General features: G+C 63.3%; 236 protein-coding genes and 2 pseudogenes (2 of these 238 running past the window's edge). 83 read left to right on the top strand and 155 right to left on the bottom strand.

Features of this window, described 5'->3' with window-relative positions; genetic code table 11:
• The 4 genes in view from ACMC5O_RS02355 to ACMC5O_RS02340 are tightly spaced (at most 26 nt apart) and all read left to right on the top strand, a layout consistent with a single transcriptional unit that may run on beyond the window.
• Positions 1-1,068 carry the 3' portion of an N-acyl-D-amino-acid deacylase family protein gene (locus tag ACMC5O_RS02355; RefSeq protein ID WP_426693196.1) on the top strand. Its footprint begins 651 nt before the window's first position, so 1,068 of the gene's 1,719 nt are visible here — the last part of the coding sequence; the start codon falls outside the window, past its left edge; the stop codon is at positions 1,066-1,068.
• Positions 1,069-1,094: 26 nt separating this feature from the next.
• Entirely contained in the window at positions 1,095-2,492 is a 1,398-nt protein-coding gene (locus ACMC5O_RS02350) for a UDP-N-acetylmuramate--L-alanine ligase (RefSeq protein ID WP_187707868.1), read from the top strand.
• Positions 2,493-2,517: 25 nt separating this feature from the next.
• On the top strand, positions 2,518-2,892 hold the full coding sequence (locus ACMC5O_RS02345; RefSeq protein ID WP_426693195.1) for a hypothetical protein: 375 nt from the start codon (positions 2,518-2,520) through the stop codon (positions 2,890-2,892).
• Positions 2,892-3,389, top strand: a complete 498-nt coding sequence (locus tag ACMC5O_RS02340) for a 5' nucleotidase, NT5C type (RefSeq protein WP_426693194.1) — start codon at positions 2,892-2,894, stop codon at positions 3,387-3,389. Before ACMC5O_RS02345 ends, ACMC5O_RS02340 begins: the two co-directional genes overlap by 1 nt.
• Here ACMC5O_RS02340 and ACMC5O_RS02335 read toward each other — a convergent pair.
• Positions 3,386-3,937 carry a hypothetical protein gene (locus ACMC5O_RS02335; protein WP_425506878.1) on the bottom strand — a complete coding sequence of 184 codons (552 nt, stop codon included), beginning with the start codon at positions 3,935-3,937 and terminating at the stop codon, positions 3,386-3,388. The two genes, ACMC5O_RS02340 and ACMC5O_RS02335, sit on opposite strands and share 4 nt — an antisense overlap.
• A 191-nt stretch (positions 3,938-4,128) precedes the next feature.
• Entirely contained in the window at positions 4,129-4,356 is a 228-nt protein-coding gene (locus ACMC5O_RS02330; RefSeq protein WP_426693193.1) for a hypothetical protein, read from the bottom strand.
• 171 nt (positions 4,357-4,527) lie between these two features.
• Between ACMC5O_RS02330 and ACMC5O_RS02325 the strand changes: the two genes are divergently transcribed.
• Entirely contained in the window at positions 4,528-5,754 is a 1,227-nt protein-coding gene (locus tag ACMC5O_RS02325; RefSeq protein WP_426693192.1) for a sensor histidine kinase, read from the top strand.
• Positions 5,747-6,493 (top strand): LytR/AlgR family response regulator transcription factor, encoded by a 747-nt coding sequence (locus ACMC5O_RS02320; protein WP_426693191.1) that lies wholly within the window; start codon positions 5,747-5,749, stop codon positions 6,491-6,493. The genes ACMC5O_RS02325 and ACMC5O_RS02320 overlap by 8 nt, the downstream gene beginning before the upstream one ends.
• Positions 6,494-6,548: 55 nt before the next feature.
• On the opposite strand, the gene ACMC5O_RS02315 is transcribed toward ACMC5O_RS02320, so the two are convergent.
• The 3 genes from ACMC5O_RS02315 to ACMC5O_RS02305 all read right to left on the bottom strand — a co-directional run bounded on the left by ACMC5O_RS02315 (position 6,549) and on the right by ACMC5O_RS02305 (position 9,111).
• Positions 6,549-6,857: a UrcA family protein gene (locus ACMC5O_RS02315; protein WP_187707872.1), complete on the bottom strand. Its 309-nt coding sequence runs from the start codon at positions 6,855-6,857 to the stop codon at positions 6,549-6,551.
• 203 nt (positions 6,858-7,060) lie between these two features.
• Positions 7,061-8,356 carry a dicarboxylate/amino acid:cation symporter gene (locus tag ACMC5O_RS02310; protein ID WP_187707873.1) on the bottom strand — a complete coding sequence of 432 codons (1,296 nt, stop codon included), beginning with the start codon at positions 8,354-8,356 and terminating at the stop codon, positions 7,061-7,063.
• Positions 8,353-9,111, bottom strand: a complete 759-nt coding sequence (locus ACMC5O_RS02305) for a class I SAM-dependent methyltransferase (RefSeq protein WP_187707874.1) — start codon at positions 9,109-9,111, stop codon at positions 8,353-8,355. The genes ACMC5O_RS02310 and ACMC5O_RS02305 overlap by 4 nt, the downstream gene beginning before the upstream one ends.
• Before the next feature lie 109 nt (positions 9,112-9,220).
• Here ACMC5O_RS02305 and ACMC5O_RS02300 point away from each other — a divergent pair, with 109 nt between their 5' ends.
• Positions 9,221-9,970: a hypothetical protein gene (locus ACMC5O_RS02300; protein ID WP_187707875.1), complete on the top strand. Its 750-nt coding sequence runs from the start codon at positions 9,221-9,223 to the stop codon at positions 9,968-9,970.
• Positions 9,971-9,983: 13 nt separating this feature from the next.
• On the opposite strand, the gene ACMC5O_RS02295 is transcribed toward ACMC5O_RS02300, so the two are convergent.
• Genes ACMC5O_RS02295 through ACMC5O_RS02285 form a run of 3 tightly spaced genes read right to left on the bottom strand, consistent with a single transcriptional unit; the run spans position 9,984 to position 13,322 of the window.
• Positions 9,984-10,844, bottom strand: coding sequence for an energy transducer TonB (locus tag ACMC5O_RS02295; protein ID WP_426693190.1), 861 nt, complete (start codon positions 10,842-10,844; stop codon positions 9,984-9,986).
• Positions 10,844-11,701 (bottom strand): energy transducer TonB, encoded by an 858-nt coding sequence (locus ACMC5O_RS02290; protein ID WP_426693189.1) that lies wholly within the window; start codon positions 11,699-11,701, stop codon positions 10,844-10,846. Before ACMC5O_RS02290 ends, ACMC5O_RS02295 begins: the two co-directional genes overlap by 1 nt.
• Before the next feature lie 43 nt (positions 11,702-11,744).
• Positions 11,745-13,322: a flavin monoamine oxidase family protein gene (locus ACMC5O_RS02285; protein ID WP_187707879.1), complete on the bottom strand. Its 1,578-nt coding sequence runs from the start codon at positions 13,320-13,322 to the stop codon at positions 11,745-11,747.
• Between the two features lie 203 nt (positions 13,323-13,525).
• Here ACMC5O_RS02285 and ACMC5O_RS02280 point away from each other — a divergent pair, with 203 nt between their 5' ends.
• Positions 13,526-13,981 carry a ferritin-like domain-containing protein gene (locus ACMC5O_RS02280; RefSeq protein ID WP_426693188.1) on the top strand — a complete coding sequence of 152 codons (456 nt, stop codon included), beginning with the start codon at positions 13,526-13,528 and terminating at the stop codon, positions 13,979-13,981.
• A 58-nt stretch (positions 13,982-14,039) separates the two neighbouring features.
• Here ACMC5O_RS02280 and ACMC5O_RS02275 read toward each other — a convergent pair whose 3' ends face one another.
• A complete protein-coding gene (locus tag ACMC5O_RS02275; RefSeq protein ID WP_426693187.1) occupies positions 14,040-14,705 on the bottom strand; it encodes a TetR/AcrR family transcriptional regulator in 666 nt (221 codons plus the stop codon).
• 142 nt (positions 14,706-14,847) lie between these two features.
• Between ACMC5O_RS02275 and ACMC5O_RS02270 the strand changes: the two genes are divergently transcribed.
• Both ACMC5O_RS02270 and ACMC5O_RS02265 read left to right on the top strand, forming a co-directional pair.
• A complete protein-coding gene (locus ACMC5O_RS02270) occupies positions 14,848-15,573 on the top strand; it encodes a sterol desaturase family protein (protein WP_222949802.1) in 726 nt (241 codons plus the stop codon).
• A 76-nt stretch (positions 15,574-15,649) separates the two neighbouring features.
• Positions 15,650-16,024, top strand: a complete 375-nt coding sequence (locus tag ACMC5O_RS02265) for a cupredoxin domain-containing protein (RefSeq protein ID WP_426693186.1) — start codon at positions 15,650-15,652, stop codon at positions 16,022-16,024.
• A 6-nt stretch (positions 16,025-16,030) separates the two neighbouring features.
• On the opposite strand, the gene ACMC5O_RS02260 is transcribed toward ACMC5O_RS02265, so the two are convergent.
• Entirely contained in the window at positions 16,031-16,171 is a 141-nt protein-coding gene (locus ACMC5O_RS02260; protein ID WP_426693185.1) for a hypothetical protein, read from the bottom strand.
• Between the two features lie 865 nt (positions 16,172-17,036).
• Between ACMC5O_RS02260 and ACMC5O_RS02255 the strand changes: the two genes are divergently transcribed.
• Positions 17,037-19,328, top strand: a complete 2,292-nt coding sequence (locus ACMC5O_RS02255; protein ID WP_425506907.1) for an ATP-dependent helicase — start codon at positions 17,037-17,039, stop codon at positions 19,326-19,328.
• A gap of 337 nt (positions 19,329-19,665) precedes the next feature.
• On the opposite strand, the gene ACMC5O_RS02250 is transcribed toward ACMC5O_RS02255, so the two are convergent.
• The 3 genes from ACMC5O_RS02250 to ACMC5O_RS02240 form a co-directional block, all read right to left on the bottom strand.
• The gene (locus ACMC5O_RS02250) at positions 19,666-19,899 is read right to left on the bottom strand and encodes a hypothetical protein (protein WP_343070176.1); all 234 of its coding nucleotides are present in this window, start codon (positions 19,897-19,899) and stop codon (positions 19,666-19,668) included.
• Positions 19,900-19,986: 87 nt separating this feature from the next.
• Positions 19,987-20,193, bottom strand: coding sequence for a cold-shock protein (locus ACMC5O_RS02245; protein ID WP_187707884.1), 207 nt, complete (start codon positions 20,191-20,193; stop codon positions 19,987-19,989).
• A 227-nt stretch (positions 20,194-20,420) separates the two neighbouring features.
• On the bottom strand, positions 20,421-21,128 hold the full coding sequence (locus ACMC5O_RS02240; RefSeq protein WP_187707885.1) for a hypothetical protein: 708 nt from the start codon (positions 21,126-21,128) through the stop codon (positions 20,421-20,423).
• A gap of 262 nt (positions 21,129-21,390) precedes the next feature.
• Between ACMC5O_RS02240 and ACMC5O_RS02235 the strand changes: the two genes are divergently transcribed.
• Positions 21,391-22,308, top strand: coding sequence for an outer membrane protein (locus ACMC5O_RS02235; protein ID WP_187707886.1), 918 nt, complete (start codon positions 21,391-21,393; stop codon positions 22,306-22,308).
• Between the two features lie 57 nt (positions 22,309-22,365).
• Here ACMC5O_RS02235 and ACMC5O_RS02230 read toward each other — a convergent pair whose 3' ends face one another.
• Positions 22,366-23,964, bottom strand: coding sequence for a sulfotransferase (locus ACMC5O_RS02230; protein ID WP_426693184.1), 1,599 nt, complete (start codon positions 23,962-23,964; stop codon positions 22,366-22,368).
• A gap of 100 nt (positions 23,965-24,064) precedes the next feature.
• Here ACMC5O_RS02230 and ACMC5O_RS02225 point away from each other — a divergent pair, with 100 nt between their 5' ends.
• The 6 genes from ACMC5O_RS02225 to ACMC5O_RS02200 all read left to right on the top strand — a co-directional run bounded on the left by ACMC5O_RS02225 (position 24,065) and on the right by ACMC5O_RS02200 (position 27,820).
• Positions 24,065-24,412, top strand: a complete 348-nt coding sequence (locus tag ACMC5O_RS02225; RefSeq protein WP_426693183.1) for an ArsR/SmtB family transcription factor — start codon at positions 24,065-24,067, stop codon at positions 24,410-24,412.
• Positions 24,405-25,334 carry an MBL fold metallo-hydrolase gene (locus ACMC5O_RS02220; protein WP_426693182.1) on the top strand — a complete coding sequence of 310 codons (930 nt, stop codon included), beginning with the start codon at positions 24,405-24,407 and terminating at the stop codon, positions 25,332-25,334. The genes ACMC5O_RS02225 and ACMC5O_RS02220 overlap by 8 nt, the downstream gene beginning before the upstream one ends.
• A gap of 13 nt (positions 25,335-25,347) precedes the next feature.
• Positions 25,348-25,779: a YeeE/YedE family protein gene (locus tag ACMC5O_RS02215; protein ID WP_187707889.1), complete on the top strand. Its 432-nt coding sequence runs from the start codon at positions 25,348-25,350 to the stop codon at positions 25,777-25,779.
• 1 nt (position 25,780) lies between these two features.
• The gene (locus tag ACMC5O_RS02210; protein WP_187707890.1) at positions 25,781-26,227 is read left to right on the top strand and encodes a DUF6691 family protein; all 447 of its coding nucleotides are present in this window, start codon (positions 25,781-25,783) and stop codon (positions 26,225-26,227) included.
• Complete coding sequence (locus ACMC5O_RS02205) at positions 26,224-27,009, top strand: sulfite exporter TauE/SafE family protein (RefSeq protein ID WP_187707891.1); 786 nt, start codon at positions 26,224-26,226, stop codon at positions 27,007-27,009. Before ACMC5O_RS02210 ends, ACMC5O_RS02205 begins: the two co-directional genes overlap by 4 nt.
• A gap of 322 nt (positions 27,010-27,331) precedes the next feature.
• Positions 27,332-27,820: a PilZ domain-containing protein gene (locus ACMC5O_RS02200; protein ID WP_187707892.1), complete on the top strand. Its 489-nt coding sequence runs from the start codon at positions 27,332-27,334 to the stop codon at positions 27,818-27,820.
• 74 nt (positions 27,821-27,894) lie between these two features.
• Here the strand turns inward: ACMC5O_RS02200 and ACMC5O_RS02195 are convergent, their stop codons facing one another.
• Positions 27,895-28,368, bottom strand: coding sequence for a hypothetical protein (locus tag ACMC5O_RS02195; protein ID WP_187707893.1), 474 nt, complete (start codon positions 28,366-28,368; stop codon positions 27,895-27,897).
• A 214-nt stretch (positions 28,369-28,582) separates the two neighbouring features.
• Between ACMC5O_RS02195 and ACMC5O_RS02190 the strand changes: the two genes are divergently transcribed.
• Entirely contained in the window at positions 28,583-29,197 is a 615-nt protein-coding gene (locus ACMC5O_RS02190; RefSeq protein WP_187707894.1) for a DUF6445 family protein, read from the top strand.
• A gap of 11 nt (positions 29,198-29,208) precedes the next feature.
• Positions 29,209-29,571, top strand: coding sequence for a bleomycin resistance protein (locus tag ACMC5O_RS02185; protein ID WP_187707895.1), 363 nt, complete (start codon positions 29,209-29,211; stop codon positions 29,569-29,571).
• A 171-nt stretch (positions 29,572-29,742) separates the two neighbouring features.
• Here the strand turns inward: ACMC5O_RS02185 and ACMC5O_RS02180 are convergent, their stop codons facing one another.
• Both ACMC5O_RS02180 and ACMC5O_RS02175 read right to left on the bottom strand, forming a co-directional pair.
• Positions 29,743-30,021 carry a PilZ domain-containing protein gene (locus ACMC5O_RS02180; protein WP_426693181.1) on the bottom strand — a complete coding sequence of 93 codons (279 nt, stop codon included), beginning with the start codon at positions 30,019-30,021 and terminating at the stop codon, positions 29,743-29,745.
• A 55-nt stretch (positions 30,022-30,076) separates the two neighbouring features.
• A complete protein-coding gene (locus ACMC5O_RS02175) occupies positions 30,077-30,688 on the bottom strand; it encodes a Pr6Pr family membrane protein (protein WP_187707897.1) in 612 nt (203 codons plus the stop codon).
• 46 nt (positions 30,689-30,734) lie between these two features.
• On the opposite strand from ACMC5O_RS02175, the gene ACMC5O_RS02170 reads away from it, so the two are divergent.
• The 5 genes from ACMC5O_RS02170 to ACMC5O_RS02150 all read left to right on the top strand — a co-directional run bounded on the left by ACMC5O_RS02170 (position 30,735) and on the right by ACMC5O_RS02150 (position 33,141).
• Entirely contained in the window at positions 30,735-31,052 is a 318-nt protein-coding gene (locus ACMC5O_RS02170) for a GNAT family N-acetyltransferase (protein ID WP_187707898.1), read from the top strand.
• 66 nt (positions 31,053-31,118) lie between these two features.
• Positions 31,119-31,532 carry a GFA family protein gene (locus tag ACMC5O_RS02165; RefSeq protein ID WP_187707899.1) on the top strand — a complete coding sequence of 138 codons (414 nt, stop codon included), beginning with the start codon at positions 31,119-31,121 and terminating at the stop codon, positions 31,530-31,532.
• Between the two features lie 77 nt (positions 31,533-31,609).
• A complete protein-coding gene (locus ACMC5O_RS02160; RefSeq protein WP_187707900.1) occupies positions 31,610-32,164 on the top strand; it encodes a hypothetical protein in 555 nt (184 codons plus the stop codon).
• A gap of 130 nt (positions 32,165-32,294) precedes the next feature.
• Entirely contained in the window at positions 32,295-32,846 is a 552-nt protein-coding gene (locus tag ACMC5O_RS02155) for a L,D-transpeptidase family protein (protein WP_426693180.1), read from the top strand.
• Between the two features lie 106 nt (positions 32,847-32,952).
• Positions 32,953-33,141, top strand: a complete 189-nt coding sequence (locus ACMC5O_RS02150) for a hypothetical protein (RefSeq protein ID WP_187707902.1) — start codon at positions 32,953-32,955, stop codon at positions 33,139-33,141.
• A 386-nt stretch (positions 33,142-33,527) separates the two neighbouring features.
• Here ACMC5O_RS02150 and ACMC5O_RS02145 read toward each other — a convergent pair whose 3' ends face one another.
• Complete coding sequence (locus tag ACMC5O_RS02145) at positions 33,528-34,040, bottom strand: hemerythrin domain-containing protein (RefSeq protein ID WP_426693179.1); 513 nt, start codon at positions 34,038-34,040, stop codon at positions 33,528-33,530.
• A gap of 46 nt (positions 34,041-34,086) precedes the next feature.
• Here ACMC5O_RS02145 and ACMC5O_RS02140 point away from each other — a divergent pair, with 46 nt between their 5' ends.
• Entirely contained in the window at positions 34,087-34,356 is a 270-nt protein-coding gene (locus ACMC5O_RS02140) for a hypothetical protein (protein ID WP_426693178.1), read from the top strand.
• Positions 34,357-34,359: 3 nt separating this feature from the next.
• Here ACMC5O_RS02140 and ACMC5O_RS02135 read toward each other — a convergent pair whose 3' ends face one another.
• Positions 34,360-35,619, bottom strand: a complete 1,260-nt coding sequence (locus tag ACMC5O_RS02135) for a serine hydrolase domain-containing protein (RefSeq protein WP_187707904.1) — start codon at positions 35,617-35,619, stop codon at positions 34,360-34,362.
• Between the two features lie 208 nt (positions 35,620-35,827).
• Between ACMC5O_RS02135 and ACMC5O_RS02130 the strand changes: the two genes are divergently transcribed.
• Genes ACMC5O_RS02130 through ACMC5O_RS02115 form a run of 4 tightly spaced genes read left to right on the top strand, consistent with a single transcriptional unit; the run spans position 35,828 to position 38,916 of the window.
• Positions 35,828-36,109, top strand: a complete 282-nt coding sequence (locus tag ACMC5O_RS02130; RefSeq protein ID WP_187707905.1) for a hypothetical protein — start codon at positions 35,828-35,830, stop codon at positions 36,107-36,109.
• A complete protein-coding gene (gene pyrF / locus ACMC5O_RS02125; RefSeq protein ID WP_187707906.1) occupies positions 36,106-36,783 on the top strand; it encodes an orotidine-5'-phosphate decarboxylase in 678 nt (225 codons plus the stop codon). Before ACMC5O_RS02130 ends, pyrF begins: the two co-directional genes overlap by 4 nt.
• Positions 36,784-36,835: 52 nt before the next feature.
• Complete coding sequence (gene accD, locus ACMC5O_RS02120; RefSeq protein WP_187707907.1) at positions 36,836-37,696, top strand: acetyl-CoA carboxylase, carboxyltransferase subunit beta; 861 nt, start codon at positions 36,836-36,838, stop codon at positions 37,694-37,696.
• Positions 37,696-38,916, top strand: coding sequence for a bifunctional folylpolyglutamate synthase/dihydrofolate synthase (locus ACMC5O_RS02115; RefSeq protein ID WP_426693177.1), 1,221 nt, complete (start codon positions 37,696-37,698; stop codon positions 38,914-38,916). Before accD ends, ACMC5O_RS02115 begins: the two co-directional genes overlap by 1 nt.
• Here ACMC5O_RS02115 and ACMC5O_RS02110 read toward each other — a convergent pair.
• On the bottom strand, positions 38,913-40,283 hold the full coding sequence (locus tag ACMC5O_RS02110) for an AmpG family muropeptide MFS transporter (RefSeq protein ID WP_187709941.1): 1,371 nt from the start codon (positions 40,281-40,283) through the stop codon (positions 38,913-38,915). The two genes, ACMC5O_RS02115 and ACMC5O_RS02110, sit on opposite strands and share 4 nt — an antisense overlap.
• Before the next feature lie 106 nt (positions 40,284-40,389).
• On the opposite strand from ACMC5O_RS02110, the gene ACMC5O_RS02105 reads away from it, so the two are divergent.
• Positions 40,390-41,529, top strand: a complete 1,140-nt coding sequence (locus ACMC5O_RS02105; RefSeq protein WP_426693176.1) for an aromatic ring-hydroxylating oxygenase subunit alpha — start codon at positions 40,390-40,392, stop codon at positions 41,527-41,529.
• Here the strand turns inward: ACMC5O_RS02105 and ACMC5O_RS02100 are convergent.
• Positions 41,526-41,960, bottom strand: coding sequence for a response regulator (locus ACMC5O_RS02100; RefSeq protein ID WP_187707908.1), 435 nt, complete (start codon positions 41,958-41,960; stop codon positions 41,526-41,528). The two genes, ACMC5O_RS02105 and ACMC5O_RS02100, sit on opposite strands and share 4 nt — an antisense overlap.
• Positions 41,961-41,975: 15 nt before the next feature.
• On the opposite strand from ACMC5O_RS02100, the gene ACMC5O_RS02095 reads away from it, so the two are divergent.
• Together ACMC5O_RS02095 and rsmD are read left to right on the top strand one after the other, a co-directional pair.
• Positions 41,976-42,788 (top strand): pseudouridine synthase, encoded by an 813-nt coding sequence (locus ACMC5O_RS02095; RefSeq protein ID WP_187707909.1) that lies wholly within the window; start codon positions 41,976-41,978, stop codon positions 42,786-42,788.
• Positions 42,785-43,324, top strand: a complete 540-nt coding sequence (gene rsmD, locus ACMC5O_RS02090) for a 16S rRNA (guanine(966)-N(2))-methyltransferase RsmD (protein ID WP_187707910.1) — start codon at positions 42,785-42,787, stop codon at positions 43,322-43,324. The genes ACMC5O_RS02095 and rsmD overlap by 4 nt, the downstream gene beginning before the upstream one ends.
• Here rsmD and ACMC5O_RS02085 read toward each other — a convergent pair.
• Positions 43,302-43,694, bottom strand: coding sequence for a hypothetical protein (locus ACMC5O_RS02085; protein ID WP_187707911.1), 393 nt, complete (start codon positions 43,692-43,694; stop codon positions 43,302-43,304). The two genes, rsmD and ACMC5O_RS02085, sit on opposite strands and share 23 nt — an antisense overlap.
• Positions 43,695-43,717: 23 nt before the next feature.
• Positions 43,718-44,308 (bottom strand): SOS response-associated peptidase, encoded by a 591-nt coding sequence (locus ACMC5O_RS02080; RefSeq protein WP_426693175.1) that lies wholly within the window; start codon positions 44,306-44,308, stop codon positions 43,718-43,720.
• A gap of 141 nt (positions 44,309-44,449) precedes the next feature.
• On the opposite strand from ACMC5O_RS02080, the gene ACMC5O_RS02075 reads away from it, so the two are divergent.
• The gene (locus tag ACMC5O_RS02075) at positions 44,450-44,749 is read left to right on the top strand and encodes a glycine zipper 2TM domain-containing protein (RefSeq protein ID WP_187707912.1); all 300 of its coding nucleotides are present in this window, start codon (positions 44,450-44,452) and stop codon (positions 44,747-44,749) included.
• A 116-nt stretch (positions 44,750-44,865) separates the two neighbouring features.
• Complete coding sequence (locus ACMC5O_RS02070; RefSeq protein WP_187707913.1) at positions 44,866-45,975, top strand: hypothetical protein; 1,110 nt, start codon at positions 44,866-44,868, stop codon at positions 45,973-45,975.
• Here ACMC5O_RS02070 and ACMC5O_RS02065 read toward each other — a convergent pair.
• Positions 45,953-46,297 carry a DUF2794 domain-containing protein gene (locus tag ACMC5O_RS02065; protein ID WP_187707914.1) on the bottom strand — a complete coding sequence of 115 codons (345 nt, stop codon included), beginning with the start codon at positions 46,295-46,297 and terminating at the stop codon, positions 45,953-45,955. The two genes, ACMC5O_RS02070 and ACMC5O_RS02065, sit on opposite strands and share 23 nt — an antisense overlap.
• Positions 46,294-46,998 carry a serine O-acetyltransferase gene (cysE, locus tag ACMC5O_RS02060; protein WP_187707915.1) on the bottom strand — a complete coding sequence of 235 codons (705 nt, stop codon included), beginning with the start codon at positions 46,996-46,998 and terminating at the stop codon, positions 46,294-46,296. Before cysE ends, ACMC5O_RS02065 begins: the two co-directional genes overlap by 4 nt.
• A 125-nt stretch (positions 46,999-47,123) precedes the next feature.
• Between cysE and ACMC5O_RS02055 the strand changes: the two genes are divergently transcribed.
• Complete coding sequence (locus ACMC5O_RS02055; RefSeq protein ID WP_187709942.1) at positions 47,124-47,912, top strand: sulfite exporter TauE/SafE family protein; 789 nt, start codon at positions 47,124-47,126, stop codon at positions 47,910-47,912.
• Positions 47,913-47,918: 6 nt separating this feature from the next.
• On the opposite strand, the gene ACMC5O_RS02050 is transcribed toward ACMC5O_RS02055, so the two are convergent.
• Positions 47,919-48,158, bottom strand: coding sequence for a DUF6894 family protein (locus ACMC5O_RS02050; RefSeq protein WP_425506880.1), 240 nt, complete (start codon positions 48,156-48,158; stop codon positions 47,919-47,921).
• A 163-nt stretch (positions 48,159-48,321) separates the two neighbouring features.
• On the opposite strand from ACMC5O_RS02050, the gene ACMC5O_RS02045 reads away from it, so the two are divergent.
• Positions 48,322-49,047 carry a Crp/Fnr family transcriptional regulator gene (locus ACMC5O_RS02045; RefSeq protein WP_246444603.1) on the top strand — a complete coding sequence of 242 codons (726 nt, stop codon included), beginning with the start codon at positions 48,322-48,324 and terminating at the stop codon, positions 49,045-49,047.
• A gap of 15 nt (positions 49,048-49,062) precedes the next feature.
• Here ACMC5O_RS02045 and ACMC5O_RS02040 read toward each other — a convergent pair whose 3' ends face one another.
• Both ACMC5O_RS02040 and ACMC5O_RS02035 read right to left on the bottom strand, forming a co-directional pair.
• Positions 49,063-49,581 carry a carboxymuconolactone decarboxylase family protein gene (locus ACMC5O_RS02040; RefSeq protein WP_187707918.1) on the bottom strand — a complete coding sequence of 173 codons (519 nt, stop codon included), beginning with the start codon at positions 49,579-49,581 and terminating at the stop codon, positions 49,063-49,065.
• An 88-nt stretch (positions 49,582-49,669) separates the two neighbouring features.
• Complete coding sequence (locus ACMC5O_RS02035) at positions 49,670-50,212, bottom strand: peroxiredoxin (RefSeq protein WP_187707919.1); 543 nt, start codon at positions 50,210-50,212, stop codon at positions 49,670-49,672.
• 115 nt (positions 50,213-50,327) lie between these two features.
• Between ACMC5O_RS02035 and ACMC5O_RS02030 the strand changes: the two genes are divergently transcribed.
• On the top strand, positions 50,328-51,299 hold the full coding sequence (locus ACMC5O_RS02030; protein WP_187707920.1) for a LysR substrate-binding domain-containing protein: 972 nt from the start codon (positions 50,328-50,330) through the stop codon (positions 51,297-51,299).
• Here ACMC5O_RS02030 and ACMC5O_RS02025 read toward each other — a convergent pair.
• From ACMC5O_RS02025 to ACMC5O_RS02010, 4 genes are all read right to left on the bottom strand, one after another.
• Positions 51,229-51,516 carry a hypothetical protein gene (locus ACMC5O_RS02025; protein ID WP_187707921.1) on the bottom strand — a complete coding sequence of 96 codons (288 nt, stop codon included), beginning with the start codon at positions 51,514-51,516 and terminating at the stop codon, positions 51,229-51,231. The genes ACMC5O_RS02030 and ACMC5O_RS02025 overlap by 71 nt on opposite strands.
• Positions 51,517-51,587: 71 nt before the next feature.
• A complete protein-coding gene (katG, locus tag ACMC5O_RS02020; protein ID WP_426693174.1) occupies positions 51,588-53,834 on the bottom strand; it encodes a catalase/peroxidase HPI in 2,247 nt (748 codons plus the stop codon).
• 114 nt (positions 53,835-53,948) lie between these two features.
• The gene (gene pgsA / locus ACMC5O_RS02015) at positions 53,949-54,515 is read right to left on the bottom strand and encodes a CDP-diacylglycerol--glycerol-3-phosphate 3-phosphatidyltransferase (RefSeq protein ID WP_187707922.1); all 567 of its coding nucleotides are present in this window, start codon (positions 54,513-54,515) and stop codon (positions 53,949-53,951) included.
• A 118-nt stretch (positions 54,516-54,633) separates the two neighbouring features.
• A complete protein-coding gene (locus ACMC5O_RS02010; RefSeq protein ID WP_187707923.1) occupies positions 54,634-55,371 on the bottom strand; it encodes an NADPH-dependent F420 reductase in 738 nt (245 codons plus the stop codon).
• 228 nt (positions 55,372-55,599) lie between these two features.
• On the opposite strand from ACMC5O_RS02010, the gene ACMC5O_RS02005 reads away from it, so the two are divergent.
• Positions 55,600-56,085: a RidA family protein gene (locus ACMC5O_RS02005; protein WP_426693173.1), complete on the top strand. Its 486-nt coding sequence runs from the start codon at positions 55,600-55,602 to the stop codon at positions 56,083-56,085.
• Here the strand turns inward: ACMC5O_RS02005 and gcvA are convergent.
• Together gcvA and ACMC5O_RS01995 are read right to left on the bottom strand one after the other, a co-directional pair.
• Positions 56,061-57,026 (bottom strand): transcriptional regulator GcvA, encoded by a 966-nt coding sequence (gene gcvA, locus ACMC5O_RS02000; protein ID WP_187707925.1) that lies wholly within the window; start codon positions 57,024-57,026, stop codon positions 56,061-56,063. The genes ACMC5O_RS02005 and gcvA overlap by 25 nt on opposite strands.
• A 42-nt stretch (positions 57,027-57,068) precedes the next feature.
• The gene (locus ACMC5O_RS01995) at positions 57,069-57,512 is read right to left on the bottom strand and encodes a cytidine deaminase (protein ID WP_187707926.1); all 444 of its coding nucleotides are present in this window, start codon (positions 57,510-57,512) and stop codon (positions 57,069-57,071) included.
• A 65-nt stretch (positions 57,513-57,577) separates the two neighbouring features.
• Between ACMC5O_RS01995 and ACMC5O_RS01990 the strand changes: the two genes are divergently transcribed.
• Positions 57,578-58,429, top strand: a complete 852-nt coding sequence (locus tag ACMC5O_RS01990) for a S1/P1 nuclease (protein WP_426693172.1) — start codon at positions 57,578-57,580, stop codon at positions 58,427-58,429.
• Positions 58,429-60,105: a bifunctional metallophosphatase/5'-nucleotidase gene (locus ACMC5O_RS01985; protein WP_426693171.1), complete on the top strand. Its 1,677-nt coding sequence runs from the start codon at positions 58,429-58,431 to the stop codon at positions 60,103-60,105. The genes ACMC5O_RS01990 and ACMC5O_RS01985 overlap by 1 nt, the downstream gene beginning before the upstream one ends.
• Here the strand turns inward: ACMC5O_RS01985 and ACMC5O_RS01980 are convergent.
• The 5 genes from ACMC5O_RS01980 to cyoA are packed head-to-tail and all read right to left on the bottom strand — an operon-like array spanning position 60,102 to position 65,525.
• Positions 60,102-61,550: an AMP nucleosidase gene (locus ACMC5O_RS01980; RefSeq protein WP_426693170.1), complete on the bottom strand. Its 1,449-nt coding sequence runs from the start codon at positions 61,548-61,550 to the stop codon at positions 60,102-60,104. The two genes, ACMC5O_RS01985 and ACMC5O_RS01980, sit on opposite strands and share 4 nt — an antisense overlap.
• A gap of 52 nt (positions 61,551-61,602) precedes the next feature.
• Positions 61,603-61,989, bottom strand: coding sequence for a cytochrome o ubiquinol oxidase subunit IV (cyoD, locus tag ACMC5O_RS01975; RefSeq protein ID WP_187707929.1), 387 nt, complete (start codon positions 61,987-61,989; stop codon positions 61,603-61,605).
• On the bottom strand, positions 61,986-62,627 hold the full coding sequence (gene cyoC / locus ACMC5O_RS01970; protein WP_426693169.1) for a cytochrome o ubiquinol oxidase subunit III: 642 nt from the start codon (positions 62,625-62,627) through the stop codon (positions 61,986-61,988). The genes cyoD and cyoC overlap by 4 nt, the downstream gene beginning before the upstream one ends.
• Entirely contained in the window at positions 62,624-64,630 is a 2,007-nt protein-coding gene (cyoB, locus tag ACMC5O_RS01965; RefSeq protein WP_426693168.1) for a cytochrome o ubiquinol oxidase subunit I, read from the bottom strand. The genes cyoC and cyoB overlap by 4 nt, the downstream gene beginning before the upstream one ends.
• Positions 64,620-65,525, bottom strand: a complete 906-nt coding sequence (gene cyoA / locus ACMC5O_RS01960) for a ubiquinol oxidase subunit II (protein WP_426693167.1) — start codon at positions 65,523-65,525, stop codon at positions 64,620-64,622. Before cyoA ends, cyoB begins: the two co-directional genes overlap by 11 nt.
• A gap of 157 nt (positions 65,526-65,682) precedes the next feature.
• Here cyoA and ACMC5O_RS01955 point away from each other — a divergent pair, with 157 nt between their 5' ends.
• Positions 65,683-68,091 (top strand): TIM-barrel domain-containing protein, encoded by a 2,409-nt coding sequence (locus ACMC5O_RS01955; protein ID WP_426693166.1) that lies wholly within the window; start codon positions 65,683-65,685, stop codon positions 68,089-68,091.
• Between the two features lie 32 nt (positions 68,092-68,123).
• Positions 68,124-69,416, top strand: coding sequence for an MFS transporter (locus ACMC5O_RS01950; RefSeq protein ID WP_426693165.1), 1,293 nt, complete (start codon positions 68,124-68,126; stop codon positions 69,414-69,416).
• Here ACMC5O_RS01950 and ACMC5O_RS01945 read toward each other — a convergent pair.
• On the bottom strand, positions 69,413-71,698 hold the full coding sequence (locus ACMC5O_RS01945; RefSeq protein ID WP_426693164.1) for a glycoside hydrolase family 3 N-terminal domain-containing protein: 2,286 nt from the start codon (positions 71,696-71,698) through the stop codon (positions 69,413-69,415). The genes ACMC5O_RS01950 and ACMC5O_RS01945 overlap by 4 nt on opposite strands.
• Positions 71,699-71,855: 157 nt before the next feature.
• On the opposite strand from ACMC5O_RS01945, the gene ACMC5O_RS01940 reads away from it, so the two are divergent.
• On the top strand, positions 71,856-72,854 hold the full coding sequence (locus ACMC5O_RS01940; RefSeq protein ID WP_187707930.1) for a LacI family DNA-binding transcriptional regulator: 999 nt from the start codon (positions 71,856-71,858) through the stop codon (positions 72,852-72,854).
• The gene (locus tag ACMC5O_RS01935) at positions 72,851-74,278 is read left to right on the top strand and encodes a glucoamylase family protein (RefSeq protein WP_426693163.1); all 1,428 of its coding nucleotides are present in this window, start codon (positions 72,851-72,853) and stop codon (positions 74,276-74,278) included. Before ACMC5O_RS01940 ends, ACMC5O_RS01935 begins: the two co-directional genes overlap by 4 nt.
• Here ACMC5O_RS01935 and ACMC5O_RS01930 read toward each other — a convergent pair whose 3' ends face one another.
• From ACMC5O_RS01930 to ACMC5O_RS01910, 5 genes are all read right to left on the bottom strand, one after another.
• Positions 74,279-74,851, bottom strand: a complete 573-nt coding sequence (locus tag ACMC5O_RS01930; protein WP_426693162.1) for a hypothetical protein — start codon at positions 74,849-74,851, stop codon at positions 74,279-74,281.
• A gap of 10 nt (positions 74,852-74,861) precedes the next feature.
• Positions 74,862-76,070, bottom strand: a complete 1,209-nt coding sequence (locus tag ACMC5O_RS01925; protein ID WP_426693161.1) for a family 43 glycosylhydrolase — start codon at positions 76,068-76,070, stop codon at positions 74,862-74,864.
• 51 nt (positions 76,071-76,121) lie between these two features.
• Entirely contained in the window at positions 76,122-76,811 is a 690-nt protein-coding gene (locus ACMC5O_RS01920; RefSeq protein WP_426693160.1) for a DUF6445 family protein, read from the bottom strand.
• A 65-nt stretch (positions 76,812-76,876) separates the two neighbouring features.
• The gene (locus tag ACMC5O_RS01915; protein WP_187707931.1) at positions 76,877-79,954 is read right to left on the bottom strand and encodes a TonB-dependent receptor; all 3,078 of its coding nucleotides are present in this window, start codon (positions 79,952-79,954) and stop codon (positions 76,877-76,879) included.
• Positions 79,955-80,121: 167 nt separating this feature from the next.
• The gene (locus ACMC5O_RS01910; RefSeq protein ID WP_187707932.1) at positions 80,122-81,693 is read right to left on the bottom strand and encodes a tryptophan halogenase family protein; all 1,572 of its coding nucleotides are present in this window, start codon (positions 81,691-81,693) and stop codon (positions 80,122-80,124) included.
• 77 nt (positions 81,694-81,770) lie between these two features.
• Between ACMC5O_RS01910 and ACMC5O_RS01905 the strand changes: the two genes are divergently transcribed.
• From ACMC5O_RS01905 to ACMC5O_RS01895, 3 genes are read left to right on the top strand one after another with little or no spacing between them, the layout of a single operon-like run.
• On the top strand, positions 81,771-82,145 hold the full coding sequence (locus ACMC5O_RS01905) for a hypothetical protein (RefSeq protein ID WP_187707933.1): 375 nt from the start codon (positions 81,771-81,773) through the stop codon (positions 82,143-82,145).
• A 35-nt stretch (positions 82,146-82,180) separates the two neighbouring features.
• The gene (locus tag ACMC5O_RS01900) at positions 82,181-82,624 is read left to right on the top strand and encodes a copper chaperone PCu(A)C (protein WP_426693159.1); all 444 of its coding nucleotides are present in this window, start codon (positions 82,181-82,183) and stop codon (positions 82,622-82,624) included.
• On the top strand, positions 82,621-83,217 hold the full coding sequence (locus ACMC5O_RS01895; RefSeq protein ID WP_187707935.1) for an SCO family protein: 597 nt from the start codon (positions 82,621-82,623) through the stop codon (positions 83,215-83,217). Before ACMC5O_RS01900 ends, ACMC5O_RS01895 begins: the two co-directional genes overlap by 4 nt.
• Here ACMC5O_RS01895 and ACMC5O_RS01890 read toward each other — a convergent pair.
• A complete protein-coding gene (locus ACMC5O_RS01890) occupies positions 83,207-84,088 on the bottom strand; it encodes an alpha/beta fold hydrolase (RefSeq protein WP_426693158.1) in 882 nt (293 codons plus the stop codon). The two genes, ACMC5O_RS01895 and ACMC5O_RS01890, sit on opposite strands and share 11 nt — an antisense overlap.
• A gap of 20 nt (positions 84,089-84,108) precedes the next feature.
• On the opposite strand from ACMC5O_RS01890, the gene ACMC5O_RS01885 reads away from it, so the two are divergent.
• From ACMC5O_RS01885 to ACMC5O_RS01875, 3 genes are read left to right on the top strand one after another with little or no spacing between them, the layout of a single operon-like run.
• Complete coding sequence (locus ACMC5O_RS01885) at positions 84,109-85,500, top strand: protein adenylyltransferase SelO family protein (RefSeq protein WP_426693157.1); 1,392 nt, start codon at positions 84,109-84,111, stop codon at positions 85,498-85,500.
• Positions 85,501-85,532: 32 nt separating this feature from the next.
• Positions 85,533-86,960 (top strand): succinylglutamate-semialdehyde dehydrogenase, encoded by a 1,428-nt coding sequence (gene astD / locus ACMC5O_RS01880; protein ID WP_426693156.1) that lies wholly within the window; start codon positions 85,533-85,535, stop codon positions 86,958-86,960.
• Between the two features lie 32 nt (positions 86,961-86,992).
• Complete coding sequence (locus tag ACMC5O_RS01875) at positions 86,993-88,495, top strand: L,D-transpeptidase family protein (RefSeq protein ID WP_426693155.1); 1,503 nt, start codon at positions 86,993-86,995, stop codon at positions 88,493-88,495.
• A 3-nt stretch (positions 88,496-88,498) separates the two neighbouring features.
• Here the strand turns inward: ACMC5O_RS01875 and ACMC5O_RS01870 are convergent, their stop codons facing one another.
• Positions 88,499-89,989, bottom strand: a complete 1,491-nt coding sequence (locus ACMC5O_RS01870; RefSeq protein ID WP_187707939.1) for a replicative DNA helicase — start codon at positions 89,987-89,989, stop codon at positions 88,499-88,501.
• Positions 89,990-90,185: 196 nt separating this feature from the next.
• On the opposite strand from ACMC5O_RS01870, the gene dcd reads away from it, so the two are divergent.
• The gene (gene dcd / locus ACMC5O_RS01865; RefSeq protein ID WP_187707940.1) at positions 90,186-90,740 is read left to right on the top strand and encodes a dCTP deaminase; all 555 of its coding nucleotides are present in this window, start codon (positions 90,186-90,188) and stop codon (positions 90,738-90,740) included.
• A gap of 9 nt (positions 90,741-90,749) precedes the next feature.
• Here dcd and ACMC5O_RS01860 read toward each other — a convergent pair whose 3' ends face one another.
• Positions 90,750-90,926 carry a YegP family protein gene (locus ACMC5O_RS01860; RefSeq protein ID WP_187707941.1) on the bottom strand — a complete coding sequence of 59 codons (177 nt, stop codon included), beginning with the start codon at positions 90,924-90,926 and terminating at the stop codon, positions 90,750-90,752.
• 85 nt (positions 90,927-91,011) lie between these two features.
• On the opposite strand from ACMC5O_RS01860, the gene kynU reads away from it, so the two are divergent.
• Positions 91,012-92,238 carry a kynureninase gene (gene kynU / locus ACMC5O_RS01855; protein ID WP_426693154.1) on the top strand — a complete coding sequence of 409 codons (1,227 nt, stop codon included), beginning with the start codon at positions 91,012-91,014 and terminating at the stop codon, positions 92,236-92,238.
• Between the two features lie 181 nt (positions 92,239-92,419).
• Positions 92,420-92,914 (top strand): annotated as a pseudogene (locus tag ACMC5O_RS01850) (FxDxF family PEP-CTERM protein); the annotation flags it as partial.
• A 73-nt stretch (positions 92,915-92,987) separates the two neighbouring features.
• Here the strand turns inward: ACMC5O_RS01850 and ACMC5O_RS01845 are convergent.
• From ACMC5O_RS01845 to ACMC5O_RS01825, 5 genes are read right to left on the bottom strand one after another with little or no spacing between them, the layout of a single operon-like run.
• Positions 92,988-93,617: an NADPH-dependent FMN reductase gene (locus ACMC5O_RS01845; RefSeq protein WP_187707943.1), complete on the bottom strand. Its 630-nt coding sequence runs from the start codon at positions 93,615-93,617 to the stop codon at positions 92,988-92,990.
• Positions 93,618-93,676: 59 nt separating this feature from the next.
• The gene (locus ACMC5O_RS01840; RefSeq protein ID WP_187707944.1) at positions 93,677-94,534 is read right to left on the bottom strand and encodes a cytochrome c; all 858 of its coding nucleotides are present in this window, start codon (positions 94,532-94,534) and stop codon (positions 93,677-93,679) included.
• A 37-nt stretch (positions 94,535-94,571) separates the two neighbouring features.
• A complete protein-coding gene (locus ACMC5O_RS01835) occupies positions 94,572-96,848 on the bottom strand; it encodes a ribonuclease R family protein (protein ID WP_426693153.1) in 2,277 nt (758 codons plus the stop codon).
• Positions 96,849-96,867: 19 nt separating this feature from the next.
• On the bottom strand, positions 96,868-97,131 hold the full coding sequence (locus ACMC5O_RS01830; protein WP_187707945.1) for a DksA/TraR family C4-type zinc finger protein: 264 nt from the start codon (positions 97,129-97,131) through the stop codon (positions 96,868-96,870).
• A gap of 41 nt (positions 97,132-97,172) precedes the next feature.
• Positions 97,173-98,573, bottom strand: coding sequence for a M20/M25/M40 family metallo-hydrolase (locus ACMC5O_RS01825; protein ID WP_187707946.1), 1,401 nt, complete (start codon positions 98,571-98,573; stop codon positions 97,173-97,175).
• A gap of 100 nt (positions 98,574-98,673) precedes the next feature.
• On the opposite strand from ACMC5O_RS01825, the gene ACMC5O_RS01820 reads away from it, so the two are divergent.
• Genes ACMC5O_RS01820 through ACMC5O_RS01810 form a run of 3 tightly spaced genes read left to right on the top strand, consistent with a single transcriptional unit; the run spans position 98,674 to position 101,686 of the window.
• The gene (locus tag ACMC5O_RS01820) at positions 98,674-100,179 is read left to right on the top strand and encodes a CoA-acylating methylmalonate-semialdehyde dehydrogenase (protein WP_187709944.1); all 1,506 of its coding nucleotides are present in this window, start codon (positions 98,674-98,676) and stop codon (positions 100,177-100,179) included.
• Between the two features lie 4 nt (positions 100,180-100,183).
• The gene (locus tag ACMC5O_RS01815; protein ID WP_187707947.1) at positions 100,184-101,143 is read left to right on the top strand and encodes a polysaccharide deacetylase family protein; all 960 of its coding nucleotides are present in this window, start codon (positions 100,184-100,186) and stop codon (positions 101,141-101,143) included.
• Between the two features lie 24 nt (positions 101,144-101,167).
• Positions 101,168-101,686 (top strand): hypothetical protein, encoded by a 519-nt coding sequence (locus tag ACMC5O_RS01810; RefSeq protein WP_426693152.1) that lies wholly within the window; start codon positions 101,168-101,170, stop codon positions 101,684-101,686.
• Here the strand turns inward: ACMC5O_RS01810 and ACMC5O_RS01805 are convergent.
• Positions 101,668-103,092 (bottom strand): FAD-binding oxidoreductase, encoded by a 1,425-nt coding sequence (locus ACMC5O_RS01805; RefSeq protein WP_426693151.1) that lies wholly within the window; start codon positions 103,090-103,092, stop codon positions 101,668-101,670. The genes ACMC5O_RS01810 and ACMC5O_RS01805 overlap by 19 nt on opposite strands.
• Positions 103,093-103,222: 130 nt before the next feature.
• On the opposite strand from ACMC5O_RS01805, the gene ACMC5O_RS01800 reads away from it, so the two are divergent.
• Together ACMC5O_RS01800 and ACMC5O_RS01795 are read left to right on the top strand one after the other, a co-directional pair.
• Complete coding sequence (locus ACMC5O_RS01800; protein WP_426693150.1) at positions 103,223-104,038, top strand: class I SAM-dependent methyltransferase; 816 nt, start codon at positions 103,223-103,225, stop codon at positions 104,036-104,038.
• Positions 104,035-104,526: a dihydrofolate reductase gene (locus ACMC5O_RS01795; protein ID WP_187707951.1), complete on the top strand. Its 492-nt coding sequence runs from the start codon at positions 104,035-104,037 to the stop codon at positions 104,524-104,526. Before ACMC5O_RS01800 ends, ACMC5O_RS01795 begins: the two co-directional genes overlap by 4 nt.
• On the opposite strand, the gene ACMC5O_RS01790 is transcribed toward ACMC5O_RS01795, so the two are convergent.
• The 28 genes and pseudogenes from ACMC5O_RS01790 to rpsL form a co-directional block, all read right to left on the bottom strand.
• On the bottom strand, positions 104,523-105,053 hold the full coding sequence (locus tag ACMC5O_RS01790) for an ATPase (RefSeq protein WP_187707952.1): 531 nt from the start codon (positions 105,051-105,053) through the stop codon (positions 104,523-104,525). The two genes, ACMC5O_RS01795 and ACMC5O_RS01790, sit on opposite strands and share 4 nt — an antisense overlap.
• Before the next feature lie 42 nt (positions 105,054-105,095).
• Entirely contained in the window at positions 105,096-105,740 is a 645-nt protein-coding gene (locus ACMC5O_RS01785) for an adenylate kinase (protein ID WP_187709945.1), read from the bottom strand.
• Between the two features lie 22 nt (positions 105,741-105,762).
• The gene (gene secY, locus ACMC5O_RS01780) at positions 105,763-107,124 is read right to left on the bottom strand and encodes a preprotein translocase subunit SecY (protein ID WP_187707953.1); all 1,362 of its coding nucleotides are present in this window, start codon (positions 107,122-107,124) and stop codon (positions 105,763-105,765) included.
• 119 nt (positions 107,125-107,243) lie between these two features.
• On the bottom strand, positions 107,244-107,795 hold the full coding sequence (gene rplO / locus ACMC5O_RS01775; protein WP_187707954.1) for a 50S ribosomal protein L15: 552 nt from the start codon (positions 107,793-107,795) through the stop codon (positions 107,244-107,246).
• Positions 107,796-107,859: 64 nt separating this feature from the next.
• Positions 107,860-108,039 (bottom strand): 50S ribosomal protein L30, encoded by a 180-nt coding sequence (rpmD, locus tag ACMC5O_RS01770; RefSeq protein WP_192605287.1) that lies wholly within the window; start codon positions 108,037-108,039, stop codon positions 107,860-107,862.
• 5 nt (positions 108,040-108,044) lie between these two features.
• Positions 108,045-108,818, bottom strand: a complete 774-nt coding sequence (rpsE, locus tag ACMC5O_RS01765) for a 30S ribosomal protein S5 (protein WP_246444072.1) — start codon at positions 108,816-108,818, stop codon at positions 108,045-108,047.
• Complete coding sequence (rplR, locus tag ACMC5O_RS01760) at positions 108,819-109,172, bottom strand: 50S ribosomal protein L18 (RefSeq protein WP_187707955.1); 354 nt, start codon at positions 109,170-109,172, stop codon at positions 108,819-108,821. It lies immediately after the preceding gene.
• Between the two features lie 3 nt (positions 109,173-109,175).
• Positions 109,176-109,709 (bottom strand): 50S ribosomal protein L6, encoded by a 534-nt coding sequence (rplF, locus tag ACMC5O_RS01755; protein WP_187707956.1) that lies wholly within the window; start codon positions 109,707-109,709, stop codon positions 109,176-109,178.
• A 1-nt stretch (position 109,710) separates the two neighbouring features.
• A complete protein-coding gene (gene rpsH, locus ACMC5O_RS01750; RefSeq protein WP_187707957.1) occupies positions 109,711-110,106 on the bottom strand; it encodes a 30S ribosomal protein S8 in 396 nt (131 codons plus the stop codon).
• Positions 110,107-110,115: 9 nt separating this feature from the next.
• A complete protein-coding gene (rpsN, locus tag ACMC5O_RS01745) occupies positions 110,116-110,421 on the bottom strand; it encodes a 30S ribosomal protein S14 (RefSeq protein ID WP_187707958.1) in 306 nt (101 codons plus the stop codon).
• Positions 110,422-110,460: 39 nt separating this feature from the next.
• On the bottom strand, positions 110,461-111,078 hold the full coding sequence (gene rplE, locus ACMC5O_RS01740; RefSeq protein ID WP_426693543.1) for a 50S ribosomal protein L5: 618 nt from the start codon (positions 111,076-111,078) through the stop codon (positions 110,461-110,463).
• 127 nt (positions 111,079-111,205) lie between these two features.
• Positions 111,206-111,526 (bottom strand): 50S ribosomal protein L24, encoded by a 321-nt coding sequence (gene rplX / locus ACMC5O_RS01735; protein ID WP_187707959.1) that lies wholly within the window; start codon positions 111,524-111,526, stop codon positions 111,206-111,208.
• Between the two features lie 2 nt (positions 111,527-111,528).
• Positions 111,529-111,897: a 50S ribosomal protein L14 gene (rplN, locus tag ACMC5O_RS01730; RefSeq protein ID WP_187707960.1), complete on the bottom strand. Its 369-nt coding sequence runs from the start codon at positions 111,895-111,897 to the stop codon at positions 111,529-111,531.
• Between the two features lie 167 nt (positions 111,898-112,064).
• Positions 112,065-112,313: pseudogene (gene rpsQ, locus ACMC5O_RS01725) on the bottom strand (30S ribosomal protein S17); the annotation flags it as partial.
• Between the two features lie 12 nt (positions 112,314-112,325).
• Positions 112,326-112,553: a 50S ribosomal protein L29 gene (gene rpmC / locus ACMC5O_RS01720; protein ID WP_187707962.1), complete on the bottom strand. Its 228-nt coding sequence runs from the start codon at positions 112,551-112,553 to the stop codon at positions 112,326-112,328.
• Position 112,554: 1 nt separating this feature from the next.
• Positions 112,555-112,989: a 50S ribosomal protein L16 gene (gene rplP, locus ACMC5O_RS01715; RefSeq protein WP_187707963.1), complete on the bottom strand. Its 435-nt coding sequence runs from the start codon at positions 112,987-112,989 to the stop codon at positions 112,555-112,557.
• Between the two features lie 19 nt (positions 112,990-113,008).
• On the bottom strand, positions 113,009-113,722 hold the full coding sequence (gene rpsC, locus ACMC5O_RS01710) for a 30S ribosomal protein S3 (RefSeq protein WP_187707964.1): 714 nt from the start codon (positions 113,720-113,722) through the stop codon (positions 113,009-113,011).
• Positions 113,723-113,725: 3 nt separating this feature from the next.
• Positions 113,726-114,103: a 50S ribosomal protein L22 gene (gene rplV / locus ACMC5O_RS01705; protein ID WP_187707965.1), complete on the bottom strand. Its 378-nt coding sequence runs from the start codon at positions 114,101-114,103 to the stop codon at positions 113,726-113,728.
• Positions 114,103-114,378 (bottom strand): 30S ribosomal protein S19, encoded by a 276-nt coding sequence (gene rpsS, locus ACMC5O_RS01700; RefSeq protein ID WP_187707966.1) that lies wholly within the window; start codon positions 114,376-114,378, stop codon positions 114,103-114,105. The genes rplV and rpsS overlap by 1 nt, the downstream gene beginning before the upstream one ends.
• Before the next feature lie 3 nt (positions 114,379-114,381).
• Complete coding sequence (rplB, locus tag ACMC5O_RS01695; RefSeq protein ID WP_187707967.1) at positions 114,382-115,218, bottom strand: 50S ribosomal protein L2; 837 nt, start codon at positions 115,216-115,218, stop codon at positions 114,382-114,384.
• Positions 115,218-115,538, bottom strand: coding sequence for a 50S ribosomal protein L23 (locus ACMC5O_RS01690; protein ID WP_187707968.1), 321 nt, complete (start codon positions 115,536-115,538; stop codon positions 115,218-115,220). Before ACMC5O_RS01690 ends, rplB begins: the two co-directional genes overlap by 1 nt.
• Complete coding sequence (gene rplD / locus ACMC5O_RS01685; RefSeq protein WP_187707969.1) at positions 115,531-116,157, bottom strand: 50S ribosomal protein L4; 627 nt, start codon at positions 116,155-116,157, stop codon at positions 115,531-115,533. Before rplD ends, ACMC5O_RS01690 begins: the two co-directional genes overlap by 8 nt.
• 3 nt (positions 116,158-116,160) lie before the next feature.
• A complete protein-coding gene (gene rplC / locus ACMC5O_RS01680; protein ID WP_187707970.1) occupies positions 116,161-117,078 on the bottom strand; it encodes a 50S ribosomal protein L3 in 918 nt (305 codons plus the stop codon).
• 206 nt (positions 117,079-117,284) lie between these two features.
• The gene (gene rpsJ, locus ACMC5O_RS01675; RefSeq protein ID WP_044450118.1) at positions 117,285-117,596 is read right to left on the bottom strand and encodes a 30S ribosomal protein S10; all 312 of its coding nucleotides are present in this window, start codon (positions 117,594-117,596) and stop codon (positions 117,285-117,287) included.
• Between the two features lie 120 nt (positions 117,597-117,716).
• Entirely contained in the window at positions 117,717-118,907 is a 1,191-nt protein-coding gene (tuf, locus tag ACMC5O_RS01670) for an elongation factor Tu (RefSeq protein WP_187707971.1), read from the bottom strand.
• Between the two features lie 74 nt (positions 118,908-118,981).
• Complete coding sequence (gene fusA, locus ACMC5O_RS01665; RefSeq protein ID WP_426693149.1) at positions 118,982-121,075, bottom strand: elongation factor G; 2,094 nt, start codon at positions 121,073-121,075, stop codon at positions 118,982-118,984.
• Between the two features lie 66 nt (positions 121,076-121,141).
• The gene (gene rpsG / locus ACMC5O_RS01660; RefSeq protein WP_426693148.1) at positions 121,142-121,612 is read right to left on the bottom strand and encodes a 30S ribosomal protein S7; all 471 of its coding nucleotides are present in this window, start codon (positions 121,610-121,612) and stop codon (positions 121,142-121,144) included.
• A gap of 60 nt (positions 121,613-121,672) precedes the next feature.
• Positions 121,673-122,044, bottom strand: coding sequence for a 30S ribosomal protein S12 (gene rpsL / locus ACMC5O_RS01655; protein ID WP_147044308.1), 372 nt, complete (start codon positions 122,042-122,044; stop codon positions 121,673-121,675).
• Positions 122,045-122,385: 341 nt separating this feature from the next.
• Between rpsL and ACMC5O_RS01650 the strand changes: the two genes are divergently transcribed.
• Positions 122,386-122,616 carry a hypothetical protein gene (locus ACMC5O_RS01650; protein WP_187707972.1) on the top strand — a complete coding sequence of 77 codons (231 nt, stop codon included), beginning with the start codon at positions 122,386-122,388 and terminating at the stop codon, positions 122,614-122,616.
• A 38-nt stretch (positions 122,617-122,654) separates the two neighbouring features.
• On the opposite strand, the gene ACMC5O_RS01645 is transcribed toward ACMC5O_RS01650, so the two are convergent.
• The 13 genes from ACMC5O_RS01645 to ACMC5O_RS01585 form a co-directional block, all read right to left on the bottom strand.
• A complete protein-coding gene (locus ACMC5O_RS01645; protein ID WP_426693147.1) occupies positions 122,655-124,040 on the bottom strand; it encodes a glycoside hydrolase family 43 protein in 1,386 nt (461 codons plus the stop codon).
• Positions 124,041-124,049: 9 nt separating this feature from the next.
• Complete coding sequence (locus ACMC5O_RS01640; protein ID WP_187707975.1) at positions 124,050-125,282, bottom strand: S41 family peptidase; 1,233 nt, start codon at positions 125,280-125,282, stop codon at positions 124,050-124,052.
• The gene (locus ACMC5O_RS01635; RefSeq protein ID WP_187707976.1) at positions 125,279-126,571 is read right to left on the bottom strand and encodes an amidohydrolase family protein; all 1,293 of its coding nucleotides are present in this window, start codon (positions 126,569-126,571) and stop codon (positions 125,279-125,281) included. Before ACMC5O_RS01635 ends, ACMC5O_RS01640 begins: the two co-directional genes overlap by 4 nt.
• A gap of 45 nt (positions 126,572-126,616) precedes the next feature.
• On the bottom strand, positions 126,617-127,021 hold the full coding sequence (locus ACMC5O_RS01630; RefSeq protein WP_187707977.1) for a cupin domain-containing protein: 405 nt from the start codon (positions 127,019-127,021) through the stop codon (positions 126,617-126,619).
• A 73-nt stretch (positions 127,022-127,094) separates the two neighbouring features.
• Positions 127,095-127,439, bottom strand: a complete 345-nt coding sequence (locus tag ACMC5O_RS01625) for a DUF3140 domain-containing protein (RefSeq protein ID WP_187707978.1) — start codon at positions 127,437-127,439, stop codon at positions 127,095-127,097.
• A gap of 48 nt (positions 127,440-127,487) precedes the next feature.
• The gene (locus ACMC5O_RS01620) at positions 127,488-128,771 is read right to left on the bottom strand and encodes a metal-dependent hydrolase family protein (RefSeq protein WP_187707979.1); all 1,284 of its coding nucleotides are present in this window, start codon (positions 128,769-128,771) and stop codon (positions 127,488-127,490) included.
• On the bottom strand, positions 128,768-129,505 hold the full coding sequence (locus tag ACMC5O_RS01615; RefSeq protein WP_426693146.1) for an HAD family hydrolase: 738 nt from the start codon (positions 129,503-129,505) through the stop codon (positions 128,768-128,770). The genes ACMC5O_RS01620 and ACMC5O_RS01615 overlap by 4 nt, the downstream gene beginning before the upstream one ends.
• Entirely contained in the window at positions 129,502-130,434 is a 933-nt protein-coding gene (locus tag ACMC5O_RS01610; protein ID WP_187707981.1) for an aminotransferase class IV, read from the bottom strand. Before ACMC5O_RS01610 ends, ACMC5O_RS01615 begins: the two co-directional genes overlap by 4 nt.
• A gap of 37 nt (positions 130,435-130,471) precedes the next feature.
• Complete coding sequence (locus ACMC5O_RS01605) at positions 130,472-131,221, bottom strand: hypothetical protein (protein WP_187707982.1); 750 nt, start codon at positions 131,219-131,221, stop codon at positions 130,472-130,474.
• Positions 131,222-131,337: 116 nt separating this feature from the next.
• On the bottom strand, positions 131,338-132,753 hold the full coding sequence (gene lpdA / locus ACMC5O_RS01600) for a dihydrolipoyl dehydrogenase (protein WP_187707983.1): 1,416 nt from the start codon (positions 132,751-132,753) through the stop codon (positions 131,338-131,340).
• Positions 132,746-133,096 carry an acyl-CoA thioesterase gene (locus tag ACMC5O_RS01595; RefSeq protein ID WP_187709947.1) on the bottom strand — a complete coding sequence of 117 codons (351 nt, stop codon included), beginning with the start codon at positions 133,094-133,096 and terminating at the stop codon, positions 132,746-132,748. Before ACMC5O_RS01595 ends, lpdA (ACMC5O_RS01600) begins: the two co-directional genes overlap by 8 nt.
• A gap of 45 nt (positions 133,097-133,141) precedes the next feature.
• Positions 133,142-133,354 (bottom strand): hypothetical protein, encoded by a 213-nt coding sequence (locus ACMC5O_RS01590; RefSeq protein ID WP_426693145.1) that lies wholly within the window; start codon positions 133,352-133,354, stop codon positions 133,142-133,144.
• Between the two features lie 58 nt (positions 133,355-133,412).
• Positions 133,413-134,723, bottom strand: a complete 1,311-nt coding sequence (locus ACMC5O_RS01585; protein WP_187707984.1) for a pyruvate dehydrogenase complex dihydrolipoamide acetyltransferase — start codon at positions 134,721-134,723, stop codon at positions 133,413-133,415.
• Positions 134,724-134,848: 125 nt separating this feature from the next.
• Between ACMC5O_RS01585 and ACMC5O_RS01580 the strand changes: the two genes are divergently transcribed.
• Complete coding sequence (locus ACMC5O_RS01580) at positions 134,849-135,322, top strand: universal stress protein (protein ID WP_187707985.1); 474 nt, start codon at positions 134,849-134,851, stop codon at positions 135,320-135,322.
• Here ACMC5O_RS01580 and ACMC5O_RS01575 read toward each other — a convergent pair.
• From ACMC5O_RS01575 to ACMC5O_RS01565, 3 genes are read right to left on the bottom strand one after another with little or no spacing between them, the layout of a single operon-like run.
• On the bottom strand, positions 135,319-135,798 hold the full coding sequence (locus ACMC5O_RS01575) for a GAF domain-containing protein (RefSeq protein ID WP_187707986.1): 480 nt from the start codon (positions 135,796-135,798) through the stop codon (positions 135,319-135,321). The genes ACMC5O_RS01580 and ACMC5O_RS01575 overlap by 4 nt on opposite strands.
• Positions 135,798-136,208: an alternative ribosome rescue aminoacyl-tRNA hydrolase ArfB gene (gene arfB / locus ACMC5O_RS01570; protein WP_246444074.1), complete on the bottom strand. Its 411-nt coding sequence runs from the start codon at positions 136,206-136,208 to the stop codon at positions 135,798-135,800. The genes ACMC5O_RS01575 and arfB overlap by 1 nt, the downstream gene beginning before the upstream one ends.
• The gene (locus ACMC5O_RS01565; RefSeq protein WP_426693144.1) at positions 136,198-136,845 is read right to left on the bottom strand and encodes an RluA family pseudouridine synthase; all 648 of its coding nucleotides are present in this window, start codon (positions 136,843-136,845) and stop codon (positions 136,198-136,200) included. Before ACMC5O_RS01565 ends, arfB begins: the two co-directional genes overlap by 11 nt.
• Positions 136,846-137,019: 174 nt before the next feature.
• On the opposite strand from ACMC5O_RS01565, the gene ctrA reads away from it, so the two are divergent.
• Positions 137,020-137,733, top strand: coding sequence for a response regulator transcription factor CtrA (gene ctrA / locus ACMC5O_RS01560; RefSeq protein ID WP_187707988.1), 714 nt, complete (start codon positions 137,020-137,022; stop codon positions 137,731-137,733).
• Between the two features lie 61 nt (positions 137,734-137,794).
• Here the strand turns inward: ctrA and ACMC5O_RS01555 are convergent, their stop codons facing one another.
• The 3 genes from ACMC5O_RS01555 to ACMC5O_RS01545 form a co-directional block, all read right to left on the bottom strand.
• Positions 137,795-138,277, bottom strand: a complete 483-nt coding sequence (locus ACMC5O_RS01555; protein WP_187707989.1) for a hypothetical protein — start codon at positions 138,275-138,277, stop codon at positions 137,795-137,797.
• Positions 138,278-138,718: 441 nt separating this feature from the next.
• Complete coding sequence (locus ACMC5O_RS01550) at positions 138,719-139,537, bottom strand: arginyltransferase (RefSeq protein ID WP_187707990.1); 819 nt, start codon at positions 139,535-139,537, stop codon at positions 138,719-138,721.
• Between the two features lie 133 nt (positions 139,538-139,670).
• Positions 139,671-140,903 carry a threonine ammonia-lyase gene (locus ACMC5O_RS01545; RefSeq protein WP_426693143.1) on the bottom strand — a complete coding sequence of 411 codons (1,233 nt, stop codon included), beginning with the start codon at positions 140,901-140,903 and terminating at the stop codon, positions 139,671-139,673.
• Between the two features lie 52 nt (positions 140,904-140,955).
• On the opposite strand from ACMC5O_RS01545, the gene ACMC5O_RS01540 reads away from it, so the two are divergent.
• On the top strand, positions 140,956-142,641 hold the full coding sequence (locus ACMC5O_RS01540; RefSeq protein ID WP_187707992.1) for an amidohydrolase: 1,686 nt from the start codon (positions 140,956-140,958) through the stop codon (positions 142,639-142,641).
• On the opposite strand, the gene ACMC5O_RS01535 is transcribed toward ACMC5O_RS01540, so the two are convergent.
• The gene (locus ACMC5O_RS01535; RefSeq protein WP_426693142.1) at positions 142,610-144,592 is read right to left on the bottom strand and encodes a protein-disulfide reductase DsbD family protein; all 1,983 of its coding nucleotides are present in this window, start codon (positions 144,590-144,592) and stop codon (positions 142,610-142,612) included. The two genes, ACMC5O_RS01540 and ACMC5O_RS01535, sit on opposite strands and share 32 nt — an antisense overlap.
• A 111-nt stretch (positions 144,593-144,703) precedes the next feature.
• Between ACMC5O_RS01535 and sppA the strand changes: the two genes are divergently transcribed.
• Positions 144,704-146,563 carry a signal peptide peptidase SppA gene (gene sppA / locus ACMC5O_RS01530; RefSeq protein WP_187707993.1) on the top strand — a complete coding sequence of 620 codons (1,860 nt, stop codon included), beginning with the start codon at positions 144,704-144,706 and terminating at the stop codon, positions 146,561-146,563.
• 5 nt (positions 146,564-146,568) lie between these two features.
• Here the strand turns inward: sppA and ACMC5O_RS01525 are convergent, their stop codons facing one another.
• The 8 genes from ACMC5O_RS01525 to mdh form a co-directional block, all read right to left on the bottom strand.
• Positions 146,569-147,264, bottom strand: a complete 696-nt coding sequence (locus ACMC5O_RS01525; RefSeq protein ID WP_187707994.1) for a PepSY domain-containing protein — start codon at positions 147,262-147,264, stop codon at positions 146,569-146,571.
• An 18-nt stretch (positions 147,265-147,282) separates the two neighbouring features.
• Entirely contained in the window at positions 147,283-147,915 is a 633-nt protein-coding gene (locus ACMC5O_RS01520; RefSeq protein ID WP_187707995.1) for a hypothetical protein, read from the bottom strand.
• Between the two features lie 60 nt (positions 147,916-147,975).
• A complete protein-coding gene (gene lpdA / locus ACMC5O_RS01515; protein ID WP_187707996.1) occupies positions 147,976-149,367 on the bottom strand; it encodes a dihydrolipoyl dehydrogenase in 1,392 nt (463 codons plus the stop codon).
• Between the two features lie 67 nt (positions 149,368-149,434).
• Complete coding sequence (gene odhB / locus ACMC5O_RS01510) at positions 149,435-150,763, bottom strand: 2-oxoglutarate dehydrogenase complex dihydrolipoyllysine-residue succinyltransferase (RefSeq protein ID WP_187707997.1); 1,329 nt, start codon at positions 150,761-150,763, stop codon at positions 149,435-149,437.
• 11 nt (positions 150,764-150,774) lie between these two features.
• Positions 150,775-153,594 carry a 2-oxoglutarate dehydrogenase E1 component gene (locus tag ACMC5O_RS01505; protein WP_426693141.1) on the bottom strand — a complete coding sequence of 940 codons (2,820 nt, stop codon included), beginning with the start codon at positions 153,592-153,594 and terminating at the stop codon, positions 150,775-150,777.
• Positions 153,594-154,484, bottom strand: coding sequence for a succinate--CoA ligase subunit alpha (sucD, locus tag ACMC5O_RS01500; RefSeq protein ID WP_187707998.1), 891 nt, complete (start codon positions 154,482-154,484; stop codon positions 153,594-153,596). The genes ACMC5O_RS01505 and sucD overlap by 1 nt, the downstream gene beginning before the upstream one ends.
• Positions 154,481-154,981, bottom strand: coding sequence for a hypothetical protein (locus tag ACMC5O_RS01495; protein ID WP_187707999.1), 501 nt, complete (start codon positions 154,979-154,981; stop codon positions 154,481-154,483). The genes sucD and ACMC5O_RS01495 overlap by 4 nt, the downstream gene beginning before the upstream one ends.
• A gap of 116 nt (positions 154,982-155,097) precedes the next feature.
• Positions 155,098-156,060 (bottom strand): malate dehydrogenase, encoded by a 963-nt coding sequence (gene mdh, locus ACMC5O_RS01490; RefSeq protein WP_187708000.1) that lies wholly within the window; start codon positions 156,058-156,060, stop codon positions 155,098-155,100.
• Between the two features lie 176 nt (positions 156,061-156,236).
• On the opposite strand from mdh, the gene ACMC5O_RS01485 reads away from it, so the two are divergent.
• Positions 156,237-156,635, top strand: coding sequence for a hypothetical protein (locus tag ACMC5O_RS01485; protein ID WP_187708001.1), 399 nt, complete (start codon positions 156,237-156,239; stop codon positions 156,633-156,635).
• Positions 156,636-156,642: 7 nt separating this feature from the next.
• Here the strand turns inward: ACMC5O_RS01485 and ACMC5O_RS01480 are convergent, their stop codons facing one another.
• The gene (locus ACMC5O_RS01480; protein ID WP_187708002.1) at positions 156,643-156,843 is read right to left on the bottom strand and encodes a hypothetical protein; all 201 of its coding nucleotides are present in this window, start codon (positions 156,841-156,843) and stop codon (positions 156,643-156,645) included.
• 82 nt (positions 156,844-156,925) lie between these two features.
• On the bottom strand, positions 156,926-157,186 hold the full coding sequence (locus ACMC5O_RS01475) for a circumsporozoite protein (RefSeq protein WP_343070181.1): 261 nt from the start codon (positions 157,184-157,186) through the stop codon (positions 156,926-156,928).
• A 183-nt stretch (positions 157,187-157,369) separates the two neighbouring features.
• Here ACMC5O_RS01475 and ACMC5O_RS01470 point away from each other — a divergent pair, with 183 nt between their 5' ends.
• The 7 genes from ACMC5O_RS01470 to groL all read left to right on the top strand — a co-directional run bounded on the left by ACMC5O_RS01470 (position 157,370) and on the right by groL (position 166,428).
• Complete coding sequence (locus tag ACMC5O_RS01470; RefSeq protein WP_187708003.1) at positions 157,370-158,332, top strand: metalloregulator ArsR/SmtB family transcription factor; 963 nt, start codon at positions 157,370-157,372, stop codon at positions 158,330-158,332.
• Positions 158,329-159,234, top strand: a complete 906-nt coding sequence (metF, locus tag ACMC5O_RS01465) for a methylenetetrahydrofolate reductase (protein ID WP_187708004.1) — start codon at positions 158,329-158,331, stop codon at positions 159,232-159,234. The genes ACMC5O_RS01470 and metF overlap by 4 nt, the downstream gene beginning before the upstream one ends.
• The gene (locus ACMC5O_RS01460) at positions 159,231-160,277 is read left to right on the top strand and encodes a homocysteine S-methyltransferase family protein (protein WP_187708005.1); all 1,047 of its coding nucleotides are present in this window, start codon (positions 159,231-159,233) and stop codon (positions 160,275-160,277) included. Before metF ends, ACMC5O_RS01460 begins: the two co-directional genes overlap by 4 nt.
• A gap of 1 nt (position 160,278) precedes the next feature.
• A complete protein-coding gene (metH, locus tag ACMC5O_RS01455; RefSeq protein ID WP_426693140.1) occupies positions 160,279-162,897 on the top strand; it encodes a methionine synthase in 2,619 nt (872 codons plus the stop codon).
• 28 nt (positions 162,898-162,925) lie between these two features.
• Positions 162,926-164,326 carry an MATE family efflux transporter gene (locus tag ACMC5O_RS01450; protein WP_187708006.1) on the top strand — a complete coding sequence of 467 codons (1,401 nt, stop codon included), beginning with the start codon at positions 162,926-162,928 and terminating at the stop codon, positions 164,324-164,326.
• A gap of 121 nt (positions 164,327-164,447) precedes the next feature.
• Positions 164,448-164,735: a co-chaperone GroES gene (groES, locus tag ACMC5O_RS01445; RefSeq protein WP_187708007.1), complete on the top strand. Its 288-nt coding sequence runs from the start codon at positions 164,448-164,450 to the stop codon at positions 164,733-164,735.
• A 52-nt stretch (positions 164,736-164,787) separates the two neighbouring features.
• Positions 164,788-166,428 carry a chaperonin GroEL gene (groL, locus tag ACMC5O_RS01440; RefSeq protein ID WP_187708008.1) on the top strand — a complete coding sequence of 547 codons (1,641 nt, stop codon included), beginning with the start codon at positions 164,788-164,790 and terminating at the stop codon, positions 166,426-166,428.
• 71 nt (positions 166,429-166,499) lie between these two features.
• On the opposite strand, the gene ACMC5O_RS01435 is transcribed toward groL, so the two are convergent.
• The 7 genes from ACMC5O_RS01435 to ACMC5O_RS01405 are packed head-to-tail and all read right to left on the bottom strand — an operon-like array spanning position 166,500 to position 175,082.
• Positions 166,500-167,969 (bottom strand): M20/M25/M40 family metallo-hydrolase, encoded by a 1,470-nt coding sequence (locus tag ACMC5O_RS01435; RefSeq protein WP_426693139.1) that lies wholly within the window; start codon positions 167,967-167,969, stop codon positions 166,500-166,502.
• A gap of 25 nt (positions 167,970-167,994) precedes the next feature.
• On the bottom strand, positions 167,995-169,431 hold the full coding sequence (locus ACMC5O_RS01430; protein ID WP_187708012.1) for a M20/M25/M40 family metallo-hydrolase: 1,437 nt from the start codon (positions 169,429-169,431) through the stop codon (positions 167,995-167,997).
• Positions 169,432-169,483: 52 nt separating this feature from the next.
• The gene (gene zapE, locus ACMC5O_RS01425) at positions 169,484-170,599 is read right to left on the bottom strand and encodes a cell division protein ZapE (RefSeq protein WP_426693138.1); all 1,116 of its coding nucleotides are present in this window, start codon (positions 170,597-170,599) and stop codon (positions 169,484-169,486) included.
• The gene (locus ACMC5O_RS01420) at positions 170,596-171,093 is read right to left on the bottom strand and encodes a PaaI family thioesterase (RefSeq protein WP_187708013.1); all 498 of its coding nucleotides are present in this window, start codon (positions 171,091-171,093) and stop codon (positions 170,596-170,598) included. Before ACMC5O_RS01420 ends, zapE begins: the two co-directional genes overlap by 4 nt.
• The gene (locus ACMC5O_RS01415; protein ID WP_426693137.1) at positions 171,090-171,869 is read right to left on the bottom strand and encodes a succinate dehydrogenase iron-sulfur subunit; all 780 of its coding nucleotides are present in this window, start codon (positions 171,867-171,869) and stop codon (positions 171,090-171,092) included. Before ACMC5O_RS01415 ends, ACMC5O_RS01420 begins: the two co-directional genes overlap by 4 nt.
• A gap of 52 nt (positions 171,870-171,921) precedes the next feature.
• Positions 171,922-172,380, bottom strand: a complete 459-nt coding sequence (locus tag ACMC5O_RS01410) for a peroxiredoxin (protein ID WP_187708014.1) — start codon at positions 172,378-172,380, stop codon at positions 171,922-171,924.
• Positions 172,377-175,082, bottom strand: a complete 2,706-nt coding sequence (locus tag ACMC5O_RS01405) for a bifunctional [glutamine synthetase] adenylyltransferase/[glutamine synthetase]-adenylyl-L-tyrosine phosphorylase (protein ID WP_426693136.1) — start codon at positions 175,080-175,082, stop codon at positions 172,377-172,379. The genes ACMC5O_RS01410 and ACMC5O_RS01405 overlap by 4 nt, the downstream gene beginning before the upstream one ends.
• Positions 175,083-175,177: 95 nt before the next feature.
• Between ACMC5O_RS01405 and ACMC5O_RS01400 the strand changes: the two genes are divergently transcribed.
• Complete coding sequence (locus tag ACMC5O_RS01400) at positions 175,178-175,315, top strand: hypothetical protein (protein WP_426693135.1); 138 nt, start codon at positions 175,178-175,180, stop codon at positions 175,313-175,315.
• Positions 175,316-175,322: 7 nt separating this feature from the next.
• On the opposite strand, the gene ACMC5O_RS01395 is transcribed toward ACMC5O_RS01400, so the two are convergent.
• From ACMC5O_RS01395 to ACMC5O_RS01385, 3 genes are all read right to left on the bottom strand, one after another.
• Positions 175,323-175,997, bottom strand: coding sequence for a sigma-70 family RNA polymerase sigma factor (locus ACMC5O_RS01395; protein WP_426693134.1), 675 nt, complete (start codon positions 175,995-175,997; stop codon positions 175,323-175,325).
• 85 nt (positions 175,998-176,082) lie between these two features.
• Positions 176,083-176,229 carry a hypothetical protein gene (locus ACMC5O_RS01390; RefSeq protein WP_187710010.1) on the bottom strand — a complete coding sequence of 49 codons (147 nt, stop codon included), beginning with the start codon at positions 176,227-176,229 and terminating at the stop codon, positions 176,083-176,085.
• 73 nt (positions 176,230-176,302) lie between these two features.
• The gene (locus tag ACMC5O_RS01385; RefSeq protein ID WP_187708015.1) at positions 176,303-177,100 is read right to left on the bottom strand and encodes a response regulator; all 798 of its coding nucleotides are present in this window, start codon (positions 177,098-177,100) and stop codon (positions 176,303-176,305) included.
• A gap of 355 nt (positions 177,101-177,455) precedes the next feature.
• Between ACMC5O_RS01385 and ACMC5O_RS01380 the strand changes: the two genes are divergently transcribed.
• A complete protein-coding gene (locus ACMC5O_RS01380) occupies positions 177,456-177,596 on the top strand; it encodes a NepR family anti-sigma factor (protein ID WP_187708016.1) in 141 nt (46 codons plus the stop codon).
• 21 nt (positions 177,597-177,617) lie between these two features.
• Complete coding sequence (locus tag ACMC5O_RS01375) at positions 177,618-179,159, top strand: sensor histidine kinase (protein WP_426693133.1); 1,542 nt, start codon at positions 177,618-177,620, stop codon at positions 179,157-179,159.
• A 186-nt stretch (positions 179,160-179,345) separates the two neighbouring features.
• On the opposite strand, the gene tatC is transcribed toward ACMC5O_RS01375, so the two are convergent.
• From tatC to argS, 9 genes are all read right to left on the bottom strand, one after another.
• On the bottom strand, positions 179,346-180,122 hold the full coding sequence (gene tatC, locus ACMC5O_RS01370; protein ID WP_426693132.1) for a twin-arginine translocase subunit TatC: 777 nt from the start codon (positions 180,120-180,122) through the stop codon (positions 179,346-179,348).
• Complete coding sequence (tatB, locus tag ACMC5O_RS01365) at positions 180,119-180,451, bottom strand: Sec-independent protein translocase protein TatB (protein ID WP_187708020.1); 333 nt, start codon at positions 180,449-180,451, stop codon at positions 180,119-180,121. Before tatB ends, tatC begins: the two co-directional genes overlap by 4 nt.
• A 22-nt stretch (positions 180,452-180,473) precedes the next feature.
• Entirely contained in the window at positions 180,474-180,737 is a 264-nt protein-coding gene (locus ACMC5O_RS01360; RefSeq protein ID WP_187708021.1) for a twin-arginine translocase TatA/TatE family subunit, read from the bottom strand.
• A gap of 25 nt (positions 180,738-180,762) precedes the next feature.
• Positions 180,763-181,341, bottom strand: coding sequence for an SMC-Scp complex subunit ScpB (scpB, locus tag ACMC5O_RS01355; protein WP_187708022.1), 579 nt, complete (start codon positions 181,339-181,341; stop codon positions 180,763-180,765).
• Positions 181,341-182,090: a segregation and condensation protein A gene (locus tag ACMC5O_RS01350; protein WP_187708023.1), complete on the bottom strand. Its 750-nt coding sequence runs from the start codon at positions 182,088-182,090 to the stop codon at positions 181,341-181,343. The genes scpB and ACMC5O_RS01350 overlap by 1 nt, the downstream gene beginning before the upstream one ends.
• Before the next feature lie 70 nt (positions 182,091-182,160).
• Positions 182,161-183,168: a beta-N-acetylhexosaminidase gene (gene nagZ, locus ACMC5O_RS01345; RefSeq protein WP_187708024.1), complete on the bottom strand. Its 1,008-nt coding sequence runs from the start codon at positions 183,166-183,168 to the stop codon at positions 182,161-182,163.
• Entirely contained in the window at positions 183,168-183,857 is a 690-nt protein-coding gene (locus ACMC5O_RS01340) for an SPOR domain-containing protein (RefSeq protein ID WP_187708025.1), read from the bottom strand. The genes nagZ and ACMC5O_RS01340 overlap by 1 nt, the downstream gene beginning before the upstream one ends.
• Complete coding sequence (locus ACMC5O_RS01335; protein ID WP_187708026.1) at positions 183,832-184,602, bottom strand: SPOR domain-containing protein; 771 nt, start codon at positions 184,600-184,602, stop codon at positions 183,832-183,834. The genes ACMC5O_RS01340 and ACMC5O_RS01335 overlap by 26 nt, the downstream gene beginning before the upstream one ends.
• Before the next feature lie 5 nt (positions 184,603-184,607).
• Positions 184,608-186,341, bottom strand: coding sequence for an arginine--tRNA ligase (argS, locus tag ACMC5O_RS01330; protein WP_426693542.1), 1,734 nt, complete (start codon positions 186,339-186,341; stop codon positions 184,608-184,610).
• Positions 186,342-186,573: 232 nt separating this feature from the next.
• Between argS and ACMC5O_RS01325 the strand changes: the two genes are divergently transcribed.
• Positions 186,574-187,125, top strand: coding sequence for a PEPxxWA-CTERM sorting domain-containing protein (locus tag ACMC5O_RS01325; RefSeq protein WP_246444088.1), 552 nt, complete (start codon positions 186,574-186,576; stop codon positions 187,123-187,125).
• A 227-nt stretch (positions 187,126-187,352) separates the two neighbouring features.
• On the opposite strand, the gene ACMC5O_RS01320 is transcribed toward ACMC5O_RS01325, so the two are convergent.
• The 21 genes from ACMC5O_RS01320 to ACMC5O_RS01220 all read right to left on the bottom strand — a co-directional run bounded on the left by ACMC5O_RS01320 (position 187,353) and on the right by ACMC5O_RS01220 (position 210,885).
• Entirely contained in the window at positions 187,353-188,510 is a 1,158-nt protein-coding gene (locus tag ACMC5O_RS01320) for a deoxyguanosinetriphosphate triphosphohydrolase (protein ID WP_426693131.1), read from the bottom strand.
• Complete coding sequence (locus tag ACMC5O_RS01315; protein WP_187708027.1) at positions 188,507-189,763, bottom strand: tetratricopeptide repeat protein; 1,257 nt, start codon at positions 189,761-189,763, stop codon at positions 188,507-188,509. The genes ACMC5O_RS01320 and ACMC5O_RS01315 overlap by 4 nt, the downstream gene beginning before the upstream one ends.
• Before the next feature lie 139 nt (positions 189,764-189,902).
• Positions 189,903-191,300 (bottom strand): cell division protein FtsZ, encoded by a 1,398-nt coding sequence (gene ftsZ, locus ACMC5O_RS01310; RefSeq protein WP_187708028.1) that lies wholly within the window; start codon positions 191,298-191,300, stop codon positions 189,903-189,905.
• A 132-nt stretch (positions 191,301-191,432) separates the two neighbouring features.
• Complete coding sequence (locus ACMC5O_RS01305) at positions 191,433-192,671, bottom strand: MFS transporter (protein WP_426693130.1); 1,239 nt, start codon at positions 192,669-192,671, stop codon at positions 191,433-191,435.
• A gap of 33 nt (positions 192,672-192,704) precedes the next feature.
• A complete protein-coding gene (gene ftsA / locus ACMC5O_RS01300) occupies positions 192,705-193,961 on the bottom strand; it encodes a cell division protein FtsA (RefSeq protein WP_187708030.1) in 1,257 nt (418 codons plus the stop codon).
• A gap of 9 nt (positions 193,962-193,970) precedes the next feature.
• Positions 193,971-194,885: a cell division protein FtsQ/DivIB gene (locus ACMC5O_RS01295; RefSeq protein ID WP_426693129.1), complete on the bottom strand. Its 915-nt coding sequence runs from the start codon at positions 194,883-194,885 to the stop codon at positions 193,971-193,973.
• A 4-nt stretch (positions 194,886-194,889) separates the two neighbouring features.
• On the bottom strand, positions 194,890-195,828 hold the full coding sequence (locus ACMC5O_RS01290; protein WP_426693128.1) for a D-alanine--D-alanine ligase: 939 nt from the start codon (positions 195,826-195,828) through the stop codon (positions 194,890-194,892).
• Positions 195,825-196,718 (bottom strand): UDP-N-acetylmuramate dehydrogenase, encoded by an 894-nt coding sequence (gene murB / locus ACMC5O_RS01285; RefSeq protein WP_246444093.1) that lies wholly within the window; start codon positions 196,716-196,718, stop codon positions 195,825-195,827. The genes ACMC5O_RS01290 and murB overlap by 4 nt, the downstream gene beginning before the upstream one ends.
• Entirely contained in the window at positions 196,715-198,130 is a 1,416-nt protein-coding gene (murC, locus tag ACMC5O_RS01280) for a UDP-N-acetylmuramate--L-alanine ligase (RefSeq protein WP_187708032.1), read from the bottom strand. Before murC ends, murB begins: the two co-directional genes overlap by 4 nt.
• Positions 198,131-198,161: 31 nt before the next feature.
• A complete protein-coding gene (gene murG, locus ACMC5O_RS01275; protein WP_426693127.1) occupies positions 198,162-199,322 on the bottom strand; it encodes an undecaprenyldiphospho-muramoylpentapeptide beta-N-acetylglucosaminyltransferase in 1,161 nt (386 codons plus the stop codon).
• The gene (locus ACMC5O_RS01270) at positions 199,319-200,542 is read right to left on the bottom strand and encodes an FtsW/RodA/SpoVE family cell cycle protein (protein ID WP_426693126.1); all 1,224 of its coding nucleotides are present in this window, start codon (positions 200,540-200,542) and stop codon (positions 199,319-199,321) included. The genes murG and ACMC5O_RS01270 overlap by 4 nt, the downstream gene beginning before the upstream one ends.
• Entirely contained in the window at positions 200,539-201,840 is a 1,302-nt protein-coding gene (gene murD, locus ACMC5O_RS01265) for a UDP-N-acetylmuramoyl-L-alanine--D-glutamate ligase (protein WP_426693125.1), read from the bottom strand. The genes ACMC5O_RS01270 and murD overlap by 4 nt, the downstream gene beginning before the upstream one ends.
• Positions 201,837-202,907, bottom strand: a complete 1,071-nt coding sequence (gene mraY, locus ACMC5O_RS01260) for a phospho-N-acetylmuramoyl-pentapeptide-transferase (RefSeq protein WP_187708033.1) — start codon at positions 202,905-202,907, stop codon at positions 201,837-201,839. The genes murD and mraY overlap by 4 nt, the downstream gene beginning before the upstream one ends.
• Positions 202,895-204,280 carry a UDP-N-acetylmuramoyl-tripeptide--D-alanyl-D-alanine ligase gene (locus ACMC5O_RS01255; RefSeq protein ID WP_187708034.1) on the bottom strand — a complete coding sequence of 462 codons (1,386 nt, stop codon included), beginning with the start codon at positions 204,278-204,280 and terminating at the stop codon, positions 202,895-202,897. Before ACMC5O_RS01255 ends, mraY begins: the two co-directional genes overlap by 13 nt.
• Positions 204,277-205,704 (bottom strand): UDP-N-acetylmuramoyl-L-alanyl-D-glutamate--2,6-diaminopimelate ligase, encoded by a 1,428-nt coding sequence (locus ACMC5O_RS01250; RefSeq protein WP_426693124.1) that lies wholly within the window; start codon positions 205,702-205,704, stop codon positions 204,277-204,279. The genes ACMC5O_RS01255 and ACMC5O_RS01250 overlap by 4 nt, the downstream gene beginning before the upstream one ends.
• Before the next feature lie 5 nt (positions 205,705-205,709).
• Complete coding sequence (locus ACMC5O_RS01245; protein ID WP_426693123.1) at positions 205,710-207,410, bottom strand: peptidoglycan D,D-transpeptidase FtsI family protein; 1,701 nt, start codon at positions 207,408-207,410, stop codon at positions 205,710-205,712.
• Positions 207,407-208,162 (bottom strand): hypothetical protein, encoded by a 756-nt coding sequence (locus ACMC5O_RS01240; protein WP_187708035.1) that lies wholly within the window; start codon positions 208,160-208,162, stop codon positions 207,407-207,409. The genes ACMC5O_RS01245 and ACMC5O_RS01240 overlap by 4 nt, the downstream gene beginning before the upstream one ends.
• Complete coding sequence (gene rsmH / locus ACMC5O_RS01235; RefSeq protein ID WP_187708036.1) at positions 208,159-209,124, bottom strand: 16S rRNA (cytosine(1402)-N(4))-methyltransferase RsmH; 966 nt, start codon at positions 209,122-209,124, stop codon at positions 208,159-208,161. Before rsmH ends, ACMC5O_RS01240 begins: the two co-directional genes overlap by 4 nt.
• A complete protein-coding gene (locus ACMC5O_RS01230) occupies positions 209,121-209,612 on the bottom strand; it encodes a division/cell wall cluster transcriptional repressor MraZ (RefSeq protein WP_187708037.1) in 492 nt (163 codons plus the stop codon). The genes rsmH and ACMC5O_RS01230 overlap by 4 nt, the downstream gene beginning before the upstream one ends.
• 302 nt (positions 209,613-209,914) lie before the next feature.
• Positions 209,915-210,646 carry a hypothetical protein gene (locus ACMC5O_RS01225; protein WP_187708038.1) on the bottom strand — a complete coding sequence of 244 codons (732 nt, stop codon included), beginning with the start codon at positions 210,644-210,646 and terminating at the stop codon, positions 209,915-209,917.
• 8 nt (positions 210,647-210,654) lie between these two features.
• Entirely contained in the window at positions 210,655-210,885 is a 231-nt protein-coding gene (locus ACMC5O_RS01220; protein ID WP_187708039.1) for a hypothetical protein, read from the bottom strand.
• 83 nt (positions 210,886-210,968) lie between these two features.
• Here ACMC5O_RS01220 and ACMC5O_RS01215 point away from each other — a divergent pair, with 83 nt between their 5' ends.
• On the top strand, positions 210,969-211,301 hold the full coding sequence (locus tag ACMC5O_RS01215) for a hypothetical protein (RefSeq protein WP_187708040.1): 333 nt from the start codon (positions 210,969-210,971) through the stop codon (positions 211,299-211,301).
• 60 nt (positions 211,302-211,361) lie between these two features.
• Here ACMC5O_RS01215 and ACMC5O_RS01210 read toward each other — a convergent pair whose 3' ends face one another.
• Positions 211,362-211,838 (bottom strand): VOC family protein, encoded by a 477-nt coding sequence (locus ACMC5O_RS01210; protein WP_187708041.1) that lies wholly within the window; start codon positions 211,836-211,838, stop codon positions 211,362-211,364.
• 122 nt (positions 211,839-211,960) lie between these two features.
• On the opposite strand from ACMC5O_RS01210, the gene purL reads away from it, so the two are divergent.
• The 6 genes from purL to ACMC5O_RS01180 all read left to right on the top strand — a co-directional run bounded on the left by purL (position 211,961) and on the right by ACMC5O_RS01180 (position 217,196).
• Entirely contained in the window at positions 211,961-214,213 is a 2,253-nt protein-coding gene (gene purL / locus ACMC5O_RS01205) for a phosphoribosylformylglycinamidine synthase subunit PurL (protein WP_426693122.1), read from the top strand.
• 85 nt (positions 214,214-214,298) lie between these two features.
• Positions 214,299-214,748 carry a hypothetical protein gene (locus ACMC5O_RS01200; RefSeq protein ID WP_187708042.1) on the top strand — a complete coding sequence of 150 codons (450 nt, stop codon included), beginning with the start codon at positions 214,299-214,301 and terminating at the stop codon, positions 214,746-214,748.
• Positions 214,745-215,149, top strand: a complete 405-nt coding sequence (locus tag ACMC5O_RS01195; protein ID WP_426693121.1) for a hypothetical protein — start codon at positions 214,745-214,747, stop codon at positions 215,147-215,149. The genes ACMC5O_RS01200 and ACMC5O_RS01195 overlap by 4 nt, the downstream gene beginning before the upstream one ends.
• Before the next feature lie 43 nt (positions 215,150-215,192).
• Positions 215,193-215,387, top strand: a complete 195-nt coding sequence (locus ACMC5O_RS01190) for a (2Fe-2S)-binding protein (protein WP_187708043.1) — start codon at positions 215,193-215,195, stop codon at positions 215,385-215,387.
• 74 nt (positions 215,388-215,461) lie between these two features.
• Entirely contained in the window at positions 215,462-215,941 is a 480-nt protein-coding gene (gene bfr / locus ACMC5O_RS01185) for a bacterioferritin (protein ID WP_187708044.1), read from the top strand.
• 19 nt (positions 215,942-215,960) lie between these two features.
• Positions 215,961-217,196 carry a DUF418 domain-containing protein gene (locus ACMC5O_RS01180; protein ID WP_426693120.1) on the top strand — a complete coding sequence of 412 codons (1,236 nt, stop codon included), beginning with the start codon at positions 215,961-215,963 and terminating at the stop codon, positions 217,194-217,196.
• Between the two features lie 10 nt (positions 217,197-217,206).
• On the opposite strand, the gene ACMC5O_RS01175 is transcribed toward ACMC5O_RS01180, so the two are convergent.
• Positions 217,207-217,638: an Hpt domain-containing protein gene (locus ACMC5O_RS01175; protein ID WP_187708045.1), complete on the bottom strand. Its 432-nt coding sequence runs from the start codon at positions 217,636-217,638 to the stop codon at positions 217,207-217,209.
• 56 nt (positions 217,639-217,694) lie between these two features.
• A protein-coding gene (der, locus tag ACMC5O_RS01170; protein ID WP_187708046.1) for a ribosome biogenesis GTPase Der crosses the window boundary here: on the bottom strand, positions 217,695-218,715 show its 3' portion. Its footprint extends 347 nt past the window's final position; 1,021 of the gene's 1,368 nt are visible here — the last part of the coding sequence; its start codon lies off the right edge, out of view; its stop codon occupies positions 217,695-217,697.

The following is a 218,715-nucleotide window of genomic DNA, read 5'->3' as shown; positions in this document are numbered from 1 at the left end:
AGCTATGCGGAGACTCCGGAACTCATCGCGATCACGACCGAGGCCGGGAAATGCGGCGGCATGTACATCAGCCACATGCGCTCCGAAGGCGATCGCCTTGTTGAGGCGGTCGATGAACTGATCACCATCAGCAGGGAGTCCGGAGCTCCTGCCGAAATCTACCACCTCAAGCAGGCGGGCAAGGAGAATTGGGGCAAGCTGGACGAAGTGATCAAGCACGTCGAAGCGGCGCGGGCCAACGGACAACGGATCACCGCCGACATGTACACCTACACGGCGGGCGCGACGGGCCTTGACGCGTCCATGCCGACCTGGGTGCAATCGGGCGGCCTCGAGGATTGGATCAAGCGCCTGAAGGACCCTGAAATCCGCGCCAAGCTGGTCCAGGAAATGCGCACTCCTTCGAAGGATTGGGAGAACCTGCTTCTGGGTACCGGCAGCCCGGACAAGGTGCTGCTGATCGCCTTCAAGAACCCGAAGCTAAAACCGCTAACCGGCAAGACGCTCGGCGAGGTCGCGAGGATGCGCGGCAAGAGCCCCGAGGAGACTGCGATGGACCTCGTCGTCGAAGACGGCAGCCGCGTCGGCACCGTCTACTTCCTGATGAACGAGGACAATGTGAAGCGGCAGGTCGGACTGCCCTGGGTCGCTTTCGGATCGGATGCAGAATCCTCCGCGCCGGAGGGCGTCTTCCTGAAGTCCTCCACGCACCCACGCGCTTACGGCAATTTCGCGCGGGCACTCGGCACCTATGCGCGAGACCAAAAGGCCGCACCCCTCGCGGACGTAATCCGCCGGATGACCTCGTTCCCAGCGACCAATCTCGGCATCAAGGGCCGCGGAGTGCTTCGCGACGGCTATTATGCCGACGTCGTCGTCTTCGATCCCGCGAAGATCCAGGACCACGCGACCTTCGAAAAGCCGCAGCAACTTTCGACCGGCGTCCGCGACGTCTTCATCAACGGCACACAGGTCCTGAAGAACGGCGAGCACACCGGAGCCAAGCCGGGTCGGTTCGTTCGCGGGCCGGGCTGGGCCGGTTGGCCGGGCGGAGGCGCTTGCAAATAAGCCGCCGCCCAATAGGGCAGTCGGCGATGACTGATTCCACCATCTTCTTCTGCGGGATCGGCGGCAGCGGCATGCTTCCGCTCGCCTCGATCGTCCGTGCGACCGGCGCCAAGGTGGCCGGTTCCGACCGCTCGCTCGATGCCGGGCGCGTTGCCAACAAGTTCGCTTACCTTCGCTCGCTCGGGATTGGCCTGTTCCCGCAGGATGGCTCAGGCCTCCAGCCGGGCATGACGCTCATCACCTCGGCTGCGGTCGAGGAAACGGTGCCTGACGTGGTCCGCGCCCGCGAGCTCGGAATCGATCATCTCACCCGCCCGCAATTCCTCGCCAAGCTGCTCAACGACGCGCAGCGCAGCGTCGCGGTCGGCGGCACCAGCGGCAAGTCAACCGTTACCGGAATGATCGGCTGGATTCTCCATGCCACGCACCGCCAGCCGACGGTCATGAATGGCGCGGTGATGAGGAATTTCGTCACGCCATCGGCGCCGTTCGCCAGCGCGCTAGTCGGCGACCCGGAGCTGTTCGTCAGCGAAGTCGACGAGAGCGACGGCTCGATCGCCCTATACAAGCCCGAGATCGCGATCCTCACCAACGTTAGTCTCGACCATAAGGAAATGACCGAGCTGCGAAGCCTATTCGCGTCCTTCCTCCTGCGCGCCCGCAAGGCGGTCCTGAACCTCGACGATCCCGAAGCGCGTGCTCTTTCGGACGTCATCCCAACCGACAAGCGCGTCGGCTACGGCTTCGACAGTCCCGGCGCCGACTTCATGGGCAAGAGCCTCGAGCTTACTCCGGGCGGAAGCACGTTCACGGTCATCGCTGGAGAGGAGAGCCAGGACGTCCATCTCAACGTCCCCGGCCGCCACAACGCGTCCAATGCACTGGCCGCGATCGCAGCGACCCGCGCACTTGGCGTGTCGCTGGAAGACGCGACAGGGGCCCTAGCGCGTTTCGAAGGGTTGAAGCGCCGCCTCGAGACCATTGGATCGGCCGTCGGCGTCTCCGTGATCGACGACTTCGCGCACAACCCCGACAAGATCGACGCCACGCTCGCAACCTTGCGCGCGCAGCCCGGGCGCCTGCTGATCATGTTCCAGCCGCACGGATACGGACCGCTCACAAAGATGGGTGAGGAGCTGGCGCAAAGCTTCGCCGGCGGCCTCGCACAGGACGACCATCTCTATCTTCCCGATCCCGTCTACCAGGGCGGCTCGGTCGACCGGACGCGCGGGTCGGACTGGCTTGCAGAGCAGGTCCGGGAGCGCGGCGGCAAGGCCGAGCACATTCCCGAGCGCGCTGCGATCGGCGAAGCCCTGCTCGCCGAGGCCCGCGATGGCGACCGCATCGTCATCATGGGCGCGCGCGACGACAGCCTGAGCGAGTTCGCTGCGGAGCTCGTCGAGCGCCTCGCGGCGCGGAACTGATCGCCCACTTCGGCGTCGGGCAGGCATGGCAAAGCCCGGTAGCGTGATCGGATGGCTTCTCGCGGAAGACGACCGCGAAAAGCTCCTCCAGCAATTCCCGCCCAAGTTCGAAAAGACCGTCGCTCACCATGTCACGCTGAAATCCGAAGCCGAGCGTGACCGTCTGCCGAATGACGTGGAGGCTGAGGTCGTCGGCCGTACCGACGACGAAAGCGGTGTCGAGGCCATGGTCGTAGCGGTCGACGGGACAACTGACCGGCCCGACGGCCTGACCTATCACATCACCTGGTCGCTCGGGGGCGGCCGCCGCGCGCGCGAAAGCAATGACGTGATCAGGGAGCGCGGCTGGCATAAGCTCGACCAACCGATTCCCGTCAAGCTACAGCCCGGGCGCTTCTGATGACGAAGCGACCGCATCTCTTCCTCGACTGCGACGGGGTGCTTGCCGACTTCGACACCGGGGCCAAGCTTCTGCTCGGGATGAGCCCCAAGTCCTTCGAAGCTCGCCACGGACGCGGCGAATTCTGGAAGCGCTTGGCCAAGCACGGCAACTTTTACGGGGACCTCCAGCAGATGCCGGATGCGAAGCGTCTCTTCCGGGCCGTTAAGCACCTCAAGCCGACGATCCTGACCGGCATCCCGCTAGGAACCTGGGCTGCTCCTCAGAAGGAACGCTGGGCCGCGAAGCATTTCCCGGACGTGCCGATCATCACCACCCTCGCGCGCCAGAAGCACCTCCACATGGACCCGGGCGACGTGCTGGTCGACGACCGCGAGAATCACCGCAAGCTATGGGAGGACGCCGGCGGCACCTTCATCCATCACAAGAATGCGGAAGACACGCTTCGCCAGCTGGCGAAGATCTACCCGTCAGTGAATGTGGAAGCCGACGCTTAGGCAGCGGCCTGGAGGTCCACCTTCTCGACCCACTCCGGCCAGAACACCGGCTCGCGGTTTGACCAGCCCGGTGCGGTGGCAGCGCTCTCGCTGATCGACTGAAGCAGGGTCCGGCGACGATCCGGGTGCAGGTGCGGCAGGGCCGCTGCGGCGCAGAAGGCGGCCGGCAGCCACGGGCGGGCCGACGCACCGATCAGGCGCTCGTAGAGGAATCGGAACGCCGCGAAGTTCGGCAGGCGATCCTGGCCGAGGTCGAATGCGGCAAGCGTGATCAGCATGCCCATGAACGGCTCGATCATGTCGAGGCCGCTGTCGTCCGGAACCTGCATGCGCAGGTGGTCGAGCTGCTTGAAGATTCGGGACTGGGCACGGATCGAAGCGGCCTCGCCCTCGTCGCGGGCCCAGCATTCGATCGCATCACGACGACCGTATGCAACGTCCAACGAACGGCGAATGTACCGCTGCGTCGCCTTCGGGAAGCTCGCGAACTCCTTCATCTCAGAAAGGAGCAACGCACCGTTCGCCGGCTGGCTGGTCCGCGTAATCATCACCCCGACTCCTTAGTCCCACCGGCGGGATGATGCGGCCGCACTAGTTGCGGTTTGCTTAACCACTAATCCCACCCCCGTTCAGATTGAATCAGAGGGCGGCTCTAACAGCAATGCTAAATACTCACGGCTCGTCGCAAACCCGCGCCGCTGTTGATTCTGTGCAACTGAATTGGGGATAAGTCGCGGACTCAGCGATCCTTTTCCGGAAATCCCGACGAGGGGGCAGGCTCTCCGCCCCCGCCCGGCTGGGTAGCGGCCGGCGGATCCGACGCGTCCATCGATTCGTCGCTGCCGACATCGGCCTTCGCCTGCTCGCAGCTCGGGTCCTTCTTTAGCTTCTCCTCAAGCTCCTTTTCCGGCGGCGCGGAGATTACTGGCGGCGGCACCTTGTCCCTGTCGTCCTTCACTTCGGTCACGGCGAATTCCTTTGGCGAATCGTTTCGCGGAATAAACGAGCAACGGGGAGCGCCGTTCCTGCATTCACCCCGTAAATCTGGCGTTCAGTTTCGACCGGCGGGTTTCATGCTTCTGCCAAAGGACAGGCGACAATTGCGGCCTTGAGTTTCACAAGGTTACAAGCACTTCAAATGCACGCACTCACCATCAGCCCCGCAGACCGTATCGAGCGGGGCCGCTTCTCCGACTGGCCGCTCGCCCTGAAGTCGATTCTCGGCTTCTGGTTCGTCTACGCCCTCACCGTCGCCGCTCGGGCCTTCATGGGCACCGACGCGCTGACGATCCTGTTCAACAAGCTCATCTCGATCAGCATCGGGATCGTCCTCACCGGCCTGATCTACATCGCGATCGCAAGCCTCGCCGGCAATGCCGGGATTCGGAAGAAAGCGATCGTAGCCGGCCTCGCCTCGTTCGTCGCCTCGTGGGGAATGGCGGGCAGCTTTATCGCCATCGAAGACGTGATGCGCGAGCCTAAGGAAGTCTTCCGCTACCAGTCGCGCGAAGGCTTCGTGATCATCGAAAAGGGCCGAACCCTGACGGTGGAGCGTCGAGCGCAGGAGCCTCTGGTCCTCACCTGGCCGCGCATGGGCGAGCTCGATACCAACAAGCGCATCCGATACGCCGCCGACGTTTCCGTCACTTGGCTGTTCTTCTTCGCGGCGTGGAGCGCCTTCTACCTCGCGACCAAGGCGCAGGCCGAAGCGCTGAACGCGAAGCGCCGCGCAGTCGAAGCGGAAAGCGCCGCGCAAGCCGCGCAAGTCCGTGCGCTGCGCTATCAGATCAACCCGCACTTCCTGTTCAACACGCTCAATTCGCTGTCGTCGCTGGTCATGGGCGGCCGGCCCGAGGAAGCCGAGAACATGATCCTCAAGCTCTCGACCTTCTTTCGCTCCAGCCTTTCGCTCGATCCATCCGCCGACGTGACGCTGGCCGAGGAGATCGACCTCCAGCGGCTGTATCTCGAAATCGAGAAAGTCCGTTTCCCGCGCCGCCTGAAGGTTGAGATCGACATTCCCGACGATCTCAAGAACGCCCGGGTGCCCGGACTCCTGCTTCAGCCCCTTGTGGAGAATGTGATCAAGTACGGAGTCTCGGGAACGCGCGACAAGGTGACGCTGAACATCCGCGCGGCCGAAGCCGGTCCCGGCCGCTTCACGATCGAAGTCCAGAACAGCGGAGCCGAAGCTTCGACGAAGGGCCGCAACGGAAAGCCCGACGGTACGGGAGTAGGCCTGACGAACGTTTGCCAGCGGCTGGAAGCGCGTTTCGGTACGGCTGCGAAATGTGAATTTGGCCCAACGGCCGACGGTGGCTATCGTGTATTGATGACACTGCCGTTGGACCGCGCCGATGGATGACCAGCCGCTTCGGCTCCTAATTGCTGACGACGAACCGCTTGCAGCCGAAAGGCTGCAGCTTCTCCTTGCGCAGATCCCCGACGTCGACCTGATCGGCACGGCCAGCGATGGCGAGGGCGCAGTCAGGATGGCAGAGGCCCTGTCGCCGGACGTCCTTCTGCTCGATATCGAGATGCCAGGCCTCGACGGCATCGACGTTGCGCGCGCCCTTGCGAGCAAGCGGCCTTCCGCAGCGGTCATCTTCATCACCGCCTTCGACCAGTTCGCAGTCGCGGCCTTCGAGGTGGAAGCCGTCGATTATCTGATGAAGCCGGTCACGCCGGAACGGCTGAAGCGGGCGCTAAAGCGCGCCCGCGACCATCTTCAGCGCCGCGAGAAGGCACCCGCACGCCCTGCTTCGACTTCACCGTACCTGGAAGAGTTTTGGGCTTCCGATTTGTCGGGTCTCGTCCGTATCGCCTCGCGCGATGTCGACCGTGTCTCGGCTGAGCGCGACTACATGCGCCTGCACGTTGGGCGCAGGAGCTGGCTGATCCACCACTCGATGAACGCGCTGGAGGAGGGGCTGGACCCCGAACTATTCGTTCGGCTTCACCGCTCGGCGATCGTGCGCAAGGACTTCATCGCGGGCTTCACGCGCAACCCGTCCGGCCGCTGGATTGCGCGCCTGTCCGACGGAGTCGAGCAGCCGGTTGGCCGGCTCTACACCGACAAGGTCAGGACGATCGCCCGCCGTTGAGGCGAAATGCCCGGCGGCCAGCACTGCAACCTGCCGCCAGGCGAAATTGGCCCGATCACTGGGCGTCCGCGAGTGCCAGCTGCAATTGCTGCTCCGCTGTCTGGCGAGCGCCGGCGATGCAGCGACGGGTGTCCGAAATCAGCGCCGGCATGTTCTGACGGCCGCGCGAGCACATGATCTTGATGGCGGCGTCCACCTTCTTTTGGAAACGTTCGGCGCCCTCTTGGGTGTGCAGGTCCGCGGGATTGTAGCGCACCGTCGCGCTCACCTGCTCAACGCTATCAACCTGCCGCGCATGGGCGAGCGTCGGAACGAGCAAGATGCTCGACACTGCGACGGCAGCAGCCATGACTAGAAATCTCATCGTATCGCTCCTTTTGGGATGCGACGCGGCAGCCTCAATCGGGGAAGTCGAGGGGTGTTGTGACCGCCGCGTCGCAGGGTCCGGCTACGATGATGCGGGAGCGGCGTCGCCATCCGCTCGACGAGCGCCGCGCCGCCTTCTGCGATCGTTTACATTTGTCGACGAAGGCCGTTCGTCGGACGGCGGTTCGACGAACGATCGATCTAGTTTTCGGTCGAAACCGATCCGAGGTTTTTGTTCACGACCGCAGTCACCGCACTGTCGAGCGTGACGTTGCCGAGCGTCCGGAAGATGTCGGGGACCATTTCAACCGCTACCAGCAGTGCAAGCGGGGCTATCGGTACCCCAAGAGCCATGGCGATCGGAGCGATCGAGCTGATAAAGCTCACCTCGCCCGGCAAGCTCACGGCGCCATAGCTGATCACCGACGCGACCCCGGTCGCCGCAATCGCCGCTCCAAGGCTCGGCTGATAGCCCAACCAGCTGGCGACATAGAAAGCGACTGCGACATTCATTGCCGGCCCGGTGGCGCGGAACAGAGCCACCGCCATCGGCAGCGTGACGTCCGCAACCTGCTCGCGAACGCCCTGCACTTTCGCAGCTCCAAGCATCGCGGGCAGCGACGCGAGCGAGGACCGGGTCGAAATGGCCACGCTCTGTGGAGCGATCATCGACTTGGTGAAAAGCCCCGCGGGAACACTCCCGCCGACGATTGCGATTGGATAACCCCAAAGCGTAACAAGCACGCCGATCACCGAGACCAGAACGATGTAGTGCGCGAGTCCCGCGAAGGCCGCACCGCCCGCACTTGCCCCGAGCGCGAAACCCAAAGCGAACACGCCGAGTGGCGCGATCCACAGCACCCAGCCGATGACGATCAGCAGAGCGTCCGCAATCCCGTCGAAGAACTCGACGACGGTCTTACGCCGCTGCGGAGCAATGCGTGCAACGGCTAGAGCGAAGAACACCGTGAACACGACGAGCGGCAGGACGTCGCCGTTAGAGGCGGCTGCAATCACATTGGACGGGATGATCCCGCGGAAGAAGTCGGCGACGCTGGGGATCGGCGGCGAGGAGGTGGACTGGTCGATCGCGGCTAGCCCCGCCTGGAGCGCCTCTCCTGCCCCCTGAGGCAGCGGAAACCAGCGAACGAGCAGCGCCATCATGACCGCGCCGAAGATTGCCGAAGACGTGCAGACGATCACGAACCAAAGGATAGACCGGCCGGCGATGCGGCCTGCCCGCGCGGCCTCGGCACCCTTGGCTATTCCCGTCACCAGCAATGCGACGATCAGCGGGATGACGGTCATCTTCAGCGCATCGAGCCAGAGCCCGCCGACATAGGTCGCGACCTGGATCAGCGGCTCGCGAATTCCGTCTCCACCAGCCTGCGCAAACGTCCCGCCGACGAGGCCGATGAACAGCGCGACCAGGACAAGATAGGGTCGCGACCCGCGCGAGGCGGCGGCAGGAGCCTCTTCGGCCTTTTCGCTCGTCATTGAGGCTTCCGGAAGCGGTACATGAACCGATCGGTCTTTCCGCGGATCTTCTCGTCGAAGACCAGCAGCGAATGATCGTCTGCCGGATTGCGGAGGATGTCGCTGCTTTCCTCGAGAACGAAGCCGGCCCGCGTAAAGTCCGCCTTCACCACTGCCGGGTCGATCCGGTGCAGCTTCTCGACAACCTCACGAGTGTCTCCGCCTGGGTTTGCGGCGTGGTCGATGATCCCCACGACCGCGCCAGGCTTCATCGCGTCGAACAGCCGCTTCAGCCAGGCGTCCGGGTCCATGCGGACGATCTTCCGCTCCGCATTTTCCCAGTACACGTCGTGATAATCTAGGTTCATGATCAGGAAGTCGTAGGCGTTCGATCCGATCAACGGCGTTTCCATGGGGCTCGAGATCAGCACGACGTTCGGCTGACGAGCAGCGAACTCCGCGAAGGCCGCGCGCCTTTTGTCATTCAAGAACTGGGTCGGATTCCAGACGACTACGCTTCCGGTCGGTCCAACCGCGGGCGCCATGATCTCTGCCCAATATTTGTTGGCACCGAACATATCGATGACGTGCATGCCCGGCTGAAGCCCGAAAAAAGTCAGCACTTCGGTCGGCTTACGGGCCTCGTCGAGCTTCACATTTTCGGGAGTCCGCGCGGCCGTATTGGCGACTGCCGCCGCGACATCCGCGGGCGCGGCGCTCAACATGGCAGGCGCCGCAGCCAGTGCCGCCGCAAGGATCAACCGAAATCCGCGCATATGCCCCTCCGTCCATGATCGAAGTACGCTGGTTGCCCCACTCAGCCGCTTTTCGCCAGACGCAAAAGGGTCTAATTCGCGGTCTTTCGTCCCTTGGGGGAGGAATGTGATGGCGTCCGTCGCTTCACCTGCCGTCGACATTCAGACGCGCGAGCGTCGTTTCTACTGCCGTATGGCCATCATGCTGGTGGTCCTGATGTTCCTCGGCTTCGCGCCGAGCTTCTACCTGCGCGGCATCGTGCCGGAGTATCCGCGGCCGAACCCAACCCTGCCGGTTTCTGTCATCCTGCACGGCCTGCTCTTCACGCTCTGGATGTTCGTTTTCGTCGCGCAGACCCAGCTCGTGGCTGCCGGCCGGCGCGACATCCACATGAAGCTGGGCAAGGCGTCCATGTTCTTGGCCATCACCATGGTGCCGTTCATGTATTTGATCGGCGTCTGGCAGGTCGCGCGACACAACGTCCCGCCCTTCACCACGCCGCTCGACTGGACCTCACTCCCGCTGTTCGCGCTGCCGGCGTTCGTCATCCTCGTCTGGCAGGGCTGGAAGCGCCGGCGCGAGGCACAGTGGCACAAAAGGCTGATGCTCGGAGCCGCGATGGTGGTCGTGCTCGGCCCCGGCTTCGGCCGCCTGCCGCTCGCGCCGCCGTCGAAGCCCGCCTTCGCCGCACAGATGATCGCATCGCTGCTGTTCTTCGTGCCGCTGTTCATCTGGGACAAGCGCTCGCTGGGCCACACGCACCCGGCCACCAAGGTCGCGTTCGGGGTCTACGCGCTTTCGATGCTCATCCCGGTAGCGCTGATCGTCAGCGGAACCTGGGCGCCGATCGCCGCGCAGCTACCGGGAGTCGGGAGTTAGGAACGCGCCACCATCATCCCATCATGATCCACCGAATGGCGGTCACGACCACGCCGCGCGTGGCCTTCCCTTCGACATCGCGCGCAGGTTCGAATGTCGCCCGCTCGGTCAGAATCCTGCACGTTGCGTTGTCGAGCTCCGCATTACCTGATGAGCGGAGTATCGAGCACTCGGTGATTGCGCCGGTGTCACTGATTCTAAGTCGGACGTGCGCCCGACCCATTCGGCCCGCTTTCATGGCCTCAACCGGATAATCGGCTGCGGTGAATAAGCCGCGAAAGCCTTTCTCGCGTCGGGGTGGTTTCGCAATGCGGCGCTGCTCCTCGACCGGATATCCCCATTTGACGCCGAGATTTGTCGCACAGTCGTCGAGAGCCTTCAGCGCCGCCGGATGTTCGGGAAGCGCGAAAGCGATCTTCACTTCTCCGGGAACATCGAAAGCCACGCTGGCCGCGTTGGTCAGAAGCTTATGGGAATCGGAGTCCATTCCCATCACCACGCTGCGCATGGTTAGAGTCTTGATCTCCTTGCTCAGGTTCCAGAGCAGCCGCGAGCTATACCAAACTTCGCTCGGCTCACCCCCGTCAAACCGCACGGTCGCATCGCCGCTCCCGAACAGCGCCCATTCCCGATTATAGAGGATGGTCGCGTTCGCGCCGGCTCCCATCGGGGCCTCGCTCAGAGCCAGGAACAAGGGATTGCGAGGTGATCCGTAGGAGCGGACGAGCAGGCACTCGTTCGCCTGCGTTTCCACCGTCCACTTGGCAGTCGGCTCCCGAACCTTCGGTGCCGCAAGTGCTGAAGCGGATGAGAGCACCAGGAGAACTGCAGCGACAGCCGACGCCGCTCCGCCGAGCATCGGTCGTTGGCGCATCAGAACATCTTCCAGAGGATGCTCTGAAAGGCCGCGCTTTTCGCTGGTTTTCCGTCAAGGCCGATCGCCGGCTTGTACTTGGCGCCCTGTTTGATCACCGCGCAGCTTTGCGCGTCCAGCGACGCAACTCCGCTGGGCTCGATCACGGTGCAGTCCGCGACTTTCCCCAACTCGTCCACGAGAACCACAAGCGAAACGCGTCCCGACTGTCCTCTCAAGGCTGCAATCCCGGGATAATCATCAGCGTTGAACAGCTGGGCGAGGTTCGCCGACGGCCCTTCCTTCAGCTCTGATCCGCCTTTCTCTTCGCTCCAGACCTTCCAGATCCTGCGAAGGTCGGCGGTGCAATTCCCAAGCGTGCTGAGCAAAGCAGGCATGCTGGTCACCGCAAAGGCATCCTCGCCGGTGGCTTGGCCCAGACCGAAACGTGTGCCGAGCCGCTCAATGCCTTTCTCGCGAACGCGCACGCGGATGGTCTTGGCCTGGCGGATGCTGGCAACGTCCTTGGCGGCAAGGGTCACGAAGCGGGCTCGCTGTCCCATGGACTTGACGCCGAACTCGAGAAAGCTGGTCCGAAGCGGCGGCGCCTCGTCGAAGACGATCTCCCCCTCGAGCTGGTTGGCATCCAGCTTCCCGCCCTTGCGGATGAATCCAAGCTGGATGGTATCGCCGACCGCGGGGGCCTTCAGCATCAGGTAAAACGGATCGGTCTCGGTCCCGTAATTGCGCGTGGCAATGCACTGCGCATCCGCGAAGTTGACGACCCATTTGCCGGTCGGCTGCAGCGCAGCTTCGGGAGCGGCGGTCGCCGCGGTTGAAGACGCCAATGCGGCGAGCGCCAAGAGCCGGGCAAGCATACGCGACCACTCCCCCAAACAGTCCCGAGCACTGCGACTGTAATTAAGCTGCGGCAGCCTTTCCAGCCCGTTCTGCCGCCATCGACTGGACGAGCTTCAGCGCTTCGTGAGCGGACACAGCCGATCCTTCCTGCCAGAGGCCGAGATAGGACAAATGCTCGCCCGCAAACACGATCGGTCCTTCCGGACGCAAGAGCTCAGCATATCCGTCACCGCGAGGGCCCGAATCGCCGGGGCCATTGCCCCAAAGAGCGCCTACGCCTTCCGAATAAGGGACCTGCCCCCAGTTCACGGCCAGCGGGCTTTCGAGGAGCTTGGACTTCCCCGGATGAAGCGCCTCGATCGACTCCCGGCTGATCCGGATCTGCTCCGCGATCGGCAGCTTGGTGAAGGCCTCCGGCGTGTTTTCGTGCGTCCATCCCGCGACATAGGCGCCGACGATCACACCCCGGGCGCCATGATGCCCGGAACTGGGATAAAGGACGTTTTCGTTCAGACGATCGGTCCAAGCCAACCCGCCATAAACGCCATCCGCTTCCCAGAACCGGGGCGCCTCGAAAGCGACCTTCGCACTCCGCAGGATCACGACCTTTTTGAGAGCGGCCTTCTTTGCGGCCGAGAAGTCGTTCGGAATCCGCTCCAGCAAGGTCGGCGGAAGCGTGACGATTGCGAAGTCGGCTTCGGTCGCCTGCCCGCCATGCTCGACGCGCACGCGATCGCCGATCCGCCGGATCCCGGTGACGGGCGTGTTCAGTCGAACGTTTGTCTTCACCTGCTCGTAGATCCCATGCGCGATGCGATCCATTCCGCCGACAGGCTGAAGCATGGTCGGCTGCATATCGATGATGGACTCGAAGATCTGCGGGAATGCCGCGCCGCGTGACGGAAGGATTTCCTTGAGCGTCAGCGGGTCGATCGCTTTCCCTTCGATCGTGTAACCGCCCGGCCATTGGGTATAGCCGGAGCTGGCGTTGCCCCGATAAACGCCTTTCTCGTCGAGGAAAGCGTAGAACCCGAGGAACTGCCGGAACGCATCCAACTCGTCCTTCGGCATCGCGGCGTTCAATGCGTTCTGGTCGATCGCCTTCGCCAGCAGTTCGCCCATCCGGCCGCGCAGGTCGTAGATCATCTGGCGACCGGAATGCACCTTGCCGTCGAAATCCCATCCGGTCGCGTGGTGACTGTTGATAAAGGTCTCGAGGGGGACGTTGAACCGCCGCGCGTAGCCCAGGATCACGTGGTGCCACGACGGGATGCGGGCTGGCCCCGCATTGAAGTACATTCCGTCCGAGAAATTGGCCTGCTGAAACGGCCGGTCGTTCTGGATCACCCGGTCCTTGCCTCGGATCGTCCAGGCCCGGCCTCCGACCCGGTCGCGGGCTTCGAGCACCGTTACGCGATAGCCGGCCTGCTGAAGCTCGTAGGCCGAGACCAGCCCTGCGATCCCCGCGCCGAGAACCACGACCGAGCGGCCGTTTCCGGATGACTTGGGAAGAGTGAAATCCGCCGCGGCGGCGGCTGTCGGGATCGACAGCCCCAGCATCTGCATCGCTGCGAGCGCCGCGCCGGCTCCGCCGACCTCCCCGACACGCAACAGCACTTCTCGCCGACTGACCGTCATGCCGCCTCCCCTGTTTCGATTTGCCTGAACTTACCTCCGGAACACTCGGCCACACGCTCGACTCGCCCCTGCGTCGTGCGACTGTCCGATAGACTGACAGGGAAATGCGGCTTGCGCCTCAAATATTCGACCAAGCACCGCATCGCCTCACGGTTTGGTGCGTTCTTTCAACAGTTTGAACCACCTCGACGGGAGACATAACAATGGAAAACAAGGACCAGATCACAGCACTCAACACGCTGACTGCGACGCTGATTGACAGCGTGAACGGCTACCGCGATGCCGCCGAGGATTCCGAAAGCGGCCGCTTCCAGCAGATGTTTCGAGAGCGCGCGGACGAGCGCAGCCAACTTGTTGAAGAGCTTCGCGATGAAGTACGAAGGCTCGGGGGAAACCCCGAAGACGACGGCAGCTTCATGGGCAAGACCCACCAGCGCTTCATGGACTTGAAGTCGGCGATCATGGGCCGCGACGAGAAAGCGGTGATCAACGAAGTCGAGCGTGGCGAAGACTATCTCAAGGAGAAGTTCGAGACCGCGATCGAAAGCGGCCATCTGGCCGGTGAAGCTCGCCAGTGCGTCGAACGCGCCTATCAGTCTATCCGCGCCGGCCACGACCAGATCAGCCAGCTCAAGCATGGCATGGAAGCGAACAGCTAGTCCCGATTGATCTTCCGGGAACCAACGGGCGGCGGCGCGAAAGCGTCGCCGCTTTTCTTCATGCCCCGAACAGAAGCTTGACGTGGCTCCGGAACAGCCGGGTCTGGCGGCCCATCATTGCGGGGTCGCGTAGCGCCTTGGCGTAAATGATCGCGCCTTCCACGATGATCGTGAGGTGGTCCGCAAGCGCATCAAGATCTGCCTCCATTTTCGGAGGATGAAGCTCGACGATTTCTTTCAGCCAGTCGGCGAAGCGCTGCCGCGTCCTCAGCAAATAATCGACATTCATCCTCTTCATCTCTGAATCGAACAGCCGCTCCTGGTAGGTCACACTCGCTACCATGCAGCCGGGATGAAGCGTCTCCATGTCGTCCATCATCTGGGCGTAGAGATTGAGGAAGATGAGCAGGCTCTGGAGCGGATCGTCGCTCAGCTCCCGCGCCCGCTGCTCCAGCGTCTCGATGATCTTCTCGTCTTCGGAAAGGAAGCGGTCGAACAGCTGCCGCGCCATGTCGTTCTTGTCGCGGAAATGATAGAAGAAGCCGCTCTTCGTGATGCCCGCGGCCTCGACCAATTCCTCGATCGAGGTGGCCGCGAACCCCTTCTCGACGATAGACTCGTAAGCGATGTCGAGGATCCGCTCGCGCGTCCGCTCACCTTTGGTCTGGGCGGCGGATTCCAACTGTACCTCAGGTCCAGTTTTCTCGATCAACCTGTCGACCATTGCCGCTTTGCCTCGCTGCGAACCCATGCCAAGCTACGCGAATAACAGGGGAAATCCCATTACGCGCAAGAACTGACCGCGCTCTTGCTAGAGCTGCTATAAGCGCTCGGAGTATTTACGTCCCCACACAGAATTGGGGGAGATGATGATCGGTTTGTACCACTATATTGCGGCCGGGCTGTTCGCCGGCTTTGCGCTGCTGGAACTCCTCCTCGCGGGTCGCAAGTTCCCGGCTATTACGCATTGGCGCCTGCAGGGCACCGCCTTCACCTTGCTCTATTTCGCCGTGGCCACTTACGCACCTCTATTCTGGGACGGATGGCTCGGCGAGCATCGTCTGTTCGCTGCCGACACGCTCCCCCTCTGGGTGCAGATTCTCGGCGGCTTCCTCGTGCTCGAGCTCGGCATCTATGCCTGGCACCGGACCATGCACAACGTGACGTTTCTGTGGCGCTGGTTCCATCAGATGCACCACAGCCCGGAGCGCGTGGATATCTGGGGTGCGCTCTACTTTCATCCGTTCGATTCGATCGGCTGGGCTTTCCTCGGCAGCCTTGCCCTGGTGCTCGGTTTCGGGGTCAGCGCGGAGGCGGCAATCGCGATCAATGTGATCGCGACCTTCTACGGCATGTTCCAGCACCTGAACGTCCGCACCCCGCATTGGCTGGGCTACATCATCCAGCGGCCGGAGAGTCATTCCTGCCATCACGAACGGGGTGTTCACGCGCGGAATTATTCCGACCTTCCGCTGTGGGACATGATCTTCGGAACGTTTCACAACCCGAAGGAATTCACCGGTGAGTGCGGCTTCTACGACGGCGGCTCGAAGCGCGTCGGGGACCTCCTGCGCGGAAAGCTGATCGCTTGACCGATGGGCGCCGGATCAAGTTATCCGGCGTTCAGCCTTCTGTGCTAAAGCGCGGGGCATCAGTAGGAGGACTACAATGCGTTCGGTCCTGTTGATTGCCCCGCTTCTTCTTTGCGCCGACCCGGCAGCCGCCCAGGTTGTTGGTGCCCCCGTCCAGTCCATCGCTCTCTACAGCTACGGCTTCAATCCGACCCCGATCGTACTCAATGCGGGTAAGGCGGTGACTTTGAGCTTCGTCAATCGCGCCGGGAAGAGCCACGACTTCACCGCCGAGAAGTTCTTCCGCGCGTCGAAGATTCTTTCGGGCAAGGTCGGAGAGGGCGAAGTGGACCTCGCCCCCGGCCAGACGGCAAGCGTCACGCTCATTCCCGCCGCCGGGCGTTACAAGGCTCATTGCGGACACCCGTTCCACAAGATGCTCGGAATGCATACGGACATCATCGTCCGTTAGTCGGGCCTATGGCTTGCCGAAAGTCTTCACGAGCTTGAGTTTGAACTCCGGCTGGCTTTCCCTTCTCTCATAGTCTTCCTGCACCAAAGGCGCTCGCAGACGGTGCCCGAAGCGCGTCGTCCCGTGGCCATTCAGGTTCGCGGTCACCGACAGGGTGGGGCTGAAACTGTGCGTGTAGGCGAGGTTCAGCGAATATATTCGCTGCGGCGGCGGATCTGGAAATCGCGTGACGGGCTCTCGTAGGTCAGCTGCACCTGCGCGATGTCGCCCGTGGAGGTTGTAAATCACGAATTGCTTGGGTGGGTCGGATTGACCGGATCTGGCCGGCCGCTCGAAAGCGCCTGGCCTAAATAGAAATGGGGGCCGGCATTGCTGCCAGCCCCCACTGCGCCGAGCGAAGGATATGCCGGTCAAGTGGTCCAAGTCCCAGGGGACCTATTCCAAAAGTCCTGGCTCACCAGCTCAGGCGTCGCTTCCCATCTGACAGCTCCCTCCGAAGAGGAGACCGACCGTCTACTTGGCTGCGCTGCCCGAAGGCTCGCTTCCCTTTCGACTATCGGTGCCTGGCTAAGCCAAAGCCACCCGATGTTCTGCGGCCCTTCTTGGGTCGACCACTCTTGCGTTTCGCTTTGTTCTTCCGCCCGAGGGCTTCCGAACCGCGTCGCGCTAGAGGAAGATCAACTCTTCCGGCGCCTCTTCCCGACTGGCGCCACAAACCTCCGAAGAGTTTCGCATTGCCTGTCGGCGGAGATCGGTCCTTCCGTCACCCTCCGCTCCCTTCTGTCCCTTGCGGGCCTTCCGGTGGAGGCGGGGACTTCCGTCCCGATCACCATTTGACAATGCACGTCGCCGCCGAGTCGGGGAAGCGAAAAATATGTGCTCAGGCCTGTGGATAACGGGGATACTGGGAACAACAGTCGGAACATTTCATGATTCCCACGAGTCGCCCACTTTGGTTGCCGTTCCGTTCCCCCTAACCTACCTCCAACCCGTGCCAGATTCGTCCGCCGACCTGCCCGACTCGCCCGACTCGAGTCGCGAAGCCCCCTGGCTCGCCGGCCTGAACCCGCCGCAGCGGGAGGCCGTGCTTACGACTGAGGGCCCCGTGCTGGTCCTCGCCGGCGCCGGCACCGGCAAGACCTCCGCCCTCACCGCTCGCCTCGCCAACCTCATCGCAACCCGCAAGGCGTGGCCGAGCCAGATCCTCGCCGTCACCTTCACCAACAAGGCCGCGCGCGAGATGAAGGAGCGCATCGCCAGGATCAGCGGCGGAGCGATCGAGGGCATGCCGTGGCTCGGCACCTTCCACTCGGTCGCCGCGCGCATGCTCCGCAGCCATGCCGAGCTCGTCGGCCTGCAGTCCAACTTCACCATCCTCGACACCGACGACCAGCTCCGCGTCCTCAAGCAGCTGATCAGCGCCGTCAATCTCGACGAGAAGCGCTGGCCCGCGCGTCAGCTCGCCACCCTCATCGATCGCTGGAAGAACCGCGGCTGGACTCCGAAAGAGGTCGACCTCGGCGAAGCGGAAGCGTTCGGCCCCGGCCGCGGCCGCGAGCTCTACGCCGCCTACCAGGACCGCCTGCGCACCCTGAACGCCTGCGACTTCGGCGACCTCCTGCTCCACATGCTGACGATCTTCCGCACGCACCCCGACGTGCTGGAGAGCTACCGCGACCGTTTCCGCTACATCCTGGTCGACGAATATCAGGACACCAACCAGTCGCAGTACGCCTGGCTCAAGCTCCTTGCCGAGCCGCGCCGCAACCTCTGCTGCGTCGGCGACGACGACCAGTCGATCTATTCCTGGCGCGGCGCGGAGGTCGCCAACATCCTCCGCTTCGAAAAGGACTTCCCCGGCGCGAAGGTCATCCGCCTGGAACAGAACTACCGCTCCACCTCGCACATCCTGGCCGCCGCCGACGGCCTCATCGCCAACAATGCCGGCCGCCTCGGCAAGACACTCTGGACCGACAAGGGCGACGGCGAGAAGGTCAAGGTCGTCGGCATCTGGGACGGCCCGGAGGAGGCGCGCCGCATCGGCGAGGATGTCGAGGGCATGCAGCGCCGCGGGCTAAGCCTCGACGACGTCGCCATCCTCGTCCGCGCCCAGTTCCAGACGCGCGAGTTCGAAGAGCGCTTCATCGCGATCGGCCTGCCCTACCAGATCATCGGCGGCTTCCGCTTCTACGAACGCGCCGAGATCCGCGACGCCCTCGCCTACCTCCGCCTCATCCACCAGCCCGCCGACGACCTCGCGTTCGAGCGCATCGTCAACCAGCCCAAGCGCGGCCTCGGCGACAAGGCAATCGCCACCATCCACGCGCACGCGCGCGCGTCTCAGGAGCCGCTTCTGATCGCCGCCGCCAAGCTTCTCGACACGGACGAGCTTCAGTCCCGCGCCCGCTCTAGCCTCGGCCGTTTCGTCGCCGACATCGCCCGCTGGAAGCAGATGGCGAACGAGCTTCCCCATGCCGAGCTCGCCCGCATCATGCTCGACGAAAGCGGCTATACCGCCATGCTCCAGGCCGAGCGCAGCGCGGAATCCGCCGGCCGCCTCGAAAACCTCGCCGAGCTCACCCGCGCGATGGAGGAATATGAAAGCCTCCCTGCCTTCCTCGAACACGTCAGCCTCGTCATGGACAATGACGAGAACCGGCAGGGCGAGAAGGTCACCATCATGACCATCCACGCCGCCAAGGGGCTGGAGTTCGACATCGTCTATTTGCCCGGCTGGGAGGAAGGTATCTTCCCGTCGCAGCGCGCGCTCGACGAAGGCGGCCTCGCCAGCCTCGAGGAGGAACGCCGCCTCGCCTACGTCGCCATCACCCGCGCGCGGAAAAAGGCGACGGTGATGCACGCCGCCAACCGGCGCATCTACGGCCAGTGGACCAGCTCCCTCCCCAGCCGCTTCGTCGGCGAGCTTCCCGAAGCGCATATCGATCAGGAAACGACCATGTCCGGCGGCGAGAGCCTGTGGCGCGCGCAATGGAGCGAGCGCGCCGATCCCTTCGCTCACCTCGGCCCCGCGCAAGGCATGCGAGCCGCGACCCGCGGCCCCGGCTGGCAGCGCGCGAGCCAGGGCGGCCGCTTCAACCGCGACCCCCAGCGCGTGATCGAAGCCAAGGCGTCTGCGGTGTCGCTAGGCAACCAGGGACGGACGGACCTGGAGCTCGGCCAGCGCGTGTTCCACGGCAAGTTCGGCTACGGCAAGATCGTCGCGCAGGAAGGCAACAAGCTCGAGATCGAGTTTGAGCATGCGGGGTTGAAGAAGGTTTTGGATTCTTTCGTCAGCGCCTCTTAGCGACTGTTACGTCGTGTTTTCTTCCGACCTCTTACAGACATTAGGCCAACAGTTCCTTTTCGGACTCGGTCGTGGGTCATCACCTCAGTAAGATCGGCCCGCGCCATCACTGCCGAGGAAATCGTCGCTGAGCGCCCACCCCGGAACCCATGATAGCCAAGCCCGAGTCCCAGACTTCAATTGGGAAGTCCAGCCAGACAGTCTTTTGTAGACCGATGTCCAACGAAGGCCGCCACGGGAGCAAATCCCGTGACGTCGGACGCGTCTCGCAGCGCAGCTTAGGCCGCGCGCAACTTCGCCTTGGTGGAAATCCGGCAATCGCGGATCTCGCAGGCCTTCAGGCTTCGGCGCTCTCCGCCAGCTGCGCGGCTTTCGCGGCGGCCAGGTCTGCGCGCATCTTCTCGGTGCGATCGGCTCGCGTGGCCATTTCCATCCACGCGGCCTCTGCACGGAGGCAGCGATCGCGCACGTTCTCGAGCGTCGCTTCGTCAGCCTCGGCGCGAGCCTGCTCGGCGCGGAGCCGGTAGACATCGCGGTCTTTCAATTGCCGTACGGATACGGGCTCGACCATTGTTCAACTCCTGGCTCCCTCCGCCCGCCCCGCGCGAGGCGGAGCGGGCCGAAGGTCCTCCCGAAAACGGGAGGGAATTCGCTTACGTTACGCGGACTGAAGGTTGACGGCGCTCATCTTACCGCGCCGGTCTTCTTCGAGCTCGTAGCTGACGCGCTGGTCCTTCTGCAGCGTGCGCATTCCGGCACGCTCAACGGCCGTGATGTGGACGAAAGCGTCGTTGCCGCCGTCCTCGGGTGCGATGAAGCCGTAGCCCTTTTGGTCGTTGAAAAACTTTACTGTGCCGATCGGCATATTGTCGTTCCTTCCATGGAGGACCGCCAATCGGTCCTCTGGCGCTAGGAGAGGCGATAGAAGGAATGAGGAGCCGCAAAGCGCCTGGAGACCGTTCGATTGCGACTAGTAGCGCCCCCCACATAAGCCTTTTGCCCGCAAATGTAACCTTTGAGCCAGAACGATGCCGGGAAGCTGGCGTTGACTCAGCTCTTCAAGCCAAAGGGCGACGCACTCAATAGGCGGGGTCAGTAACGGATGCCCGGCCGGTAGTACCTCGCCGCTTGGTCCGCGCGAGCGACTTGGTTGCGGCTGCAGATGTTGTCGGCCCGGATCCGGTAGCCGCGGGCGTTGTAGTAGACGTCGCACTTGTTGGTGAAACGGACGTGCAGCCCGCCGTCGTAGGATGGCAGAAGCATGATGTCGTTCCAGCTTCCGCCCGGGTTGTAGCCGCCACCGCCCGGATAATAGCCGCTGTGCCGCCGCCAATCGGCCATTGCCCGATCGGCGATCGATCGCTGCCGGATGTTGCAGCCGCCCTTGCTGCGAAGGTGCTGGCCCATCCAGTTGTAATAGACACGGCAGCCATCGGCGAACTGGACGCGGTCGTACCGGATGTCGGTGATCCGGTACTGACGGTTCGCTCCCGGATATTGCGGATCGTAATAGGTGTGGTCGTTGCCGGGGTAACCTGGATAGCCCGGCTGCGGCGGATAGCCCGGATAGCCGCCTCGGTACGGCGCGATGGCCCGCTCCGCCTGCGCCCTCTGGTAGGACGTGCAGCTGCGATCGACGCTCTCGATCGTCAGGTTGCGGTTGTAATGGACCGTGCACGGACCGGGGAATTCGACGTTGAGTTCGCCGTTGCTCTGGCGCACGACCTGCTGCGCAGCGACCGGCGACGCCAAGCCTCCCGAAACGATCGCGATGGTCGATAGCGAAACCAACTGCCGCATGGATGCACCTCCAGATTTGAGGATAATGCCGGATTGCGCGGGCAGAGGGATTTACACTCTACCGCTGATCTGGCGCAATCTGGACTTTATCCCAGCGTAAGAAAACCGCGAGAATCCGCAGTTTTCTTTGCTCCAGCACACGAAGACTGATATGAATCAATGCGTCGCTCTTGTCCCCCGGTAGCACCTGCTTCCGGGTCTGCGTTCACCCGATAAAGCGTTCGTCGAGTCACCCGCGTTCAAAACAACGGAGGAGGGCAAGTTGCGCAAATATCTTCTGGCCGCCGCGGCCGCGGCCGCAATCGCTTCACCTGCAGTCGCCCGTGATGGAAGCGGCTATTTCGGAGTGGAGGGCGGCGCGCTCTTCCCGAAAGACAGCCACGTCGATTTCGCCGGCACGTATACCTATTCCGAAGGCGGCACTTATGACTTCGTCGCCGACTTCAAGACCAATTACAAAACCGGCGTCGATGTCGACGTGATCGGGGGCTACGACTTCGGCATGTTCCGGCTCGAAGGCGAGCTCGGCTGGAAACAGGCCAAGCACAAAAGCTATGACAATGCGACATTGGTCGCGACGAGCAGTGAAGGCGACACCTTTACCTATGGCCCATACGACGCGGATGCCGACGGCAAGACGACGGTCCTGTCGGCGATGGTCAATGCCTTGCTCGACTTTGGCGATGAAAACGGCCTGAGCTTTTACGCCGGCGGCGGCGTCGGCTGGGCACAGACGAAATACCGCGTCTCGCTCGACTCAACAGATACGACAATCGACGATTTGTCGGGCACAGCGAAGGATAGCGGTTTCGCCTGGCAGGGGATCGCCGGGGTTCGGTACGCTTTGTCTCCCAACATCGATCTCGGGCTGAAGTATCGCTACTTCAGGGGACCGCGCGTGAAGGAAAGCGAGGTCTTTGCCTCAGGCGCCTCGGTAAGCGGGACGTTCGACGCCCGAACGCGGTTCCAGTCGCACAGCTTGCTGGCGAGCTTGATCTACAACTTCGCGGCTCCACCACCGCCTCCACCTCCACCGCCACCACCACCGCCTCCTCCGCCGCCGCCGCCTCCACCGGCGACGCAGACGTGTCCGGACGGCTCGGTGATATTGGCGACGGATGCCTGTCCGGTACCGCCGCCACCGCCTCCTCCGCCGCCTCCGGCGCCAGAGAGAGGATAGGCGTAACCCGATCGAAACTGGGCGGGGTGGGCAACCACTCCGCCCTTTTCGTTGGAGCTAGCTTTCCCAGCCTTCGAGAGCCGGCCCGAGCGCTTCCTTCAGCTCACCCAACCACGGTTCGTAAGGCCGCCAGGCGTCGACGCCGTCCCGGTTGATCGGTCGCCGCACCTGCTCCGCGCTCGGCGTTCGAACCGCCCTCTTGTTGGCATGGAATTCGAGGCAGGCATCATCGAACGGAACGCCGATGTAAGCGAGCAGCCGCCGCACCTCTCCGTCCGGATCTTCGATCAGCTTCTCGTTGAGCAGGCGGTGGACCGCGCCTGGCTGGACGCCGTCGAAGTGCCGCATGAAACGCCAGTAATCGTAGTAGAATTCGCCGATCGAACGGAGGCTGTAGGAGAACGTCACACCAGTCGCGTAATTCTGTTTGAAGTTCGAAAACCCGCACGCCATCGGATATCGCCGAGCATCGACCATCTTCGCATTCGGGAGCGCCAGCCGGATCAAGGTCGCGTTGATCCAGTTTCCCGGCATCTTGTCCACGAAATAGGGCTTGCCGGTCTGTCGGAACGGCCGGGTCCGCTCCATATATTCCTCGCCGATCGCCGCGATCTCCGACGGTTCGAGCGCCGCGATCGCCTCGCCGATGGTTTGGCCGGATGACCGCCGAAGCCGAGCGGCGATGGTGTTCATCACCGGAAGCTCGGCCGTACCCTCGATCAGCGGATGACTGGCGAGGATCTGCTCGACGAGCGTCGACCCCGAGCGGTGCAGCCCGAATACGAAGATAGGATCTTTCGCCGTGCACCCCGCGCCCGCGAAACGCTTGAAGATTTCCGGAGTGCAGTGCGCGAGCGCGTCCTCGACCGGCTCTGTGATCGGGATCGTCTCGGGATCCAGCTGCCGTGTGCGAAGCGCATTGCCCGCGGCATAATGACGGAACGAAGCCTCGTAGTCCCCCTGATCCTCATACGCCTTGCCGAGCGCAAAATGGATATGCAGCGCCTCATCGAGCGAGACATTCTGCCGAAGCGCTTGCTGCATCTGGGCAATGTCCGGCGCTGAAAACCGATACGACTTGAAGTTGGCGAGCGTCCAATAAGCCTGACCCATGGTGGGCTGCAGCTTGGTCGCTCGCTTCAGCGCCTTCACTGCCTCGTCGATCCGGCCAACTGTCCGAAGCGCATTGGCGAGGTTCATCCACGTTCCCGCGCGGTTCGGCTGCTCACGAAGCATGCGCTTGTAGGTATCGATCTGGGCGTCGTGCATGCCGAGCAGGCCAAGCGTCTTCGCCTCCATCCCGCTGACTTCCAGCTTCTTTCGGAAATTGGGCGGAAGCTCTTCGAATTCGCGGAGGGCCAGAGCCGCACCTGCGTGCTTCAACAGATGCTCGATCAACGCGAGCCGTCTCTCCGGCCTGGGATCAGCCGAAACGGCGCGGCGAAGCAGGACGGTCGCATCCTCGATCTGACGATCCTCGGCGGAAATCTGAGCGAGCACCGTCAGCGCGTCCGCGTCCGTCGGGTCTTCCGCCAGCCTGTCGCGAAGATGCATCTGCGCCTTCAGCCGATTGCCCGACCGCAAGGCGGCAGACGCGAAATCGAGCGCAACCTTCGACTTCGCCGATGCGTCCCTCGATAAGGGGTTCGAAAACATCCCGTTCAGTGGAACTCCGACGTCGCCCGCTGTCAACGGTCACGCACCCGAGACATTGACAGTCCATTAGGTATCACTAAATTAGTGAATACTAATGGAAATGACCCAAACAATGCTCGATCCTGCCTTTGGAGATCAGGCTGCGGAAGCGGCGAGTCTTCTTAGGGCGATGTCGAACTCCAGCCGGCTGTTGGTGCTCTGCCATCTGGCGGGGGGCGTAGAGCTGTCCGTCAGCCAGATGTGTGAACTTGTCGGCTTAAGCCAGTCGGCCTTGTCCCAGCATCTCGCCAAGCTTCGCCAGGAGGGGCTGGTTGCCACGCGAAAGCTGGCCCAGACAGTCTTCTATCGCGTCGCCGATCCACGCGCCGAACGGCTGCTTGTGCTGCTACAGGAAATTTACTGCCCCGAGCTCGGCAGCGGAATATCGAGGAATTTCGCCAATGACTGATGACGCTCCCATCAAGAAGGCGATCGAGCAGGTCGAAGCGGTGACCCGCGGGGACGCGCGGGCGCCGACCGTTCAGGGTTTCTTCGACGAAGCGACCTTCACCGCGAGCTATGTCGTTTCCGACCCCGCCGCAAAGCGGGGGGCGATCATCGACAGCGTTCTCGACTTCGACCAGCCCTCGGGCCGCACGTCCACGAAGTCGGCGGATGAGATTGTCGATTACGTCCGCGAGCACGGACTAACCGTCGACTGGATCCTCGAAACCCACGCGCATGCCGACCACCTATCCGCGGGGCCGTACCTGCAGGAGAAGCTCGGCGGAAAAATCGCCATCGGGCACGAGATCCTTACCGTCCAGCAAGTCTTCGGGAAAATCTTCAACGAGGGCACTGAGTTCGCCCGCGATGGATCGCAATTCGACCGGCTGTTCACCGATGGCGACGACTTTTCGGTCGGGGAAATTCCGGTAACGGTCCTGCACGTTCCAGGCCACACACCAGCCGACCTGGCCTATGCGATCGGCGACGCCCTGTTCGTCGGCGACACAATGTTCATGCCCGACTACGGAACGGCCCGGACCGACTTTCCGGGCGGTTGCGCGAGGCAATTGTACCGCTCGATCCGGCGGCTGATGCAGCTTCCCGGAGAGACGCGCGTCTTCCTCTGCCACGACTACAAGGCGCCCAACCGCGACCAGTTCGTCTGGGAGACGACGATCGAGGCCGAGCGTGTCGGCAATGTACACGTCCACAGAGACGTAACCGAAGACGAGTTCGTGAGCATGCGTACGCAGCGCGACGCGACCCTCGACATGCCGCGCCTGATCCTTCCGTCGATCCAGATAAACATGCGCGCCGGTCATCTTCCGGAGCCGGAAGAGAACGGCACGCGCTACCTCAAACTGCCTCTCAATCTCCTGTGAGGGCTCGCTCATAATGCTCGAACCCCTCTCCCCAGTCTTCGCGATCGGCGGCGGATTGCTGATCGGTGGCGCGGCAGCCCTTTTGCTCATGCTGACCGGCCGCATCGCTGGTGTGAGCGGCATGTTCGCGACGGTCATGCGTATCGCTGACGCAGGGCCACCGTGGAAACTGGCGACAGCGTTCATACTGGGCTTGCCAATTGGCGCCGCGATCACGTCGCTCCTGGTCCGCAGGCCGGACATCGAAGTGAAATCCTCGATGCCCCTGCTGATTGCCGCAGGCCTGCTGGTCGGCTTCGGAACGAGGCTCGGCAATGGATGCACCAGCGGCCATGGCGTGTGCGGCATAGGCCGGCTTTCACCGCGGTCGATCGCGGCAACCCTGACGTTCATGGCGGCCGCGATCGCGACCGTCTTCATCACCCGTCACGTCCTGGGAGCCTGACATGCGCGCAATCATCCCAGCCTCCGTTGCAGGCGTCATCTTCGGAGCCGGCCTTGCGATGTCCGACATGGTCAATCCGGCGCGAGTTCTCGGCTTTCTCGACATTGCCGGCGCATGGGACCCCACGCTTGCGTTCGTGATGGGCGCGGCGGTCGTGGCTTCTGCCATCGGCTATGCCTTCTCGAGGCGCCTGCGTGCGCCCGTGTTCGGAAAGAGCTTTTTCATTCCGGAGAACCGCCGTCTCGATAGCCAGATCATCGGCGGCGCCGCCTTGTTCGGCATCGGCTGGGGCCTTGTCGGCTTCTGCCCCGGCCCGGCCATCACGGGGCTGATCTACGGGATGTGGCAGCCCTGGCTTTTCGTCGCGGCGATGGTCGCAGGGATGGCGCTGCAGAGGGTAATTTCCACGCAGCGCACAAGTGACCGTGCCGCCAAGGCGGACGCATGACCCTCGAGCCCATCCAATACGTCCTCGGAGCCATGTCCGGCGGCCTGGTCGGCTTCGTTCTCGGCCTGGTTGGCGGCGGCGGCTCGATCCTTGCGGTGCCGCTGATGGTTTACGTCGTGGGCGTATCCAGTCCGCACGTGGCGATCGGAACGAGCGCGTTCGCAGTGGCAGCAAATGCCGCCACAGGTCTCGCCAGCCACGCCCGTCACGGACATGTGAAGTGGCGGTGCGCTCTTGTCTTTGCGGTGTCGGGCATCGCTGGCGCGGCCATCGGCTCGACGCTCGGCAAGAGCTTCGACGGGCAAAGTCTGCTGTTCCTTTTCGCGCTGGTCATGATCGCGGTCGGAATCCTGATGCTCCGGCGGCGCGGAAGCGTCGGCAATCCGGAAGTAAAGCTGGGGCGGGAGAATGCGGGGAAGCTCGTCGCCTACGGGTTCGGTTCAGGCTTATTCTCGGGCTTCTTCGGTATTGGGGGCGGGTTCCTCATCGTGCCGGGGCTGATTGCGGCAACCGCCATGCCGATGATCAACGCCGTGGGCTCATCGCTCGTGGGCGTGACCTCGTTCGGGCTAACGACCGCGACCAATTATGCGCTTTCCGGCCTGGTCGACTGGCCGCTTGCCGCCGTGTTCATAGCCGGCGGCATTGGAGGCGGTGTCCTGGGTACGCAGGCGGCGCGCCATCTTTCGACGAAGCGCGACTCACTCACGCTCGTCTTTGCGGTGCTGATCTTCGTTGTCGCGGCCTACATGCTCTGGCGAACCGCCAGCCAGATCTTCTAGTCGCGCAACAAGCGGAAGCTACGCAGCAGTGAACGCGTAGATCATTGCTCCACCGACGACTGCGACCGTGAAGAGAAGCGACCAAAGCTGTCGCGAACGGTTGGCTTCGAATTCCATCGAATTTCCCCCACCCATGGGCGAAAACGCTCGCCCGCTGCGGACTATATCATCGGCTCGACCCGAGGGAGAGCGATTAATTCACTCAGAACATTAGGAATCTGCCCACGTGTTGCGTTGATAGCACGCACCGATCTTCGCAAATGCGCTGAATTGAACGCGTTCAAAACCTCTCGTTTACGATTGCCCATGCACCGAAGGCGGGATGGCACTTCAAGCACGTTTGGCCGCGTCAAAGGCCGGTAACCGCCGCTCCTCTCCGCGACGCACCCTTCATCTCCAGTCGACGCTCGCCGACGGCGGCGAGGAGGTTATCATCCATGACATCTCACACACCGGGTTGCTGCTCGAAACGACTGCGCTTCTGACCGAACGGCAGGCCTTGGACGTCGAACTTCCCGAAGTCGGGATCGTCCAGGCCAATGTGGTCTGGCGGAGCAGCCGGTTCGTCGGCTGCAGGTTCGCAAGCCCGGTTTCGCAAGGGGCCGTCAGCGCGGCGCTCCTCCGCAATCCAATCGCGCGTGCGAAAGAGATCAGCGAGGAACGCGCGTGGGAGAAGCTTGGCGCGCTGTGCGAGGTTCCGGAACAAGAACGCGGTCGGGACGCGCTGCCGATTGCAACAAGCGCCTCGATCATCGTCGGAGCTTCGCTGCTGCTTTGGGCTCTGATTCTCTGGAGCGTGGGGATTCTCTGACCCAAAGAAGGAATGAAAGAAAGAAGGAGCGCCGGCGTTGGGCCGGCGCTCCTCTTGCTTCGTTTCAACCGCGATTAGCGGCGGTAGACGTCGACGTCACGGATGTAGCCGCGGTAGTCCACGCTGCACCTGAACGACAGGTCAGGCTGATAGCTGTAGCCGGTCGCGCCGTAAGCGCCGTAGCCGTATGGACTATAGGCATACGCCCGGCCGCTGGTAGCGAGGCCGCGAACAGTCATCGACCTGCGGTTAGGACTGACCTGCGTAACCTGGAGAACGCGTCCACTCGGCTGCCTGGCGCCAAGCACTGCACCGAGAATTCCGGTCATGCCGACGCTACGATTGAGACGGCTCTGGACGGCCGCGGCGCACTGCTGAGCCGCCATGTTGGTCACATTGGCATTGTAACCGTAGGCATTGCCGTAAGGGGCGCCATATGGCGACGCATAGCGGGGCGCGTAGCTATAATATTGAGCCGCTGCAGGAGCGGCCGTTGCGAGCGCAGCGATACCTGCCGCACTGGCGAAAATCTTTGTAAACATGGTCATGGCTCGTCTCCTTTCAGATTACAGGAGCCTTCGACCGATTAAACGAACGGCAGCGGGCCGAAGGGTGCTGCATCCGTCTCGGAGAAACCTCGGCTCACCGCCGAAGCGTGAACGGTTGGTGAATTATGGATCCCGCGTAATTTGACCCCGCCAGATTGCTTAGAGATGTGAAACCGCTAGCCTCGCGACGAAGGACCGCAAACGGGGGCGCGTGATGGTTCCTGCCGTGTTCGTCATCGACGATTTTCTCCGCAATGCCGAAGAGGTCCGCCGCCAGGCACTCGGCCTAAGCTATGCCGTGGGCGGCCGCTACCCCGGCCTCAACTCCATCGAGAAGCTTCGAATCGAAGGGCTCGACCAAGTCGTCTCGACACTCGTGCACGAGCAGGTGCGCGCGCCATGGACCGAGGATTTCTCGCATGGTCACTGTCGCGTCGCACTGGCCTCTGACGAGCAGATCGCGCGCATTCACATCGACCAGAGCCATTGGTCCGGAATCCTCTACCTGAGCCGGCCCGAAGATTGCCAGGGCGGGACCGAATTCTTCCGGCACAAGAGGACCGGAACCGACCGCGTGCCGATGGACGAGGAGAGCCTGAAGGCGATCGGCTATTCGACCTACGAGGAACTCCAGAAGGACATTCTCGACAAGGATGCGCTCGACCGCTCGAAGTGGGAGCACACCATGACCGTGCCGATGCGCTTCAACCGGCTGGTCTTGCTGCAACCGCATTATTGGCACACGGCGGGCCCGGGGTTCGGCGACAGCCTCGAAAACGGCCGCCTGATCTACGTGATGTTCTTCTTGCGCGGCCAGCCGCAGCAGTAGGAATCCAACAAATGGACCACGCGACACCAAATCTTCCCTCGCGCGATTTCGAGGCGACGTCGCAATTCTACGGAAAGCTTGGATTCAGCGAGAGCTGGCGAGACCGCGGCTGGATGATCCTGAAGCGCGACGGCGCGGCGCTGGAATTCTTTCCTTATCCCGATCTCGATCCGCTCGAGAGCTCGTTCGGCTGCTGCCTCAGGCTCGACGACCTTGAGTCCTTCTATCGAACCTGCCGGGATGCCGGGGTGCCGGAAACCAGCGGAGGCCAGCCCAGGCTCCAGCTGCCTCGGAAAGAGCCCAGCGGTCTTACGATTGCCTATCTTGTCGATCCGGACGGATCGCTTGTCCGAATCGTGCAGAATCCGGCCTAGTCAGCTCGGCGTTCACCCTCCCGCCGTTCTCCCTCACGTCGATCATCGGTGCGCCCGCCCTGCCGGCGCTTGATCCCGGACCTGCGTTCCTCGCCGTCCCGGCGTTCCGGGTTTTGACGGCGGTCCCCATTCTCGGTGTCCTGATCGGCCATCGCCAGAAATCCTACCCTGTTAGGACCATTGGTCCCAATTGATTGGCGCAAGGAAGACACCCCCCGCCTCGTTGCCGAGCGCCCAGCGGATCTGCGCCGGAAATTGTTCGCCGCGCTCGACGCGCAGTGTCACATGCTCCCCGATACGGGGCGTCTCTGAAATCTCGAGGCGGAAGCCCCCGCTCGAGATATCGAGAATCGTAGCAGGCGATTCCACACCATCGGAATTGACCAGCATCACCTGGCGCCGAACATCCACTCTCGGCGCACGCTTTATGATTCCGGGTGTTCGAGCCATCGGCCTGCTCCCCACTCGGCACGACCTTAACATAGATAATGGTCGAAATGCAGGCCTAGTTCTGGCGACCTAGGCGCCGGTCCAATCCAATCAGCGCCAACGCCATGATAGCGAAGCCGCAAATCAGGACGGCAATACTGATCTGGAGGTCAGCCGGCGATTGGGTCGTTGGATTGAGGAACCAGTAGGCGTACCAGCCGTCCATCAATCCGCGACCGATCGCATAGACGATGTAGAGCGCGGGCGGCAGAAGCGCCCACCCGATCTCACGCCACCCGAGGCGCGGGTGCGGCGCGACGATCCAGAGGATCAGCCAGAGCAACGGCGCGCCGTCGTGGAGCGCGATGTCGGCGACTTTCTGCAGTCCCGTCGGGTTCCACAGCGAGCGGAGCGCGATGGAGTAGACCAGCCCGACCATCAGAATCGAAGTTGCGACCATCAACCGCGCCCGGGGTCCGGCCAGTCCGGCGGTCCCGCCAAGAGCAAGTGCTGTCGCCGAAGCGGCTGCCCCGATGTTGGTCAGGATGGTGAAGAAGCCGACGAAGCGCCACGTACCAACCGCCGGTCCCAAATTGCCGACGATCAGCACGAGCTGCAGCCCGAGACCGGCCCAGCCGGTCAAAGCGGCAATTCCAGCGAAAGCCCTGACGACCGATGCGCGCCTCACGCAATGTCCCTAGCACGAGACGCCGCGGGCGCGCTAAGCCAACTGAATGGCTACCGAACCGCTCCTCGTCCGCGACAATCCCGAACGACATCGTTTCGAAATCGATCTCGGCGACGGGTCTTTCGCGATCGTCGAATACACCCTCGCAGCGGACAAGATCATGTTCATCCACACCGGGGTTCCGGAAGCGCATGAAGGCAAGGGCATCGGCACGACCCTCATCCGGTTCGCCCTCGACGCGGCTCGTGAGCGTGGGCTGAAGGTCATTCCGATTTGCCCCTTCTTCGCTGCCTACATGCAGAAGCATGCCGAGGTTCAGGACCTGCTCGATCCGACCTGGCAAAAGAAGTTCGGCCTCGATTGATCCGGAACCGGCACGAACGTCGTTCGCTTACGGGCGGATGGAAAAAATTCGAGCGGGAGAACCGCGATGGAACAGCATTACGAAGGTGGCTGCCACTGCGGCGCGGTTCAATACGAAGTCGACCTCGACCTCGAGAAGGGCACGATCCGCTGCAACTGCTCGCTCTGCAGCAAGTCGCGCGCCTGGTTCGCATTCACGCCGGCCGACAAGTTCCAGCTGAAGAGCGGGGACGATAGTCTCACACGGTATCGGTGGACCCCACCGAATCGACCGCAACCCAATCTGACCTATTACACCTGCTCGACCTGCGGCGTTCGCACCCACGCAGGAGGCATGGACCCGAAGGGCCAGCATATGGTGGCCGTCCAGGTCGCGACGCTTGAGGGCGCCGACCCGGACGCGCTCGCGACGAGCGTTCACTACGTGGACGGCCGGCACGACCGGTTTGACCGCGAGCCGGAGCACAGCGACGCTCTTTAGCGGCGCCGTGTATCCGGAGCGGGATGGAACCGGCGCCGTAACAACGCGGTTTCCGCTGGACGCGACGGAGGGCTGAATTGTCCGACACGGCTCGGAAGAACATCATTCGAATGGCAGGAATCCTGATCGTCATCCTGGCGGCAGGATCGGCGCTTCTGCCGATGGAGCGCGGGCTGCCAGGGCGGCTGGTCGTCGGGTATCTGCTCCTGGCCGCCGGCATTATCGAGCTTTTGGCTGCCATGGCCCGCCGCATCCATCGGCCAAGCGCGGCGGTTGCGGGCACGGCCACCGTTCTTGCGGGACTAAGGCTGCTGCTCGATCCCGAGGCCAGCTTCTTTCCCGTCCTCAATATGGTTATCCTATGGCTCATCGTGCGCGCGGCCGCCCTCGCCTTCGCGGCCAGCCGCTGCCACCCGCCGCTCCGCAACTGGTTTGCCTTCTCCGCGGCGACCGACTTCCTGCTCGCGATCCTGCTGCTCGCAGGACTTCCGATCGCGCTGGTCGCCGCGGGCCTCTTCGGCCAGCCCAGCGAGATCATCGCTACCTTCGCCTGGGTCCTTGCGATCAGCTTTGTAGCGACCGGCTGCCTGCTGATTGCCGCAGCGCCCGCAGAGGCGACGGAGCGGGAATAACAAGTCGCACAAGCCGGGATGAAGTCCAGCGGGCGGGTCGTTTCTGGATCAGGAAGCGAACATTGAAGGAACCCGACTCGGGCCGCGCGCATTAAATCAACCAAAGTCAAGATTTAAAAAGAGACAAGAAATGAGGAAGCTAGCGCTCGCGCTTGCGGCTACGGCAGTTTGTAGCCTCAGCGTCCCCGCGACCCCGGCCCTCGCCGCGGTCGAGACGATCGAAGCCCAGATGACGGCAGCCAGCGCCGCATCGATTGCCCGTCAGGACATGTTCGACGCATTCGGCGAGGACACGATCAAGCCCGGTCAGTATCTATGGCGCGACGTGCCAAGGGATGCCGGCGAAGAGCGGGTGGTGATCAGCCTCTCGGACCAGCTGGCCTATCTGTACCGTGGCAACACTCTCGTCGCGGCTGCCTCCATCTCGACGGCGAAGGCGCCTAAGATCACCCCGACGGGTATCTTCACCATACTCGAGAAGCGGCCGATGTACCGGTCGAAGAAGTATGACAACGCGCCGATGCCGTTCATGCAGCGCATCGACGACTACGGGATCGCGATGCACGCGGGCTACAATCCGGGCGAGCCAGCATCGCACGGATGCATCCGGCTTCCAGCCAAGTTTGCCTCGAAGCTCTACCAGGTCACGGGCGTCGGAACGCCTGTTCTGATCGGCGCCTGACGATCTTCCGGCGCGGCTGGTCCCGGTATCCCCTTCACCGGGACCAGCCGATCACGAAGGTTCCGGTGAGTGAAGGACAGTCCACCAAAACCAGACGAGTGGGAAGATGAACAACAGAACCGTCCATGACGAACCGAGCGACGTAGACGCGGAAGAAGGTGTCGTGGTCCAGAAGGGACCGGACGACGTCAATGTGCGTCTCACGCCCGATGCTGCCGAGGAAACGTCGGACCGGTTAACAATCGGCGCGATGAAAGCTCGCGGGCAGCGATACTTCTCAGATCAGAAAAAATGAAAAGGGCCGCGGGTGGCGGCCCTGAATTGGATTCGGAAGGTGACGAGACAAAAGCCGTCCGGGTGGAGGGTGGGGTGTCAGGCCCTCGCCCCATCACCTTCCGATGCCTGCATGACGGCTCTCGAAAGAACCGTCACGCAAGGTAAGCGCGGAACGCTTTGAAACCGGCGCACGCAGACAGGTTCAATCCGAAAATCTCCCCCACCTACGACAGGCCGACCCTTTAAACGCCCCGAGTCGCGCGTACCAAAACGGGAGATTAGCATGAATTTTACGGGAGTCGGACTCTTCTGTGCATAAGTCGGTGGATCGCAACGCGATTTGCGATGCGGACGCCAATTTCCCGATGCAGAAAGCTCGTCCGAGCGGCCGAATTACGTTTGTGGCTAAACCTCGACTTCTTCGAGAGTCGTGGTTTCCGGAGCCGGCAAACCGCCAGATTTGATCTCGCTCTGGAGCTGCTCCTTGCGCATCGCCATCTGCTCTCCAAGCGCGTCGAGATCCACGTCGGCAGCCCGGGCCTGGGCGAAAAGCCCCTCCTTGGGCTTCTCTTCTTCCTCCACGTGATGCTCGATCTCTTCGCTGAGCACCTTCACCTTGGCGTCGTAGAATTCGTCGGAGGGCTCGCCCGCCTCGATCTCGGCGATCATGACTTTGGCGGCGTCATGCTCAACGAAGCTTTCCTTGAGCAGGTCCTCGTCAATCTTTCCCTCGAGAGCCGGATAGAAGATTTCCTCCTCGAGGACCGTGTGGATCGTCAGCTCCGTGCAGATCTCGAGAGCCAGCTTCTGTTTGCGACCATCGCCCTTCGCCTTCTCGAACTGTTCGAACAGGTCTTCGACCTTGCGATGATCTTCTTTGAGAAGGGCGATTGCGTCCTGCGACTTCGTGGTGACCATGGGGATTCCTCCTGATTTCAGTAATGAAACCACCACGGTGCGTTGGATGTTCCTGATTTCGATGAAGCCCGACAGCCTGCCAATTCCGACCGACCAAGGTCCCAACTGGAAAGGGATCGGCTACCTTGTTTCCATCGTCAGCGTTTTCTTCCTCGGCGCCATCGCCTGGCCGAAGCCCGAGGATCCGGAATGGCACCTTCCGGTCCTGATCGCCGGAATGGCGGCATCAATCCTCGGAATGGGCTTCCGTTATCTTGCTCATCGAAAGCAGCAGGCCGAAATCAAGAAGACCAAGGCTGAAGCCCGCAGCAGCTAGGCGTCAACCGCGGGAGCGTCTCCTGTCACGGACCGCATTGCCGTCACCGCTGGAGATGTCCTCCTCGTTCTCAGCGCGCGCGATGGATCGCGTCTCCGCTTTCCCGCCCTTGTCGAGCTCCATCCAATCGCGGAACGGCAGGTGATAGATCATGTCCATCACCTCGAACTCCAGCCCGCCCGGCTGGTTCGTGTTGCTGTTCCAAAGGGCGACGACGCCGCTCTTCTTCTGCGGATCGAACATGATCAACGAACGGTAGCCGGCGACGCCGCCGCGATGGCCGACGATCCGGTGGCCCGCATAATCGTAGCTGCGCCAGCCGTAGCCGTAGTCCGCCTCGCCCAGGCGCTCGAGGAACTTGCGGAGACGCCCGCGCTCCCCCGGGGTTTTCACCAGCGGCGCGTGAATCGTGTTCAGCACCTTGGGCGAAAGGACGTCCGGCATCTCCCCCATCTGCGCGAGCATCCACAGCGACATGTCCTTGATGTTGCTGTTGACGCCGCCGGCGGCCGGAACGCGGTAATAATTGTCGTTGAGAGCGATTTCGCGACCCGCCGCGTCGTGCGGCCGGGCCCAGCTCTTCGAGCCGGTCAGGCCGCCCATCGACACGCTCGCGTTGGTCATTCCAATCGGGTTGAACAGGTTCTGCTGGATCGCACGCTCGTAGGCCTGGTGAGTGATGTTCTCCACGAGCTCTGACGCGCCGTCATAGGCGACGTTTTGATAGCTCCAGCAGGTTCCCGGCGGGCAAATCAGGTTGAGCTGCGCGAGGCTCTGGCGGAGGATCTTCGTGTTCTGACCTTCCTCCAGCTTATTGTCGTAGGCGTTGCGGTAAAGGCCGAGCCGGTGGCTCAGCATGTCGCCGACGGTCGCGCGATATTCCGCGCCCGCCGGAAGCTTTAACGTCGGGACGTAGGTCGCGACCGGCCCGTTGAGGTTGACCTTGCCCTGCTCGGCCAATTTCGCGACCATCGTCGCGGCGACACCTTTCGAAACGGACGCCCAGCGGAAGACCGTGTCGGGCGTGACCGGCTCGCCGCCATTGGCTTCGGTCTCGCCATAACCCTTGAGGAAGGTGATGCGGCCGTTCTCGACGATTCCGACGGCCATTCCGACCATCGATCGCTGCTCCGCCAGCCGCTGAAGGCGACGGTCGATCGACGTGTAATCGACGTCCTCGCGCGCAGAGTTGGACAGTGCGGCGAGCCGGATGTGCGACTTCGGAATCGTCGGCGCAGGCTGCTTCGGCTCGGGACCGCGCATGGCCAGAACCGACGCCGCAAGCAGCGCAAACGCACAAAGTCCTAGAATATGCGGCTTTTCCAACGCGCCTCTCCCCACCCCAACGCAGCTGTGACTGTCGCGCCCAATCTGCTCAACGCCTGCTCGGGCATGCTGCGGCGAAGCGACCGCGCACCGCGACGAACGCCATACTGGTCATTGGCGGCCTCGTCGCTTAAACACCCCGCCGATGCAGTTCCTGAAGACCTTGTTCTGGGTCGTGATCGCAGTTTTCCTGGCGATCCTGGCCAGTCGAAACTGGCACGATGTTACGCTGAACCTGTGGGGCGACATCCAGCTCGACATCAAGGTGCCGGTCCTGATCGGCGCCATGTTCCTCATCGGTTGGCTGCCGACCTACGGGATCTACCGCGCCCAGCTCTGGCGTCAGCGGCAGCGCCTCATCAACGCTGAGCGCCAACAGGCTTTGCTGCGCACCCCGGCTCCGGCCGAGGACGCGCCCGCCGAATGAACCCGATTTTCGTCGCCATCGACACGCCGAGCATGGAGCGCGCCCGGTTTCTGGCCGCGCAGGTGCGAGAGGCTGCAGGCGGCGTGAAGCTTGGGCTGGAGTTCTTTTCGGCCAACGGGCCAGAAGGCGTGGCTTCGATTGCCGCACTGGGGCTTCCCGTCTTCCTGGACGTGAAGCTTCACGATATCCCCAACACGGTCGCGAAGGCGGTCGAAGCGTTGGCGCCGCTGAAGCCCGCCGTACTCACCGTTCACGCAGCGGGTGGACGCGCGATGCTCGAGGCAGCGAAAGCCGCAGCTTCGCCCGAAACAAGGGTCGTCGCGGTGACGGTGCTTACCAGCCTCGACGGGGGCGATCTTCGCTCGATCGGCATTGATTCGGAACCGCGCGAACAGGTCGAGCGCCTCGCCGCGCTTGCTCGGTCTGCGGGTCTCGATGGAATTGTCTGTTCCGGCGCAGAAGTGGCGGCAGCGAAAGCGACATGGCCGGACGGCTTCTTCGTCGTCCCGGGCGTTCGCCCGCCGGGTGGCGACCTGTCTGACCAGAAGCGCGTCGTTACTCCGCGCCAGGCGTTGGACGATGGCGCATCGATCTTGGTCATTGGACGCCCGATCACGGCAGCCGAGGATCCCGCGGCCGCGCTGAGCGACATCGCGGCGTCGATCCGGGACTAGACAAAGAGCGCGGGACAGGCCTAGCCGCCCGCCGCATGGAAATGAGGCAGCAATGAGCTGGTTGAGCAGGGTCCGCAGCGGCATCCCCTTCCTGCCGAAAAGGCAGTCGTCGGAGAACCTCTGGCACAAGTGCAAGAAGTGCGGGACGATGGTCTTCGTCAAGGAATGGGAGGACAATCTCAACGTCTGCCCGCGCTGTGAATATCACGATCGCATCGGCTGGAGCACGCGCTACGAGCAATTGTTCGACAAGGGCGAGTTCGAGGTCCTGCCGACACCCGAAGTGCGCGAGGACCCGCTGCGCTTCCGCGACAGCAAGCGCTACACCGACCGCATCAAGACGGCGCGCTCGACGACCGACATGCGGGATGCCCTGACCAATGCGAAGGGCAAGATCGAAGGCAAGCCCGCAGTCGTAGGCGTCCAGGATTTCGCCTTCATGGGCGGATCGATGGGCGTCGCGGTCGGAGCGGCCTTTGTCGCGGGCGTGCGCAGGGCGATCAAGGATCAGTGCCCGTACGTCATCTTCACCGCCGCCGGCGGCGCGCGCATGCAGGAGGGCATCCTCTCCCTCATGCAGATGCCCAAGACGACCGTTGCCCTCGCCGAGCTCAAGGATGCAGGCCTGCCCTACATCGTGGTGCTGACCGACCCAACGACGGGCGGCGTGACGGCCTCTTACGCCATGCTCGGCGACGTCCAGCTTGCCGAGCCCGGAGCGCTCATCGGCTTCGCCGGCCAGCGGGTCATCGAGCAGACGATCCGTGAGAAACTGCCCGAGGGCTTCCAGCGCGCCGAATATCTGCTCGATCACGGAATGGTCGACATGGTCGTCCCGCGGCAGGAGCTCAAGGAGACGCTCGCGAAACTGCTCGGCTACCTGACGCCGGAGAGGAAGAAGAAGGCGGCCTGATGCCGGACTTCGCACGGTCGGACGATCCGGCCGTTCAGACGCAGCTCGATCGGTTGACTTTGCTGTCGCCGGGAGGCGACCGGCTCGGCCTCGACCGCATCACCCGCCTGCTAGACCGCCTCGGTCGCCCGCAGGATGCACTGCCGCCCGCGTTCCACGTCGCCGGGACCAATGGAAAAGGCTCGACCTGCGCGTTCCTGCGCGCAGCGCTGGAGGCAAGCGGGCGGACCGTCCATGCGTTCACCAGTCCCCACCTCGTCCGGTTCAACGAACGCATCCGCATCGCCGGGAATCTGATCGAAGATGAGGCGCTGGCGGACCTGCTTGCCGAAGTCCTCGATGCTAGCGGCAACATCGAGCCGAGCTTCTTCGAAGTCACGACCGCCGTTGCATTCCTCGCCTTCGCCCGAGCACCCGCGGATACGGCGGTGATCGAAGTGGGGCTCGGCGGTCGCCTGGACGCCACCAACGTCATCGAACGACCGCTCGCATGCGGAATTGCTGCGCTCGGGATCGACCACCAGCAGTTTCTCGGCAAGAGCCTGGTCGAGATCGCCGGCGAGAAGGCCGGAATCGCCAAGTCCGGCGCTCCCCTGATCGTGCTCGCGCAAGCACCGGAAGCCGAGGATGCAATCCAGAAGGTGGCCGAAGAGCGCGGCGTCCCCGTCCTTCTGGAAGGCCGCGACTGGGCGATCGATCCGACGCTCCGCTCTTCGCTTCTCGGGGAGCATCAGGTCCGAAACGCGAACCTCGCGTGGCAGATGCTCCAGGCGCAGGAGCACCTGACGGTCGGGCGCGCCTCGTTCCTCAGCGGGCTCACGTCTGCGCGATGGCCCGCGCGGTTCCAGCAACTGGCCGACGGTCCGCTCACCAAGGGCATCGAAACCTGGCTCGACGGAGCTCATAATGTCGAAGCGGCCCGGGCACTTTCGGCTTTACTCGCCGATCACGGCTCGAAGCACATCGTCCTCGGTGTTCTCGCCAACAAAGATGCGGACGCGATCGTCGCCGAGCTCGCGCCTCACGCGCTTTCCTTCACCTTCCTGCCGGTCGCCGATCACGCGCATCACGACCCGGCCAAACTTGCGGCCCGCTTCGGCGGCCGCTGCGCAAACTCGCTGGGACAGGCGCTGGACGGCCTGCGGGCCCCCCGCCTGATCGCAGGATCGCTCTACCTCGCGGGTGAAGCGCTCAAACTCAACGACCAAATTCCAGACTAGCGGTTTTCCGGTAACTCCTCGTCCGGATGTGATGCGCGCGCATCTCCGGGCCCTTCAATCCCGGCAGTCCCGATCGACTGATCGACCAATCCATACCGCATCATGATCCAGAACAGGATAATCCCGGGCACTGCAGCTGCGGTGGTTAGCAGGTAGAAGTTCGCATAACCCATGGCGTCGATGAGGGCGCCAGCCGTCGTGCCGGTCAGGAACCGACCGACGATGCTCGCAGCAGCGGAGATCAGTGCGTACTGGGCTGCGGTAAATCGCAAGTCGCAGAGGGCCGAGAAGTAAGCGACGACACAGACGCCGCCGATTCCGCTGGCGGTATTCTCGAAGCCGATCGCTCCAGCCATGCCGAGATTGGAGTGCCCCACGCCTGCAAGGATTGCGAAGCTGAAATTCGATACCGCCATCAGGATCAGGCTTATCAAAACGGACCGCTTCAGGCCGAGGCGGCTATAGAGAACGCCGCCGATGAAGATGCCGATCAAATAGGCCCAGAACCCTACGCCCACATCGTAAATGGCGATCTCGTCGTTGGTGAAACCGAGGTCGTCGAACAGCAGGCGGAAGGTCAGATTGGCCAGCGTGTCGCCGATCTTGTGGAGCAGGATGAACAGGAGGACGAGAAGCGCTCCCTTGCGGGCGAAAAACTCGACAAACGGCTTCCAGACGGATTCGATTGTGCGTGCAATCCCCTTCTTCTCGGCAGGCTCGCGATGGCGCTTCGGCTCGCCCAGCAGGAGAGCGGTCAGCATGGCCGGAAGTGCAAGCGCCGCGCAGGCGAGATAGGCCGTCGCCCAATCCGCCCGTGCAGCGACCACAAGCGCGATCGCGCCCGCTCCGGCCGAGCCGATGCGCCACCCGTATTGCGACATGCCCGAGCCGACACCGAGCTGGCGCGGCTCCAATGTCTCGATGCGATAGGCATCGATGACGATGTCGAAGCTGGCGCCCGCGATGCCGACCAGAATCGCGGCGGTGACGACGCTGCCGATTCCATTCGCTGGATCCGCCAGTGCGAGATTGACGACGGCGGCAATCACCGCAGCGCCCGTCACCAGCATCCAAGACACGCGCTGTCCCAGCCTGCCGAGGATCGGCAGCCGGACGCCGTCCACGATCCATGCCCAGAGGAATTTGAAATTGTACGCGAGGAAGACGAGCGTGAAAGCAGTAATCGTCGACTTGTCGATCCCATCCTGCTTCAGGCGCGTGGTCAACGTCGCGCCGATCATCGCGTACGGGAAGCCCGACGAAATACCGAGGAAGAAGGCCGCGAAAGGCGCCGCCTCGGTGTAAGGACGAACGCTTGCGGGCAATGCCGAACGCCAGCCGCGGTCTGCCTCGGTTACAGTCGCCATCATTCCCTCCAGCTCGAATTCCATGCTTAAGCAGCCGGCGAGCGGCTGAACAGGGGGTGAGCAATTAGGCTTGCGCGAGCGTCCTGCTGAGCGCACTTCTCGCCGCATGGACATGCCTGCCAAAGCCTCGCGTCCAAGCGACGGGCAGCGCGCGCTAGCGGAGCGCCTGATCCGCGGAGAGCAGCCGCCAGCCCACGAGGTCGTGGAGCTGCGCGCCTCCGTCTACATCGACCCGCTTCGGTTCGAGCGTGAGCGACGCGCCATATTCGGGAAGATGCCGCTCCTCCTCGCGCCTTCGGCGCTTCTTCCGGACAACAATACGGCGATCACACACGACGGCTATGGCGTCCCGCTGATCATCTCGCGGAACGGCGACGGCCGGATCCACGTCATGGCCAATGTCTGCCGTCATCGCGGTACGAGGCTGATCGAGAGCACTGAAGTCGTCCCGGCCAAGCGTATCATCTGCCCCTATCACGCCTGGACCTACGGCTCCGACGGAGCGCTGATGGCCATCCCCCGTGCCGACTGCTTCCCGGGCGTCGACAAGGCGGACCGCCCGCTAATGCGCTTCCCGTCCGTCGAGAGCGGCGGCTTCATCTGGTTCGCGCACGACGAGGAGGCGGATTTCAGCGGCGTGACCGCGCTGGAGGAAGACATGGACGCGTTCGCCATGTCGAACCTGCACCTGTACCGCCGCCGCACGCACCACGTCACGTCCAACTGGAAGCAGGTGATGGACGCTTTCCTCGAAAGCTATCACGTCCAGCGCCTACACGCGGAGACGATCGCGCCCTTCTTCACCGACGGAATCGCGGCTGCGGACTTCATCGGCCCACACCAGCGCGCAGTGGTCGGCCGAGCCGATTATCTGTCAGAGATCGACCGCGACGACTGGGCGGCGTTGCGGCGTGTGTTGACCTACACTTACGCATTCTTCCCGACTTCGATCCTGATCGTCAGCCCGGACTACATCAATTTGCTGGTCGTGATGCCGCAAACCGTGGGCACCTGCCTGGTCGAGGACTTCATGCTGATCGGCGAGCCTCCCGATACGCCACAGGCGGAAGCGCATTGGGAAAGGAGCTGGGAGCTTCTCGACGGCGGCACCTTCGCGGCCGAAGATTTCCGCGCGGCAGCCCTGTGTCAGCGCGGAATCGAGTCTGGCATGGTGAAGACGATCACCATTGGCGGATTAGAAAACGGAATCGCCGCTTTTCACCAACGGCTCGACAATCTCCTCTAGCCCTCGTCGGGAACAAACAACTCGACTCCCTTCGGTGGCTTTGCCGCCTTGCCGGCGAGGCGCCGGTCGACGGCATTCAAAGCGAGCTTGAGCGTCCGTTCGCTGTACGGCTTGTTGATGCATCCAAGCGCGAGGTGAGTGGATTCCGTCGGCAAGGCGTGACCGGTCGAAAAGACGATCGGTATCCCGCGATTCTTCGCCGCGCGGGCTAAATCCAGGCCCGTGCGCTCACCGGACAACCGGTAGTCGCTCAAGATCAGATCGATCTCTTCCCGATCCAGAAGCTCGATGGCGTCCTCGAAACTGTCGAGCGTCGCGACGACCTCATATCCGAGGTCGCCAAGCATCACCTCATTGTCGAACGCGAGTAATGGCTCGTCCTCGACGATGAGAATTCGATTGACGATACGTTTGCGCTTCCCGAACAGCATCCCCACTCCAGTACCATGGCTTCGCCCCCGCAACGAACGAAACGGAAACCTGTGCCGCGGCATCGCCCCCGCAACAGTGGTTTTTCGCGCACACCGCCTCCTAGGGAGGACGGACCGCAGCGCATCGCCAAGCTTTTGGCGCGCGCTGGTGTTGCATCCCGCCGCGATATCGAGCGGATGATCGCCGAGGGTCGCATCGCCCTCAACGGCGAAAAGCTGACGACTCCGGCGACGCTGCTGACCGATCTTTCCGGCGTGACGGTCGACGGAAAGCCAGTCCGGCCGGCGGCCGCCACCCGCCTGTTCCGATTCTACAAGCCGCAGGGGACCCTCACTGCAGCGCGCGACCCAAAGGGCCGGGCGACGATCTACGACAAACTTCCGCCGGGCCTCCCGCGCGTGATGCCGGTCGGGCGCCTCGACTTCATGACCGAGGGCCTGTTGCTGCTCACCAACGACGGCGAATTGAAGCGCAGGCTCGAGCTGCCGCGCACGGCCGTCGTCCGGCAATATCGCGCGCGCGCCTTCGGCCACGTGACTCAGGACCAGCTCGACCGCCTGGCCGAGGGCATAACGATCGAGGGCATCCATTACGGCTCGATCATCGCCAACCTCGAACGGCGAACCAGCCGCAATTTCTGGATCGAGCTGAGCCTCACCGAAGGCAAGAACCGCGAAGTTCGCCGCGTGCTCGCTCATTTGGGCCTGCAAGTCTCGCGACTGATCCGGACCGCCTACGGCCCGATCACACTTGAAGGTCTCGAACCGGGCGATGCGGATGAAGTCCTGCAGGCAGAGCTCGACGCCTTCCGGGCCGCTCTGAAGTGAGGATCATCGCCGGCCGGTTTCGCGGCCGACCGCTTCAGGCGCCGGCCGGGCAGGCAACCCGGCCGACCGCGGACCGCGTCCGTGAGGCGCTGTTCTCGATGCTGGCAAGCCGCCTCGGCTCATTCGAAGGCCTTCGCGTCGCGGACCTCTACGCGGGCAGCGGCGCGCTAGGGCTCGAAGCGATCTCCCGTGGTGCGGCGCATGCGACGTTCGTTGAGAAGGACCCAAAGGCGCAGGCGGCGATCAAGTCCAATGCCGCAAAGCTCGAAATTGCCGAGCAGGTTCGGATCGTCGGCGGGTCGGCGCTATCCCTGCCACGCTCGGATGGCTTTGACCTGATCTTTGCGGACCCGCCCTATGCGCCGGGTTCAGGCTCGGCTGTCGTCAAATCGGTGAGTGATGCCGACTGGCTCGCGCCGGGCGGCTGGATGGCAGTCGAGACCGACCGGCGCGAACCGGTCGATGCGGGCGACTATGAGATAGACGTCGAGCGCGAAATCGGACGCGCGCGAATTACGCTTTTGCGCCGGCCTTAGTCTTTCGCGTTTCACTGGCCTTCTTTGACGCCGCCCGGATTTCGTCGAGTTCCGTCGCCAGCCGCCTTCCGACCGCCGAGGCCGCGGCTTTGCCGGCAGCCTTGATCGTCTTCTTGTTATTGCCGACCGCTCCCTGGGCCCGGCTCGACCGTGTCTCGGTAATCGCAGCGAGCGCGGCCGTCGCTCCGACCGCGAGGAGGTCGATGACCAACGGACTCTGGAGCAGCTTGATCAGGGCATCGACCGGATCGTGCTGGCTCGACGAGGAGCGCGAGCTACTTTTCGAGCGGCCTCCGCCCGAACTGCCCGACTTCTTCGCTACCTTCTTCCCTGCACCGCTCGCGGCTTTCGCAGTCGCCTTCTTCGCCATGGAATGAATCTCCTTTGGTCGCCTCAACCCACACGCTGCATCAAAGTATCCTCGAACGGCTGCGCAAGCCGGCAGGCATCCTCGCGTGGACTGTCGAGCCATCTCGCCGCATCGCTCGGCCGAAGCATCACCGGCATCGCCTTGGGATGCACCTCGCCGACGGTCCTGTTCGCCGCGCAAGTCAGGAAGGCCATGAACGGCCCCCCCTCGCCCGGCCGCCAGAGCCCCGCGAAGGCGAACAACGGCGATTCATGCTCTGGCGTCAGGCCGAACCAGACCTTCTGCTTGCGGCCGACTTCCCCGGTCCATTCGCAGAAGGTGGTGACGGGCACGATGCACCGCCGCGACGGCTGTTGCAGTGCATTGCGCCAGAACGGGCTCGCAAGATTGCGAACGTTGGTGACCGCTCGCGATCCGGCCGCCGGTGGCCCCGGAAATCCCCACTTCATCCGCTCGAGCTTCAGTCCGCCGTCATCCTTGCGGCGAAGGACCGGCGCCATGTAGCCGGGAAAAATCTCGTCGAACGGCGGCAGGTTGGTAGTGTCGCCCTCGAACGGGCCGAACATGCGCCGCATTTCGTCCACCGTGGCGGTCATCGTGTAAAGGTTACACATAATGTTTCAGCACCGTGTCGGCCTCTCGCAACGGCTCGTCGTTAACAGCGGCCGCTAGATTGAACATAGTCTCGCGAGTTGCGCTGCATTCAGCAACGTCTCCCCACAACGGGGAATCAGAACAAAACGGAGGGTGTTCTCATGCGTAAGATATTTCTCGCCGCGGCAGCGGCCTCGATGGCCGTTCCTATCATCCCGGCACCGGCTGTCGCGCACAGCGGCAGCTACTACAAAGGCAAGGTCTGGCGGGATTCGGAGGGCCGCTACCGCTGCAAGCGTTCGAACGGCACGACCGGCCTGATCGTCGGTGCCGCGGGCGGTGCGCTCGTCGGACGCGCAATCGACACGCACGGCGAGCGTGCGACGGGTACGATCCTTGGCGCCGCGGCCGGCGCTCTTCTAGGCCGCAGCATCGACCGCAGCCGGGTTCGCTGCCGCTAATCGGGTTCCCAGGCCGGCGCCCGTTCCGCAAGGAGCATCCCCCCGGGTGCCGGCCACCCACTGTATTGACACAGTAATACACTAGCTGTATTTCCTCCGCTACAGGGAGGACTAGAATGTACAGCCAGAATGAGATCGACGACGCGATCGCCGCCGGTGCAATCAGCGCCGATGCCGCGAATGCGCTTCGTGCCCACGTTGAAAGCCAGCGTGCGCTGCCGACGCAGGACGAAGAGCAATTCCGCCTGATTACCGGATTCAACGACATTTTCGTATCGATTGCCGCCGCCATTCTTCTGTTCGCGGTCGGCTTCATCGGCCAGTGGGTCGGACAGCGGACTGGATCGGCCATCGAGGGCGACGGTCCCTCGTACCTCGGCCCGCTACTCGTCGCCGGCACGAGCTGGATGCTCGCGCTCTTCTTCACGGCGAAGCGCCGCATGGCCCTTCCATCGATCCTGCTGCTGCTGACGTTCGTGGGCGGAGTGTTCGCGACGGCCGCGTTCGCGCTCGTCGTCGGCGTCGGACCGGATGCCGTCGACAATAATCCGCAGCTGGCGGGCATCCTCGGTTCCGTGTCCGCGGCGATCGCGGCCGGCGCGGCATGGCTGCACTGGAAGAAGTTCCGTGTTCCGATCACCGTCGCGGCGGGAGCGGCAGCAGTTGCGGCCATCGTCGTCGGCCTGGTCGTTGCCGCGCTCGGCGAGGGCGTGGAGCAGGCGCGCAACCTGATCCTCGGCCTCATCCTCCTGCTTGGAGTCGGCACCTTCCTGTTCGCCATGTGGTGGGATAGCTCTGACCGTGCCCGCCTGACGCGTCGCGCGGACGTCGCCTTCTGGCTTCACCTGTTGGCGGCACCCATGATCGTGCACCCGGTGTTCACGCTGCTGGGTCTCAACGACGGCACGGCCACCATCGGCGAAGGGCTGGTTGTCATACTGCTCTACGTGGTGATCGGCGTTACGGCGCTGGCCATCGACCGCCGGGCGCTGCTCGTCTCGGCGCTCGCCTACGTGCTCTACGCGCTCAACCAGCTGTTCGAGCAGTTTGGAGCCGTCGAGCTCAACGTGGCGCTGACCGCGCTGATCATCGGCTCGGCTCTGCTGATGCTGTCGGCATTCTGGCACCAGGCCCGCGGAATGGTCGTCCGTCCGCTGCCGAGGGAGCTCCGCGATCGGCTACCTCTGGTGGATAGGGCTGCGCCTACTCCTCAACCAGCCGCATGAGCCGACGCTCGATCGGGGCCAGGATGCCGTGAAGCTCCTGGCCTCGCTTGAGCACCAGCCCGTGCTCGCTGACGAGTGCGAACGCCCCTTGCTTCAGCCGGAGCGAGGGGCGTTTCTCTATCCGGATCTCCGGCCGCTCGGACGTGCGCCGGTATGCGGCGAAGATTGCCACGTCGACGCCCATGTGGATCGCGTAATCGCGCCAATACCCTGCTGCGACCATCCTGCCGTAAAGGTCGAGGATGCGCTTGATCTCGAAGCGGTCGAACGTGGCAATTGGGCGCCGGTCCCGAGGGTGCGGGAACGGCGCGATGACGCTCAAGCGCTTTTCACCTTGGGAGCGGGCTGCCTCGCAGCCTTGAGCGCGGCGACCTCCTTGCGGAGCTCCGCGATCTCTTCCTCGAGCTCGTTAAGACGCGCGCGGCCCGGATCGCAATCCTCGCCGCACGGCGTGCCGTAGGCCACGAAGCCCGGGCTGTAGTGAACCGTGTCGACGGGCACCGGCCTGGCGGGAATTCCGACGACCGTCGCCCCGGCCGATACGTCCTTGGTGACCACGGAATTGGCACCGATTTTGGCGCCCGGTCCAACTTCGATGGGTCCAAGCACCTGCGCGCCCGATCCGATCACGACGCCGTCGCGGATCGTCGGATGGCGCTTGCCGCCCAGGCCCGTCGAAGGATTGGTCCCGCCAAGCGTCACGCTTTGATAGATCGTGACGTCGTCGCCGATCTCGGCAGTCTCTCCGATGACCGTGAAGCCGTGATCGATGAAGAAGTTGCGGCCGATTTTCGCGCCGGGGTGAATGTCGATCGCTGTCAGGAAGCGGGCGATGTGGTTCACGAGCCGCGCCGGAAAATAGAGTTGCCCCTCCCACAGCCAATGGCCGATCCGATGAAATCCGAGCGCGATGACGCCGGGATACAGCAGGACTTCCCATTTCGAACGCGCGGCGGGATCCCGCGCCTTCACCGATTCAAGGTAGGCCGTGAAGCCTGAACCCGATTGTTCCGTCTCTTCCACCACGGCCCCAATTTAAGTGCGACGCGCTCCGAATAAAAGCCGGAACGAGTTGCTGTTCCGCCACAGCAACTTGCGGCTTGGTCGGGTGTTGGGGCAAACGCCGGTTAAACTGCGCGGAGGCATCGATTCTCGAACAGATTCTTGCCGACCCGTCAGCGCTCCTTATCTTCGCACTGATCGGTTTCGCGGCACAGCTGATCGATGGTGCACTGGGAATGGCGTTCGGCCAGATCTCGAGCACCATCCTGATCAGCATCGGCGTGCCGCCGGCGGTCGCCTCCGCCGGCGTCCATACAGCCGAGACGTTCACCACTGCGGTCTCCGGCATCAGCCATGTCGCGCACAAGAACGTCGACTGGCGGCTGTTCTTCAGGGTCGTCATCCCAGGCGTGATCGGTGGGGTGCTGGGTGCCTATGTCCTGACGCAGATCAGTGCCGCAACGGCGAAACCGGTCGTTCTGACCTACCTCACCGCGCTCGGCATCTACCTCTTCTATCGGGGAGTGATGCACCGCCACACAGAACGCCGGCCCAGGGTGGTCTCGCCTCTTGGTCTTGCCGGCGGCTTCCTCGATGCGGCCGGCGGCGGCGGCTGGGGAGCGATCGTGACCTCTCACCTGCTCGTGCAGGGCGGCAATCCCAGGAAGACCATCGGAACCGTGAACACGGCGGAGTTCTTCCTCACAGTCACAATCTCCGCGACCTTCCTCGCGACATTGACCCTGACTGGCTCTCAGGAAGAGCAGGAGCTGGTTCTGAGGGCGATGATCGGGCTGGTGCTCGGCGGCGTCCTAGCGGCGCCCTTTGGAGCGATGATCGCCAAGCGCGTGAACCCGGATCGCCTCCTTGCGATGGTCGGGGGCCTGCTGACCCTGACGAGCGGCTACGCGCTCTTCCGAGTCCTCACCATGTGACCGCGATCACCGGAGGATTTCGACCGCATCCTCGAATTTGAGCGAGCAAACCAACCTGTCTGCTTGATCGAAGACGTCGATCCTCTGGGCGAGATTGATCGCGCCCTGAATCGCTTCGTGGCTGATGATATCCCTCGCCTGGAGAAGGGCGGAAGTCCGCGCCGCCTCGACATCGTCAAGTTCAACGCCTTCAGCGTCAATCAACGTGTCTACTCCGTCCTTCAGGTGGAAATAATACAAAGGCATCCTGTTGCCTCGCTGGCTACGCCACAGGCGCGCTAGGGCCGAAAAGTTCACAACATAAGTTGGTTATGACATGCATAACCTTGTATGCATCGAAGGTGTCGTTCCGTGATAAAGAGACGTCAAGTTTCCATTCGCAGGGATCTGTCGCTCCAGACTGACATTGATGCCTCAAAACGGAATCTCACGCTTTATCGGGAGGCTGCAGCTCCACGGCAGGCTCAGCCCCCAAAGCATCGAAGCCATTCGTGCGCTTCCCTGGCGGCTGATTAAACGCACCAAGCTGTCCTATGTTCTCCGCGAAGGGGACATACCCCAGGAAGTCTCGATACTCGTCGCCGGCTTCGCCCAACGGCAAAAGCACACGAGCGATGGAACGCGGCAGATCGTGTCATTCAGTTTTCCCGGCGATCCGCTCGATTTCGACTGCCTGTTTCTAAACGAGGCCGACTTCAGCGTTCAAATGTCGACGAACGGAACCATCGCCTGCGTTCGTACGGAGGCCGTCAACGCCTTGCTGGACAAGCAGCCGGAGGTGGGCCGGGTCATCACCACGGCACTGCTGGCTGATGCGGCAGTATCTCGCGAGTGGGTGGTCAATACGGGACGCCGGGATGCCCGCCAGAGGTTGGCCCATCTACTGTGCGAGGTTCTCGTTCGAGCAAAGGCTCAGCAGATCGAGACAGATGTCTTCGAGCTCCCATTCACGCAGGAGCAGTTGGCGGACGCAACCGGCCTGACCCCGGTGCACGTCAATCGCGTGCTGCGACAATTGACTGGCGAAGGGGCCATCAGCCGCAATGGCCGATTCATCACCGTCCCCAGTTGGGATGTGCTCGAGGAAATTGCCGGTTTCGACGATCGGTTCTTGCACCTGCATGACGCCCGGTGAGACCGACAGCCTAGTCTAAAGCGTCGCGTGGACCGTCGCGATCGCCTTCAACACCGCACCGATGCGGACCGCCGACTGAATCGTCTCGGGTTTCACTCCGTGCTGGAGAAGCACCCGTTCGTGGCTTTCCATGCACATGCCGCAACCGTTCATCGCCGACACCGCAATGCTGAACAGCTCGAAGTCTTCCTTCGCGATCCCGTGCGACCCGATCAGGTTCATCCGGAGCTTGGCCGGCATCGTCCCATATTCCGGGTTCGCGACCAGGTGGACGAACCGGTAGTAGACGTTGTTCATCGCCATCAGCGCTGCGGCTCCCCGCGCAGCATTGGCGATCTGTTCCGACAGCTTCCCATCGGCCTCGGCCTCGGCGGCGTCGACCAGCGGCTTGTAGCCCGACCCATGGGCGCAGGTGAGCAACAGGCCCAGCTTGCGCTCCTCGCCGAGCAGTTGGTCGTTGAGGATCGACGACAGGTTCAGCCGAAGGTCCTTCGCGTAATCCGGGAGGGCGTCGGCGAAAGTCTTGAGAGGCATGAATTGAGCTCCTGAGGGTGCAGAAAGGGGCGCGGAAACGGCGAGTCCCCGCGCCCCCGAGAGGTGTCACGTGCCGCGGTAAGGGGGCTTAAGCCGCCGGGCGCAGCACCTCTTCACCCTGCGTCCAGTTGCACGGGCAGAGCTCATCCGTCTGGAGCGCGTCGAGGATTCGAAGCGTCTCCTGCGGGTTGCGGCCGACGTTCAGGCCGTTGACCGTCACGTGCTGGATGATGTTGTCGGGATCAACGATGAAGGTCGCGCGGAAAGCGACGCCTTCGTCCTTGGCGATGATGCCCAGCGCCTCGGCCAGTTCCTTCTTGTTGTCGGCGATCCACGGGAAGTCAGCCTTCTCCAAACGCTCGTCCGACTTGCGCCACGCGAAGTGGACGAAGTCGGTGTCGGTCGACGCGCCGATCAGGTCGGCATCGCGGTCGGCGAAGTCGCCCTTCAGCTGCGCATAACCCTCGATCTCGGTCGGACAGACGAAGGTGAAGTCCTTCGGCCAATAGAAGATGATCTTCCAGCGGCCATTGGTCTGGCCGAGGTCGAGCGTCTCGCCGGCAGGTAGCGCCGCGGTGCCCTGCTGGACGGGAACCTTGAGGGCGGGAAGCTTGTCACCAACGGTCAGCATTCAAATCTCCTCGTTTCGCTGCATTGCAGCCAGTCTTATGTTGCAACGCAGCATCTAGGGCGCTGGTTTCAATCGTTCAAGTCGATTATATCGATGGAACTGATTGGAATTATCGATGATTGTCCATCTGCCCACGATCAAACAGCTCCAATACCTTGTGGCGCTTCGCCAGCATGGTCACTTCGGCAAGGCGGCCGAGGCCTGCTTCGTCACCCAGTCGACCCTGTCGGCCGGCCTCCGCGAGCTTGAGAATTTGCTCGGCGTAGTCCTCGTCGAGCGCACCCGCCGCGTCGTTCGCTTCACGCCGCTCGGCCTGAAGATTGCCGAGAAAGCGCTCCGCGTTCTGCGCGAGAGCGAAGAGCTGACGGACATGGCGCGCGCAGAAGGCAAGCCGCTCCACGGCGAACTCCGCATGGGTGTCATCCCCACCATCGCGCCCTTCCTGCTTCCTGCGATGCTTCCCCGCCTGCGCGAGCAATGGCCGAACCTGAAGCTCTTCCTTCGCGAAGAGACGAGCCAGGCGGCATGCGACGCCCTCAATCGCGGGCAACTCGACTGCGTACTTCTCGCGATGCCCTACAGCTGCGGCGATGTCGAAAAGGCCGCCTTGTTCGACGACCGCCTGTTCGTCGCCTACCCGCGAGGGGAAGCGCCAGCGGATTCGATCATCGAGCCCGGAGCGATCGACGAGAACCGCCTGCTCATGCTGGAGGACGGCCATTGCCTGAAGGACCACGCCCTCGCCGCCTGCAACCGGCCGGAGATGCGGGCCGAAGCGACGATGATGGGAACTTCGCTGCACACGCTCGTTCAGATGGTCGATAACGGGCTTGGCGTGACCTTCGTGCCGGGAATGGCGATCGAAGCCGGCATTCTAGAAGGCACTCGCGTCGACGCCCGGCCGCTAAAATCCGACCATGGCTTCCGCAGCATCGCCCTCGTCTGGCGCCGATCAAGCCCGCGCGAGGAAGAGTTTCAACTGCTGGCGGAGACTCTGCGCCAGATCACCCGGGACATCATTCCAGGCCTAGCAGCCAACGATCGAGCGCGACCGCGCGTACCCGAGCCTGCGGAAGCGTCCGGTTGAGATAGGCGCGGTTCTTCATGATCCAGCGCAGGCATTCCAGCTGGCTGTCGAACGCCGGGAACTGGTCGCGATTTGCCTTGAAGGTCTGACGGTCGACGAGATAGCGAGCGCCGGTCCGGCAGCCCGGAGCTCCAGCCCAATCGCGATGCGGAGCGACGACTGCTGGCACCCAATATTCGCGGCCCGGGTCAAGCCGATGGATCTCCGAACGGTGCATTGGGCTCTCCCTCCCAACAACGCCGATGATGGACTGCGGCGGGCCCGCTGTGAACCCGCCGCATGTCCCGCTTACTTCGCCGGAACAGGCTCCGCGATGCCGATCGGCTCCTTGAGCTTCGCCTTCTGCGGAAGATCGAAACGGTCGGCGTTCATCACCTTGGTCCAGGCCTTGACGAAGTCGCGAGCGAACTTCGCCTCGCAGCCCTTCTGCGCGTAAACCTCAGCCACGCTTCGCAGCTCGGCGTTGGATCCGAACACGAGGTCTGCACGTGTTGCGCGCCAGGTCTCGCCGCCGCTCTTGCGGTCGGTGGCTACATATTCCTCGTCGCCCGACCCATCGACCGTCTTCCAGACGTTCGTCATATCCAGCAGGTTGACGAAATAGTCGTTGGTGAGAGCGCCGGTGCGCTTGGTGAAGTGACCATGCCGGCTGCCGCCATAATTGGCGCCGAGCACCCGCAGGCCGCCCACGAGGACCGCCATCTCCGGCACCGACAGGCCAAGCAGAGCGGCGCGGTCGAGCATCATCTCTTCCGTCTTCACGCGAAGCTTCTTCGGCAGATAGTTGCGGAAGCCGTCCGCTTGCGGTTCGAGCACCGCGAAGCTTTCGACATCGGTCTGCTCCTGCGTCGCATCGCCGCGGCCGCCTAGGAACGGTACCTCGACGGTCTGCCCGGCTTCCTTCAGCGCCTTTTCGACGCCGACCACTCCACCGAGGACGATAGCGTCAGCCATCGAAAGATTGCCGCGCAGGCCATCGAGCGTCTGCAGCACCTTGGCCAGCTCGGCAGGCTCGTTGACCTCCCAGTCCCTTTGCGGGACCAAACGAATACGGGCGCCATTGGCGCCGCCACGGTGATCGGACTTCCGGTAGGTCGACGCCGAGGCCCATGCCGTCTTCACCAATTGCTGAACCGTCAGCCCACTGCCGGCGATCCTGGCCTTTACGTCTGCGATTTCAGCATCCGAGGGATCGCGCCCTGCCGGAATTGGATCCTGCCAGATGAGGTCCTCGTCCGGGACTTCGGGACCGAGATAGCGCGCCTTCGGACCCATGTCGCGGTGCGTCAGCTTGAACCAGGCACGTGCGAAGGCGTCCTTGAACGCCTCATGGTCGCTGCGGAACTTCTCCGAAATCTTGCGGAATTCGGGATCCATCTTGAGCGCCATGTCGGCGGTTGTCATCATCGTCGGGACCTTCTTGGAGGGGTCCCAGGCCGCCGGGGCCATGTCCTCTTCTTTCTGGTTTACCGGCTGCCACTGCTGCGCGCCTGCAGGCGAGTGAACGAGCTCGTAGTCATAATCGAGCAGCAGGCGGAAGTAGTTTTCCGACCATCGCGTCGGGGTGTTGACCCACGAACCCTCTAGGCCGCTGGTCACGGTGTGCTCGCCGATACCGCCATGCTCCTGATTGCTAACCCACCCGAAGCCTTGCGCAGCGAGATCGCCACCCGCCGGCGCCTTACCGAGCGTCGACGGATCGCCGTTGCCATGCGCCTTGCCGAAGGTGTGCCCGCCGGCCGTGAGCGCGACCGTCTCCTCATGGTTCATCGCCATGCGCTCGAACGTCGCCTTGATGTCGCGCGCGGATAGCAGGGGATCGGGGTTACCCCCCGGGCCCTCGGGGTTCACGTAGATCAAACCCATCTGGATGGCGGCCAGCGGACCGTCGAGATCGGCAAGCCCGCGGTCGGGATCGATGCGGGTAGGAACGCCTTCGTTAACCCACTTGTCCTCATCGCCCCAGTAGATGTCCTTTTCCGGCTCGAAGACGTCGGCACGCCCGCCGCCGAACCCGAACACCGGTCCGCCCATGGACTCGATCGCGACATTGCCGGCCAGAATGAACAGGTCAGCCCAGCTGATATTGTTTCCGTACTTCTGCTTGATCGGCCAAAGCAGTCGCCGCGCCTTGTCGAGGTTGCCGTTGTCCGGCCAGCTGTCGAGCGGGGCGAAACGCTGCTGCCCGCTGTTGGCGCCACCGCGTCCATCGCCGGTGCGATAGGTGCCCGCCGCGTGCCAGGCCATCCGGATGAAGAACGGGCCGTAATGCCCATAGTCGGCCGGCCACCAGGGTTGGCTGTCGGTCATCAGCGCCGTCAGGTCCGACTTTAGAGCCTCATAGTCGAGCTTCCCGAACGCGTCGGCATAGCTGAAGTCGTCGCCCAACGGATTCGCGGCACCATTCGGGGCCAGAATGTCGACGGCCAGAGCGTCCGGCCACCAGTCTCGATTTTGCCGCCCAAGAAGCGCGCGCACGCCACCGTCACCATGACCCATCGGGCAACCGCCCATTTCTCCCGTCTTTGCGTCCATGATTCTTGCCTCTCTCCCTGGCGGAAAACGGGAGCACGCTAGGCTTCGGCGCTTAGCGACGGAAACGATGAATCTTTGTCAGTAAGTACGGGAAAATCGATTAGTCGGCGAAGCTCAGTCCATGTGCTTCAGGCCGACCCGCAGATAATCCCAGCCGGTGATCAGGGTCAGTGCGGCCGCTGCCCACAGGCTGATGATCCCCGTCGTATGCACCCAGACCTGCGCCGGCAACGCCCCGCCCAGTATCAATGCGCCGAGAGCCACGAGTTGAAACGTCGTCTTCCACTTCGCCAGCCGGCTGACCTTCAGCTCGACCTTAAGTTCGGCCAGGAACTCGCGCAGGCCTGACACGATGATCTCACGCAGGAGGATGATCAGCGCGGCGATGATGTGCAGCCCCGCGATTTCCGGGATCGGGTTCGCCTTGCGGCTGGAAATCAGCATGATCAGCACCGCGCCGACCATGATCTTGTCCGCGATCGGATCGAGGAACTGGCCCAGTTTCGAGATCCGCCCCTGAGCCCGCGCAACATAGCCGTCGAAATAATCGGTGATCCCGACAAGGCAGTAAAGAACGAAGGTAATTGCGTAATCGACCGGCGTGGGCTGCCAAAGCAAGAATACCAGGATCGGAACCGCCAGGATTCGCGAGAGCGTCAGGAGGTTCGGAATACTCAGCATGCGCCAACCGCTCTACGCAAACCGCCGCGGAAGCAAAAGATGGAAGCGTGCGGTCGAGCCTGCCCGTCCGGAGGTGTGACGGACAGGCTCTTGCCGCAGCAACTCGCGGCGTTCGAAGTCAGTCCTGCGGAACCATCAAAGCGGCATCGTTGGCGGCGCGAGCCGGCGGAGCGTCCCAGCGCTGGATGATGTCGCCGTAGGCGTCATTCACTCCGGCTTCCCAGGGCTCCCCGAGGAGCCGCCAGCCTACGCGCGGAAGATAACCGTACTTCGCCGCGAGCTGGCCGGCGAACAAAGTCATGCGCTCGGTGAAACGAGCCTGCGCCAATCCGCCGCCGTCGAGGAAGCGCCAGGGGCTCGCGCGGAACAGGTCGAGCACGACCGCCTTTGCCTCGTCGTCGTCGCCGGTCATCACGATGTCCATCGGCCCGCCGTCGAAATCGGGATTCTCGAAGGCTTCCCAGAACGGCCATTTGAAGGTGCTGACGATCCGGGCGCCGGGCCAAAGTTTCTGCAACTCTTCGGCGGCACTAGTGTCCCACGGAAGCAGGAAATCGTCGTAGTGGTCGTTATACGGATTGAGGATGTCGACGACGATCTTGCCGTCCACCGCGTCAGCAAAGGGCTTGAGGTCGTCGAATGCTCCGTCGCGGATGAAGATCGACGGCAGCACGATGTCCTGCCCGGCAGCATCTTCGTAGCTTCCGCCCGTCACGTTGGATCCGAGGCGGGCTGCGATGGCTTTTGCGCGCCCGACGTCCCGCGAGCCGAAGACGACGCTGTGGCCGCCCTTCTGCGCTAGGTGGGCCAGCCGAACGGCCATCCTGCCCGTGCCGATGATACCCAAGCGAAGCATGCGAAGTTCCTTTCAATGTGGAGCGCGACACGCGCTGCCGTCATTCAAAGGTGGCCCAGTCGCGGTTCGGCGACAAACGATCATCCCTGCGGCAGAGTTTAGTTTAGCTAAAGATATGCGTAGGCCCTTGTCTCGTTAGAGAAACTAAATTGTCGCAGGACAAATCTGGTTGGTCGCCTCCTCCCGCAGCGTCTAGGCGTGAGCCGCTCGATCAGTGGAGACTTCGCGATGCAAGGCTCTGAAATTGCCGTTTCGTGGCCGGCCAAGGCGAGCCTGCCACCTCCTCCCGATCCAGTCGGCGCCTACAGCGCCGTGGTCATTCGCGGCGGCCTCGGCTTCGTCTCCGGCCAATTCCCCCTGACGGCTGGCGTAATGCTCGGCACCGCCACCCAACCGAACGTCGAGGCGCTGAAAGCGGCCGCGCGCCTCGCGGCCTTCAATGTCGTGGCCCAGATCGAACGGGCGCTCGGATCGTGGGAGCGCTTCGACGGCCTGTGCCGCGTCGACGGCATCATCGCGGTTCCAACGGGATTCACATCGCACGCGAAGGTGCTCGATGCCGCATCGGACCTATTCGTCGAGCTGTTCGGACCCATGTACGGCGCACATGCACGCTCGGCGATTTCCTCGCCCGGGCTGCCTGGCGATGCCTCCATCGAGCTCGTTGTCACGTTCGCCGTAAGGCCGGCTCAATCGAGCCCAGCCTCGCGCTGAAATTTGGCCGCTTCCTCGAGCAGCCAATTCCTGAAGGTCCGGACCGCGCTCGACAGGGAGCCGTCGTCCGGCGTCACGAGATAATAGGAATAGCCGCTCGCGATCGTCGGACCCGCGGCAGCGATTAGCCGTCCTTCCTTCAGCTCGGACTCTACCAGCGTGCTCCTGCCAAGGATCACCCCGTGACCGTCCACTGCTGCCTGGATCGCCGCGAGCGAGGAGGAAAAGCGCAACGCTCCATCCTGCGGTACCAGCAGCTCCTGCATTTCGAACCAGGTGCTCCAGTCGGGATAGTCGAGTCCCGTCGAATCCATCGTGAGATCGTGGATCAGGCGCGCTTTCGTCAGGTCCTCGACCGAACCGATGGGACATGCGGCAAGGTAGGACGGCGAGCAGACGGGAGTGAGCTTCTCGTCGAACAGCCGCTCAGCCGTAAGGCCGCGCCATGAGCCTCCACCGTAGCGAATACCGACGTCCGGCTCCTCCCGCCGCAAGTCGACCAGCCTGCCATCGGACTCGACACTGACCTGGATGCCCGGATGGTCGATCGCGAACTCGCCAAGGCGTGGGGCCAGCCACTTCACGGCAAATGTCGGCGGGCAGGTTACCCGCACCACTCCGCCGCCCCTGTTGGCCTGAAGCACGGCGGTTGCGCGTGCGAGCAGATCGAAGCCGGCCGTCAACGTCGGAGCGATCTTCGACGCATCCTCGGTCAGTGCGATCCGGCGCCCCTCGCGCCGGAACAGCCGAATGCCGTAATAATCCTCGAGCAGCTTGATCTGCTGGCTGATCGCGCCCGGCGTTACGTTAAGCTCCTCGGAAGCCTTGGCGAAGCTCATGTTCCGGACGACCGCCTCGAAAGCCCGCAAGGCATTGAGATGGGCAAGCTTCTTCTGCCCTTTCGGCCGATTATCCTGAACCGGGCGCGGGCGCTCTACCATTCTTCCAATTACAGCCCCTCGTAGCGGGACGCACCCGCCCGATCACGACGCATCGTTCAAGTTCGCCGGGCCGAAGCCGTGTGGGATAAGCGAGCCGATCGTGTGACGGTCGACCTTTGACCCTTCGCCGTTCGCGCTCAGCACTTCGATGTCGCAGCCTGACAGGCATGAGGCTTCGAATATCGCCTGCCGGCACCCACCGCATGGCGTGCAGGTTAGATCACCGGTGAGCGCGTCGCCGTCGATCCCGCCTCCCGCCACCACGAGGCGCGCGACCTTGGCGAGCCCGAATTTGTGCTGCGCTGCGGTCAGGGCGCTCTGCTCCGCGCAGATGCCGAGGCGGTAGCACGCGTTTTCCATGTTCGCGCCGGTGACGACCTCGCCATCGACGGACTCGATCGCACAACCAACGTGGAATCGCGAATAGGGCGCATACGCCTTGAGCGCGGCGGAACGCGCCAGTGCTACCAGTTCATCTTCAGTCATGCTCTTGTCCTTAAGGCCGTGCACGGGGCATGCGCTAGTCTTCCGAATCTGCGAGTCCGACTACGATGAAAGCACGGTTGTTCGTTACCGCCGCGGCCGCCGCAATTGCGCTCATTCCCTCCCCCGCCTTGGCGTGGGGGAAAACCGGCCACCGCGTCGTCGCGGCGATCGCCGACGCGCAGCTGAGCGGGCTGGCTCGGGCGCATATCAAAGAGATCCTCGGATCCGCCGAAAGCCTGGACGAGGCGGCGAACTGGCCGGACGAGATGCGGTCGGCGCCAACTCAATTCTGGCAGAAGACGGCGACGCCCTGGCATTACGTGACGTTGAACGGCGTGCTCTACGACCATGCGCCTTCGGAGGGCGACGCGCTCGAGGCGCTGCAACGCTACACGGCGACGCTGCGCGACCCGAAGGCGAGCCTTGCCGACAAGCAGCTTGCCTTGCGGTTCGTGGTCCACCTCGTCGGCGACCTTCACCAGCCGCTTCACGTCGGCAAATGCTGCGACAAGGGCGGCAATGAGGTGAAGGTGAAGTGGTTCGGCCGCGATCTCAACCTCCACTCCGTGTGGGACTCGGCGCTGGTCGACGAGGAGCAGCTTTCGTTCACCGAGATGAGCGCGAAGCTCCAGCGGCACACGAGCAGTGACGAGATCATCGCCTGGTGGGACATCAATCCTCGCGATTGGATCAGCGAGAGCGCACAGATTCGCGAGACACTCTATCCGGCAACGCCGCCCAAGAGCGCCAAGGTCAAAAAGGGTGAGCCGGCGGTTCCCGAACTCTCCTATGCCTACGTCTACAAGTTCACGCCGGTCATGGAGCAAAGGCTCAAGCAGGCCGGAGTGCGCCTCGCCGCATACCTCAACGCTGTCTTCGCAGAGCCGCAGCCGCTTCCCGCCGAGCACGCGCTCTGATGCTTCGCAAATCCGTCATCGCGGCGCTCCTGGCGCTGGCCGGTTGCACGACCAGGCCGGTCGTCCCGGCTGCTCCTGCACCGCCGGTAGAAGTTCAGATCCTGGCGTTCAACGACTTCCACGGAAATCTCGAACAGCCCTCGCCCGTCGATGTGACTGAGGCCGATGGAGGCAAGCGCAGGTTCCAGACCGGCGGTGTCGCAAACCTAGCAGGCGCCCTGACGCAATTGCGCGCGGGACATGAGAACACGGTCACGGTTTCGGCAGGCGACACGATCGGCGCGTCGCCACTGATCTCGGCCAATTATCTCGACGAGCCGACCATCGCAGCGATGAATTTGCTCGGCCTCGAGTTCAATTCGGTCGGCAATCACGAATTCGATCGCGGGTCGGACGAGCTCAAGCGGATGCAGTCCGGCGGCTGCGTCAAGTTCACGCGCCGCACCCCCTGCGCGGTCGAGCAGTTCGGAGGAGCCCGCTTTCGCTACCTCGCCGCCAATGTCGTTCAGACAGATGGGACGACCGTCTTTCCCGCTACCGGCATCAAGAGGTTCGGGCCGATCACGGTCGGCTTCATCGGAATGACGCTCAAGGGCACCGCGAGCCTGGTGACACCGTCGGGCGTGAAGGGACTGAGCTTCGCCGACGAAGCCACGACCGCCAACGCGCTCGTGCCCAAGCTCAAGGCAGAAGGCGCCGACGCCATCGTCCTGCTGATCCACCAGGGCGGAAAGCTGCCGCAGTTCACCACCGGCAACGCGTGCGACGGGCTCTACGGCGACATCTTGCCGATCCTGCCGAAGCTCGATCCAGCCATCACGACCGTCGTGTCAGGCCACACGCACTGGGCCTATGTCTGCAACGGAACCGTCGAGACCGGCGCGGGTCGGTTGATGACCAGCGCGGGCAAATACGGTTACTTCGTCAGCGACCTGCGCCTTCGTTTCGATCCTTCGACGAAGCGTCTGCTCGAGCAGAGCGCGACCAATGTCGTCGTCGGCAACGGCGAGCGCGGAGTGGACGCTCCGGAACAGGCACTGGTCTCGCGCTACGCCGCGGCAGTCGCGCCGATCGCGAACCGCGTCGTCGGCCGTCTGACCGAGAAAGCGACCACGGACACGGACGACGGCGAAAGCGCCGCAGCCGACCTGATCGCGGACTCGATGCTGGCCGCAACGCGTGCGGCGGAGAATGGCGGCGCCCAGATCGCGCTCGTCAACGCCACAGGCGTTCGCGTCGCGCTTCCTTCGGGCGACGTTCTTTACAAGGACGCTTTCGCGATGATGCCGTTCGGGAACAACCTGTTGGTGATGACGCTGACCGGGAAGCAGCTGAAGGCCGCGATCGAGCAGCAATATGCAATCCCGATCAAGCCGGGCAGGAGCAGACCGGCGGCACTCGCCCCTTCGGACGGGTTCACCTACGCCGTCGACATGACGAAGCCTGAAGGCAGCCGAGTTTCCGACGTGCGGCTGAACGGCAAGCCGGTGTCGGCGGAAGGCCGCTACCGCGTCGCACTCAACAATTATCTCGCGTCGGGCGGTGACGGCCTCAGCGCCTTCACGCAAGGCACGGACATCACCGACAAGGGTATCATCGATCTTGACGCGCTGGTTGCCTGGATCGCGCCCGGCCGGATACCCCCGAAGCCGGGCCGGGTCCGCTTCGCCCGCTAGCGCAACGGCGGCTCGTCGAAGCTCCGCAACTTGCGCGAGTGCAGGCCCTCGCCTTCGCTGCGAAGCAGGGCGAGCGTCTCGATGCCGATCCGGAGATGCTGGCCGATTGCGCGCTCGTAGAAGTCGTTGGCCTGCCCGGGCAGCTTGAGCTCACCGTGCATTGGCTTGTCCGACACGCAGAGCAAGGTTCCGTACGGGACGCGGAAGCGGAAACCCTGCGCGGCGACAGTCGCCGATTCCATGTCGATGGCAACCGCCCGGCTCTGGTTGAAGCGCTTGGCCGACTGGGTGAAGCGAAGCTCCCAGTTGCGGTCGTCAGTAGTCACCACCGTTCCGGTGCGCAGGCGCGTCTTCACGCTGTCCTCGTCGCCGCCGGTAACCAGCACCGCGGCTTCGAACAGGCCCCTCTGAACTTCGGCAATGGCCGGCAGCGGAATTTCGACCGGCAGGACATCGTCAAGGACATGGTCGTCGCGAAGGTAGGCGTGGGCGAGCACGTAATCGCCGATGCGCTGGGTCGGGCGGAGGCCGCCGCAATGCCCGATCATCAGCCATACCTCGGGCCTGAGCACCGCGATGTGATCGCAGATCGTCTTCGCGTTCGACGGGCCAACGCCGATGTTCACCAAGGTGATTCCTACGTGCCCGTCGGCAATCAGGTGATAGGCCGGCATCTGGTGACGCCGCCACGTGCCTGCTGCGATTTGCGCCTCGGCGTCCGTCAAATGCTCGCGGTCGTAATAGCCGCCTGGAACGGACAGCGCCGTGTACGGGCTGTCTGCCCGGCGCAGCTCGTCGATGGCGAAGCGTACGAACTCGTCGACGTAGCGGACGTAGTTCGTGAACAGGATGAAGTGCTGGAAATGGTCGGTGTCGGTGCCCGTGTAATGCTTCAGCCGCGCAAGGCTGAAGTCGGTGCGCGGGCCGTCGAACAGGGCCAGCGGCCGCGCGTCGCGAACCGAATAGTCCCAAACGCCGTCGGCAATCTCGTCACCGATGTGCGACAGCTCGTTGGACGGGAACCAGCGCGACAGATCGGCGGCCGTCACCTCGTCGAGATTGATGCCGCTTCCGTCGAGAACATAAGCATAGGGGATTTCGCTGCGGCTTTTGCCGACCGAGACCTCGACCCCATAATCCTTGACCAGATGCTCTAGCTGCGTCCGCAGATAATCGCGGAACAGCGCCGGTCGCGCGACGCTGCAGGCGTAGGTGCCGGGCGAGGTCAGGCGGGCGAAGGCGCGGGTCAGTCGCCCGGATGTGCGATCCCCGCTGTAGGAGACACGAAGCTCAGGGTAGGCGAAGCAGCCTTCCTCCCTCAGTTTTGGGTCCGGATGCTTCCCCGCCTCGCAATAATCGGCAAGCGCCTCGCGAAGGTTGGCGACCGACTGGTCATAGATGGAACAGAGCTCGTCGAGGATTGCCGTGATGTCGTTGGACTTCATGAGCCCGCACGCTTGGACTCAACGCACACCGCAGACAAGGTCTTTATTGGTTTCAGTGCTGCATCTGCAGGTTCGTCATCTCCGGGCCGGGCATCATGTTCGCGTTCATGTGGGACATGATCCAGATGGTCCCGATCATCACCAGGAAGACGATCAGTACTCCAAACGCGAGCGCCAGGACGTTGTTCGTGTTGTCCGGTCCGCTGGTGATGTGAAGGAAGAAAACCAGGTGAACGCCCATCTGCGCGATTGCCAGGACGACCAGCCCGGCGGCCACTCCGGGGCCCCACAAAACGCCGGTCGACGCGACCCAGAACGATACGCCGGTCAGGATGAGCGCCAGAGCCAGGCCGATCACATAGGCGATCGTCTCGCTGAGGATGTTGCTGTGCGGTGCTCCCGGAGCGACGTCGAGCAGGTTGTTTTCGTTCTCGCTCATGGCAGCGTCCCGATCAGATAGACGATGGTGAAGATGGCCACCCAGATGATGTCGAGGGCGTGCCAGAAAATGCTGAGGCAGAGCAGCCGCCGGACGATGTGCTCCTTGAACCCCTTGGCCCAGATTTGAGCCATCATCGTTCCGATCCACAGCAGGCCGGCAGTGACGTGCGCGCCGTGGCAGCCGACAAGCGTGAAGAATGAAGAGAGGAAAGCGCTGCGCTGTGGCGGAGCGCCTTCAGCGACCATGTGGGCGAACTCGTAGAGCTCGATGGACAGGAAGACAGCCCCGAGCAGGCCGGTCACGAGCAACCAGCCCTGGGTCCATGTCATGCTCTTGCGCTTGGCGGCGATCATTGCGAGGCCGCAGGTGAAGCTCGACAGCAGCAGCGCCACGGTCTCGACCGCCACCAGGTTTCGGTCGAACAGCTGTTTGGTGGTCGGCCCCCCGTCCGTCGCAGTTACAAGCGATGCATAGGTCGCGAACAAGGCCGAGAAGAGGACCATGTCCGACAGGACGAACAGCCAGAAGCCGTAAGGTACGACGATGCTCTTCGATTCCGGCCCTCGATGACCGAGGCCAGTATCTTCCGAGGCGCCGTGGGTAAGACCGACCGTTGGTGCTTCGCTCGCCGTCATGTGGATTGGCTCAACGTGTGGAGGTGCTCCATGCGGATGCGGCGGCGCTCGCGAGCGTTTGCCCTGACCTCCTCGACCGGGATGATGTGCTCATGCTCGTCTTGCCACGCGTACCAGACGAAGACCGCGAAAGAGCCGATGAGGCCGAGGATGGCCAACCACCAGATGTGCCAGATGATCGCAAAGCCGCAGACCGAGGCGAAGAAGGCGCAGATCACGCCGACCGGTGTGCCCAGCGGCATTTCGATCGGTTTGTAGTCCGGCTCCTTGATCAACGCGTCCTGCTTGATCGCCGTCTGCTTGCGCGTCCAATAGGCTTCTTCGCCGTGGACGTCGGGAAGAACCGCGAAATTATAGTGCGGCGGGGGCGATAGCGTCAGCCATTCGAGCGTGCGCCCGTCCCATGGATCGCCGGTAACATCCATCCGCTGGTCGCGCGTCTTGATCGAATAGAGCAGCTGGACGACCGTCAGCACGATCCCGACGCCGATGATCACCGCTCCGACCAGCGCCACGTTCAGCCATGGTGCCCAGGTAGGATCGGGGATGTGCTGCATGCGCCGCGTCGCACCCCAGAAGCCGAGCACGTAGAGCGGCATGAAGGCGAGATGGAAGCCGATGAACCAGCACCAGAAGATCGCTTTCCCGAGCCGTTCGTCGAGGGTGAAGCCGAACGCTTTCGGGAACCAGTAGGTGTAGCCCGCCATGATCGCGAACACGACGCCGCCGATGATTACCTGGTGGAAGTGCGCGACCAGGAACAAGCTGTTGTGCACGATGAAATCGACCGGCGGGATGGCCAGAAGGACGCCCGTAAGTCCTCCGATCACGAAGGTGAGCATGAAGCCGATCAAATAGTACATCGGCACGGTGAAGCGCACCCGGCCGCCGTACATCGTGAACAGCCAGTTATAGATCTTCACCCCAGTCGGGATGCCGATGATCATGCTGGCGATGCCGAAAACGGCGTTGATGTCCGCGCCCGCTCCCATGGTGAAGAAGTGGTGGAGCCAGACCATGAACGAGATAATGCAGATCGCGAGCGTTGCGAAGACCATCGAGCGGTAACCGAACAAAGGCTTGCCTGAGAAAGTCGCGGCGACTTCGGAATAGATGCCGAACGCCGGCAGGATGAGGATGTAGACCTCCGGATGCCCCCAAACCCAGATGAGGTTCATGTAGAGCATCGAGTTGCCGCCGCCGTCATTCGTGAAGAAGTGGAAGTCGAGGTAGCGGTCGAGCATCAGCAGGGCCAAGCTGACCGTCAGCACCGGAAAAGCGGCAAGGATCAACAGGTTGGACGCAAGCGACGTCCAGCAGAAGACGGGCATGCGTAGGTAGCTCATGCCCGGAGCCCGAATCTTGAGGATGGTCGTGACGAAATTGACGGCCGTTAAGACTGTCCCAACACCGGATATCTGCAACGCGACAAGATAGTAATCGACCCCGACTCCGGGCGAAAATGCCTTTTCGCTGAGCGGCGGAAAGCCCAGCCAGCCGGTTCGCGAGAACTCACCGATGAATAGGCTTAGGTTGACGAGGAGCGCGCCCGAAGCAGTCAGCCAGAAGCTGACATTGTTCATCGTCGGAAAGGCGACGTCGCGCACGCCGAGCTGCAGCGGAACAACGAAGTTCATGAAGCCGATAACGAACGGCATCGCCACGAAGAAGATCATGATCGTTCCGTGTGCGGAGAAGATCTGGTTGTAATGCTCCGGCGGCAAATATCCTTGCGAGGCGCCGATCGCGAGCGACTGCTGGAGGCGCATCATGATTGCGTCGGCGAACCCGCGAACCAGCATCAGCAGCGCAAGCACGATGTACATGATGCCGATGCGCTTGTGGTCGGTGGACGTGATGTACTCGTCCCGCAGATACGGCCACCAGCCGTTGCGCCAGACCCAGAAAGCGGTTCCGAGCACCGCCAGGATGACGACCACGGACGTCAGAAGGGGGATCGGCTCATGGAAAGGGATCGCGTCCCAGCTGAGCTTACCTAGCATGCTGCCCGGCCCCTTGTTCGCTAGTCGGCGGATTGTGCGGCATTATCTGTGGCGGCGGAGCGCGATTGGCGACGATCGCATCGAACAGGCCCGGCGCGACCGCGCCATAGGTCATCGGTTTCACATAGCTGGTCGGCTTCGAAAGCTCGGCAAAAGCGCGTCCGTCGAGAGCCTGCCCGGTGCCGCGCGCGCCTTGGGCCCAAAGGGCAAACTGGTCCGGCGGGAGAACCTGCGCCTTGAAGCCCATTCCGGGGAAGCCGTCGCCGCTGAAATGCGCGGAGAGCCCGTCATAGGCCCCCGGCCGGTCCGCCTGTAGGTTCAGGCGGGTCGTCATCCGCGGCATTGTGTAGATCATCGTTCCGAATTGCGGGACGAAGAAGACGTTCCAGACCGTTGCGGAGGTCAGCCGGTAGCTGACGGGTGTTCCCGCCGGGACGACCAATTGGTTGACGGTCGCGATGCCCTGGTCCGGGTAAATGAACAGCCACTTCCAATCGAGCGACACCACTTCAACCTTCAGCGGCGGGGTCGTCGACGCAAGCGGCTTGCTCGGTTCGAGCTCGTGGCTTCCGATCCAGGCGATGCCGCCAAGCAGCATGATAGTCATGGCGGGGATCGACCACACGACCAGCTCGATCGCGCCGGAATATTCCCAGTCGGGACGGTAGGTGGCCTTCGTATTCCCACGCCGGAACCACCAGGCGAAGGCGACCGTGGCAATCATCGTCGGGATGATGATCGCCAGCATGATCGCGGTCGAATTGATGAGGATCGTCTTCTCGGCCTGACCGACCGGACCGACCGGGTCGAGGATGCCCCGGTTACAGGCGGCGAGCAGCACGATGAGCGCGAAACACGCGACGAATCGCAGGGCGTATCCTGCCCCTCGCGTCACCCTTCGCACCACCCGGCTGAGTTCACGAAGACCCCCTTCATCGGCCCCTACGAACCTGAACGGACGGCGTCCCCTTAGTCCCCAGAGTTACTGTCGGCAACTGATCTGCGTAAAGCGTTGCAGACGCTGATTGCTGAGCTAGGGTCGCAAGCACCCTATGACCCGCACAGCATTGATCATGGCCGCCTGCCTAGCGGCGCTCGCCTCCCCTGCACCGGCGCAAAACAGTCCACCCAACGGAACCATCACAAGCAACGACACGGCATCGGTAAGCGTCTCCGCGCTGACGGATTCGATTTTGCGAGTTCGGGTGGTGAAGACCGGTTCCGAGGCTCCCGAGGATGCGAGCTGGGCCGTTTCATCCGCGGTTCGCGGCAAAAGCGTGAAAGTCCGGCGCGTGCCCGGCGGCTTCCAAACCGGATCACTTTCTGTGCGGATCGATCCGGCGACCTTACGGCTCACCGTGGCCGACCTCGAGGGTCGTACCATCGTCGACGACGTGTCCGGATCCATGAGCTTCGAGGGCAGCCGCTTCACTTTGCGCAAGGCAATGCCGACCGGCGAGCAATATTACGGGCTCGGCGATAAGACCGGGCCGTTCAACCGCCGCGGCGCAAGCTACGTGAACTGGACTACGGATGCCTGGGGCTTCGATCGCGCCACCGACCCCATCTACAAATCAATTCCATTCTACATCGCGACCGGCGGTCCCGGCGGCGCCTACGGCCTGTTCCTGGACAATACGTGGCGAAGTGCGTTCGACTTCGGCCATCGCGACCAGAATGTGCTCGAGATTTCGGCTGATGGCGGCCCGATCGATTATTACGTCGTTGCGGGACCGACGGTCGCCGACGTTGTCCGCCGCTACACCGACCTGACCGGCAAGGCGCCGCTGCCGCCGCGCTGGGGTCTCGGTTACCAGCAGTCACGCTACAGCTACATGAACGCGACCGAAGTCCGCGAGATCGCGAACCGATTGCGCGCCGACCGAATTCCCACGGACGTCATCTGGCTCGACATCGACTTCCAGGACCGGAACCGGCCGTTCTCGACGAACACCAAGACTTTTCCGGACCTCAAGGAACTTGCCCGCGATGTCGGAAAGGATGGCTTCAAGCTGGTGGCAATCACCGATCTCCACATCGCGCACGCGCCGAACGAAGGATACGCGCCGTACGACAGCGGCATCGCCGGCGATCACTTCCTGAAGAACCCGGACGGCAGCCTGTACGTCGCGCCGGTCTGGCCAGGGCCATCGGTCTTCCCCGACTTCACTCGCAAGGCCAGCCGCGACTGGTGGGGTGGGCTGTACAAGCCATTCGTCGATGATGGCATCGCCGGCTTCTGGAACGACATGAACGAACCGGCGATCTTCGAAACACCGACCAAGACCATGCCGTTGGAGACAGTCCACCGCATCGATGACGACGGCTTCGCCCCGCGCACCGCGAACCATTCCGAAGTGCATAACGTTTACGGCATGGAGAACGGCCGGGCGACCTACGAAGGGCTTTTGAAGCTCCGGCCCAACGTTCGCCCCTTTGTTATGACACGAGCAATGTTTGCTGGCGGGCAAAAGTTTGCAGTCACATGGACCGGCGACAACAACTCAACTTGGGATCATTTGAAGCTGGCCGTCCAGCAGATGCTGAACCTCGGCCTTTCAGGCGTTGCCTGGTCGGGTGCGGACATTCCAGGTTTCATTGGCGGGGCGAGCCCGGAGCTGGCGACACGCTGGTATGAGATTGCGGCATTCACTCCGATCTATCGCGGTCACGCGGCCAATGACGCGCCTAGGGCCGAGCCGTGGATCGACGGTCCGGAGCACCTCGCAATCCGCCGCCGCTACATCGGGGAGCGGTACCGGCTGATGCCGTACCTCTACGCGGTCGCGGAGCAGAATGCGCGTACGGGCGACCCTTTCATGCGCCCGACCTTCTACGACTATCCCGAGCTGGCGAAGGCGCCGTGCGACCAATCGATGGCCTTCACGCTCGGACGTGACCTTCTGGTCGCTCCGTCCCCGAAGCCGGAATCGACCTATGCCTACAATGTCTGCATGCCCGGACCGGGCTGGTTCGATTATTGGAGCGGCCTGCCTGTATTAGGCGAGCGCAAGCCGGACGCGCCGTTTGAGGTGGTGAGGGAAACACCCACGCTCGACCGCCTGCCGGTGTTTGTCCGTGGCGGCGCGATCGTCCCGCGCCAGCCTTTGACGCAGACCACATCGGTGATGCCCAACGGGCCGCTCGAATTGCACGTCTATCCGGGACAGGATTGCAGCGGCCAGCTTTATTGGGATGACGGCGTCAGCATCCGCGGCGATAGCCTTCGCCAGACGGTCCGCTGCACGCTCGGCAAGGACGGAATCATGCTCCACTTCGACAAGCGCGAAGGGAGCTTCAGGCCGTGGTGGAAGCAGATCGCGGTCACCGTCCACGGGTGGACCGGACCGGCTAAGGTGCGCGGCGTCGCCGGCGTCGAAACGGACGCTGAGCGGCGCACGGTCCGCTTCGTCATCCCCGACCAAAAGCGCGCATCCGACTTCGTGCTGTCGCGCTTTTGATGGACGCGAACCGCCCCTCCAAAGCGCGATTATTGCTTTTCGCGTTCGGGGACTTCGCGTTCAACCTTTTCTGGCAGAGCGTGATGCTCTTCCTGCTCTTCTACTACACCGACGCCTTGGACATCCCGATCGGCGTCGCGGCCACGACCTACCTGGTCGCATCGGTGTGGGACGGAATCGCAAACTTTGCAGCAGGCGTTCTCGTCGACCGCCGCCATAGCTCGCTGAGATTTGGCGCGATCCTCGTTGCCGGCGCCGTGCCGTTCGGCCTTTGCTTCGGCCTCATCTACATGCCCCCGATCGGAAGCGGCGCCCTTCTCGTGGCAAGCGTCCTTGGAGCGCATTTGCTGTTCCGCACTGCCTACGCCGCCGTGAACGTCCCCTATCTCGCGATGACCGCACGGATCAGCGCCGACCCGGGCGACCGTGCCTTTGTTGCCGGTATGCGCATGCTGTTCGGGACAGCCGCCGCGGTGCTTGTCGCCCTATGCACGGTCCCGGTTGGCCGTTGGTTGACGGGCTCGACCGCATCCCAGGCCTACTTCGGCGCGGCGATCCTGTTCGCAACCGTTGGGGCCATCATCCTCATGATCGTCGGCCTCACTTATCGCGAGTGCACGCTCATCGAGCGGCCGATACCGCGAAGCGTCAAGGCAGCACTCGTCAGCCTCGCAGGCAATCGCGCCTACGTCACGCTCAGCGCCGCCATGATGGCGATGATCGTGGCGATAACGGTGCTCAACAAATCGGTTCTCTACTACTTCAAATATCTGCTCAACGACCCAGAGGCGGGGCAGCTTGCGCTGGCGTCGATGGGCATCGTCAGCGGTATCGCGATCCCGCTCTGGATGCTGCTCGGCCGAGTGATCGGGATGCGAGCCTTGTGGCTGATCGCGGCGGGCCTCGGGATGATCGGGCTGCTGCTGTTCGGCGCGGTCGACGTTCACCGGACCGGCCTGATGCAGATCTTCCTGATCGGCATGCAGGTTATGATTGTCGGCCTGAACTTCGTGTTCTGGGCAATGCTTCCGAACACCATCGAATATGGCGAGCAGGCGACCGGCTTCCACGTCGAAGGGACCGTATTCGGCGTCGCTGCCCTTCTGCAGCGCATTGCCATAGGCCTTGCGACCGCGATTCTCGGCTGGAGCTTCTGGTCGGTCGGCTTCGTGCCTAATGTCGAGCAGAGCAGCGCGACATTGAGCGGCATGCGCACCACGGTCGTGGTCGTGCCTTTGGTCTTCCTTGCGCTGTCCTGCGTCGCAATGCTGCTCAACCCGCTGGGCCGGGAAAGTGCACCCAAACTCGAAGCCGAGCCCGCCTAAGCGGTCAGGTCGAACGTGCCGTGCACGCCCTCCGCCTCGGCAGACGGAGCGATCCAGACATCGAACGTGCCGGGCTCGACGACCGGCTTGTTGGCGACGCCGTAGAATTGCAGGTCGGCCGGTCGCAGCGTGAAGCGCACGACCTCAGACTGGCCGGGCTCGAGCTTGATCTTCTTGAAGCCCTTCATCTCGCGGACCGGGCGCGTAATGCTCGCCACCCGATCATGGATGTAGAGCTGGACGACCTCCTCCGCCGCGCGCTGGCCACGGTTCGCGATCGTGGCAGTCACCTCGATCTCGCCGTTCATGCCGATGCTCGGCGAGCTGATCGTGAAACCGCTGTACTCGATCTTGCCGTAGGTCAGGCCGTGCCCGAACGGATAGAGCGAGGTGTTGGTGATGCCGCGAAAGCGCGCCTTGTAATCCTCCAGCTTCGGGTCCGGGTTTGGACGGCCCGTCGGCTTGTGCGCGTAATAATAAGGCTGCTGGCCGGCGAGGCGCGGGAAGCTCGACGGGAGGCGTCCCGACGGGCCGTATGCGCCGAACAAGACGTCGGCGATCGAGTTGCCGGTCTCGGTACCGAGGAACCAGGTGACGAGGATCGCCGGCGCATTCGCGACCGCACCTTCGAGTGCCAGAGCGCGGCCGTTCTTGAGAACGACGACGACGGGCTTGCCGACCTTGGCGACCGCCTCCGCCAACTCCTGCTGCGGCTTTGGAACGACGATGTCGGCGCGCGACTGGGCCTCGCCCGACATGCCCTGCGACTCACCAATGGCGAGCACGACGATGTCCGCCTGCTGCGCCGCCGCGACGGCCTGATCGATGCCCCCCGGAATGGGCTGATCGACCTTCGAGCCTTCGGCGATGATCAGCGAATTCTTGTCGGCGATCGCGCCGCGGACTCCGGTGGCGAGATCGACCGCCTTCTCGTCCGTTCCATAGACGACCCACGGGCCGACGAGGTCATGCTGTCCGCTCGCGAACGGGCCGATCAGCGCGATCTTCTTGCCAGAGCGCGGCAGCGGCAGGAGGTCGCCGTCATTTTTCAGCATGACGATCGACTTGCGGCCGGACTCGCGGGCGATGGCCCGGCTGCGCGGAAGCATGGAGCGCGACGCCTCACGCTTTTCGTCAATGCGGCGGAACGGATCTTCGAACAGTCCGAGCATCGCCTTCATCGCCAGCACTCGACGGACAGAGGTATCGAGCAATTGCTGCGGCACTTCGCCGCTTCTCACCAGGTCGGGCAGATGCTGGCGATAGAGGCCGCTCTGCATGCTCATGTCGACGCCTGCGAGGAAGGCGAGCTTCGCAGCGTCGCGCCCGTCCTTGGCATAGCCATGTTTGATCATCTCTTCGTCGCCCGTGTAGTCCGACACGACGAAGCCCTGGAAACCCCACTCGCCGCGCAGAACCTCGGTCATCAGCCAGTGGTTGCCGGTCGCGGGAATGCCCGAGAGCTCGTTGAACGACGCCATCGCCGACAAGGCGCCTGCGTCAAAGCCCGCCTTGTAGGGCTTGAGGTAGACCTCGCGCAGCGTACGCTCCGACAGGTCGACCGTATTGTAGTCCATGCCGGATTCCGCCGCGCCATAGGCAGCGAAGTGCTTCACGCAGGCGAGGAAGTGCTCGTTCGACTTGAAGTTCGCGCCCTGGAAGCCCTGCACGCGCGCAGCGGCGAAAAGGCTGCCAAGCAACGGGTCCTCGCCGCCGCCTTCGACGCCGCGGCCCCAGCGCTGATCGCGGGCCACGTCGACCATCGGTGAGAAGTTCCAGTCGATGCCCGCACCCGACGCTTCGAACGCTGCGACCTCTGCGGTACGGCGCGCGAGCTCGGGCTCGAAGCTCGCGACTTCGGCCAGCGGCACAGGGAAGATGGTGCGGTGGCCGTGAATGATGTCGGCGGCGAAGATCAACGGGATCTTCATCCGCGATTCCTTCATCGCTGCGTTCTGCATGATCCGCGCCATGCGCGCGCCATTACCGTTGAACACGCCGGTGAGCTGACCCTTGCGAGCCTCGTCCACCTGCTGCGGGAAATTGCTGTTGCTCGGAGGATTGAGCGCCGCCGCGATGCCGCCGCCCCAGGCAGACGCCATCAGGCTTAACTGGCCCGCTTTTTCCTCGAGCGTCATCCGCGCGATCAGGCTGTCCACGAACGCCGGAACTTCCAGCCGGCCCGCTGTCTGCAGAAGCGCCCTTGCCGGACTCGCCAACCAAGCGGCAACGGCGCCCGCGCCCATAAGCGTGGCCCTGCGCGAAATGCGCGTATCGAGCATTCTCTCTCCCCTTCTCTTGCGCTCTGCTTGGCGCTCCGAGCAATCGCCGGATCAGAGTCCTTGACCTGGTTTGTAACCGGTTACATGACCCAGCGAACAGGTAAATGCAATCGGTCAGCCGGTGACATTTGCCCCAACCGCCGCTCATAAGGAAGGCATGGCAGACGCGACGATCCGCGATGTGGCACGCCGCGCCCAGGTTTCGGTCGCGTCGGTCTCGCGCGTCCTCAACCGGCTGGAGAATGTCAGCGAGGAAACCCGCAACCGGGTTACCGACGCCGTGCGCGAGCTGGGTTACGTTCCGCATGCCGGCGCCCGCAGCCTGAGCCTTGCAAAGACGAATGCGATCGGCGTCGTTCTCCCGGATTTCCACGGCGAGTTCTTTTCGGAGATCGTGCGCGGAATGGACCGCGAGGCGAGCCGCCACGGCTACATGCTGCTGCTGTCCAACGTTCACGCCGGAAGCGAGCAATCGGCGAACGCGATGCGCGCGATGCGCGGCCGCGTCGACGGCCTGGTGATCCTCGCCCCTCACCTGACGGAGGAAGAACTCGCCGACGCGGTTCCTGCACGAACTCCGGCCGTGCTGATCAACACGCGCGGCGTTGCCGGCGGACACCCGGGAGTGCGGCTCGACAATGCCGCGGGTGTAGAGGCCGTTGCCGACCACCTCGTCTCGCTCGGGCGCAAGCGGATCATCCACATTGCCGGCGCCGCCGGAAATATTGATGCGATCGAGCGCGCCGATGCGTTCAAGGCTGCGCTGGAAAAGCGCGGCGTTGCGGTTGAGATCGTGCAAGGCGATTTTACCGAGGAATCCGGCGAAGCGGCGATCGACGCACTGCTGAAATCCGGCCGCAAATTCGACGCCGTGTTCGCCGGCAACGACATGATGGCGAGTGGTGCACTGCAAGCGCTCAACCGCGCCGGCGTTCGCGTGCCCGATGAGGTTGCGGTTGTCGGATTCGACGACATTCCGCTGGCCCGTCACATCGGTCTCACCACGGTGCAAGTTCACATCGCCGAACTCGGCGAGCGGGCACTGGACCGGCTTCTCGCGATTCTCGCGGGCGAGGAAGATTCCGGCGGGCAGGAACTCCACAAGCCTGAGCTCGTCATTCGTTCAACTACCGACCCGAAAGCCAGATCACGTTGATATCCCTCGACCGTCGCAAGCTTCTACAAGGTTCATCGCTGCTGATCGCTGGAACTGCGCTTCCGGCGTGCACGTCCATCACCTACTCTTCGCCCGAACGCACTCTTCCCGCTTTCTACGAGGACATCGAGCAGCGGACGTTCCGATTCTACTGGGATACGGTGAACCGGAAGAACGGGCTGGTCCCCGATCGCTGGCCAACACCCTCTTTCTCCAGCATCGCGGCGGTTGGATTTGCACTTCCGGCGTACGCGATCGGTATCGAGCGTGGATGGTGCACCCGTGCAGAAGCGCGCGACCTGACGCTGACGACGCTGCGCTTCTTCTGGAACGCGCCGCAGGGGCCGGAAAGCTCGGGCACTGCTGGCTACAAGGGCTTCTTCTACCACTTCCTCAACATGGAGACCGGCCTCCGGCATCGGGATGTCGAGCTGTCTAGCGTGGACACGACCATCCTCATGATGGGGGTCCTTTTTGCGAGCCAATATTATGACCGCGCCGATGCGGCCGAGCGCGAAATCCGCGACCTCGCGCAGAAGATCTACGCGCGAGCCGACTGGAATTTCTTCCGCAGCGACGGGCGTGCCGCGATCTCGATGGGCTGGCATCCGGGCGGGGGCCTAATTCCGGCCAACTGGACCGGGTTCAACGAAGGGATGTTCGTCAACATCCTGGCGCTCGGTTCTCCAACTCTTCCAGGCCCCGACAACCTCTGGGAGCAGTGGACCGCGCCATATCCGAACTTCTGGCGTGGAGAGGGGCCGACGCGGAGGGTCGCATTCGCGCCGCTGATGCCCGGTCAGTACAGCCAGATCTTCATCGACTTTCGCGGCATCCGGGACGCCGTGATGCGCGAGGCCGGATTCGACTATTTCGAAAACAGCCGCCGCGAGACCTACGCCAACCGGGCTTATTGCGTTGCCAATCCGATGGGATGGCAGGCTTATTCAGGGCGCTTGTGGGGACTGGCCGCGTGCGACGGACCGGGGAACTTCCGCCTTCCCTACGGTAGCGAGACGCGTCAGTTCTACGGCTATAGCGCCCGCGGACCGGTCGGCGAGCCGGATGGACGCGATGACGGGACTCTCACACCGTCGGCAGCGCTCGGGTCGCTGCCTTTCGCTCCGGAGATCGTCATCCCGGTGGCGGAGGAAATGAGGAAGTGGCCAGGGCTCTACGATCGCTACGGCTTCCGCGACGCATTCAACCCTAGCTTCAAATATGACGTGCATAAGCTCGAGACCGGCTCGGTCGATCCGCAGAGTGGCTGGGTCGCGACTGACTATATTGGCATCGACCAGGGACCGATCCTGCTACAGGCTGCCAATCACCGGAACGACTTCGTCTGGCGGTACACTCGGCGGGTGCCCGCGATCCGGCTGGGACTGAAGCGGGCGGGATTCACCGGCGGCTGGCTCGGCTGATCAACGCATCTTCACGATCCGGCTGAGCTTTGACACGCCGCTCTCGTTGAACGCTTCGATGGCGACCCAATAGGGCACGCCCTTATTCAGCGATCGCAGATCCTTCTGCAACGTCGCGGCATTGCCGAGTTCGTCCGCCCAAAGCTGGTAGGTCTGCGTCAGCCGATCCGCGCGAGTGCCGAACCGGATATTGTAGCCAACCACCCCCGGAACCTTCGCCCAGCGGATTGTCGCATCGCGCTGGTCTCGATGGCGCTGGCCGACGACCGCTTCCGGCGTCGACGGTGCGCGGCCATCGGCATTGCCGAACACGCGGATGTCGCTGACGGCGAGGTTCGCCGCGCCGACATGGCCGTTCACCCAGCGGATGAAGCGGGTGCGCACCGGCTGCGGCAGCTCGATATAGGCGTTGGGCCTGTCACGACGCGGGCCGTCGGGTTTCGCCACTGGTTGCCAATTCCTCCCGTCGACCGACTGCTGGAGTTCGAAATCCGTGTAGATGTCTGGAGCGTCGGCGAAGCGGCCCGACTTGTAGTCGGCATAGTTCACCTGCACCGCGCGCACGGTATTCACCGCCCCGAGGTCAACCGTCAGAACTCTCTCCGGGCTTGTTCTGCGATGCGACCCAAAAGGTTCGCGGGTTCTCGTCCGTCACGCGGTCCGCGGCAAACCCGCCCTTCGTCGAGGAGGCCGTGACCGGCTTGCGGTAGGACAGCAACATCCAGCCCGTGAACAGGCTGTTGGGGTCGCTGACCTTCCTCGTAGGTACGTATTGCGGGAAGTCCTGAAAGCGCGACGAGGCCCACATCTGGCCGTTGGCCTCGAACTTGGTCGGAAACATGTTGATCCGTCGCTCGAACGTCCAGTTGTAGCCGATCCACGGCGTGCCGGTGTTCCACCAGTTCCCGTAGTTATCCTGAAACGTCGATCCGTGGCCCGCGCCCTGCACGAAGCCGCCCGGCTTGTACGCGATCGGGTTGTACTCAGCGTAGGTGAACGGCCCGAGGGGCTTGTCCGACACGTAGGTGCCGTTGGCGTAGGCGTTGAACTCGGTGCCGGGCGCTCCGTACTGCAAATAATATTTGCCGCCGTGCTTGGTGACCCAGGCGCCTTCGACATAGGGCCTCGTCTTCTGTCCGTTGGCGAGCAACTCGTTGTGATCCTGCCCGAACCGCTCCCAGCCATGCTCTTCGGGATGGAGATTGAAGAGGGTGGTCGCCTTGCCCTTGTAGATGAGCTTCCCATCCTTGAACTCGATTTCGATGCCGTAGATCGGAAAGACGTTGCTGCTGTTCCAATAGAGGTACCAGCGGCCGTCATCGTCCTTCAACAGGCCCGGATCCCAAGGCCCCGGCGGAATCTCGCCCGGCTTCATCTTCTCGGGATATTTGTCGTCCACCGCGCCCGGCAAATCGGGCATGGATCGGACAAGAAAGTCCAGCTTTCCGGTTTCCGGGGCAGTCGTAACGAGGATCGATCCGGGCCGCGTAAAAGACATCGACGGCCAGATGATGAGCCGATCCCCATCCGAGGCCACCGAGGGCGCCACAATGCCGCCGAATGGCCAGCGTGAAGGCGTGATGAAGGTCCAGTCGATGAGGTTGGTCGAACGCCAGTAACCGTCGGCCAAAGTCTGGAAGAGGTAGTAGGCACCCTTATGGCGAACGATCGAGGGGTCGGCCCCGGTGCGGTAGCTGACGCCGTTGTTCGTCTGCTCCCAATTATAGCGGTAGTCGACGTCGACGGGGTTGATGTAGGTCCTCTTCTCCGCCGCGGCGGAAGTTCCAAGCACTGCAACGCAACAGCCAATCCACAACCCAAACCCACGCATTTCAGAAATTCCTCAATGTCCACGCACAAAGATGTTCGCCGTCAGCCGCCCCTCGCGAGGGTCTCCGCTGAAGCTCATGCCGGGGGGGATGATGCCCGAATGGAGCAGGCTGCCCTGGTAGATGACGAGCCGGTCCACGACGCCTTCAACCGCGCCGATCTGCTCATAAAACTGGTTCGACCCGTGAATGTATCCGGAGTCCTTCGGAAGCATTGCAGCTTCTTTCTCGGCGGTCGTGACGAAGCGCGCGATATTGGCTTCAGTGACACGCTCAATTCCGGTCGAGCGCTGGCGGTAGAATGCCGTGCCCGTGCCATCAGGAATTCGAAGATAATGGAGCAGCGCAAAATACTTCTGATCAGTTGAATCGAAGTGCGGCGCGCGTTGGGCTTCACGAAGCTCCGACGGTTTCGCGGTGACCATCGAAAAGCTCGCCTCGAGCAAATCGAATCCCTCAACGTCGAACGCCCCTGCAATGAACTGCGCGGAGCGTTGGCAGAGATCTTCGACATAGGCGTTCGCCGGCTCGTCAGCCCGATCGATCACTCGGCGCAGGCCGGGATAGTAGCTGTCGCGATTGATGGGCGGAAAGGGCGCGAACGCCTCCGCGGCGGCAAAAGCCTGATCGCAAGAGCCGCAGAAGTTGTCGATCACCACAACCGGGCTCTGCATCGAGCCCACGCGGCGCAGTTGGGGTTTCACCGAAACCTCTCCACCCCCGCGTTAAACGAAACCGGCGGGCCCGAAGGCCCACCGCCCCTCTTCCCTTAGAACTTGTAGCGAAGACCAGCCTGGAACGAGCGCTGATCGCCGGCAATCTGGCTGTTCTCGATCCGCGGTGCCGGATCGCCGCCACCTGCGCCCCACGTCGAGTAGCTGCGGTTAAGCCAGTTAAAGACGTTGAAGACCTGGAAGTCCGCCGTCAGCTCATGGCCGCCGCCCCACGGCATCTTGAACGTCTTGGCAACGCGAACGTCGAGCCGCTTGTAGCCGATATCCTTCTTCGGGAAGAACCGGCCACCCATGTTGGCGAAGCAGCAGGCACCTTCCGGCACCGTCCCAGTCAGGCCGTTCCACGGGGCGATGATATTGCCGAACGCCGGACCGGACTTCAGGTCGAGCTGACCCGAGAGGATAATGCCGAAGGGCGCACGATAGTTGACCGACGAGACCCACATCCACTTGTGGACGCCATTCACCTTGTTCCAGCCGTAAGTGTTGAGGGCCGGACCGTTGAAGAACTCGTCACTGTTGAGTTCCTGAGCAACGTTGGACCTTGCACTCTGGATGGTCAGTGCCGTGGTGAAACCCCAAACCGACTGATCGGTGAACGGCTTTTCGGCGGTGAAGTAGACCGCGTTGTAATTCGCCTTACCGTTGCTGAGGCCGCGGTTGAGTTTTCCGGCGAAGCCCGTGAGCTGTCCGTTCGTTGCCGGGCAGTTCGGGAATGGGCCATTTGGCGTATTGTCGATGATCCACTGATCGCCGCCGTTGGAGCACCCAATCACGGCACCGGTCCCGTCACGCTGCAGCGCTACCGTGAACCAGCCATTCGAATAGAAGTTCGCGCGGGCGAACATCTGAATATTGTGCGACCGGATATGCGAGAAGGCGAGCGAGGTCTGTATGCCACCGAAGCGCTTGCGGAGACCCAGCGTGAACTGGTCCGAAAAAGGCATCTTCGACTTGTTGTTCAGAACCCAAACCGAGCCACCGGACAGCCCGCGTGCGGCCGCCGACTGCACCGCGAACGCCCGCAAGTTGTCGGGGTCACGCAGGGCCTCCGTCCATTGCGCACAGTTTGCTGAGTTCTCGCCTGTTCCAGTTCCGAGGGCCGCGCCGCCTCCAGGGCAGAAGAACAGCGGAACTTCCTGGAACTGATTCGTCAGTGCTTCGATCGCGCCCTGGATGAAGAGCTGGCGATCGTAATAACGGCCAGCGCCTCCGAAGAAGACGAGGTCGCGATCGCCGTGAAGATCGTAGGAAACCCCGAGTCTCGGCTGGAAAGCACCGTAGAACGGTTTGCGATTGCTGCCGTCCGAGATGAAGTCTTCAGGATCGATTCCGCGCGCCGCCCAACCTGGATAGTTGCGCAGCGCATTCGCGACTGCTGTCGGGGTGACATACTTGTTGTTGTTCGCGTTGGACTCATAGTCCCAGCGGAGACCGGCGTTGATGGTCCAATGGTTGTCAGGCTTCCACTCGTCCTGGACGTACAGACCGACCTGCGTGTCCTTCGCGTCAAGCGTCGCGTCTGGCTGAGTGTTGATCTTTGCCTGGATCGGCTGTGCGGTATTGAAATCGAAGCTCGCCGTGCACGGCGTGCCAACCGGATTCCCAGTGCACGGATTTGCAAAATAGTAGCGCCCAAGGAAGCCGTTGATGACCGTTCGGCTGAGATCCAGTTTGACCACCTGACCACCGAACTTCAGCGTGTGCTTATCCATGCGCAGCGTGCTGTCGTTCTTGATCGTCCAGGTCTTCTGATTGTCGCCCTGCTCGAAGAAGTGGCCGCCGCCCACGATTCCCTCTGAGAACGCGACATTGTCAGTGGGGCCGGGGTTCAGAAGAACGAGCTCGGGCCCTGGCTCGACGCTGGGCGTATCCTGCGTAGCCTTGTCGTAAGAGATATTGAGCTGGTTCAGGAACTCGCCGGCATTGTGGCGCCACTGCAGCTGATAGCGGTCCTGGTCAGTCCTGATTCGACGGCCGTGACTCTCGAGTGCGTTGCCCGCGATGTCGGCCAGATTATCCTCGCGCCGCAGATAGCCGATGAGGTTGACCGTGTCCTCATCGGTTATGTAGCCGGTGAGCTTTCCGAAGTAGAGCCGCTGCTTGAAATCCTCGCCCTTCGAGATGTTGGTCAGCGAAGTGAGGCTCTGTGGGAATTGATCCACGGGCACCGTGCCGGTCGTGGTCGGACGCAGCTGGGTCGTACCTTCTGCGGCAACATAGAAGTGCAGCTTGCCGGGAATGATCGGCCCGCCAAGCTCGCCGCCGTACTGCTTGCGGTTGTAGTCGGCTTTGTCGACGTTGTTCTTCTTGTCGAAGTACGGCTGCTCGATGAAGCTCTTCGGCTGGAACTCGATGAAGGCCGAGCCGTGGAATTCGTTGCCACCGGTCTTGGTAATGGCGCTGATGACCGCCGAACCTGCCTGGCCGGTCTCGGCACCGAAGTTCTGGGTTTCGACGACATATTCCTGAACCGCAACCTGCGGGAACGGGTTACCGAGGCCGAAGTTCTGCCCGAAAATGCCGCCGTGGTTGATCGGGTTCTTGAAGCTCATGCCGTCGAGGAAGACGTTCGTGAACTGCGAGGCGAGACCGCCGGCCTGAACCTGGGCATTGTCGCCAGGAGTCACCTGAACGCCCGGTGCAAGGGCAGCGAAGCTCAGGAAGTTGCGCTTGTTCTGCGGGAGATTCTCGATCTGCGCCGGGGTGATATTGGTCGAAACCGTCTGGGTGCGCACCTCGCGGAGCCGGCGACCGGTGACGACGACTGCGCCGCCTTCCGGAGCCTTCGGCAGGAAGTCGACAACCGCAGTCTGACCAACGAGCAAAGTCGTCTGCTGTGCTTCGCGTCCCTCGACCGTCACCGTGTAGGTCGACGGGTTCAATCCAAGGATCGTGTAATTGCCAGTTGCGTCGACCGTGCCGATCGCCTTGCGACCGGTATTCGTGTCAGTGGCAACAACCTGCGTTCCCGCCGCTGCGCCTTCGACTCGGCCTTGCAGAGTCGCAGTTTCCGTCTGCGCGTATGCGGGGGTAGCGACCAAAAGGGACGCAGCGATTGCAAATGCGGAAATTCCGTTTGCAAGCTGACGCTTGCTGTAGATCGTGCTCACTAGCCCCTCTCCCCAGGTGCGTGTGTAACCGGTTACAAAACAGCGGCAGAAACCTTGCTGTTGGATGAATGAAAGCCGCTCGCGCGAGCTAAGTCAATCGGGCCTGAGCCTCCAGCGCCACACTTGGTCCGCGTTGTGCTTTTCAAGACACGCGGCTAGCGGTCTGCCTATCGATGCGCTTCCGCCAGATTGTGCATGATGTTGGGCGTCGGAGCGATGGCCTGAGCGCTGCTCGTCGGAAGTCGTGAGACGAATTCGCCATGGTCCGGCATCTGATCGGCGACGTCCGCGATGACCTCGGCAATGTCGCCCAGGAAGCCGACAATCTCCTCAGTCGGAACGAATTGCGACACCGGATCGGCCTTCGCCTCGAAGCCCTGACCCAAGAGGACTTGCACCCAGCTTTCCTCTGCGAAAAGCTCCGCGGCGCCGCGCTTGAAGAAGCGGCCGGACGATCTGAACAGTTCGTATCGTTCGTTGAGGCTGTCCGGCACGTCCATAGTGCGGACATAGTCCCAGAACTCTTCTCCCGTTCGCCGGGTGACATTGTAGTGGGCGATGATGAAGTCGCGGACGTCCTCGAACTCGAACCGCGCCTGCCGATTATATTCATTGATGTCGGCGTGCGAGAATCCGGTTCCAGGGAACAGCGCCAGCAACTTGTGAATGCCCGTCTGGATCAGGTGGATGCTCGTCGATTCCAGCGGCTCGAGAAAGCCTGACGAGAGCCCGATCGAGACGACATTCTTTTCCCACGCTTTCGAACGCAGGCCCGGAGCGAAGCGAACAGGGTGCGGATCAGCCTGAGGGGCGCCGTCCAGAGTCGACAGCAAAGTCGCGGCAGCGTCGTCGTCGCTGATCAGGTTCGACGAATAGACGTAGCCGTTGCCGATCCGATGCTGCAGCGGAATGCGCCATTGCCAGCCCGCTGATCGGGTCGTGCAGCGGACGTAAGGCGTGACCGGCGACACGCTTTCGCAGGGAACCGCCAGCGCTCGATCGCAAAGCAGCCACTTGTTCCAATGCTCATAACCGACGCCGAGCGCATCGCCGATCAGGATCGCACGCATGCCCGAGCAATCGACGAACAAGTCCGCCTCGATCGTTCGACCGTCGGTGAGCTTCACCGCGGTGACGAAGCCGCTTTCGGTGTCCTGGATGACCTCGACGATCCGGCCCTCGACCCGTGTGACTCCGCGAGCCTCGCTTTCGCTGCGCAAGAACCGGGCGAACAGCGATGCATCGAAATGATAGGCATATTCGAGGTCGGCTGCGGGCGAGTTGGGGTTGCGCTTGTCGGGAAACGAGAAGCGGTTCCTGAGCGATGCAGCGCCAGCGATCGAATAATTGTCGAAACTCGTCACCGAGCCGGGCGCACGTTCACGCGCGGCCAGCCAGAGTTGATGCGGGTGAAGCCACAGCATATCGCGTCCGATCTTGCCGAAGCCGTGGATGTAGCTCTCGCCCTCCGCGCCCCAGCCGACGAACTGAATGCCTAACTTGAAGGTCGCCTTGGTCTCACTGATCATCTTCAGCGGGTCGATTCCCGCGAGCGCCAGATAGTTGCGGATGTGCGGAATGGTCGCTTCGCCGACGCCGACCGTTCCAATCTCTTCCGACTCGACGAGCGTGACGTCCACCTGGCTAAGCCATTGGGAAATGACCGCGGCGGTCATCCAGCCGGCCGTGCCGCCGCCGACAATGCAAACCTTCCGTACCGGTTGATCGCCGCCTGCCATGGTCCTCGCCCCTCGATTCTCAGCGTGGGTTAATCGGCGTTTCGATAGGCGGCAATGTCACCTAGAAGAGACTCACCATGAGGATTGCTTTCGTCAGCCTCGCCGCCGCCCTCGCCGGCTGCACTGCGCCGCCGCCTTCCGCGAGCAATGCTCCGATTGCTGAAATCGCCGGAAGGATCGCCGGCCCGGCCCAGCGCTGCGTCACTCTCACCCAGAGTGAAGGACTGCATGCCGCCAATCGCAGCACGCTTGCGGTTCGTACGGGTAAGACGGTCTGGATCAACCAGTTGCAGGAAGGCTGCAGCGGCTTCGGCCAGTGGGATGTGCTCGTGACCGAGCCGATCGGCACCCAATATTGCCGCGGCGACCTCGTCCGGTCGTTCGACTCAGTCAGCAAGATCCCCGGCCCGAGCTGCCGCCTCGGCGATTTCATCCCCTACACGCGAGGTTGATTGCGACCGGCTCTGCAGGCCTCTAGGGAGCCCGCGTGAAACCTATCCTTCTTGCTGCCCTGCTGCTCGCGTCATGCAGCAAAGGCGGCCCGCCCGATGTCCGGATTTCCGATGCCTGGGCCCGGGAGACCATCTCCGGCCAGACCTCAACTGCCGCCTACATGATCCTAAAGAACGAGGGCGCCGGCGACGACCGGCTGGTGAGCGTCTCGGCCCAGCCCCCCGCTATGGCAATGCTCCATTCGTCGGAAAGCTCGGACGCCGTTGCGCGAATGCGGCCGTTGGATTCGGGGCTGGCCGTCCCGGCGGGGGCCGCGATCGAGCTGAAGCCCGGCGGAACCCATGTCATGGTAACCGGCCTTCGCGCGCCCCTGAACGTCGGGGACACGCTCAAGCTGACCATGCGCTTTGAAAAGAGCGCCGAGCAACCGGTGGATGTTCGAGTGACACCAGCATTTGGGCCGGGGCCCCGCCGATGAGCCGGCTCAGAATTATCCTATGGGCGCTGGTCGCCGTCGCGCTGGCTGCGTTCGCATTTCTGTCGTTCCGGCCAGCGCGCACTCCCGAGCCTCAATCGCACCCGATGGTGATGAGCAGCATCGGCGGGCCATTCACGCTCGTCGGATCTGACGGAAGACCCTTCTCGAGCGCGAAGCTTACCGGGAAGCCCTACGCGATCTTCTTCGGTTTCACGCACTGCCCGGACGTCTGCCCGACGACCTTGGCCAGAATGGTCAAGCTGCGTCAGGAAATCGGCGCTGGCGACCGGCCTTTCGAAATCGTCTTCGTCTCTGTCGATCCGGAACGCGACGGCCCGGCCGAGGTCGGGAAATATGCCGAATTGTTCAACAGCCCGATCACCGGCCTGACCGGCTCACCTGCGCAGATCGAGCAGGTGAAGAAGCAGTTCGGGATCTTCTCGAAGAAGGTGCCGGACGGAAGCGGCGACTATTCTGTCGACCACACGGCAACTGTCCTGCTGTTCGACCGCAACGGGAGGTTTACCGCGACCATCGCGCCGGAAGAGCAGGACGCAGCCGCCTTGGCCAAGCTAAAGCGGATTACCGCTTAAGCACCCGCTCAAGCAGCCGATCGATAGCGGCCACCGCCTCAGGCTCATCGAGGTCCGGAGCGTGGCCGACGCCCTTCACAGTGACGACTTCCACGTCCAGGATTTCCTTGGCCATGCGATCCGCAGCGGGACCAGGCAGCAGATCGCTATGCTCTCCGCGCAAGACCAGGACGGGCCGATCGCCAAGCGCCCTGTAATAGGGCCATGCGTCCTTGATCTCACCCGTGTTCCCAGCCTCGAACGGTTCGGCGATTCTCATGTCGTAGTCGAACTCGACGCCACCCTCCGTTTGCCGGCACGCACGCTTTGCAAAGCGCACCCAGGCCGCATGATCATATGCCGGATAAACGTCACCCGCGCGTTGCTGCAGCCGGTCGGCCGCGTCATCCCAATCGCGAAAGAGAACCTGCTTCCCCACGTAGGACTTGATCCGATCGATGCCGCTGAAGTCGAGCTCAGGCCCGACGTCGTTCAGCAGCGCGCCCGCGATCCGCTGCGGCGCAACGGTCGCGATGATCATCGTCACCAGACCTCCAAGCGAGGTGCCCATGAAGACCGCTTGTTCGATTCCGAGCTCATCGAGAAGCTGGAGCACATCCGCGGCATAGATCGGCGGGTGGTAATGCGAGCTGTCCGAGTCCCACTCGCTCATGCCGCGACCGCGGAAATCGACCGCCAGAACGCGCCAGTCCCCCGCGTAGCGCTCGGCCACATTCTCGAAGTCGCGGGCATTGCGGGTCAAACCATGGAGCATGAGCAGCGGCGGACGATCCGCCGGCCCATCGTAATCGCGGTAGTGCAGCTTCAATCCATCGCAGCTGGTCCAGTATCGATCGGCCCAAGCCTGCGTTTGCGGTTTCGCAATATCCATTCAGCCCGTATCGCCAGCTTGTGCCGACTGCGCAATCCTACCGTCCGGAACCCGGGATACTCGGGCTTGGCGACGCCTATTATGATGCGGTTGAGCCGGCACGCTTTCCCAGGTGCATCCCGCGTTTCCTCAATCGCCGATGGGCGGATCGACTCGGGCTGGAGCTGACCGACGAGCAATGGGCGGCGCATTTCTGGCGGTTCGAGCCGTTGCCGGAGAACCTGAACCAGCCGCTCGCGCTTCGTTACCACGGCCACCAGTTCCGCGTTTACAATCCGGAGATCGGCGACGGCCGAGGGTTCACCTTTGCGCAGCTGCGGGACGATCGCAGCCGGCTGCTCGATCTCGGCACCAAGGGATCGGGCCAGACGCCCTACAGCCGGACCGCCGACGGGCGGCTTACGCTCAAGGGCGGTGTCCGCGAGGTTCTGGCGACCGAGATGCTGGAAGCGCTCGGCGTGAACACCTCGAAGACCTTCGCCTTGTTCGAAACGGGCGAGGAGTTGGTTCGTGGCGACGAGCCCTCGCCTACCCGCTCGTCGGTCCTGACCAGGCTCAGCCACGGCCATATCCGCATCGGCACGTTCCAGCGGCTGGCCTTCTTCGGCGAGGTCGAGAACATCAACGCCTTGGTCCTTTACTGTCTCGAGCAACTCTATGCCGAACAACCGGTCGAGAACTCCGGAGAGAATGCGCTCCGGCTGTTCGACTTGGTGGCGAGCGCGACGGCCAAACTCGCGGCGAGCTACATGGCCGCCGGCTTCGTCCACGGCGTGCTCAACAGCGACAATATCAACGTCTCCGGCGAGAGCTTCGATTACGGGCCATGGCGTTTCACACCGGAGTGGGACCCCGACTTCACTGCCGCCTATTTTGACCATTACGGACTCTATTCCTTCGGTCGCCAGCCCGAAGCGATCCATTGGAACCTGGCGCAACTCGCAGGGTGCATGTCGCTAGTCACCGAAGCGCCGCCTTTATCGGACATGCTCTCCAGCTGGTCCGGCCGCTTCGAGGACGAACTGGTTGCGGCCCTCCTGCTGCGCCTTGGCCTGGACAGCATTGATCGCCAGGCCGATCGAGACCTCGCGGCAGTATTGCTGAAAGCGTTTCAATCCCGGGAAGAGAAAATCGACCGTGTCTTCTTCGATTGGCGCGGCGGCCGGGATCCCGGCGGAGAGCGATACGGGTCGGAAGCGTTCCGAGCGCTCGCGAAGGCACTCGAAGGACGACAGCGGCCAGTCACCCATCCCTATTGGTCCGACGCTGAACCCTGCTCGATGCACATCGACGAGGTCGAATCCATTTGGTCCGCGATCGCGGAGAATGACGACTGGAAGCCGTTCGAAACCAAGGTCGAAGCCATCCGTCGGATGGGCGACGCCATGGCCGAGTCGGGGCCACCCGCTTGACCGTTGAACCGCAACATGGTGAGGCGCGGTTAATGGTCGAAAAACTGGTGTCGACGGAACCGTCGACCGGCGCAGAACTGTGGTCGGGCGAGGTTGGCGACGCTGCCGCCGAAGTCGCTGCCGCGCGCGCCGCATGGCCCGAATGGGCGGCCCATTCCGTCGCTTATCGCATCGAGACCCTGCGCCGCTTCGCCAATGTCATGCGTACGCAGACCAGCAATTTCGCGGGGCTGATCTCGCGTGAGACCGGCAAGCCGCTGTGGGAGACCAAGACCGAAGTCGGGGCGGTCATCAACAAGGTCGAGATCTCGATCGCCGCCTATGCCGACCGGACTCCGCAAAAGAAGCTGGAGGCGGCGCTCGGCAGCAAGGTCGCGATCCGCCACAAGCCGCACGGCGTTCTGGCGGTGCTTGGCCCCTTCAACTTCCCGGCTCATCTTCCGAACGGCCACATCGTCCCGGCCTTGATCGCCGGCAATGCGGTCGTCTTCAAACCTTCGGAAAAGACGCCCGCGAGCGGTGCCTTCCTGGTCGATTGCTATCGCGAAGCGGGCGTGCCCGAAGGCGCGATCCGGCTGCTGATCGGCGGACCCGAGGAAGGCAAGGCGCTAGCCTCGCAGCCCGGGATCGACGGCCTGCTGTTCACAGGCTCGGGCCGTGCCGGCAGCGCGCTGCACAAGCAGTTCGCCGACACGCCGAGCAAGATCCTCGCGCTCGAGCTTGGCGGTAACAATCCGATCGTCGCGTGGAACGTGAAGGACCTGGACGCCGCGGCATCGGTCATCGTCCAGTCCGCATTCCTTTCCGCCGGCCAGCGCTGCACGGCGGCCCGCCGGCTCATCGTCGAGGACGGCAAGGAAGAGAAGCTGATCGAGAAGATCACGAAGCTGATGGACCGAATGATCGTTGGCGACCCCTTCAGCGAGCCGCAGCCGTTCATGGGCCCCGTCATCGACAATTCTGCCGCGGATGGCCTGCAAGAGCAGTGGGTCGCTCTGATGATGAAGGGCGGACGCCCGATCCGCCGCCTCGAGCGGCCGATCGAAGACCGCCCCTTCCTGACTCCTGCGCTGATCGACGTCACCGAAGCCCGGGACCGCCCGGACGAAGAGATGTTCGGCCCGGTCCTTCAGCTCATCCGCGTGAAGAACTTCGACGAGGCGATCGAAGAGGCGAACAACACGCGTTTCGGCCTCGCCGCCAGCCTCCTCGGCGGAAGCCCTCAGCAGTACGACAAGTTCTGGGCGAACGTGCGCGCGGGCGTGATCAACTGGAACAAGCCCACCAACGGCGCGCCATCGACCGCGCCCTTTGGAGGCGTCGGAATGTCGGGCAACCACCGGCCGAGCGCCTTCTACGCGGCGGATTATTGCGCCTACCCCGTGACGAGCAGCGAGAGCGAGACGCTCCGCGCCGCGATCGGCGAAGGACTTCGCGACCCGAATCTCCAGGAAGACTGAACTCTTTTCACAGCCGTAGCGTTCTAGCCGACGTGAGAGTTCATATCGGCATTGGCAAGGCCGTCGCACTTGCCCTGTTCGCCCTTCCTTTAACCAGCTGCGGAAATCCGTTCGACCGCGATCCCAAGCAAGTCGATGCAGGATCGCTCGGAAAGGACGCAAGCGCCGACGTTCGCGCCTTCTATGAAGCGCGACAGTGGCAGGCGGCATGGGACGGGAAGGCTGAAAAGCAGCTCCAGCAAGTTCTCGACGGCGCGGCATCGCACGGCCTGAAGCGCGAGTTGTTCCTGAAAGGCGCGCCCCCGGAAGACAAGCAGAGTCGCGAGCTTGCCCTGACCAAGGCGGCGCTGGCCTATGCGTCGGCGCTCGCCCGGGGTTACTCGGATCCGAAGGCACTTCCGAGACCCTACACTGTCTCGCGCCCCAAGGCGGATGTCGCAGGCGGCCTGGCGAAAGCGCTGCAAGAGGACAAGCTGGCGGAGTGGTACGCGTCGCTGCCGCCGCAAACTGACGAGTATCGCGCGCTCTCCCAAGCCTTCCTTCGCTATGCCCGCCTAAACGACGTCAAAGGCTCGGTTCCTGAGGGGAAGGCGATCAAGCCCGGCGCCAGCGACCGGCGCATCCCCGCCCTCTCCAAGGCGCTAGTCGCGAACGGCTACCTCGACGGCGAGCCGAGCGCGAGCCAGCGTTACTCGCCGGCAATGGCCACGGCGGTCAAACGCCTGCAGGCCGAATATGGCCTGAAGCCCGACGGAATCGTCGGCGACGACACGGTCGCCATCCTGAACCGGGGTCCGGGTGACCGCGCCCGCCAGATCGCCGTCAACCTCGAGCGGCTGCGGTGGCTCGACCGCAACCCGCCGGGCACGCGCATCGACGTGAACACCGCCGCTGCGACACTTGAATATTGGCGGGACGGAGCGCTCCGCGACCGCCGCAACGTGGTCGTCGGCCAGCCGGACTGGGAGACCCCGGAGCTCGGGTCGCCGATCTTCCAGCTCGTCGCCCACCCCTACTGGCGGGTCCCAAAGTCGATCCTCGAGGATGAGCTCAGCAAGAAGAGCCCCGCCTATCTCGCCGAACAGGGCATGGAGTGGCGCGACGGTCGGCTCGTCCAGCTGCCTGGCCCGAAGAATTCGCTCGGCGACGTCAAGTTCGACATGCGCAACGACAATGCGATCTACCTGCACGACACGCCCGCCAAGGCCTTGTTCGGAATGCCCGAACGGCACCGGAGCCATGGCTGCGTGCGGGTGCAGGACGCACTCGGGTTCGCTTTGTTGCTCGCCCACGACGACGGTATCCTGATCCCCTTCCAGGAGGCGCTTATGAGGCCGGACGAGGAAGGCTTCGTGAAGCTCAACAAGGAAGTGCCGGTGCGTCTGATGTACCGTACGGCGTTCTTCGACGATGGTCAGATTCGGATAGCCGACGACACCTACGGGTGGGACGACGATGTCGCTTATGCGCTCGGCTATGTCCGCAGGCCGCCACGCGCGAAGGTGAAGCAGGAAGGCGGCGACGTCGGGCCGTAGGCTCTAGCTGCGCATCTCCGGCAGATAGGCATCGTCGACGGCGTCGCTGAACTTGGTGATGCGGCTGTCGAACTTCATGCGAACCGTGCCGGTGGCGCCGTGACGCTGCTTGGCAACGATAAGGTCGGCGCGGCCGTAAATCCGGTTCATCTCCTCATGCCACGCTGCGAAGTCCGGATGGTCATCGTCAGGCTTCTTCGCCGCGAGATAGTAATCCCCGCGGTACACGAACCAGACCATGTCGGCGTCCTGCTCGATCGAGCCCGATTCACGAAGGTCCGAAAGCTGCGGGCGCTTGTCTTCGCGCTGTTCCACGGCACGACTGAGCTGCGACAGCGCAAGCACAGGCAGTTCGAGCTCCTTGGCGAGCTGCTTCAGGCCGCGGCTGATCTCCGAGATTTCCTGCACGCGATTGTCGTTGCCGCTGCGGCCGGTGCCCTGCAGCAACTGAAGGTAATCGACAACGACGCAGCCGATCCCCTTCTGGCGCTTCAGCCGCCGAGCGCGGGTTCGCAGCGCGGCGATCGTCAGGCCCGGAGTGTCGTCGATGTAGAGCGGCAGGCTCTCCAGTTCGGCAGCCGCGCGGGCGAGCTGGCGGAATTCCTGCTGGCTGATCTTACCCATGCGAAGATTCTCGGAGCTGATGCCCGATTCCTCGGCAAGGATGCGCGTCGCCAGCTGGTCCGCCGACATCTCCAGGCTGAAGAACGCGACCGGGGCGCCCGCCGATTTAGCAGGCTCGATCCCGTCCTCGATATCCCGCGAAAATCGCTGCGCCGCCGCGAATGCGATGTTGGTCGCAAGCGAGGTTTTGCCCATGCCCGGGCGGCCGGCGAGGATGACCAAGTCGGACTTATGCAATCCGCCGACCTTTGAGTTGATACCCTCAAGACCGGTGGTGATGCCGGATAGATGGCCTCCGCTGTTGAGCGCCTTCTCCGCCATCTGCACGGCAAGCTTGGTCGCATCCCCGAAGCTCTTGGCCTTGCCCTCGGCCCCGCCCTCCTCGGCAACCTTGTAGAGCTCGGTCTCCGCCCGCTCGATCTGCTCGAGCGGAGCCACGTCCTCACTGGTGTCGAGCGCGCCCTCCACCAAATCGCGCCCGACACCGATGAGCGCCCGAAGCAGGGCCAGATCGTAGACCTGCGAGGCGAAATCCTTCGCGCCGATGATGGCGGCTCCCGAGCCGGTCAGCGTCGCCAGATAGGCGGGCCCGCCAAGCTCCTTCATCGATTCGTCGGCTTCGAAGCTCGGCCGAAGCGTGACCGGGTTCGCGACCATGTTGCGATCAGTCAGCTTCAGGATAGCGTCGTAGATCCGGCCGTGCAGTGGCTCGAAGAAGTGATGCGCCTTGAGCCGAAGCTGCACATCCTCGACCAGCCGGTTATCGATCATCAGCGCGCCCAGAAGGGCCGCCTCTGCTTCGACGTTCTGCGGCAGTGCTGCGGTTGCCGCCGGCGCGGCGGACTCGGAGATACGAATTACTTCGGCCATGGCTTCTCATTGGCCCTAGTTCGGCCACCCTCCAACGAGAACGAAAGTAGCACAGCGGTTCACGGCTGTGGATAGTTTGTGAGCGGATTGGACAGCCGGGTCGGGCAAGGCAGCGATTTTTGCGAACGGGCCGCATCCACAGAAAAAAGAAGCGGCTGATTGATGGCGGAAATGGTGGCCGTTAGGCCACTCATCCATGTCCATTCTCTCAGATCGCTGGATTCGCGAGCAGGCCCAGTCCAACGGAATGATCGAGCCGTTCGTCGAGGCGCAGCGCCGCGAGGGGTGCATCAGCTACGGCCTCAGCTCATACGGCTACGACGCGCGCGTCGCCGACGAGTTCAAGATCTTCACCAACGTGGATTCGGCGACGGTCGACCCGAAGGATTTCGCTTCGAACAGCTTTGTCGATCGCAAGACCGAAGTGTGCATCATCCCGCCCAACAGCTTCGCTCTCGCGCGCACCGTTGAGTATTTCCGCGTACCGCGCGACGTGCTCGTCATCTGCCTGGGAAAGTCGACTTATGCGCGTTGCGGAATCATCGTGAACGTCACGCCGCTGGAGCCCGGCTGGGAAGGCCATGTGACGCTGGAATTCTCCAATACCACGCCGCTCCCGGCGAAGGTTTACGCCAATGAAGGCGCGTGCCAGTTCCTGTTCTTGGCTGGCAACGAGCCGTGCGAGGTGAGCTACGCCGACCGCGCCGGTAAATATATGGGCCAGCGCGGGGTCACCCTGCCGAAGCTCTAGCGAACCGCGTCAGGTGGCGTCGTGGACCTCCGCCATCGGGCCGTTCTTCTTGATGGAGTCGATCGCGTTCTGCGCCGACGCCTTTGACTTGTAGGTTTCGGTCCAAAAGACCTTCTCGCCATTATATTCGAAGCTGGCGATGTACTGGCCGTTCGACGACTGTTTGATCACAAACTTGTGTGCCATGGCGACCTCCTAACCTGCGTTAGTGACGTGGCGGCATGCGCCCACGGGATTGCAGTTTCAAGGCGGTTGATCGATTGCGAGCACGGTGACCCTCGATCAGGCACGAAATCTGGACGCTTCCGATCCGCTGCGCGAGGCGCGAGAGCGTTTCGTCTTGCCCGACGGCGCCATTTACCTAGACGGCAATTCGCTGGGTGCATTGCCAAAGGCGACGTCTCCGCACCTGTTCGACGTCATCGAGCGGCAATGGGGCGAAGACCTCATCACCAGCTGGAACAAGCACGGCTGGATCGAATGGCCGCAACGCGTCGCCGCCAGGCTCGCTCCGATCGTGGGCGCAGAGCCGGCCGAGCTCCTGATCGCCGATTCGACCACGGTCTGCCTTTTCAAGCTTCTCGGCGCCGCAGTCGCTGCCCGGCCCGGCCGATCGACAATCCTGACCGAGCAGGGGAATTTCCCAACCGATGTCTATGCGGCGGAAGGACTAATCAGGCTGCGCCCTGGGCTCGAGCTCAAAGTCATTCCGGCCGCCGAACTCGCAGGCGCCCTGGACGAGAACACGGCAGCCCTCTTCCTGACACACGTCGACTATCGAAGCGGCGCTCGCCACGACATGGAAGCGCTGAATGCGGCGGCGCACGCCGCGGGCGCGCTGACACTCTGGGACCTGTCGCACAGCGCCGGAGCGACCCAGCTCGACCTCAACGGCAGCGGCTGCGATCTCGCGGTGGGCTGCGGCTATAAATATCTCAATGGCGGCCCGGGCGCCCCGGCATTCCTGTTCGTCGCCGAGCAATTACAGGACAGCCTTCAATCCCCGCTCTCCGGCTGGATGGGCCACGCCAGTCCGTTCGACTTTGCCTCGTCCTACAGCCCCGCATCCGGAATCAACCGCTTCCTAACGGGTACGCCCTCCATCCTAGCTCTCGCCGCCCTGGAAGGCGGACTATCCGCGTTCGAAGGCGTGAGCATGGCCGCCATCGAGGCGAAGGCCGAGGCAATCACGGCCTTCTTCATCGACGCGGTCGAACAAGGCTGCGGTGACGAGCTCGCGCTGGCCAGCCCGCGGGACCCCAAGGCTCGCGGCAGCCATGTCTGCTTCGCACACCCGCAAGGCTATGCCGTGATGCAGGCGCTGATTGCCCGCGGGATCACCGGCGACTTCCGCCCGCCGGACCTGATGCGGTTCGGCTTCGCACCGCTCTACAACGGTTTTGAAGACGCGTGGCTGGCGGCGGCCTCGCTTTCAGAGATCCTTGCAACCCGCGAGTGGGATCGGACGGATTTCCGGCGGAAGCAGACGGTGACCTGACGATTGTTCAGTCCTGTTTCGAAATGGGACAGACTGCGGTTAAAAAAGCGTTACCATAAACGTCACAATCTGGGTTAATAATCCAGCTCGCGCGACTCGGACGGCGAGTCGTTAAAGGGGCGCGCCCCCCCATTGGAGGTGTCGAATGCGCAAACTGATATTGGGAATGGTTGGCGCGGCTGCGCTGGCAATTGGATCGGCCGCAAGCGCGACCGTAACGATCGATTCATCGACGATGAACACGAGCGGACCGGACGTTGTCGGCGACATTCTCCGGATCAACTATCAAGACAGCGGCATGACGGATCCGTTCACGGAAACGCTCACGTTCACGAACACGGATCCCGGCGAATATGTCCTCAGCCTGGTGACCACGTTCGCTTCGGTGAGCTTCACCAGCGCGATCCTGACCGGTCCTAGCGGCCCGATCAATCTGGCAATCCAGTTCAACGATCCGACTTTCGAGCGCTGGACGACGCCGACAGTTGGCCTCCTCGCCGGCCAGTATACGTTGACGATCATGGGCACCACGGGCGTTGACGGCCAGATGGGCGGCCACATCGACATCCGTGCCGTTCCAGAGCCGGCTACGTGGGCGATGATGCTCCTCGGCTTCGGCGCAGTCGGTTTTGCGATGCGTCGCCGTCGCGCTCCGGTACTCGCGCAAGCCGCGTAAACCAGGTTCAATCTGTCGAGGAAAAGGGCGGCTCGCTGAGCCGCCCTTTTTCGTTGTGCATGGAAGGACCCCGTCAGGACTTCATCAACGCCGGCTCGTCCTTCTTTGCCTGCGCGGCATGGGCTGAATCCTCCGCCAGCAGAGCCCGCGAGCGATGGATCATCTCGACCCAGCCGGAGAAGGCGTGGGCCAGGACACTGACAAGGTCCTTCAGTGATCCCTCCTTCAGGCAGCCGTCAGCGTCGAAACTGTCATCGTTGACGTGGCCCAGATAAGCTTCCGGCTGTTGCATGACCGGCATGTTCAGGAAGACCGCGGCCTGACGGATCTGGTGATTCGAGCCGAAGCCGCCAATCGACCCTGGCGACACGGTGACGATCGCCGCGGGCTTCTTGTCGAACACGCTCTTACCGTAGGGCCGTGAACCGATATCGATCGCGTTCTTGAGACCGCCGGGGATGCCGCGATTATATTCCGGAGAGACGAACAGCACACCGTCGGCCGCGCCCACCTGCTCGCGGAAGCGCAACCATTGCTCAGGAGGGCTTTCGTCCAGGTCCTGGTTGTAGAGGGGCAGATCGCCGATCTCGATCATCGAGCAATCGAGATTGTCGTTGCGAAGCGCGCAAATCGACCGTGCGACCTTTCGGTTGAGACTGTCCTTCCGAAGGCTGCCGACGAGGATCGCGATCTTGTAAGCCATGGCTCGTGCTCCTTTGTCCGTTCCAATGACGAGGCGAGGCAAAGGTTGCGACTGCCTCGTCAGGGTGCTCGCCGCGCGCGTTCGACGAGGTAGGCGTGCAGTGCCGCAATCTCCTCGTCGGTGAAGTGGCTGAAGGCCTTCCGCGACACGCCGGTCATCATCTTCAGCTCGCGGCCGGACGGCGGCAGTCCGGTATGCATCAACTTCTTGAATGCCGGCAGATCGTAGCTCCCCGCCATGGTCAGGTCGGGCGCGATCGTTCCGGGCTCCGCCTCCTTGCCCGAGAGTGTGGACCCATGGCAGCCGCTGCATACCGTCACGGCAATGTGCCGGCCTGCGGCGAACTTGGGGCCAAAATCGGCAGCCTGCGCTGCCGCATAATCCTCGACCACCTGTGGCGCCATTTTGAACTGGCCTGCGGCAAGCCCGATCCGGCCGAGCGGTCCGACGCTGCGCGGCGGGGTCCGCTGACCGCCGGTCGGGGTGGCGCGGATCGCCTTGATCAGCGCGGCAACCTCGGCGTCCGTGAGGTTCGCATAGCTTTCGGAGGGCATCACAAGGAGGGATTCGCCCTGGTAGCCGATGCCTTGGCGAATGGCCTGCGCAAGCTGCTGGTCGCTTGCCTGCTTTGCAACGAGGGTCAGGTTCGGCGCGTAGAGAGTCGCTACGTTCGGAACGTCCAGGAACTTGGTTCCGCGCAGGTCGGGACCGTGGCACTCGGCACATGCGCGAGTGACGAGAAGGTGCTGGCCCTCCTCGAGGCTCGCCTGCTCCATCGGAATCAGCCGCTCGGGCCTGGGCTCGACCCGAGCATTCAATTTCTGTGCGGACGCGATCCAGACATAAGCTGCGGCGAGGACGATCAGCAGCAACAGAACGCCAACGACGTACCCCGTCCAACGCAACAGCTTCGCCATATTCAATGCCCCCTTTTTTGGCGGCCCATAGCGAGATTTAGCGGCGGCGGGAATCGTGACGGATGTTTAACGGTCTCCCACGCCGGCCGCGCACGCGATCGCGGCGTTCCGGCCTCGTGCGCGGGCCGCCGTAGCTCCCTTCCGGCAGCTCGAAGCGAAGCGAGCCGGATACTGGGTTGGCTTCGGCGAGCCTGAGCGTCAGGCGCTGGCCGACGCGATAGATTTCGCCTGTTTCGTCGCCGATGAGTTGGCGCGCGGCCTCGTCGTAGCGGAAATATTCCTGGCCCAGAGTCTGGGCGAGGACGAGGCCATCTCCGCCAAGATCTTCGACCGTCGCGAAAAAGCCGAACGGCTGCACGCCCGTGATTCGGCATTCGACCAGCTGGCCGACTTGGTCGGCGAGGAAAGCGGCGACGTAGCGATCGATCGTCTCGCGCTCGGCCTCCATCGCGCGGCGTTCGAGCATCGAGATTTGCTCGCCAGTGCGCTCGAAATGCTCGGCGTCTTCTGGCGGAAGGCCCCCTTCGCCGAGCCTGTATGCACTTACGAGGGCACGGTGAACCAGAAGGTCGGCATAGCGGCGGATCGGCGAGGTAAAGTGCGCGTAAGTCGCCAGCGCGAGGCCGAAGTGACCAAGCCGCTCCGGCCCGTAACGCGCCTGCATCTGCGTGCGGAGCAATTGCTCCATGATTTCAGCGCGGCCGCTGGCGTCGCCGAGCCGCTCGATGATGCGGTTGAAGGTTGCCGGTTTGATCACCTGACCTAGCGCGAACTCCAGATCGAAGGTGGCGAGATAGTCCTTCAGCGCCACCAGCTTCTCGCGGCCTGGCGCTTCGTGGACGCGGTACATGACCGGAGCCCTCTTCGCCTCCAGCGCGCGGGCGGCCGCGACGTTGGCGGCGATCATGAAGTCCTCGACCAGGCGGTGCGCCTCGAGCCGGTCGCGCGGGGCGATGGAGGCGATGCGGCCCTTCTCGTCGAGCATCACGCGGCGCTCGGGGATATCGAGCTCGAGCGGTTCTCGCTTGTTGCGGGCTGCGAGGAGCGCACGCCATGCGCCCCAGAGCGGCTGGAGAGCGGTTCGAACTAGTTCGGCAGGGACCGCCCCTTCGACGTCCGGCATCGAGCAAGTCGGCGAGGATACGTCGCCCCTCGCCTCTCCCGCAGCGTCGATCGCGGCCTGTGCATCTTCGTAGGCAATGTTTGCGGCGATGCAAATCTTTGCCCGCGTAAATCGCCAGCTCTTGAGCGAGCCGTCCTTTGCGATCTTCATGTGGCAGGCCATCGCCGCCCGCACCTGCCCTTCCTTCAAGGAGCATATGTCGGCGGACAATTCTTCCGGAAGCATCGGTACGACGCGGTCGGGAAAGTAGACGCTGTTCCCTCGCGCCCTCGCTTCACGGTCGAGCTCGGAGCCTGGGCGCACGTAGAAGCTGACATCGGCAATTGCGACGATCGCCTTCCAGCCGCCCTTGTTGTCATCGTCATCGTCCGGCGCGGCCCAGATGGCATCGTCATGGTCGCGCGCGTCGGCGGGATCGATGGCGACGATCGGAAGGTGCGTGAGGTCCTCTCGCTCGCCGAGCTTCTGCTGCGACACGCGATGGGCCTCGTCGATCGCCTCCTGCCGGAATTCGTGGCGCAGGCCGTGCTTGTGGATGGCGATGAGGCTGAAGCTGCGCGGTGCGAACGGGTCCCCGAGCACGGCGTCGACGCGGGCGGTCACGCGGGGGGGCCGTCCCGAGACTTCGCACAGAACGAGGTCGCCCGGCTCGGCGTCCTTCAAATCGGCAATCGCCAGCTCGCGCCGCTCTTTCTTCTCGACGGGAGTAAGCCAGAAACGTTCGCCTTCCTTGCGCACGACGCCGAGCACCAGCTCGGCCGAGCGCATCAGCTTTTTCATCGGGTGGGCGGCATAGCCCTGTCCACGCTCCTCGGTCCGAGCGAGGATGCGGTCGCCGATGCCGAGCGCTCCGCGCCGGCCGCGCTCAAGGACGCGAAGACGCGGTGGTGGTCCGTCCGCGTGCCACTGCTCTGGCACCGCGAAGATGTTGCCGCTGTCGTCGGCCTCTACGACCCGCAGAACAGTGACTTTCGGCACCCCGCCCGACTTGTGGAAGGCGCGACCGGGGGCACTGTCGATCAAGCCCTCGTCCGCCATGTCCTTGAGGAGGGCCTTGAGCAGGATCTTGTCCTGCCCCGACAGGCCGAACGCCCGCGCGATCTCGCGCTTGCCCGCCGGCTGGTCGGAAGTCGCGATGAAATCGAGGATCTGCTTGCGGGTGGGGAGCCCGGCCGAACGTTTGCGAACCATGGTCAGGCCCTAAACGCGCCTAGCGCAGCTGGCTATCCTTGCTGCCCCGCCGATTGATGGTCGAGTGGACGATCGCCTTGTCGCGTTCGGATTGGCAGGCGACGCAGGTGCGCACGCCTGGAAGCGCCTCGCGACGCCGCTTCGGGATAGGCTCTCCGCAATCGTCGCATTCCTCCGCGCTCTCGCCTTGGGGCGTGAGCGCGCGGGCGCGAAGGATCGCGTCCTTCACGGTGTCGTCGATCTGGTCCTGAACCGCGCCATCGCGCGTCCATCCGCCGGCCATAAGCCTTCCTTTCTCCCACGCAATATAGGGAGGAAGCGGTGCTATTTCACGGGTTCCGGCGGAAGGGCGACATACGGCCTGAACGCTCCGCCCGGGACGGCGGAAGCGACTGGGCTTTCGAAGCCATCCTTGCTGACTGACGAGACACCGAACACCCAGTCATCGACGCGAACATGAGGAAGGGCCACTCGCTGCTCTTGCTTTTCGAACGCCGCTTGGCACTCCGGCGTCGGCCTGCAGTGTGTGACGATGGTTTCTGGGCCAACGTGCTTTTGCGAATGCTCCCACTGATTGCTGTCGGTGCGCCGCCAGCGAATCATGAAATATGCCGCTGGGACAGGCTGGAAACTAATTGAAGTATCCGTGCTTACGGCTCCCTCCACCTTCGGCTCAGGCGGCGGCGGAGCGTTCGCGAGGGCAGCAAGCGCGGCAACGTTCAGCTTCGCGATCTTCTCCAGATAGGGGAAGTCCATGTTCTCGATCGTGTCGCCGTACTTGATGCCGTTTTCGGTCCGAAGGTCCTGGTGCTGCCAGTTGTAATTCTCGACCGCGACCGAGAGTCGCACCGCCGGATAGCCCGCGTTGAGGAACTCGGTGTGGTCGCCGCCACGGCCAAAGCGGTCGTTGCGCCAGACCTGCATCACGTCGAGGCCGATGTTCAGCCGGTCAGCGAGGCTGTCGAGATAGCGCGAGATGTTGCGCGGCGGCGCGTCATTCTCGCCGCCGAGGCTACGGAGGTCCTTTGCGAGCTGCTCATGCCCCTGCCATCGCGGGCCTTCGGAGAAGACGCGCACGACCTTGTCGTTGCACACGCCGTCCGAGCCGCAGCTGTTGCCGATGATGTCGTTGTTGAGGTTGGCGACGACGTTCCAGCCCTGCGCCTTCGAATAGGCCGCGAGCACCTTGCCGCCGTAGAGTCCCTGCTCCTCACCCGAGAGCGCCGCATAGACGATGGTGCCGGGGAACTTGTGCTTCGAGAGCACGCGCGCCGCCTCGATGACCGCGGCGGTGCCTGACCCGTCGTCGTTCGCGCCTGGCGCATCATCCTTGGCGTTCATCGGATCGGTCACGCGGCTGTCGATGTGACCCGTGATGATGACCACGTCGTTCGGCCGCTCCGTACCGCGCTGGACGGCAATCATGTCGCAGATACGCGTCGGCGTCGGGATGCGCGTTCCGGTGAAGGTGTCGCACGGCCGCTCGGTCGGCAGGCCGAAGCTCTTGAACTGGCCTTGCGTCCAGTCGAGCGCAGCGCCGATTCCGCGCTTCGGATCGGTCTGCGAAGAGAGCGTGTGACGCGTTCCGAAGCTCACCAGCTTCTCGACCGTCCGCTTCATCTGCGCGCCGCTGACGGGAGCGATGATCTCCTTCAGCTTCGCATCGGGCGACGCCGGCGCGGCGGCGATCAAGGCAAGGCAGGGAAGCAGTCCAAGTCTACGCACACCACGTCTCCTCTCTCCGCCACTGCAACTGGCATTTGCGAGGCCGCGGGTCTAGGGGAACCGCAACCCCGGAACAGCTGATTCAAGGACCTTCTTCATGTTGCGCGAGATCGACCATTTCATCGGCGGCGAGAGCTTTTCTTCAGGCGACCGCAGCGGCGACGTCTTCGACCCCAACCAAGGACAGGTGCAGGCGAAAGTTCGGCTCGGCACCGCCGCCGATCTTGAGCGCGCAATGGATGCCGCCAGGGCCGCGCAGCCAGCATGGGCCGCGACCAATCCGCAGCGCCGCGCCCGCGTCATGTTCAAGTTCAAGGAATTGGTCGAAGCGCACATGGACGAGCTGGCCCACGCGCTCAGCTCCGAACACGGCAAGGTCATCGCCGACGCCAAGGGCGACGTTCAGCGCGGGCTCGAGGTGATCGAGTTCGCTTGCGGCATCCCGCAGGCGCTCAAAGGCGAATATACGATAGGCGCGGGCCCCGGCATCGACGTCTATTCGATGCGCCAGCCGCTCGGCATCGGCGCCGGCATTACGCCGTTCAACTTCCCGGCGATGATTCCGATGTGGATGTTCGGGATGGCGATCGCCTGCGGCAACGCCTTCATCCTGAAGCCGTCCGAGCGCGACCCAACCGTACCGATCCGCCTTGCCGAGCTGATGAAGGAAGCGGGCCTGCCCGATGGCATCCTCAACGTCGTCCATGGCGACAAGGAAATGGTCGACGCCATCCTCGACCATCCAGACATCAAGGCGGTCAGCTTCGTCGGATCGTCCGACATCGCGCAGTACATCTATTCGCGCGGCACCGCGAACAACAAGCGCGTGCAGGCGTTCGGCGGAGCCAAGAACCACGGCATCGTCATGCCCGACGCCGACCTCGACCAGGTCGTCAACGACCTCACCGGCGCGGCCTTCGGCTCGGCGGGCGAGCGTTGCATGGCGCTCCCGGTTGTCGTCCCGGTCGGCGAGGAGACCGCCAATGCGTTGCGCGAAAAGCTGATCCCGGCGATCGCAAAGTTGCGCGTGGGCGTGTCGACCGATCCGGAGGCGCACTACGGCCCGGTCGTCAACGCCGCGCACAAGAAGCGGGTCGAGGATTACATCCAGATGGCGATCGACGAAGGTTCGAAGCTGGTCGTTGACGGCCGCGGGTTCAAGCTGCAGGGCCACGAGAAAGGCTTCTTCATCGGCCCGACCTTCTTCGATCACGTCAAGCCGACGATGCGGACCTACAAGGAGGAGATTTTCGGGCCCGTCCTGCAGATGGTCCGTGCAAAGGACTTCGAGGAGGCCGTCCGCCTTCCGTCCGAGCATGAATATGGCAACGGAGTCGCCATCTTCACCCGCAACGGCCACGCCGCCCGCGAATTCACCGCGCGCGTCAATGTCGGAATGGTCGGCGTGAACGTGCCGATTCCGGTGCCGGTCAGCTACCACAGCTTCGGCGGGTGGAAGCGCTCGGGCTTCGGCGACACCAACCAATACGGTATGGAAGGCGTGAAGTTCTGGACCAAGAACAAGATCGTCACCCAGCGCTGGCCGGACGGCTTCGTTGATGGCGCTGGCGACAAGGCTGCCTTCCACATCCCGACCTTCGCCTAAACTGATGCGGGTCTTGCTGTTCCTCCTGCTCCTGATCACCAGCTGGTCGGGAGCAGAGGCCCAGAAGCGCGTCGCCTTCACCTTCGACGATGTTCCGCGCGGCCGCGGGGCCTTCTTCACGCCCGACGAGCGGACGATCCGGCTGATCGCCGGACTTCACAAAGCCGGCGTGAAGCAGGCTGCCTTCTATCTCGTGCCCGGGCAGATCGGGCATGACGACGGCATTGGCGGTGCGGAGCGGATCGAAGCTTATGTCGCCGCTGGCCACGTCATCGCGGACCACAGCTTCACCCACCCGCACCTCAATGCACTTAGCGCAGCCGACTATATGGCGGACGTCGATAAGGCCGAGGACTTCCTCAAGGGCCGCGAGGGGCGCCGTCCCTGGTTCCGCTACCCGTTTCTCGACGAGGGTGGCGACGACAAGGCCAAGGTCGCGGCGGTGCGGGCGGCGCTGAAGGCGCGGGGACTCCACAACGGCTATGCGACGGTCGACGGATCCGACTGGAATATCGAAAGCCGGACCGCCGATGCAGTGAAGGCGGGCAAGACAATCGACAGGGACGCCCTTCGCGACCTCTATGTCGAGACGATGGTGGGAGCAGCCGACTTTGCCGACCAGCTGGCGCGCAAGACCTGGGGCCGGCAGCCGGCTCAGGTCATTGTCCTGCATGAAACGGACATCGCTGCCCTGTTCATCGCAGACCTCGCCGAGGAGCTGCGCAAGGACGGCTGGACGATCATCACTGCCGACGAAGCCTATGCCGATCCTATCTCGAAGCTCGCGCCCAACGTTCCCTACGCAAATGGGACCTTGGTCGAGCTCGCCGCATGGGAAAAAGGCCTTCCCAAGCCGCGCTGGTACGAGCGCAACGACATAGATCTCGCCAATCGCTTGTTCGATGAGCGGGTCCTCCACGAGCGTCCGAAGCAGGTCCAGCCGCGGGACAAGGGGAAACCGTAATCGCTTCGGGGGCGTTAAGGCGGCATGATCCGCTTTATCTTCCCGATCGTCACGATAGCGTCGATCATGACAATGGGTGCCTGCAGCGGCAGCCGCGATCCGGTGGCTGACAATGCGGACAATCCTTCAGCTTCGCAGGCGGAAATCGACGTCCTTCCACCCGACGAGAGCGACTCTACGCCGGCCAACGAGCGGGACGCCGGTGTCGACGATGCATCGGCCTCCCCCGTAAAGGCGGCGCCCGGCAAAATCCCCGCATCGCTTCATGGCCGATGGGGCATGACCCCGGCCGATTGCTCTTCGACGCGCGGCGACGCAAAGGGACTTCTAATCGTGTCGGCTGACGGTCTTAAGTTCTACGAGTCGGTCGCCAAGCCGGCCGGCGAGCTCAAGACGTCCGGAACATCCGCCAGCGGCGACTTCGCCTTCACAGGCGAAGGGATGACCTGGAAGAAGTATGAGGCGCTGGAGATCCAGAGCAACAAGCTGGTGCGGACCGAGAGCAGCCCGATGAAGAGCTTCGCCTACGTGCGCTGCGCCTGACGGATCAGCTTCCCCGGATTCATAAGCCCTAGCGGATCGAGCGCCTGCTTGATCGCGCGAAGAGCATGGAGCTTGGCGGGCGGCCCAAGCCGCTCCAGCTCGTCGAGCTTCAACTGGCCGATGCCGTGCTCGGCGGAGATCGACCCGCCGGCGAGGGTCACGAGATCGTAGACCATGTGCGAGATCTCGGACTCGTGCCCGCGCACCGCGTCACCCCGCACATGGAAGTGGACGTTGCCGTCGCCGAGATGGCCGAACCCGCTGGCCTGTGTGCCCGGGAAGGCCTGCTCCACCTCTGCCGCGGTCACAGTCATGAATCGCGGCATGTCGGCAATGGGAACGGAAATGTCGTGGGCAAGCGTCGGGCCGTCCGCCCGCTCGGCCTCGGAAATGGAATCGCGGATGCGCCAGAAGGCCTCAGCCTGTGCTTCGGACGTTGCGAGCGTCGCATCTTCGATCAGGCCGCGTTGCAGGGCCTCGCCAAGCAGCTCCTGGACCCGATCTGCCGGATCAGCCTGGCCGCTGTCAGCCGTCGCCTCGATCAGCACATTCCACGAATGCTGCCCCTCGAGGGGGCTGCGCGTGCCAGGCACGTGCTTAAGCACGAGTTCCAGGCAGTCGGCGGGCACGATCTCGAATCCCTCGATGCGGTCCGTCTTCGATTGCAGGAACTGAAGAAGCTCCAGCGCCCCCTGCGCGTTCGACAGGCCAACCCACGCGACTGCGCGCGATCCAATTGCCGGAACAAGACGGAGCGCCGCTGCGGTAACGATTCCCAGCGTACCTTCCGACCCGGCAAGCAGCTGGTCGAGATTGTAGCCGCGATTGTCCTTTTTGAGGCCGGACAGTCCATCGTGAATCGATCCGTCCGGGAGCACCGCCTCCAAGCCGAGAACCAAGGATCGCATCGTTCCGAACTTTAGAACCTGCGTTCCGCCGGCGTTTGTTGCGACAAGGCCACCGATCGTGCAGCTCCCGCGCGCCCCGAGCGTGAGCGGAAAGCGCTGCCCGGTCTCGGACGCTCGTTCGTGCAGGCTGGAAAGGATTAGACCGGCCTCCGCAACGGCCAACCCGGTATCGATGGACCGGATGCGGTTCATTCGTCTGAGCGAAAGGATCAGCGCCGATCCATCCGAAGGCGGCGTCGCTCCGCCGACCATGCCCGTATTACCGCCTTGGGGAATGAGGGGCACACGGCGCTCCGCAGCGAGCTTCACTATTCCCGCAACTTCTTCCGTCGATGCCGGAGACAGGATTGCGGCCGAGTCGCCATGATACTTGCCGCGCCAATCGGTCAGCCACGGCTCCACGTCGGCTCGATCGGTGATCGCCGCCTTCGGTCCGAAGCGGCTGCGAACCTCCTCGATCAGCAGATGGATGCCGTCCTGTTGCAGCACTTTCGCCATGTACGCCGCCTTAGCGCGGATTCAGTGGCTTGGCATCGCACTCGAACCGCTCCATTGCTTGCGCTTCGGGGAGTGACGAATTTCTATGATTTTATGGCAGGTTATGGGCGCGGCCGCGGCTGTCGCCGGATTGGGCCTGATAAGCGGCAAGCTGTTCCAGCGCAGCCTTCGGAGGGCCCGGGACGATCATTCAAAGCGCCCTGCCCTCTGGAACCGATTCTATTCGATCGACTGGGGCGAAACGACCACCAACAATTACGGCTTTGCTCCCGCCGAGGGCGACCATCCGCAGCGCTTCCAGCATCAGATGTACCTCCAGCTTCTCCAGCGGTTGCGGGAGGAGCGCGACGTTAGGCCCGGCATGAAGCTGCTCGAGGTCAGCTGCGGACGTGGCGGCGGGCTCACCGCCTTGCTGTCGCAAGCGCCAGAGATCGAGGCGACCGGCCTCGACGTGGCGCATAGCGCGGTCGACTTCTGCCGGGATCGCTATGGAGAGAGCGAACGGCTGCACTTTGTCCAGGGAAGCGCGCTCGACCTGCCGTTTCCAGATGCCAGCTTCGACGTCGTACTAAATGTCGAAGCGTCGAACGACTATGGCGACCGGCCCCGCTTCTTCCGGGAGGCGGCCCGCGTTCTGAAGCCAGACGGAATCCTGCTTTATGCCGACACAGTGAAGCAGGGGCGCCGCGAGGCGATGGAGCAGGACCTCGCGTCGGCGGGCTTCCAGGCCGAGTTCCGCGACATCACCGGCAATGTGGCCGAGGCATGCCGTCTCGACAGCCCGCGCCGCCGGGAGGTCATCCGGCGTCACGCCCCCTTGTTCGGACGCGTCTTCCTCAAGCGGCAGCTTGAAAATTATGCCGCCATCGAGGGCAGCGCCAAGTTTGAGGCCTTCGCCGAAGGGCGCCGGACCTATGTAATGACGGCTGCATCCAAGGCAGCATGAACCGACAGATCGTCACCCTCGTTGTTGCCCGAGCGACGAATGGCGCGATCGGTCGCGACGGGGATTTGCCGTGGCGAATCTCCGCCGACCTCAAGCGATTCAAGGCACTGACCATGGGCAGCGCAATGATCATGGGGCGGCGCACGTTCGACAGCCTTCCCCGTATCCTGCCCGGGCGGAGGCACATCGTCCTCACGCGCGACCGCAACTGGTCAGCTCCAGGTGCTGAGGTGGCTCACTCCGTTGAGGAAGCGCTCGGCATGGCTGGCGACGAGCCGGTCTCGATCATCGGCGGCGCCGAGATCTTTGACATGTTCTTGCCCCATGCCGACAGGTTGGAGTTGACAGAAGTCCAAGGCGAGATCGCCGGCGACACCTTCATGGTGGACCCACGCACCGCCGGCGAATGGCGCGAAGTCGCGCGGGAGGCTCATCCCGCCGAGGGCGATACTCCTGCCTTCAATTTCATCACGCTGGAGCGCGCCTAGCGCTCCGGGCGCTGGTTGCGCGAATATTCTCGGTAGCGCTTGAACTGGTCGGCAAGGACGCCATCCACCGCCGGCGCCAGCTTCTCGGCTCCCCCGTTCGCGAAGCCAGCGACGCGATAATCCATCGTAACGCGCGTCCCGCCCGCGATCTTTTCGAATTTCAGGTCCATCGATCCGACCGTCGCGTCGTACAGCAAGGGGCCGAGCGAGCCGGTCAGGACGGCTCGCTTGCCGGGATCCGCATACGTGACCCGCATATGTTCGATGCCGCCGCCATTCGGCAGGCGCTCGCAGAAGCATCCGCCAGGACTGAGCGAGAGGCTCAGGTTCGCTGAATAGCCGCTGTAGGTATGATCCTTGTTCCACCAGCTACCGACGCGCCCGAAGGCGGCGAATGCGACCTCCTGCGGCACGACGAGCTGCATCGTCTGGCGGACGTGGAATCCGTTCGGACCGGAGCTGACGATTTCGGCCTGTGCGGCTGCCGGCGCGAACGCAAGACCTGCTGCGATGACGATCCACTTCATGCACGCCTCCCCTGCCGAAAGGGAGGATGCCCCGAAATCGACCTAGCTGTCGAGGATGGCGTCGATTTCGGCGGCGACGTCGTCGACCGAGCCCATGCCGTCGACACGGCGCACCAGGCCGCGTTCTTCGTAATAGGGCAGGATCGGAGCAGTCTTCGCACGATATTCGGCAAGCCGCGTGCGCACCGTCTGCTCGTTGTCGTCCGGACGGCGGACGAACTCGGTCGATCCGCAGAGGTCGCAGACGCCGTCGACCTTGGGACGCTTGAAGACATCGTGATAACCGGCACCGCACTTGGCGCAGGTGAAGCGGCCAGTGATCCTCTCAACCAGCGCATCTTCGTCCACGCAAAGCTCGATGACGTAGTCGAGGCAGCGGCCGCGTTCGGCGAGAAGGAGGTCGAGCGCCTCAGCCTGTGCTCGCGTGCGGGGATAGCCGTCGAAGATCGCGCCCGCCTGCCCCATGTCGTCGAGCCGCTCACCGATGAGCGCGCTTACGATTGCGTCGCTGACAAGCTCGCCGGCTTCCATGATCGCCTTGGCCTTCAGGCCGATGGGCGATCCGCTTCTAACCGCCGCGCGGAGCATGTCGCCGGTCGAGAGCTGGATCATGCCGCGATCGGCCTGAAGCCGTTGCGCCTGTGTTCCCTTGCCCGCGCCGGGAGGTCCAAGAAGAATGATGTTCAGCATCCTGGCCCCCTAAAGCCGGTCAGCGCTTGCGGCTGGTCTTCAGCTTCGCCTTCTTGATGAGGTCACCGTACTGGTGGGCGATCAGATGGCTCTGGATCTGCGCGACCGTATCCATCGTGACGTTGACGACGATCAGGAGGCTGGTGCCACCCAGGTAGAAGGGAACGCCCGCCTGGCTGAACAGGATCTCCGGAATGAGGCAGATCAGCACGAGATAGGCCGCACCGATCACCGTCACCCGGCTGATCAGATAATCGAAGTAATTCTCGGTCGCCTTGCCGGGACGGATGCCAGGGATGAAGCCGCCGTGGCGCTTCAGATTCTCAGCGGTCTCCTCGCTGTTGAACTGCACCGCGGCGTAGAAGAAGCAGAAGAAGGCAATGCCCGCGCCGTAGAGCAGCAGGTACAGAGGCGAGCCGTGCTGCAGGTAGGTGCTGACGGTGATCAGCCAATCGCCCGAATCCGGATTGCTGCGCGCGCCCGCCATCTGCAGGATGGTCAGCGGCATCAGCAGCAGCGACGATGCGAAGATCGGCGGGATGACGCCCGCGATGTTGATCTTGATCGGCAGGTGGCTGCGCTCCGGCTGCATCATTCCGCGAGCGGTTTGACGCTTCGGATACTGGATCGGGACGCGTCGCTGGGCGCGCTCGACGAAGCAGATGAACAGGACGAGGCCGACGGCCAGAGCGACGATCGCGGCGACGAGCAGCGGGTCCATTGTGCCCGTGCGGCCACCTTCGAACAACTGCGCGATATGGACGGGCATCGATGCGACGATGCCGGCCATGATGATGAGGGACACGCCGTTGCCGATGCCTCGGCTGGTGATCTGCTCACCGATCCACATGAGGAACAAGGTGCCGCCGACGAGGCTGATGGTCGCCGCGATGCGGAACATGAGGCCCGGTTCGACCACCGCGCTGATGCCCTGGGTCGCGCCAAGCGTCTCCAGCCCGACCGCGATCCAGTAGCCTTGTACCGACGTCAGCAAGACGGTCAGGTAGCGGGTGTACTGGTTCATCTTCTTGCGGCCAGTCTCACCCTCTTTCTTCAACTGCTGCCACGGCCCGTAGAGGGTCGCGCCGAGCTGAACGACGATAGACGCGGTGATGTACGGCATGACGCCGAGCGCGATGATACTCGCGCGCGACAGCGAACCGCCGGAGAAAGTGTTGAAGAAGTCGAGGACGCCGCCCTTCTGGGTATCGAACAGCGAAGTCATCGCGGTCGGGTCGATACCCGGCATTGGAACGTAGGACAGGAACCGGAACAGGATCAGCGCGCCGAGCGTGAACCAGAGCCTCTTCTTGAGCTCGGTCGCCTTGGCGAAGTTCGCCAGGCTGATGTTACCCGCCATTTGTTCGGCTACGGATGCCATTCAATTCGTCCCCGGACTGCGCAGCATCAGTGCTGCGATTGCTACCCCGCCGGCGGATATAGTGGGTTGATCCTAGAAGGCTAAGCCCCGGACGCCACTATTTTGCGGCGGGGAAGCTCTTAGGCCTTGGCTGCACTCTTGGCCGTCTTGTCGGCCAACCGAGCCTCGCGAGCCTTGCCCTTCTTGGCGGCGGCCAGTTCGGCCGGATTCTTGCGCTCGATGAACTCGATAGAACCGCCGGCCTTCTCGATCGCCTCGCGGGCGCCCTTCGACGCGCCGGCGATCTTCAGCGACAGCTTCGCCTTCAGCTCACCCTTGCCGAGAACGCGGACGCCGTCCTTGCCGCCACGGGCCAGGCCAGCGGCCTTCAGCGCGTCATGGTCGAGCGTGCCCTTGGCATCGAGCTTGCCGGCATCGATCGCCTTCTGGATCGCGCCTACGTTCACCTCGGCATAGTCCTTGCCGAAGATGTTGTTGAAGCCGCGCTTCGGCAACCGCATGTGGAGCGGCATCTGGCCACCTTCGAAGCCGAAGATTGAGACGCCGGAGCGACTCGTCTGACCCTTCTGGCCGCGGCCCGACGTCTTTCCCTTGCCCGAACCGATACCACGGCCGACCCGCATGCGGGTCTTACGAGCACCAGGATTGTCGCGGAGTTCGTTGAGTTTCATTTTGTCTGCACTCGCTTTCGCTTTTGTCGCGCATGACCCCGCCGAAGCAGGGCCAAATCGTTGGTTAGGCGGCTTCGACGCTCACGAGGTGCGCCACCTTGCGGACCTGGCCGAGGACCTCGGGGGTCTCTTCCACTTCCACGGTGCGGTGCATCTTGTTGAGCCCGAGGCCGACGAGCGTCGCCCGCTGCGTCTTGTCGCGGCGGATCGGCGATCCGGTCTGGGTGATCTTGATCTTTGCCATCACTATTACTCCGTGATCGCTTCGGCCTGAGCCTCGGCTTCGGTAGCGCTTGCGCCGCCACGGCCGAGCAGGTCGGCAACCTTCTTGCCGCGGCGCTGGGCAACCGAGCGCGGGCTCGTCTGCTCCTTGAGCGCCTCGAAGGTCGCGCGGATCATGTTGTACGGGTTGGACGTGCCGACCGACTTGGTGACAACGTCGGCAACGCCGAGGCTTTCGAAAATGGCGCGCATCGGGCCGCCGGCGATGATGCCGGTTCCCGCCGGAGCGGTACGGACCGTCACACGGCCTGCGCCGAAGTGGCCGAGCCCGTCATGGTGCAGCGTGCGGCCATCGCGCAGCGGAACGCGGATCATCGCCTTCTTCGCAGCGGCAGTCGCCTTGCTGATCGCCTCGGGAACTTCGCGAGCCTTGCCATGACCGAATCCGGCGCGGCCCTTGCCGTCGCCGACGACGACGAGCGCTGCGAAACCGAAGCGCTTACCGCCCTTAACCGTCTTCGAGACGCGGTTGATGTGAACGAGCTTTTCGATCAGCTCCTCACCACCGTCATCGTCGCCGCCACGTCCGCCTCGACGGTCGTCACGACGGCCACGGCCGCCACCACGATCGTTGCCGCCACGGCCACGGCCGCCACGCGGTCCGCGTGGGCCGCGACCCTGCGGGCGATCACCCTCGGGACGTCCGGTCTCAGCGGCAGGAGCCGCTTCCGCTGCGGGCGCGGCTTCGGCTGGCACCTCGGCGGGAGCGTCCACCTGCGGGGTTTCGTTTTCGTCAGCCATTTAGAACTCCAATCCGCCTTCACGGGCGGCATCGGCCAGGGCCTTCACCCGGCCATGGAACAGGAAGCCGCCGCGGTCGAACACGACCGTCGACACACCAGCCTTCTTCGCGCGCTCGGCAACAGCCTTCCCGACCGCGGCAGCCGCGTCGCGGGTCGCTCCGGTCTTGGCCTTGACGTCCTTGTCCAGGGTCGAGGCGGACGCGATCGTCTTGCCGGCAGTATCGTCGATGACCTGCGCATAGATATGGCGGCCCGAACGGTGGACCGAAAGACGCGGCTTGCCCGCGGAACGCGCGCGGAGCGACGTGCGGACACGGCGCCGGCGGCGGTCGAAGAGAGAGAGTTTCGCCATGGCTTACTTCTTCTTGCCTTCTTTGCGGAAGATGAACTCGCCGCGATACTTGATGCCCTTGCCCTTGTAAGGCTCCGGCTTGCGCCAGCGGCGGATTTCGGCCGCGACCTGACCGACTTTCTGCTTGTCGATGCCACTGATCTCGACCGTGGTCTGATCCGGCGTCTTCACTTCGACACCCTCAGGGACGGGGAAATTCACGTCGTGGCTGTAGCCAAGCTGCAGGCGCAAATTCTTGCCCTGTGCCTGGGCACGATAGCCGACGCCGCTGATCTCAAGCACCTTGGTGAAACCATCCGACACGCCCGTGACGAGGTTCTGAACCAAAGTACGCTGCATTCCCCAGAACGCGCGTGCAGCCTTGGTCTCGTTGGCCGGCTGAACAGAAATGCCTTCGTCCGAAATGTCGTAACGGATCTCGTCACGCATCTGCAGCTGAAGCGTTCCTTTCGGCCCCTTGACCGACAGAGTCTGGCCTTCGGTGCTTGCGCTTACGCCCGAAGGCAGCGGCACTGGCCGTTTTCCGATGCGGGACATCTTAGAATACCTCCGCCAGCACTTCGCCGCCGACGTTCTGCTCACGAGCCTCGGCATCCGAGAGCACGCCACGCGGGGTCGACACGATGATCGTGCCGAGTCCGTTGCGGACGCGCGGGAGCTCGCGGGCAGCCGAATAGACGCGGCGGCCAGGTTTGGACACGCGGGCCAGGTGCTGGATAGCCGGCTGGCCTTCGAAATACTTGAGCTCAATGCGCAGACCGCGGTGGCCGGCGAGCTCTTCTTCCGAATAGCCGCGGATATAGCCCTCACGCTGGAGCACATCGAGCACACGGACGCGCAGGTTGGACGCTGGAGTCACGATGGAATCCTTGCGTGCCTGCTGGCCGTTGCGAATGCGGGTGAGCATATCACCCAATGGATCGGTCATCGCCATCTGCGGCCCTTACCAGCTCGACTTGGTGACGCCCGGAATCAGGCCTTTGTTGGCCAGTTCCCGGAGCATGATCCGCGACAAGCGGAACTTGCGATAATAGGCGCGCGAACGCCCGGTGAGCTCACAGCGGTTGCGAATGCGCGTCGGGTTACCGTTGCGCGGAAGCTCCGCCATCTTGAGCCGTGCGATCAGCCGCTCGGTCTCGTCCTTGGACTCGTCGTTCGCGATAGCCTTCAGCTTCTCGTACTTCGACGCGTATTTCTGGACGAGCTTCTTGCGACGCTCGTTCTTGTTGATCGAACTCAGTTTCGCCATGACTTAAGTTCTTCTCCTTAAGAGAAGCAGGTCCTGCCCTCAGGCAGCCTGCTTCTGCTCCTCGTCACGCGGGAACGGGAAGTTGAACAGGCGCAGCAGCTCGCGCGCCTCTTCGTCCGTCTTCGCGGTGGTGGTTACGATGATGTCCATCCCCCGGACCTTGTCGATCTGGTCGTAGTTGATCTCGGGGAAAATGATCTGCTCCTTGAGGCCCATCGCGTAGTTGCCGCGGCCGTCGAACGACTTGGGATTGAGACCCCGGAAATCGCGGACGCGCGGGAGTGCGATGGTGACCAGGCGGTCGAGGAACTCGAACATGCGGTCCCGGCGCAGGGTGACCTTGCAGCCGATCGGCATGCCTTCACGCAGCTTGAACTGAGCGATCGACTTCTTGGCCTTGGCAATGACCGGCTTCTGACCGGCAATCGCCTGCATCTCGGCGGCAGCCGCCTCGACCTTCTTCTTGTCCTGCGTGGCCTCGCCGACGCCCATGTTGATGACGATCTTGTCGAGCTTCGGAACCTCGAGACGGTTCTTGTAGCCGAACTTCTCGGTCATCGCCTTGACGATGCGGTCCTCGTAATCGGACTTGAGGCGCGGCGTGTAGCCCTTCGGCGTCTTCGACGGCCGTGGAGCGGTCTTTTCAGCCTTGGGCACCGAAGCCTCTTCGACCTTCGGCAATGCCTCGACCGCCTCGGCCTCGGCCTTCTCAGCCTCGCCGACGCGCTCGACTTCTACCTGCTCGGTCGCAGGCTCGAGAGCCTCGTCGATCTTCTTTTCTTTGTCAGCCATGGATCAATTCTCCAGACTTGGCCGCAACGCGAACCTTCTTGCCGTCGCGCTCCTCAAAGCGGACGCGGGTTGCCTTGCCGGTCTTCGGGTCGGCAATCGCGACCTTCGACACATGCAGAGGCGCTTCCTTGCGCTCAATCCCGCCCTGCGGGTTCACCTGGGACGGCTTGCGGTGACGCGCGGCGACATTCACGCCGGACACGACGACCTTGCTGTCCTTCGGCATCGAGCGGATGACTTCGCCAGTCTTGCCCTTGTCCTTGCCGGACAGGACGACGACCGTGTCACCCTTGCGAATCTTGGCGGCGGCCATGGTTACAGCACCTCCGGCGCAAGGCTGATGATCTTCATGTGCTTGCGCGCACGAAGCTCACGGACGACCGGGCCAAAGATACGGGTGCCGATCGGCTCCTCGTTCTTGTTGACCAGGACAGCGGCATTGCTGTCGAAACGGATCACCGAACCGTCGGGACGGCGGATGTCCTTGGCTGTGCGAACGATCACCGCACGGTGAACGTCGCCCTTCTTCACGCGGCCGCGCGGCGCCGCTTCCTTGACGGAAACGACGATGATGTCGCCGACGCCGGCAACGCGACGCTTCGATCCGCCCAGCACCTTGATGCACTGAACGCGCTTCGCGCCGCTGTTGTCCGCAACCTCGAGGTTGGACTGCATCTGGATCATTGTTCGACCCTACCTTCTTTCAAAACTGCTCAGGCGTCCGCGTCGGCGTCGGCTTTCGCCTTCTTCGCCTTCGCAGCCGGCTTGGCGGCGGGCTTTTCAGCCTTGGCCTTGCCCGGAGCCTTCTTCTCTTCGACCGGGTTCGAAGCACCCTCGACGATCTCGACGGCTGCAGCCTTGGCGGCGCCAATTCGATCGAGAACCGTCCACGTCTTCAGCTTCGAGATCGGAGCGCATTCCTCGATGCGAACCTGCTCGCCAGCCTTGAATTCGTTCGCCTCGTCATGGGCGTGGTACTTCTTCGACAGCTTGATGATCTTGCCGTACAGCGGGTGCTTCACCCGCCGCTCGACACGGACCACCACCGTCTTGTCACCCTTGTCGGACACCACGGTGCCGCTCAGGACGCGCTTTGGCATTCCTCTGTCTCCTCAGCCCTGGGCCGGTTCGGCCGCGCGGGCGCGTTCGCTCTGCAGCGTCTTGATGCGAGCGATGGTGCGGCGCACGATCTTCACCCGCGACGGCTTCTCGAGCTGATTGGTCGCCGCCTGGAAGCGCAGGTTGAACTGCTCGCGCTTCAGCTCCGTCAGCTGCGTCTGCAGCTGATCGTCGGTCGCGACCTTCAGGTCGTCTTTCTTGGCGGTCTTCGCCTTCGCCATCTTACTTTTCCTCTCCGGCCAGGGTCTCGCCGAGGCGGGCCACGACCTTCGTCTTGATCGGCAGCTTCTCGGCCGCACGCTCGAAAGCGGTCTTGGCGAGGTGGCCAGGTACGCCGTCGAGCTCGAACAGGATCCGGCCCGGCTTCACGCGGGCGACCCAGAACTCGGGGCTGCCCTTACCGGAACCCATGCGGACCTCGGCCGGCTTCGACGAAACCGGAACGTCCGGAAAAATGCGGATCCAGAGACGTCCGGAACGCTTGATGTGACGCGTGATCGCGCGGCGGGCCGCCTCGATCTGGCGCGCGGTGATCCGCTCCGGCTCCATCGCCTTCAGGCCGAAGGCGCCGAAGTTGAGCTCGGTTCCACCCTTGGCATTGCCATGGATGCGGCCCTTGAAGGCCTTGCGGAACTTGGTGCGCTTGGGTTGCAGCATGTCTTACTTTCCTTCGCGCTTACCGGTTGCCGCGGTCTTCGCGGGCCGGACGGACTCCGGAGGTCTGGGCCTCCATCATCAGCCGGTCCTGAGCCGTCGGATCGTGGCCGAGAATCTCGCCTTTGAAGATCCACACCTTCACGCCGCACACGCCGTAGGCGGTGTGGGCTTCGGCTTCCGCGTAATCGACGTTGCCGCGCAGCGTGTGCAGCGGAACGCGACCTTCACGGTACCATTCGGTGCGAGCGATCTCGGCGCCGCCAAGACGGCCCGCGCAGGTGATACGAATGCCTTCGGCGCCGAGGCGGAGAGCCGACTGTACCGCGCGCTTCATGGCGCGGCGGAACGCAATACGGCGCTCGAGCTGGTCGGCGACGCCCTGGGCGACGAGCTTGGCGTCGATCTCCGGCTTGCGGATCTCGACAATGTTCAGGCTGACGTCCGAGGATGTCATCGCACCGAGAACCTTGCGGAGTTTCTCGATGTCAGCGCCCTTCTTGCCGATGATCACGCCCGGGCGAGCAGCATAGATGCTGACGCGGCAGATCTTGGCCGGACGCTCGATCACCACCTTCGAAATCGCGGCCTGCGGCAGCGTCGAAAGGATGTGCTTCCGGATCTTGAGGTCCTCCAGCAGCAGACGGCCATAGTCATGGCCTTCCGCGAACCAGCGGCTGTCCCAGGTCCGGTTGATCTGCAGGCGGAGCCCGACGGGAGAGGATTTCTGACCCATAAGTTACGCTTCTTCCTGCTCGCGAACGACGACCCGAATGCGGCTGAACGGCTTGACGATCCGGCTCGAACGGCCACGCGCACGGGTCGCGAAGCGCTTCATCGAGATCGACTTGCCGACACTCGCCTCGGACACGACCAAAGCGTCGACGTCGAGGTTGTGGTTGTTCTCGGCATTGGCCACCGCCGACGCGAGCACCTTGCGCACGTCGTCAGCCATCGCCTTGGGCGAGAACTGAAGGATGTTGAGGGCTTCCTCGACCTTGCGGCCGCGGATGAGGCCCGCGACGAGGTTCAGCTTGCGAGCCGAACCGCGGATCATCGTGCCGACGGCGAGCGCTTCCTTGTCGCCGACCTTACGGGGAGCTGCTTGCTTGCTCATCAGCGCTTGCCCTTCTTGTCCGAGGCGTGGCCAGGGAAGAAGCGGGTCGGCGCGAACTCACCGAGCTTCATGCCGACCATGTCCTCATTGACCGACACCGGCACGAACTTGCGGCCGTTGTAGACATTGAAGGTGAGGCCGACGAACTGCGGCAGGATCGTCGAACGGCGCGACCAGGTCTTGATCGGCGCGCGGCCGCCCTTTTCCTGCGCAGCTTCCGCCTTCTTCAGCAGCGAAAGCTCGACGAACGGGCCTTTCCAGATGGAACGGGCCATTGCTTAACCCTTCTTCTTCGCGTGACGCGACCGAATGATGAACTTGTCGGTCGACTTGTTGTGACGAGTGCGGGCACCCTTGGTCGGCTTGCCCCACGGAGTGACCGGATGACGGCCGCCCGAGGTCCGGCCTTCACCACCGCCGTGCGGGTGGTCGACCGGGTTCTTGGCGACACCACGGGTCAGCGGGCGCTTGCCCAGCCAGCGGGTGCGGCCTGCCTTGGCGAGGGTCTGGTTGGCATTGTCCGGGTTGGACACTGCGCCGACCGTCGCCATGCAGTCCGAGCGGATGTAGCGCTGCTCGCCTGAATTGAGCCTGACGATGACCATGCCCTTGTCGCGGCCGACGACCTGCACATAGGTGCCTGCCGCGCGAGCAATCTGACCGCCCTTGCCGGGCTTCAGCTCGACGTTGTGGACAATGGTGCCGATCGGCATCTGGCCGATTTCCATCGCATTGCCCGGCTTCACGTCGACCTTCTTGCCGGCGATGACCTTGTCGCCCGGAGCGAGACGCTGCGGAGCGATGATGTAGGCCTGCTCGCCGCCCTCGTAGGTCACGAGCGCGATGAATGCCGAACGGTTCGGGTCGTACTCGAGACGCTCGACGGTCGCTGCGACGTCCCAGGTACGGCGCTTGAAGTCGATGTAGCGGTACTTCTGCTTGTGACCGCCGGCGATTCCACGCGAGGTCACGTGACCCTTGTTGTTGCGGCCGCCCGTCTTGCGCTTGCCCTCGGTAAGCGCCTTGACCGGCTTGCCCTTCCACAGGGCCGACTTGTCGACCAGGATCAGGCCGCGGCGTGCCGGCGAGGTCGGCTTATATTGCTTCAGAGCCATTACGCCTTAGCCCCTTCCGTAATGTCGATCATCTCGCCTTCTGCGAGGGTGACGATCGCCTTCTTCGCGTCCGAACGCTGGTAGGCTTGGCCCTTCCAGCGCTTGGTCTTGCCCTTGGAAACGATGGTGTTGACGCCCGTCACCTTGACGTTGAACAGCGCCTCGACCGCAGCCTTGATCTCCGGCTTCGACGCGTCCTTCGCGACCTTGAAGACGACCGCATTGTGCTCGGAGAGCATGGTCGACTTCTCGGTGATGTGCGGAGCGACGATCACGTCGTAGTGACGCGTGTCGACCGCTGCCTGCTGCTTCTTAGCCATTGAACCGTGCCTCCAGGCGCTCGACCGCCGCCTTGGTCAGGACCAGGGTCTCGCAGCGCATGATGTCGTAGACGTTAGCGCCGACTGCCGGGAGCAGGTCGACATTGCTGAGGTTCGACGACGCGCGGGCGAAACCGACGTTCAGCGCGTCACCGTCGATGACCAGCGCCGACTTGCCGAGGTTGAGGCCGCCGAGCTTCGCTTTCAGCTCCTTGGTCTTGCCGTCCTTAAGGTCGAGGTTGTCGACCACGATCAACTGACCGCCGAGAGCCTTCGACGAAAGCGCCATCTTAAGGCCGAGCGCGCGAACCTTCTTGTTCAGCGAGGCGCTGAACACGCGGGCACGTGGGCCGTGGGCCTTGCCGCCGCCGATGAAGATCGGTGCGCGGCGATCGCCGTGGCGAGCCGTACCGCCGCCCTTCTGGCGACCGAACTTCTTGCCGGTGCGGGCAACATCGCTGCGCTCACGGGCGGCGCGAGCCGTTCCGCGGCGATTGACGAGCTGCCACGTGACGACGCGATGCAGGATGTCGGCGCGCGGCTCGACACCGAAGATCTCGTCATTGAGCTCGAGGTCGCCCCCGCTCTTCGCGTCGAGGGTCTGTACCTTGACCTTCATCGCTTAGCCTTCCTTGTTTTCGTCGGAGGAACCATTGTCCTCGGCCTGGCCTTCGCCAGCCTCGGTCGCAGTTCCCTCATTTGCTTCGGCTTCAGCCTCGGCCGCTGCTTCAGCAGCCGCACCGGCTTCCTGCTCCGCCGCGATCGCCGCCACTTCCTCGTCGCTCGGGAGCGCCGGGATCTCGTGGACGGCTGCGTCATCGACCAGGCCCGCCACCGGCAGTTCCGATTCGTCGATCTTCGCCTTCGTGTCGAGGATGCCGGCCGGGTACGGCGCATTCTCGTGGCGCGGCAGCTTCACGGCGTCTTCGACTGTTACCCAGCTACCCTTGTGACCCGGAACCGAGCCCTTGATGAATAGCAGGCCGCGGATCGGGTCCGTGCGGACGACCTCGAGGTTCTGCTGGGTGCGATTACGGGCACCCATGTGGCCGGCCATCTTCTTGTTCTTGAAGACGCGGCCCGGATCCTGGCGGTTACCGGTTGAACCGTGCGAACGGTGCGAAACGGAAACGCCGTGGGTAGCGCGAAGACCGCCGAAGCCCCAGCGCTTCATGGCGCCGGCGAAGCCCTTGCCCTGAGTCACGCCCGCGATGTCGACCAGCTGGCCGGCAACGAAGTGCTCCGCGCTAATGCGTGAGCCGACGTCCAGGAGAGCGTCTTCGGCGACGCGGAATTCAACGACCTTCGCCTTGGGCTCGACTTCGGCCTTGCCGAAAGCGACACGCTGCGGCTTGGCGACATTCTTCGCCTTCGCAGTGCCTGCTCCAAGCTGGACGGCGGTGTAGCCGTCCCGGTCCATTTCGCGGCGGCCGATGACCTGAACCTCGTCCAGCTGGAGAACGGTAACCGGCACGTGCCGACCGTCCGCCTGGAAGAGGCGCGTCATTCCGACCTTCTTCGCGATCACGCCAGTGCGCATGATCAAAGACTCCTCACAGAGGCCCGCGGACCATTCCGCGGGCGTGTAGCCCATTGAACTGATTGCGTGCCCCGCCTGGGCTAGTGTCCCGCATATTCTGCGGGACGGCGGGGACGCAGCCGGAGCCAAAAGCTCCGCGGTATCACCCTATGTCCGAAAGGCCGGAGCCTCTCGATGCCGCTCCGGGTCGGAGCGACGGCTGGCTGTTAGGCCAGCTTGATCTCTACGTCTACACCGGCGGCCAGATCGAGCTTCATCAGCGCGTCGACCGTCTGCGGCGTCGGCTGGACGATGTCGAGCAGCCGCTTGTACGTCCTCACCTCGAACTGCTCGCGCGACTTCTTGTCGATGTGCGGCGAACGGTTGACGGTGAACTTCTCGATACGCGTCGGAAGGGGAATCGGACCGCGAATGAGTGCACCCGTACGGCGCGCCGTGTCGGCGATGTCGCCAGTTGCCTGATCGAGCACTCGATGATCGAAAGCCTTCAGGCGAATACGGATATTCTGCGTTTCCATGTCCCTACCGATGCGAAAGAGCCTGCGAGCATCAGCATTCGCCGAAGCCCGCGCAATAAAACAAAACTCAAAAGCGAACCGCGCGACCCTGAATCAGAATCGCGCGGTTGCAGCCCTATATTACTTGGAGATCGTTCCGACAACCCCCGCGCCGACGGTCCGGCCGCCCTCGCGAATTGCGAAGCGGAGACCCGGATCCATGGCGATCGGAGCAATCAGCTTGACACCCAGGCTGACGTTGTCGCCCGGCATCACCATCTCGGTGCCTTCCGGCAGCTGGACTTCGCCCGTCACGTCGGTCGTGCGGAAGTAGAACTGCGGACGGTAGTTCGCGAAGAACGGCGTGTGACGGCCGCCCTCGTCCTTCGACAGCACGTAAACTTCCGCCTGGAAGTCCGTGTGCGGAGTGATCGAGCCCGGCTTGCAGAGAACCTGGCCGCGCTCGACGTCCTCACGGCCGATGCCACGAAGCAGCGCGCCGATGTTGTCGCCGGCCTGACCCTGGTCGAGCAGCTTGCGGAACATCTCGACGCCGGTGACGACGGTCTTCTGGGTGTCGCGGATGCCGACGATTTCGACTTCCTCGCCAACCTTTACGATACCCGTCTCGACACGACCGGTCACGACGGTGCCGCGGCCCGAGATCGAGAACACGTCTTCGATCGGCATCAGGAAGGGCTTGTCGAGCGGACGCTCCGGCTGGGGAATCCAGTCGTCGACCGCCTTCATCAGCTCCATGATCTTCTCTTCGCCAATCTCGGGATTGCGGTCCTCGAGGACGGCGAGAGCCGAACCGGCGACAATGGGAATGTTGTCGCCGTCGAAGCCGCGCTTGGAAAGCTCCTCGCGGATTTCGAGCTCGACGAGCTCGAGCAGCTCGGGATCGTCAACCTGGTCAACCTTGTTGAGGAACACGACCATGGTCGGAACGCCGACCTGCGCTGCGAGCAGGATGTGCTCCTTGGTCTGCGGCATCGGGCCGTCAGCAGCAGACACGACCAGGATCGCGCCGTCCATCTGGGCGGCACCAGTGATCATGTTCTTCACGTAGTCGGCGTGGCCCGGGCAATCGACATGCGCATAGTGCCGCTTGTCGGTCTCGTACTCGACGTGCGCCGTCGAGATGGTGATGCCGCGCTCGCGCTCTTCCGGCGCCTTGTCGATATTGGCGAAGTCGACGGCTTCACCGCCGCCGTGCTTGGCCAGCACCTTGGTGATTGCAGCCGTCAGCGACGTCTTGCCATGGTCGACGTGACCGATGGTGCCGATGTTGCAGTGCGGCTTGTTCCGCTCGAATTTAGCCTTCGCCATTTTACGCCTCTTCTTCTCTGAAATCCGGGCGGCCCGCCCGTATCGCGGACGCGCCCATAGCTAACAAAAATCCGTTACGCCAGCTTGGCCTTCACCTCGTCGGCGACGTTCTGCGGCACTTCTTCGTAGTGCGAGAACTGCATCGTGTACTGCGCGCGTCCCTGGGTGAAGGAGCGGAGCTGGTTCACATAGCCAAACATGTTCGCCAGCGGGACGATCGCTTCCACCGCCTGCGCGTTACCGCGCGTGTCAGTGCCCTGGATCTGCCCGCGACGCGAGTTGAGGTCGCCGATGACGTCGCCGAGATAATCCTCAGGCGTAACGACCTCGACCTTCATGATCGGCTCGAGCAGCTTAATGCCGGCCTTCTGGGCCACTTCGCGCATTGCACCGCGGGCGCAGATTTCGAACGCCAGCGCCGAAGAGTCGACGTCGTGATATTTGCCGTCGATCAGGTGAACTTCGAAGTCGATGATCGGGAAGCCGATCAGCGAACCCGTCTCGGCTGTCTCGCGCAGGCCCTTCTCGACCGACGGGATATATTCCTTCGGAACGTTGCCGCCCTTGATCTCGTCGAAGAACTGGAAGCCCGAACCGCGCTCGCCCGGGGCGACCGCGATCTTGATCTCGCCGAACTGACCGGAGCCGCCCGACTGCTTTTTGTGGGTGTAGGTCAGCTCGACCGGCTTCGCGAGATATTCGCGATAGGCGACCTGCGGCGCACCCACGTTGGCCTCGACCTTGAACTCTCGCTTCATGCGGTCGACGAGAATCTCGAGGTGGAGCTCGCCCATCCCCTTGATGATCGTCTGGCCCGATTCATGGTCGGTCGACACGCGGAATGACGGATCCTCGCGGGCAAGGCGGTTGAGCGCCACGCCCATCTTCTCCTGGTCGGCCTTCGTCTTGGGCTCGACCGAGAGCTCGATGACCGGATCGGGGAATTCCATCCGCTCGAGGATGATCGGCGCGTTCGTGGCGCACAGAGTGTCGCCGGTGGTCGTGTCCTTGAGGCCGGCGAGCGCGACGATGTCGCCAGCGTATGCCACCTGGATGTCCTCACGGTCGTTGGCATGCATCAGCAGCATGCGGCCGACCTTTTCCTTCTTGTCCTTGACGCTGTTCATGACCTGCGACGAAGTCTCGAGCGTGCCCGAGTAAATACGAGCGAAGGTCAGCGTGCCCACGAATGGGTCGTTCATGATCTTGAAGGCCAGCGCGGCAAACGGCGCATTGTCGTCCGACGGACGTGAATCCTCGTCGCCGTTGGGCAGGATGCCCTTGATCGCAGGAACGTCGAGCGGGCTCGGCAGATAGTCGACCACCGCGTCTAGCAGCGGCTGAACGCCCTTGTTCTTGAACGCCGAGCCACAGACGACCGGAACGAACGCCATTCCGAGCGTGCCCTTGCGGATAAGCTTCTTCAGGGTCGCGACGTCAGGCTCATTGCCTTCAAGATAGGCTTCCATCGCGTCATCGTCCTGCTCAACGGCAAGTTCAATGAGGTTGGTGCGCGCTTCGGCGGCCTTGCCCTTCAAGTCGTCCGGAATTTCCTGATATTCGAACTTCGCGCCAAGGCTCTCTTCAAGCCAGATGATTGCGCGGTTCTCGACCAGGTCGACGAGGCCCTTGAAGCCGCCTTCGATGCCGATCGGAAGATACAAGACCGCCGGGCGCGCGCCGAGGCGGTCGATGATCGACTGGACGCAATAATAGAAGTCGGCACCGGTGCGGTCGAGCTTGTTGATGAAGCACATCCGCGGAACGCCATACTTGTCGGCCTGGCGCCAAACGGTCTCCGACTGCGGCTCAACGCCGGCAACGCCGTCGAAACAGGCAACCGCGCCGTCGAGCACGCGCAGCGAACGCTCGACTTCGATGGTGAAGTCGACGTGGCCAGGCGTGTCGATGATGTTGATGCGATGCTCGGGGCCCTTGCCCTCGTCAGCGCTCCAGAAACAGGTCGTCGCGGCCGACGTGATCGTGATCCCGCGCTCCTGCTCCTGCTCCATCCAGTCCATCGTGGCGGTGCCTTCGTGGACTTCACCGATCTTGTAGGACTTGCCGGTGTAATAGAGGATGCGCTCGGTCGTCGTCGTCTTGCCGGCGTCGATGTGCGCCATGATGCCGATGTTGCGATAGCGGTCGAGCGGATGGCTGCGGGCCATTTTACTTGCTTCCTTAGCGATGTGGGGAGCCGGCGGATCCGGCTTCCCCAGATATAGGTATGAAAATTACCAGCGGTAGTGGCTGAACGCGCGGTTCGCTTCGGCCATGCGGTGCGTGTCCTCGCGCTTCTTCACGGCATTGCCGCGGTTCTGCGAGGCATCCATCAGCTCGCCCGACAGACGCGCGGCCATCGTCTTTTCAGAGCGGGCGCGAGCGGCCGAGATCAGCCAGCGAATGGCGAGCGCCTGAGCGCGCTCGACGCGAACTTCCACGGGGACCTGGTAAGTCGCACCGCCGACGCGGCGGCTGCGGACTTCGATCCCCGGCTTCACATTGTTGAGGGCGTCGTGAAAGACCTGGATCGGGTCTTTCTTCAGGCGAGCTTCGACATTGTCGAGAGCGCCATAGACGATGCCTTCGGCGACCGACTTCTTGCCGTCGAGCATGACCGAATTCATGAACTTCGACAGGACGATGTCCCCGAAACGGGGATCGGGAAGGATTTCGCGCTTTTCTGGGCGGCGACGACGGGACATTGGACTGTTCCTTTCTCTTCAGCCTGTTCCGGAACTTGTCCGGGGCTTACTCGTGCGTGGTTACTTGGGACGCTTGGCGCCGTACTTCGAACGGCTCTGCTTGCGGTCCTTGACACCCTGGGTGTCGAGAACGCCGCGAAGCACGTGGTAGCGGACACCCGGAAGGTCGCGCACACGGCCGCCACGGATCAGCACGACGCTGTGCTCCTGGAGGTTGTGGCCTTCGCCGGGGATATAGCTGATGACTTCGCGCTGGTTCGTCAGACGGACCTTGGCGACCTTACGAAGCGCCGAGTTCGGCTTCTTCGGGGTGGTCGTGTAAACGCGAGTGCAAACGCCACGCTTCTGCGGGTTCTGTTCCATCGCAGGAACCTTGGACTTGGCCTTCTGCGGTTCGCGACCCTTGCGGATCAGCTGGTTGATCGTTGGCATGAAGCCCTTCACCTTTATGTTGCCGGAAGACCCGGCGGTTACTTTGCGCAACGCAAAAGCGTGAACACCTGGTAGCCGCCAGCCACCCGGCCTTCACGTCGTTGAGCAATGTTCAGCTCTGTCCTTCAGGGGAACGGAATCGCAGCCCGCGGACGAGCGGCCACATAGCGAGGGACCGCCGGAGGGTCAACGGGTGGCTCTCCGAAACCGATTGAGCCGACGAATGCGCAGGGCAAGCCGACAAACGGACTTGATCGACGGCGGCTCGCGTCCGGTCGAAACCGAAGAGCATCTGGATCCCATGCGGTCCATCCATGGCTCCGTTCAAAGGGAGCAGGATCATGACAAGCAAGAATGTACTCGTTGCGGTCGGGATGGCCCTGATCGCCGTTCCGGCGGGCGCACAGAACTCCGACGCGCCGAAATCCGACAAGAGCACCACGGTCGACCAGAAGAAATACTGCCTTTCGTACGACAGCGTCGTCGGAAGCCGCGTCCGGGCGCAGGAATGCAAGACCAAGGCCGAGTGGGCCAGGGAGCACGTCGACATCGACAAGATGTTGAAGGAGTAGCTTCCGCCGGGGCGCGGTCGCGAGCCGCGCCCACCCTCTCAAATCTCTCTCAGGGTCACTTCGTCGCGGCCAAACTCCAGCCCGACGGTCAACAGCGCCCTGAATGCATTGTAGCCCGAATTCCCCGGGAAGAAGGCGTGGAAAAACAACTGCGGCTTCCCCTCCATGCCCGGCGCAACAGAGGCATGGCCCGGCGCCCACCACAGGCTGTTTGACTTCAGCAGCGGCTCAGCTCGCTTGACGTATGGGCCAAGCGGATGGTCGGCGACCGCCACCCCGATGCCATAGGCCGGCGTCGAGAAGTCATTTCCGGCATAGAACATCCAGTAACGGCCGTTCTGCTTCGTGACGAACGGCCCCTCGATCAGGTGCCCTTCCCAATCGAGGTCATTGGCAAGAACAACCTGCTCCTCACCCGTGAATGATCGGCCGTCCGCAGCTAGCCTCCGCGCGTGGATCGGCGTCCGCATCGCCTCGACGATATCGCTCGCCTGTCCGAACTCGATGAGCGCGGGCTTCACGCGCGACCAATTGTCGAGCGCAGCCTCGATCAGCGGCTGCATCCAGAAGAAGCGCTCCATCGATCGGCGGGTATTGGCCCACGGCTGGATCGCAGCGGCAAAGGCGGCGGTCCGGCGGTCGCGATCGCTTTCGAACAGTGTCTCGACGAGATCGGGATGCTCGCGCAGCAACCCGGCGAGGGGTCGCGGCCAAAGACCGTTCGTGTCGTTCTTCCAGAAAAGGAGGGGCGCGCCGTCATCATCGACGAAGATGTGGGAGTCGATCACACCGCCGCTCGCCGGACCGCCCGGCGTAAGCATCTTGCCGCCGGTAACCATCGGCGAGCCATTGTCGGACCACGGTCCAAAGGGCGAAGCGGCGCGTGCCAGGCCGATCGCGAGCGCCCCGCTCTGGTCGCGGGCGGTGTAGACGAGCCAATATTCGTCCCCGATCTTGGCTATTTCAGGTGCCCAGAAATCTCCCGTGCGTTTGCCATGCCGTGCCCATGCGGGAGCCTTGCCTTCGGGAAACACGAAGCCGTCATGATCCCAATTCTCGAGATCTCGGGAATGGAGGATCGGGAAGGCGTCCAGTGCATCGTTCGACGTCGCTGTCAGGATCCAGCCGTCATCGACCTTCAGGACAGCCGGGTCGCCATAACCAGCCCTCGTAAGCTCGCTTAGATTTTCCGAGATCAGCGCCTTCCACGGCACGCCTGTCGGCGCGGCTCGCGGAGCCTCGGAAGACACCGGCGCCCTCGTTCCAAAGTCGGCGGCAAGCTCGGCAAAGAAGCGCGCGTAATCCGCCTGCTCACCGCCGGCAATTCGGTAACAGCGATCCGGGCCATCGCCTTCGCGCACGGCCAGATCGGTCGCTTCGCCGTCTGCGGTTGCCTGGACGTCGAATATTGGAATTGAGCCCATGGACGCCAATCAACGGCTGGCGAGACGCTTAAGCTCCTTAACTCCCGCCGCGAGGATGTCCGCGCCGGGCGTCGTCGGAATATCCGGCTTCAGCTTCCAGCGCGGATTGTCCTTCACGTCGTAAACCGGCTCCGCGCTGTAGTTGATCGAGATGCCCGTGCGGTCGAGCCGCAGCGGAAAGACCGCCGCTCCAAGTCCCATCGTCTCGGTCCCGACTGTCACTGCCCGACGGATGCCCTTCATGCCCATCGGAAAGCCCTCAGCCATGCTCGCGCTCCAATGGTTCTGGAGCACGACGACCGGCTTTTCGTAAGTGAAAGGCCCCTGCGGATCGACATATTCGGTCCATGGGTCAGTCAAGCCGAAGCCCTGTCCGCTTCGACGCCGCATCAGTGCATAGGGACGACGTTCCTTTATGAAACGGCCCATGATCGGCCGGGCTACTGCCGTGTCGCCACCGCCATTGTCGCGCGCGTCGATGATGAGGCCAGGAGTGTCCTTCAACTGCTCGAGCGCAGCATCGAACGCTTTCGGCGCTTCACTGTCGCCGAACGACGTGATCGCGATATAGCCGAAACCCTCGTCGAGCTTCCGGTGATTGATCGACGCCCGGTCCGCAAAAGGCTTAAACGGCAGGAGGAGGTCGCGCACGCTGCCGTCCTTGGAGCGCAGCCGAAGCTTGCGGGCACGATCGCGATTGCCGCCGACCGCCGCGTTGATTGCAAATCGGCGCGCCTCGGGATCAGGCCGCGCAAGCGCTCGCGGCATTCGCGCAGCAGCGGCCTGGGCGAACGGCACGCCGTCGATCGCAAGAACGACGTCGCCGATCCCGATGCCCGAATCCATCGCGGCCGAGCCATCCCGGATCGCACGAACCTCGACACCCGCCGGCGTCTCACCAACGAAAACGTCGGACAGCGGCCAGCGCGGAAGTCCGGGCACCGGCGAGGAAAAATGCGTGTGCCCATCGTATAGCTCATCCGTGATGGCGAGAAGCAGGCGGTTCCACTTTTCCTCGTCGTCGCCGACTGCCGCCAACCGTGGCTGATAGATTGCGCGGACCCGGTCCCAATCCGTCGCCTTATCGCCGAAGAAAGCATACCGATCGCGCAGCGTCTCCCACAGCTCGTCGAAGTCCTGCTGGAGGGTTATGTCCCTGGGCGGCTCAATCGCAATGGCGGGCGCCGCAATTGCGGCGAGCCCGGACGCGATCGCCGTCCGGCGCGTAAGAGCGAAGGTCATTGCTGGTTCTTCACGACGTCGCCGCGCGCCATCACGAACGCGACATTCTTCAGGACCGTCACGTCGGTCAGCGGATCGCCTGCCACGGCGATGATATCGGCTGATTTGCCTGGTTCGACCGTGCCCACTTCGTTCGACAGTCCCAGTAGATCGGCGGCGTTCACCGTCGCCGCCTTGATAGCCTCGACCGGCGGCATTCCGAACTTCACCAGCATCTCGAATTCGTCGGCATTCTTGCCGTGCTTGGAAACACCGGCATCGGTCCCAAAGGCGATCTTCACGCCCGCCGGATAGGCCTTCTTCACCGATTGACCGGTGATTCCGATCCGCCACTCGATCTGCTGCTTCACCGCGCCGGTGTAGGCGTTCGGGTCCTTGGTGAGCCGATCGATATAGCCGTTAACCGTCGACAGCGTCGGCACGTAATAAGCGCCGGCCTGCTTGAAGAGCTTGATGATCTCGTCGTCCATTACCGTGCCATGCTCGATCGAGTCTGCTCCGGCACGTAGTGCGAGCTTGATGCCGTCGGCACCATGCGCGTGCACGGCGACCTTCCGGCCGTAAGCATGAGCGGTCTGGACGAGCGCCTTGGCCTCGTCATCGAACATGCGCGTGGCAAGGCCGGTGCCGCTGTTCACGCCGCCGGTGGTCGCGAACTTTATGACGTCCGCTCCGCGGTCGATCTGACGGCGAACGACGCGGCGGCAGCTTTCGACGCTGTCACAGAGGTTTTCGGGGCTCGGATTCCAATGTGCGACAAGGTCGTCGTTCAGCGATCCGCGGCCGTCCATGTGCCCGCCGGTGGTCGAAATCGACTGAGCCGCATCCACGATGCGCGGTCCCTGTACCCAGCCGCGCTTCACCGCTTCACGAAGCGCCAGCGTATCGCCATGATCGTCCCCGAGATTGCGGACGGTGGTGAAGCCGGCCCGAAGCGTCTTCATGCCGTTCATTTGGGTTTCGAGCGCATGCAGGGGCATGTCGTCGCGAACCTCGGCCAGGAGCGCCTGCTCCCCGCCCCTGTCGCTGACCAGATGAACGTGGCTGTCGATCAGACCGGGAAGGACGGTCTTGTCACCAAGTTCGATCGTCGTCGCCCCGGCCGGCGCGGGAACATGACCGTGGCGCACCTCCACGATCCGGCCATTGTCGACGACGATCGTCGACGGCCCGAGCGGCGCTTTGCCGGGAACGGCGATCAACCGGCCGGCATGGATGTAGGTCGGTGCAGCGAATGCGGCGGAAGTGCACGAAGCGAGGGCGACTGAGATCAGCAAGCGGTGAAGCATGGCGGCACCTTAAGGCCGCCTTTGCCGGACGCAACGGGGGTGAAACTATTCGGTTGTCGCCCCGTCCCATTCTTCCTTGTGATGACGCGCTTCGGCGTCCTCCTTCGTGCGCTGGACGATCTTGTCCTTGTGCTCGGGCGGGCCGTAGATCGTGTAGAGCCGAAGTGGCTCGGTCCCCGTGTTGCGCACGTTGTGGCGAGCGCCAGCGGGAACGATCACGGCGAAATCGTCCATCACCGGATTTTCGCGGCCGTCGATGTCCACCGATCCCTGCCCTTCCTCGACCCGGAAGAACTGATCGCGGTCCTCGTGGACTTCCTCACCGATCTCTTCGCCCGGCTGGAGGGTCATCAGCACGAGCTGCAGATGCTGCCCGGTATAAATGACGTGGCGGAAGTTCTCATTGTCGACCGTCAGCCGCTCGATATCGTCGCAAAAACCCCGCTTCATGAGATGCCCTCTTCGTTCGCTGGATACTCGTTCAGAACGCACAACCGTCGCCGAGCCATGTTGTTCAGCCATCTCAGCTTTTCAACGGATCGTTGCCCCAGTTCATGAGCGAATAGCGCCAGCGCGAGGTCGCAATATTGGCGGGCTCCTGCGCCCTGTGACGGCGCACGTAACCGACAACCTTTCGCATGTGGGCATAGTCGTCGTCGCTTAGCTCGACCTTCTTCTTACCGAGGATGTCGACAATGCGCCGGCCGCTGGCGTGGCCGACACTTTCGCCCGTTCCCTTGCCGCCCTTGGCCCTCCAGCCGACCGCGCGGCTCTCTTTGGTGTCCAGCCATTTCTTCAGCTCCGAAGCGGTCATGTTCACTGCTTCGTCGAAGTCCTTGCGGACCTTGTCGCGATCGATCTCTGCCATTCCTCCACAACGCTCGTCGCGGGGAGCGGCTCAATACGGACGAAAGGCTTAGTGGCCCGGAGGCACCAGTTCGCCGCCCTTCACGACGGCAGCCGGGCGCTCAAGGACCCGGATATCGCGGAGCGGATCGCCGTCTACCGCCACGATATCGCCGTAGCGGCCGACCTGGATCTCGCCGACGTCGTTGCGGCCGAGGGCCTCCGACGCATTCTTGGTCGCGGCCTGGATCGCCTCGAGCGGGGTCATTCCGTACTGGACCATGACCGCGAACTGCTGACCCACCATTGCGTGTGGCATGACCCCCGCATCAGACCCGAAGATCATGCGAACGCCGGCCTGGTGAGCCTTGCGGAAATTGTCGCGCTGGGCCTGCCCGATCTCGCGGTCCTTGCGGATGTTCTCCTCAAGCTCGCCATTCTTGCGGCCTTCTGCCTGCGTGTAGTCGGTGTTCTTGATATCCATCGAGAACCAGACCGGCCGCTTGCGCGCCTTTGCGAGCTTGATGCTCTCGTCATCGAGAAGGCTGGCGTGCTCTATGGTGTCGATACCGGCGCGGATCGCGGCATTGATGCCGCTGGCGCCGTGCGCATGGGCGGCGACGCGAAGGCCCTGCATATGCGCCTCGTCAGCGATGGCGCGAAGCTCATCCTCGGTGAGCTGCTGCTGCCCCGGCGTATCGCCGCGCGAGAAGACGCCGCCCGTCGCGCAAACCTTGATCACCTCGGCCCCGAACTTCCGCTGGCGGCGAACCTGGTACTTCAGCTCCTCCGGGCTGTCGCCGATGCCCTCTTCCTTCTCCTTTTTCTGGAGCTCGGGCGGGAGATAGGTGTCGTCACAATGGCCGCCAGTGGCGCCAAGCGCATGGCCGGCCGGAACAATGCGCGGGCCGACGACGTAACCGGCCTCGATGGCCTGCTTCAGACCGACGTCCGCCCACTCGCCCGATCCGACCACGCGCATGGTCGTGAAGCCGCCATTGAGCATGTCGCGGGCGGTGCTAGTCGCGACGGCCGGCCAGAAGCTTCCGGTATATTCGAGGAAGCGGTAGCCGCCGATGTCCGCCGGCCCGAGATGCGTGTGCATGTCGATCAGGCCGGGAAGCAGGGTCCGGTTGCCGAGATCGATATGCTTGACGTCGGCGCCCCAGCGCACCGTACGTGCATCGGCGATCGACGTGATGTGACCGGTGTCGTCGACGAAGATCGCCGGGTTCGGCACGTAGCGCCCGGTCTCGACGTCGAGCATCCTTTCGCCTGTAATCACCGTCGCCGCCGTCGCGGGGGAAACGACTGCAGAAGCAGCGAGGAGGGAAAGAACGACACGTCGGATCATCTGGAACCCCCTAAGCGAAATCGAGCCATAGCCTGGTAATCTTCTTCGCAGGCATCGGCGACCGCTTGCAAGTGGGCATCGAGCACCGGAAGTTCGGCGTCTTCCTCGCCCTCGAAACCGGTGCTGGCCTCGACACGGCCGTACCAGTGCGACGCCCAGACCCCGTCCTCCGGGTGACGGCCAGTTGACCAGTGCAACATCGCTTCCCTCCAAGGGATTTCGAGCGCATTGCAGAGCGCCGACAGCGTGCCCGCCGGGTCGGCCAGAACATCGGCCGAATCCACCACCGGAGGCGGACCCCCGAGCCTGTCGGACTCGCGGTCGAAGAACTCGCGAACGACACGAACGCCGAGATCGCTTGCCTCCACCGTTTCACGCTTGCGGGCGTAGGACGCGACCATGCGTCGTGGATCGCGGATCAGGAAAGCATGGGTCACATTGCGGATGTCGTCTGGCGCGACCGGTCCCACCATGTGATGCGCCATTTGCTTCTGATACCAGAGCGGGGAATCGTCGGGCGGATCGCCTGCCATCGCTTCGGCAATTCGGTGCCAGTCCGTCTCCATCGACGCGATTACCGCGTCGCGCATCGGATGGTCCGCGCCAAACTCTTTCAGGAAGGCGCCATAGAAGGGCTCGTCGCTGACGAAGCAATCGGGGCGGGATGAAAAGCTGCGCATCATTGCGGTCGAGATGTTCCGGGGGCCCGACCACATGGCGATGCGCCGGGTCACTGACGATTGCGTCCCGATACGTCCTGGCCGAGCTTCTTGCGGTAAAGCTGCTGCAACCGCTCGACCATCGGTCCGCGCTCGGAACCGATCACCCGTCCGTCGATGGTGCCGACTGGAGCGACGCCCGCGAACGTGCCGGTCGTGAACGCCTCGTCCGCGCCATAAACGTCGGTCAGCGAGAAGTTGCGCTCGAACGCAGGAATGCCGGCCTCTCGCGCAACTTCCAGCACCAGCCCGCGCGTGATGCCGTCGAGGCAATAGTCGCCGCTCGACGTCCACACCTCGCCGTTGCGAACGATGAAGAAATGGGTGGAATTGCAAGTTGCGACGAAGCCGTGAGGATCGAGCATCAGCGCCTCATCCGCGCCCGCCTCGGCAGCCTGGATGCAGGCAGTGATGCAGTTCAACTTGCTGTGACTGTTGAGCTTCGGATCCTGCACGTCCGGATAGCCGCGGCGCACGTGAACGGTGAACAGCTTCAGCATTCGCGTCGCGGTTTCCGGGACCGGCTCCTTCCACTCCGGAATGATGACGATTGTCGCCGGGGAAATGACCACTCGCGGGTCCTGATAAGGAGTCGAGCGAATGCCGCGCGTCACCATCAGGCGAATATGGACCCCGTCGCCATCCATCCTGTTGGCGTCGAGCAGGGCAAACAGCCGCCGCTCCAGGTCCTCGCGCGACACGCCGATGTCCATCGCGATCGCCTTTGCCCCGCGATAGAGCCGGTCGAGGTGGCGATCGAGGAACGCGATTCGACCCTGGTGGACCCGCAACCCTTCCCAAACGCCGTCTCCCAGCATGAACCCGCTGTCGAAGACCGACACCGTCGCCTGTGGACGCGGCACGAGCGCGCCGTTGACGTCGATCAGCACCTCCGCGTTGCGGGGGTCTGGCACGAAATGATGCGTCCCGGTCGCTTGGGTCACGCGCCGACGCTAGCGACCCCGGCGATGCTGTCCAGCCTCAGCCGCCGAAAGGCAGTGCGTCCGGAACCTCGTATATCTCGACCGCGCCGATCCGGATAACGCTGGTATCATCCCGGCGCTCGACGCGGAACGGCGCGGAAGCGTCGCTCGAAACGGCCCGCCCGTTGCGGAAAAGGATCGTGCGCTCGCCGCCGTCGGGAGTGTCGAGATGGAGCGTGGCCGATCCCGGGCGACGGACGACCCCGGCCTTGCACATGCCGAAGGCGGCATTCAGGACTGTCCGGCAGCGCACAAGCGACGTCGCGTGATAGGGAGTTCCAGGGACAAGCGCGTCGCCAGGATGATGCGGCGGCGCATTGGCATGACCCGCGCCGAGGCGTCCGCCGCCGACCGCAACGTCGAGCCGATATCTTGCGACCTCGCCGCGCCGCGCGGTGGCACGCATCTGATAGACGCGGATCGTGTACGCGCCATTCTTGGCGGTTGTTCCGCTGAAAGTCTGCGTGCCCATCGAACTGTTGTAGATCGCAGCATCCTTCGATCCGGGTTCGAGAATGTTGAAATATGGCGAGCCGCGGGTCGTGCGAAGTGACACGTTCATCTGCTGGCCCGCGCGCACGGCTATCCGGTAGTCGATAAACTGGTAGCCCTTGATCGAGCCGTTGACGGCCGCCGACGATGCGCCGCTCGCGAAGGTGATCGGGATCACGGCTTGTGAAAACGCGGGCGACAGCACGAATGGCGTAGTCGCCAGCAAGGCGGCGAATAGAACGAACTTCGGCTTCATGGTCTCGTTCCTTCCCAATCGGTCAGGAAGATGCCCCCGTTTCGCCTTCGGCACTGACTCGGCGGGGTTGAAGCTAAATGAAACAGGTGACCGATCAACGGGCCAAAAGGCCGTATTCAGATGTGGATCACGCGGCCGAAGGCGGCGAGGACGCTTTCGTGCATCATCTCGCTGAGAGTCGGGTGTGGGAAGACGGTCTGGATGAAGTCGTCCTCCACCAGCTCGGCGGTCTTGCCGACAGTATAGCCCTGGATCAGCTCGGTGACCTCGGCGCCGATCATGTGCGCGCCGAGCAACTCACCGGTCTTGGCGTCGAATACCGTCTTCACGAAGCCCTCGACCTCGCCCAGCGCGATCGCCTTGCCGTTGCCGATGAAGGGGAACTTGCCGACCTTCACCTCGTAGCCCTTTTCCTTGGCCGCAGCTTCGGTCAGGCCGACGGATGCGACCTGCGGGCGACAGTAGGTGCAGCCCGGAATGTTCTTCGGGTCGGTCGGATGCGGGTGCGCATCCTTATTCCCGAGTTCCTTGGCGATGGCCTCGGCAGCGGTCACGCCCTCATGGCTCGCCTTGTGCGCGAGCCAGGGCGGAGCGGTCACATCTCCGATCGCCCAGATACCTGGCACGTTCGTGCGGCACATAGGGTCGGTGTCGATGTGTCCCTTGGTCGTCTTCACGTTCAGTGCCTCTAGCCCGATGTTCTCCGTGTTCGGAACAATGCCGACGGCGACAATCGCATGGCTGAACCGATGCTCCGTGACCTTGCCATCCTTGGCCTTGATCTTGGCGGTGACACCCTTTGCGTCCGGCGTCAGGCTCTCGACGCCCGCGGACGTCAGCACCTGCATGCCCTGCTTGGTGACCTGCTTCTCGAGGAAAGCGCTGACTTCCGCATCCTCGACCGGAACGATGCGGTCGAGCATTTCGACCACCGTTACCTTGGCGCCGAGGTCGACGTAGAAGCTCGCGAACTCGATCCCGATCGCACCGGAGCCGATGACCAGAAGCTCGGTCGGCATTTCCGTCGGAGTCATAGCGTGGCGATAGGTCCAGATGCGTTTGCCGTCGGCCTTCGCGAACGGGAGATCGCGCGCTCGCGCGCCGGTGGCGATGATGATGTGCTTGGCGGCAAGTTCCGTCGCCTTGCCGTCCGCGCCAGTAACGGAAAGCTTTCCTTTCCCGGTGAGCTTGCCCTCGCCCATGTGCACGGCGATCTTGTTCTTCTTCATCAGGTGCGTGACGCCCTGATTGAGCTGCTTGGCCACGGCACGACTGCGCGCGACGACCTTGTCGATCTTGAAGCCGGCCTTGATCGCTTCGAGCCCGTAGGCGTCGGCATGCTGAATCTGGTGGAAGATCTCCGCCGAGCGAAGCAGCGCCTTGGTGGGGATGCAGCCCCAGTTGAGGCAGATGCCGCCGAGGTTCTCGCGCTCGACGATCGCGGTCTTGAGGCCAAGCTGGGCAGTGCGGATCGCGGCCACATAACCGCCCGGGCCGGAGCCGAGCACGATAACGTCGTAGGATTCAGCCATTACTTTCCTCTTGTCCCGCTATTTCGCGCGGCCTGTCATTCTCGTCGAGCGCAACGAACTTGAAGCGTCCCCACGCAACGCGCGTCTCGGTGTCTCCGTGCCGCTCGCGTGAAATCGCTTCCGCCGCATAGGTGAGCGATGTCCGCCCGCTTTCAACCAGCTCTACGTACACCGACACTTCGTCGCCGACGCTCGGAGCGCCCTTAAAGCGAAGCTCTTCCGCCGCAACCAGCACCGCTTTGCCGCGAACGACCCGCGACGCCTCGCTGCCAGCGCCAAGCGCCATCTGGCTGATCAGCCATCCGCCAAACACGCCGCCATAGGGATTAAGGTGCGTCGGCATCGCCGTCGCGCGGATGACGGGAATACGGTCAGGCAATGCGAACCATCAACGAGTGTGCCAATTGAAGAAGAGCCGGAATGCCAACGCCGAGCCTAGGAACAGCGGGATCGAGAACAGGAATCCGGGCGATCCCTTGATCGGTCGCACCGTCCCCCACCCCGCCCAGCTATGAAGCCAGCCACCTTCCTGACCGCCGAGCGTAAGCGGAAGCACGAATGCCAGGATTCCGCCGAGAAGAAGTGCAGTCATCCACTTCATAAAATGGCCCCCTCACCTATCACCATCCTAACCTGTTTAGGGCCCCGGCAACAGGAGGTCAGGCGAGCATGCCCAAGGGGTTCTCGACCAGCCGCTTGAAGGCCTGCATCAGCTTGGCCCCATCTGCGCCGTCGATGGCGCGGTGATCGAAACTCCCGGTCGCAGACATCACCGACGCGATCCGAAGGCTGTCGTTGATGACATAGGGCCGCTTCTCGCCCGCACCTATGGCCATGATCATGCCCTGCGGCGGATTGATGACGGCTTCGAACTGCTTGATGCCGTACATGCCCATGTTGGACAGGCTGGCGGTGCCGCCCTGATATTCTTGCGGCTGGAGCTTGCCTTCTTTCGCCCGGCCCGCGAGGTCCTTCATCTCGGTCGAGATTGCGGAAACGCTCTTGGTGTCGGCGCCGACGATGATCGGCGTGATCAGGCCGGCCGGGATTGAGACGGCTACCGAAATGTCGGCGCGGCTGTACTTGAGCAGCTGGTCGCCCGCGAAGCTGACGTTGCACTCCGGCACTTCGATCAGCGCCTGAGCGAGTGCCTTGATGAGGAGGTCGTTGACCGACAGCTTTACGCCACGGCTTTCGAGGCCCGCGTTGAGTTCGCCGCGGAGCTTCAGAAGCGCATCGAGCTGGATATCCACGGTCAGGTAGATGTGCGGGATCTGCTGCTTCGATTCCGTCAGGCGGCGAGCGATCGTCTTGCGGATATTCGAAAGCTTTATCGCCTCGTGCGGGATCGCCTGCTCGATGACACCCGGGAGCACTGCATGGGTCGCAAGCACGGGTGCGGCAGCAGGCGCCCCGGCCGGCGCCGCAGCGGGAGCCTTGCCGACGGCGGCGTCAATGTCCGCACGCACGATGCGCCCGCCCGGGCCCGTGCCCTGAAGCACGTTCAGATCGATGTTCTGGGCCTGCGCAAGCCGGCGGGCCAGCGGAGACGCCTTTACGCGGTCGCCTTCGGCGCGCGGCGCGGCTGCGGGCTGTGGCGGAGTCTCAACGGGTGCCTGTTCGGGGGCGCTTTTTGGCGTTGCATCGGGCTTGGGAGCCGGCGCTGCCGCCTTGGGAGCTTCCACCGGAGCCGTGTCGGCCTTGGGAGCCGCTGCCGAAACGTCCTCGCCCTCGCCTGCCAGAATCGCGATCGGAGCGCCGACCTTCACGCCATCCGTACCCTCGGGAACCAGGATCTTCGCGATCTTGCCTTCATCGACGGCTTCGAACTCCATCGTCGCCTTGTCGGTCTCGATTTCGGCGAGAATGTCTCCGGACTTTACCTCGTCACCCTCTTTCACGAGCCATTTGGCGAGCGTGCCCTCTTCCATCGTCGGGGACAGGGCGGGCATTTTGAGTTCGGTCGGCATGAGCGTCTTTCCGCTTGGACAGGCTCGCGGGCACAAAGCCAATGCGGCGGTCGGGGTCAAGTGGGCGACAGCCGTTTGCGATGCCGCTTGCGCTGAACGACGGATTAACGCAGCACTTGTTCCGCATGGGGGAGAGCGAGCCCAAACGCACTTATCTCGTCGTCATCGACGACAGCCCGGAGGCGCGCGTCGCCCTCCGGTTCGCGGCGCGTCGAGCGATAAAGACCGATGGACTCGTGGAAGTGCTGGCGATCGTCGAGCCGCAGGATTTCGTTCAGTGGGGCGGAGTCCAGGCAGCCATCGAGGAAGAGCAGAAACTGCGGATCGAGGGGATCGTCAGCGGCGCCGTCGGCGAGATCATGGACGAGTCGGGCCTGAAACCCTCGATCGTGATCCGAAGCGGCGAACCGACGAAGGTCGTCCGGGAGTATGTCGGCGAGCGCACGGAAGTTGCTGCGCTCGTCCTGGGAGCCGCTCCGGCCGGAAACCCCGGGCCGCTGGTCGCTCATTTCACGGGTAGCGATGCGGGCAAGCTGCCGTGCCCGGTTATGATCATTCCCGGCTCGCTCGACGACGAGCGGCTCGAACAGCTGAGCTAAAGTATCTTCGCGAGCAGGTCGCAGACCGCGACGCAGCCCGCTTCGTCCTCTTCGGTGAATTGTGATGGGTTCGGGCTGTCAAGGTCGAGAACCGCGATCAGCTTCCCGTCGCGAACGATCGGAACGACCAGCTCGCTTACAGAGGCGGCATCGCAGGCAATGTGGCCGGGGAAAGCGTGGACGTCTTCAACTCGCTGGACCTCCTGTGTTGCAGCCGCCGCGCCGCACACGCCTGTGCCGAACGGAATGCGGATGCAAGCCGGGCGTCCCTGGAAGGGTCCGAGCACCAGTTCGCCATCGACGTTACGGTAGAATCCTGCCCAGTTGAGGTCGGGCAGAGTCTCCCAAATCAAAGCCGCGACATTGGCCATGTTGGCGACGCTATCCGGTTCTCCGGTCGTCAACCCATCGACGGCCGAGAGCAGGTCCCGGTACATGACGGTCTTGTCGGCCGTTTCGATCTTGAAATCGTACATCAGTCGAACTGCACCTTTCCGCGCGTCTGCTTCACCGCGCTGCGCTGCTTCTTCTTGTCGACGCGCTGGGCCTTTGCGGCCCTGCTGGGACGCGTTGGCTTCCGCTTCGCCTGGACGATATGGGCAGCGGCAATCATTTCCGCCAGACGCCGGCGCGCATCCTGCCGGTTGGCGTCCTGCGTGCGGTACTTGCGCGCCGTGATCAGCAATTCGCCAGCGCCGGTCACCTTGCTGCCCGCAATCCGCTTCAGCCGCTCGTAAGCATCCGGATGCAGTCCAAGCCGAAAAAGGTCGACGCGGAGCTGAACCGCCGTCGCTACCTTATTGACGTTCTGCCCGCCCGGGCCAGTCGCGGCGAGGAAACTCTCGCTCAGAGCATCTTCGGGGATGACGACATCCTCAGGCTTCACTGCCCCATTCCCCGAAATAGTCCGGAAGCGGCGCGCTGACGTCGATCGCCGGTTTCTTCTCGCGCGGAACGAAGAGCCGCGACGCGTGAAGAAGCATCGGCCCGCCGGGCACGCCATAAACGCGGTCGCCGACGATGCCCCGGCCGAAGGCCTCGCGCGCGTGCACGCGCAGTTGATGGGTACGCCCCGTCACCGGCCGGAACTCGATCAGCGTGTGGCCGTCACGAACCGAGATTTTCCGCCAGTTGGTCACGGCCTTATCGCCCTTGGGATCGGCGACCATCCGCCATCCCGCCTTCTCGCTCGATTTCTTGCCGAGCGGGAGATCGATTGTGCCCTCGTCCTGATCGACCTCGCCATCGACGACCGCGAGATAATATTTTTCGACCTGGCGTGCTTCGAACGCCTTCTGAAGTGACGACCGTGCCTTGGGCGAACGCGCGAGAAGCAGGCAACCCGACGTATCCTGATCCAGCCGGTGCATCGGCGTCGGCGGCCGTTGAAAACCCTGCTTCAATTCATTGAGCCGTCCGGCAACGCTGTCGCCCCCTCTGCGTGGGGTATCCACTGGCAGGCCCGCGGGCTTGTCGATCACCATCGTTTCGGCGTCGATGAAAAGGATAAGCTGGTCGAGCATCAACGGCCTCTTAGCCGTCTGTGACTCCTGCGCAACGATTCCGAGGGAATCCAGCGCGTTACACATTATTAACCTTTTGCCTTCAGACATCGAATGGTTAATGACCGCTTCAAGGCCGTTAAGAGAGCGTAACGCTTGGCTCTCTCTCAGGCTGAACGGTGGGGGGAAATTCAGATGCGCGTGCTGCTGATCGAGGACGAGCCGACGACCGCCAAGAGCATTGAGCTCATGCTGGGGACGGAAGGCTTCAACGTTTACACAACCGATCTTGGGGAAGAAGGCCTCGATCTCGGCAAGCTCTATGATTACGACATCATCCTTCTCGACCTGAACCTGCCGGACATGCACGGCTACGACGTGCTGAAGAAGCTCCGCACGGCGAAGGTCGGCACCCCGGTCCTGATTCTCTCGGGCATCGGCGAAATGGATTCCAAGGTCCGTGCGCTCGGTTTCGGCGCTGACGACTACGTCACCAAGCCGTTCCACCGCGATGAGCTGGTCGCCCGCATTCATGCGATCGTGCGCCGCTCGAAGGGCCATTCGCAATCGGTCATCCGCACCGGCAAGCTGGCCGTGAACCTCGACGCCAAGACGGTCGAGGTCGACAGTGCCCGCGTGCACCTGACCGGCAAGGAATATGCGATGCTGGAGCTGCTTTCGCTCCGCAAGGGCACGACGCTGACCAAGGAAATGTTCCTGAACCACCTTTACGGCGGCATGGACGAGCCCGAACTCAAGATCATCGACGTGTTCATCTGCAAGCTCCGCAAGAAACTGAGCCTTGCTTGCGGCGGCGCCAACTACATCGAGACCGTCTGGGGCCGCGGCTACGTGCTTCGCGATCCGGACTCCGAAGAGGTGGATCCGCCTGCGGCGGCGGTAGCGTAACAAACTTTCCTGGGGGTGGGTGAAGAGGCGGGGCGCCGAAAATGCGCTCCGCCTTTTTCATTCAGGCGATCCGCTTCAGCCCGTGCAGGCGGACCGCCCTACCCTCTTCGCAGACAGGCGCCCCGACCAGCCGCATCCAACGGCGTCCATCCGTTACCGAATTGATTTCCACATCCAGCGTGAAACCGCGGCGATGCTTGATCGCATGTGCCCGCAATCGCTCCATCGCGGCTCGCGATTCTTCGCAGTAGAGCGCCACGATTTCGTCGCGGCTAATCTTCGCATTACGAGGCAGGCCGAAGATGTCATAGACCCCGCCCGACCAGATCAGGCTGTTGTTGGACAGATCGCATTCCCAGAGGCCGGCGTGATGAAGCGCGAGCGTTCCCACCTGCGCCGGCTCAATGATGTCAGTGACGGCGCTGCTTAGGACGCAGCCAAGGTCGAAATGGCGCGCCTGCTCGAAAATCGGCCAGCTATGGTGGAGAGCCAGCGGCTCCGTGCGCTTCAACTTCGAGGCTCGCCTGTCCTGGGTTCGGCCCATTCACTAGGCCGAACGGGTTAACAGCCACTTGCGGAAAAGCCCCGCGCACGGACCTTAACTCGACCAAGCAGTAACAGCGCGAGAGTTCAGTCCGTTCTGGACGATTTGAGGCGTTGATCAGCAGGCGCTTGCACTCGCCGCGGATGCGCGGCAGCTCTTCATACCTGCTTCGACCAGCGACGTAGAAGCACACCGGTCAAGACTAAGGTCGATCCGAGTCCGATGAAAACCAAATTGAAAAGCACGAATTGGCTGTCCGAGACTGGCTGACCCGTGTTCTTATCCGGAAACGGTATTCCGAAGATGAAATGGGCTATCGAGAATCCTAAGCCGAACAAGAGGAAGACTGATCCAACGTCGACAAATCGACGGGACAATCGCAAGCCTTTCGATCGAGCAAATCCGAAGTACTCTAACAGATCGAAAATCAGGAGCCCCTCTTCAGGCGTTGATCAGCAGGCGCTTGCGTTCGCCGCGGATCGGGAGCGACAGCTGCTCGGGAAGCGCATTGGCCACTTCCGCTTCGGCCTCTTCCATCCGCCGCCACCCGTCACGACCCAGCCGTTCGAGCGGGCGGAAGCGCGTCTTGTAGGCCATGCGCGGCGACCCCTCGACCCAGTAGCCGAGATAGACATAGGGCAGGCTCGCCCTCGCCGCGCGGATAATGTGATCGAGGATAATGTACGTGCCGAGGCCTTTGCGAGATCCCGGTCCGACATCAAAGAAGCTGTAGATCATCGACAGGCCGTCACCCTGCTGGTCAGACAGACAGGCGCCGACCAACTTGCCAGGCCTCCCGCCCTTCGACGGCTCGCGATATTCGACGAGGTAGGTGCGGACAGGTGTCTGCTCGACCATGTCGGCAAAGTCGCTCTCGTCCATTTCGGCCATGCCCCCACCCGGATGACGGATCTCCAGATAACGCTGCAGCAACTCGTACTGCTCCTGTGTCGTCCAGGGCTTGCAGGCGGTGACCTCGAGATCGGCATGCTTGCGCAGCATCTTGCGCTGCGTCGCATTGGGCGTGAATTCCGCTGCAAGCACGCGCACCGACACGCATGCGGAGCAATCGATGCAGCTTGGACGATAAGCGACCGACTGGCTGCGGCGGAATCCAATCCGCCCGAGCGCTTCGTTGAGCTCGCCGGCATGGCGGCCCGACAATTCCGTAAAGACCTTCCGCTCGACCTTGCCCGGCAAATACGGACACGGCGACGGATTGGTCACGAAGAACTTCGGGAACCGGAACGGTGCGCTCAAGCGGACTCGCCTCCCAGATGGTTACGCAACACTTTATGCGACTGGTAAACGTCGATGAAAAGAGTTTGCCCCTCGAAAAGAGGGTTAACGATAGCGCTGTCCCGGAGTGGGAAACTCGGTGAATTAACGCAGGTTAGTCGAGAGACGCCCGTTCAACGTCGAAACCCGCGGATTCCAGCCGTTTCACGACATCATCGATCGCTTCGGCGTCCCTCGCCTCACACTCGACTTCGATCACTGTGTCCTTCGCAGGGAGGCGTGTGAAAATGCGGCTGTGGTTGATCTCGATGATATTGACGCCCGCTTCGTGAAACTTGGCAGTGATCGCGGCCAACGCTCCAGGACGGTCCTGGGCGGCGACGCGAAGCCGCGCAATGCGACCGCAACGGACGAGGTCGCGTACCAGAACATTGGCGAGCAAATGCGTGTCGATGTTCCCGCCGCAAAGCACCGTGCCGACCTTCTTGCCGGCATAACGCTTCGGGTCTCCAAGCATCGCTGCCAGCCCTGCGGCGCCCGCCCCTTCGACAACGCTCTTTTCGATGGCGACCAGCATTGCAACCGCTCGCTCGAGATCCCGCTCCTCGACAAGCCGGACCTCGACTCCGAGGTCTTTCAGGATTCTGCTCGTCAGCTCGCCAGGCTTCTTGACTGCGATGCCTTCCGCGAGCGTGTCGCCGCCGGACGGCATGTTGCAGCCCTCGATCGAGCATTTCATCGAGGGATAAAGCTCCGCCTCGACCCCAATCAACTCGATGTCCGGTTTCAAAGCGCGGGCGGCAATGCCGATGCCCGACATGATCCCGCCTCCGCCAATCGGGATTACCAACGTGTCGAGCCCAGGCGCGTCCTCGAGCATTTCCAGCGCGATCGTGCCCTGGCCCGCAATGATCTGCCGGTCGTCGAACGCGTGGATAAACACGAAGCCCTCTTCGGCTTCCAGCTCGCGCGCCTTCACGAAGGCGTCGTCGACACTGGTTCCGTGAAGGATGACCTTCGCGCCGTGGCCTTCGGTCTGGGTCACTTTGATCGTCGGGGTCGACACCGGCATGACGATCGTCACCGGAATGCCTAGCCTCTTGCCATGATAGGCGACCGCTTGTGCGTGATTGCCCGCCGACGCAGCGATGACTCCGCGCGCCCTTTCTTCGGGAGTAAGCTGCAGCAGTTTGTTGAGCGCGCCGCGTTCCTTGTACGCCGCGGTGAACTGCAGATTCTCGAACTTCAGCCAGACCTCGGCACCAATGATCTCGCTGAGCGTGCGGCTCTTGAGCATCGGGGTGCGCACGACGGCGCCTTCGATGCGCTCGGCGGCGGCGCGGATGTCATCGATGGTGGGAGGCTGAACGCTTGAGGCCTGCAACATGGGCCGCATCGCTAGACCTTCCGCGCCTTCGGAACAATGCTATGCCGCGCTGATGCGCAAAGCCCTTCTCGCCGCGCTCGCGGTGCTCCTGTCCTCACCGGCGCTCGCCGACACCCTCATCGACAACGCCCGCGGGATTCAGGTCGGACCGGATGGCCAATTGCAGCGGTTCAGGGCGCTGGTCGTCAACGACAAGGGCAAGGTCGTGCAGGTCCTTCGGGACGAACAGGATGCGGTCATGCCGATCGCGCGGCGCGTCGATGTCGGCGGGCGCACTCTCCTGCCAGGTCTGATCGATGCGCACGGCCATGTGGTAGATTCGCCGGGCGGCGACATGGGGCTGGGTCTGATGATCCTCCAGCTCGACCTTAACGGCACGTCGTCGATCGCCGACCTGCAAAAAAGGCTGGCGGCCTACGCCAAGGCCAATCCTGGGACAGGCTGGATAGTTGGACGCGGCTGGAACCAAGAGTTGTGGCCGGACAAACGGTTTCCAACGGCCGCCGACCTGGATGCCGTGGTTCCGGGCCGCCCCGTCATGCTCGCGCGAGTGGACGGGCATGCAGTGATAGCCAATTCGGCTGCGCTCAAGACTGCCGGAGTCACGTCCGCCGCCCGCGATCCTCAGGGCGGGAAGATCGAGCGCGGCGCGAAGTCTGAGCCCACGGGCCTTCTCGTCGACAACGCGATCGCACTTGTCGCCAGCCATGTTCCTCAGCCGACCACGGAAATGATGGATCGCGGGCTGGAGGCAGCACAGGAATTCCTGCTCTCGAATGGAATCACGGCTGTTGCCGATATGGGCACGGCGAGAAGCAGCTGGGACGCGATGCAGCGCCTGGGCGCCGCAGGAAAGCTTCGAATGCGGATCATAGCCTATGCCGACGGCTCGCAGCCGCTTGCGAACGAACGCCCGACCGAATGGCAATATGACGACCGGCTGCGGATGGTCGGTTTCAAGCTTTACGCCGATGGAGCGCTTGGGTCGCGCGGGGCATGGCTGAAGCTTCCCTATGCCGACAAGCCGGACACGAGCGGACTGCAGTTCCTCAAGAATGCAGAGCTCTTGGCGAAAGCCGATGAAGCGGCGAGCCGCGGCTTCCAAATCGCGGTTCACGCGATCGGTGATGCCGCCAACGCTCAGGTCATCTCCGCCTACGAGCAGCTTTCGAGAAACTACGGCAAAGATCGGCGCTGGCGGATCGAGCATTTTCAGATTGCGGATCCGGCCGACATCCCGCGCCTGGCGCCTGCGGGGATCATCGCCTCGATGCAGCCGACCCACCAAACCAGCGACCGGCTCATGGCTGAAAAGCGTCTCGGACCGGATCGTCTCAGGGGCGCTTATGCGTGGCAGTCGGTAATCAAGTCCGGCGCGCGGATCGCCTTCGGTTCCGACTTCCCTGTGGAATCGCCCAACCCTTTCCCAGGACTTTCCGCTGCGGTCAGCCGTCAGGACATAAACGGCCAGCCGCAAGGTGGATGGATTCCGGAAGAGCGCGTCAGCTTTGAGCAGGCCTTATCGGGCTTCACTCGAGACGCTGCCTATGCGGGATTTGCAGAGCAGAAGATCGGCGCGCTTGAGCCCGGCAAATGGGCCGACTTCATTATTGTCGACCGCGACATCAGTGCTTCCGATCCGCAGGACCTCGCTCGGACACAGGTCCTGGAAACCTGGGTCGCGGGGAAAAAGGTCTGGTCGCGCGCTAGCGGCGAGGCTGGCGAGCGCGGGAAATGAGCATCGACGGCGTAAGAATCTGAGGCAGTTCCTCGGCATCGCGGCCGGGTTCGTACCAAAGGTAAAGCGGCACCCCCGCGCGGCCTCGGTTCTCCAGGAATCGCGTGATCTCCGGATCGCCGTTGGTCCAGTCGCCTACCAAAGTCTCCACGCCAGCCGCCTTGAACGCGTCCTGCACTTCCGCGCGGTCGATCGCAGCCGCCTCGTTTGCTTTGCACGTCAGGCACCAGTCGGCGGTGAAATAGACGAATACGGGTTTTCCCTGCTTGAGCTCGTCGACGACCGCCTGCTCGCTCCATTTCGCGGCGCCTGCAGGGACGCTCGTTCCGCTAACCGACCGAGCAGGTATGAGCGCGACAAACGTCCCTGCGGCCGCAATCAGGAGCAGGCCAACGAGCCATGCTCCCATCTTCTGCTCTCGCTGCATCTTCCCGATGAAAAGCAGAGATCCAACGACGACGAAGATTGCCCCGGCCGCGAGCCAGAGCCCTTGTGTGCCGGTCTGACGATATAGCAGCCACACGCAGGCAAGGGCCGTGAGGGCCATCGGAATGGACAGGATGCGCTGGAACTTCTGCATCCAAGGTCCCGGCTTTGGCAGCAGCTTCCTGAGTGACGGAGCGAACGCCACCAGCAGGAACGGCAGCGCGAGCCCAAAGCCGAGTGCAGCAAAGACGAGCACCGCGCCTTCGATTGGCAGAAGCAGCGCCGTTCCCAGCGCGGCGCCCAGGAATGGTCCAGCGCAGGGTGTTGCGACAAAAGCCGCCAGCGCGCCGGTCGCGAATCCGCCTGCCGGCTGCATCCGACCTCCGAGCACTGGCAATTCAAACAGGCCCGCGAGGTTTGCCGTGATTGCCGTCGCCAGAAGCAGGAGCAGCATAACTGTCCGCGGGTCCTGCAGCTGGAACGCCCAGCCCGCCTCCGCTCCAGCAGCACGGATGGCTAGCAGGGCGACGCCCAACGCTCCCGTGCCGACGATCGCGCCCAGAGTGTAGGCAAGCGCATCCCGCCTCGCCTCGCGTTCGTGCCCGCCGCTTTTCGCGAGGTGCAAAGCCTTGAGCGCGAGGATCGGAAAGACGCACGGCATCAGATTGAGGAGCAATCCGCCTGCGATCGCGCCGAGTACCGCCCAAAGAATTGCGTTCGTGCCGGTCTCACCGAGCGCCCGTCCCCCCGTCGGCACGTCGCCGGGCACGGCGTGCAACTCCAGCCCCTTGCCGTCTCCGAGAGCCAGCACACCCGCGAAGTCCTTCGGCTCGCCCGACCGGCGCGGCAGCTCGGCAATCAGCAGGTCATCCAGCCGCCGGAAGTGCTGCCTGGCCGCATAATCCACCGGGCCGTCAGCCGCAGGGAACAGATAAGGCTCCTCAACCGCGACGTCCCGCGGCAGCGGCACGGCCACGCGCAGCTTGTCGCCGGCGATCTCGAATTTGGCCGGAGTCACCAGCGCGCGCGGGAGTGCTCGACGCCATTCGTCGAACTGTGCCCGATAGTCTGGCGGGCCGGTTCCGACGACCACTTCGGTCGCCATCGTCCCGTTTTCCGGAACGCAAATCTTGTCGGTGCAGGCGAGCCAGAGCGCGCTCGCGCGCACCGGAATCACGCCTTTCGCGTCCTTCGGGACTTTCAGCCGGACGAGCACGGCATAATCATGTTCGTAGACGTAGTTCATGATGCCAGCGATGCTCAGCCGGCCCGGCACCGGATAGCGCAACGGCCCGACCGAATAGCCTGGCGGGAGCTCCCATTTGACCGACATCGGCAGGCCGGCGTCGCCCGGGTTGAGCCAGTAACCGTGCCAGCCCGGCTGCGTCCGCATCTCGATCGCAAGCTCGACCTCGCCACCGGGCTGTACCGGACCTTCGGCGACGAGTTGCGGCTCGATTCCGCGCGCCTGCGCAATCGCCGGAGCGAACAGGAGCATGAGCAGGATCAGCAGGCGCCGGACCATCACCCAATCCGGTACAGACGAACCGCTTGAGTGCAAGTGTTGCGAGGAGTCGCAATGGTTCGGCTTCTCGGCTAGCAATTGAGCCGTGATTTAATTCGGAGATTTGGTCGAATGCGCTTCGCTAGGGCAATCTGGAAGCTGTTGGTCGGCGTCAAGGACGTCCTCGTCCTGATCTTCATGCTGATGTTCTTCGGTCTGCTCTACACCGGGCTGTCGGCAAAGCCGACGCCGGTCTCGGACGGAGTACTTGCGCTCGATCTCAACGGCGCCGTGGTCGAACAACCTTCCAAGGCCCAGCTCTCGGAAGTCTTCGCTGGAGGCGACCGCGCCCAGGAATATCGCCTTCGCGACCTGCTCGCCGTGCTGAGGAGCGCGAAGTCCGATGACCGCGTGAAAGCGGTCGCGCTCGATCTCGACGGCTTCACCGGGGGCGGTCAGACGACCCTTACGGACTTGTCCAACGCGATCCGCGACGTCCGCCAGTCCGGCAAGCCCGTGCTCGCCTACGCGACCGGCTACACCGACGACGGTTACCAGCTCGCTTCAGCGGCATCCGAAATCTGGCTGAACCCGCTCGGCCTGGTCGGGATCACTGGCCCCGGAGGACAGCGGCTTTACTACAAGGGCCTGCTCGACAAGCTTGGCGTCAATGCGCACGTCTATCGCGTCGGCACTTACAAGGCGGCCGTAGAGCCCTTCATCCGCAACGACATGTCGCCAGAAGCGGAGCAGAACGCCCAGGCGCTCGGCAATGCACTTCTCGAAACCTGGCTCGAGGGCGTTTCCAAGAACCGGCCCAAGGCGCAGGTTGCCTCCTACATCCGCGATACCGCTGGTGCGGTGCAGGCGGCCGGCGGAGATCTCGCGAAGGCCGCACTCAACGCCGGGCTCGTCGACAAGCTGGCCGAACGTCAGGACTTCGAGAAGCGCCTCGCCCAGCTGGGCGGCGAGGACGACAACTCCCTTGGCGGATACAAGAGAATCAAGCTGGCCGATTATGCGCGCGACGCACTCAGTGAAATGAAGCGTGGCCCGATCGGAGTCGTCACCGTCGCCGGCATGATCGTCGACGGCAAGGCTTCCCCCGGAACTGCGGGCGGCGACAGCATTGCGCAGCTGATCGAAAGCGGTCTGGCCGATAACGACCTCAAAGCTCTTGTCGTGCGTGTCGACAGCCCCGGCGGCTCGGTCCTCGCGTCCGAGCGCATCCGGCAGGCGATCCTCGAAGCCAAGCGTCGCAAGCTCCCCGTCGTCGTATCGATGGGCAGCGTCGCGGCGTCGGGCGGCTACTGGGTCTCCACCCCGGCCGACTTCATCTACGCCGAGCCGTCGACCATCACCGGCTCGATCGGCGTGTTCGGGATCCTCCCAAGCTTCGAAGGCACTCGCGCCAAGCTTGGTCTCGGCGCCGACGGCATCAAGACGACCCCGCTCTCGGGTGAGCCGGACGTCTGGAACGGCCCATCACCCGAGGCGGAAGAGCTTCTGCAGACCGGTGTCGATTCCATCTACGGCCGCTTCCTCGGCATCGTCGCCCAGTCGCGGCGCAAGTCTCCCCAGGAAATCGACCGCATCGCGCAGGGCCGGGTCTGGGACGGCGGAACGGCCCACCAGATCGGACTCGTCGACGGTTTCGGGGGAATGGACGAGGCTATCGCCAAGGCCGCCCAGCTCGCAAAGCTCGGCGACGAACGCGGTGTCACCTATTTGGAGCGCCCGCCGAGCTTCAAGGAGCAGCTGCTGGAAATGCTCGCCTCGCAGGACCGCGACGAAGGCGCCTCGCCGGCTGACGGCTTCGCTTTCCTCGGCAATGGCCAACTGAGGCTTGCGGAAGCGATGGCTGACCTCCGCTCGATCCTCGCAGGGCCGAGCATCCAGGTCCGCTGCCTCGAATGCCCGTCTGTCGCTCCGGCTCGTGTCGAAAAGCGGGACGTGGGCTTCCTGGCGGCGCTGAGCGACTGGCTGTTTTGAGGCTCTCAGCCCCGACCGTTTGACGCCGCCTTCCGGCGCCGGATCGTCATGGGCAGGACAATGGTGCCGAGAACGGCCATCGCCAGCGCGACGATGCCGAAGCCGATCACGAACGGATTGTGTGTATCCTCGCGGGTCTGCGGGTCCATGATGTGGAGACCCCACATCAGGTCGTAGAAGCGCCACCAGCGGGTCCGCGTCGCCGCGACCTGGCCGGTGCTCGAGTCGACGTAGAAGCGCGTTCCGTCATCCATCTCGATCTTCCACGCGTCGATAGGGCGGCGAAGGTCGAGCGGCGGATTGTCGGCGCTCGTGCGCGTGACGAACTGCACCCTGGCCTTGCCGGTATAGCGGGCCTCGACTTCGCGCGTCGCATCGCTCGCCGAGAGCGCGGGCAAAAGCAGACCTGTCTTGGGATCTGCGATCCGCGTCTTGCCGTCGGGTAGCTTGATAACCCAGCGCGGACCGTCTGCTCTCTGCTCAAGCGTCAGCGAAGACAGCGGAACGCCGGCAACCATCGGCGGGATCGGCGTTCCTGCCAGCCTGATCGGCTCCGCTTCCCGAAGCAATCCGCTCCCACGCACATCCTCGATCGGCCGGGCGACCATGATGAGCCCGGACACCACCCACAGGAGCATAGGAATTGCGGCAACCCAGCCCAGCCAGATGTGCCAGCGCCGAAACTGGACGCGAAGTTTCACTCATTTGTCCTTCTGCTGTTAGCCGAACCGGGCGATGCATTGGCGCATGACTTCCGTCGGCGGCCCGGCCTTGACGATCTTTGCAAGCGCCTTGTGCCGCTGATCTTGCTGAGCCTTTAAGTCGGCTCCTCCCCGTTGGCGCATTCCGGCTCCGAGAACCGGGTCGAGCTTCATGCTGAGCGCATGATAGGGCGCGAGCTCATTGTCATATTCGCCACCCTCCTCGAGCGCGGAGCGAATGAAATCCGCCAGCTCGTAACATCCGAGCTGCGCCTGGAACCGATCCGCAGGAAGCTCCACCTTTCTAAGGGCGGTCGCCGGGAAGGCCGCCTTGCAAGCGGGGACGAGCTCCTGCCATTTCCCCGCGATGATCCGGCCTTGAAGCTCCGTCATCTTCTTCTGGACCGCGCTCGCGGTTTCCGTGGAGAAGCTGTCCCCGGCCGAACCCGCAAGAAGCGGATAATGAAGAATTCGCTCCATCGACTCAAAGGACAGGGGCGCTTTGACATCGGACGTCCCGGCACGAGCCTCGGCGGCACCAACCACGCCGCACGTCGCGGCCCGATCCACCGGTTGCGACGGCAACTCGAGAGTCTTCGGTCCGCATGAGGTGAGCAGAAGCGCGCCCGCCAGGAACAACCGTATCATCATGCCAATGCATTACAGGGTGATCGGCGCCCCGGCCACAGCCGAGGCTAGACTTAGATCCGGCTAGATGTGGATCGGTTTCCCGGTCACCGCCATCGCCGCTTCCTTCAGCGCTTCGCTGTGCGTCGGGTGGGCGTGGCAGGTGTAGGCTATGTCTTCTGACGTCGCGCCGAATTCCATGGCCTGCGCGGCTTGGGCGACCATCGTCCCGGCAACCGAGGCGATCATCCAAACCCCGAGCACGCGGTCCGTCTTCGCGTCGGCGATGACCTTCACGAAGCCGTCGGGCTCGTGGTTCGTCTTGGCGCGGCTGTTGGCGAGCATCGGGAACTTGCCCACCTTCACGTCGCCATGCTCGCGCGCCTGCGCTTCGGTCAGTCCCACGCCCGCGATTTCCGGCATCGTGTAAACGACGCTCGGGATCACATCGTGGTTCACGATGCCGGTCAGGCCCGCGATGTTCTCCGCGACCGCAATGCCCTCGTCCTCGGCCTTGTGCGCGAGCATCGGGCCGGGGATCACGTCGCCGATCGCCCAGACGCTTGGGACGGACGTGCGGAACTCGTGATCGGTCTCGATCTGGCCGCGCTGGTTGACTTGCAGACCTGCCTTGTCGAGCGCGAGGCCTTCAGTGTTCGGCCGGCGTCCGATCGACACCAGTACCGCGTCCGCCTCGATCGTCTCGGCTGCGCCGCCCTTGGCGGGCTCGACTGTGAGCGTGGCTTTGCCGCCGTCCACCTTCACTCCGGTGACCTTGGTGCCGAGCCGGAACTCGATGCCCTGCTTCTTGAAGATCTTGTTCGCTTCCTTGCGGACGTCGTCGTCGAAGCCGGGCAGTATCTGGTCGAGGAACTCGACACAGGTGACCTTGGCGCCGACGCGCCGCCACACGCTGCCGAGCTCCAGCCCGATCACCCCGCCGCCGATGACAACCAGGTGATCCGGGACCTTCTCCAGCTCCAGCGCGCCGGTCGACGAAACGACGATCTTCTCATCGATCTCGACGCCCGGGAGCGGAGTGACGGACGAGCCCGTGGCAATGACGATGTTCTTGGCGCGGACGGTGCGGTCGCCGACCTTGACCGTGTCGGCGCTCTCAAAGCTGGCGCGGCCCTTCAGCCATTCGACCTTGTTCTTCTTGAACAGGAATTCGATACCGCCGGTCAGGCTCTTCACTGCGTCAAGGCGCTGGGCGTGCATAGCGGGAAGGTCGAGTTCGGGCGTGACCTTGATGCCCATCTTGGCCATCGCCCCGTTCGCCGCCGCGTCGAAATATTCGGACGCGTGGAGAAGCGCCTTCGACGGGATGCAGCCGACGTTGAGGCAGGTGCCGCCGAGCGTCTCGCGGCTTTCGGCACATGCGGTCTTGAGGCCCAGCTGCGCGGCGCGGATCGCGGCAACATAACCGCCGGGGCCGGCGCCGATCACCAGCACGTCGAAGTCGAAATCAGCCATCTATTCCTCGGAAAGTTCGTGGGCGCCACTTAGGGACGCCAGGCGCTTCTGACCAGTGCCGGGTCTTCTACAGGTCGATGAGCAGGCGCGTCGGATCCTCGATCGCTTCCTTGACGCGGACGAGGAAGGTAACCGCCTCGCGGCCGTCGATCAGGCGATGGTCGTAGCTGAGCGCCAGGTACATCATCGGCTTGGCCACGATCTGGCCGTCCTTGACCACCGGCCGCTCCTCGATCCGGTGCATGCCAAGCACCGCCGACTGCGGCGGGTTGATAATCGGCGTCGACAGCAGCGAACCGAACACGCCACCGTTCGAAATGGTGAAGGTGCCGCCGGTCATGTCATCGACGGTCAGCGTGCCTTCTTTCGCCCGCTTGCCGAAGTCGGCGATCGTCTTCTCGATCTCGGCGAAGCTCATGCGGTCCGCATTGCGGACGACCGGGACGACGAGCCCCTTTGGCGCCGAGACGGCGACCGAAACGTCGAGATAGTCGTGGTAGACGATCTCATCGCCTTCGATGCTCGCGTTTACCGACGGAATGTCCTTCGCGGCGAGTGCAACCGCCTTCACGAAGAAGCCCATGAAGCCGAGCCGGATGCCGTGCTTCTTTTCGAACAAATCCTTGTAGCGAGCGCGGGCGTCGATGACCGCCGACATGTCGACGTCGTTGAACGTCGTTAGCAACGCCGCGGTGTTCTGCGCTTCCTTCAGGCGGTGCGCGATCGTCTGGCGCAGGCGCGTCATCTTCACGCGCTCTTCGCGACGCTCGCCGGCCGGCGCAGCTTTGGCTGCCGGCTGCGGCGCCGCAGCGGGTGCAGGCGTTGGTGCCTGAGCGGGAGCGCGTGCTTCCGGTTCGTGAACGGGACCGCCCGCCTTCTGCGCCTCGGCGGCGGCGAGAACGTCGTCCTTCGTCAGACGACCATCCTTGCCGGTGCCCCGGATCTTGCTCGGATCGACATGATGTTCGAGCACCGCGCGGCGAACCGCCGGGGACAACGTCGTAATCTGGTCGCCCTCGCCATTGCCATTGCCCGTCGGCTCGGGCGCATGCTCGGACCCGCGCAGCTGCGGATTCTCGCCGGCGCCCGCCGGATTGGTCGTCGCAGCCGCGGCTTCTGCGGCTGGAGCGGCCGCGGGTGCGGCTACAGAGGCAGACGCATTCTCGTCGATCCGCGCGATGGTTGCGCCGACCTCGACCGTGTCGCCCTCATTCACCAGCGTTTCCGCAAGCACGCCGGCCGTTGGCGATGGAACGTCGACGCTGACCTTGTCGGTCTCGAGAGTCGCGATCGGCTCGTCCGCGGCGACTGCTTCGCCCGGCTTCTTCAGCCACTGCGCGAGCGTGCCTTCGGTGATCGACTCTCCGAGCGCGGGAACTTTGACCTCAGTCGCCATCGATGATTCCTTTATGCCCGACGCGCCGAAGGCTGGGCCTCGGCAGGGCTGCTATGGCCGAGTGCGGCCGCAATCAAGTTTGCCTGCTCCGCCGCGTGGCGCTTGGCGAGGCCGGTCGCGGGGGAAGCCGAGGGGTCGCGGCCCGCATAAAGCGGCCGCATGCCCCTGAAACCAGTATCGGCAAGGCACTGTTCCAACAGCTCTTCGACGAAGAACCAGGCGCCGTTGTTCTTCGGCTCTTCCTGCGCCCAAACGAGCGTTTCCAGCTTGGGCATGGCCTTGAGACGCTTGACCAAAGGCTCGGACGGGAATGGATAGAGCTGCTCGATCCGGACAATCTCGGTCGTCGGGTCTCCCGCGGCGTCGCGAGCGTCGAGAAGCTCGTAGGCAAGCTTGCCCGAGCAGAGGACGAGCCGGGTCGTCTCGCCTTCTTTAGGTGGGCGAAGGTCGCTGACAATCCGGCGGAAATGGCTTTCGCCGGTGAAGTCGGCGAGGCTCGAAACCGCCAGCTTATGTCGAAGCAGCGACTTTGGCGTCATCATGATTAAAGGCTTGCGGAAATCGCGAAGCATCTGTCGACGCAGGATGTGGAAGTAGTTCGCGGGTGTCGTACAGTTGGCGACCTGCAGATTGTCTTCCGCACAGAGCTGCAAATAGCGCTCGAGGCGAGCCGAGCTGTGTTCCGGCCCCTGTCCCTCGAAGCCATGCGGCAGGAGCATGACCAGGCCGCTCGCACGCAGCCATTTGGCTTCGCCGCTGGCAATGAACTGGTCGATGATCGTCTGTGCGCCGTTCGCGAAATCGCCGAACTGCGCTTCCCAGCAAACGAGCGTGCGCGGGTCGGCAAGCGAATAGCCGTACTCGAAGCCGAGAACACCGAACTCGGACAGCGGTGAGTCGCGAACCTCAAACCGGCCGCCATCAACGTGGGTCAGCGGGATGTATTTCGCTCCCGTCTCCTGGTCGACCCAAACGGCATGCCGCTGGCTGAAGGTGCCGCGGCCGCTGTCCTGCCCCGATAGGCGGACGTTGTGGTCCTCCGCAATCAGGCTTCCAAACGCCAGCGCCTCGGCGGTCGCCCAGTCGAAACCCTCGCCGGTCTCGAACATCGCTTTCTTCGCATCGAGGATGCGCTGGAGCGTCTTGTGGATGTGCACGCCCCCGGGAACCGTAGTCAGCACATTGCCGACGCGCCGAAGCTCGTCCTCGGAAATGGCGGTAGGTGTGTTGCGCCTACCGAGGACCGGTTCGCCCGGAAGCTTGAGGCCGCTCCACCGCCCCTCGAACCAGTCCGCCTTGTTCGGAACGTAGCTGCCGGCCGCCTGGAACTCCTGCTCCAAATGATCGGTGTAGGCCTTGGTGTGCTGGTCGATCCAGCCCTGGTCGACCACGCCCTGCTCTATCAGCCGCTGGCCGTAGATTTGCGAAATCGGAGGATGATTGCGGATTTCAGCATACATCAGCGGCTGGGTGAAGCTCGGCTCGTCGCCCTCGTTGTGGCCGAAGCGGCGATAGCACCACATATCGATCACGATGTCGCGGCCGAAGGTCTGTCGGAATTCGGTCGCCAGCTTGCAGACGAAGGTCACCGCTTCCGGATCATCGCCGTTGACGTGGAGTATCGCCGCCTGGACCGACTTCGCGACGTCCGAAGGGTAAGGCGAGGAACGCGCGAACTGCGGGCTGGTGGTGAAGCCGACCTGATTGTTGATGATGAAATGGATGGTGCCGCCGGTGCCGTATCCGGGAAGGCCGGAAAAGGCGAGGCACTCGGCAACGATACCCTGCCCCGCGAACGCGGCGTCGCCATGCAGGAGGACCGGAAGCACGGTCTTGCCGTGCTTGTCCTCCCTGATGGTCATCACGGCGCGCACCTTGCCGAGCACGACCGGGTCGACCGCCTCGAGGTGCGACGGGTTCGGAAGCAGCGACAGATGCACCTTGTTGCCATCGAACTCGCGGTCCGACGAGGTGCCGAGGTGGTACTTCACGTCGCCCGACCCGCCGACGTCCGCCGGGTTGGTCGCGCCGCCCGCGAACTCGTGGAAAATCGCGCGGTACGGCTTGCCCATTACGTTGGACAGGATGTTGAGCCGGCCGCGGTGTGCCATGCCGACGTCGATCTCGGTTACGCCGTACTGGCCGCCATATTTGATGACCGCTTCAAGCGCAGGAACCGCGCTCTCGCCGCCATCGAGCCCGAATCTTTTCGTGCCGACATATTTGCGCGCGAGAAACTTTTCCCATTGCTCGGCTTCGATCACCTTGCCGAGGATCGATCGCTTGCCCTCGGGGGTGAACTGGATCTCGGCGTTCTTGCCCTCGATGCGATCCTGGATAAAGCGGCGCTCCTCCAGGTCGTTGATATGCATATATTCGACGCCGACCGTGCCGCAGTAATTCGCCTGCAGCACCTTCACGAGCTCACGCACTGTGGCGCGCTCGAAGCCTAAAGTCCCACCGATCCAGATCGGGCGGTCGAGGTCGTTCGGGCCGAAACCGTGATATTCGGGCGTCAGGTCGGCCGGCAGCTCCTGCCGGTGGAGTCCAAGCGGGTCGAGCTTCGCCGCGAGGTGGCCGCGCACTCGGTATGTGCGGATCAGCATCATCGCCCGGATCGAGTCTTCGGAAGCGCGACGCACCGCATCCGCGTCAGCCGCCGGAGCAGCAGCTACGGCCTTCTCGGTCGCTGCTTTCTTGAATGCCTCGATCGTGGCCTCAGTGGGATCCAGGCCGAGGTTAATGTCGTCCAGCTCGGACACGGGCCAGTTTGGCCGCGCCCAGCTTGGGCCCGGTTCGCGTTCGAACAGGATCGGTTTGTCATCGGACATTATGCGTATGCTGCCAGAAGCTCTTTCAGGGTCGTTCCGAGCTCAGATGGGCTGGGGCTGACGGTAATTCCAGCCGCTTCCATTGCCGCGATCTTGCTTTCCGCGTCGCCCTTCCCGCCCGAGACGATGGCCCCGGCATGGCCCATGCGACGTCCGGGAGGCGCCGTGCGGCCGGCGATGAAGCCGACGACCGGCTTCTTGCGGCCGCGCTTTGCCTCATCGGCAAGGAACTGCGCGGCGTCTTCTTCGGCGCTTCCACCGATCTCGCCGATCATTATGATCGACTTCGTCTCATCGTCAGCGAGGAACATCTCGAGCACATCGATGAACTCGGTGCCCTTCACAGGATCGCCCCCGATTCCGACGGCCGTCGACTGGCCGAGGCCCTCGTTGGTCGTCTGGAACACCGCTTCGTAGGTGAGCGTGCCCGAACGGCTGACAACGCCGACGCTGCCCTTCTTGAAGATGTTGCCCGGCATGATGCCGATCTTGCATTCACCCGGGGTCAGCACGCCAGGGCAGTTCGGGCCGATCAGCCGCGACTTCGAGCCATCGAGCGCCCGCTTCACCCGGACCATGTCGAGCACCGGAATGCCCTCGGTGATGGTGACGATCAGCGGCACCTCGGCGTCGATCGCCTCGAGGATCGAGTCCGCCGCGAATGGGGGCGGGACATAGATGACCGACGCGTCGGCACCGGTCTTCTGGACCGCCTCCCTCACGGTATCGAACACCGGCAGGCCGAGATGCTCGGACCCACCCTTACCCGGGGTGACGCCGCCAACCATCTGAGTGCCATAATCGAGCGCCTGACGCGTGTGGAACGTGCCGGTTTCGCCCGTCATCCCCTGAGTGATGACCTTCGTATTGCGATCGACAAGAATGCTCATTGGGTACGCGGGACCTCCGCCTGATTATCTCTTAGCCAATTGACCTGCAGGATCGTGTACCCGCCGGCCCGTGTTGCGAGCGCCCTGTAGCCCGCTGTTTCGTCCAGCCACTCGACCGACTTGTACGAGCCCGCCGATGGCGCTCCGCCGCGAAGCCGCGTCTCCACGGCCGCCGAAGCTGGCCTGAGGACGAGGTTCTGCGAGGCAACTCCACAAATCCTGGGGCTGTATCCGCGTTCCGTGAAGCTCAGCGAATATAGATAGGCATCGTCCGACCCGTTGATTTTCCAGACCTGGGCCGCGATGGGCTTGCCGAGGCGGCTGCGCAGTTCATTCGGGAGCGCAGAATAGTCGATCCGAGTGACTGAGCCATCCGCCGCCCGTGCGCTGCCGTCGAGACAGGCTGAAATGAACAGGTTCGGAAGCTGGTCGGGCGTGACGAGAGCCTGGGCCGCTGCGGTGTTCGATAGAGCGACAGCTGCAAGTGAAATCATCATCTTGGACCTCCCTCTACATACTTGGGACGGCCTGTATCTCCGCCCAAACCCACCAAATTGAAACGGCTTTCGACCTACGCAGCCCTTATTTCGCCCGGAGACGAGGATGCCTGTCCCTACGCGAGGCTCTCGTCGATCCCCTTACAGGCAACCAGCAGTTCCTTCACTGCATCGACGCTGACCTGGAGATTCTTCTTCGCCTCGTCGTCGAGAGCGATCTCGATGATCTCCTCGGCGCCATTGGCACCGATCACCACCGGCACGCCGACGTAGAGACCGTCGAGCCCATACTTCCCCTCGACATAGACGGCGCACGGCAGGATGCGCTTCTGGTCGCCGAGATAGGCCTCGGCCATCGCGATCGCGCTGGTCGCCGGAGCGTAATAAGCCGAGCCGGTCTTCAGCAGCGCGACGATCTCGCCGCCGCCGCCGCGGGTGCGCTTGACGATCTCGTCGATGCGCTCCTTGGTCGATCTGCCCATCTTGACCAAATCGTCGAGGGGAATGCCGCTGATCGTCGTGTAGCTGGTGACCGGGACCATCGTGTCGCCGTGGCCGCCCAGGACGAAAGCGTTGACGTCGCGAACACTGACACCGAATTCCTGCGCCAGGAAGGTCGCGAAGCGCGCGCTGTCGAGGACACCGGCCATTCCGACCACCCTGTTGTGCGGAAGGCCCGAGAATTCGCGCAGCGCCCAGACCATCGCGTCGAGCGGGTTGGTAATGCAGATGACGAAAGCGTTCGGGCAATGCTCCTTGATGCCCGCGCCGACCGCCTTCATCACCTTGAGATTGATGCCGAGCAGGTCGTCGCGGCTCATCCCCGGTTTGCGCGGGACGCCGGCCGTGACGATGACCACGTCCGCGCCGGCAATGTCTGCATAATCGTTGGTCCCAGTGAGCTTCGCGTCGAAGCCATCGATCGGCCCGCACTGGCTGAGATCCAGCGCCTTGCCCTGAGGAATGCCCTCGGCGATGTCGAACAGGATTATGTCCCCGAGCTCGCGCATGGCCGCGAGGTGAGCGAGCGTTCCGCCGATCATTCCGGCGCCAATGAGGGCGATCTTCTTGCGGGCCATTAAGCTGCTGCTTTCCTTCTGATGTCGCTTGGCGCCGAGGACCGGCGCGGTGAATTGGCGGCGCTCTAGACCGCTGGCGGGAGTCGGGCAACCGGTGGCCGCAGCGCCAATTGCTGACGCCTTGCTAACCTCTAACGGTCAGGCGTTGTTTAGGTAACATGGGTTAGAAGGACACCATGGGAAGGTATATCTTGGTCGCGAGCATCGCGATGATCGCCTGCGCCGGCATGGCTAGCGCCAAGCCGGAGCACGCTGGACATGGCAAGAACAGGCCCGGCAACGTCACTGATCAGGGCCCGGTCGGCTACGGAATCGGAGGCTGCCCGCCGGGCCTTCGGAGCAAGAATCCGGAATGCATGCCACCCGGACAGTACAAGAAGCAGTTCGAGGTAGGGCAGCGCGTTCCGAAGGGCTATGACGGCCTTCGCAGCTATAACTCGCTGCCGTACGAGATGAGGATGCGCTACGGCGGCGCCCTCGATCCGCAGGCGCGCTACATCTACGACCAGAATTACCTCTATCGGGTCGATCCGGCGACGATGGTCGTCCGTCAGATCCTGCGCTCGATCCTCTAGGGTAGGGCTAAAATGTGGTGGAAGATCCCTCCGCGTTGTCCTCAGAGACCGCGCTGTCGTCGACATTTTCCAGACTGGCGGGTGCCTGATCCAGCAGATTGGCGGCGTCGTCGAGCTGACGGTTTTCCTCAGCCGTGGGGACGGCCTGATCGCGGCTGCAGGCTATAAGGCACAGCAGCACGGCGGCAAGACAGGCTAGCTTCGACATTTCACCCAGGTAGCACTGCCATCAAGTCGCAAAAAAGGGCCGCGCAGCGAAGCCGCGCGACCCTCCCTCAACTCAGAAACGCTTAGTTGGCTGCGTTCGAAGCCGCGTTGCTGACGGCGTCAGCAGCGTTGTCGACCGCGGCGCCGGCGTTGTCGATCGCGTTGCCGGCTGCGTCGAGCGCGTTGTCGGCAGCGTTACCGGCGTCGGTGGTCGCCGCATTGACGTCCTCGTTCGCCGCATTCTCGACGTTCGCTTCGTTACCGGCAGCATTTTCCTCGGTCTTGGCTTGGCACGCGGCCAGGCCGAGCGCGAGGACCGCAACGGTCACTGCAATCTTCTTCATGATCGTTCCACTCCCAGTTGGACCCTAAGCCGGGTCCGGGCTCGGCCTACCGATGATCGTCAGGCCAGCGCGGGCCATTACAGGCGGCTCCGAACCCGCGCAATCGTGAAATGAGGTGAATTTTACAACGCAGCGACCGGCGTTTACGTTGACATATAAAGTTTTCTTTATATCACCCCAAACATGGAAGCGCAGCCGCTCGCAGACCTGTTACAGGCCCTCGCCGACCCGACGCGGCTGCGGATTCTCGCACTTTTGCGCCGAATGGAACTTTCGGTCGGCGAGCTTGCGATCATCCTGGATCAAAGTCAGCCGCGTGTTTCACGCCACGTTCGCATCCTCGCCGATGCGGGAATCGTGGAGCGCCGCCGCGAAGGTAGCTGGGTATTCCTGACCATCGCGCCCGAGGAGCGGACCGATCCAATGTTCGCCCTCGTAGACGCCTGGGCCGACGCCCCGAGCGAGGAGGCATTCCAGTCGGATGCGTCTAAGCTCGACCGTATCCGCACCGACCGCGCCGAGGCCGCGGGCCGCTACTTCAGCTCTCACGCCGACACCTGGGACTCGATCCGGTCCCTCCACGTCGCAGAAAGCGAAGTCGAAGAGGCGATCGGGCGCGCCCTGGGCGACCAGCCGCTCGGCCGCCTCGTCGACATCGGCACCGGCACCGGCCGGATGATCGAGCTGTTCGGGCGCAGCGCACTCCAGTCGGTTGGCATCGACCGTTCATCGGAAATGCTCCGGCTGGCGCGAGTGAAGCTCGAAGCGGCAGGCATCCCGTCCAGCCTCCGCCAAGGCGATATGTACGCGCTCCCGCTAGATGACTGCAGCGCCGACACGGTCATCATCCACCAGGTGCTGCACTATGCGCACTCGCCGGCTGCAGCGATCGACGAGGCGTCTCGCGTGCTGGCCCCCGGCGGCCGCCTACTGATCGTTGATTTCGCCGCTCATGAGCGCGAAGAATTGCGGACCACGGACGCGCACATTCGTCTCGGCTTCGACGACCAGACCATGGCCACGTGGTTCAAGGCTGCGGGCATCTCCGTCGAACAGGTCGAGCACCTCGAGGGCGGCGAACTGACCGTCACCCTCTGGCTCGGCGCCAAGGCCGGCGTGCGCCAACGCCAGCGGAGGGCCGCATGAACCGCCATCTGCCCGATGAAGTCGGCGGCAAGCCTTTGTTCTCCGAAGCTCGGGGCGACATCCAGGTTAGCTTCGAGTTCTTTCCGCCGAAGACTGAGAAGATGGCCGAGACCCTTTGGGATTCGGTGCAAACTCTCGCACCGCTTCACCCGCGCTTTGTATCGGTGACCTACGGGGCCGGCGGATCGACCCGTGAGCGCACGCACCAGACGGTCGAGCGCATCCTCAAAGAAACCGACCTGACCCCGGCCGCGCACCTCACCTGCGTCGCCGCGAGCAAAGCCGAGATCGACGAGATCGCCCGCGACTATTGGGACCTCGGCGTACGTAACATCGTCGCCCTGCGCGGCGACCCGCCCGAAGCCGGTACGAAGTACCAGCCGCATCCCGAAGGCTATCGCGACGCCTGCGAGCTGGTCGCTGGTTTGAAGGCGGTCGCGCCGTTCGACATCTCGGTGGCGGCCTATCCGGAGATCCACCCGGATTCTCGTGACCGGACATTCGACCTCGAAAACCTGAAGAAGAAGGTCGACGCGGGCGCGGATCGAGCGATCACGCAATTCTTCTTTTCCGCAGACTGCTTCTTCCGCTTCCGCGACGAAGCCGCTGCTGCCGGCATCGACGTCGAGATCGTTCCGGGAATCCTGCCCGTCTCGAACGTCGCCACGACCCGCCGCTTCGCAGCAAGCTGCGGCGCGGCGATCCCCAAATGGCTGGACGACCTGTTCGAAGGCCTCGACGACCTTCCAGCAGCACGCCAGCTGATCGCCGCGACCGTCGCTGCGGAGCTGTGTGGACAGCTCTACGCGGGCGGCGTTCGCCACTTCCATTTCTACACTTTGAACCGGGCGGAGCTTTCCTATGCGATCTGCCACCTGCTCGGCGTGAGGGCACAGGCATGAGCGCTTCCCAGACACTCCGAGCCGAAGCCGCCAAGCGCATCCTGATCAAGGATGGTCCCTACGGCACCGGTATCCAGGGCGAGAGATTGTCCGCGGAGGCCTATTGCGCAGGCCTCGACCTGATGAAGGACCAGAAGGGCAATAACGACCTTCTGAACATCACCCAGTCGCAAATCGTCCGCGCCATTTGCGAGCGGTTTGCTGACTCTGGCGCTGAGATCCTCGCCACCAACACCTTCAACGCCAACCGCATCAGCCAGGCCGACTATGCTGCCGAGCATTTGGTCGGCGACATCAATCGCAAGTCGGCCCTGATCATGCGCGAAGTTGCTGACCGCTACACGGCCAAGGACGGTCGCCCACGCTGGGTCGCCGGAGCGCTCGGCCCGACCAACAAGACGCTGTCGCTGTCGCCGGACGTCAACGACCCCGCCTATCGCGAAGTCGACTTCGACACGGTGAAGCATGTCTATCGCGAGCAGATCGACGCGCTTGTGGAGGGGGGAGTCGATTTCATCCTCGTCGAGACCGTGTTCGATACGCTCAATGCCAAGGCCGCAATCATGGCGACGCTCGAAGCCGAGCAGGCGCTCGGTCGCGAGCTCCCGCTGATGGTCTCGATGACCCTCACCGACCTCAGCGGCCGCAATCTCTCAGGCCACACGGTCGAAGCCTTCTGGGCCACCGTCCGCCACGCCAAGCCGGTGACGATCGGCCTAAATTGCTCGTTTGGCGCCTCGCAGATTCGCCCGCACCTGGTCGCGCTGAACACGCTCGCCGACACGTTGATCATGGCCTACCCGAACGCCGGCCTTCCCAACGACCTCGGCGAATATGACGAAGCCGCGTCCGAAACCGCCGCCCAGGTCAGCGAGTGGTTCGACGCCGGTCTCGTCAACATCGTCGGCGGCTGCTGCGGCACCACGCCCGCCCACATCGCCGCGATCGCCCAGGCCGCGCAGGGCCGCGCTCCCCGGCAAGTGCCGACCGCTGCCCGCCAAACCCTCCTCGCTGGACTCGAACCGATGGTGATTGCTGCCTGACATGGAAGTTTCGAAGGTAAATCAGGCAGGCGCGGGCGCGCGCTTCGTAAACGTAGGCGAGCGGACCAACGTCACCGGTTCGGCCAAGTTCAAGAAGCTGATCCTCGCGGGCGATTACGACGCCGCGGTCGAGGTGGCTCGCGACCAGGTCGAGAACGGCGCGCAGATTATCGACGTCAACATGGACGAGGCTTTGCTCGATTCAGAGCAGGCGATGACCATTTTCCTGAAGCGCATCGCCGCCGAGCCGGACATCGCCCGCGTTCCGGTGATGATCGACAGCTCCAAGTGGAGCGTAATCGAGGCGGGGCTCAAGTGCGTGTCGGGCAAGCCGATCGTCAATTCGATCAGCATGAAGGAAGGCGAAGCGCCGTTCCTTGAACTCGCCCGCAAGTGCCGCGCTTATGGTGCTGCGGTCGTCGTCATGGCGTTCGACGAAGTCGGGCAAGCCGACACTGCCGAACGCAAGATCGAGATTTGCGAGCGCGCCTACAAATTGCTCACAGCCGACGGGTTCGAGCCGCAGGACATCATCTTCGACCCGAACGTCTTCGCAATCGCGACCGGCATCGACGAGCACCGCCGCTACGCAATCGACTTCATCGAAGCGACGGCCGAGATCCGCCGCCGCTGTCCGGGCGTCCATATCTCGGGCGGCCTGTCGAACCTCAGCTTCTCGTTCCGCGGCAATGAGCCCGTTCGCCGCGCGATGCACAGCGTCTTCCTCTACCACGCCATCCCGGCGGGGATGGACATGGGCATCGTCAACGCCGGTCAGCTCGAAGTCTATGACCAGATCGATCCCGAACTCCGCGATGCAGTCGAGGACGTCATCCTCGACCGCAACGAAGACGCGACCGAGACGCTGATCACGCTCGCCGAACGCTACAAGGGAACCGACGCCGCCGAGGAAAAGAAGCTCGCGGAATGGCGCAGCCTGCCGGTGACCGAGCGCCTGTCCTACGCACTCGTGAAAGGCATCGACGCCCACATCGTAGAGGACACCGAGGAAGCTCGCCTGGTGGCGGAGCGTCCGATCCACGTCATCGAAGGCCCGCTGATGGACGGCATGAACGTCGTCGGCGACCTGTTCGGGTCCGGCAAGATGTTCCTGCCTCAGGTCGTGAAGTCCGCCCGCGTGATGAAGAAGGCCGTTGCCCACCTCATCCCGTTCATCGAGGCGGAAAAGGAAAAGACCGGTGCCACGCAGGGCAAGGGCCGCATCGTGATGGCGACCGTGAAGGGCGACGTTCACGACATCGGCAAGAATATCGTCGGTGTCGTCCTGCAGTGTAACGGCTTCGAGGTCATCGACCTCGGCGTGATGGTCCCGTGGCAGACGATCCTCGAGTGCGCCAACGACAACGACGCGGACATGATCGGCCTTTCCGGCCTGATCACCCCGTCGCTGGATGAGATGGTGACCGTCGCGGGAGAGATGCAACGCCTCGGCCTCAAGACCCCGCTGTTGATCGGCGGAGCGACGACCAGCAAGGCACATACGGCCCTTCGTATCGACCCCGCCTACGAAGGCCCGGTCATCCACGTTCTCGACGCCAGCCGTGCAGTCGGTGTCGCGTCGTCGCTGGTGTCCGACACGCAGTGCGAGCCGCTCCTGGCCAAAACCGCCGAAGAATATGAGGCCCTCCGCATCGCCCGCGCACGCAGTGGTCAGAGCGAGCTCGCAAGCATTGCAGACGCCCGCGCCAATGGCTTTGCCTACGATCCGTCCGGCCAGGCACCTGCGCCGGTTCGCCCCGGATTACATCAGATCGGCGAATGGCCACTTCGAGATTTGAAGGCCTCGATCGATTGGACGCCCTTCTTCCGCGCTTGGGAGCTTGGCGGAAATTACCCCGCAATCCTCGACGACGAAGTGGTCGGCGAAAGCGCCCGCAGCCTTTTCAACGACGCCCAGGCGATGCTGGACAAGATCATTGCGGAGCGCTGGGTGACGCCGAAAGCGACCGTCGGCCTGTGGCGCTGCAAGCGTGAGGGCGACGACGTGCTCGTCCTCGCCGGAAACGACTGGACCCGTCTGCCCTTCCTTCGCCAGCAGGTGAAAAAACGCGAGGGCCGGCCCAACATGAGCCTGGCCGACTTCATCAATCCCGAGGGCGAGGACTGGATCGGCGGCTTCGCGGTGGGAATCCACGGCCTTGAACCGCACCTCGCGCGGTTCAAGGTCGAGAACGACGATTATTCCGACATTTTGCTCAAAGCTCTGTCCGACCGCCTTGCGGAAAGCTTTGCCGAAGTGCTGCACGCCGAAGTCCGCAATCGTTTGTGGGGTTATGCGGACGAGCATTTCTCCAACGAACAGCTAATTCGCGAGAAGTATCAGGGCATTCGCCCGGCGCCGGGCTATCCCGCCTGCCCGGATCACAGCCTCAAGCCGATCCTGTTCGAAATGCTCGGCGGCCATCCCGGGGAGGTCACCCTCACCGAGAATTTCGCGATGCTTCCGACCTCGGCCGTTTCCGGATTCTACTTCGGACACCGCGACAGCCAGTATTTCGGCGTCGCCCGCATCGACGAGGATCAGCTGACGGAATATGCCGGCCGCCGCGGCGTCGATCTCGACTGCGCGCGGCGCTGGCTGAGACCGAACCTCGACTGATGCCCGTCGGCACGGCTAGGGCCGCGCCATGGATGTCGCCGTGAGCAACGCAATGGAGTCGCCCGCTCGCGACTGGAGCGATGAGCTTCGCGCAACACTGGCGCTCGCCTGGCCGCTGATCCTCGCCAACCTGACAATGCAGCTCATTCAGGCGACCGACGTGGTCCTGCTCGGCTGGCTCGGTCCCAAGGAACTCGCGGCCGCCGCACTGGCTCTAAGTCTGTCGTTTGGGATGATCCTATTCGCGTTCGGCGTGCTGACAGGCACCTCGCCGATGATGGCTTCCGCTCTTGGCAGTCGGTTCAATTCCGTCCGGGACGTCCGTCGTACCTTCCGCCAGGGACTTTGGGCGGCCGCGATGATGTCGATCCCGACGCTGATAGTCCTGTGGAACGCCGAGAGGGTCATTCTCTTCTTCGGCCAGGATTCTGAGCTCGCCCGCCTCGCGGGCTGGTTCCTGCGCGGCTACATGTGGGTCATTCCGCCCTGGATGCTGTTCCAGGTCATGCGCAACTTCCTCTCAGCACTGGAGCGGCCCGGCTGGGTGCTGGTGATCAGCACGCTCGGAATCCCACTCAATGCGATCGTCAGTTGGTCGCTGATCTTCGGGCATCTTGGCATGCCCAAGCTCGGGCTTATCGGCGGAGGCGTCGGCAGCTCGATCGTCTGGGCTGCGATGGCGCTGGCGCTGGCGCTTGTCATCCTGACCGACCGGCAGTTTCGCCGCTTCCACCTGTTCGGCCGCTTCTGGAGACCCGACTGGCCGCGATTCCGCCAATTGTTCAAGCTCGGCGGTCCGATCGGACTGACCATGGGCCTTGAAGGCGGAATCTTCAGCGCCGCGGCTTATTTGATGGGAATCTTCGGAGCACCCTCGGTCGCTGCTCACCAGATCGCGCTGCAGATCGCGGCGACGGCCTTTATGGTCCCGCTTGCGCTCGGCCAGGCAACTACTGTTCGTGTCGGCCTCGCTTATGGCAGGCAAGACCGCAAGGGCATCGGCCTTGCGGGCTGGACCTCGTTCGGTCTCAGCACCGCGTTCATGACTTTCACGGCCGTGGTGATGTTCACCTTTCCGCATCAGCTCATCACTTTGTTTCTCGCGGATACTCCGGAGAACGCCACCGTGATCGCGCTCGGCGTCTCCTTCCTGCGCATCGCGGCGCTGTTCCAGATCGTCGACGGCTGGCAGGTCGTCGGCGCCGGAATGCTGCGCGGCCTCCACGACACCCGCGTGCCGATGGTCTTCGCTCTCTTCGGCTATTGGGCGATTGGGCTGGGCGTCGGCGTCGGTCTTGCATTCGTAATGGAATGGCGAGGGGTCGGCATCTGGACCGGGCTCGCCGCGGGTCTCGGGGTTGTCGCGGTGCTGATGCTATGGCGATGGAGTCGCCGCGACAGGTTGGGCCTACTTCCAGCCGGCGCGTAAATTCTCTCCGCCCCGGGGTGTTGACGCTCAGGAAAGCCAGACCCATATGCCCGCTATCGCTGGCACTCTCCTTGCGGGAGTGCCAACGCACATGTTCAACAAGAGAGACAAGGGGCTCACAATGGGTTTCAGGCCGCTTCACGACCGCGTTCTCGTCCGCCGCATCGAGGCTGATGAGAAGACGACGGGCGGAATCATCATTCCCGACACCGCCAAGGAAAAGCCGCAGGAAGGCGAAGTCATCTCCGTCGGCACCGGCGCTCGCAGCGACGAAGGCAAGGTCACGCCGCTCGACGTCAAGGCTGGCGACAAGATCCTGTTCGGCAAGTGGTCGGGCACCGAGGTCAAGATCGACGGTGAAGACCTGATCATCATGAAGGAAAGCGACATCCTCGGGATCGTCGGCTGACCCTTCGTCACCGTGAACATTCGTGAACATTCGAAATTGAAAGGGTAGCCAGATGGCAGCCAAGGACGTGAAATTCAGCCGTGACGCGCGTGAGCGCATTCTCCGCGGCGTCGACATTCTCGCCGACGCAGTGAAGGTGACGCTCGGTCCCAAGGGCCGCAACGTCGTCATCGACAAGAGCTTCGGCGCTCCGCGCATCACCAAGGACGGCGTCACCGTCGCCAAGGAGATCGAGCTCAAGGACAAGTTCGAGAACATGGGCGCGCAGATGCTGCGCGAAGTCGCTTCGAAGACGAACGACCTTGCCGGCGACGGCACCACGACCGCGACCGTCCTCGCTCAGTCGATCGTCCGTGAGGGCATGAAGTCGGTTGCGGCCGGCATGAACCCGATGGATCTGAAGCGCGGCATCGACATCGCCGTTTCCAAGGTCGTCGAAGACCTCAAGAGCCGCTCGAAGGCCGTTTCGGGCAGCCAGGAAATCGCCCAGGTCGGAATCATCTCCGCAAACGGCGACAAGGAAGTTGGCGAGAAGATCGCCGAAGCCATGGAAAAGGTCGGCAAGGAAGGCGTGATTACGGTTGAAGAGGCCAAGGGTCTCGAGTTCGAGCTGGACGTTGTCGAAGGCATGCAGTTCGACCGCGGCTATTTGTCGCCCTACTTCATCACCAACCCAGAGAAAATGCAGGTCGAACTTACCGACCCGTACATCCTCATCCACGAGAAGAAGCTGTCGAACCTCCAGGCGATGCTTCCGATCCTGGAAGCGGTTGTCCAGAGCGGGCGTCCGCTCCTGATCATCGCCGAGGACATTGAGGGCGAGGCTCTGGCCACCCTCGTAGTCAACAAGCTGCGCGGCGGGCTCAAGGTGGCGGCAGTGAAGGCTCCGGGCTTCGGCGATCGCCGCAAGGCGATGCTCGAGGACATCGCGATCCTCACCGGCGGTGAGATGATCAGCGAAGATCTCGGCATCAAGCTTGAGAACGTCACTGTGAACATGCTGGGCCAGGCCAAGCGCGTCACCATCGACAAGGACAACACGACGATCGTCGATGGCGCCGGTCAGCGTGAGGGCATCGAGGGCCGTGTGGCCGCGATCCGTCAGCAGATCGAGAACACGACGTCCGACTACGACCGTGAGAAGCTGCAGGAGCGGCTGGCGAAGCTCGCGGGCGGCGTTGCAGTGATCAAGGTCGGCGGCGCGTCCGAGATCGAGGTCAAGGAGCGCAAGGACCGCGTCGACGACGCTCTCCATGCGACCCGCGCTGCGGTCGAGGAAGGCATCGTTCCGGGCGGTGGCACTGCCCTGCTCTACGCCACCAAGGCTCTCGAAGGCCTGAAGGGCGAGAACGACGACCAGACCCGCGGCATCGACATCATCCGCAAGGCGCTCCAGTCGCCGGTGCGGCAGATTGCCGAGAACGCAGGCCATGACGGCGCCGTGGTTGCCGGCAAGCTGATCGACGCCCAGGACCCGACGCTAGGCTTCAACGCACAGACGGAGGTCTACGAGAACCTCGTTGCGGCTGGCGTGATCGACCCGACCAAGGTCGTCCGCGCTGCGCTCCAGGATGCGGCATCGGTTGCCGGCCTGCTGATCACCACCGAAGCGGCGGTCAGTGAACTGCCCGAAGACAAGCCAGCGATGGCTGGTGCCGGCGGCATGGGCGGCATGGGCGGCATGGACTTCTAAGCCCAGGTCCAAAACGCAAAAGAGAAGGGCCGGAGGAGCGATCCTCCGGCCCATTTTTTTCGTCCTCGGTCCTACTTGCCCGCCAGATCGCGGATCATCGATTCCCAGTGCAGGATGTTGTCGGTGAGCGACTGGACGGGGATGCGCTCGTCCTTGCCGTGGGCGCGCTCGTCGTCCGGCGACACGCCCCACCCGCCGTCGACACCATAGACCGGGATCCCGCGAGCCCGGAATTCCAGGCCGTCGGTCGCACCGGTCGACATCTGGGGAATGATCGGCTGATTCGGGAACCGGGCGTGAACCGCCTTGGTATAGGCGCTCACCACATCAGGCCTAAGCGGCGAGACCGGTGTTGGACGGCCGGCATCTGCGTCCGGGGTAACCTCGACATTCGGGCCCACCAGCCTCTTCAACTCAGCCTCGATAACCTTCGGTTCCACGCCGGGCAGGATTCGGCAGTTGACCGTTGCTTCCGCCATCTGCGGTAGGGCGTTGTCGGCATGACCGCCCTTGAGCCGCGTCGCGACACAGCGGGTGCGGGTCAGGCCAACCTCGAGCGGATCGGATTCGATGCGGTCAGCGCCCGCGCCGTCGGAGGGGTCGGCCACCCAGGCGCGCATTGCATTGCCGAGCTCGCTGTTCCCCTCCTGCTTGGCCCGCTCTGTGAAATAGACCTTCGTCGTCTCGTTCAGAGCCGGCTCGAACCTGTAGCCCTGCAGCTTCTTTAGGGCGTCGGCGAGATCGTAGATCGCATTGTCGGGACGCGGCCGCGAGCTGTGGCCGCCCGGGTTGCGGGTGCGGAAATAGTAAGTCTGGAAGGTCTTCTCGGACGTCTGCAACCCGAAGCCGAGCGGCTTGCCGTCGCGGGTAAAAGCGCCGCCGCCGCCGTCCGCATTGAGCGCGAACTCCGCCTCGGTCCACTTCCGCCACTCCGTCGCACCGAGCTCGGCGCCCTTGCCCTGCGTTTCCTCGTCTCCGGTGAATAGGATGACGATATCACGGTTCGGCTTGAAGCCTGCCTCCTTGAGCTTCAGCAGCGCAACGAGCGAGGGCACGAGGCCGCCTTTGTCGTCGCCCGATCCCCGGCCGTAGAAATAACCGTCCTTCTCGACTAGCTCGAACGGGTCCGTTGTCCAGTCAGACGGAAGCGCATCGACGACGTCCATGTGGGCGAGGATCAGCATCGGCTTGTGCTTCGGAGTCCCCTCTGCCGGCCATCGAGCAATGATCGCCGCCGTGTCGTTCCCCGGCACCGACGTGTAGGGCAGGACGTGGATGTCGCTATCCGCCCATCCGGCCCCCCTCAACTCGCCTGCAATGTAATTGGCCAGCTTTAAATTCTCGCCCGCGCGACCCTTCACGGTCGGCGTTTCGACCGCCGTCTTGTAGATTTCGCGCGCTTTGGCGTCCCATTTTCCCGGGAGCGCCTTCCCGCCCTTGAGCGCGGCCGCTGGCGGTGAATTGATCGGCGCCTCAACGCTCTGCGCGATCGCAGCAGTCGACGTCATGAGCGCAAGCGAAACGGCAATCGAACGGATCATAATTCCCCCTGATGAAATGCGTTGTTCAGCGGCCTGCTAGCTCCCGGATAATCGTCTCCCAGTGCACGACATCGTCGTACATCGCGCGCACTGGAATTCGCTCGTCGAGACCGTGGGCGCGCTCGTCGTCCGGCGAGATGCCCCAGCTTCCATCGACGTCGTAGACTGGAATGCCCTTGGCGCGGAAGAACGAGCCGTCGCTCGCCCCGGTCGACATCAATGGATAGACGCGCATCGCCGGGCCGTGGATCTTCTGGATCGCGTCGGTAACCGCCTTCAGCACGTCCGGCCGAAGCGGTGACGGCGGGGTCGACTGACCAATATAATTGGGATCGGGAACGACCTCGACCTTCGGGCCGACGAATTGCTGGATTTCGGACTGGACGTCCTTCGGATCGACGCCGGGCATGATGCGGCAGTTCACGGTCGCCTTCGCCATTTGCGGAAGCGCGTTGTCGGCGTGGCCGCCTTCGAGCATGGTCGCGACGCAGCGTGTACGTGTGAGGCCCACCTCGAGCGGGTTTGCCTCGATCTCATCCGCAGCCGCGCCATCGTTCGGATTTGCCAGCCAGCGGCGGATTGCCTGTCCGAGGGGGCTGTCGCCTTCCTGTTTCGCGCGCTCCTGGAAGTAGCCGCGGCTGGTGTCGTTAAGCATTGGCGTGAAGCGATGGTTCTGAAGCGCCTTCAGCGCATCCGCCAACTCGTAGATCGCATTGTCCGGCCTCGGCCGTGAACTGTGACCGCCCGGATTGTGGGTCGCCAGGAAGTAGGTTTGGAAGGTCTTTTCGGCGGTCGAAATCCCGCATCCTATAGGGCGGAAGTTCTTGTCATAGGCGCCGCAGCCGCCGTCAGCATTCAAACCAAACTCAGCCTCGGTAAGGTTGCGCCATTCGCTTGCGCCAAGCGTTGCACCAATTCCGCGCGTCTCTTCGTCGCCGCTGTAGAAGAAGATGATGTCGCGATTGGGCTTGAACCCTTCCGACATCAGCTTGACCGCGGCCATGGTCGTCGCGACGTCGCCGTTCTTCATGTCGCTCGCGCCGCGGCCAAGGAAGTAGCCGCCCTCCTCGCGGAACACGAACGGATCGTTCTTCCAGTCCTCGCGCTTGGCTTCGACCACGTCCATGTGGCCGAGAATCAGCATCGGCTTCTTGGTCGGATGCGGCGAGCGCCAGCGGACGATCAGCGCGACCGTCTTGTCGCCGGGCAGTGCCTCGTAGGGCATGACGTGAATGTCCGCCTCGGGAATTCCGGCCGCCCGAAACTGGTCGCCAAGAACCTTGGCCATTCGCGGCATCTCACCGCGATTGTGAACGGACGGAATCTCGATCGCCTGCTTAAAGACCTCGCGAGTTTTCTGCTGCCATTTCGGTTCGAGCTTGGACGGAACCGTCAACGGGTTGGTGGCGGCAAGAGCGGTCGTCGAGAACGCAACGAGGACACAAGCGAGCAGGCGCTTCATCGATTCTCCCCTCGGAAGCAGGAAGCGGAGGCTAGTGGCGAATAAAGACCGGTCAAGCGTGGTCCGTACCATGCCCTTCCGCCAGATATTCGGCGCTGCGCATTTCCTCGAGACGGCTGACGGTCCGCTGGAACTCGAAGCTGCCGTCCCCCGCTGGATAAAGGCCGGAGGGTTCGGCATCGGCCGCTGCGAGCAGCTTCACGCGATGCTCGTAGAGCGCGTCGACGAGGGTCACGAAGCGCGCCGCCTCGTTACGCATCTCGCGGGTCATCACCGGGATGCCGACGATGATGACGGTGTGGAATCGCTGGGCGACGGCGAGATAGTCCGCTGCGCCGCGCGCCTCACCAACCAGCCGCTTGAACGAGAAGACGGCGACGCCCTTCAGGCTTTTCGGCACATGCAACGTCCGGCGGCCGCCGACTTCCAGCTCTTCGGTCGGAACCTTGGCGCGATCCTCGACGGGATAGTCCGTCAGCTTGAAGAAGGCAGTGCTCAGCGCCTGCGTCGCTTCCGGTCCGTTCGGAACGTGCCACACCTTCACGCCTGAGAGTCGGTCCATCCGATAGTCGGTGGGGCCGTCGACCTCGACAACGTCAAAGCGCCGTTCAATCAGGTGGATGAAAGGCAGGAACAACTCTCGGTTCAGGCCGTCCTTGTAGAGGTCGTGCGGTGGGCGGTTGGACGTCGTCACGACCCGCACTCCGCGCTCGAGCAGATGCTCGAACAGCCGCGAAAGGATCATGGCATCGGCGGGGTTGTTGACGACCATCTCGTCGAAGCAGAGCAGCTTCACTTCGTCCGCGATGTCGTCGGCAACACGCTCAAGCGGGTCGCCTTCCTCGTCCTTCCTTTTCTCGCGAAGCCTCGCGTGCGCTTCCAGCATGAAGGCATGGAAATGGACCCGTCGCTTCGGCTGAACCGCGACATGCTCGAAGGCCAGGTCCATGAGCATCGACTTGCCGCGGCCGACGCCGCCCCAAAGGTAGACGCCGCTCAGGCCATCGTTCCGATTGTTGAACAGCTTGCCCAGAAGTCCGGTGCGCTTGGAATAGAGCTCCCTCTCCAGCCGGTCGAGCGCTACGACCGCCCGCTCCTGCGCGGCGTCGGGCTTTAGCTCCCCTGCCCTGACGAGCTCCTCATAGGCCCGCCCGACGGGTCCGCTCATGCCGGCGAGTTTCGCTCGCGCACACGCTTCAGCGTTCCAGTGAAGCTGTAGCAAGGCTGGTCATCCTGCTTGACCACGCCCTGCAAGAACACGTGCCCGCGGGTCTGCCGCACCAGTTCCACGTGCGCGTCGAGCGGGATCCCGACCTTGCCGCGCGAAAGGAAATGGGTGGTCATGTCGAGCGTGACGTAATGGCCCTGCTCCATCCCGGCGCAGCGGCCGCCGGCGAACATCGCCATGTCGATGAAGCTCATCACCGCGCCGCCGTGGATCGAGCCGCCCATGTTCATGTGCGCCTCGGTCGGGAACATCCGCGCCATTCCCCGGCCCGGCCCGCCCGGCTTGAACAGCAGCCGGCCGGTCGCCGCCGCGAAGGAGCTGCGCGGGAAATCGCCCCAGCTGTACCAGCCGGGATTATCCGGATCGGGTTGCGCACCCGACGGAACGCCGACGTCTTCGAGGCCGTCCTTAAACTCGTGGCCGTCTTCGCTCACGCGGCCCGTTCGGCGATCAGCTTCTTCGTTTCCGCGATAGCCTTGGCCGGGTTGAGACCCTTCGGGCACACGTTCGCGCAGTTCATGATCGTGTGACAGCGATAGAGGCGGAACGGATCTTCGAGATCGTTCAGGCGCTCACCGGTTGCTTCGTCACGGCTGTCGGCCAGCCAGCGATAAGCCTGGAGGAGAACCGCCGGCCCAAGGAAACGGTCGGAATTCCACCAATAGCTCGGGCAGCCCGTGGAGCAGCAGAAGCAAAGGATGCACTCGTAAAGGCCATCCAGCTTCGCGCGGTCTTCCGGCGACTGTAGCCGTTCGCGCCCGGACGGAGCCGGAGTAACGGTCTTCAGCCAAGGCTGGATCGACGAATATTGCGCGTAGGCGTGAGTCAGGTCGGGAACGAGGTCCTTCACCACTTCCATGTGCGGCAGCGGCGTGATTGTTACGTCGCCCTTGATGTCGCCGATCGCTGTCGTGCAGGCGAGGCCGTTGCGACCGTCCATGTTCATCGAGCAGGAGCCGCAAATGCCTTCGCGGCAGGATCGGCGAAACGTCAGTGTCGAGTCGACCTCGTTCTTGATGCGGATCAGCGCGTCGAGAACCATCGGGCCGGTCTTGTCGAGGTCGAGCGTGTAAGTATCGACCCGCGGATTGTGCCCGGTGTCGGGATCGTAGCGATAGATCTTGAACGTTTTCAGCCGCGTGCCCTGCTCGGCGGCGTGCGTCTTGCCCTTGGAGACGCGGCTGTTCTTCGGAAGGCGAAACTCGGCCAAGGCCTGCTCCTGAAAAGTCTTGTGGGGGCGCTATCACCCGCGCCCTTTCATTTCAAATCGTGGACGCGGCCTTCAGCACTTCCTGCGCGTGTCCCGGCACCTTCACCTTGCGCCACGCGCGGGTAACCTTCCCGTCGGCGCCGATAAGAAAAGTCGCGCGCTCCATCCCCATATATTTGCGGCCGTACATCGACTTTTCTATCCACGTCCCGAAGGCGTCGGAAATCCGTCCGTCCTCATCGGAGGCCAGCGGCACGGCGAGGTCATACTTGCTGATGAATTTCTCATGCTTCTTCATCGGGTCACGGGAGACTCCAATGACCTTCACGCCGGCTTTTTTGTAGTCGCCCGCAAGCTCGGTGAAGTCCTGCGCCTCACGCGTGCAGCCCGACGTGTCGTCCTTCGGATAAAAGTACAGCACGAGCGGCTGACCGGGAGACGACAGATCGACGGTGCTTCCATCGCTCGACGTCACTTGAAGCGCCGGAGCCTTGTCGCCTTCGCTGATCATTGAGCTTCCCTCACCGATTTCCAGAGCTGGGCGATCCTCTGCCGCGCCTCGTCGTGAGCCGCAAGCAGCGAATCCCAGCCTTCATGGCCGCACAAGGCGGCTACCAATGACCTCGACTTTTCGGACGGCTCGTTGCTGTCCGGAGCGATCAACCGCATCACCACAAGCATACGGCTCAACAATCTCAGATCCGGGTCGTAGCTGGGGTCGATCAGGCCATGCTCAGCCAGGCCTTCGATCGCATGCTCGAGGCGCGGGTCGAGACCTTTCCCGTGGATGAGTTGCAGCGTGTGGACCGCGAACTCGAGATCCACGAGGCCGCCCGGACCAAGTTTGATGTCGAGCGGTCCGGACGGCTTCTTATGGCGAGCCATGTCTTCGCGCATCTTCGCCGCATCGGCGCGGGTCTTCTTCGGATCGCGATTGGTCGAGAGAATCGATTGGATCGTCCGGGCCAACTGCTCACGCTTTTCCGGGGACCCGTAGATCGGCCGCGCACGGCAGAGCGCCATATGCTCCCACGTCCATGCCTCGCCGCGTTGGTAGTTCAGAAATCCTTCCAACGAGACTGCGAGCATCCCCTCGCCCCCCTGCGGCCTCAGGCGTGTGTCGACGTCGTAAAGCGGGCCCGCAGCCGTCGGGACGCTGATCGCAGCGGTGATCCGATTGGCCAGCCGGTTGTAATAGTCGGTTGCACTGAGCGGCTTCTTCCCGTCGGACATCGCGCCTTCGGGCGCATCGTAAACGTAGATGATGTCGAGGTCCGACGCGTGGGTCAGAGCTCGTCCGCCAAGACGACCGAGCGCCAAGATCATCAGCTCGCCGCCCTCGATCTTGCCGTGGGTCTTCGCAAACTCGTCCGAAGCTAGCTCGGCCATTGCGACGATCGTCCCTTCGGCGACGTTGCTGTAACCCATGGCGAGGTCGAGCGGGTCGGCGTGCGCGGCGATCAACTGCACACCAAGCGAGAAACGCCGCTCCGCGATCAGCCTTCGCGCACGGTCGAGGGCGCGGTCGTAGGGCTCTCCACGCATTGCGGAACGGAGACGCTCGGCCATGGCGTCGGGCTCGGGCGGAAGCGCGAAACTGGATTCGTCGATCAGGCCATCGAGCAGGTCCGGCCGTCTCGCCAGCATGTCGGCCAGTGGCGGAGCATGGGCCAGAACCAGCGCGAGATGCCGCGCAAGCTGCGGACGGGCTTCGAGAAGCCGGTAAAGATTGATCCCGCTCGATAGCCTGTCGACGATATCGGCCATGCGGTTGAGAGCGCGGTCCGGGTCTGGCCCGGACGCAATTTCCCGCAACAGCGCCGGGAGCATCGCCTCGAACGCAGTTCTCGCCGCCGGCGAGCGCAGCGACCGGGCGCGTCCTGACCGCCAGTCCATCACCCTTCGAAGCGGCATTTCCGGCTCATTGAAGCCGAGCGACCTCAGCTCGTCGATCAGAATGTCGCCATCGTTGGACAAACGGCCTTCGCGGTCGGGCGCCAGCGAGTTGAACAACTGCTCCGCCCGGTCGACGTGTGGCTGGAGCAGCTCGATCAACTCCTCGCCGGTCGAGAGACCGTGAAGCTTTGCGACATTGTCCAGAGCCTCGCCATCGAGCGGCAGGAGGTGCGTCTGTGCGTCGTCGACCATCTGTGCCCGATGCTCGATGGTCCGCAACAGGACATAGGCTTCGGACAATGCGGAGGCATCTTCTTCCGAGATTCGACCCGCCGCCTGCAGGGCATCGAGCGCATCGAGCGTTGCCGAGGCGCGGACCGACAGGTCGCGCCCGCCGTGGATCATCTGCTGAATCTGGGCGAAGAACTCGACCTCGCGAATCCCGCCTCGCCCGCGCTTCAGGTCATAGCCCGGCCCGAGCTTGGCGCCCTGCGCAAAGTGATCGCGGATGCGGGCCGAAATTTCCCGAACTTCCTCGATAACCCCGAAGTCGAGCGACCGGCGCCAGACGAATGGCTGGATCGATTTAAGGAAGTGCTCGCCGAGCGGCCGGTCGCCTGCACAAACGCGCGCGCGAATGAAAGCCGCACGCTCCCAGGGAAGCGCAGAGGATTCATAGTGCGAGATCGCCGCGTTGATGGGCAGGACGATGGGGGTGACCTCCGGCGACGGGCGAAGCCGAAGATCGACGCGTTCGACATAGCCATCCGCAGTCCGCTTCTGCAGCAGCTCGATCATTCGCCGCCCGACGCGAACCGCTGCTTCGGATGGATCGTCCCGCTCGCGGCGCGGCATCGCTTCCGGGTCGAAAAGCAGCAGCAGGTCGACGTCGGAAGAATAGTTGAGTTCGCGACTGCCGAGCTTGCCGAGGGCCAGCACCGTGATTCCCCGGACCTCAGCGTCCGGAACCCGTTCGGTCAGCGCCGTCGCGAGCGATCGCTCGATCGCCACGTCGGCGAAATCGGACAGGTATCGCGTCGCCTCTTCGAAGCCGAGTTCGCCGGCCAGGTCGCCGAGCGCCACGGCCAACGCTACGCCCAGCCGGCGGCGGCGAAGCTCCGCATCGACAGTCGGCGCGCTCGCGACGAGTGCGGCATCGATGGCGGCGGTGCTGCCCTTCTCGAGGAATTGGTCGACCAGGCCTGAAAGCGATGCAGCGGCCTCTCTTAGGAACGGCGAGAATTCGCGGGCGCGCCTCAACGCCTCTTCCCGAACGGCAGTACCGTTCGGGGCTGAGCCTAATTCAGTCCGTCGCACTGAGGGCACGGTTTTGCGAAACCTCCGAGCCGGTTAGTCGTTAGTCAGGAACCATGGACACGGAGCGTCGATCCAATGGTGCAACGGATATCAACATGGACCGAAGAATAATCCGCGTCGATATCCCGCCAGCACATGCCGGCATTACGGCTGCCCTCCGGCGAGCATTCTCGCCGGTGAAGGAGGAGCCGTGCGAGCGCGATTTTTCCGATTTGCTGCAACGGCTGAACTAGCCGTTTTCTAGTCTTCCTGAGCGCCGACCGCGCGCTCGTGGTCGCGGCTGAGATCGTCCACTTCGTTCATGATCGTTTGAAGCGCGGACTTGTTCGGGTCGGTGCGGTGCTGGCGGCGTGACGGGAGCTTGCCGCTAGAAAGCAGCCCCTCGAGCGCAACACGCCCGCGGGCGACCCGGCTCTTGATCGTTCCGACCGCACAGCCGCAGATTTCCGCGGCTTCTTCATAAGCGAAGCCGCCGGCGCCTACGAGGATCAGTGCCTCACGCTGCGGCTGCGGCAGGTGCATCAACGCACGCTGCATGTCGCTGAGCTCGATGTGGCGATCCTGGCTGGCGGGCGCCGCGAGGATCTTCGAAGCCGTCAGCTCGTCCCACTCGCCCTTGAAGCGCGCGCGGCGCATCTGGCTGAGGAAAAGATTGCGCAGGATGATGAACGTCCACGCGCGCATGTTGGTACCTGCTTGGAATCTCTTCCGGGCGGCCCATGCCTTCAGCAGCGTTTCCTGGACCAGGTCGTCGGCAAGGTCGCGGCTTCCGGACAGCGAACGGCCGAACGCGCGCAGATGCGGAATGACCGCCGCTAGCTGGTCCTTGAATTCCGGATCAGAAAGCGGAACCCACTCGGTCGTCGCAGCCGCACCCGCCTCTTCGGCCGTTTGTTGATCTTGTTCTTCGGCCACTAATCCCCGCCCGGTTCAGACAATGGGTATCCGGCTCAATATGAACCGGATGAATACACGTAGAGAATGACAGAATCGATGGAGGTCAGGTCGCCGCGATCGCGTAAATGATCGCGAACAATACCACCACCAGCGCCAGCGAGATCCCGAGAACGTAGCGCGTCATGTGAGGCGTTACGCCTGCGCGCGCCTCAGTGGTCGTAACCTGTTCCTGTCTCTCGTTGCTCATCATTCTCTCAAGCCATGCGTTCCACGGGCCAACGCGCTTTGTCAGCCCATGTTCCGCCAGCGTTACGGCTTAAGGGTCAGGCCGGCACCGTTGCTGCGTCGAAGAACAACGCCTGCGCTATGGCCGCCTTCACCGTCGACCGCTGGAACGGCTTGGTGATGAGGAAGGTGGGTTCCGGGCGGGTTCCGGTCAACAGCCTCTCCGGGAACGCCGTGATGAAGATCACGGGCACCGAGAACTCGGCGAGGATGTCCTTCACCGCGTCGATTCCGCTCGAATCGTCGGCGAGCTGGATATCTGCAAGGACTAGCCCCGGCGGGTGCTGCCGGGCCTGGGTAACGGCCTCGTCGCGGGTGACCGCGACGCCGGTTACATTGTGGCCGAGGTCGCGGACGATCGTCTCGATATCCATAGCGATGATCGGCTCGTCCTCGATGATAAGGACGTCAGCGAGCGTCTGGCGCTCGATCTCACCCAACGCTTCCGCAACGAGCGAGTCCACGTCCTCCGGAGAGGCCCCGATCAGATAGGCCGCATCGTCCGACGAGAACCCTTCCAGCGAGGTCAGGAGCAGCGCCTGGCGCGACAGTGGAGTGATCCGCGATAGTCGAGCCTGCGCGATACCTTCAGCGCCGGCGTAATCCTTGGCCGGCTCCTCGCCCTCTTCAACATTGGCCGTCGACCATATCGCGTGGAACGTCTTGTAGAGACCGAGACGCGGATCGACATCGCGCGGAAACTCGTCCGGCTGTGCGACAATCGCCTCGAGCGTCGCTCGAACGAAGGCGTCGCCATGCGTCTGGCTGCCGGTTAGGGCGCGCGCATAACGGCGGAGGAAAGGCAGGTGCGGTGCGAGTTCCTGACCCAGGGACATATAAACGGACTCTCCCAGTCGAAAGCGGGGTCTTTGGGCGTGCGTAACGGTTGATGCAACCCTTGGCCGGGTCGAGTCAGCAGTTACCGTACACTCCCCCGCTGAGATGTGCTGATCGCTGGAACAAAGGACAAAGCATTTGGTTTCCGCTTCGCGCGGCAAAGGATTGCTGCGGGTTTATGGACGCAGCGCTTGGAGCCGCGTCGGGGTTCGGCGCCTGGCGTTGAACTTTCCTTAAACCCGTTGCACCTCACGAGTGGAACGCTAAACGAAGCGCGCTTGTACCCGCGCAAGGGGGGACGAGAGGTTGAGTGTTAAGCAGAAGGGCGGCTCTCATCGCGGTGCCGACAAGGCAATGCAGAAGACGTCCGACGAAAAAAAGAACCGTAAGCAAAGGGCCGGCGACATCGGACGTGCACTCCGCACGATCTACGATGACACGCTGCGAGAAACTGTGCCCGACGATTTCAGTGACCTGCTGGGGAAACTCAGCTGAGCCGTTGATGACAATCCCGACATGCTAAGCGAAGCGGCCCGGCGCTTTGCGGCGCTGCCGACAGCGGTTAAACTGCTGCTGATCCTGACTGCTGCACTGCTGCCGATCGGCATCAGCCTGGTCTGGGCAGCGAGTCAGGGAATTCGGGATGCGAACGACGTTCTTCGCTCACAGGCGGAAGAGCAGGCCCGGTTGGCTACACGAGGCGTCGAAAGCCTAATCGCTCGGAACGCACTTGCTCTAAGGATCGCCGCGAACGGGCGCATTGCTGACGGCGATGGAACCTGCGCGACCCTCGAGCAATCGCTGACAGTCACTCCCGCAGTCGCACGACAGTTCGAGCTGGAAGACACCAACGGTAAGCGAATCTGCGAAGTCGGGAACGTGCCCGAGACGAGCCGGCTTCCGCTCGTCGCGCCTGGCGACATCGCCTTACGAATCCTTCCCGAAGAAGAAGCCCTGACGTTTCGCGTCGGCGTGGCCGGCGGAATGGCGACCGGTTCCTTCACAAAGGCGGAGCTCCGCCAAGCGGCAGTGGACGCAGCCCCGAATATCGAGACGCTTGCCCTTCGTGACGGGATGAATGAGCTGCCGATCCTGACCCCAGAAGCTCTTCGGCGGGGCCGGGAACAGCTCGCAACCAGTCGCTGGCCAATGGCGAACGGGCGGCTGGAAATGCTCGTCGGGACGAAGATCCCGATGATTACCACCGGCGATCGATTGCTGCTGATGCTTCCGTTCCTGATGTGGATCGTCGCCGCGCTCCTGACCTGGGTGGTCGTGAACCGCCTTCTGATCCGCCCGCTCCGCCACCTCAAGCGCTCGGTAGTCCAATACGAGCCCGGCGAGGGCGAATTCGTTCTGCCGCTAAAGCTCGGGCCTGCGACCGAGATTCGGGATCTCAGCGAGGCTTTCGCTCGAACGGTCCGCCGGGTCGAAGATTCGGAGCGCGACATGGCTGGGGCCCTGGAAGGGCAGCGAAAGCTAGTCCGGGAGGTCCACCACCGGGTGAAGAACAACCTCCAGGTCGTCGCCTCGCTTATCAACATACACGGCCGCACGGCCGAGACCCCTGCCGCGCGCGCCGCCTACGGATCGATCAGCCGCCGCGTCGGCGCGCTTTCGATCGTTCACCGCAACCATTTTGCGGAGATGGAAGAGAATCGCGGAATCTCCCTGCGCCCCCTCCTCTCGGAGCTTGCGGCGGAGCTCCGCGCCACCGCACCGGAGTCCGCGCGCACAATGCGCATCGAACTCGACCTGAAAAGCGCCAACACCACACAGGACGTCGCCGTTTCCGTAGCCTTCCTTGTGACGGAGATCGTCGAGTTCGCGATGCTGAACACGCCCGAGGACCCGGTGGAAATCACGCTCCGCCGCACGAGCGAGCTGACCGCCCGCCTGACGTTGAACAGCAAGGTTTTGAATCCCGATGAGGAGGGGGACCGCGAAAAAATGCAGTTCGAGCGGATTATCGCAGGTTTGGCGAAACAGCTTCGTTCCGCCCTTGAACGCAAGCTTGGCCGCTACAGCGTTGAATTGCCGGTGTTTCCGCCCCGCTAAGAGGCTGGACGGGTCGTTACGGTTGCGACGAAAAAAGTTTCGCAAGCATCGGAACATCTGCGGAAGAAGGCGCGTTTTGCACAGTGGATAGTGACCTTTTGCCCCCCCGCTCTCGCTATCCGCTTAAATGGGCCCGGAACCGCCAACCCTCCCCCCCCCGGTGGCGTTTCCGGGCCCTCATTACATTCAGCTAGCCGAACCACCGTTCGCGGAAGCAGCTTCCTTGCGGCTTCGACGCCAGTGCGTCAGGCGGATCGCGAGGATCGCGAGCTCGTACAGTGAGTAGAGCGGCACCAGCAGCAAAAGCATTGAGACGGCGTCGGGCGGCGTGAGCACGGCCGAAACGGCGGCGGAGGCCACGATCGCATAGCGCCGCGACTTCGTGAGCTGCTCCAGAGTGATGAGACCTGCTCGCTCCAGGATCATCAGCAGGATCGGCGTCAGGAAGGCGACACCGAACCCGAACAGGAAGCGGGTGCAGAAGTTCAGGTAATTGCCGACACCCGGAAGCGCCTCGCGCTGGATCCCACCGACGTCACCCTGAAAGCTGAGCAGGAAGTGCAGCGCCCAGGGCATGGCGACGTAATAGGCAAAGGCGGCACCCCCGATGAAAAAGAACGGCGTCAGCAGGAGGAATGGCAGCAGCGCCTTCTTCTCCCGCGCGTAAAGCCCGGGCGCGACGAACTTCCACATCTGGATCGCGAAGAAGGGGAAGCCGAGCATCAAAGCCGCAAAAAGGGCGACTTTCACCTCAACGAAGAAGGCCTCGAAGATGTCGGTGTAGATGACCTTGCCCTGGCCCGCTGCAAGCAGGGGCTGGACGAGAAAGGCAAAGATCATCTTCGCATAGGCAAGGCAGGCGAAGAACAGCACGACCAGCACGCCGAACGACAGCAGCAGCCGTTTGCGGAGCTCGATAAGGTGCTCGAGCAGCGGCGCCTTGGTGTCGTCGATGTCCCTCACGGCAGCTCGCGCTTGTCTTGAGGAGGATCGAGCGGAAGCGTCGGCTGATCGATTGCAGGCTCCTCGGCTTCCGCCTTCTGGGCCTCTAGAAGCGCCGGATACTCGCGCATTATGCGCTCATTCTCCTCGCGCCACTTCTGCTCCATCTCCTCTAGCTCGGCCTCCCGGATCATCGCGTCGATGCCGCTCTGGAAATGGCGTGCCATTCCGCGAATCTGGCCGACCCAGCGACCGACTGTGCGGAGGGCATTGGGCAGGTCCTTCGGGCCGATGAAAATCAGCGCTAGGACCGCGACGAGAACGAGTTCGCTGGTGTCGACGCCGAACATGCGGGCGCCCTTCGACTAGAGTTTAGCCGTTTGTACGGTCGTCACCGGCTGGCGGCACGGAGTCGGTGGTGCGGCGCGGCTCCGGAGTCACATCGATCGGCTCGTTACGCGGCAGCGGGCGCGGTTCCTGCCGCTCGGCCGGCTTGTCTTCCTCGGCCATGCCCTGCTTGAAGCTTTTCAGGCCCTTGGCGACGTCGCCCATCATGGCCGAAAAACGATTCCCACCGAACAGCAGCAGGAGAATGATCGCGAGGATCAGGATATGCCAGAAACTGAAGCCACCCATGGAAAGAACTCCTTTGGCGGGCCTTCTAGTCGTCCTCTTCTTCGCTTTCCAGTTGCAGCTGCTCCAGCGCCTCGAAAACACCCTGGTCGAGTGGATCGAGCAGTCCGGCAGCCTTGAGATCGTCGATCCCGGGTAGGTCCTTCCGCGACCCAAGCCCGAAATGCGTCAGGAATTCCTGTGTCGTCGCATAGAGTAGAGGGCGGCCGGGACCTTCTCGACGTCCGGCCGTCCGCACCCAACCCGCCTCCATCAGCACATCGAGCGTGCCCTTGGAGATCTGGACGCCGCGAATCGCTTCGATTTCGGCGCGGCTTACCGGCTCGTGATAGGCGACAATCGCTAGCGTCTCGGTCGCCGCACGCGAGAGGCGGCGCGGCTCCTCGCGGGTCCGCCGCAGCAGATGCGCGAGATCGGGTGCCGTCTGGAAATGCCAGCGGCCGCCCCGCTCCACCAGCTCGATGCCCCTGCCGGTGTAGATTTCAGCGAGCGTAGCGAGCGCGGCCTCTACGTCACCATCTCCAGAGTAGCCCTGGATTTCCTCGATGGTGAGCGGTTCTGAGGATGCGAAAATCGTCGCCTCCACTGCGCGAACGAACTCGTCCATCAGGCAGCGCGCACCTGTAAAGGGGCAAAAGGCTCGTCCTGGCGGAGGTCAAGCCGCCCGCGGCGAGCGAGCTCAAGCGCAGCCACAAAGCTCGACGCCAGTGCAGACCGCCGGAAGGCGGGATCGTCGCTGTCGGGAAGGAATTGGCCGATTTCCATCCAGTCGATCGCCATGCCGATCATCTTTCCGACACGCTCGATCGCGTCGTCGAGGGTCATCACCGAACGCATGTGGACGACATGCATTGCCGGCTGGGTCCGGGCCTTGACCGCGCCATAAGCCGAGAAAAGCTCGAACGAGTTCACCTGCCATGCCGACTTGCGGACCAGTCGCAGCCCTTCGGGCAAGCCGCGCACGAACACGTCGCGTCCGATACGGTCGCGGCCAAGCAGCCGCGCGCCCGCCTCGCGCATCGCGTCGAGCCTTAGCAGCCGCATCTGCAGGCGAAGGGCGACTTCCTCCGGGCTCGGGTCCTGTTCCGGGTCCTTCGGCAGCAGCAGGCAGGATTTCAGGTAGGCGAGCCACGCAGCCATCACGAGATAATCGGCCGCGATCTCGAGCTTCAGTGCCCGCGCGCTGGCGATATAGTCGGTGTACTGATCGACCAGCTGCAGGATCGAGATCTGTGTGAGATCGACCTTCTGCGCGCGAGCTAGGTTGAGGAGGAGGTCGAGCGGACCTTCCCAACCATCCAGATTAAGCGTCAGCTCTTCGGAGCCGGCCGAGAAATCGAGCGCATCCACCCCCATGCAGCGAGACTAAACCCAAGTTCCCGGACTGCGAAGGGAAAAGGCCAGACTCCTGTGGATAAATCGCGACTCAAGCGAGGGCGAGCAGCGCGTCCCTCTTTTCGACCGCAGCCGCGAAATCGAGGCCGTCGTCCGGGGTGAAGGTCCGCGCCATCGCTCGCGCCAGGCGAACCTCCGCTTCATCCGACAAGGCTGGAACGGCTTTGGCGACGAGAATCATGTTGTCCATTTTGCCGTCGCAATGAAGGGCGACGTCGCACCCCGCCTTCACGCAGGCGGCCGCGCGCTCGCCGTGATCGCCCGCGAGCGCTTCCATCCCGATATCATCGCTCATCAGGAATCCATCGAAGCCGATGCGCTGGCGGATGATCTCGTGGATGACGATCGGCGACTGGGACGCCGGACGGTCCGCATCCCACTGCCGGTAGAGCAGGTGGCTGGTCATCCCCATCGCCGCATTATGGAGCCGTTCGAACGGTTCCATGTCGACCGCGAGCTCGTCCTCATTCGCTTCGACGATCGGCAGCTCGTGATGGCTGTCGACAAGAGCGCGGCCGTGGCCGGGAATATGCTTGATGACGCCGAGAACGCCGGCGGAATGAAGGCCGTCGAGGATCGCACGGCCGAGCGCCGCCACCTGCATCGGCTCCGAACCGAGAGCCCGGTCGCCGACGATGTCCGTCGCGCCCGGCTGGCGGACGTCGAGCATCGGCAGGCAGTCGACGTTGACGCCGACCTCATTGAGCATGAGCGCCAGCGCGCGTGCGTTAACTCGGGCTGCCTCGATCGCACTGGACGGTGCCCGCTGGTAAAGCCGGTCGAACGCCTCACCGCTCGGGAATGAGGGCCATTCGGGCGGACGCATTCGAGCGACCCTTCCGCCTTCCTGGTCGATGAGGATCGGGACTTCGGACCTGCCCGCAATCTCGCGAAGACCGTCGGTCAACCGCCGCATCTGATCGCGGTCGGCGCAGTTGCGCTTGAACAGGATGTAGCCAGCCGGATCGGCGTCGCGAAAGAAGTCGCGTTCGTCAGTAGTGATTTCGGTCCCTTCGAGACCGTAAATTGCAGCTTGCATCAGTTCGCCACGAAGCAGTTCTCGCCCGCAACCTTCAGGGCCTGACAAACCTGCTTCGCCTCAGCCGGCGACGGAGCCGCCGCTCGAAGGCGAATGCCGCCCGAGAACGGGATGATCATCTTGTTCATCGCTGCGACTGAAGGGAAGCGCGTCGAAAGTGCCGTCCAGGCCCGCTCGGCCTGCGCCCGGTTTGCGAAAGCCCCCAGCTGAACGACGCTGCCCTTACCTCCCGTTGGTTGCGGCTCAGGTTCGAGCTTTGTCTCTGTCTGGACGGGCGCAGGCTTGGGCGGGGCCATGGAGAACCCTGGTTTCGGTTCGGCCTGCGGTTTGGGTGCCACGACGGCCTCCTCCGGCGACTTGCTAAGGTCGAGCTGGGCGTCGGTGTCCTGCCCCGCGCTCGTCTCGAACGCCGTCTCGCTTTCGCCGGCCACGTCGAGTCCGCCCGGGTCGGTTGGCTTGACCTTGTATGGTCCCGGCTCCGCGCGGATCAGCTCAGGCGCGCCGCTACCCTCCCCGCCATCCCGCTGCCCGAGCCAGAAGAAGGTACCTGCGACGAGACCTACCGCGAGCACAACGACGAGCAGCGCCGCAAGCATGCGCCGGGCCGGAACTCCGCCGGGACCATCCTCGTCGTCGACCGCCTCGAGCCAAGGCAGCTGCTCGTCATAAGCCTGCCGGCTGTCGCTCATCCCCGCTTCCCTTCCGCGCTCCCGCTAGGTCAACCACGACGCAACTCTGGCCGATCGCCCTCATCCGCTGGCAAAGCACTTCGGAATGAGCCTGTGAAGTGGTCCCGATCTGGAGCCGATAATAAACACGGCCATTCCGCAGCGACGGGATATCGGTGACGACCGCCGGAAGCTTCTTCATCGCCGGAAACGAGCGAGCGAGCTTTGCCCAGGCCTGCTTGCCCTGGCGAAGGCTCGAATAGGTGCCAACACGAACCATCCGGCCTGAAGCAGCGGACGAGTCCCAGGGATTGGAGAATTCGAGAGGCTTGCGCTCGGGAGCAGTCGTCTTGGCCGGAGCACTTGGCTCGATGCCGATCGTTACAGTCGGATTGGCCACGCGCTTCAGAGCCGGCTCGGAATTGAGCGTGGGCTGCACGTCTTCCTGCATCCGAATTACGACGGGCGCCGGTGCCGGCGTTGGCTCGACTTCACGCATCGGCGCGAGCCCCGGCGCCTGGCGAGGCGGCTGGACCGGCTGTGGCGCAGGAAGTGGGGTTGAGACGGCTTCCGGCTGACTTTCCGTGACCGGCGTTTCCGGCGACCACGAGCGGGTCATCCCGAACCAGAAGGACAGGACCGCAATCGCAACCATCCCGACGACCAGGAGCGGAACGGTCCAAAGACGGCCCGATGGCCTCTTGGGAGCCTTCTCGTCGGTCAGCCAGGGAAGCCGGTCGGCATCCCGTGCAATCGTGTCTGCCATAACCCTCAGCGCATTTCCTCGGTCGCGGTCACGCCCATCAATGCGAGTCCGCTACGGATAACCTGCCCGATGCCTAGCGCGAGTTCCAGTCGCGCGCGAGAGAGTTGTGGATTGTTTTCAACAAGAAAGCGTCGATCGGGATCGTCGTTGCCGCGATGCCACAGAGCGTGAAATGCCGCGGCAAGATCGTAGAGGTAGAAGGCAATCCGATGCGGCTCGTGAGCCATGGCCGCGGCCTCGACGGTCCGCGGGTATTGCGCAGCCAATTTGACCAGCGCGATCTCCTCCTCGTCGAGCAGATTGAGATCGGCCGGCGTGTCCAGGCTGACCCCGGCGTCCGCTGCCTTCCGCTTCAAAGAGCTGATCCGCGCGTGGGCATATTGGACGTAAAAGACCGGATTGTCCTTCGACGCTTCGACGACCTTGGCGAAGTCGAAGTCGAGCGGCGCATCGGCCCGGCGGGTCAGCATGATGAAGCGCACGACATCCTTGCCAACCTCGCGGACAACGTCCGCCAGCGTCACGAAGGAACCCGACCGCTTGGACATCTTCACCGGCTCACCAGCGCGGAACAGGCGGACCATCTGGATCAGCTTCACGTCAAGATCGACGCGGCCGTCTGTCAACGCGTTCACGGCGGCCTGGACGCGTTTGACGGTTCCCGCGTGGTCTGCGCCCCAAATGTTGACGAGGTGGTCGGCGTTCTGCGCCTTCTGGAAATGGTAAGCGGCGTCGGCTCCGAAATAGGTCCAGCTTCCGTCCGACTTCTTCATCGGCCGGTCCTGATCGTCGCCGAACTGGCTCGAGCGGAACAGGGTCAGTTCGACCGGCTCCCACTCGTCGTGCGGATCGAGGCTCTTCGGCCGTTCCAATTCGCCTTCGTAGACGAGGCCCTTGTCGCGCAGGACCTCCATCGCTTTCTCCACCGCCCCGGACTTCTGAAGCTTGTCCTCGGACGCGAAATGGTCGTGATGGATCCCAAGCAGGCCGAGGTCGTGCTTGATAAGGTCGAGCATCGCGGCAACCCCGCGCTCGCGGAATGTCGCCAGCCATTCGTTCTCGGGCAGCTTGGCATAACGATCGCCGAATTCGGCTGCGAGCTGCTCGCCGACAGGAACGAGATAGTCGCCCGGATATAGACCTTCGGGGATCTCGCCGATACCTTCGCCGAGTGCCTCGCGGTACCGCATGTGCAGCGAGCGGGCGAGGACATCGACCTGCGCGCCCGCGTCGTTGAGGTAGTATTCCTTGGTGACCCGGAAGCCGGCGGCCTCCAGAAGCCGAGCCAGCGCATCGCCGACCACTGCGCCGCGGCAATGGCCCACGTGCATCGGACCGGTCGGATTGGCCGAGACATATTCGACGTTGACCCGTTCGTTCTTGCCGATGTTCGACAGACCGTAATTCTCGCCCTGCGCGAGAATGGCCTCGAGCTCGTTCCGCCAGGCGCCGGGCGACAGTCGCATATTGATGAAACCTGGCCCCGCGACTTCGACTGAAGTCACATCTGGCAGTTCCTTCAGATTCGGAGCGATCGCTTCGGCTAGCGCGCGCGGGTTCGCCCCTGCGCCTTTTGCCAACACCATTGCTGCATTGGTCGCGAGATCCCCGTGCGAAGGATCGCGAGGCGGCTCGACCGCCACGGCACGGCGGTTGATTTCCGCGGGCAGGACACCCTCGGACTGAAGCTGGTCGAGCACTTCGTCCAGAAGCGCGGCATATCGGGCGTAAAGGCTCAATTCGGTCACCAAATTCGGAAAGCGCGGCCTCTAGCGCACGCCCTTCGCCGCGTCACCATCACGGTCCAAAAACCGCATTCGTCCCGTTTTGGTACGTTATAATTGCGTCGGGTAAATTTAAGTTAAACTTATGGTTAACAAGTTCTCAAATTTGCAGTAAATTCCGCCAGCTAGACGATTCGCTGCGCTGGAGGGAGCGCGAGTCCCGGCATGTGAAAAGGGGACTATTGTTATGAAACTCGCTCTAAAGGCAGGTATCGCCGCTCTTGCGTTGTTTTCCGCAGCACCTGCTTCAGCCGCGCTTACGGTTGTCTCACCATGCGATGCGACGAGAACCAATCCCGATGCAGTCGCCTGCGCAGGCTACTATGACGGGAATCTGCTCAACAACGCAGACATTGGCGACATCAACGCTGCACTGGACGTTCTAGGCGGCGGAAGCTTCGAGGACGTCATTTGGTCTGATATCGAAGATACGAAAGCATTCTTCGACGAATCCGGCGGAGTTCTGACCTTTGACACAGCGCTGATTGGCCAACAGATCCTCGGCATCCATTTCGGCGGTGCCGGCGAGTTCCAGAACAGCGTGACCGTCTTCTATCTATTCGATTTCGCATCGCCAACGACCAGCATTACGTTGAATCAGAACGGCTTCTCCGATGCCGTACTCATCGGCGGGGCAGTTCCCGAGCCGGCGACATGGGCGATGATGCTGCTGGGGTTCGGTGCGATTGGCTTCGCAATGCGCCGGCATCGCCGGGAACTCATGCCTCAGGTGGCATAGCAACAGCGTTAAGCACGCCAATTCCAGCTGGTCCCTATAGTGACATGCAGTAGAGCGACCCGCTTCTTCCAGATTGATCTGGGAGAAGCGGGCGCTCGCTTATGGGGCCCGCCGCCTTCACGCGACACCGGGGTGACGGGTCCCACCCGTGCCATCGTCTAGCAGAATGACTGCACTTATGGGGTCCGTTACTCGGTGAGCGACGCGAGGGGCGGACCCCACCAAACTTAGAAGCGATCAGGTAGGTACACTGGCCCGACCAGCTCCTCATGGCGAGCTACCGCGAACCTGTCGGTCATTCCCGCAATGAAATCGCCGATGGTGCGAAGCCGTTGGGTTTCGTCTCCCTCGCTTCGCCAATTGTCTGGCAGCAACGACGGGTCATCGCGGTAAGCAGCGAAAAGATTGGACACCACACGCTGCGCCTCGACCCTGATCGGGATGAGCTCGGGCGCATTATAGAGCCGCTCGTACAGGAAACGCTTCAGCGTGCACTCCTCGTCTGCGAGGCTCGCTGAAAACCCGGCAAGCGGCTGACCGGCTGCTCTAACCTCATCGCATGTCTCGACTCCGGCATCGGCAACCCGCCGCCTCGTCTCCGCGATCAGGTCCCCAACCATCGATCCAATCTGGTCTCTCACCAATGCCCGCAACTTCTTCTCGTCCGACAGACCGGGATGGCGCTGGTCGATCGGATCCCAATGGCGCCGCACGATCGGTAACTCGACCAGCTCGTCTAGGTTGAGCAGTCCGGCGCGAATTCCATCGTCAATGTCGTGATTGTCGTAAGCGACATCGTCGGCGACCGCGGCGACCTGCGCCTCTAGCGACGGCCAGCTTCCTAGCTCCAGATCGAAGTCCGCGTTGGCCTCGGCCAGTGCCCAGGATGGATTGCGGATCGGACCATTATGTTTGGCGAGGCCCTCGAGGGCTTCCCAGCTGAGATTGAGCCCATCAAAGCCCGGATAGGGCGTCTCCAGCTTCGTCACGAGCCGAATGCTGTGGGCGTTGTGATCGAAGCCGCCGGCATCCGTCATCGCCGCTTTCAGCGCGTCCTCGCCGGCATGGCCGAACGGCGGATGCCCGAGGTCATGCGCCAGGCAGAGCGCTTCCGTCAGATCCTCATTCAGGCCGAGAGCCCGGGCAATCGTTCGGCCGATCTGCGCTACTTCGATGCTGTGCGTGAGCCGGACCCGGTAATGGTCGCCATCGGGGGCAACGAAAACCTGAGTCTTGTGCCGAAGTCGCCGGAACGAGACCGAGTGGATGATGCGATCGCGGTCGCGCTGAAAAATATCGCGGGGGCCACGCGGCCCGGCGTCGACTTCCGGATGGGCCCTGCCGCGCGATGATGACGGTTGCGCGGCTAGAGCATCGAGCATCATTCGGAGGGCAGTTTCCTGATGGCCTGGCCGGGTTGGCTGGTCCACGTAAAGGCGGGGATGTGAACCGACGCAAGGTCCTCAGTAAAAATTGTCGCTTCTTCGTTGTTGCGGAACGGACCGATCAGCAGGCGTGCCTTGCCACGCTCTTCCGAGATATACCCGCTAATTCCCTCGAACAGCTCGCGGTTGCGGTTCTTCATGCGAGAGAATTGTTCAGGGAGTGCCGTCGAGTTCGGTCCGCTGGCCAGCTGGATCCACAGCTTGCGAGTGGTTGTGAGGGACGTGTCCACGCCAGTTCGCACGGGCACGGAAAATTGCGGAACGGACGCCGCGGCGACCTGCTGCGTCGGGGCGGCCGGGGTTGCGGGTAGCGTCGTATTCCCTTGCGTCGCCTCCGAAAGCCACTTCTCGATCGAGCCGATCCGGTCGTCGTCGGCGTCGTCGCTTCGCCTCGCATTCTTCTGGATGATGTTGACGGGGTTCATCGACACTGGCGGCGGCGACGCGGAAGCGACTTGTGTGCCGGAATCGGGGAAGATGCCGAGATTGACCGCAGCAGCCTTCTGGTCGGAACGAAGCTCCGGCAACTTACGGAAGAAATAGGCCATGTTCGCCGACGAGCCGGGCATTGCCGCTTCGATCGCATTCTTGGCGCCGCTCGAATCCCCGGTCAGCGCAAGAACGAAGGCGCGGCAGCGGGCGCCTGCGGCATCGCCTCGCGCCATCAAGGGAGACAGCATCGCCAAGGCATCGGCCTTCTTGCCGGTGATCGCGAGGCTAAGCGCGAGCCTGCGGCGCGCTTCGTCGCCATCCTGCCCGGACAAGGCCGCACGATAATCCGCCTGTGCCTGCGAATGCTGGCCGACCAGGTCGTACGCGAGCCCACGGTCGGCACCGATCATCGACTGGGTTGCGCCACGCTGCGCCGCACGGCTGAAGTATTGCAGTGCTCCGCTACCGTCGCCCTCCTGCGCGAGAGCTGCGCCCATGCCTGCTTGCGCGAGCGGACTGTCCGGCCAGACCTCGTCGGCGCGGCCGAAGAAGCCCGCGGCTGCCTGGGTATCGCCAAGCGCAAGCGCAGCCCGCCCGGCGCCGATGAGGGCGTTGAAGCTTCTCGGGTTGGTGGCAAGTTCCTTCATATTGCGGGCGAGCGCATCCGAGGGACTTTCGCCCCGGACACCGACCGCAACCTGCGCGTCAGCCTGCGCGGGAACACCCGCGAGCACTGCGCCAACACTTGCCAGAATGACCACCGCTATACGCACGCGGCTGGACCGACCTTTCGCCATGGGACCCCCATGACGGCTTGGAGCTTGCGCAAAGCTTGCTCGCTAGAGGGTTAACGCCGAGGCGTGGCGAGCGGACGGCAAGCCGCCTGCTCGCTGAGCACGCCTACTGGTTGTTCTGCCGGTTCAAGAAACGCGGAATGTCGATCGGCTCGCGGCGATAGCTGGGAGTCGATTCGTCATCGTTGACCTGGGCCTGAGCAGCACCGCGAGCGATGTTCGACATGCGCTCGAACAAGGTCCCCGTTTCGCGAACCTTCGGCTTTTCCTCGGCCGGGGATTCTTCGGCGGTCAGATCTTCCTCGTCGATGGGCGGCTCGATCGGCGCGGAACCGACCGGCGTGGTCAGGACGTCGTCACTGTCGAGCAGCAGCTCATCACCGTCTTCCGCCTCGTCCGTAAGCTCAAGCGTATCCTCTTCGTCCGTCTCATCTTCCATCACGGGAGTCGGCGCAGAAATCGGAGTGATCGGAACGGCTGCGGCAGCCGTCGTCCGCGGAAAGGCGAAGACCTTGCCTGGCTGCGGCTGGGCAACAGCTTCGGCCTCGATGCCGGTCGCGACGACCGAGACGCGGATCTTGCCGTCCAGGTCGTTGTTGAACGCCGAGCCCCAGATGATGTTGGCATCGGGATCGACCAGTTCCTTGATGTGGCTGGCGGCCTCGTCGACCTCCATCAGGCGCATGTCCTCGCCACCGGTGATCGAGATAATGACGCCCTTTGCGCCCTTCATGCTGACACCGTCGAGCAGCGGGTTCGAAATCGCCTTTTCGGCGGCTTCGATGGCGCGGTTGTCGCCCGATGCTTCGCCGGTGCCCATCATCGCCTTGCCCATCTCTCCCATCACCGAGCGTACGTCGGCGAAATCGAGATTGATGAGGCCGGGCATGACCATCAGGTCGGTGATTCCGCGGACGCCCTGCTGGAGGACTTCGTCCGCCATCTCGAACGCTTCCTTGAAGGTCGTTTCGGAATTGGCGAGCCGGAACAGGTTCTGGTTCGGAATGACGATGAGCGTGTCGACGTGCTGCTGAAGCTCCTCAATGCCGGTATCGGCAGAGCGGCCGCGGCGAGCGCCTTCGAACGCGAAAGGCTTGGTCACGACGCCGACAGTCAGGATACCGCGGTCGCGAGCAGCCTTAGCAATGACCGGAGCTGCACCGGTGCCAGTGCCGCCACCCATTCCGGCGGCGATGAAGCACATGTGGGAGCCGTCGAGAGCGCGCTCGATATCCTCGAGCGTTTCTTCGGCGGCGGCACGTCCGATTTCCGGCCGCGATCCTGCACCCAAGCCCTGAGTGATTTTGAGGCCCAGCTGAATCCGACGGTCGGCCGTCGATGCGTTCAGCGCCTGGGCGTCCGTGTTGGCGACGATGAAATCGACGCCCTGCACGTCCGCGCGCATCATGTTGGCGACGGCGTTACCGCCGGCGCCACCGACGCCGATGACGCTGATGCGAGGCCGAAGTTCGTCGACTTCCGGCCGAATGAAATCGATGCTCATGGGTAAACCCCCTTCAAGCGCCGCTAGCGCGCTGATCCTCCACCACGAATCTTCTGAATCATCACGAGTCGCAAGCCAAGCGAAAAAGTTAACGCAGCTCGAAAAAAGTGAGGATTACGTGGCGCTAAAGACTCAGTTGGCCCGATGTTCCTCGTCCAAGTCGACCCGTTCGATTTTCGGGACGCCGATTGCCCACCAGAGTGCACCGATCGCCGCGATGGCCGCCGTAAGCACGAAGGCGCTGTTGTAGCCGGCCCGCTGGACTACGATGCCAGTGACGATCGGCCCGATGATCCCGGACAAATTGCCGATGGCGTTCTGCACGCCGACCCACGTCCCTGACGCACGGGGACCAGCAAACATCTGCGCGACCGCATAAAGATTGAGCGACAGCGATGCGGAGGCGGCGCCCGCCAGGCACAACAGGATACCGATCGTCATGGCGCTGTGAGCGAAGGCCAATCCAAGGATGGCCCCCGCTGCGAACAATTGGCTGGCGACCATCATCCAACGCCGGCACGCAGCCTCCGAGCGACCCGAACGGGTCCACCAGTCTGAGAAATGTCCGTAGCCGAGGGCGCAGGCGCCCTGGACGGCGTAGCCGAGCGTCGCGAGCATGGTCATCTCACCGATGCTGAAACCCCGCGACTTGGTCAGGAACAAAGGCAGCCACGCGAGCAGGAAGTAGAAGCAGTAATTGCCCAGCGCGTGGACGATCGACATCGACCACAACGGCCATTTCTTCAGCAGCAAGGCCAGCGGTACGCGTGGGCCTTCGTCGGCATGCCCCGTCATCGGCAAGGCTTGGACGGTTTGCCGCCAGGGCAGCAGCCAGATGAGGGTCACGACCCCGAATACGAGAAAGATCGTCTGCCAGCCCCAGCTTCGGAGGATTAGTCCCCCCGCCAGCGTTCCGGCGGCCGGACCCAGCGCGATCCCTGCGGCGATGGCCGCGTTGGCGATCCCCCGGCGTTCCGGCGGGACATGGCGCGCGATAATCTTGGAGCTGCCCGGAAAGGAGATGCTCTCGCCGACGCCCAGCATGATCCGAAGCACGAGGAGGGAAGCAAACCCGCCTGCGAAGCCCATCAGAAAGGTGCTTCCGGCCCAGATCAATATGCCGATGGCCATCAACTTGTAGACCGAGAAGCGGTCACACAGCCACCCGGCGAACAGCTGCACCGGCGCGTAGATCCAGAAGAAGGCCGAGAAGACGACGCCATACGCTTCTTCGGACAGGCCAAGGTCGGACTTCATCAGCGGCGCCGCGATGCCGATCGCACCGCGGTCGACGTAATTCAGGAAAATTGCCGCGCCGAGGAGGAGCACGAGCGCACTGGAGACGGGCTTCCGAGCTGCAAGCGTAGCCATTTGCACCCTCCCCCAAGCAAGCTGATTAAAAGCTTAGATTCCGCCCTTCATCGCGGCGATCAGGCGGCCGATCATTCCATTCGCCGGCTTCTTCTGCGTGATCTTGCCCATTGTTAGGTCGCGGATGTCGCCGCTTTGCGACGAGGCGAGGCAGGCGAGCCCGACAAGCGTCGAGAATGCGGGTCCGCTGTGCGCATCGGGCAATCCGGTCAGCTGCCTCGGGCGACCAACTCGGACGGATCGGCCGAGCACCCCCTGCATGTAATCGGCAATATTCTTGAGCTCGGCGCCGCCACCGGTGAGCACGACCTGACGACCGACCGGGCCGGTGAAGCCGAGGCTCTTGAGCGCCTCGTCGATCTTCGCCGTAAGCTCTTCGATGCGCTGACGGATGACGGTCATCAGCTGGGCACGAGTAATCCGCATCGGGTCGACACCCTCTTCGGTGCCCATCTGGCGCGCTTCGATCATCTCGTGATTGTCGCGCGGGCTCGTCATAGCCGAGCCGTAGAAGCACTTCAGCCGCTCGGCATCGCGACGCTGGACTCCGAAGGCGCAGGCGATGTCGTCAGTGATATCCTTCGCGCCAAGCGGAATCGACCGAAGGCCGAGCAGCATGCCACCAGCGTGGAGCGACACATTCGTGACTTCTGCTCCGAGCTCGACAAGTGCGACGCCGAGTTCACGCTCGTCTTCGGTCAGGCATGCCAAAGCGGCCGCGACGGGCGATGCGACGATCGCCTTCACACCGAGGTGGGCCGAGCGGATCACGTAATCGATATTGCGGAGCGGTGCGGGATCGGCCGCGACCACGTGAATGTCGACGCCAAGGCGATCGGCATGGAGGCCGATCGGGTTCTTCACGCCTTCGACGCCGTCGATCGTGTAGAGCGCGGGATGAGCGTGGAGCACCATCTGCCCGTTGCGGTCGATTGCGCTGCGGCCACCCATCAAAAGCTCATCGATGTCCGACTGCTCGACCTGGTGCCCGCCGAGCTCGACCTCAACGTTCGCAAGACCGCTCGAAAGACCGCCCGCGCCGAAGCTTGCCCAGACGTCCTCGATGGTCAGGCCCGACATGCGCTCGGCGAGTTCCACGGCTTCGCGAACCGCATGCTCGCCGGCTTCCATGTCCGTGACATAGCCGCGCTTGACGCCGCGGCTCTCGCGCTGGCCGGTGCCGAGCACCTGCAGCCGACCGTCATCCGTGCGCGTGCAAATGAGCGCACTGACCTTCGAAGAACCGATGTCGAGCGCTGCAATCAGGGGTTGGTCAGTCGGCGAAGCCACGGTTTGGGGTCAGCCCTCCGCCGGCGCTTGGCTGCTTGGCTCCGGCATGATCGCCTCTCCTGGCGCGCGCGGCAGCCGGACGGTCATCTTGCCTGGAATGCGAAGATCGAAGCGGACGAGGCCCCGACCAAGAAGACTCGACGACCGGTCGGCCTTTGCAAAGCGGGTCAGCGCGTCACGCGCGGCCTGCTCGCCTTCGGGGAGAGCGACGGTCTCACCCGATTGGAAGCTCAGGTCCCAGCGACGGCCGCCAACCCAGGTCGCGGATGAAAGCTGCGCCTGGAGCGTGGGAGCGTCGGCAAGGATCGTCTTGAGCTCGCTTGCCCGCGCATTGGCGCCCGGGCCAATCACCAGCGGCAGGTCGGGCATCTTGTCGACCGGCACCCGATCGAGAACCACGCCCTCCGCGTCGATCAGCGCCAGTTGCTGGCGGTCCTGCCACAAGGCGGACGGAGTCCGTTCGACGATGTCGATTACAAGTGTGTCGGGGAGCCGCCGCGATACGCGCGCGTCCTTGACCCAGCCGAACCTGAGGAGCCTCTCGCGGATGGCCGACACGTCCACCAGCGGCTGCGCAGGCTTGGTCTCGCCGGCGGCGGACGCAGCGTTGCGAAGCTCATCGACGACAACCGCATCGATCAGCTTTCGGTCCATGTGCTTCAGGCCGACGATCTGGTAGCCGTCGACCCGGAAACCTGCGGTGCCGACAGCCTCGCCGGCCTCGAACGCGGCCTTGGCCGGAATGTCGAGCGCAATGGCGGCGGCTCCGGCCATCAGGACGAGGAAACTGGCGAAGCCGAGCGCGGCAAGCTTGTTCGCGCGCGCCTGGTCGACCGGAAGCCTCTTCGCGATCTTGGCGGGGACGCGGTTGGACGACTTGCGTTTCGTCTTCGCCCCTGATCCGCGCCGCATCCGCGCAGCCATTCGCCTACCCCTTCTTTCTCGCGAGCGCTTCCTCGATCAGGCGCTCGACCAACTCGCCGTAGCTGATGCCGCGTACCTTCGCCTGCTCTGGCACAAGGCTCAAGGGGGTCATTCCGGGTTGTGTGTTGACTTCCAAAAGAAAAATGCCGGCTTCGCCCAGCTCGTCGTCCCAGCGGAAGTCTGAGCGCGAGGCGCCTCGGCAGCCGAGCAGGCGGTGCGCCTTCGCGGCCATGCCCATCATAGAGCGGGCGATATCGTCAGGGATCTGCGCCGGACAGACGTGCTCGGTCAGGCCGTCGGTATATTTGGAGTCGTAATCGTAGAAGCCTACCTTCGGCTTCAGCTCGGTCACCGCGAGCGCCTCGTCGTTCAGCACCGCGACGGTGAGTTCGTGACCCTTCACGAACGGCTCCGCGAGCAGGCTGTCGAAATGCTTCCACGGGCCCTCGACGTCGCGTCCGATCGGGCTGCCGTAATTGCTTTCGTCAGTGACGATGGCGACCCCAACGGAGGACCCTTCATTGACGGGCTTCAGGACGTAAGGCCGGGCCATTGGGTCCTCGCGGAACAGGCTCTCGCTCTCGACGATCTTGCCCGCCGGCATGCGAATGCCGTGAGGGACCAGCACCATCTTGGTGATCTCTTTGTCGATCGCGATCACGGACGTTTCGAGCCCGCTGTGGGTGTAGGGGATGCCCATCAGATCGAGCATGCCCTGGACCGTTCCGTCCTCCCCCGGTGTGCCGTGGAGAGCGTTAAACACGACGTCCGGCTTCAGCTCCTCGAGCCGGTGTGCAACGTTGCGGTCCATGTCGAGCTCGACGACGTTCGACCAGCCACGCTCGCGCAGCGCATTGGCGACGCCGCGCCCGCTGGTCAGCGAAACCTCGCGCTCGGACGACCAGCCGCCCATCAACACAACGACGCGCAAATCCTTGTTCATTCCCTGCCGATCCGCTGGATTTCCCATTCAAGGGTAATGCCGGAGTTTTCCAACACGCGGCGGCGGACTTCCTCGCCCAGCGCCTCGATGTCGGCGCTGGTCGCGCTACCGAGATTGAGCAGGAAGTTGCAATGCTTTTCCGAGACTTGGGCGTCGCCCATCGTCAGTCCACGGCACCCCGCCGCATCGACGAGCACCCACGCCTTGTGGCCCGGGGGATTCTTGAAGGTCGACCCGCCTGTGCGGCTGCGGAGCGGCTGCGATTCCTCGCGGGCACGGGCGATGGCGTCCATTTCCGCGCCGATCGCTTCAGGCTTGCCGGGCGATCCGCGAAAAGTCGCTTCAATGACGACGGCACCTTCGGGCAGCTCGCTGTGACGATAGGTGTAGCCAAACTTACCGAGCGGCCAGATCTCGACCGTTCCATCGCGAAGTGCGACGCGGGCCTCGATCAGAATGTCCTGGACCTCGCGGCCATAGGCGCCACCGTTCATGCGGACAAAGCCGCCGACGGTGCCGGGGATTCCGCGAAGGAACTCCATTCCGGCGATTCCGGCATCTCGGGCGGTCGACGAGACAAGTATCCCGCTCGCTCCGCCTCCGCAGCGCAGCGTCACGTCGTCGACCTTATCGATCTTCGAGAACCCCTTACCAAGGCGCACGACAACGCCCGGAACGCCGCCGTCGCGAACGATCATGTTCGACCCGAGCCCGAGCGCCATGACCGGCACATCGGTATCGAGCTCGCGAAGGAACTGGACCAGGTCGTCCTCGTCCTTCGGCTCGAACAACCACTGCGCGGTTCCGCCGCTCTTGAACCAGACGAGCGGTGCCAGCGGGGCATTCGGTGTCAGTCGGCCTTGGACGTGCGGCAGGGTGTCGACGCTCACTTGCTCGCTCTCGCTTTGCGAATTCCGTCGGCAAGAGAAGCCGCCCACTTGGTGATGTCGCCGGCTCCCATGCAGATGATGAGGTCGCCTGGCGCGGCGAGATCGCGAAGCGCCTGCGCCAGCTCGGCGGGATCGCTGACCGTCCGCACCATCCTGTGTCCGTGCGCGCGGAGACCCTCGGCCAACGCCTCTGAATCGACGCCCTCGATCGGCTGCTCGCCCGCCGCATAAACCGGAGTAACGAACACGATATCGGCATTGTTGAAGGCGTTCTGAAAGTCTTCCATCAGGTCATGGAGGCGCGTGAAGCGGTGGGGTTGCATCACCGCAATGACCCGCTGGTCGGCACTCTCCCGAGCCGCCGACAGGACCGCGCTGATTTCGACTGGATGATGCGCGTAATCGTCGATGATCACGCATCCGTCGACCTCGCCGACCTTGCTGAAGCGGCGCTTCACTCCATCGAAGCGGGCGAAGCCCTCGCGGATCTGCTCTTCCGGAATACCGAGTTCGAGTGCGACAGCGATGGCGGCAAGCGCATTCTGGATATTGTGCCGCCCGGGCATCGGAACGGAGATGCCTTCAATCGTCCGTCTTTCTCCATCGCGTCCGGAGACAATGACGTCGAACTTACTGCCGCCCGGACCCGCCACCGTGACATTGTCGGCGCGCAAATCGGCGAGTGCCGAAAAGCCGTAGGTGACGATCCTCCGGTCACGAATTCGCCCGATGACGTTCTGCACCTCGGGATGGTCCACGCACATGACCGCAAGACCGTAAAAGGGCACGTTCTCGATGAACTCGCAGTAGGCCTTCTTGACCTCCTCGAACCCTCCGTAATGCTCGAGATGTTCGGGATCGATGTTGGTAACGACCGCGATCGTCCCGTCGAGGCGAAGGAAGCTGCCGTCGCTCTCGTCGGCCTCGACCACCATCCAGTCGCTCTTTCCGAGGCGGGCGTTCGAACCGTAGCGGTTGATGATGCCGCCGTTGATGACGGTCGGGTCGAGCCCGCCAGCGTCGAGCATCGCCGCGACCATCGACGTCGTGGTCGTCTTGCCGTGCGTCCCGGCGACCGCGATCGTCTTTTGCATGCGCATCAGCTCTGCGAGCATCTCGGCGCGGCGGACGATGGGCAGGCGGCGCTCGACCGCGGCTTCAACCTCGGGATTGCCGCGGCTTACCGCGGAGGAAATCACGATGACGGCGGCGTCGCCCAGATTTTCGGCCTTCTGTCCGATGGCGACTGGAATACCAAGCTTGCGCAATCCTTCGACGACATAGCCTTCGGCAAGATCGGAGCCCTGCACCTTGTAGCCGATCTTGTGCATGACCTCGGCGATCCCGGACATGCCGATGCCACCAATGCCGACGAAGTGGATCGTCCCTATGTCGGTTCCCAAAGCCTTCATTTTTGAAGGCGTCCTATCAAAGACAGCGCCTTCATGCGGGGACGCCGTTCACCGGACCCTCCGATCGCACACGCGGGGTCAGCCCGAAACCGACTTCCATGGGCGCAAGACCGTCCGCGATGCGCTCGACCAAATCGGCGAGGTCGCGGGCCGCGTGGGGCTTGCCAACCGAAAGAGCCCGGGATGCGGCGTTGATCAACGCCTGCGGATCCTCGGCCATAACCTCGATCTGCTTGGCCAATACCTTCGGAGTGAACAGAGGCTGGTGGATCATCCGGGCGCCGCCGGCTTCCGTAATGTCTCGGGCGTTCGCCGTCTGATGGTCGTCCGTCGCCTCCGGATAGGGAATGAGGATCGCGGGACGGCCCGCGGCGGTCAGCTCCGCGACGGTCGACGCGCCGGACCGCGCGATCACCAGATGCGCTTCGGCGAGCTTCGCCGGCATGTCCTCGATGTAGGTCATCAACTCGGCGGGAATCCCGAGCTTCGCATAATGGACGCGAACGTCGTCGATGTCGTCCGGACGGCACTGCTGCATGACCTGCAGGCGATGCCGGAGCGACGGCGATAGCATTCCAAGGCCTTCAGGCACGACCTTGCTCAGGACCGACGCACCCTGGCTTCCGCCCGTGACGAGGATCCTGAACGGTGCATATTCATCGAACGGGGGGAACGGCGCTTCGCCCAGCTTGGCGATGGCCTCGCGCACGGGATTTCCGACGAAGACGGTCTTCCCCCCAAATCGCGACTTCATCCGGTCGACATGGGTGTAAGCGGTCGCAATCGCAGCAGCGTCACCTGCGAGGAAGCGGTTGGCGCGACCAAGGACCGCATTCTGCTCGTGAAGGACGGTTGGAATGCCCGTCGAGGTTGCGGCGAGCAAAGCAGGAACCGCGGGATAGCCGCCGAAGCCGATGACCACGTCCGGGCGGTGATCCTTGTATATCGCCTTGGCTTCCCGCCGTCCGGCGAGCAGCGAGCGGACTCCACGGATCAGGCCGAGCGGGCTCTTCCGGAGTCGCCCTGCAGGAAGGATGTGCACCGGCACGCCCCCGAACAGGCCGGGAAAGCGCGCGCCGCGATCGTCTGTGATCAGCAGCACGCCATGTCCGCGTTTCTTCAGTTCCGCAGCGAGTGCGTGCGCGGGGACCATGTGACCCCCGGTGCCTCCTGCAGCCAAAACGAAATTCATGCGGTGACGCTCTCCCCGCTCCATTTCACGACATAGGGCGAGCGCGTCAGATACGGGTTTCGCCGCGTGAATGCGAGCAGCAAGCCCATGCCGATCGACAGGGCCAGCATCGAGCTTCCACCATAGCTTATGAACGGCAAGGTCATGCCCTTCGACGGGGCGATCTGCACGTTGACCGCCATGTTGATCAGCGCCTGCAGCCCGAACTCGATGGCGAGCCCTGCCGCCGCGAGGATCGCAAACGAGGATTCCTCGTCGAGCAGCTTGATCAGCACCCGCGCGACGATGGTCAGATAAAGGACTGCGATCACGAGGCAGGCGATCAGCCCGAACTCCTCGCCAATGACCGAGAAGATGTAATCAGTGTGTGGCTCAGGAAGCCCGAACTTCCGCGTGCCGGCGCCCGGACCCATGCCGAACAGGCCCCCCGCCGTCAGGGTGCGCATTGCGTTCTCGACCTGGAAATTGTCGCCCTCGCCGAACAGGAAGCCGTCGATGCGGACGGTCGCCACCGGATAAAAGAAGTAAGCGAGGACGACGCCGACGAGGCCGGCAACACCAAGACCAACCAGGATGCGCATGTTGACGCCGGCAAGCGCGAGCAGCGCCAGCCACACGCATCCGAAGATGATGGTCGAGCCGAAGTCCGGCTGCTTCATCAGAAGCACCGCCACGACACCGGTCACCGCCGCCGACAGCCAGAAGACCGGAAGCGTCCTGTCCTGCTCCCGCAGCGACAACAGCCAAGCCATGGCGACAACGAAGAAGGGCTTCAGGAACTCCGACGGCTGGAGCTGGCCGATGCCGATGTCGATCCACCGCGTCGCGCCGTTCACTTCGGGACCGAGGATCGGCACGAAGGCGAGCAGGACGAGGAAGAAGGCCGCACCCGCGAGCGAAAAACGCTTCGCACGCTCGCGCGGCATCATCGAGATGGCGATCATCACCGGCAGGCCGACGCCGATCCACACGATCTGACGGTAGAAATAGTGAAGCTCGGAGAAGCGAACCGAGCCGCCGGAATAGCGCTGGCCCGCTGCGGGCGAAGCGGCAGCGACTGCGATCAGGCCGATACCGATAAGTGTCGCGATCAGCAGCAAAAGGACCTTGTCGATTTCCCAGAACCAGCGACCGACGGACGACGTGTCCGAGCGTCCGTAGCTGCTCGGGTCGAACCGCGCGGCCTTCGCCTTGATCTGTCCTGAAATGCTTCCGATCATAACGCCCCCACCAGGTCCCGGAACCTGTCACCCCTCTGCTCGAAGTCCTTGAACTGATCGAACGACGCGCAGGCGGGAGAGAGTAGAACGGTATCGCCCGACTGTGAATCCTTCGCAGCCCGATTCAGCGCATTTTCAAGCGTTTCACAGTTGGTCACCGGCATGTGCGGGGCAAGCAGCCGCGCGAACAATTCACCGGCCTCGCCAATCGTATAAGCGGAGCGGACGTGGCCGAAGTGCGGAGCGCATTCGTCGAGATTGTCCGTCTTCGCCTGCCCACCGAGGATCCAGCGGATTGACGGGAAAGCCGCGAGCGCAGGAGCGGTCGCGGTCGGGTTGGTCGCCTTGCTGTCGTTCACGAAGAGAATGCCGTCCATCTCGCGGACGCGCTCCATGCGGTGCGGCAGACCCGCGTAAGTCTCTAGCCCCTCAACGATCGTCGCGTAGGCGACGCCCAGGTGCCGGCAGACCGCTATCGCGCAGGCAATATTCTGCGCATTGTGCGGCCCCTGAAGCGTGGGCAGGCTCGCCTGCTCGCCGACATCGCTGCCTCTCACGCAGATCAGTGTGTTGCGCAGCCAGAAGCCTTTCTCGCCGAGGCCCGAAGCAATGGCTCGCGTCTGATCGTCGTCCTCGGCAATGACGGCCGCGTGACTCTCGGTCTCCAACTGCATCTCGAATAGCCGAGCCTTCGACGCTGCGTAGGCCTCGAAGCTCTCGTAGCGATCGAGATGATCGGGCGTGATGTTGAGCAGGACCGCAACGTCGCAGTTCAGGCTCTGCGTCAGGTCGATCTGATAGCTCGACAGCTCAAGCACATAGACGCCGCCTTCCGGCAGCGGGTCCTGGGAGAGGATCGGAAGGCCGATGTTGCCGCCCATCGTCGTCGGCAAGCCTGCGGTCTTGAGGATGTGATGGATGAGCGCGGTTGTCGTCGACTTGCCATTGGTGCCGGTGATGCCAACGACCTTGTGCAGCGGAAGCTCGGGCCGGGCGCGAGCAAAAAGCTCGATGTCGCCGATGATCTCGACGCCGGCCTCGCGGGCGCGCTGGGCGATCGGGTGGCGGTTGAGCGGCAGGCCCGGCGTAACCACCAAGCTATCGAATTGGGTCAGGTCCGCTTCGTCGAGATAGGCGATCTCAGTGCCGGCGGGCGCCTTCGCCCTCGCTTCAACCTTGGCGTCCCACGCAGTGACCCGAGCGCCGCTGGCAAGCAGGGCCCCGGCCGTCGACAGCCCGGACCGCGCCAGACCGTAGACCGCATAATGTTTGCCGCCGAAGGCCTTGGCGGTGATCACCGCAGCTTGAGTGTGCTCAGCCCGGCGAGCGCCAGGATGAAGCTGACGATCCAGAAGCGGATGACGACGGTCGGCTCGGACCAGCCGAGATGTTCGAAATGGTGGTGGATCGGCGCCATTCTGAAGACACGCTTTCCGGTGCGCTTGTAGACCACGACCTGGATCACGACCGACGCCGCCTCGAGTACGAACAGGCCACCAATGATCACCAGTACGAACTCGTGGTGCGTCGCCACCGCGACCGCTCCCAGTGCTCCGCCGAGCGCGAGGCTGCCGGTGTCGCCCATGAAGACTGCAGCGGGCGGCGCGTTGAACCAGAGGAAGGCTAGCCCGGCTCCAACGATGGCGAGGCATAGAACCGTCAGATCGCCAACGCCGAGGATGTGCGGGATGCCGAGATATTCGGCGAATTTCGCGTTCCCGACGAGGTAGGCGATGATCAGGAAGGCGATCGACGCGATGATCACCGGCATGGTCGCCAGGCCATCGAGACCATCGGTCAGGTTCACTGCATTGCCGAAAGCCACGATCACGAACGCCCCGAACGCGATGTAGAACCAGCCGAGGTTCATCACCGGCCCTTGCACGAACGGCAGATAGAGGTTCGTATTGCCCTGGCGAACGAGGAGCCAGGTCGCGAAACCCGCGATCAGGAATTCGAGCACCAGCCGCGTCTTGCCGGAAAGACCCGCGTGGTGAGCCTTCTTCACCTTGTCGTAGTCGTCGAGGAAGCCGATCAACCCGAACCCGCCGGTCACCAGCAGAACCGCCCAGACGTAAGGGTTGCGAAGGTCCATCCACAGCAGGACTGACGTCGCCATCGAGATCAGGATCAGCAGGCCGCCCATCGTGGGAGTGCCGCGCTTGGCGAGGTGGCTCTGCGGCCCGTCGGCGCGAATCGGTTGGCCCTTCCCTTGCCGAACGCGCAGGTACGAAATGAGCCAGGGGCCGAGGACTAGCCCGATCAAGAGCGCGGTCGCGCTCGCCGCGCCCGCCCGAAAGCTGATGTAGCGAATGAGGTTGAGGACGCCCGGGAACCCAAGCTGTTCAGCAATCAGATAGAGCATGCAACGCCCTCTTTGACGCGCTCGACCAGCTTCGCAAGGCCAACAGAGTTGGAAGCCTTCACCAGCACGGCGTCACCCGGCTTCAACATCGACAGCAAGGCCTCGGCCGCTTCGTCCACGTCCTTCGCTAGATCAAGCCCGACCCTACCGACGATCTTCTCGGCAAGCGGGCGCATCTCATCGCCAATCAGGATCACCCGGTCGACATGCGCATCCAGGATCGCAGGAGCGAGGCCGGCATGCAGATCGTCGCTGTGGCTCCCGAGCTCGCGCATCGGGCCAAGGACGGCAATGCGCCGGTCTATATCGCGCTCGGCGCCGAGGCTCTTCAGCGTCGCCGCCATAGACGCGGGATTGGCGTTGTAGCTTTCGTCGATCAGCAGGAACTTGCCGCCGTCGAGTTGGACCTGATGGCGCTCACCGCGGCCCTTGAGGCCGCCTAGGTCCGCAAGCGCCAGCCCGGCAACGCCGACGTCGAGGCCGAGCGCTTCGACGACAGCGAGGACCGCGAGCGCGTTCGACACCCAATGCTCGCCGCGCTGGGAGATGGTGAAGGTCACTTCGCTTTCGAGAAGCGCCGCGGTGATCAGGCTGCCGCCCTCCGATGAGCGGACGGCATGGAGCGCATGGACGTCCGCGTCGCCGGAACCGAAGGTCAGGATCTGGTCGGCATGTCGCCGAGCCGCACGGACCAGCCGATCGCGGTGCGGCGTGTCGTTCGGAACGATCGCAATACCTTCGGGCTCAAGGCCTTCGAAGATCTCGCCCTTGGCGTCGGCGATCGCTTCTTCCGAACCGAGGTTCTCGATGTGCGCGGGCGCGATTGCGGTGATGAGCGCGACGTGCGGGCGTACCATGCGGGTCAGCGCGGCGATCTCGCCTTTGTTGTTCATGCCCATTTCGAGCACCGCGAACTCGGCTTCGCGCGGCATGCGCGCGAGGCTGAGCGGCACGCCGGTATGGTTGTTGTAGCTCTTGACCGAGCGGTGGGCCCTGCCTCCGCTGATGCGGTCGAGAGCGGCGAAAAGCGCTTCCTTCGTGCTGGTCTTGCCGACCGAACCGGTCACTCCGACGATCCGCGCTTTCGAACGGTCGCGCGACGCACGACCCAGGTCCTCGAGCGCTCTTGCAGTGTCCCCGACCAGCACGTGCGGACCGTCGACGGGATGCGATACGATTGCGCCCGCCGCGCCGGCGGCGAATGCGCCCTCGACGAACTTGTGACCGTCGTAGACCGTGCCCGGCATCGCGACGAAGAGATCGCCCGGCTGCACCTCGCGGCTGTCGAAGGTCACGCCAGTAACTTCGAACGACGTGCTTGCGCGGCCGCCGGTCGCGGTCTCAATCTCGGCGGAGGTCCAGAGCACGCTCATGCCGCGCACTCCCGGGCAACGAGCGCATCGTCGAATGGCAGGATGCGTTGGCTCGAGCCCGCGCCGATAATCTGGCCCGTCTCATGCCCCTTGCCGGCCAGCAGGATGATATCTCCCTGTACGGCCATTCGGATGGCCTCGGCGATTGCTTCGCGACGACCGCCGATCTCCAGCGCTCCAGGCGCGCCGGCCATGACTTCGGAGCGGATCTTCGCCGCATCCTCGCCGCGCGGATTGTCGTCGGTGACGATGACCACGTCGGAAAGCTTCGCCGCGACTGCGCCCATCTCCGGCCTCTTACCCTGGTCGCGATCGCCACCGGCGCCGAAGACGGTGATCAGTCTGTTGCTGACATGCGGGCGAAGCGCCGCGATCGCCGCTTCGAGCGCGTCCGCCGTGTGCGCATAGTCGACGTAGACCGGCGCGCCTGCACGGCTGATCACCGCTCGCTCGAGCCGCCCGCGAACTGGCGCGAGCCGCTGCATCGCCGAGAAGACGCTTTCGAAATTGCTGCCTGTCGCCATTGCTAGCCCCGCCGCGACCAATACGTTGGACGCCTGGTACGCACCGATCAAAGGCAGAGCGAGGCGATACGTTCCGTCGCCGTGCCGAATGACTAGGTTCTGGCCGAGCGCCGTGGGGTTCTGCTCGATCAGCTGGATGAACTCGCCCGCCCGGCCGACCGTCATCGGTTCGATCCCGCGACGGCGAACGTGCTCGATCACCTCGGCCGACTTGCGATCGTCGGTCCAGATCACCGCCGCCCCGTCCGCGGGAAGAAGCTCGTCGAACAGCCGCATCTTGGCTGCGAAATAGGCGTCCATCGATGAGTGATAGTCGAGATGGTCGCGGCTGAAGTTGGTGAAGGCCACCGCCTTCAGCGCCACACCCTCCGCGCGGTGCTGGTCGAGTCCATGCGACGACGCCTCGTAGGCGACATGGGTAATCCCCATGCGCTTGAGGCCGGCCATATTGTTGAGGAAGGTGACGATGTCGGGCGTCGTCAGGCCCGTCTTCACCTGATCGTCGGAGGTGGTGACGCCGAGCGTCCCGATCGACGCCGAGCGATGGCCGGCCATTCGCCACAGCTGGCGCGTCATCTCGACCGTCGAGGTCTTGCCGTTGGTGCCGGTCACCGCGACGACCGTTTCCGGATAGGGGCCGTAGAAGCGCGACGCGAGCTGAGCGAACAGCCGTCGGGGGTTCTCGTCGGTAAGATGCGGGATACGGGGGACCGATGCCTCTTCGCGGGCCACGACGGCTACGGCCCCGCGCTCTACCGCTTCGCCGATGAAGTCCTCGCCGTTGAATACGGCTCCCTTGAACGCACCGAAGACGCTGCCCTTCGCCACTTTCCGGTGGTCGATGGCAAAACCCGTCACTTCTGAATCGCTATCGACGCCCGCGAGATCGCGTAGTTTCACGTTGTTTAGTGCTTTGCTTCTTCGTGAACGTAAGGGAGCACGAGCGACATGTCGGGCTCGCGATTCTTGTCGGGCCGGACGCCGAGCATCGGTGCAATTCGGCTGACCGCCGCGCCGAACGCAGGACCGACGTTCCAGGCGGCCGTACGGAATCCAAAGGTTTCCGGTAGTGCTTTTGGTTCGTCCAGCATCATCACCATCACATAGCGCGGCTCATCCATCGGGAACACACCCGCGAAGCTGGTAACCAACAGTGACCGGTTCTCGTACTTCTCGGCCGATCCGGTCTTGCCGCCGACACGATAGCCGGGCGCATCCGCCTTCTTGCCGGTGCCCTCGGTGACAACCAGCCGTAGGAGCGATCGCATCTTGTAGCTGGTCTCTTCCGTAAAGACACGGTGGCCCTTGCCCGTCGCGTGACCCCGGTCGACCTTGAGCAAGGTGGGCGGGCGGTAGACTCCGCCGTTGAACAGGGTCGCGTAGCCGCTGGCCAGATGGAGCGGGCTGACTGCAAGGCTGTGCCCGAAACCGATCGTCATGACGTCGAGGGGACCCCAATCGCGAGGCAGGATTGGCCGGCCTTTCTCAAGAAGTTCGACCTCGCTCCTTTTCAGGAAGCCCATCTTGTCGAGGAATGCACGCTGGCGAGTGGCGCCGACTTCGGCGGCGATCTGCGCAGAGCCGATGTTCGAGCTTTCCTTCATGATCTCGGCGACCGAGCAAGCGCGTCCGTACGGATGCGTGTCGTGGATGACCTTCCCATAGGCAGGGAAGTCGTGCGGGCAGTTGTACATCTTGCCGAAGCTCTTGATGATCCCGCTGTCCATCGCCATCGCGACCGTGAAGGGCTTGAACGTCGAGCCAAGCTCAAAGACGCCGAGAGTGGCGCGATTGAAACGCGCCTCGTCCGTCCCCTGACCTGCCGCATTTGGGTTGAGCTGCGGAAGCGAGGTCAAGGCCAGCACCTCGCCAGTGTGGATGTCCATGATCACGCCCGCCGCACCCTTCGCGGAGAACTTCGTCATGGCCGTCAGCAACTCATGCTCCATCGCCTGCTGGATACGGGCGGAGATCGAGAGCTGCAGCGGCTGGCCGCGGGTTGCGGGGTCGGACAATCGCTTGTCGTAGGCGCGCTCCATGCCTGCGACGCCATGGCCGTCGATCGTGGTGTAGCCGATCACGTGGGCGGCAAGGCTGGTCTGCGGGTAAAGACGATCCGGTTCGCGCTCCAGGGCAATGCCTGGCTCGCCTAAAGCATTGACCGCCTCGACCACTCCCGGGGCGGCGCGGCGGCGCAGATAGTAGAAGCTCTTGCCCGACCTGAGCATGGCGAAATATGCCGCCTCGTCACGCTCCGGCATGAGCCGCGCCAGGTTGCGGGCCAGCTCCAGTTTGTCGCCGATGACCTTCTTCGGCCAAAGCCCGATGGTCCAGGCGTCCATCGTCTGGGCGAGCGGCACGCCGTCGCGGTCGATGATGTCGCCTCGCTCCGGTACAAGTGAGGTTATTCCGCGCTTGGCGCCGGCATGGTCGCCGAAGGCCGCGAGGTAGAGGATCCTCAAGACAATGAGGGCAATGACACCGGCATAGACCAGCAGGCCGAACATCAGCCGCTGGTGCATCATGGTCAGAATCTGCCGTCGCTGCCCGACAAGTCGGAGCCGCTCGGGCCGTGGTGCGACGAGAGCGGGCGTCGGTGCGTTCATCGAGCCGTGCCGGATTCCTTGGTCATTTTCTTCGACTTGGCAGCCGTGGGAAGCGGCGCCAGCGGGTCGACTCTGGCGACGCGAATTGGCTTTGTCACCGGCTTTGCGAACGCTTCGAGCGCCTTATCCCCAGCTTTCTTTTCCTTCGATTCCGGCTTCGCTTCTGCGGCCTTTACGGGCTTGCGTTCGGACGTCTTGGCAGGCGTCGCAATCCTGGCCGAAGGCGGCTTCACAACGGACTCAGACACCTTGTGCGGCTTCGGCAACGGCGCCGTCTCTGCGACAGGCATTGTCTCGCGGATCGGAACCCTGAGGCTCGCCTCACGCATAAGCTTGGCCGCAGGCAAGGAGACACCCGCGCCATCCGCCACCGGCTCGCCCTCCTCGAGCGGAGCGGATTGGGGATGCGGCGCGGGCGCCGAGGCAAGCACAACAGGAGCTTCGACAGCCTGGGTGGGCTCGGGTCGTCCGAGCCGGGCCAGCTGGAAGCCGCCTTCGAGGAATTGGTCGGCAGACGGGGCCGACAGAGCGAGAACCTTGACGTTCCAGCGTTCGAGCTGAGCCATGCGCCCGCGGGTGCCGATCTCCGTCTGGAGCAGGCGGATGTCACGCTGGGCGAGCACAATCTTGGTCTCGACGTCCTCCAGGGACGCGCGCTCCGAAGCGACGTTGAGCGACACGAGATAGCAAGTCAGTGCAGCACCGGCGCACGTCGCAACCATGAACACCGAGCGGAAGCTGCGGGCGCTCATTTTCTCTCTCCTGCATTTTTCTGCCAAGCGGGAGCTCCGGTACGAATGGCGCTGCGCAGGCGCGCGGAGCGCGACCGCGGATTGCGCACGATCTCGGCCTCGGAAGGGCTGACCGGCTTGGCGACTTTCTCGAAAGTTGGTGCGGGGCCTTGAACTACGACTGGACGGTGACGCGACCCCGCTGGCGTCGCGCCGCTGCGTTCACGGAAGAAGCGCTTCACGATGCGGTCCTCGAGACTGTGAAAGGTGACCACTGCGAGCCGGCCGCCGGGCTTGAGCGAGCGCTCGGCCGCAGCAAGGCCACCCTCGAGCTCATCGAGCTCGGCGTTCAAATGAATGCGGATCGCCTGGAAGGTCCGCGTCGCCGGGTCGCTCTTCTGCCCCTGGCGATAGCCGACTGCGCGACGGACAATCGCCGCAAGCTCGCCGGTCCGCTCGATCGGGCGGTTGGCGACGATTGCACGTGCGATGGAGCGAGCGCGCGGCTCCTCGCCATATTCGCGCAGGATCCGCGCAATCTCGGCCTCGTCGGCCTCGTTGACGAAGTCGGCGGCGGTCGGCCCCGATCTTTCCATGCGCATGTCGAGCGGACCGTCGGCCGAGAAGGAAAAGCCGCGGTCCGCTCTGTCCAGTTGCATCGAAGAGACGCCGATATCGAGCGTGATGGCATCGACGAGGCCAATGCTCCGTTCGCCAAGCACGCGGTCCATCTGGCTGAACCGTTCTTCGACGAGCGTCAGATTGGTGTCCGGGACGAGCGATCTGCCAGCTGCGATCGCATCGGGGTCACGATCGAAAGCAATCACTCGTCCCGCCCCCACCCGAAGCAGCGCGCGCGTGTAGCCGCCTGCTCCAAAAGTGCCGTCGACCGCCGTTTCGCCCGGCTGGATCGCCATGGCGGTCAACACTTCGTCGAGAAGCACCGGCACGTGCGGTGCTTGTGCAGCGCCGCGGCCGGTCATGCCTTCAGCCCCTTCTCTTCGAGGCGGAAGCGCGCGATGTCCTTCATGTCCTCGGGAATGCGGGCATCCTTGAGAAACAGGGTCGGATTCCAGATCTGGAAGGTCTCGCCGGCACCTAGGAACAGCGCGAGCTCAAGAAGCTCGCCCTTCCGGCGCATCATCGGCGGAAGAACGATACGGCCCGATGGGTCGTACGGGACCTCTTCGGTGGCCGCGAACGCCATCAGGTTGCGCTGCTGATATTCCAGTTGCGCTTCGGGGCTCGTCTCTTCCTTTTCGAGCAGTCGCTCCAGCTTCGCGTGCTTCAGAGCGGCGTACGCGGGGTCGTAGGCGCTGAGGCAGGGGAAGGCGTCATGCTTCGCGAGGACGATTGTGCGGGAATCGCCTCGGCGTTCGATCACGGAGCGCAAGAAGGAGGGTACGGAAACGCGACCCTTCGCGTCCACCGCGTTCAGCGCACTGCCCTGGAACAGATGCTCAAGCGCCACAAACCACTCCCCGTTCGCAGCGCAAAGCTTCCCCGTTCGCGGGACGCGGCATCGCCGCGCCTCCGGCGCCAAAACACAGGCAAAGGGTTAGCCCCGCACTACAGAGTGTTGGTAACTCAACAGCTATGGGGACACAATGGATTTTGATGCCATTTCGTGGGTTTTCATGCCCAATGGCGGAATTCTGCGGCTTTTTTACCTCAGTTTCGCGGGATGTTCTTATCCTGTTCTGTCGTTCTTAACCTGTGGATAACTCTGTGCGCAGACCGAATCGGAGAATCAAACGCTAAGTCACTGGCGACTCAGCGTTCCAGTTCGGCCAGTTCGGCCAGGAGTGCGTCGAGGTTGCCTTCGGTCGGCCCCTCGAGCTGCTCGAGATTGAGGAAGTCGGCGTCCGCCACCACGGTCGCCCGGCCCTTGCCGACACGGCAGCGCGCGACGAATCCCGCACCTCCAACCTTGCAACCTCCGGAAAGAATACCCGGCGAAACAGCGAGGACATGGCGCCCATCGAGCTCGCGCTGCGCCGGTCCACCGTGGTCGGGCGCATCGAGACGCAATCCCCAATGAGCGAGCAATCCCGTGTCGGCAAAGGATAGCGGAGGCCGAAGCTTGTCACCCAGCGGCCGCTTGCTCGGCCATTCGAGCCTCGGGTCAGCGAGCAGGAGCAGCCTCCCTCCATCCCGCACCCAGCGATCGAGATCGACCAGCGCTTCAGACGGCTGCGCCAGGGGATGCGCCATCAGCAACAGCCGCGCCTGCCGCAGCGTCGCGGCGTCGGTCGTTCCGATCGGGATGACCCGGTAGCGCGTCTCGATCGCGCTCAGCGCCTTCGATCCTCCCCCCTGAAGCGAGAATTCCTCGGGAAAGACCAGAGGCAGGGTCGTGAGAAGCATCAGCGGCGGCCGCTGGGCTTCGGCGCGTGGAGATATGTCGGGTCCGGGGTTGCGGCCCACGAGCGCCAAAGCGGCTGCTCCCGCGAGCAAGAGCGCAACGGAAACGCCGACCAGCACCCGCGCCGAATTGCGGCGCATCAGCTCACCTATTTTTCGCTGACGTTGTTGGTGGATGCGTCACCGCCCGGCGCGACTCCCAGCTGGGCGAGTGGCTCGTTAGGCTCTGCCTCGTTGGCTTGCCCCTGCGTAGGAGGCGGAGAATTGTCGTCGCGGGAACGGCTGATCACCGATCCGAGAAGGACGAGCAGAAAGGCAAAAGCAAGGCCGGTAAGCCCGATGCGGATACGCTGAGCGCTATTGCCTGCAGGATAGGCCATTCCGGTTGGAAGCTATGGCTCAGCACGGTACAATGCAAGCTGGTGCCTTGACGATGGCACCCCCCTTGTGAAAGGCGCAAGGTATGACTCGCCCGTTCACCATCCTCGCACTCGTTGCGGCCGCAGCGCTAGCCGGCTGCAACAACGAAGACCACACCATTGTCGCAGGCCCCGGTGCCGACGATCAGCCGATGAACAATGTCGGCGTCGTCCTCCCGCCGTCGATCCAGGCCAGCAAGGCCTACCGCTGCAAGGACAACAGCCTGATCTACGTCGACTGGCTGTCGGACGGCACCGCGCGCGTGAAGAAGACGCGCGAGGAAGTCGGCACAACGATTGCCGCCGGCGACAAGGCGCTGACGGGCGACGCGAAGGCTGCGTCGATCACCTACAACGGCCAGAGCTGCAAGGCTTAAGCCACAGGTTCGAACAAATTGACGGCGCCGGAGCGATCCGGCGCCGTTTTCATTTGCCAATCAGGCGTGCTCGGGCTGCTTCTGCTGGGAGCCCATCTGCTCCATTCGCCGCTGCATTTCGTCCGGTGGCACCTCCTCGACATGGGTCGCGAGGCTCCACTGGTGACCGAATGGGTCGGTCAAAGTGCCCATGCGGTCTCCCCAGAACTGGTTTTCGAGCGGACGCTGCTGGGTCGCACCGGCGTTGATCGCCTTGTTGAACGCCGTGTCGACGTCCTCGACATACAGCAGGATGCTGGACGTGGGACCGCCGCGGCTCTTGGGGCCGAGGTGACCCATGTCCGGGAATTCGTCCGCGAGCATGACAATGCTGTCGCCGATCTCCAGCTCGGCATGGCTGACCCGGTTGCCCATCGGCAGCCGGAACTTCTCCTTGGCGCCGAACGCGCGCTCATAGAATTTGATCGCCGCATTGGCGTCATCGACCACCAGATAGGGCGTGACGCTGTGATAGCCTTCGGGAATGGGCTTCGGCATTTGATCTCTCCTGACCCCGCCCGGAGCGCCTTCTACTCCCCTTACCTGAGTCGGCCCAAGCGCCCGCCGTGCCGTTCGTCGCAACCTAGCCGCCGCTTGCAGACGGGGCTAAGGGCGCGGCCATGACCGTCCTAGAAGCCAGCCGAATCTCGCCCGAAACCGTCGCCGAACACGGCCTTTCGGAAGAGGAATATGCCCGGATCCTCAAAGCGCTCGGCCGCGAGCCGAACCTCGTCGAACTCGGCATCTTCTCGGTAATGTGGTCGGAGCATTGCTCCTACAAATCGTCGCGCTTCCACCTGAAGAAGCTCCCGACCAAAGCGCCCTGGGTGATCTGTGGCCCGGGCGAGAACGCGGGCATCATCGACATCGGCGACGGAGATGCGGCCATCTTCAAGATGGAGAGCCACAACCACCCGTCCTACATCGAGCCCTACCAGGGCGCAGCGACGGGCGTCGGCGGCATCCTGCGCGATGTCTTCACCATGGGCGCGCGCCCGGTCGCGAACCTCAACGCGCTGCGCTTCGGACGGCCCGACCATCCGAAGATGCGCCACCTGATCGCGGGCGTGGTCCACGGCATCGGCGGCTACGGCAATTGCGTCGGAGTCCCGACGGTCGGCGGCGAGGTCAATTTCGACAGCGCTTACGACGGAAACATCCTCGTCAACGCGATGACCGTCGGCGTCGCGAAGACGGACAAAATATTCTACTCCGCCGCGACCGGCATCGGGAACCCGATCGTCTATGTCGGCTCGAAGACCGGCCGCGACGGCATCCACGGCGCGACCATGGCCAGCGCCGACTTCGACGAGAACAGCGACGAGAAGCGCCCGACGGTGCAGGTAGGCGACCCCTTCACCGAGAAATTGCTGATCGAGGCCTGCCTCGAGCTGATGGCCACCGACGCCATCGTCGCCATCCAGGACATGGGCGCCGCTGGCCTCACCTCGTCCTCAGTCGAAATGGCGAGCAAGGGCGGCGCGGGCATAAGGCTCGACATGAACAAGGTGCCGTGCCGAGAAACCGGCATGACGCCCTACGAGATGATGCTCTCCGAAAGCCAGGAGCGCATGCTGATGGTGCTGAAGCCCGGGCGCGAGGCCGAGGCCGAGGCCATCTTTCACAAGTGGGAGCTCGACTTTGCGGTCATCGGCGAAGTCACCGACACCGGACACATGGTGCTGGAGTTCGACGGCGAGGTGGTGTGCGACATTCCGCTCGGCCCGCTGGCCGACGAAGCGCCGTGCTACGAGCGGCCGTACATCAGCCAGGATGAGTACAAGGCCTGGGCCGGCATCAAGCCGCTCGGCGACGTGCCGGAAAGCACCGACATCGCCGCAGACCTGCTGAAGCTGATGGCCTCCCCCAACCTCGCCAGCCGCCGCTGGATCTGGGAGCAGTACGACAGCCAGGTCGGAGCGGACACGGTTCAACGCCCAGGCGGCGACGCCGCGGTCGTGCGCGTTCACGGGACGAAGAAGGCGCTGGCGATCACCACCGACTGCACGCCGCGCTACGTCTATGCCGACCCGGTCGAGGGCGGGAAGCAGGCGGTCGCCGAGACCTACCGCAACCTCTGCGCGGTCGGCGCGAAGCCGCTGGCGATCACCAACTGCCTCAATTTCGGCAACCCGCAGCGGCCCGAGATCATGGCCCAACTCGTCGGCGCGCTCGAAGGCATGGGCGAAGCCTGCCGCGCGCTCGACTATCCGATCGTGAGCGGCAATGTCTCGCTTTACAACGAGAGCAAGGCGACGGGCGGTGGGAGCGCGATCCTGCCGACGCCGGCGATTGGCGGAGTTGGGTTGCTGGAGGATTGGGAGAAGAGCGTCGGTATTGCGTACGGTGAGGGCGAGGATCTCGTACTCATCGGTCACAGCGACAGCCACGTTGGCCAATCACTCTGGTTGGAAGTCTGTCACGGTCGGCGTGAAGGCACGCCTCCGCCTATCGATCTCGCTGCTGAGAAGCGCACAGGAGAACTCATTCGCCGGCTGGCCAAGGAGAGCTTCGTCAGCGCGATCCATGATTGCTCCGACGGCGGTGCCGCAATCGCCGTCGCCGAAATGGCACTCGCAGCAAACATCGGAATGACCATGACGGTCGTGCCTCAGATTCCGAATGTGGGGGCGATACTCTTCGGAGAAGATCAGGGCCGCTATATAGTTTCGACGTGCAATCCCGAATTCGTTCGTCAGCTTGCCAATGAAGCTCAACTCATCGCGGTAGAGATCGGGGTTACCGGCGGCGACGTCTTGACCTTCGATCTCGTCGATCGCGGCGGACCGCAGTCAGTCTCTCTCGCCGACCTCCGCGCCGCGCACGAAGGCTTCTTCCCCAAGCTGATGGGAGCCGACGCGGCGCTCGCTTAACCGGGAATTCGCGTTCGCCCGCTGTTTTCTTGACTTCGCGCGCACGCGTGAAGTTTCCTCGCGTACCTAACGGAGAGCGAGTGACATGCTGAAGCCGATTGCGTTCGGGACTGCCGTTGCCGGCACGCTCGACATCTTGTTTGCGATGATCCTGACGATCGCGTTCGGCAGCGAGATCGGAAGCATGCTCCGCCGCGTCGGCTCCGGCCCCTTTCCGCAGGCTGTCGAAATGGGTGCGGCCGGATCGATCATCGGCCTTCTCGTCCATTTCACTTTGATGGCGATCATGGCCGCGGTCTTCGTGGTGCTGGTCCGGGCCAAGCCTCAACTTCTCGACACACCCTATCGCACCGGCCTCGCCTACGGCGTCATCACCTATTTCGTGATGAACTGGCTGGTCGTCCCGCTTCGTTTCGACACGCCGCTCCCGCCCAAGCCCTTGTCGATCGCGACCCAGCTATTTGCGCATATCGTGCTGGTGGGCATTCCGATGGCGCTCATCGCGGCGCGTTACTTGAAGCCCCGCTTCGCGTGACAGCAGGTTATTCGGGCACCCCACTCGGCAAGAAGCTCGGCTATCGTGAGGCTATGCGGGTGTTCGTGGACGGCATGCCCGATCCCACACGGCACGAAATCGAGAAAAGCATCGGAGAGAAGCCCGACTGGCAGTTCAGCCCGGAGCCGGACCTCGATGCCGCGCACATCTTCGTCACTGTACGAGCGAAGCTAGAGGACAAGGCTCAGGCTCTGATGCCCCTGCTCGCCGAGGGCGGGTTCATCTGGATCAGCTGGCCGAAGAAAGCTTCGAAGGTCCCGACCGAAATCACCGAAGACACCATTCGCAAGGTTTGCCTGCCGATGGGGCTGGTCGATGTGAAGGTTTGCGCCGTCGACGCCACCTGGTCCGGCTTGAAGCTGATGAGGCGTCGAGTTTGATTCTACTTGCGAATGGTTCGCATTATCGATTATAACGATCTCCATGATCGTCTGCATCTGCAATCGCATCACCGAAAGCGAGGTCCGCAAGGCCACGCGCGCCGGAGCTCCGACTCCGGAAAAGGCGTACGCCTGCCTGGGTTGCGAAGTGCAGTGCGGGTGCTGTCTCGATTACGCGGCTGAGATCATAGAGGAAGAACGCTCGGACCTGCTCGAGGTCGACGCCGTCGCCGCCTGACCTCGGCCCGGACCTCCCTTGACCCCTTTTGACTGAAAGAGCATCGCCTCCCGTGCTACGCGACGGAGGCGGGAATGAAGGGCGACAAGAAGGTCCTCGAGCTGCTCAACGAAGCGCTGAAGAACGAGCTGACCGCGACCAACCAATATTGGCTGCACTATCGGCTGCTCGACAATTGGGGCGTGCGCAAGCTCGCCGATTTCGAGCGCTCCGAATCGATCGACGAGATGAAGCATGCGGATAGGCTCGCCGAGCGCATCCTCTTCCTCGACGGTCTCCCCAACTTCCAGCTGCTCGGCCGCCTTCACATCGGCGAAAATGTCGAGGAGATCCTCAAAGCCGACCTGGAGCTGGAGTTGGAAGCGGTCGGGCAGCTCAAGGGTGCCATCGGCTACTGCGAGAGCGTGAAGGACTACGTCAGCCGCGACCTGTTCTCCGAAATCCTCAAGAATGAGGAAGAGCATGTCGACACGCTAGAACAGCAGTTCGAAATGATCGCCCGGATGGGTATCCAGAATTACGTCCAGCTCCAGTCCAAACCGACAGAGGACTAGGATCCCGCAGGGTTCGGAATTGACTGGAGCTGTTGCGGCTCCGCGCTACCTGACGCTCGACGTCGTCCGTGGCGTCGCGGTGATGGGCATCTTGCTCGCGAACATTGCTGCGTTCGCCCTCCCGGCGCCCGCCTATTTCTCGCCGCTCGCCTGGGGCGGTCACGGGACACGGGAAATAGCCGTCTGGCTGACGACCTTCGTCTTCGTCGAAGGCAAGATGCGCGGCCTCTTCTCCTTCCTGTTCGGCGCGTCGATGCTGCTGGTCATCGAACGTGCTCAGGCGGGCGGCGCAAACCCCGTGAAAGTCCATCTCTCGCGCATGGCCGTGCTGTTCCTGATCGGCGTCGCGCACATGTACTTCATCTGGTGGGGCGACATCCTGGCCCACTATGCCCTGGTCGGGCTGGTCGCCTTCGTCTTTGCCGGATTGAAGGCTGAGCAATTGCTGGCTGCGGCGCTCACGGCGCTCGTCGCGACCCTGCTATGGAACAGCATGGGGCTGGTCGGACTGATCCAGGCGGCCCCGCGCGACACGCCTCAGGCCATCCAGACATGGGACCTGTTTGCCTGGGGCTTCGGTGTGCCGCCGGCCGACTGGATCGAGGGGGAAATCGCGGCAATGCGCGGGCACTGGACGGCCCAGGTCGCGTGGCGGTGGGAGTTCCTCGACGGACCGCTCGCTTTCGTTAAAGCCGTCGGCCCCGAAACGCTGACGGCCATGCTGTTCGGGATGTGGGGATTCCGGTCCGGCTTCCTCACGGGGGCGTGGGAGCGCACAGCCTACCGGCGCGTCGCAGTCACTTGCTTGGGCGTGGCCTGGACGGCCTATCTGCTCCTCGGCCTGAACACGATCGCGCAGGGCTTCGACCAGCGCTGGGTCTACTTCGCGTCGATCGTCGGGTCGGTCCCGTTCCGGATTTTGGGAACGATCGGCTACGCCGCCTTGCTCATCCTCGCGATCAGGCCGGGCGGCCGACTCACCGAGCGCATGGCCGCAGTGGGCCGCGCCGCCTTCACCAATTATTTGGGCACATCGATCCTGGTGACCGCGATCTTCTACGGATGGGGGCTCGGCCAATTCGCGCGCTGGGACAGGGCGACGATCTACCTGATCCCGCCAGCCGTGTGGCTAGTCATGCTGGTTTGGTCGAAGCCATGGCTCGACCGGTTCCGCTATGGACCATTCGAATGGGCGTGGCGCAGCCTTGCGCGGTTGAAGCTGCAGCCGATGAGAAAGCCGCTGCCCGCGGCGTAGCGGCGGAAGCCTAGATCCGGCCGAAATCCTGGTTGCCGACCTTGCGGCCGAAGCCCTGCGGAGCACGCGTCAGCAGCGGGTTCGTTGCCCTGTCGAACAGGTCGACCGTCCTCGAGAACAGCTTTCGAAGCTCGACGACCTCGGGGACCAGTTCGTCCGGGAAGCGACGGGACTCGACGCACAGACGAGCCGTGCTCTCGATCAGCTCCGCGATCTGCGCGAGCGGTTCTGCGCCGAACTGCCGCGCCTCACCCTTGATGGTATGCGCGGGGAGGACGAGCGCGGCCGTGTTCTGGTCGTGCATCGCCTCCTCGATCTGGGCGACCGACTTGGCTCCGTCTTCACGGAAATAGCTCAGAATCCGGATGAAGCCCGCACCTAGCTCGGCGCGGCTCCTCTCGAAATGCACCCAATCGACGAGCTTGAAATCGTCGTCGCTCATTGTCTTCCCCGTGGCCACTTGAGCCTTGGGATACGGCCTAAACGGTAAAATTAGCCTTAGCGGTCGCGCTGATATGGATTCTTCGGTGCGCGGAACGACAGCCGCATCGGCACCGGCCCGAGCTTCAAATCGCGCCGCATCGAGTTGAGCAGATAGCGCCGATAGCTGTCGGGAAGCTGGTCGACACGCGTCCCGAACACGACGAACGTCGGCGGACGCGTCTTCACCTGAGTGATATAGCGAAGCTTGATTCGCCGGCCGCTCGGCGCAGGCGGCGGGTTGGCATCGACTGCGTGCTCGAACCAGCGATTGAGCTCGCCGGTCGAAATTCGCCGCGACCAGGACTCGCGAAGCTCGAACGCGACTTTCAGCACGTCGTCGACGGCCTTTCCAGTCTTCGCCGAGATGGCGAGCACCGGCACGTTCTTGAGCTGCGACAGGCCCTCTTCCAACGCCGCCTTGACGCCGTTGAAGAGCGAGGAGGCGTTCTCCGCGACATCCCACTTGTTGAGCGCAATTAGAAGCGCCCTACCCTCTTCGACCACTTGGTCAGCGATCCGAAGGTCCTGAGCCTCAAGCCCGCGTGTGGCATCCAACAGGAGGACGACCACTTCCGCATGGTCGATTGAACGCAGCGTATCGGACGCCGACAGCTTTTCCAGCTTGTCCTCGATCTTCGCGCGCTTCCGGAGGCCTGCCGTATCGACCAGCCGAACAGGATGGCCCTGCCATTCCCAGTCAAGCGTAATGGAATCGCGGGTAATTCCGGCCTCCGGCCCAGTAATCATGCGCTCTTCGCCGAGCATCCTGTTTACGAGCGTGGACTTGCCGGCGTTCGGACGGCCCACAATCGCGAGCTTGAGCGGCGCATGTTCGTCGTCATGCCCCACTTCCAGTTCTTCGGCTTCGGTTTCGAGATGCTCATGCTCGACGTGCGGGCGGAGCAGGTCGAACAGGTCGACAATACCTTCGCCATGCTCGGCGCTGATGGCGATCGGATCGCCGAGACCGAGCGCATAGGCTTCGAGCCGACCCGTTTCGCCGGCGCGGCCTTCCGCCTTGTTCGCGGCGACCACC

This window comes from Sphingomonas sediminicola (genome assembly GCF_049991885.1).
Classification (GTDB): domain Bacteria; phylum Pseudomonadota; class Alphaproteobacteria; order Sphingomonadales; family Sphingomonadaceae; genus Sphingomicrobium; species Sphingomicrobium sediminicola.
Note: the sequence above shows the minus strand (reverse complement) of the source record. Positions and strands in the feature narration are given on the sequence as shown.

What these genes read in the sequence shown, in the direction of transcription:
- ACMC5O_RS02350 (WP_187707868.1), top strand. Translation starts at nt 1,095, where the DNA reads ATGACTGATTCCACCATCTTCTTCTGCGGGATCGGCGGCAGCGGCATG.
- ACMC5O_RS02345 (WP_426693195.1), top strand. Translation starts at nt 2,518, where the DNA reads ATGGCAAAGCCCGGTAGCGTGATCGGATGGCTTCTCGCGGAAGACGAC.
- ACMC5O_RS02340 (WP_426693194.1), top strand. Translation starts at nt 2,892, where the DNA reads ATGACGAAGCGACCGCATCTCTTCCTCGACTGCGACGGGGTGCTTGCC.
- ACMC5O_RS02335 (WP_425506878.1), bottom strand. Translation starts at nt 3,937, where the DNA reads ATGATTACGCGGACCAGCCAGCCGGCGAACGGTGCGTTGCTCCTTTCT.
- ACMC5O_RS02325 (WP_426693192.1), top strand. Translation starts at nt 4,528, where the DNA reads ATGCACGCACTCACCATCAGCCCCGCAGACCGTATCGAGCGGGGCCGC.
- ACMC5O_RS02320 (WP_426693191.1), top strand. Translation starts at nt 5,747, where the DNA reads ATGGATGACCAGCCGCTTCGGCTCCTAATTGCTGACGACGAACCGCTT.
- ACMC5O_RS02315 (WP_187707872.1), bottom strand. Translation starts at nt 6,857, where the DNA reads ATGAGATTTCTAGTCATGGCTGCTGCCGTCGCAGTGTCGAGCATCTTG.
- ACMC5O_RS02310 (WP_187707873.1), bottom strand. Translation starts at nt 8,356, where the DNA reads ATGACGAGCGAAAAGGCCGAAGAGGCTCCTGCCGCCGCCTCGCGCGGG.
- ACMC5O_RS02305 (WP_187707874.1), bottom strand. Translation starts at nt 9,111, where the DNA reads ATGCGCGGATTTCGGTTGATCCTTGCGGCGGCACTGGCTGCGGCGCCT.
- ACMC5O_RS02300 (WP_187707875.1), top strand. Translation starts at nt 9,221, where the DNA reads ATGGCGTCCGTCGCTTCACCTGCCGTCGACATTCAGACGCGCGAGCGT.
- ACMC5O_RS02295 (WP_426693190.1), bottom strand. Translation starts at nt 10,844, where the DNA reads ATGCGCCAACGACCGATGCTCGGCGGAGCGGCGTCGGCTGTCGCTGCA.
- ACMC5O_RS02290 (WP_426693189.1), bottom strand. Translation starts at nt 11,701, where the DNA reads ATGCTTGCCCGGCTCTTGGCGCTCGCCGCATTGGCGTCTTCAACCGCG.
- ACMC5O_RS02285 (WP_187707879.1), bottom strand. Translation starts at nt 13,322, where the DNA reads ATGACGGTCAGTCGGCGAGAAGTGCTGTTGCGTGTCGGGGAGGTCGGC.
- ACMC5O_RS02280 (WP_426693188.1), top strand. Translation starts at nt 13,526, where the DNA reads ATGGAAAACAAGGACCAGATCACAGCACTCAACACGCTGACTGCGACG.
- ACMC5O_RS02275 (WP_426693187.1), bottom strand. Translation starts at nt 14,705, where the DNA reads ATGGTCGACAGGTTGATCGAGAAAACTGGACCTGAGGTACAGTTGGAA.
- ACMC5O_RS02270 (WP_222949802.1), top strand. Translation starts at nt 14,848, where the DNA reads ATGATGATCGGTTTGTACCACTATATTGCGGCCGGGCTGTTCGCCGGC.
- ACMC5O_RS02265 (WP_426693186.1), top strand. Translation starts at nt 15,650, where the DNA reads ATGCGTTCGGTCCTGTTGATTGCCCCGCTTCTTCTTTGCGCCGACCCG.
- ACMC5O_RS02250 (WP_343070176.1), bottom strand. Translation starts at nt 19,899, where the DNA reads ATGGTCGAGCCCGTATCCGTACGGCAATTGAAAGACCGCGATGTCTAC.
- ACMC5O_RS02245 (WP_187707884.1), bottom strand. Translation starts at nt 20,193, where the DNA reads ATGCCGATCGGCACAGTAAAGTTTTTCAACGACCAAAAGGGCTACGGC.
- ACMC5O_RS02240 (WP_187707885.1), bottom strand. Translation starts at nt 21,128, where the DNA reads ATGCGGCAGTTGGTTTCGCTATCGACCATCGCGATCGTTTCGGGAGGC.
- ACMC5O_RS02230 (WP_426693184.1), bottom strand. Translation starts at nt 23,964, where the DNA reads ATGTTTTCGAACCCCTTATCGAGGGACGCATCGGCGAAGTCGAAGGTT.
- ACMC5O_RS02225 (WP_426693183.1), top strand. Translation starts at nt 24,065, where the DNA reads ATGACCCAAACAATGCTCGATCCTGCCTTTGGAGATCAGGCTGCGGAA.
- ACMC5O_RS02220 (WP_426693182.1), top strand. Translation starts at nt 24,405, where the DNA reads ATGACTGATGACGCTCCCATCAAGAAGGCGATCGAGCAGGTCGAAGCG.
- ACMC5O_RS02215 (WP_187707889.1), top strand. Translation starts at nt 25,348, where the DNA reads ATGCTCGAACCCCTCTCCCCAGTCTTCGCGATCGGCGGCGGATTGCTG.
- ACMC5O_RS02210 (WP_187707890.1), top strand. Translation starts at nt 25,781, where the DNA reads ATGCGCGCAATCATCCCAGCCTCCGTTGCAGGCGTCATCTTCGGAGCC.
- ACMC5O_RS02205 (WP_187707891.1), top strand. Translation starts at nt 26,224, where the DNA reads ATGACCCTCGAGCCCATCCAATACGTCCTCGGAGCCATGTCCGGCGGC.
- ACMC5O_RS02200 (WP_187707892.1), top strand. Translation starts at nt 27,332, where the DNA reads ATGGCACTTCAAGCACGTTTGGCCGCGTCAAAGGCCGGTAACCGCCGC.
- ACMC5O_RS02195 (WP_187707893.1), bottom strand. Translation starts at nt 28,368, where the DNA reads ATGACCATGTTTACAAAGATTTTCGCCAGTGCGGCAGGTATCGCTGCG.
- ACMC5O_RS02190 (WP_187707894.1), top strand. Translation starts at nt 28,583, where the DNA reads ATGGTTCCTGCCGTGTTCGTCATCGACGATTTTCTCCGCAATGCCGAA.
- ACMC5O_RS02185 (WP_187707895.1), top strand. Translation starts at nt 29,209, where the DNA reads ATGGACCACGCGACACCAAATCTTCCCTCGCGCGATTTCGAGGCGACG.
- ACMC5O_RS02180 (WP_426693181.1), bottom strand. Translation starts at nt 30,021, where the DNA reads ATGGCTCGAACACCCGGAATCATAAAGCGTGCGCCGAGAGTGGATGTT.
- ACMC5O_RS02170 (WP_187707898.1), top strand. Translation starts at nt 30,735, where the DNA reads ATGGCTACCGAACCGCTCCTCGTCCGCGACAATCCCGAACGACATCGT.
- ACMC5O_RS02165 (WP_187707899.1), top strand. Translation starts at nt 31,119, where the DNA reads ATGGAACAGCATTACGAAGGTGGCTGCCACTGCGGCGCGGTTCAATAC.
- ACMC5O_RS02155 (WP_426693180.1), top strand. Translation starts at nt 32,295, where the DNA reads ATGAGGAAGCTAGCGCTCGCGCTTGCGGCTACGGCAGTTTGTAGCCTC.
- ACMC5O_RS02150 (WP_187707902.1), top strand. Translation starts at nt 32,953, where the DNA reads ATGAACAACAGAACCGTCCATGACGAACCGAGCGACGTAGACGCGGAA.
- ACMC5O_RS02145 (WP_426693179.1), bottom strand. Translation starts at nt 34,040, where the DNA reads ATGGTCACCACGAAGTCGCAGGACGCAATCGCCCTTCTCAAAGAAGAT.
- ACMC5O_RS02140 (WP_426693178.1), top strand. Translation starts at nt 34,087, where the DNA reads ATGTTCCTGATTTCGATGAAGCCCGACAGCCTGCCAATTCCGACCGAC.
- ACMC5O_RS02135 (WP_187707904.1), bottom strand. Translation starts at nt 35,619, where the DNA reads ATGCGCGGTCCCGAGCCGAAGCAGCCTGCGCCGACGATTCCGAAGTCG.
- ACMC5O_RS02130 (WP_187707905.1), top strand. Translation starts at nt 35,828, where the DNA reads ATGCAGTTCCTGAAGACCTTGTTCTGGGTCGTGATCGCAGTTTTCCTG.
- pyrF (WP_187707906.1), top strand. Translation starts at nt 36,106, where the DNA reads ATGAACCCGATTTTCGTCGCCATCGACACGCCGAGCATGGAGCGCGCC.
- accD (WP_187707907.1), top strand. Translation starts at nt 36,836, where the DNA reads ATGAGCTGGTTGAGCAGGGTCCGCAGCGGCATCCCCTTCCTGCCGAAA.
- ACMC5O_RS02115 (WP_426693177.1), top strand. Translation starts at nt 37,696, where the DNA reads ATGCCGGACTTCGCACGGTCGGACGATCCGGCCGTTCAGACGCAGCTC.
- ACMC5O_RS02110 (WP_187709941.1), bottom strand. Translation starts at nt 40,283, where the DNA reads ATGGCGACTGTAACCGAGGCAGACCGCGGCTGGCGTTCGGCATTGCCC.
- ACMC5O_RS02105 (WP_426693176.1), top strand. Translation starts at nt 40,390, where the DNA reads ATGGACATGCCTGCCAAAGCCTCGCGTCCAAGCGACGGGCAGCGCGCG.
- ACMC5O_RS02100 (WP_187707908.1), bottom strand. Translation starts at nt 41,960, where the DNA reads ATGCTGTTCGGGAAGCGCAAACGTATCGTCAATCGAATTCTCATCGTC.
- ACMC5O_RS02095 (WP_187707909.1), top strand. Translation starts at nt 41,976, where the DNA reads ATGGCTTCGCCCCCGCAACGAACGAAACGGAAACCTGTGCCGCGGCAT.
- ACMC5O_RS02085 (WP_187707911.1), bottom strand. Translation starts at nt 43,694, where the DNA reads ATGGCGAAGAAGGCGACTGCGAAAGCCGCGAGCGGTGCAGGGAAGAAG.
- ACMC5O_RS02080 (WP_426693175.1), bottom strand. Translation starts at nt 44,308, where the DNA reads ATGTGTAACCTTTACACGATGACCGCCACGGTGGACGAAATGCGGCGC.
- ACMC5O_RS02075 (WP_187707912.1), top strand. Translation starts at nt 44,450, where the DNA reads ATGCGTAAGATATTTCTCGCCGCGGCAGCGGCCTCGATGGCCGTTCCT.
- ACMC5O_RS02070 (WP_187707913.1), top strand. Translation starts at nt 44,866, where the DNA reads ATGTACAGCCAGAATGAGATCGACGACGCGATCGCCGCCGGTGCAATC.
- ACMC5O_RS02050 (WP_425506880.1), bottom strand. Translation starts at nt 48,158, where the DNA reads ATGCCTTTGTATTATTTCCACCTGAAGGACGGAGTAGACACGTTGATT.
- ACMC5O_RS02045 (WP_246444603.1), top strand. Translation starts at nt 48,322, where the DNA reads ATGCCTCAAAACGGAATCTCACGCTTTATCGGGAGGCTGCAGCTCCAC.
- ACMC5O_RS02040 (WP_187707918.1), bottom strand. Translation starts at nt 49,581, where the DNA reads ATGCCTCTCAAGACTTTCGCCGACGCCCTCCCGGATTACGCGAAGGAC.
- ACMC5O_RS02035 (WP_187707919.1), bottom strand. Translation starts at nt 50,212, where the DNA reads ATGCTGACCGTTGGTGACAAGCTTCCCGCCCTCAAGGTTCCCGTCCAG.
- ACMC5O_RS02030 (WP_187707920.1), top strand. Translation starts at nt 50,328, where the DNA reads ATGATTGTCCATCTGCCCACGATCAAACAGCTCCAATACCTTGTGGCG.
- ACMC5O_RS02025 (WP_187707921.1), bottom strand. Translation starts at nt 51,516, where the DNA reads ATGCACCGTTCGGAGATCCATCGGCTTGACCCGGGCCGCGAATATTGG.
- katG (WP_426693174.1), bottom strand. Translation starts at nt 53,834, where the DNA reads ATGGACGCAAAGACGGGAGAAATGGGCGGTTGCCCGATGGGTCATGGT.
- pgsA (WP_187707922.1), bottom strand. Translation starts at nt 54,515, where the DNA reads ATGCTGAGTATTCCGAACCTCCTGACGCTCTCGCGAATCCTGGCGGTT.
- ACMC5O_RS02010 (WP_187707923.1), bottom strand. Translation starts at nt 55,371, where the DNA reads ATGCTTCGCTTGGGTATCATCGGCACGGGCAGGATGGCCGTTCGGCTG.
- ACMC5O_RS02005 (WP_426693173.1), top strand. Translation starts at nt 55,600, where the DNA reads ATGCAAGGCTCTGAAATTGCCGTTTCGTGGCCGGCCAAGGCGAGCCTG.
- gcvA (WP_187707925.1), bottom strand. Translation starts at nt 57,026, where the DNA reads ATGGTAGAGCGCCCGCGCCCGGTTCAGGATAATCGGCCGAAAGGGCAG.
- ACMC5O_RS01995 (WP_187707926.1), bottom strand. Translation starts at nt 57,512, where the DNA reads ATGACTGAAGATGAACTGGTAGCACTGGCGCGTTCCGCCGCGCTCAAG.
- ACMC5O_RS01990 (WP_426693172.1), top strand. Translation starts at nt 57,578, where the DNA reads ATGAAAGCACGGTTGTTCGTTACCGCCGCGGCCGCCGCAATTGCGCTC.
- ACMC5O_RS01985 (WP_426693171.1), top strand. Translation starts at nt 58,429, where the DNA reads ATGCTTCGCAAATCCGTCATCGCGGCGCTCCTGGCGCTGGCCGGTTGC.
- ACMC5O_RS01980 (WP_426693170.1), bottom strand. Translation starts at nt 61,550, where the DNA reads ATGAAGTCCAACGACATCACGGCAATCCTCGACGAGCTCTGTTCCATC.
- cyoD (WP_187707929.1), bottom strand. Translation starts at nt 61,989, where the DNA reads ATGAGCGAGAACGAAAACAACCTGCTCGACGTCGCTCCGGGAGCACCG.
- cyoC (WP_426693169.1), bottom strand. Translation starts at nt 62,627, where the DNA reads ATGACGGCGAGCGAAGCACCAACGGTCGGTCTTACCCACGGCGCCTCG.
- cyoB (WP_426693168.1), bottom strand. Translation starts at nt 64,630, where the DNA reads ATGCTAGGTAAGCTCAGCTGGGACGCGATCCCTTTCCATGAGCCGATC.
- ACMC5O_RS01955 (WP_426693166.1), top strand. Translation starts at nt 65,683, where the DNA reads ATGACCCGCACAGCATTGATCATGGCCGCCTGCCTAGCGGCGCTCGCC.
- ACMC5O_RS01945 (WP_426693164.1), bottom strand. Translation starts at nt 71,698, where the DNA reads ATGCTCGATACGCGCATTTCGCGCAGGGCCACGCTTATGGGCGCGGGC.
- ACMC5O_RS01940 (WP_187707930.1), top strand. Translation starts at nt 71,856, where the DNA reads ATGGCAGACGCGACGATCCGCGATGTGGCACGCCGCGCCCAGGTTTCG.
- ACMC5O_RS01910 (WP_187707932.1), bottom strand. Translation starts at nt 81,693, where the DNA reads ATGGCAGGCGGCGATCAACCGGTACGGAAGGTTTGCATTGTCGGCGGC.
- ACMC5O_RS01905 (WP_187707933.1), top strand. Translation starts at nt 81,771, where the DNA reads ATGAGGATTGCTTTCGTCAGCCTCGCCGCCGCCCTCGCCGGCTGCACT.
- ACMC5O_RS01895 (WP_187707935.1), top strand. Translation starts at nt 82,621, where the DNA reads ATGAGCCGGCTCAGAATTATCCTATGGGCGCTGGTCGCCGTCGCGCTG.
- ACMC5O_RS01890 (WP_426693158.1), bottom strand. Translation starts at nt 84,088, where the DNA reads ATGGATATTGCGAAACCGCAAACGCAGGCTTGGGCCGATCGATACTGG.
- astD (WP_426693156.1), top strand. Translation starts at nt 85,533, where the DNA reads ATGGTCGAAAAACTGGTGTCGACGGAACCGTCGACCGGCGCAGAACTG.
- ACMC5O_RS01870 (WP_187707939.1), bottom strand. Translation starts at nt 89,989, where the DNA reads ATGGCCGAAGTAATTCGTATCTCCGAGTCCGCCGCGCCGGCGGCAACC.
- dcd (WP_187707940.1), top strand. Translation starts at nt 90,186, where the DNA reads ATGTCCATTCTCTCAGATCGCTGGATTCGCGAGCAGGCCCAGTCCAAC.
- ACMC5O_RS01860 (WP_187707941.1), bottom strand. Translation starts at nt 90,926, where the DNA reads ATGGCACACAAGTTTGTGATCAAACAGTCGTCGAACGGCCAGTACATC.
- ACMC5O_RS01845 (WP_187707943.1), bottom strand. Translation starts at nt 93,617, where the DNA reads ATGGCTTACAAGATCGCGATCCTCGTCGGCAGCCTTCGGAAGGACAGT.
- ACMC5O_RS01840 (WP_187707944.1), bottom strand. Translation starts at nt 94,534, where the DNA reads ATGGCGAAGCTGTTGCGTTGGACGGGGTACGTCGTTGGCGTTCTGTTG.
- ACMC5O_RS01835 (WP_426693153.1), bottom strand. Translation starts at nt 96,848, where the DNA reads ATGGTTCGCAAACGTTCGGCCGGGCTCCCCACCCGCAAGCAGATCCTC.
- ACMC5O_RS01830 (WP_187707945.1), bottom strand. Translation starts at nt 97,131, where the DNA reads ATGGCCGGCGGATGGACGCGCGATGGCGCGGTTCAGGACCAGATCGAC.
- ACMC5O_RS01815 (WP_187707947.1), top strand. Translation starts at nt 100,184, where the DNA reads ATGCGGGTCTTGCTGTTCCTCCTGCTCCTGATCACCAGCTGGTCGGGA.
- ACMC5O_RS01810 (WP_426693152.1), top strand. Translation starts at nt 101,168, where the DNA reads ATGATCCGCTTTATCTTCCCGATCGTCACGATAGCGTCGATCATGACA.
- ACMC5O_RS01805 (WP_426693151.1), bottom strand. Translation starts at nt 103,092, where the DNA reads ATGGCGAAAGTGCTGCAACAGGACGGCATCCATCTGCTGATCGAGGAG.
- ACMC5O_RS01795 (WP_187707951.1), top strand. Translation starts at nt 104,035, where the DNA reads ATGAACCGACAGATCGTCACCCTCGTTGTTGCCCGAGCGACGAATGGC.
- ACMC5O_RS01790 (WP_187707952.1), bottom strand. Translation starts at nt 105,053, where the DNA reads ATGAAGTGGATCGTCATCGCAGCAGGTCTTGCGTTCGCGCCGGCAGCC.
- secY (WP_187707953.1), bottom strand. Translation starts at nt 107,124, where the DNA reads ATGGCATCCGTAGCCGAACAAATGGCGGGTAACATCAGCCTGGCGAAC.
- rplO (WP_187707954.1), bottom strand. Translation starts at nt 107,795, where the DNA reads ATGAAACTCAACGAACTCCGCGACAATCCTGGTGCTCGTAAGACCCGC.
- rpmD (WP_192605287.1), bottom strand. Translation starts at nt 108,039, where the DNA reads ATGGCAAAGATCAAGATCACCCAGACCGGATCGCCGATCCGCCGCGAC.
- rpsE (WP_246444072.1), bottom strand. Translation starts at nt 108,818, where the DNA reads ATGGCTGACGAAAACGAAACCCCGCAGGTGGACGCTCCCGCCGAGGTG.
- rplR (WP_187707955.1), bottom strand. Translation starts at nt 109,172, where the DNA reads ATGGCGAAACTCTCTCTCTTCGACCGCCGCCGGCGCCGTGTCCGCACG.
- rplF (WP_187707956.1), bottom strand. Translation starts at nt 109,709, where the DNA reads ATGTCCCGCATCGGAAAACGGCCAGTGCCGCTGCCTTCGGGCGTAAGC.
- rpsH (WP_187707957.1), bottom strand. Translation starts at nt 110,106, where the DNA reads ATGGCGATGACCGATCCATTGGGTGATATGCTCACCCGCATTCGCAAC.
- rpsN (WP_187707958.1), bottom strand. Translation starts at nt 110,421, where the DNA reads ATGGCGAAACTGAGTTCGATCAACAAGAACGAGCGTCGCAAGAAGCTC.
- rplX (WP_187707959.1), bottom strand. Translation starts at nt 111,526, where the DNA reads ATGGCCGCCGCCAAGATTCGCAAGGGTGACACGGTCGTCGTCCTGTCC.
- rplN (WP_187707960.1), bottom strand. Translation starts at nt 111,897, where the DNA reads ATGATCCAGATGCAGTCCAACCTCGAGGTTGCGGACAACAGCGGCGCG.
- rpmC (WP_187707962.1), bottom strand. Translation starts at nt 112,553, where the DNA reads ATGGCGAAGGCGAAGACCGCCAAGAAAGACGACCTGAAGGTCGCGACC.
- rplP (WP_187707963.1), bottom strand. Translation starts at nt 112,989, where the DNA reads ATGCTGCAACCCAAGCGCACCAAGTTCCGCAAGGCCTTCAAGGGCCGC.
- rpsC (WP_187707964.1), bottom strand. Translation starts at nt 113,722, where the DNA reads ATGGGTCAGAAATCCTCTCCCGTCGGGCTCCGCCTGCAGATCAACCGG.
- rplV (WP_187707965.1), bottom strand. Translation starts at nt 114,103, where the DNA reads ATGAGCAAGCAAGCAGCTCCCCGTAAGGTCGGCGACAAGGAAGCGCTC.
- rpsS (WP_187707966.1), bottom strand. Translation starts at nt 114,378, where the DNA reads ATGGCCCGTTCCATCTGGAAAGGCCCGTTCGTCGAGCTTTCGCTGCTG.
- rplB (WP_187707967.1), bottom strand. Translation starts at nt 115,218, where the DNA reads ATGGCTCTGAAGCAATATAAGCCGACCTCGCCGGCACGCCGCGGCCTG.
- ACMC5O_RS01690 (WP_187707968.1), bottom strand. Translation starts at nt 115,538, where the DNA reads ATGGCTAAGAAGCAGCAGGCAGCGGTCGACACGCGTCACTACGACGTG.
- rplD (WP_187707969.1), bottom strand. Translation starts at nt 116,157, where the DNA reads ATGAAGGTCAAGGTACAGACCCTCGACGCGAAGAGCGGGGGCGACCTC.
- rplC (WP_187707970.1), bottom strand. Translation starts at nt 117,078, where the DNA reads ATGCGCACTGGCGTGATCGCGAAGAAGGTCGGAATGACGCGCCTCTTC.
- rpsJ (WP_044450118.1), bottom strand. Translation starts at nt 117,596, where the DNA reads ATGGAAACGCAGAATATCCGTATTCGCCTGAAGGCTTTCGATCATCGA.
- tuf (WP_187707971.1), bottom strand. Translation starts at nt 118,907, where the DNA reads ATGGCGAAGGCTAAATTCGAGCGGAACAAGCCGCACTGCAACATCGGC.
- fusA (WP_426693149.1), bottom strand. Translation starts at nt 121,075, where the DNA reads ATGGCCCGCAGCCATCCGCTCGACCGCTATCGCAACATCGGCATCATG.
- rpsG (WP_426693148.1), bottom strand. Translation starts at nt 121,612, where the DNA reads ATGTCCCGTCGTCGCCGCCCAGAAAAGCGCGAAATCCTTCCCGATCCC.
- rpsL (WP_147044308.1), bottom strand. Translation starts at nt 122,044, where the DNA reads ATGCCAACGATCAACCAGCTGATCCGCAAGGGTCGCGAACCGCAGAAG.
- ACMC5O_RS01650 (WP_187707972.1), top strand. Translation starts at nt 122,386, where the DNA reads ATGACAAGCAAGAATGTACTCGTTGCGGTCGGGATGGCCCTGATCGCC.
- ACMC5O_RS01645 (WP_426693147.1), bottom strand. Translation starts at nt 124,040, where the DNA reads ATGGGCTCAATTCCAATATTCGACGTCCAGGCAACCGCAGACGGCGAA.
- ACMC5O_RS01640 (WP_187707975.1), bottom strand. Translation starts at nt 125,282, where the DNA reads ATGACCTTCGCTCTTACGCGCCGGACGGCGATCGCGTCCGGGCTCGCC.
- ACMC5O_RS01635 (WP_187707976.1), bottom strand. Translation starts at nt 126,571, where the DNA reads ATGCTTCACCGCTTGCTGATCTCAGTCGCCCTCGCTTCGTGCACTTCC.
- ACMC5O_RS01630 (WP_187707977.1), bottom strand. Translation starts at nt 127,021, where the DNA reads ATGAAGCGGGGTTTTTGCGACGATATCGAGCGGCTGACGGTCGACAAT.
- ACMC5O_RS01625 (WP_187707978.1), bottom strand. Translation starts at nt 127,439, where the DNA reads ATGGCAGAGATCGATCGCGACAAGGTCCGCAAGGACTTCGACGAAGCA.
- ACMC5O_RS01620 (WP_187707979.1), bottom strand. Translation starts at nt 128,771, where the DNA reads ATGATCCGACGTGTCGTTCTTTCCCTCCTCGCTGCTTCTGCAGTCGTT.
- ACMC5O_RS01605 (WP_187707982.1), bottom strand. Translation starts at nt 131,221, where the DNA reads ATGAAGCCGAAGTTCGTTCTATTCGCCGCCTTGCTGGCGACTACGCCA.
- lpdA (WP_187707983.1), bottom strand. Translation starts at nt 132,753, where the DNA reads ATGGCTGAATCCTACGACGTTATCGTGCTCGGCTCCGGCCCGGGCGGT.
- ACMC5O_RS01595 (WP_187709947.1), bottom strand. Translation starts at nt 133,096, where the DNA reads ATGCCGACGCACCTTAATCCCTATGGCGGCGTGTTTGGCGGATGGCTG.
- ACMC5O_RS01590 (WP_426693145.1), bottom strand. Translation starts at nt 133,354, where the DNA reads ATGAAGTGGATGACTGCACTTCTTCTCGGCGGAATCCTGGCATTCGTG.
- ACMC5O_RS01585 (WP_187707984.1), bottom strand. Translation starts at nt 134,723, where the DNA reads ATGCCGACCGAACTCAAAATGCCCGCCCTGTCCCCGACGATGGAAGAG.
- ACMC5O_RS01580 (WP_187707985.1), top strand. Translation starts at nt 134,849, where the DNA reads ATGGGGGAGAGCGAGCCCAAACGCACTTATCTCGTCGTCATCGACGAC.
- ACMC5O_RS01575 (WP_187707986.1), bottom strand. Translation starts at nt 135,798, where the DNA reads ATGTACGATTTCAAGATCGAAACGGCCGACAAGACCGTCATGTACCGG.
- ACMC5O_RS01565 (WP_426693144.1), bottom strand. Translation starts at nt 136,845, where the DNA reads ATGCTCGACCAGCTTATCCTTTTCATCGACGCCGAAACGATGGTGATC.
- ctrA (WP_187707988.1), top strand. Translation starts at nt 137,020, where the DNA reads ATGCGCGTGCTGCTGATCGAGGACGAGCCGACGACCGCCAAGAGCATT.
- ACMC5O_RS01555 (WP_187707989.1), bottom strand. Translation starts at nt 138,277, where the DNA reads ATGGGCCGAACCCAGGACAGGCGAGCCTCGAAGTTGAAGCGCACGGAG.
- ACMC5O_RS01545 (WP_426693143.1), bottom strand. Translation starts at nt 140,903, where the DNA reads ATGTTGCAGGCCTCAAGCGTTCAGCCTCCCACCATCGATGACATCCGC.
- ACMC5O_RS01540 (WP_187707992.1), top strand. Translation starts at nt 140,956, where the DNA reads ATGCGCAAAGCCCTTCTCGCCGCGCTCGCGGTGCTCCTGTCCTCACCG.
- ACMC5O_RS01535 (WP_426693142.1), bottom strand. Translation starts at nt 144,592, where the DNA reads ATGGTCCGGCGCCTGCTGATCCTGCTCATGCTCCTGTTCGCTCCGGCG.
- sppA (WP_187707993.1), top strand. Translation starts at nt 144,704, where the DNA reads ATGCGCTTCGCTAGGGCAATCTGGAAGCTGTTGGTCGGCGTCAAGGAC.
- ACMC5O_RS01520 (WP_187707995.1), bottom strand. Translation starts at nt 147,915, where the DNA reads ATGATGATACGGTTGTTCCTGGCGGGCGCGCTTCTGCTCACCTCATGC.
- lpdA (WP_187707996.1), bottom strand. Translation starts at nt 149,367, where the DNA reads ATGGCTGATTTCGACTTCGACGTGCTGGTGATCGGCGCCGGCCCCGGC.
- odhB (WP_187707997.1), bottom strand. Translation starts at nt 150,763, where the DNA reads ATGGCGACTGAGGTCAAAGTTCCCGCGCTCGGAGAGTCGATCACCGAA.
- ACMC5O_RS01505 (WP_426693141.1), bottom strand. Translation starts at nt 153,594, where the DNA reads ATGTCCGATGACAAACCGATCCTGTTCGAACGCGAACCGGGCCCAAGC.
- sucD (WP_187707998.1), bottom strand. Translation starts at nt 154,484, where the DNA reads ATGAGCATTCTTGTCGATCGCAATACGAAGGTCATCACTCAGGGGATG.
- ACMC5O_RS01495 (WP_187707999.1), bottom strand. Translation starts at nt 154,981, where the DNA reads ATGATGATTTCACTTGCAGCTGTCGCTCTATCGAACACCGCAGCGGCC.
- mdh (WP_187708000.1), bottom strand. Translation starts at nt 156,060, where the DNA reads ATGGCCCGCAAGAAGATCGCCCTCATTGGCGCCGGAATGATCGGCGGA.
- ACMC5O_RS01485 (WP_187708001.1), top strand. Translation starts at nt 156,237, where the DNA reads ATGGGAAGGTATATCTTGGTCGCGAGCATCGCGATGATCGCCTGCGCC.
- ACMC5O_RS01480 (WP_187708002.1), bottom strand. Translation starts at nt 156,843, where the DNA reads ATGTCGAAGCTAGCCTGTCTTGCCGCCGTGCTGCTGTGCCTTATAGCC.
- ACMC5O_RS01475 (WP_343070181.1), bottom strand. Translation starts at nt 157,186, where the DNA reads ATGAAGAAGATTGCAGTGACCGTTGCGGTCCTCGCGCTCGGCCTGGCC.
- ACMC5O_RS01470 (WP_187708003.1), top strand. Translation starts at nt 157,370, where the DNA reads ATGGAAGCGCAGCCGCTCGCAGACCTGTTACAGGCCCTCGCCGACCCG.
- metF (WP_187708004.1), top strand. Translation starts at nt 158,329, where the DNA reads ATGAACCGCCATCTGCCCGATGAAGTCGGCGGCAAGCCTTTGTTCTCC.
- ACMC5O_RS01460 (WP_187708005.1), top strand. Translation starts at nt 159,231, where the DNA reads ATGAGCGCTTCCCAGACACTCCGAGCCGAAGCCGCCAAGCGCATCCTG.
- metH (WP_426693140.1), top strand. Translation starts at nt 160,279, where the DNA reads ATGGAAGTTTCGAAGGTAAATCAGGCAGGCGCGGGCGCGCGCTTCGTA.
- ACMC5O_RS01450 (WP_187708006.1), top strand. Translation starts at nt 162,926, where the DNA reads ATGGATGTCGCCGTGAGCAACGCAATGGAGTCGCCCGCTCGCGACTGG.
- groES (WP_187708007.1), top strand. Translation starts at nt 164,448, where the DNA reads ATGGGTTTCAGGCCGCTTCACGACCGCGTTCTCGTCCGCCGCATCGAG.
- groL (WP_187708008.1), top strand. Translation starts at nt 164,788, where the DNA reads ATGGCAGCCAAGGACGTGAAATTCAGCCGTGACGCGCGTGAGCGCATT.
- ACMC5O_RS01435 (WP_426693139.1), bottom strand. Translation starts at nt 167,969, where the DNA reads ATGATCCGTTCGATTGCCGTTTCGCTTGCGCTCATGACGTCGACTGCT.
- ACMC5O_RS01430 (WP_187708012.1), bottom strand. Translation starts at nt 169,431, where the DNA reads ATGAAGCGCCTGCTCGCTTGTGTCCTCGTTGCGTTCTCGACGACCGCT.
- zapE (WP_426693138.1), bottom strand. Translation starts at nt 170,599, where the DNA reads ATGAGCGGACCCGTCGGGCGGGCCTATGAGGAGCTCGTCAGGGCAGGG.
- ACMC5O_RS01410 (WP_187708014.1), bottom strand. Translation starts at nt 172,380, where the DNA reads ATGATCAGCGAAGGCGACAAGGCTCCGGCGCTTCAAGTGACGTCGAGC.
- ACMC5O_RS01400 (WP_426693135.1), top strand. Translation starts at nt 175,178, where the DNA reads ATGGACCGAAGAATAATCCGCGTCGATATCCCGCCAGCACATGCCGGC.
- ACMC5O_RS01390 (WP_187710010.1), bottom strand. Translation starts at nt 176,229, where the DNA reads ATGATGAGCAACGAGAGACAGGAACAGGTTACGACCACTGAGGCGCGC.
- ACMC5O_RS01385 (WP_187708015.1), bottom strand. Translation starts at nt 177,100, where the DNA reads ATGTCCCTGGGTCAGGAACTCGCACCGCACCTGCCTTTCCTCCGCCGT.
- ACMC5O_RS01380 (WP_187708016.1), top strand. Translation starts at nt 177,456, where the DNA reads ATGCAGAAGACGTCCGACGAAAAAAAGAACCGTAAGCAAAGGGCCGGC.
- ACMC5O_RS01375 (WP_426693133.1), top strand. Translation starts at nt 177,618, where the DNA reads ATGCTAAGCGAAGCGGCCCGGCGCTTTGCGGCGCTGCCGACAGCGGTT.
- tatB (WP_187708020.1), bottom strand. Translation starts at nt 180,451, where the DNA reads ATGTTCGGCGTCGACACCAGCGAACTCGTTCTCGTCGCGGTCCTAGCG.
- ACMC5O_RS01360 (WP_187708021.1), bottom strand. Translation starts at nt 180,737, where the DNA reads ATGGGTGGCTTCAGTTTCTGGCATATCCTGATCCTCGCGATCATTCTC.
- scpB (WP_187708022.1), bottom strand. Translation starts at nt 181,341, where the DNA reads ATGGACGAGTTCGTTCGCGCAGTGGAGGCGACGATTTTCGCATCCTCA.
- ACMC5O_RS01350 (WP_187708023.1), bottom strand. Translation starts at nt 182,090, where the DNA reads ATGGGGGTGGATGCGCTCGATTTCTCGGCCGGCTCCGAAGAGCTGACG.
- nagZ (WP_187708024.1), bottom strand. Translation starts at nt 183,168, where the DNA reads ATGCAAGCTGCAATTTACGGTCTCGAAGGGACCGAAATCACTACTGAC.
- ACMC5O_RS01340 (WP_187708025.1), bottom strand. Translation starts at nt 183,857, where the DNA reads ATGAGCGACAGCCGGCAGGCTTATGACGAGCAGCTGCCTTGGCTCGAG.
- ACMC5O_RS01335 (WP_187708026.1), bottom strand. Translation starts at nt 184,602, where the DNA reads ATGGCAGACACGATTGCACGGGATGCCGACCGGCTTCCCTGGCTGACC.
- ACMC5O_RS01325 (WP_246444088.1), top strand. Translation starts at nt 186,574, where the DNA reads ATGAAACTCGCTCTAAAGGCAGGTATCGCCGCTCTTGCGTTGTTTTCC.
- ACMC5O_RS01320 (WP_426693131.1), bottom strand. Translation starts at nt 188,510, where the DNA reads ATGATGCTCGATGCTCTAGCCGCGCAACCGTCATCATCGCGCGGCAGG.
- ftsZ (WP_187708028.1), bottom strand. Translation starts at nt 191,300, where the DNA reads ATGAGCATCGATTTCATTCGGCCGGAAGTCGACGAACTTCGGCCTCGC.
- ACMC5O_RS01305 (WP_426693130.1), bottom strand. Translation starts at nt 192,671, where the DNA reads ATGGCTACGCTTGCAGCTCGGAAGCCCGTCTCCAGTGCGCTCGTGCTC.
- ACMC5O_RS01295 (WP_426693129.1), bottom strand. Translation starts at nt 194,885, where the DNA reads ATGGCTGCGCGGATGCGGCGCGGATCAGGGGCGAAGACGAAACGCAAG.
- ACMC5O_RS01290 (WP_426693128.1), bottom strand. Translation starts at nt 195,828, where the DNA reads ATGAACAAGGATTTGCGCGTCGTTGTGTTGATGGGCGGCTGGTCGTCC.
- murC (WP_187708032.1), bottom strand. Translation starts at nt 198,130, where the DNA reads ATGAAGGCTTTGGGAACCGACATAGGGACGATCCACTTCGTCGGCATT.
- murG (WP_426693127.1), bottom strand. Translation starts at nt 199,322, where the DNA reads ATGAATTTCGTTTTGGCTGCAGGAGGCACCGGGGGTCACATGGTCCCC.
- ACMC5O_RS01270 (WP_426693126.1), bottom strand. Translation starts at nt 200,542, where the DNA reads ATGATCGGAAGCATTTCAGGACAGATCAAGGCGAAGGCCGCGCGGTTC.
- mraY (WP_187708033.1), bottom strand. Translation starts at nt 202,907, where the DNA reads ATGCTCTATCTGATTGCTGAACAGCTTGGGTTCCCGGGCGTCCTCAAC.
- ACMC5O_RS01255 (WP_187708034.1), bottom strand. Translation starts at nt 204,280, where the DNA reads ATGAGCGTGCTCTGGACCTCCGCCGAGATTGAGACCGCGACCGGCGGC.
- ACMC5O_RS01245 (WP_426693123.1), bottom strand. Translation starts at nt 207,410, where the DNA reads ATGAACGCACCGACGCCCGCTCTCGTCGCACCACGGCCCGAGCGGCTC.
- ACMC5O_RS01240 (WP_187708035.1), bottom strand. Translation starts at nt 208,162, where the DNA reads ATGAGCGCCCGCAGCTTCCGCTCGGTGTTCATGGTTGCGACGTGCGCC.
- rsmH (WP_187708036.1), bottom strand. Translation starts at nt 209,124, where the DNA reads ATGACCGGCCGCGGCGCTGCACAAGCACCGCACGTGCCGGTGCTTCTC.
- ACMC5O_RS01225 (WP_187708038.1), bottom strand. Translation starts at nt 210,646, where the DNA reads ATGCGCCGCAATTCGGCGCGGGTGCTGGTCGGCGTTTCCGTTGCGCTC.
- ACMC5O_RS01220 (WP_187708039.1), bottom strand. Translation starts at nt 210,885, where the DNA reads ATGGCCTATCCTGCAGGCAATAGCGCTCAGCGTATCCGCATCGGGCTT.
- ACMC5O_RS01215 (WP_187708040.1), top strand. Translation starts at nt 210,969, where the DNA reads ATGACTCGCCCGTTCACCATCCTCGCACTCGTTGCGGCCGCAGCGCTA.
- ACMC5O_RS01210 (WP_187708041.1), bottom strand. Translation starts at nt 211,838, where the DNA reads ATGCCGAAGCCCATTCCCGAAGGCTATCACAGCGTCACGCCCTATCTG.
- purL (WP_426693122.1), top strand. Translation starts at nt 211,961, where the DNA reads ATGACCGTCCTAGAAGCCAGCCGAATCTCGCCCGAAACCGTCGCCGAA.
- ACMC5O_RS01200 (WP_187708042.1), top strand. Translation starts at nt 214,299, where the DNA reads ATGCTGAAGCCGATTGCGTTCGGGACTGCCGTTGCCGGCACGCTCGAC.
- ACMC5O_RS01190 (WP_187708043.1), top strand. Translation starts at nt 215,193, where the DNA reads ATGATCGTCTGCATCTGCAATCGCATCACCGAAAGCGAGGTCCGCAAG.
- bfr (WP_187708044.1), top strand. Translation starts at nt 215,462, where the DNA reads ATGAAGGGCGACAAGAAGGTCCTCGAGCTGCTCAACGAAGCGCTGAAG.
- ACMC5O_RS01175 (WP_187708045.1), bottom strand. Translation starts at nt 217,638, where the DNA reads ATGAGCGACGACGATTTCAAGCTCGTCGATTGGGTGCATTTCGAGAGG.